Raw genomic sequence first — 226911 nt, forward strand, 5'->3', positions numbered from 1 at the left:
GGAGCACAGCGAGCAGGAGCACAGCGAGCAGGAGCACAGCGAGCAGGAGCACAGCGAGCAGGAGAGCCGGGGCCCCTTGGTGGGCCGGCCCCTGATGCTGCTGGAACGGGGGCGCGGGCGGCCGGGTCAAGCGGTCGTCGCCGCGCGAAGCGCCGCATCAGTCCGCTCGAGGCGGCCACCTGCGCCCCCGACTATGGAGAGCAGCAGGGGCAGGCCAACGGCACGAACCCCGTCCCACGAGAGCCCAGCCAACCGAAGACCCGGAAGAACCCGGAAGACCCGGCCCACGCCGCCTCAGGGAGCGAGCCGCTCCACCACCCAGCCTTCGCCGTCGACGAGGCATCGATAGCGCAGCCGGTCGTGCAACCGGCCGACGCCGCCCTGCCAGAACTCGACGGTCTCGGGGACGACCCGGTACCCGCTCCAGAACTCCGGCAGCGGCACCTCGTCCGGGTACCGCTCCGCCATCGCGGCGGCCGCCGCCTCGAGGTCGGCTCGGTCGCCGATGACCGCCGACTGGTGGCTGGCCCAGGCGCCGATCTGCGACTCCCGGGGCCGGGTCAGCCAGTACGCGAGTGTCGCCTCGCGCGACGCCGCCGACGCGGAGCCGCAGACGAGGACCTGGCGTTCCATGGCGATCCACGGGAAGCACAGCGACACCCGCGGGTTGGCCGCGATCTCCGTCGCCTTGCGAGAGCCGGTGTTGGTGAAGAAGACGAAGGCACCGCCGTCGACCCCTTTGAGCAGCACGGATCGGCTGCTGGGCTGGCCGTCGGGTCCGACGGTGCCGAGGACCATGGCGTTGGGCTCGGCCAGGCCCATGGTGACGGCGTCGTGCATCCAGGCGCGGAACTCGTCGAACGGATCGGGTGCGAGGTCGCGCTCGAGCAACCGCCCGGCGGTGTAGCGACGGCGCATGCGCGGCAGTCCTTCCTCCACGTGCTCCACTCTGTCACCACCTCCTGACAGAACGCCCGCCCCGCGGCGCGCACCACAGGGACGTGGCGGAGGCCACTGTGGGAAACCGCACATTCACATTGTCGCAACTTGTGGAGAGCCACCAGTCGCGGGGCATGATGGACGTGGGGGCCCGCGAGCGCACCACGAATGGAGATGTCAATGACCGAGGTCAAGCATGGCCTTGAGGGTGTCGTAGCGTTCGAGACCCAGATCGCCGAGCCAGACAAGGAAGGCGGTGCGCTCCGCTACCGCGGTGTCGACATCGACGACCTCGTCGGCCGGGTGCCCTTCGGCAACGTGTGGGGACTCCTGGTCGACGGCGCGTTCGATCCCGGCCTGCCGGCGGCCGAGCCCCTCGAGCTGCCGGTCCGCACCGGCGACATCCGGGTCGACGTGCAGAGCTCGGTCGCCACGTTGGCGCCGCTCTGGGGCTTCCAGCCGTTGCTCGACACCAGCGACGACGACGCCCGCGACCAGCTGGCCCGCAGCGCGTCCGCCATGCTCTCGTTCGTCGCCCAGTCGGCACGAGTCGGCGCCGGCCAGACCCCCGTCCCCGACGACGTCGTGGCGCAGGCGGGCAGCATCGTCGAGCAGTTCATGGTCCGCTGGCGCGCCGAGCCCGACCCTCGGCACACCGCCGCCGTCGACGCCTACCTGACGTCCGCCGCCGAGCACGGCATGAACGCGTCGACGTTCACCGGACGGGTGGTCGCCTCCACCGGCGCCGACGTCGCCGCGTCGCTGTCGGCCGCCGTCGGAGCGATGAGCGGCCCGCTGCACGGCGGTGCGCCGTCGCGTGTGCTCGCCATGATCGAGGAGATCGAGCGCACCGGCGACCCCGTCGGCTACGTCAAGGGCATCCTCGACCGCGGCGAGCGGCTCATGGGCTTCGGCCACCGCGTCTACCGCGCCGAGGACCCGCGCGCCCGCACGCTGCGCCGCGTCGCCCGCGAGCTGGGCGCGCCGCGCTACGAGGTCGCCGAGGCGTTCGAGAAGGCCGCGCTCTCCGAGCTGCACGAGCGCAAGCCCGACCGCGTCCTCGCCACCAACGTCGAGTTCTGGGCCGCCATCGTGCTCGACTTCGCCGAGGTGCCGGCGAACATGTTCACCTCGATGTTCACCAGCGCCCGCACCGCCGGCTGGTGCGCGCACATCCTCGAGCAGAAGAAGACCGGCCGGCTGGTCCGTCCGTCGGCCAAGTACACCGGCCCGGGCGCCCGCACCCCTGACACCGTTGCCGGCTGGAACCCCACCTGGGCCGCCTGACCAGCATCGACGTACGACGCCACGCGCCGGTCCGTGTCACGTGACGGACCGGCGCTCGCATGCCCCCATTCATGCGGCACAATGGCCTACCTGACAGTGTCGTCACACTTCCGTAACCCACCGGACACCCGACACGGAGCGCAGCCATGACCGACACTGTTCAGATCCCCGACGATCTCAAGCCCGCCGACGGCCGGTTCGGCTCGGGCCCGAGCAAGGTCCGTCCCGAGGCGCTCGCCGCCCTCGCCGCACAGGGCGGCGCCGTCCTCGGCACCTCGCACCGGCAGGCGCCGGTGAAGAACCTGGTCCGCCGCGTCCGCGAGGGCGTCGCCGCGCTGCTGGGGCTGCCCGAGGGCTACCAGGTCGTCCTCGGCAACGGCGGCACCACGGCGTTCTGGGACGCCGCCGCGTTCGGCCTGGTGCGGCAGAAGGCGCAGCACCTGTCGTTCGGCGAGTTCTCGTCGAAGTTCGGCACCGTCACCAAGACCGCGCCGTGGCTCGACGAGCCGACCATCGTCAAGGCCGAGCCGGGCTCGCTGCCGTCGCCGGTCGCCGAGGACGGCGTCGACGTCTACGCGTGGCCGCACAACGAGACCTCGACGGGCGTCATGGCGCCCATCCGCCGGGTCGACGGCGCCGCCGACGACGCGCTGGTGCTGATCGACGCCACCAGCGGCGCGGGCGGCCTGCCGGTCGACCCCACGCAGGCCGACGTCTACTACTTCGCGCCGCAGAAGAACTTCGGCTCGGACGGCGGGCTGTGGATCGCCGCGTTCTCGCCGGCCGCGCTGGCCCGGGTCGAGGAGATCGCCGCCACCGACCGGTACGTGCCGGCCTTCCTCGACCTCCCGACCGCCGTCGACAACTCGGCCAAGGACCAGACGTACAACACCCCGGCCGTCGCGACACTGTTCCTGCTGGCCGACCAGCTCGACTGGCTCAACGGCAACGGCGGCCTCGAGTTCGCCGTCGGCCGCACCACGGCGTCGTCGAGCCACCTGTACAGCTGGGCCGACAAGACCCCCTACACCACGCCGTACGTCACCGACCCCAACGCCCGCTCGCTGGTGGTCGGCACCATCGACTTCGACGACAGCGTCGACGCCGCCGCGGTGGCCAAGGTGCTGCGTGCCAACGGCATCGTCGACGTCGAGCCGTACCGCAAGCTGGGCCGCAACCAGCTGCGCGTGGCGATGTTCCCGGCGGTCGACCCCGCCGACGTCGAGGCCCTGACGGCGTGCATCGACTTCGTCGTCGAGAAGCTCGGCGCGTAGGTCACCGAAGCTGTCAATAACAACGCCCGGCCGCGATTCGTGTCAGCGGCCGGGCGCGTTGTTGGTTCCACTTACTTGCAGGAACCCCATTCCCCCGTCGTGTTCCTGGCTCAACCATAGAGGTCAGCGAAGTCCGTGGGGATCATCCGTTCGGTCCTCTGACGGTCGGCCACGCGGTCAGCAATTTACTGCGGTAGTCGACCGGTTCGCGCTGGCAGGAGGCCTGATCGCAACCTTGTTGCAACGGTCGATCAACTAGTCACATGATTGGTCACGGATCGGTGAATTCACCGCACCGACCAGCGCATCGGCGGGCGCCGCGCGGCGCGTAGGCTGAGTCAGTCCAGCAGCGAAGGAGGCGACCACGGTGCGGCCGAAGACCACCCGGCAACTGGTGACCGCCACCCTGGTCGTCATGGTCCTCATCGTCGCGGTGGCGGCGCTGCTCTGACGGCGTCAGCGGCGGCCGGTCAGCGCGAAGCGGGCCAGTGCCTCGTACCGCGGCCCGTGCCCGGGTCCGCCGGGCCGCGACCGGAACAGCGTCACGCCGTCGGCCGGCCACTCCGGGCCCGAGTACGCCGCGAGCCGCTCGACGTACGGCCGCAGGTCGGCGGCGCCGCGGGCCCGGGCCAGCGTGACGTGCGGCCGGAACCGCTGCCGGTCCTCGGATCCGACGCCGATCCGCCGGCCGGCGGCACGGGCCGACCCGGCCAGGGCGCGCAGCGCGACGTCGTCACCGTCGATGCCGGCCCAGAGCACCGCCCGGCCGAACCTCCCGGCGCCCGCGATGCGCGCCCGTGTCGCCGGGTGTCGCCGGGCAGCGCGCGCCAGCCGCTCGGTCAGCTCGCCCAGCCGGTCCTCGCCGACCTCGCCGTAGAACGCCAGCGTCAGGTGCCAGCCGGCCGGGTCGGACCAGCGCAGCACGCCGTCGCGGACCTCGTCGACGACGGCGGCGAGGTGCGCCGCCGCGGCGGGCGGCGGATCGACGGCGGCGAAGAGCCTCACTGCGTCGCGGCGCGCAGCCGGTCGCGCAGCAGCGCGACGATCGCCGGGTCGCCCTCGACGGTGAGCGCGTCGTCGGGGCCACGGCCCCACAGCCAGCGGTAGAGCGGCTCGGCCGGCCCCGCCAGCACGGCGTCGACCGGGACGTCGGGCCACTTGTCGACCTGCGCGACGACGGCGGCCGGCTCCATGACGACCCGCCAGCCGCGCTCGCCGGTGCGGACCCGGACGGTGGCGCCGGCCGGTCCGGCGACCGGCTCGTCGCTCCAGTCGCCGGCGAGGAACAGCCGCAACACCTCGTCGACGCCGTCGACGGCCAGCGCCGGGTCGATCGCCGAGACGTCGCCGTGCGCCAGCTCGACGTCGACCAGGTGGATCGCCGTCTCGTGGGCCATGCGGCGGCCCCAGAAGCCGACGGTGCGCTCGTCCCACCACCACGTCTCGGCGAACTCGAGCGGGTCGCGGGCGGTCAGCTCGGCGAGCAGCACGTCGTGGGCGGCGCGGAAGTACTGCAGCGACGGGGTGTCGTCCCGCTCCGGCGGCCACGGGCCGGGCGCCCGCTTCTCCCGGATACAGGCGACCTTGTGCAGGTAGACCGTGGCCGTGTGCTCGACGACGTCGCGCACCGTCCAGCCCGGGCAGGCCGGCGCGGGTGCGTCGAGACCGCGCCCCGCGACGGCCTCCAGGCGCTCTCCGCCGGCTCGGACGCTGGCGACGTACTGTCCGTGGGTCAGCCGCATCCGTCAACAATTGCATGGCGCCGCGCCGGCGAGCGCTGCCACCATGGCGCAGCATGACGAGCTCGCTGCTGATCGAGGTCTCCGCGGCGGTGGCCGACGGCATCGCCGCCGCCGATCCCGCGCTGACCGGTGCCGACCCCCTGGTCCGGCCGAGCGAGCGGGCGGACTTCCAGTCCGGCGCAGCGCTCGCGCTGGCACGGCGAGCCGGCCGGCCGCCGGGCGAGTTGGCGGCGCGGGTGGCGGCGCAGGTGCGCCCGGGGGTGCTGGCGGACGTCCGGGTGTCCGGGCCGGGGTTCCTCGAGCTCACCGTCGCGGCCGACGCGGTGTGGCGGCGGGTCGCCGGACGGGTGGCACGGCCCGATCTCGGGCTTCCGCGGGGCGAGGCCGGCCGGCGCGTCGTCATCGACTACTCGGCGCCCAACATCGCGAAGGAGATGCACGTCGGGCACCTGCGCTCGACCATCATCGGCGACTGCCTCGCCCGGGTGCTCGCCCGGCTCGGCGCCGACGTCGTCCGCCAGAACCACCTGGGCGACTGGGGCACGCAGTTCGGCATGCTCATCCAGTACCTCGACGAGCAGCCCGGCGCGGCGTGGCGGCACGACGAGCTGGCCGGCGAGTCGTCGGTGTCGGCGCTGGACCGCCTCTACCGGGCCGCGCGGGCACGGTTCGACGCCGACCCCGGGTTCGCCGGCCGGTCCCGCGCCCGGGTGGTCGCGCTGCAGTCCGGCGACCCCGCGACGATCGCCGTCTGGCGCGAGATCGTGGCGGAGTCCGAGGCGGCGTTCCGGCAGCTCTACGACCGGCTCGACGTGCTGCTGACACCGGCCGACTCCGCCGGCGAGTCGTTCTACAACGAGCGGCTGGCGGCCGTGGTCGACGAGCTGACGCGCGCCGGAGTCGCCGTGGTCAGCGACGGCGCGGTGGTGGTGTTCTCGGCGCACGAGGTGGGGCCCGACGGCGCGCCGGTACCGCTGATCCTGCGCAAGGGCGACGGCGGCTACGGCTACGACACCACCGACCTCGCGACACTGCGGTACCGCGTCCGCGAACTGCACGCCGACCGCATCCTCTACGTCGTCGACGCACGGCAGGCTCTGCACTTCCGGCTGGTCGCCGAGGCCGCGCGGCGGGCCGGTTGGCTGCCCAGCGGCGTCGAGGTCGTGCACGTCTCGTTCGGTACGGTGCTCGGCCCCGACGGGCGGCCGTTCCGGACCCGCGCCGGCGACACCGTCACGCTCGGCAGCCTCCTGGACGCCGCCGTCGACCGCGCCCGGGCCGTCGTCGCCGAGAAGAACCCGTCGCTCGACCCTGCCGCGGCCGACAGCATCGCCGAGCTGACCGGCGTCGGCGCGGTCAAGTATGCCGAGCTGTCGACGTCGCGGACCAAGGACTACAGCTTCGACGTCGACCGCATGGTGTCGTTCACGGGCAACACCGGCGGCTACCTCCAGTACGCGTACGCCCGCATCGCAGCGATCCTGCGTCGCGCCGAGGGCGAGCCGGCCCCCGTCGTCGACCCCGCGGCCGACCTGCACCCGGCCGAGCGGGCGCTCGGGCTGGCGCTCGACGCGTTCGGCGACACGCTGGCCGACGTGGCCGCCACGCTGGAGCCGCACCGGCTGTGCACGTACCTCTACGACACCGCGCGGGCGTTCACCGACTTCTACGAGGCGTGCCCGGTGCTGACGGCGCCGGAGCCGCGGCGCGGCAATCGGCTGGCGCTGTGCCGGCTGACGGCGGCGACGCTGCGCGAGGGCCTGGCGCTGCTGGGCATGGCGGCGCCGGAGCGGATGTGACCGTCAGGCCACCCGGACCGGCGTCTGCTCGTCGGCGGGCGACGGCGCCGGTGCGGTGGTGACGACGACGAGTCCGGGCCGCGGCCGCAGCCGCGTCCGCACCACGACGCCGCTCCTCGGAGCCAGGACGACCAACGCGGCGATGGTGAACACCGCTGTCAGGATGCCGCCGCCGAGCAACGACCAGCGGGCGCCGAACGCGTCGGCGACGAAGCCGATGACCGGCGCGCCGAACGGGGTGCCGCCCATGAAGATCATCATGTAGAGCGACATGACCCGGCCGCGGACGTACTGCGGCACCGTCGTCTGCACGTAGGCGTTGGCCGCCGTCATCACCGTCATCGCGATGATGCCGAGCGGCACCAGCGAGATGGCGAACAGGACGTACGACGGCATCAACCCGGCCGCCACCTCGAACACGCCGAACACCACCGCGCCGCCGACGATCAGCCGCCGCCGCGGCACCCGCCGCCGGGCCGCGATCAACGCGCCGGACAGCGTGCCGATGGCCATGATCGAGCCGAGCAGGCCGTACTCGCTGGGCCCCTTGCCGTAGACGTCGGTGGCCATCAGCGCCATGGTCATCTGGAAGTTCATGCCGAACGTGCCGAGCCCGAACATGATCGTGACGACCATCAGCAGGTCAGGCCGCGACCACAGGTACGACACACCCTCACGTAGCTGCGAGACCGTGCCCGCCCGCTCCGGGTCGTGCTTCGGCCGCCCGCCGACGCCGCGCAGGAGCAGCAGCGCGAGGATCGGCGACACGAACGACGCGCCGTTGAGGATGAACACCCAGCCGGTGCCGATCAGCCCGATGAGGATGCCGGCGACGCCCGGCCCGATCAGCCGCGCCGCGTTGAACGACGCGCTGTTGAGTGCGACCGCGTTGGTGAGGTCGTCCTTGCCGACCAGCTCCGAGACGAACGCCTGGCGGGCCGGGTTGTCCAGCGCGGTGCCGACGCCGAGCAGGAAGGCGAGCACGTAGACGTGCCAGATCTGCGCCACCCCGGTGAGCGTCAGGATGCCGAGCGTGAGACCGACCAGGCCCAGGAACGCGTTGGTGAACATGAGCAGCCGGCGCTTGTCGAACCGGTCGGCGAGCAGCCCGCCGAACGGGGCGACCAGCAGGAACGGCAGGAACTGCAGGCCCGTCGTGATGCCGACCGCCTGCGCGCCGCCGCCGAGCACGACCAGCACCAGCCAGTCCTGCGCGATGCGCTGCATCCAGGTGCCGACGTTGGACAGGAACATGCCCGACCAATAGAGCCGGTAGTTGCGGTGCCGGAGGGAATGGAAAGTAGGACTCACAGGCCGGCCAGCTTCTCGAGCACGGGTAGCGCCGCCCGCAGCCGCTCGCGCTCGTCCGGCGAGAGGTCGCGCAGCTTGTGGGTCAGCCACGCGTTGCGGCGCTTGCGGTCGGCGGCGGTGCGCGCCTTGCCGGCCTCGGTGATGCGGACGTTGATGACGCGGCGGTCGTCGAGGTCGGGCTCGCGGACGGCGAGGCCGAGCTCCTCGAGGCCGGACACGATGCGCGTCATGGACGGCGGGCGGATGCGCTCGCACGCGGCCAGCTCGCCCACCGGCAGCGGCCCCTTGCGCTCCAGGATGCCCAGCGCGGACAGCTGGTTCAACGTCAGGGCGTCGTCCTCGCGCTGGTTGCGGATGCGGCGGTTCAGCCGTCCGACGGCGATGCGGAGGGAGCTGGCCAGCCCGGCCTGGGTACGCGGCTGCGCCGGGCCCGAGCGCGCCGGCTGGCTCTGGGGCGCGGTGTTCTGGGAGATCTTCGCGGCTGGCACTTTCGTTAGTCTAACTCATTACCTTTGCTAAAGGCCAGCGGCGTCTCACCGGTTTGCTGCTGGCACGGTTGGTGCCGGTTCGGCCGGCGGCTGAACGCCCGGTGAGCGGCACCCGACGCCTGAACGTCGATTCGCGACGTCCGTTGACCGGCTCGGCGGCGGCTGCAGAGACTGGCCGCGCCGCCGCTCTCCGCCAACCGAAGGATGTGCCGCCATGTCCGGCCTCAGCCGCCGCTCCGTCCTGCGGACCGGAGCCCTCGCCGCCGCCGGCGCCGCGGGCTCGCTCGGCACCGGGTCCGCCGATGCGGCCGGAGTGCCGCCTCGACCGGGACCGGGGACGATCCGGGTGCTGACCTGGAACATCTACCGCGGTGGGACCGGCGTCGGCGCCGGCAACCTGCCGTTCCTGCTCGACCAGCTGGTTGCACTGCGGCCGGACGTCTACCTCGCCGTCGAGACCTACGGCGCCGGTGACCGGATCGCCCGCGAGCTGACCCGGCGGGCCGGCCGGGGGCGGTTCACCGGGATCAAGATCACCGACGCGGCGGCCGGCGGCGACAACCTGTGGATCTTCACGCATCTGCCGGTGGTCCGGGTGCACGCGAAGCCGGCCGGTGGGACGCACATCAGCGACTTCAACCTCGGCGGGGTGCGGCTCCGGCTGCCGGGACGGCGGGAGCTGGACGCGTTCGTGCTCTGGTGCAACTACACGGATCCGTGGGACGGCTACCTGATCGACGAGAACGCGGCGGCGATCCGGGCAGGGCTGACGCCGCGGCACTCCCCGGCCGACGTCGTCGCCGCCGGGCGACGCCAGACCGCCCACGTCGACGAGATCGTGCGTCGGCACCTGCCGGCGATGACCGGAGGAGGCGACGTGCCGATCGTCATCGGCGGTGACGTCAACACACTGCCGGCCGCGGACTGGTCGGCGGCGCACGCGGGCGCGCCGAACCACTTCGGCATGGCCTACGACCTCACCGCGACCAAGGTCCTCACCGACGCCGGGTTCGTCGACACGTTCCGAGCGGCCGAGCCCGACGTCGCCGTCGAGGGACGAACGTGGAGCCCGCTGCCGACGGAGCGGCTGATCACGCCGCAGCGCATCGACATGATCTTCGCCAAGGGCGCCGTGCGGGTCCACGACGCCGCGACGGTGGACACCCGGCTGCCGCAGCACGATCCCGGCACGTTCTACTCCGACCACGCCGCCGTCTGGACCGACGTCAGCGTCGGCTGACCGCCACGGGGGACGTTCAGACCGGTGGCGCGCGGCTGCGGACCCGCCGGTGTCAAGGCGGGTCAGGCGCCAGGCGGGTCGGGCCTACCGACTGATGCCGCCATGCGGACGAGGCGCCCGGCGCACGACCGACGCGGCCGGCGTCCGGGAGACGGCGGCGACAGCGACCCGGCGAGGACCGACCGGCGCCGGCGCCAGAGCGGGTCAGGCGTCGGACCGATGCGGCCGCGCGGACGAGGGGGTAGTCCGCGTCAGGCGGTGTCGGAACGGCGGGCGCGGCGGCCGCGGTAGCGACTGCCGCCCTCGGTGTCGTCGTCCTCGGCGGCGGGCGTGTCGGGCGCGTCGTCGACCCCGCGGCGGCCGCCGAAGGTGGTGTCGAGCAGCGGCTCGTCGTCGTCCGGAGGAGAGGAAGCGGGGCGGGCCGGCTCGTCGCCGAACAGCTCGGACGCCGACGGCGTGCGCCGGGTCGGACGTTCGGGCGGCGGCGGGGCCGCACGGCGATCGGCAGCGGGACGCGGCGCGGCTGGGCTGTCGCCCGAGCCGGTTCGGGGCGCCGGCGCCGGACGCTCGGACGCGGCCGGACGCGAGGGCATCGTGGGTCGTTGCGGCGCGGCCGGGCTCTCCGCCGGACGCGTCACCGGACGCTCCCCGGTCGTGGGCCGCGACGGGGCCGCCTGACGCTCGCCAGGCGCGGGACGCGGCGACGCGGCGGGACGCTGTGGCCCGACCGGGTTCTCACCCGTGACCGGTCCCGGCCGCGCGGCCGGAGCGGACCGCTGCCCGGGCGCCGGACGCTCGCCGGTCCGCGGACGTTCGCCGGTCGGCGGGCCCTGACGCGACGGCGGCACGGGCTGCTCCCCGGTCGGCGGGCCCTGACGCGACGGCGGCACGGGCTGCTCCCCGGTCGGCGGGCCCTGACGCGACGGCGGCACGGGCTGCTCCCCGGTCCAGCTGGGCCGGCCGTGGGTCGTGGTGTCGGGACGGCCGCCGCGCGTCTCGGGGCGCACGCCGGGCCGGGTGGGCGGCAGGTCGACGCGGGTGGCGTCGGTGCGCGTGGTCTCGGGGCGTACCGGCGGGAGGTTGCCGCCGGTGTCGATCGGCCGCGTGACGGAGTCGGGCGCGCTCTGCGGCCCACCGGCCCCAGATCCACCGGCCGCCGCCCCGCCGGCGAAGGGCGAACCGCCGGCCGGCCGCTGCCCGTCGCCCCGGACCGGCTCGCCCCGGACCGGCTCGCCCCGGGCCGGCGCGCCCCGTCGCGGCGCCTCGCCCGGCCGCAGCCCGGCGGACGGCGGGACGTCGGCGTCGCGCGCCATGACCTCGCCGCGCGTCATCACCTCGCCACCGGCCGCCTCGGCCTCGGCGCGTTCCGCCTCGGCATCCTCGCGCTCGAACTCGATGGCGTCGCGCCGCTTGCGGGTGTACTCCAGCCCCAGCAGCCCGAGGCCGACGCCGGCGAGGCAGGTCCAGACCCACCAGCCGCGGCCTTCGTCCTGCAGGGTGTCCATGCGCAGGGCGAGCAGAACGAACGCGACCGCCCAGAGAACGGTGACGACGGCGACCGTGCGAACGCCGTCGATGTCGAGCGGCTGAACCTGATCGGGCTCGACCGCCTCGACCTCGGGTTCCCCTGGGGACCGCCGTCGACGCTTCGCCATATAGCCCAGGCTAGCCCGGCCGCATCTGTCGCGGCGAGCCGATCCACGGCCCGCCGTATTCGTCCGGTAACGATCTTCTGGCATCCTCACGCCCGAAACCGGCTGCGTCCGTCCCCCCGCCGAGCCGCCCGGAGGCCCTCATGACCGACACCGGCACCACGACCGAACCCACCGCGCTGCACCGCTATTTCAAGATCACCGAGCGCGGCTCGACCATCGGCCGCGAGGTGCGCGGCGGCCTGGTCACCTTCTTCACGATGGCCTACATCATCGTGCTGAACCCGCTGATCATCGGCACCGTCGCCGACGTCGACGGCAACTTCCTCGGCGGCGGCGCCGCACCCGACCTCGCCGCCGTGGCCGCGACGACGGCCCTGGTGGCCGGCGCCCTGACGATCGCCATGGGCGTGGTCGCGAACTTCCCGCTGGCGCTGGCGGCGGGCCTCGGCCTCAACGCGTTCGTCGCCTTCGGGCTGGCGTCGCAGATGACGTGGGCCGACGCGATGAGCCTGGTGGTGATGGAGGGCCTGGTGATCCTGGTCCTCGTCCTGACGGGGTTCCGGCAGGCCGTGTTCGGCGCGGTCCCGCGTCAGCTGAAGACGGCCATCAGCGTCGGCATCGGACTGTTCATCGCGCTGGTCGGCCTCGTCAACGCCGGGTTCGTGCGCTCGACGGGGATGCCGTCGCCGCCGATCGGGATGGGCGAGGGCGGTTCGCTGACCACCTGGCCGGTCGCGGTGTTCTGCGCCGGGCTGATCGCCGTCATCGTGCTGTTCGCGCTGAAGATCCGCGGCGCGATCCTGTGGACGATCATCGGCACCACCGTGCTCGCCGTCGTCGTCGAGACGATCGCCGACCTCGGCACGTCCGCGGAGAACCCGGGCGGCTGGAACCTCAACGCGCCGCAGGTGCCCGACCAGATCGTCGACCTGCCGGACTTCTCGCTGCTCGGGAACTTCAGCCTGCTCGGCTCGTGGGAGTCCGTCGGCGTCGTGAGCGTGCTGCTGTTCGTGTTCACGCTGATGCTGGCCGACTTCTTCGACACGATGGGCACGATGGTCGCCGTCGGCGCCGAGGGCGAGCTGCTCGACGAGAACGGCAACCCGCCGAAGACCACGCAGATCCTGCTGGTCGACTCCGTCGCCGCGGCCGCCGGCGGTGCCGCGTCGGTGTCGAGCAACACGTCCTACATCGAGTCCGCCTCGGGCGTCGGTGAGGGCGCGCGCACCGGCCTCGCGAGCGTCGTGACGGGCATCTGCTTCCTGCTCGCGACGTTCCTGGCGCCGGTCGTCGCGATGGTGCCGAACGAGGCCGCCGCGCCCGCGCTGGTGCTGGTCGGGTTCCTGATGATGGGCCAGGTCCGCGAGATCGACTGGGACGACGTCGAGATCGCCATCCCGGCGTTCCTGACGCTGGCGCTGATGCCGTTCACGTACTCGATCAGCACCGGCATCGGCGCGGGGTTCCTGTCGTTCGTGATCATCAAGCTGGCCCGCGGCAAGATCCGCGAGCTGCACCCGCTGCTGTGGATCATCGCCGCGCTGTTCGTGGTCTACTTCGCGATCACCCCGATCGAGGACCTGCTCGGCGTGCGCTGACCCGACACCGGGCCGACATTGTCGGTGCCGTCCGGTAGAACCGCAGACATGACCGAGATCGTGCTGTTCCACTCCGTCCTCGGGCTGCGCCCCGGGGTGCTGCACACCGCCGAGCAGTGGCGCGCGGCCGGTCACGTCGTGCACGTGCCCGACCTCTACGGCGGCGCGGTGTTCGACGACTACGACGAGGCGTTCGAGTTCCTGGAGAAGTACGGCGGCCGGGCCGAGCTGCTGCGCCGTAGCGACACAGCGGTCGACGGCGTCCGGCCCGACGTCGTCTACGCGGGCTACTCCAACGGCGTCATCTCGGTGGTGCACCTGGTCACGTCACGGCCGGGCGCCCGTGGCGCGCTGGCGTTCCACGGTTCGGTGCCGGTCCGCGCGGTCGGCGCCGAGCTGTGGCCGTCCGCCGTCCCGGTCCAGGTGCACGAGGCCGAGCTCGACCCGTTCCGCGAAGACGACGCCAATCGCGAGTTCGCCGAGACCGCCGCCGCGTCCGGAGCCGAGTACCACTACTTCTCCTATCCGGGCGTCGCGGCGCACCTGTTCGGCGATCCCTCGCTGACCGGCGAATACGACGCCGAGGCGGCCGGCCTGATGCACGGCCGTGCGCTGGAGTTCGTCGCGGCATGTGAGGATCGGGGGCGCTGACCCACCCCACCGGCGAGGAGCACCCATGCGGCTGACACTCCCGGCGGCCGCACTGCTCGTGGCTGCCGCGACGGCGCTCGGCCCGGCGACGGCGTCCGCGGCCACGCTGAGCCCGACGGCTCCCGTGACAACGGTCGATGCGGCGTCCCGGGCGACCACGCTCGTCGCCGGGGAAGAGCCGGCGCCCAGCGACTACCCGGGCGAGGTCGCCCTGGCCTGGGCGTCCGCGCCGGTGTACGTCGACGAGACCCAGTCGGGCATCGTGCCGCCCGCCGACGCCGAGCGGCTGGCCGACCGCGTCGACGGTCGCTCGCCGGCCACCCACATCGCCGTCGTCCCGGCCACGGCGCTGTCAGATATGCCCGGCGACGACAACGACGCCCGCGCCGCGGCGTTCCTCGACGCCGTCGACGCCGCCGGTGGACCCGACGGCGTCTACCTCGTCGTTTTCGGCGGCGCGGCCACGTACGGCGCCGCCTTCGGGGTCGACGCCCCTGTACGCGACGCGGTCGAGACGGCGGTCGAGCGGCACACCCGCTCGCAGCAGGTCGCGATCCTCGACGACGCGCTGACCGAGCTCGGCCTGCCCGGCGCACCCGACGACTCCGGCGGCGCCGGCTGGGTGCTGCCGCTGGTCATCGCGCTGGTGGTGCTGGCCGTGGCAGCCGGCGGGCTGTTCTGGTGGCACCGCCGGCGGGCGAACGACGGCAAGGAGGGACCGGCGCTCTACCGGCCGTCCTTCGACGTGCTCGACGACGAGGCCGACTCCCTCGAGGACCGGCAGGAGCTGGCCCGCGAGGACGTCACCCGCTTCGGCGAGGAGCTCGACGCCGCCGACACCAGCGTCACCGATCCCGCGGTCGCCGCCGACGTCCAGGCCGCCATGGACGCCTACGCCGAAGTCGGCGCGGCCGTCGACGGCACGCCCGACGACCACGTGCTGCGCGCGGTCCGGTCCACGGTCGAGTACGGTCGGTGGCGCCTTGCGTGTGCGCAGGCGCGGCTGGCCGGCCGTCCGCTGCCCGCGCGACGCGACGACTGCTTCTTCGACCAGCGCCATGGAGTGTCCGTGACCGACTGGATGTACACCCCGACCGGCGGTCGCGCCCGCGAGATCCCGGTCTGCGCCCCCTGCCGCGACCGGCTGGCCGGAGCCGTCCGATGAGGCCCGCCGCGCGCACCGCGGCCGCGCTCGCCCTGACCACCGCCGCCGGCCTCTGGGTCGCGACGAGCCCGGCAGCCGCGGACGAAGCCGACGTCGACCGCTACCTCGACGAGGTCGCCGTCGAACTGGCCGAGCCCGGCGTGTGGGTCGACCCCGACGCCGCCGACGCCATCGGCTCGACGGAGGCGGCGGACCTCGACGAGGCGGCCGCCACGGCCCCCGCCGACATGCGCATCGCCGTCGTCCCGGCGTGGAAGCTCGACCCCGAGGGCCAGGACCGCCTGGTCGGCCGGGAACTGCTCTACGAGGGCGAGGAGCTCGCGTCGCAGCTGTACGACCGCGTCGGCGTCGACGGCATCTATCTCGTCATGTCGGTCGCCGACTCGTCCTACGACGGCCGCGGCATCTGGGGCGTCCAGCACAGCGAGGACGGCCCCACCTACTACGTCGGCGACGCCATCGACCAGGCCGTCGACTGCTGCGCGCCCGAGTACGGCCCGATGATCGACCGCTTCATCGACCGCGCCTCCGACGTCGACCACCCGCTCTACCGCGACGTCGCGCCGTGGGCCGGCGGCGCCGCCGGGATCGCCGGTCTCTGGTGGGGCGGGACGACGCTCAGCGCCCGGCGCCGCCGCCGCGCCGACGAGCAGCGTCACCTCGACGTCGTCAAGCCGATGCTGACCGAAGAGGTCATCGAGCTGTCCGACCGCGTCACCACCCTGCCGACGACGTCCGACATCGCGCAGGCGGGGCTGACGAAGGAGATCCTCGACACCGTCGAGAAGGCCCGGCACCGGCTCGACCAGGCCGCCGCCGACGACGACGTCCAGTCGGTCACGTCGCTGCTCGGCACCGCGCGCTACAAGATCGCCTGTCTCGAGGCGCTGCAGCAGGGCCGGCCGGTCCCGGAGCAGACGGCGCCGTGCTTCTTCGACCCGCGGCACGGTCCGAGCACACAGGCCCGGCAGTGGACTCCACCCGAGGGGGCGCAGCGCGAGGTGCCGGTCTGCGACCAGTGCGCCGCCCGGGTCGACGCCGGCGAGGCGCCGCAGGCCCGCCAGGCCGGTCGCGGCAGCTACTGGGAGGGCGGCGAGGACCTCGTCGCCTACATCGAGGGCTACTGGAACGGCACCGCCGGCAGCTGGCGCTTCCCGCACGACGGCCATTCGCGCGCCCGCGGCTCGCTGTGGAGCCGCTGGGACTCCCACCGCCCACGGGCCCGGCTGTCGCGTATGAGCAGGTCGGTGAGCCGCGCCGCCGGCGAGGCCATGGCGTCCTCCGGCGACGGCTCGTCGGGCTCCGGCCGCTCCGGCGGCTGGGGTAGCGGGTCCAGCAGCGGCCGCAGTCGGCGGCGCAGCTTCGGCGGCGGCTCCAGCCGCCGCTCGTCCCGACGCTCGGGCGGCGGCCGGCGGTTCTGACCGCCGGCGGCGGCGTTCGGGGGTGGATGCCGTCAGGGGTGGCTTCGGCGTCCGGGCGGGCGTCCCCCGCGCCCGATGGGCACTCGCGCCCCCGGCGTCATCACGACGGGTCGCTCATGCTCGATCGCGGTTGCGCCCTGGGGAAGCGCGGGATCGGGTGGTGAACGTGATCACGTCCGGCTCTTCTGCTCGATCCGTAGGTCGGGCGTCGGGCGCCGGGTCGTGGATCGGGTCCGCTCGATCCGCCCGGTTCACATCCGCCCGGCTCGTTCCGTCCGCCGGCTCGTTCCGTCCGCCGGCTCGTCCCGTCCGCCGGCTCGGTCCACCGTGGCTGGCTGGTCAGCTCGCTCGGTTCGGGTCTGCTGGTCGGCCGGGCCTGCTGGTCAGTTCGGCCTACTGGTGGGCCGAGCTACTGGTGGTCGGGCCGTCCGTTGGCCGGTGCGCTCGTTCACCGGGTCTGTGCCGTTCGCCGTCCCCCTGCTGCCCCATTCTCCTGCCGCGAACGCGCGCCTCAAGCGGACTGACGGGCGCTCCGCGCCGACGACGACCGCTTGAACCGCACGCCCGCGGCCAAGAACGGGCAGCTATCAGGGGGACGGGGCGAGTCTGGGCACACCTCAAGGTCCACTCGCGTGGTCCAGGGATCCAGCGGTCCAGTGTCCAGGGTGCAGTGGTTGCAGGGTCGGCCGTCGATCTGGCGGCTGCTGGGTGTTGGCCGTTGGCTCGGCCGTCCCACCGTCGACACGACTGTGCCCGCCGTCGATCCTGCCGCCGCCCGCCATTCACCCGACCGCGCCCACCGACCGTCCGGCCACTGCTGCGTTGGCCTGGCTGCGCCCGCTGTCGGAGTGGCCGCTACGCGCTGTTGACCCGGCCCCGTCGACGTCGGCGTGCGCCATGGTGAGAACGGTGATCAGGAGGCGGTTCACTGCCGCCCCAGCGACACCAAATCGCCCGTGAACACCGGTTCACACACCACTCCACCAGGCGTTCTCCCACTCCACCAGGCATGCACGCCTCGCAGAGCAGGAGAACGCCTGGTGATGTAGGCGATCGTTGATGATCAACGATGTCCACGGGCCACACGTCACGCCAAGCCACGGCGGCAGAGCCCGAGGTGCGCCCGCACGGCCGGCCACGCCGCGAACCAGGAACGAACCGGACAGTGTGGCGACGTCGAGGCGTGCTCAGGCCGATGGCCGGCAGAGCCACCAAGGCGGCGCGGGAACGATCGGCGCGCTGCGTGGACGCCGCCACTATGATCATGTGCCCTGGCGGCCACTGGGACGCCGCTAGGGAACATGATCATGGTGGAGCCGGGCGACGCGGTGACCGGTCAGTCGAAGGCGTCGTCGGCCAGGAGGCCGGGCAGCGCATCCGGATCGGCCAGTGCCTCGGCGAGCAGCCAGCGCTTCGCCCACTGACCGGTCGTCCAGGCCAGCCCGCGTGCCAGGCCGTCAGTGGTCGCGGCGTGGACGTCGTCGCCGGAGGGCCACCAGTCGACGGACACGCCGCCGACGATCAGGTCGTCGTGCTCCAGGTACGTCGGCGGCGTGACGCCGAGCACCGCCGCGGCCACGCCCGGCACCGGCTGCCGACGCCCGGCGTCGCGGAGCGCGGCGTCGTGCACCTCCGACGCGAGGTCGACGTCGAGCAGATCGGCCAGGGCGGCCGGGCCGGGAATCAGCTCGGGCAGGCCGAGCTGCAGCCAGTGCGGGCCGTCGCAGACCATGACCGATGCGGCGGGCACGACGCGACTGCCGACGCCGTCCGGGACTCGGATCCGCTCCGGCGCCCGCACGCCGGCCGGGTCGTGCGCGGCCAGCGCCGCGTACACGCGGGCCAGCGTCGCGGCCGGCAGCTCCAGGTCGTCCTCGGCCAGCCGGGCGAGGACGGCGTCCGGGTCGAGCTCACCGGTCGTTCGCGCCAGCCCGACGGCCGCCGCGAACGCGTCGTCGACCGGGACGTCGGCGACCGGCAGCAACGCCGCCACCACCGGGTCGGCGCCGGGCAGCGCGAGCCCGGTCAGCGGACGGCCGCCGATCCGGGCGTGCCGCCGCAACCACCACGCGGTGTACGACGGCACGTCGCGCTGGGCGCCGTCGGCCAGCGTCAGCCGCACCGGCGAGACCACGGCGGCCCGGGCCTCGGCGTCGGCGGCCAGCCACTCCAGCACCCGCGGCCAGGCGTCCTCGCGGACCAGGTCGAGCTCGGCGACGGCGGCGAACTCACCGGTGAGGGCGACACCCGCGGGCGTCGCCGAGGAGACGAATCGATGTGACAGCACCGGCGGGACCGGCAGTCCGGCGAGCACGTCGTCGACCCAACGGTCCTCGTCGTCGAGGTCGTGCCAGGTGTCCGGCTCCAGCGTCACGTCGGTGTCGCGGACGACGGCGAACCCGTCGCGTACCCCGGCGGCCCGGAGCACGGCCGGGCCGAACCGGCCCACCAGCTCCGGCGAGACGGTGAACTCGGCCGGGTCGGCGTCGAGCGCGGTCAGCAGCGGCGAGCCGGGCAGCAGCAGCTCGCGCGCCGGAACCGCGGCACCGGTCGCGTCGGCCAACGGCAGGCCGGCCAGCCACGGCTCGTCGGCGGCGTCGAGACCGGATTCCGCGAGCAGCCCGAGCACGGCGTCGGCGATCGGCGTGGGGTCGTCGTCGCTCTCGGCGAGGTCGGCGACGGCGCCCTGAACCAGTGGATCACGCAGCACCGAGGCTGCGGTCGCGTCGACGGCGCCGAGTCGGTAGAGCAGCGGGTGAACGGCGTCCGGCGCCACGACCCGCAGGTCGAACGGCGCCAGCAGCTCCGGGCGCACCTCGCCGGGCACCAGCAGCCCACGCGGCCCGCGGACCAACCGGCCGTCGACCAGCGGCACCGGCAGCGCGCCGAGCGACTCCCGATCCGACCCGTCCAGCGCGTCGTACACCGAGCGCCACGCGGGCGCCGCCAGCCGTTCCCCGGCCAGCTCGTCGACGACGTCGGCCAGCGGCGTCACCGTGGCGCCCAGCCCGGCCAGCACCTCCGGTCGCCACCAGTCGCGCGCGGGCAGCCCCCGGACCACGCCGCCCAGCGCCGCCGGGTCGCCGGTCCGGCTCAGGCCGTCGACCAGCGTCACCTCCGCCGGACGCAGCAGCTCGCCCCCGGCGCCGGGCACGAACGGCGTCGCCGTCAGCGCCGCCCGGATCGCACGGTGCAGCACGGCGTCGACCGCCTCCAGCCCGAGCGGCCCCGGCACCAGGGCCAGCACCGCCGGACCCGGCGCCGCGGGGACGAACGACGCGACCAGCCCCGCGTACACCTCGGCGACCTGCACCGCCAGGTGGTCCAGCAGCGCGCCGGTCACCACCCGGCGGCGCGACGAGTCCAGCGGCAGTCCGGCGATCACCAACGCCGGCAGGTCGGTGCGGTCGTCGGTGGGGGTCGGCGCGTGGACGACGGCCGGCAGCGACGGCGGCAGCGCGACCGGCGCGCGCACCCCGTCGTCGTCGCCGACCGGCACCGCGATCGTCACCGACCACCCCGGCCGGGTCCGCTCCTCGAACGGCCGGTCCGCCACCAGCTGGTCCGGCGCGGCGCCGGTGCGGGTCGCCAGCCGCCAGGTCCGCTCACCGATCCGCCGCTCCACCAGCCCGTCGGCCAGCGTCGTCGCTCCGCCCGCGGACAGCCGGCGCATCTCGCCGTCGACGTCGACGACCAGTTCGCCCAGCCACGGCAGCGCCAGCAGCAGCGCGTCGTCGATCTCGGTGAGCAGCCGGCGAACCAGCCGGACCGCGTCGACGTCGCGCAAAGGCAGCTCGACGGCGGTGTCGTACCCCTCCGGCGCCACACCGGACGCCGGGAACGGCAGCCGCAGCACCGGCACCGCCTCACCGCGCCGGGCCAGCTCGGCGGCCAGCTCCGGCACCGACTCCGCCGCGCGCAGCGCGTCGGACCGCGACCACCGCACGCCGCCCGACGCCGTCAGCACCCGCGGCTCGTCGGTCACCGCCAGCACGGCGGCGAAACCGACCCCGAACCGGCCGACGGTGTCGCCGTCGCGCTTGGTGGACGCGCGCAGAGTCGACAGGCCCTCGACCCCGGCCGCGTCGAGCGGCGCGCCGGTGTTGGCCACGACCAGCGTCGACCCGCTCAGGCGCAGCAGCAGCCGCACCGGACGACCGGCCCGGGCGCCCGCGTCGGCGGCGTTCTGCGCCAGCTCGACGACCACACGGTCGCGGTAGGACCCACGGGCCAGCTCGTCCTCGGCGTTGGCGTCCTCGCGGAACCGGGCAGGCGACGCGGACCAGGCCGCCAGGACGCGCTCGCGCAGCGCCGCGGTGTCGAAGACGTCCACGGGGCCCGATGCTACGGCGCGTCGAGCTCCAGCGGGACCAGCTCGTAGCTGAGGGTGTCGACGACCGGCTCGGCGGCGTCCTCGGACGGCGCGGGCAGCCGCACGTCGGAGTGCCCGCCGCAGCCGTGGGCGTGTGAGACGACCTTGCCGTCGAACGGCGTGCGCTCGTTGGTGCACACCCCGTAGGCGTGGCCGAGCGTGCCGGCCAGCAGCACCGAGAAGCCGCAGCTGCCGCAGCGTCCGGGCGCCGCCTTCGCGATGTCGGTGTGCGGGCCGGTGTCGCCCTCGAACCAGCGCAGGGCGGAGTCGTCGCGGCCCTCGCGCGACAGCACCCACTCGCGGCCGAGGCCCAGCTCCTGCACCACCTCGAGAGCGTCCTGCTCCTCGGCCGTCGCGTAGCCGGGCTCGAGGCGGTAGTCGTCCTCGGCGACCGGCAGGAGGTCGCCGGGCCCGAGGTCCTCGGGCTTGACCCGCTCGTCCCACGGCACCCAGGCCGGGGCGAGGACGGCGTCGGCGCCGGGCAGCAGCACGCACTCGCTGACCGTGATCAGCTTGGACCGCGACGCCCGGGTGACGGTGACCGCCCAACGCCAGCCGACGTACCCGGCCAGCTCGCAGGCGAAGTAATGGGTGACGACGCGTTCGCCCTCGGCGTCGTGGCCGAGATGGTCGCCGACGGCGTCGTCGCTGCCGACGTCGACGGCGGCCGCCCGCGCATCCTCGACGGCCTTGACGAGGACGGAGTCGGCCTTGGCGGGGCGGGTGCGAGACGATGCGGCGGTCACGAGAATCGATTGTCGCAAACTCGCGCCATGATCGACACATCGCGCCCGATCCGGGGACATCCTCCGGTCCCGCCGGCCCGATGCGGTTGGATGGGTGTGTGGCTGAAACCGATCCGCTGGCCGGCCCGCCCGGAGAGGGCGGGGGGCGTGGCGCGCGCGGCGACGGCGGTGCGTACGAGTCGCCGTTCGCCGGTGGCGAGCAGGCGTCCGGCAACGGCCACTCGGGTGACAACGGGCGACCGCCCGGCGGCGGACATCCACCCGGCAACGGCCAGCCTCCGGGCGACGGCCACTCGGGCGGCGACGACCGCACCCGGTCGCTGCCGCCGCCCCCGCCGGGTCCGCCGTCCACCGGCGACCGCGTACGCCGCGCCGCCGGTGCCACCGGCCGGGCGGCCCGATCCGCCGCATCCGGCACGTCGCGCGCGGCCCGGTTCAGCGCCAACCGCCTGCATCGCGCCGCGGAGGCCCAGGGTGCGGGGAAGACGGGCCTGTCCCGGCTGATCGAGCTCAACGCCGCCAGCGCCTTCGCCGACGCACTGGTCACGGTCGCACTGGCCGGCACGTTGTTCTTCTCCGTCTCCACCACGGAGGCTCGCGGCAACGTCGCGTTGTACCTGCTGCTCACCATGGCGCCGTTCGCGGTCGTCGCGCCGGTGCTCGGCCCGTTCCTCGACCGCTTCAGCCACGGCCGCCGGTGGGCCATCGGGTTCACGGCGGCCAGCCGCGGGTTCCTCGCCTGGGTCGCCGCCGACGCCGTCATCGGCGGTGGGGTGTGGCTCTATCCGGCGGCGCTGGGCGTGCTGGTCGGTCAGAAGGCCTACGCCGTCGCGCGGGCGGCCGCGGTGCCCCGGCTGCTGCCGGAGGGCTGGACGCTGGTGGCGGCGAACTCGCGGCTGCAGCTGGCGGCCACGTTCGGCACGCTGTTCGGCGCTCCGGTGGGCATCGGGCTGGCGCAGATCGGCGACGACTGGCCGCTGCGCGCGGCGTTCTTCGCCTACGTCGGCACCACGGTGCTGGCGATCCTGCTGCCGAAGAAGGTCGACCTCTCCATCGGCGAGGAGCCGGCGTCGCTCACCGAGGGCGACGACGACGGGTCGGCCACCGTGCCCGGCAAGCCGCGCAAGTTCCGGGTCGGGCCGGCGGTGGTCCGTGCGCTGCGGGCCAACGCCACCCTGCGCTGGCTGTCCGGCTTCATGACCATGTTCATGGCCTTCGTGCTGCGCGAGGCGCCGGTCGCCGGGCTCGACGACCTCGTTCTGCTGGGCATCGTCGCGGCCGCCGCCTGGCTGGGCAGCACCCTCGGCTCGTCCGTCGGGGCGCTCGTGCAGGCGCGCAGCCCCGACCGCACCGTCATGGCACTGGTCGGGTTCGCCGCGGCGTGCACGCTGGTCACGGCCCTCTTCTGGAACCTGCTGACGGTCATCCTCGTCGGGCTCGCGGCAGGCTTCGCCCAGCAGCTGGGCCGGCTGTCGCTCGACGCCATCGTGCAGCGCGACGTGCCGGAGAAGAACCGCTCCAACGCGTTCGCCCGCTCCGAGACGCTGCTGCAGCTGGGCTGGGTGGTCGGCGGCGGCGTCGGCATCGTGCTGCCGCTGATCCCGTGGCTGGGCATGACGGTGGCGACCATCGTCATGGTCGGCGGGCTGGTGTTCGCGCTGCGGGTCCGCCCGCCTGCGCGCACGCCGTCGCCGTCGACCCCGCCACCGCAGCGCCCCGAGGAGTGAGCCCCGCGGGGCTCACCACGTCAGAGGTCGAGGTCGTCGGCCACCGCGCGCAGCACGGTGGCGACCTGGCGCGCCGTGCGCTGGTCGGGGTGCCGGCCGCGCCGATAGGTGTTGGACAAGCCGTCGAGCAGCTTGATGAGGTCCTCGACGATGGTCACCATGTCGTCGGGCTTCTTGCGGGTCGCCGCCGACACCGACGGCAGGGGGTCGAGGACGCGCACCGAGAGCGCCTGCTCACCCCTGCGGCCCTCCGCCACACCGAACTCCACTCGCTGCCCCGGCTTCAGGGCCGAGACGCCCGCGGGTAGCGCGGACGAGTGGACGAAGACGTCGCCGCCCTCGTCCTTCGAGAGGAAGCCGAAGCCCTTCTCGGTGTCGAAAAACTTGACCTTGCCCGTTGGCACGGCTGACCTCTTCGTGTCGGGGGGACCGGACAATTCTCCCGTTGCTCGGGAGACCTTCTCAAGACTAAGGCCGACGGAGGGCCCTGGGCCTCTCCGGGGGCGATCAATCCGATGACGTACCGTCGTCGGCCATGGTGAGGATTCCACGGTGACGGTGCGAACGGGACTGCCCGTGGTACGCGCGGTCCGCTATGTCGAACCGTTGCGGGAGGGCGGCTCGCTGCCCGGGCTGGTCGAGGGCGACGACCTCGGCACGTACGTCGTGAAGTTCCGCGGCGCCGGGCAGGGCCCGAAGACGCTGGTCGCGGAGATCGTCGTCGGCGAACTGGCCCGGCGGCTGGGCATCCGGGTGCCCGATCTCGCGCTCGTCGAGCTGGACGACGCGATCGCGCGGCGCGAGCCCGACCCGGAGATCCAGGCGCTGCTGCTGGCCAGCGTCGGCGTCAACCTCGGCATGGACTTCCTGCCGCGCTCGCTCGGGTACGACGGCCACGGCCGGCAGGCCGACGCCGGCGACGCGGCGAAGGTGCTGTGGCTCGACGCGCTGACGGTCAACGTGGACCGGAGCTGGCGCAACCCGAACCTGCTGACGTGGCACGGGCAACTGTGGGCGATCGACCACGGCGCCGCGCTGTTGTTCCAGCACACCTGGCCGGGGGTCGAGGCGTTCGCCGCACGGCCGTACCCGATCGACGACCACGTGCTGGCGTTCGCCGCCGACGGCCTGCCGGCCGCCGCGGCCGAGCTGGCGCCGCAGGTGACGCCATCGGCGCTGGCGGAGATCCTGACGCTGGTCCCGGACGACTGGCTGCCGGAGGTGCCGGGACTGGACGGCGCCGGGCCGGACGCCGTCCGCGCCGTCTACGCCGACCACCTCGCCGCGCGTGCCGCGGCGTCGTCGACGTGGCTGCCGGCGGGTGGCGCATGATCCCGTTCGAGTACGCCGTCCTGCGGGTGGTCCCGCGCATCGAGCGCGCGGAGTTCGTCAACGCGGGCGTCCTCGTCTACAGCCAGAAGGCGGACTACCTCGCCGCCGCGACCCACGTCGACGCCGACCGGCTGCGCGCGCTGGACCCGGAGGCCGACGTCGACGCGGTCACGGCGGCAGTCGAGGCGTATGCGGCGGCCTGCACCGACCCTGCGGCGGCCGGGCCGGTCGGCGCGACGGCGATCGGCGAGCGATTCCGCTGGCTGACGGCGCCCCGCAGCACGATCGTGCAGACGGGGCCGGTGCACGCCGGGCTCACCGACGACCCCGCGGAGGAGCTGGACCGGCTGCTGCGTCGGCTGGTGCTCTGAGGGGTCAGCCGGTCGGCTCGGGCTGCAGCTGGGAGCGGAGCGCGGCGACATCCTCCTGGTCGGCGCCGAACCCGATTCTCGCGATCTTCTTACCGCTCGGCACGTGCTGCAGCACCTTGCCGTCCATCGTCAGATCGGCCGGCGAGGATACGTCGAAGCGCTTGATCGTCATGCCGAGCGGGTTGCACACCCGCACCTCGCCGGCGTCGACCCTGAGCATCGGGTTGGCCAGCTGGAGGATGCCGAGCAGGGCCAGGACGGAGCCGGCGAACATGCCGGTCGGCTGCGGGCTGAGGAGTGAGACGGCCAGCAGCAGGACGCCCACGACGAGCGCTGTGATGGCCAACGGTCGGGCGTGGCGGACATTCATCGGCCTCATGCGCCCGCAGTGTACGTGCCTCCCGTTGCGGAGCTCACCTCACGCTCGGCCGGCGGGTTGACTGTCGTAGTCGTCGAGCCAGAACGGGAAGTCGAGCAGGTCGGAGAAGACGACGTCGGCGCCTGCCTCGCGCAGCGCGACCGCGTCGTGCCCGCCCGTCGTAACGCCGATGGCGTAGGCCCCGCCCGTCCGGGCGCCGACCATGTCGCCGGGGTGGTCGCCCACGTACACGTCGGCGCCGCGTTCCTTCAGCGCGGCACCCTTGGACTCCGCGTACCGCTCGCCGACGACGTCGTCGACCGGCAGGCCGACGTGCGTGAGCACCGCGCGGACCGCGGACTCGATCTTGGCGCTGACCACGAGCACCACACCGCGGTGCGCATGGATGGCGTCGACGGCCTCGTGGGCGCCCGGCAGCGGCTTGGTGCCCGGGATGCCCATGACCGGGTAGAGCTCGCGGTAGATGTCGCGGGCCTCGTCGACGCGCTCCTCGGGGACGAACGCGCGCAGCGTGGTGTCGAGCGGCAGGCCGATCATCGGGAGCAGCTGCCGCGCTTCGATGACGACGCCGACGCGCCGGAACGCCTCGGTCATGGAGACGGTGATGCCCTCCGCGGAATCGACGAGAGTGAGATCGAGGTCGAATCCAATGGTGAGGGGCACGGTGATCACCATACGCGGCATTCGACCGTTACCGTGTGACGCGACTCACGCAGCTTCACGCCCCGCCGAGCGCCAGGAACGACCACGCCGTCGCCCGGTCCCGCGCACCGGCCGCGGCCCGGCGGGCCGCCAGCAGCGCCGCGCCCAGATCGTCGCCGGTGCGCAGCCGTTCGTGCACGACGAGGCTGAGATCGACACTCGCGGCGTCGCTCACCGGGACGACGGTGGCCAGCAGCCCGGCGGTGCCCAGCGCCGAGAGCGACGTCGTCAGGCCGAGCAGCTCGTCGGCGCCGGTGGGCGAGCCGACGCCGGACTCGCACGCCGTCAGCAGCAGGCGGTACGGCGGCGACTGCAGCCGCTCGATGTCGAACACGGTCAGCGGGCCGTCGGCCAGCTCCAGCGACGAGAACATCGGGTTGTCGCCGCGGTACCGGCCGTGCGCGCCGACGTGCGCGAGCCAGGACCCGTCCAACGCGGCCAGCGCGGCGTCGGCGGTGGCGTCGTCGCCGGTCAGCACGGTCGCGTCGGGGTATACACCGGCCAGCACGCCGACCTCCGCACCCGACGACGCGAGGTCGGCGCCGGCGATCAGGGCGACCCCGCGGTCGGCCGGCGGCGTGCTCGTGCGGGCGCGCAGCCAGGCGGTCGCCGACGGCGCCACCGTCACGTCGCTGTCGCGCAGCGCGGGCAGCGCGCCCCACGGCACCGCCTGCATCGTCGACGGCGGGACCAGCACGACCGGCCCGTCGCCCAGCTCGCGGACCGCCGGACCGAGCATCGTCTCCTGCAGCCGCGCCAGGCCGGGCTCGGCGGCGGCGAGCAGCACCCCCGCCACGGCGTCGGCCGCCACCGCGGCGCCGCGCAGCGCGAACTTGGCGTACTCGACCTCGTCCAGCGCGGCGCCGGAGTCACCGGCGACCACGTGCTTCAGCCGCCCCTCGCGCGCGACGACCGCGTGGAACCGGCCGCCACGCAGCCCGATGATGCTCACCAGCGTCCGGTCGCCGAGGGTGTCGAGCAGCTCACCGACGTCCAGGCGACGGCGGCCCGTGGTCTGGGTGCGCTGGTGGGCGGCGGCCGCGTCGCGGCCGTGGACGTGGCGGCGGATGCGCTCCTCGATGCGCCGCCGCTCGGCCTCGTCGGCGTGGCTGCCGATGAGGCTGCCGACGGCGCGCAGCCGGCCGAGCTCGGCGGCGAGCTCCGCGTCGTGGTGGGCCGCCGGCCAGGGCAGGGAGTGCAGGGTGCCGCGCCAGCGCTCCGTCCAGCGCAGCAACTCCCGCGCCGACCCGTCGACGGCGACCCGTCGCGTGGCGAGCGCCGCGAGGTCGCCGCCGTGCACGGTCGCGCGCGCCCGCAGCTCCGTCGCGCCGAGCGACAGCGCGTGGGTGTCGAGGACGTCGAGTCCGCGGCCACAGGCGCGCAGCATCGCCCGGCGGTCGCCGGCGGACTCGGCCAGCAGCGCCTGCGCGTACCAGCCGGTGGACCGGCGCAGCGCCGACCCTCGCCCCCGGCGACCGGCCGCCGCCGTCCGCAGCGCCTCCCCGGCCAGCTCCGGCAGTCCCGTGGCCAGCGCCAGCCGGCCCGCCAGCACCAACGCGTCGAGACGCTCGGACGCGAAGCGGTCGGTCAGCTCCGCCGCCAGCTCGGCGGCCGCCCGGGCGTGCCGCTTCGTGACGGCGCCCGCCTCGGCCTGCGCCCGCAACAGCACCACCCGCGCATGCCGCTCCGCGTCGTCGTGCCCCTGCCGGCGACTCGACCTCGCCGCCCGTCGCGCCAGATCGGCGGCCCTGCCGGCGTTGCCCGCGGCCAGGTGCACGATGGCGGCCGCGATGAACCCGTCGGACCGTCGCAGCGCCGAGTCCCGCGCCCCGTCCAGCACCGCCACCAACTCGTCCGCCGTCGTGGCGGCGTCCTCGGTGAGCCCGGCCGCCAACTGGACGAGTGCGAGGTCGCGGACCACCTCGGGCGGGAAGACACCCAACTCGTCGTAACGGCCGCGGGCGTCGTAGAGCAGGCGCAGTGCCTGTGGCAGGTCCCCCATCCGATGGGCCAGATCTCCCCGGTTCTGCACGATGATCGCGGCCAGGTAGTCCTGCCGATCGGCGACCGCGAGTTCCTGCGCAGCCAAGAGCTGACCTTCTGCCTCGGCGAAGCGTCCCGCGCCGATCAGCGCCCAGGCGACATTGGTCCTCGCCCGGGATTCCCAGGTCGGGTCACCGACGCGAGCCAGAATCTCGGCGGCCGCCGATCCGTCGGCATAGGCCGCGGGGAATTCCTGGAAATGCAGATAGGCCGCACTTCGCCGGACGAACACGCGCGCCCGGTCCGAACCGTCGCTGAGCTCGAGGGCGCGCTCGAACGCGCCCAATGCACGTGCACGACGCCCAGTGAAGCTCAAGGCGGTGCCGAGGCTCGCCTGCAAGTCGGCTTCCCGCGCCGGAAGATCGTTGCGCCGGCTGAGCGTGATGCCTTTGCGCAGCGCGGCGATGGCCCGGGCCAGATTGCCTTGCTCACGCTCGACGATCCCGATCGCTTGGAACGCGTACGTGCGATCCAGCGGCGGCGCGTTGCGCTTCAGTACCGCTTCGGACAGCACACGTGCCTCTTCGGGCCGCGACATGGCCAGCGCCGGCAGATGCATCGTGGCAAGTGTCGCCGACGTACTTCCCGAGGTCACCCTCTGATGCTAGACATGTAGGCGTTTGTCCGGATCATGCTTGGGGGAATGCCATGCAACAAGACCGCGAACGGCTCCATCAGGAGTTCGAAAGGCTGCGCGACAACAGCGCGCGACGCACGAAAGATCGGGGGTTCGAGCTCGCCGCTCGCTGGAACCGGGACGAGACGGCGATCGAGTATCTGTACCGCCAGGGCCAGCTGATCTGCGACGAGCGCGACCTCGACACCGTCCTCGAGGCGTTCGACCGGCTGCGGCTGGGCCGGCCGGAGATCACCGAAGGGCCGGTCGGGTTGGCGGTCCTGCACGTTCCGGATGCCGACGCCGCGGACATCGTCGCGAAGCTGGCGGAGGTGCTCGGCGATGAGCGCATCGTCGCGCCCAATCACGTCCTGGACGCCCAGGTCCACTCGGCCATGTGCCCAGCGACCGAGCCGGTGCCGTTCCACGCGCCCATCCCCGTCATCGGGGAGCCTGTCGGCCCGGGTCGCCCGAAGGTCGCCGTCGTCGACACCGGGTACTTCCCGGAGGCTGGGATCGACTCCGGCTTCAGCCGGTTCTCGGCGGTGAAGAAGTACGAGATCGATGACGACGTCTACGTGCAGGGCACCGATGAGATCCGGCCGTACGGCGGGCACGGCACGGCGACGACCGCACGGCTCCTCGCGGTGTCGGGCGCCGATTCCGTCGAGGTCGAGGTGAGGGACTGTCTGCTCGGCGGCGCCGTCGACGAGCTGGCGATCGTGGAGGATCTGGAGAAGGTCGTCAAGGCCGGGGTGGACGTCGTGAGCGTGCAGGCCGGCCTCTACGCTCGGCCGGGCAACACGCCCAAGGCCTTCGACATGTTCTACCGCCGGGTCCTGAGCAAACACCCGGACACGGTGGTCGTGGCGTCGGCCGGCAACCACGGCACCGACATGCCGTTCTGGCCGGCGGCCTACAGCTGGGTGACGGCGGTCGGCGCACTGACCCGTGGCGGCGACTACCGGGCGCCGTGGAGCAACTTCGGCTACTGGGTCGACGCCTACACACCTGGCGAGAGCACCGTCATCCCCTACCCGAACGGCCGCTACGACTACGTCGACCAGACCTCGGCCCGGTTCAGCAACGGACACGCCCTGTGGTCCGGCACGTCGTTCGCGGCTCCGGTGGTGGCCGGCCTGATCGCCCGCCGCATGATCGAGCGAGAGGTGTCCGCGCCCGTCGCACGGCACATCGTGCTGCAGGAGGCGGCGATCGGGGCGCTGCCGCACACCGGACCGCGACTCATCGTCTGAGTCCGACATAAGGCGTCATGAGGTCTTGAACGGTCATGGTGGCGGGGGTACCTTGCCAGAATCTATCTCCGCCACCTGACGCTCAGGAGTCACCATGGCGCATCGTCCCTCTCCGACCACGATCTCGGCCGACGCCGCGTCGGCCGATGCGATGTTCGACCAGAACCACCGGCTGATGGAAGAGATCCAGCGGCTGCACCGCAACATCGCCCGGCGGCCGGACGGCTTCGAGATGGGCGTGCGCTGGCATCGGACGGGTGTCGGGGTCGAATACCTGTACCGACAGGGCCAGCTCGTCTGCCGCGCCGGGGACCTCGCCACGGCCCTGGCCGCGTTCGATGCGATCGGCCAGCCGGGTCCGGAGGTCGCCCACGGCCCGGCGGACCTCCGCGTCCTCGACGTCGGCGACCGCGACGCCGCGGATCTTGCCGACGCCTTGGCGAGCACGCTCGGCCGCGACGACCTTGTCACCCCGAACCACGTGCTCGACTCCCAGGTGCACATGGCAATGTGCCCTGCCACTGAGCCGGTGCCGTCCGACGGGCCGGTGCGGGACCTGCCCGAGCCCTTCGGCACCCGGCGATCGAGCGTCGCCGTCGTCGACACCGGTTTCGTCCACGCCCTCGCCGACGAGGCGGGATACCAGCGGTTCAGCGCCGTCACCGGCGACTCACGGGCCGACGCGCAGGTGTACGCCGACGGCAGCGACCGCATCGAGCCGTACGGCGGGCACGGCACCGCGGCGGCGGCCTGCCTGCTCGCCGTCTCCGGCGCCGAGTCGACGTCGGTCCACGTGGACAGCTGTCTGGTCGGAGGCGCCGTCGACGAGGTGACGGTGGTCGACGCGCTCACCGCGGCGGTCGAGTCCGGCGCCGACGTCGTCAGCCTGCAGGCCGGCATGTACACGCGTGAGCACGTCGCGTCGGTGGCGTTCGCGGCGTTCCGCGACGAGGTACTGGCGGCGCACCCGGACACCGTCGTCGTGGCGGCGGCCGGCAACAACGGCTCGGACGAGAAGTTCTGGCCGGCGGCCTTCGACTGGGTGACCAGCGTCGGTGGCCTGACCGAGGACGGCTCGGCCCGGGCCGGCTGGTCCAACCACGGCGAGTGGGTCGACGTCTACGCGCCGGGCGACAACGTCACCGTTCCGTTCCCCAACGGCACCTACGAGTACCACGGCGGTGTGACGGCAGAGTTCAGCGGCGGGCACGCCGTCTGGTCCGGCACGTCGTTCGCCACGCCGGCGGTCGCGGGCCTGATCGCGCGTCGAATGATCGAGGACGGCGTCGACGCGCCGACGGCGCGCGACCGCGTCCTGGCCGACGCGGCTGACGCCGAACTGGCCGGGGTCGGGCCGCGGCTGCTGAGCGACTGAGGCGACTACGCGACCGAGCCGGCCGGCGGCCCTTCCACATCGCCGGCCGGCTCGGCCCGCCGCTCCGCCCGGTACGCGGGCAGGTACAGCGGCACCGCCAGCGCCACGACGACCGCGCCCACCACCATCGCGGTCGCCACCGACGCCGACTCCGCGACGTTCGTCAGCAGGAGCATGCCGATCGCCGAGGCCGGCTGGAACACCATCGAGCTCAGCGACACGATCGTGGTCCGATGGGCGCCGGTCACCTCCTTGTGCAGCAGCGTCATGTGCATGGGGCTCGACGCGCCGTCAGCCAGGTAGCAGGCCAGGAAGGCCACGATCAGCCCGGCCGGACCAGCGAACAGTGTCATGGTCGCGATGAAGACGGCTTGCGCCAGCCGGGTCGTGGCCGCCGTCGCCGCCACGCCGATCCACCGCGAGATGATCGGCGCGAGGGCCGCGCCACCCGCTGACGCCAACCAGGCCGCGGCAGCAACCGGGCCCATGATCGCGCCGGCGCGGTCGGCGTCGTCGAGCACCTCGGCCATCCGGATCGGCGTCAGCGACTCGTAGGCGATGGCGCCGAGGCCCCAGCACAGCTCGATACACACCAGCGCCTGGAGGATCCGCGACCCCCGCAGCAGCCGCAGGCTCCCGGTGATGACGCCCGGCACCTCGCGGGCGGCGGTGAGCGACGCCCGCCAGCTCGTCGAGCGGCCGGGCTCGACCAGCAGCCGCATCGTCGCGAGCACGGACACGAGCCGGAACACCGCGGCGACGAGGACGGGCAACGCCAGCGACTCGACGGAGCCGATCGGCCCGATCGCGACCAGGCCGCCGGCGAGCAGCGCGCCGCCGCCGATCGCGATCCCGGCGACGGTGCCGCCCCGCGAGAGCCCTTCGGAGAGGTTCGCGTCAGGCTCGGTCGCCTGGACGGTGTCGACGTACCAGGCCTCGAGCGGCCCGCTGTCCAGCGCTCGGTAGACGCCCTGCACGGCGAAGGCCAGCGCGAACACGACGAAGGAGTCGGCGGTGTAGATGAGGGCCAGCCCGCCGAGGCTGATCAGGCCGGCGGCGACCATCACCGGCCGGCGCCCGAGGGCGTCCGAGATGCCGCCGGTGGGCAGCTCGAGCAGGAACACCACCAGACCCTGCGCGGCGGCGGCGAGCCCGAGCTCGGAGAGCGTGAGCCCGCGCTCCAGCGGCAGCAGCGTCAGAACCGGCAGCAGCATGCCGGACGGCAGCCACCGCAGGGCGAGCAGGATGAGGTACCGCGTCCGTGCCTGCCGGGGGTCGAGCTGAGTCATGGCAATGCATCTTGGCCGACCCGAAGATCGGACACAACGCATCGCACCGCATCGTTCCGGACGTCACGCGCGCAGCCGGCGCAGCGCGGCCGCGCCGATGAGCGGCAGCACCACGCGCGGCGTGAAGTAGCGGTCCGCGGGGACGATCCCGGCCAGGGCGCCGAGGAACCGGCCGACCTCCGCGGGCTGCTGGGCGAGGGCCGCGAAGAGCGCGTGGTCGATGCGGCGCTGGCGCAGCTCGGCGAGGCGCAGGGTGAGATCGAACATCGGGCGGAGCCGGTGATCGCGCTGCCGCTCCCACGCGGCCAGCGCCGGGTCCAGCGGCCGCGCGCCACCGAGCCCGGCCACGACGGCGGCGGCCAGCGACTCGGCGTCGGCGAGGGCGTGCGCGATGCCCTGAGCGGTCACCGGGTCCATGACGGCGCCCGCGTCGCCGGCCAGCGCCCAGCCCGGCCCCCAGCCCGCCCGCACGACGTTGGGCAGGTCCGGCGTCGTGCGCAGCCGCTCGGCCAGCACGCCGGCGCGGACCCGGGCACCGAGGTCGCCGCAGTGGTCCAGCCCGGCCAGATGGTGGGCCAGGAGATCGTGACGTGCCGCACCGAGCTCCGCCAGTGGGGACGCCAGGTACACCACCGTCAGTCCGTCGCCGGTCGGGAACGCCGCCGCCACCCGCCCGGCGCGGTGGTACAGCTCCCCCGTCGCGAGCGGCACGCCGGACCAGTACCCGTAGCCGGCGAAGGTCCGGACGGGCGCGCTCCGCCGCACTCGCGCGCCGACCGCGGCGGCGACGAACGAGTGCTTGCCGTCCGCGCCGATCACCAGCCGCGCCGACTCGGCCACGACACCGGCACCGCGGCCACACCGTCCACGCACCCCGGCGACCACGCCGTCCCGCCAGACCAGTTCTTCGACCCGGAACCGCTCCCGGACCTCGGCCCCGGCCGATCGGGCCGCGTCGAGCAGCGCCGCGTCGAGCAGAGTGCGCCGAGGGCTGTACAGCGCGTCGGCGCCGCCGACCGGCGGATAGCGGCCGGCCAGCACCACCCGCCCGGAGTCGAACCGGACGTCGCGGGCCGGCGGCGTGCCCGCGGCGATCAACCGGTCCAGCACGCCCCAGCGCGCCAGCCGGGCGACGGCCGGGACCTGCACCTGGTGTGACGACACCGTGTCGCGGGGGAACGCCACCCGGTCGACGGCGAGCACACGGAGCCCGGCGCGGGCCAGCAGCATCGCCGTCGCCGCGCCGGCCACACGTGCCCCGACCACGATCACGTCGTACGCCATCGTCGCCTCCCCAGCCGCGACCATACGCCACCGTATGGTGGTTCCGTACGGTACCGTATGGAGGTGCCCGACCAGAAGGCCCGCCGCCGGCTGACCCCTGACGACTGGGCCGACGCCGCCCTGACGGCCATCGCCGCGGGCGGGCTGGCCGCCGTCGCCGTCGAACCGCTGGCGACGCGGCTGCACACCACGAAGGGCAGCTTCTACTGGCACTTCGCGAACCGCGACGCGCTGCTGGACGCCGCGCTGGCCCGCTGGGAGGAGCGCACGACCACCGACGTCGTCGGCGAGATCACCGCCATGGACGAGCGCGGCCCGGCGGACCGCCTGCGCCGGCTGATCACCCGCGTCGTCGGCATCGCCGAGCGCGATCCCGTCGGACCGGCGCTGCTGGCGTCGGCCGGGCACCCGCAGGTCGCCGCCGCGCTCGACCGAGTCACCCGCACGCGGATCGACCTCATCGTCGCGCTCTTCGAGGGCCTGGGCTTCACGGCCGACGACGCCCGCCGCCGCGCCCTGCTCGCCTACAGCGCCTACCTCGGTCACGCCGAGCTCGCGCACTCCACGCCGGACGTCCTGCCGGCGGCGGCGGACGAGCGGCGGGCCTATCTGGACGACGTGCTCCGGGCGCTGACGGCGCGCTGACCCGAACCGTGGGATGGGGGTTGGGGCCGCCACCGCGCGGCCGGTAATGTCACGCATGTGACTGTCGAACGACGCAAGCCCCTCGAGGTTCCCGTAGATCCCGACATCACCGCGGAGCTGAAGGCGGCCGACATCGAAGCCCGGGTCGAAGCCGCCGAGCGGAGTGCGGAGCTCCTGGAGCGCCTGCGCAGGCTCTGATTCGCAGCTGGCCAGATGCACGCCGTACCGTAGAGCGGATGACCGGGAACGACTCGGCTCCGCGCAGTCTTGCCGACGACCTGCGCGCCCGCGCCGACGATGAGCTGGCGGCGCTGTTGCGCGCCCGGCCCGACCTGCTGGTCCCGGTTCCGGCCGACGTCTCGCAGCTGGCCTCGCGGGCGACGACCCGTGCGTCGGCCGTGCGCGCGCTGGACCGGGTCGACCGGTTCACGCTCCAGATCGTCGACGCGCTGATGATCTTACCGGCACCCGTGAGCCGAGCCGATCTGCGGGGTGCCCTCGGCGCCAAGGCCGCCGTCGTCGACGGGGCGCTGGCGACGCTGCGGACGCAGGCGCTGATCTGGGGGCCCGACGACGACCTGCGGCTGCCGCGCATCGTGCACGAGATCATCGGGCCGCATCCGGCCGGTCTCGGGCCGCCCGCTCGCCAGGCGCTGCTCGCACAGTCCCCGTCGCGGCTGGTGCCGATCCTGGAGGGCCTCGGGCTCACCCCGGCCGGCGACCACGCCGGCAACGTCGACGCCGTCGCGGGAGTGCTCACCGACCCGGCCGCGCTGACGGCGCTGCTGGGCGAGCTCACCGACGACGCCCGCTCGGCGCTGGCGGCACTGACTCCGGGCCCGCCGACCGGCCGCATCGACGACGCGCTGCGCGAGGTGCATCGTGAGTCCGCACGGACACCGATCGACCTGCTGCTGGCGGTCGGGCTGCTGGTGCCGGTCGACTCCACGACGGTGGTGCTGCCGCGCGAGGTCGCGCTGCACCTGCGCGGCGGCCGCGTGCACACCGACCTCCAGTTGGCGCCGCCGACCCCGTCGGTCACCGAGCGCACGCCCGACACCGTCGACCGCACCGCCGGCGCCGGAGCGTTCGACCTCACCCGCAAGGTCGAGTTGCTGCTCGACACATGGGCGGCCGAGCCGCCGCCGGTCCTGCGCACCGGCGGGCTCGGGGTCCGCGACCTGCGCCGGCTGCCGGAGCTGCTCGACACCGACGAGGCCGGCGCGGCGCTGATCGCCGAGGTCGCCTACGCCGCCGGACTGGTGGCCGTGGGCGACGAACTCGACGAGGTGTGGTTGCCGACACCGGAGTTCGACGCCTGGCGGCGCGAGGAGCCGTCCCGCCGCTGGGCCGTCCTCGTGCAGGCGTGGCTCACCACCAGCCGGGTCGCCGGGCTGGCTGGGACACGCGACGAGAAGGACCGCCCGATCCCGCCGCTCGGCCGCGACCTCGAACGCCCGGCGGCGCCGGAGGTCCGCCGCCTCGCCCTCGAGGAGCTGGCCAGGCTGCCGGCCGGTTGGGCGCCCGACCTCGTCGGCGTGCTGGCGGCGCTGCAGTGGCGGCGTCCGCGCCGGGCCGGCCGGTTCCGCGACGACCTCGTCCGCTGGACGCTGCGCGAGGCCGAGCAGCTCGGGCTCACCGGCATGGGCGCACTCGCGTCGTTCACCCGGCCGTTCCTCGAGGGCCGCAGCGCCGACCGGGTCGTGACGGCGGCGGCCGACGCCGTGCGGGCCAGCCTGCCGCAACCGCTGGACCACGTGCTCCTGCAGGCCGACCTGACCGCCATCGCGCCGGGTCCGCTGCGCGCCGACCTCGAGCGCGAGCTGAGCCTGCTGTCCGACGTCGAGAGCCGCGGCGGGGCGTCGGTGCACCGGTTCGCCGCCGGTTCGCTGCGCCGGGCGCTCGACGCCGGCCGCACCGCCGCCGACGTGCACGCGTTCCTGGCGACCATCTCGCGCACCCCGGTGCCGCAGCCGCTGACGTACCTGGTCGACGACGTCGCCCGGACGCACGGACAGCTGCGGGTCGGCGCCGCGTCGGCGTTCGTGCGCTGCGACGACGAGGCCGTGCTGGCCGCCATCGTGGCCGACCCGCGCTCGTCCAGCCTGGGGCTGCGCCGGCTCGCACCCACCGTCCTCGCGTCGTCGATCCCGGCGAACACGCTGGTCGAGCGGTTGCGGCAGCTCGGCTTCAACCCAGTGCCGGAGGCCGCCGACGGCTCCATCGTCATCGGGCGTACGGAGCCGCGCCGGGCCTCGACCCGGTTCGCGTCGCGGCCCGGACTGGCCGATATCAGCGCGCCCGAGGAGACGCTGCTGGGCGCCGCCGTCCGGGCGCTGCGGGCCGGCGACCGGTCCCGGGCCGAACGGCCGGCCGACGGCATGCGCGGGCGGCTCGGCCGCACGACCGCCGCCACCACGCTGGCCGACCTGCGCGAGGCGCTCGAGACCGGCACGACGGTCTGGATCGGTTATGTCGACCAGCACGGCGCCACCACCGAGCGCCTGATCGACCCCGCCCGCATCGAGGGCGGCTGGCTGTCGGCGTTCGACCACCGCAGCGGCGAGGTCCGCTCGTTCGCGGTCCACCGCATCAGCGGCGTCGCTCCCGTCGACGCCGCCTGACGCGGCCGGCGCCGGCCGTCACGTCGATAGCGGCGGGGTGGGCGGGACCGGCATCCCGCTCACCCCGCCGCCGGCCGAGGGACGGCGTCAGCCGTCCAGCCAGGGGTCCTCGGGCCGCTCGCGGTCGAACGTGGGCCGTGGGTCCTCCCAGTAGCCGCGGGTGAAGTCGGGGACCTTGACCGACTTGATGCGCCCGCCCTTCATCGACTCGTGGCTGAGCGGGATGACCGAACACCAGGCGGCCGAGTCGTAGACGTCGATGTCGGGGGTCATGCCGAGGCGCATCAGCTGCACCAGACGGAAGATCGCGATGAAGTCGCCGCCGCCGTGGCCGCCGTACTGGCCGGCGAGGTCCTCCAGGGCCGGCCAGAGCCAGTGGTCGTGCTCCGCCATGATCGAGGTGAAGGCGCCGCCGGTGCGCCAGGCGTGGTTGTTGTGCCCGAGCGACTCCAGGTAGATGCGGGAGTTGTCCAGCTCGACGACGCCGCCGCTGCCGGTGAGAGTGGTCTCGCGGCTGTACGGGTGCGGCGAGTTGACGTCGTGCTCGACGCGGATCATCAGGCCGTTCGCGGTCTTGATGAGCGCCGTGTGACGGTCACCGGAGACGTACTCGTCGTCCTCCCACGAGGAGTGGTCGGGACCGACCCTCGGGTCGTTCTCGCGGAACAGGGCGAGGTTCATCGGTGGCGACGAGACGGCGACCAGCTCGGCGAAGCGGTCGCCGCGGTTGATGCCCATGGCGGCGGAGACCGGGCCGAGGCCGTGCATGGGGTAGTGCAGCGCGTTCATCCGGGTCTGCCAGCGCCGCCGCCAGTACTCCGGGTGGTAGGCGCCGCCGAAGAAGTACGGCCAGCGCAGGTCGTGCACGTACCCGCCGGACGCGTGCTGCAGCTCGCCGAACAGGCCGGCCTTGGCCATGTTGAACATCCGCAGCTCGGGCCGGAAGTAGTTGACGTTCTCGAGCAGCATGCAGTGCTTGCCGGTGCGTTCCGACGTGCGCACGAGGTCCCAGATCTCGTCCAGGTGCGGCGAGATCGGCAGCTCGACGGCGACGTGCTTGCCGTGCTCCATGGCGGCCTTGGCCTGCGGGTAGTGCCACTCCCACGGCGTCGCGATGTAGACGAGGTCGATGTCGTCGCGACGGACGAGGTTGAGGAAGTCCTCCTCGCCGTTGGAGTAGCCGACCGGCTCGACGTCCTGGAAGCCCTGGGCCATGATGCGCCCGATGGTGCGGCTGACCCGCTCGGGCCGGATGTCGCAGACGGCGGTGATGGTCGAGACGGCGCCCCAGCGGACGTCCTGGCCGCCGCCCCGCTCGCCGACCCCGATGAGGCCCACACGGACCTGCTCGAAGCCCTCGAACGGCACCTCGGCCATGGACCGCTCGCGTCCCTTGACGCGCGGCGGTTCACGGCGGGTGTCGTCGGCCTCGCTGGTGGCCGCGGCCGTCCCGGCGGCGGCACCGCCGATCCCGGCCGCCGCGCCCAGAGCGGCACCGGTCCTGATGATGTCGCGACGAGAGGGTCGATACCTGTGCGGAAGGACCACGCGAATCACTCCTCTGATCGAACCTGCACTTTTCAATCGAGTAACGAGCATTATTGAGCAGTGCACATCACCCCGCAAGGGGCTGAACCACCTCGATTCGGAACCCGTCGAGCCGCGCCGGCTCAGGCGGACGCGCGCTGTCACGGCCGTTGCCGGCCGTGACGGCGAGGTCGCCGCGGGCGATCAGGCCGGTCCGCTCCCGGGACCCGGCCCGGCCGTGGCATTCAGCACCGTCAGCAGCCGGGCCGCTTCGGCGGCCAGCGCGTCGCGTCCGGCGGCGACGTAGCGGCGCGGATCGACCAGCTCGGGATCGTCGGCCAGCCGGTCGCGCACGGCGCCCGTGAACACCGCGTTGAGGTGCGTCGCGATGTTCACCTTCGTCATCCCCGCCTCGACCGCGGTGGTCAGCTCGTCGTCCGGCACCCCGGACGACCCGTGCAGCACCAGCGGGACCGGGACCGCGGCGCGCAGCTCGGCGATGAGCTCGTGGTCGACGACGGCGTCGCGGGTGCGCATGGCGTGCGACGTGCCGACGGCGACGGCGAGCGCGTCGACGCCGGTCGCGGCGGCGAAGGCGGCCGCCTCCGCGGGGTCGGTGCGGACGCCGGGCGCGTGCACACCGTCCTTGCCGCCCACCTCCCCCAGCTCGGCCTCGACGGCGACGCCGCGGGCGTGGCAGTGCTGGACGACGGCGCGCGTGGCGGCGACGTTCTCGTCGTACGGCAGCTTCGACGCGTCGAACATGACGCTGCCGAGGCCCAGCCGCACCGCCTCGTACACGAGCACGGGGTCCTCGGCGTGGTCCAGGTGCACGACGACGGGGACGGTCGCGGCGCGGGCGACCGCCAGCGCCGCGGTGGCGATCGGGGCCAGGGCGCCGTGGTAGCGCACGCAGTTCTGGCTGAGCTGCAGGACGACGGGGGCACCGGCCTTCTCCGCGCCGGCGACCAGCCCTTCGGCGTGCTCGAGCAGGATGACGTTGAAGGCGCCGACACCGCCCGACCGGGCCGCGGCGTCGGCGAGCAGGGTGGTCATCGAGGTCAGCGTCATTCGACTCGCTCCGCATGCAGGGTGGGCAGGAACCGTGCGTAGGCGGCGAGGTCGACCTCGCCGGCGGCCGCGCTGAGGACGGCGGCCGCGCCGAGCGCGGCGGCGTCGGCGAGGACGTCCGGCCAGGGCGCGCCGGTGATCAGGCCCCGGACCAGGCCGGCGACGCTGGCGTCGCCGGCGCCGGTCGGGTTGCCGCCGACGCCGGGGACGGCGGCGACCCGCCAGAGCTCGCCGTCGCGGGTCAGGCCGAGCAGTCCGTCGGCGCCCTGGGAGACGACCACGCGCCCGGCGCCGAGGCCGAGCAGCCGCCGGGCGGCGTCGCTCGGCGTGCCGGGGACGGCGTCGGCGAGTTCCTCGGCGTTCGGTTTGAGCAGTGCCGGGCCGGCCCCGGCGGCGGACAGCAGAGCCGGCCCGGAGGTGTCGGCGACCGCGGGGACACCGGCGGCGTGGGCCGCCGCGATCAGCCGCGGCAGCAGGTCGTCCGGCGCTCCCGGGGGCAGGCTGCCGGAGACCACCAGCGCGCCGGCACCGGCCAGCTCCTCGGCGACGGCCGCCACGACGGCGGACCACTCGGCGTCCGCGAGCGGGCGGCCGGGCTCGTTGAACGCGGTGGCCGCACCGGAGTCGTCGACGACGGTGACGGTGCGGCGGGTCGCGGGGGCGACCGGGACCGGACGCACCGCGAGGCCGCCGTCGGTCAGCGCGTCCGCCAGCCAGCGGCCCCCCGGCCCGCCCAGCGGAGCGACGACCACCGCCGGGACACCGAGCGCCTGCAGCACCCGGGCCACGTTGACGCCCTTGCCGCCGGGTCGTTCCAGCACGTCGGCCACCCGGTGGCCGGCGCCGGCCGCGACGACCGGCACGCGGTAGGTGATGTCGACGGCCGGATTGGGCGTGACGCAGACGACCCTGGTCACGTGATCAGCTCCCGGGCCAGCAGGCCGGCGCCGACACAGCCGGCGCGGTCGCCCAGCTCGGCGGCGACGAGGCGCGGCGGCCGCTGGAACGTCAGGCGTGCGGCCAGCCGTCCGGCCAGCGGGCGCAGCACGAGATCGGCCGACTCGCCCAGCCCGCCGCCGATGGCCACGACCGTCGGCGCCACCACGCCCGTGAGCAACGACAACCCGTAGGCGAGCGCGTCGAGCGCGTCGTCCCAGACGGCGACGGCGGCGGGGTCGCCGCGGCGGACCAGCTCGGCGACGTCGCGACTGCCCGCGACCGCGGTGCCGGTCACCAGGGCATACCGGCGAGCGACGGACGCGGCCGAGGCGATCGCCTCGAGACAGCCGCGGCCGCCGCACGCGCACGGCAGGTCGTGCCCGACGTCGACGTGGCCGATCTCGCCCGCGTAGCCCTCGGCGGCGAACACCCGGCCGTCGAGGATCAGCGCCGCGGCGATGCCCGTCCCCACCGGCAGGAACGCCGCGTTGCGCGCACCCCGGCAGGCGCCGGCCCGGTGCTCGGCCAGCCCGCCTGCCCGCACGTCGTGCCCCACCGCGACGGGACAGCCCAGCCGCTTCATCAGCAGATCGCGCAGCGGGACGTCGCTCCAGCCGAGGTTCTCGGCGTGCACCGCGACCCCGGCGGCGTCGTCGACGATGCCCGGCACCACGACGCCGACGGCGGCCGGCCGCGCTCCCTGGCTCAGCCGCCGGACGATCGCCTCGACGGCGTCCAGTACTGGCGCGCCGTCGGACCCGGCCGGCGGTGTGGCCGTGCGATCGACCGGTCCCAGCCGGCCGTCGGCGCCGAGCAGGCCCGCCTTGATCGACGTGCCGCCCACATCGACGGCCACCACCTGCCCACCGGCGGTCACGTCAGGCACCCGGGAGGACGACCGAGCGGGTGAGGTGCCGCGGCCGGTCGGCGTCCAGACCGCGCGCCTCGGCCAGCGCGACCGCCAGCCGCTGCGCCATCACGAGCTGGGCCATCGGGTCCAGCTCGCTGGCCACGAACCTGGCACCGGTCGCCTCGACCTCGCCGGCGAGCCCGGCCGGCGCGGGCCCGAACGACCACACCAGCCGCCCCGGTTGGGCGATGGAGATGGGGCCGTGCCGGTAGTCCATGGCGGGGTAGGCCTCGGCCCAGAACTGCGCCGACTCGCGCAGCTTCAACGCCGCCTCGTGGGCGAGCCCGATCGTCCAGCCACGTCCGACGAACGTCGCCTGGTCGGCGCCGGTGAGCTCGTCGAGCGGTTCCGCCAGCGCCTTCTCGGCGTCGGCGACCACTGGGCCGAGGTCGTGCCCGACGTGCGCGCGCAGCAGCGCCAGCACGCTGGTGGCCGACCGCGTCTGCACGACGGCCTGCTCGTCGGCGAAGCCGAGGACGACGGCGTCGTCCGCGGTGTCGGCGGCCGGGGAGCCGGCGGCGGCGGTGAGCACGACGGTGCGCGGCGCGCCGGCACCGGCGGCCGCGACCGCCCCCAGCAGATCGAGCACCTCGGTGGTGGTGCCCGACCGGCTGATGGCGACGACGGTGTCGTAGCCGCGGCCGACGGGCGCCTCGGACGCGGCGAACGCGTCGGTCTCGCCGAGGCCGGCCCGCTCGCGCAGCGCCGCGTAGGCCATGGCCACGAACCACGACGTGCCGCAGCCCACGACGGCGACCCGCTCACCCGGCGCCGGGAGCACCCGGCGCGCGTCGTCGAGCAGGCCGGCGGCGCGGACCCAGCAGGCCGGCTGACTGGCGATCTCCGCCCTGACGTGTTCGGTCATCGATGTGTCCCCTCTATACGGCCGACCCGGACCGCATGCATCATATCGATCGAATCGCGCGGTAATCGCTCAGACTCAATCGCTATCGGTCACATCCGGTCAAGGTCGCGTTCGCGTCACGGCCTGTTGACACGGTGTGATGTGGCCGCCACGATGGGTACCCGCATCGACAGATTCTGCGCGAAACGTGCATGAAACGCATACAAACAATCATCGCGGTGAGCGACCTGGAGGGCGGACATGAGACGACTGGTGTCCTTGACGGCAGCGACGATGGCGGCGGGACTCGCGCTCACGGCGTGCGGCTTCGGCGGCGACGACGGCGGCAGCGGTGACGGCGGCTCGGACGGGGGCGGCTCGACCTCCCTCGATCTCTTGGTGCCGCAGTACAGCGACGGCACGACGGCGCTGTGGGACGAGATCATCGCCTCGTTCGAGGAGGCGAACCCCGACATCACCGTGAACCTGGAGGTGCAGTCGTGGGACAACATCAACGACGTCATCCGCACCAAGGTGCAGGCCGGTGAGGCGCCGGACATCCTGAACATCGACGCGTTCAGCGGGTTCGCCAAGGACGACCTGCTCTACCCGGCCGACGAGGTCGTCTCCGAGGACACCTTCGGCGACTTCCAGGAGTCGTTCGTCGACAACGCCTCGCTCGACGGCACCGTCTACGGCCTGCCGATGATCGCGTCGGCGCGGGCCCTGTTCTACAACGAGGACGTGCTCGCCCAGGCCGGCATCACCGAACCGCCGGCCACCTGGGAGGACCTGCTGGCCGCGGGGTCCGCCATCTCCGCGCTGGGCACCGGCGTCTACGGCTACGGCATGCCGCTGGGCAGCGAGGAGGCGCAGGCCGAGACGTCGATCTGGACGTTCGGCGGCGGCGGGTCGTGGACCGACGGCGACGCCATCACCGTCGAGACCCCGGAGAACCTCGCCGCGGTCGAGTTCATGAAGCGGATGATCGACGAGGGCGCCACCCAGCCCGACCCGGGCGCGACCGACCGCACCCCGATGCTCGACGTGTTCATCCAGGGCAGCATCGCGATGGCCGTCGGCCTGCCGCCGACCATCGGGCAGATCGAGGAGCGCAACCCGGCGCTCAACTACGGCATCGCGCCCGTGCCGACGCAGGACGGCTCGCCGGTGACGCTGGGCGTCGCCGACCACCTGATGGCGTTCCGCAACGACGACGACAAGCAGGACGCGATCCGGGCCTTCCTCGACCACTTCTTCAGCACCGAGGTGTACCTGAGCTTCGTCGACACCGAGGGCTTCCTGCCCACCACGAAGTCCGGCGCCGAGGGCACGGCCAACGCGGAGCGGTTCGCCGACTTCCTCGCGCTGCTGCCCGACGCGCAGTTCTACCCGAGCACCAACGAGGCGTGGGCGGCCACACAGGGCGCGCTGCAGAACCTGCTCGGCCAGATCCAGACGCAGGACGCCGTGTCCGTGCTGCAGCAGATCCAGGCCAGCGCCGACAACGCATGACGACCACGGCGACACGCCCCGCGGCCCGGTCGACCGACCGGCCGCGGGGCGGCCGCTCCCGCTGGGCGGCGACCGTCCGGGCCCTGCCGTGGCTCGGACCGACGCTGCTCCTCATGGCCGGCGTGGTGTTCTTCCCGGCCGGCTACATGGCGTGGACGTCGTTCCGCGACCTGAGCCAGTTCGGCGTCGACAACGGCCCGGCCGGCCTGGACAACTACGCCCGGCTGCTGGAGTTCACCGCGCTGCCGCGGGTGCTGCTGAACACCGTCGTGTGGGTGGTCGGCGTGGTGGTGGTGACGGTGCTGCTCTCGCTGGGGCTGGCGCAGTTCCTGGACAAGGCGTTCCCCGGCCGCCGGTTCGTCCGGCTCACCATCATCGTGCCGTGGGCGGCCAGCGTCGTCATGACCACGACCGTCGTCTACTACGGGCTGGACCCGTTCTACGGCATCATCAACGCGTTCCTCGTCGACGTCGGGCTGCTGGACCAGCCGTACGGGTTCACCCGCAACGCGGTGCCGGCGTTCTTCACCGCCATGGGCATCGCAGTGTTCGTGTCGCTGCCGTTCACCACGTACACGCTGCTGGCCGGGCTGCAGACGATCCCCGACGACGTCCGCGAAGCGGCGCAGATGGACGGCGCCGGGCCGTGGGCGACGTACCGGCGGATCATCCTGCCGCTGCTGCGCCCGGCGCTCGCCGTCGCCACGATCATCAACATCATCAACGTGTTCAACTCGCTGCCGATCCTGCAGGTCATCACCGGCTCGATCCCCGGCTACAACGCCGACACCACCACCACGCTGATCTTCAAGTTCATCCGGGCGGACCGGCAGATCGACACCGCCAGCGCGCTGAGCATCGTCAACTTCCTCATCGTGCTCGCCGTGATCCTCGTGTACCTGAAGGTCGTCAAGCCGATGAGGGAGGACTAGCCGTGGCCGCCGCCGTCCGCACCCGAGGCGCCAGGGGCTCCCGTGGCGCCCGCCGGCCGCTGATGGCCGTCGCCGGCGCCCTCATCGCGCTGGTCTTCGTCCTGCCGTACCTGATCATGCTGATCGGGTCGTTCAAGTCGCGCTCGGGGATCCTGCGGGTCCCGCCGACGTACCTCCCCGACGAGTGGCTGCCGTCGAACTACGTCGACATGTGGTCCACGCCCGAGACGCCGCTGCCGTACAACCTGGTGTCGACGATCGTGATCTCGGTCTGCGCGACGCTGCTCGTGCTGGTCGTCGCCGCACCGGCCGCGTACTACACCGCGCGGCACCGGTTCCCCGGGCGGCTGGTGTTCCTGCTGCTCGTGCTGGTCACCCAGATGCTGCAGCCGACGGTGCTGGCCACCGGCCTGTTCCGGCAGTTCGTCACGCTCGGCATCAACGACACCTGGCTGGCGATGATCCTCGTCAACAGCGCGTTCAACCTGTCGTTCGCGGTGTGGATCATGCACAGCTTCTTCGCCGCGATCCCCCGCGAGCTGGACGAGGCCGCCGCTCTCGACGGCGCGTCCAGGCTGCAGATCCTGCGCCGGGTGACACTGCCGCTGGTCTGGCCCGGCGTCGTCACCGCGATCATCTTCACGTTCGTCGCCTGCTGGAACGAGTTCGCCGCCAGCCTGGTCATCCTGACGACGGCCGAGAACCAGCCGCTGTCGGTGGCGTTGACCAAGTTCGTCGGCCAGTACGAGTCGGCCTGGCAGTATGTGTTCGGGGTGTCGATCGTCGGTATCGTGCCGGTGGTCGTGCTCTTCGCGCTGATCGAGAAGAGACTGGTGGCGGGGCTGACCGCCGGGGCGGTCAAGTGAGGGGGACGCCGTCGTGACCGACCAGCCGGCCGGCGAGGCCGGCGCCGACCTGGACGCGCAGGCGCCCGACCGTGCGCGGCGCTGGCGGCAGATGCTCGACCTGCTCGCCGAGCGCGGCCGGCTCAGCGTCACCGAGACCGCGTCGGCGCTGTCCGTGTCGGAGGCGACCGTCCGCCGCGACTTCACCGAGCTGGCCCGGCAGCAGCTGGTCACCCGCACCCACGGCGGCGTCCTCGCCACGGCGGTCGCCTACGACCTGCCGGCCCGCTACCGCGCCTCGTCGGGCAGCGACCCCAAGGAGCGCATCGCCGCGCTCGCCGCCGACCTCGTCGAGCCCGGCATGGTGGTCGGGTTCAACGGCGGCACGACGACGTCAGCGACGGCGCGCCGGCTCGCCGCCCGCATCGAGCACGGCCCGCACTCGGGCGAGCACGCGCTGACCGTCGTCACCAACGCCCTGAACATCGCGACCGAGATGGTGCTGCGCCCGCACGTCCGCACCGTCTCGCTCGGCGGCGTGGCCCGGCCGCAGTCCTACGAGATGACCGGCCCACTGGCCACCCTGGTGCTCAACGAGCTCTGGCTGGACGTCCTCATCCTCGGCATCGACGGGTTGACGGCGTCAGGCGGCGCCTCCTGCCGCCACGTCGGCGAGGCCGGCATCAACGCGCTCATGGTGCAGCGGGCCAGCCGCGTGGTCGTCGCCGGCACCGGCGAGAAGATCGGCCACCGCGCGTTCGCCCGCATCTGCGACGTCGACCAGGTCGACGTGCTGGTCACCGACCCGAGCGCGCCCGAGGACGAGCTGGCCGCGCTGCGCACCGCGGGCGTCGAGGTGCACGTCGTCTGACGCCGCGGCGTGTCTCCCGGGTCAGCAGACGTCGTCGACGTTGACGGCGCCGTCGGCGTCGCTGGGCGTCTCGGTGGCGCCCGGCGTCTCGCCGTCGCCGGTCGGCTCGTCCGTGGGCGCGTCGTCGGCCGGCGGCTCCTCCGTCGGGTCCGTTGCCGGCGGCTCCTCCGTCGGGTCGGCCGCCGGAGGTTCGGTCGCGTCGCCGGTGGGCCCGTCCGAGGTGTCGGGGCTGGGCGGCGGCGTCTCGGCCGGCGGGTCCAGCGACTTCTGGACGAACTCGCGGATGACGTCGTAGTCGGGGTCGTGGTACGTGATGATGTCGTCGGTGAACGGCAGGCTGCGCAGGCCACCGGCGTCCTGGACCTTCAGCGCCAGCTCGGCGAAGTCGGACAGCCGGGACTGGGTGATGTCGGTGGACATGGTGTTCTCGGCCGCCTGCGCGAGTTGCTGGTAGCGGCGCAGCAGCGTCGTCGGGTTGGCCTGCTCGGCGATGGCGCCGATGACGCAGCGCTGACGGCGCATGCGCTCGTAGTCGTCGGAGACCGGGCCGGGACCGCAGCGTGCGCGGGCGAACCAGAGCGCGCGGTAGCCGTCGAGGTGCTGGTTCTCACCCGGCTCGATCCAGCCGGACGGCTCGGTGCAGCGGCCGTACTGCTCCTTGGTCCCGATCGGGATGCGGTACGGCACGTCGATGTCGATGCCGCCGAACGCGTCGACCAGGTACTGGAAGCCGCGCAGGTTGACCAGGACGTAGTAGTGGATGTCGAGCCCGAGCACCTCGCCGACCACCAGCTTCATGGCCTCGGCGCCGGGGTCGGGGATGTCCTTGAAGAAGTCCGGGAACTCGTACGGCACGAACCGGTACATCGAGGAGAGCCAGTAGTAGGCGTCCTCCTCGGAGCCGCGGAAGCCGTCGGGGTAGGCCTCGGCCAGTGGGGTGTCCGGCGGCATCGGCACGTTGAGCAGGTTGCGCGGCAGCGAGAACAGCGCGGTGTCGCCGGTCTCGGTGTTGATGCTGGCGACCATGATCGTGTCGGTGCGGGTCTCCTCGCGGCCCGGGCCGGCGTCGGAACCCAGGATCAGCACGTTGACGCGCTGCTGACCGGCCCACGGGTCGTCGTCGGAGGACTCCGGGACGGTGAGGCTGGGCTGGTCGTCGTCGGCGAAGACGTTGCCGATGAAGTCGCGCTGCGTGTAGGCGTACCGGCTGCCGATGCTGAGCGGGCTGACGACCAGCGAGGCGACCACCACGACGATGAGCGCCGAGAGCAGCCGCTGCGGCCCGCGCAGACCCCGCGGCTGCAGCAGGTAGAGGCTGACCAGCGCGGTGAGCAGCCACACCGCGGCGATGGCGGCGAGGCCCGCGGTGACGAGGTTCAGCGTGTCGATGTCGGTGCCGGCGTCGACCAGGCCGGACAGCCCACTACGCACGACGTAGACGGCGGCGCCCGCGGCAAGCAGGACGAACAGCGCGACGATGGTCCAGCCCAGCTTCTTCCGGCCGGCCGCGATGAGCCCGGCACCGGGAATCAACGCGCCGACGCCGACCTGGCGCAGGAATCGGCGGTACTCGGCCGGGCTGACGCCGTTGCGTCGCCCCCGAGCTCGCCGGCCGACCGTCTCGTCGCTGCTCATCGATGCCGCCCCCGCGCGCGTGCCCCTACGCGGGCTGCCTCCTTACCGGATCGGGACGTGCTGCCGATGGGTCGCGGACATTGTGCCTCACGTGACGAACTCCTACGGAGCCCCCTGCGTTCCCGGCGTGCCCGTCCTGTCCCGGTTCACAGCTTCCGGTTCATGAGTACGGAGTCGCGGTCGTCGCCCGGCGTCACCCGGATCGCGCCGGGAATGCGGCCCACCTCGGCGAAGCCGCACGACTCGTAGAACCGCCCCAGTCCCATGCCGTCGCGGTAGGTGAGGTGCAGGAACTCCAGGCCGTCGGCGCGGGCGAGGCCGGCCAGACCGTCCAGCAGGGCCCGTCCGGCGCCGCGGCCCTGGAACCGCGGGTGCACCTGCAGCCGCAGCACCGTCGCCCAGTGCCGGAACAGCGGCTGGGTGGAGCCGATGACGAAACCGAAGCCGGCCCGCTCGCCGTCGACGCGCAGCACGCCGACGAACCCGGCCCCGGCCGCCACGGCCGCCAGGTGGTCGTCGAGCGCCGGTCGCACGTCGGCGGCGGCGACCGGTGGCAGGAAGCCCACCGCACCGCCCGCGTTCGTCACGTCGACCCAGCAGCTCAGCAGCCACGACCCCAGCTCGTCGCCGATCTCGGCGACCCGCTCGACCGTTTCGCTCACAGGCCGACGGTACGGGACAATGGGGTGGTGAACGACGGACCCCTCATCGTCCAGAGTGACAAGACCCTGCTCCTCGAGGTCGACCACGACCAGGCCGACGACTGCCGCCGCGCCATCGCGCCGTTCGCCGAGCTGGAGCGGGCTCCCGAACACGTGCACACCTATCGTCTGACCCCCCTCGGCCTGTGGAACGCCCGGGCCGCGGGTCACGACGCCGAGCAGGTCGTCGACACCCTGCTCAGCTACTCCCGTTACCCCGTCCCGCACGCCCTGCTGGTCGACGTCGCCGAGACGATGGCCCGGTACGGCCGGCTGCGGCTGGAGAGCCACCCGGTACACGGACTGGTGCTCGTCACCACCGACCGCGCGGTGCTCGAGGAGGTGCTGCGGTCCAAGCGGGTCAGCCCGCTGATGGGCGCACGGCTCGACCCCGACACCGTCGTCGTCCACCCGTCCGAACGAGGCAACCTCAAGCAGGCGCTGGTCAAGCTGGGCTGGCCGGCCGAGGACAGCGCCGGCTACGTCGACGGAGAGGCGCACCCCATCGCGCTGGCCGAGGACGGCTGGACGCTGCGGCCGTACCAGCGCGAGGCCGCCGACGGCTTCTGGCACGGCGGCTCCGGCGTCGTGGTGCTGCCCTGTGGCGCCGGCAAGACGCTGGTCGGCGCGGCCGCCATGGCCAGGGCCGGCGCCACCACGCTGATCCTCGTGACGAACACCGTCGCGGCCCGGCAGTGGCGCGACGAGCTGGTCAAGCGGACCAGCCTCACCGAGGACGAGATCGGCGAGTACTCCGGCGCGAAGAAGGAGATCCGCCCGGTCACCATCGCCACCTACCAGGTGCTCACCACCCGGCGGAAGGGCGTCTACCCGCACCTCGAGCTGCTCGACGCCCGCGACTGGGGCCTCATCGTCTACGACGAGGTGCACCTGCTGCCCGCGCCGATCTTCCGCATGACGGCCAACCTGCAGGCGCGGCGGCGGCTCGGGCTGACGGCCACGCTGGTGCGCGAGGACGGCCGCGAGGACGACGTGTTCACGCTGATCGGCCCGAAGCGCTACGACGCGCCCTGGAAGGAGATCGAGAACCAGGGCTGGATCGCCCCCGCCGACTGCGTCGAGGTCCGCGTCACGCTGTCCGACGGCGAGCGGCTGGCCTACGCGACCGCCGAGCCCGACGAGCGCTACCGGCTGGCGTCGTGCACCGACGCCAAGACCCGCGTCGTCGAGGGCCTGGTGAAGCGGCACGCCGGCGAGCCGACGCTGGTCATCGGCCAGTACATCGAGCAGCTCGACGAGATCGGCGAACGCCTCGGCGCCCCGGTCGTCAAGGGCGAGACGACGGTGCGCGAGCGGCAGCGGCTGTTCGACGCCTTCCGCACCGGCGAGATCCGCACGCTCGTGGTCAGCAAGGTGGCGAACTTCTCCATCGACCTGCCCGAAGCCAGCGTCGCCATCCAGGTCTCCGGCACGTTCGGCTCGCGGCAGGAGGAGGCGCAGCGGCTCGGCCGTATCCTGCGTCCCAAGTCCGACGGCCGCACGGCCCGCTTCTACTCCGTCATCGTCCGCGACACCGTCGACCAGGACTTCGCCCAGCACCGGCAGCGCTTCCTCGCCGAGCAGGGCTACGCCTACCAGATCGCCGACGCCGAGGACGTCCTGCGCGACAGCTGACGCGACCGAGGATTCGGGTGCGAGTTCGCCGTGGGTCGTGGCCGTTGAGGCTGGTGGTGCCGTTGGGGCCCTGGGCAGCGTTGATCATCAACGATCGCGTACCTCACCAGGCGTTCTCCCGCTCTGCGAGGCGTGCATGCCTGGCGGAGTGGGAGAACGCCTGGTGGAGTGGTGTGTGAACCGATGTTCACGGGCGGTGTGGTGCTGCCAGGGCGGCTGAGTGCTGTCTCCTGATCGCCGTTCTCATCACGGCGCACACCGACATCAACGGGGGCCGGGTCAACTGACGGCTCGTGGCGAGGACGACGGCGGCGCGGCCGGGCCAACGGCCGACAGCGGCCACACCGACGGCAGCCACGGCCCCGGGCCACCGCCGCCAGCAGTCGGACCGACGGCCGACCCCGCACCCCCTGCGCCTTTGGAACCTGACGACAGGACCGCTGGAATCCGGGACCACGCCTGCGGAGCCCGAGGCGTGTCCAGACTCGCCCCGTCCCCCTGGTAGCCGCCCGTTCTGAGACCGCGCGGCCGCGGGTCAAGCGGTCCTCGTCGGCGCGAAGCGCCCAAGCAGGTCCGCTTGAGGCGCGGCCTCGCGGCTGAGAAAATGGGCAGCAGGGGGACGGCCAACGGCACGACCCGACGCACGTACGCCCAGCACACGGAACCCGGGCACACGGAACGCCGGCCCACCAGCAGACCAAGCCGACCGGCCGAACCGAGCTGGCCAGGCCACCGACGGAACCGATCGGGCCGACGTCCACCCGCAGCCCGTCACCCCCACCCCACCCACCACCCAGCACCCGTCCCACCCACGGACCGAGCGGACAAGCCTCATGTCGCCCCAGAGGTCTTCCTGGAGTCGCTCACCAGGGGTCGCTGAGAAATTCGGTGGACACCCCAGCGGGCGTTGGCTACGCTCTGATGCCCTTCGCGACCGGACCGGGCCACCGGGCCGTCGGAAACGCCTCATCTTCCGCCGAGCCCGAGGAGGCCGTCCGTGTCCGCCGACCCCGTCCTGCAGTCCGAGCGCGAACATCTGCGCCGCTCCCGCGCCGACCTCGAGGCGATGCGCGAGCACACCCTGTCGCTGACGGCGCAGGGCGGCGACCGCGTCTCCACCGAGTACCTGAAGGCCGCCCTGTACCGGCGGGCGAAGGCGCTGGAGGACGATCCGTCGCTGCCGCTGTTCTTCGGCCGCATCAACCGCGTCGACCCCGGCGATGAGCACGACGGCACGTCCGAGACCTTTCACATCGGCCGGCGGCACGTCATGGACGGCCATGGCGACCCGATGGTGGTCGACTGGCGGGCGGACGTGTCGCGGGCGTTCTATCGGGCCACCCGCGACGACCCGCACGGCGTCACGCTGCGCCGCCGCTACGGGTTCGCCGGCGGCGAGTTGACGTCGTACGAGGACGAGCACCTGCTCGACCCGGGCGAGGCCGACGTCACCAGCCGCATCCTCACCGAGGAGATCGAGCGTCCGCGCGTCGGGCCCATGCGCGACATCGTCGCCACCATCCAGCCGGAACAGGACGAGGTGGTCCGGGCGAGCCTGGACCGGACGGTGTGCGTGCAGGGCGCGCCGGGCACCGGGAAGACCGCCGTCGGGCTGCACCGGGCCGCGTTCCTGCTGCACACCTACCGCGACCGGCTCGCCCGCACCGGCGTGCTGGTCATCGGCCCGAACCAGGCGTTCCTGCACTACATCGCCCAGGTGCTGCCGACGCTCGGCGAGGTCGACGTCCGCCAGGTCACCGTCGCCGAACTGGTCGAGAGCGTCGCCATCAGGAGCACCGACGACCCCGCGACGGCCGGCCTGAAGGGCGACGAGCGCCTGGCGACGGTCCTGCGCAACGCCATCTGGTCACACGTCGCCGAACCCACCGAGACGCTCTACGTCGCCCGCGGCACCCGGCGCTGGCGGGTCCCGGTGCACGAGGTCGCCGACGCCGTCCGGACGCTGCGCGAGCGCGGCGACGGCTACACGACGGCCCGCTCGCTCCTCGGCCAGCGGCTGGCGCACCGGATCCTGCTGCGCATGGAGGCGGCCGGCGAGATCACCGACGACCGCGTCCAGAACGCCGTCGCCCGGTCCCGTCCGGTGAAGGCGTACGTCGACGAGTTGTGGCCCGCGCTGGACCCCGTGAAGCTGGTCATGCGACTGCTCAGTGAGCCCGGTCTGCTCGCGACCGCCGCCGACGGGGTCCTGGACGCCGACGAGCAGCAGCGGCTGCTGTGGCGCAAGCCGGCCCGCGGCCCGAAGACCGCGCCGTGGTCGCACGCCGACGCCGTCCTGGTCGACGAGGCCGCCGCGGCGCTCGCGCGGGCCGCCGGCGTCGGGCACGTCGTGCTGGACGAGGCGCAGGACCTCTCCCCCATGGAGCTGCGCGCCGTCGGCCGGCGCGCCGCCACCGGCTCGCTCACCGTCCTCGGCGACATCGCCCAGGGCACCACGCCGTGGGCGACGCCGTCCTGGCCGGAGGCGCTGCGCCACCTCGCGCAGGACGACGCCCACCTCGAGGTGCTGCGCAAGGGCTACCGCGTCCCCGCGTCCGTCGTCGAGTTCGCCGGGCGGCTGCTGCCGGTCATCGCACCGGGCGTCGCGCCGCCGGAACCGGTCCGGTCCAATCCGGGTCGCCTCGACGTCACGCACGCCGCCGGCGACCTCACCGCGGCCGTCTCCGACGCAGCGCGCGACGTCGCGGCCCGCGAGGGCTCGGTCGGCGTCATCGTCGCCGACGACGCGGTCGCCGGCACCACCGCCGCCCTCGACGCCGCCGGGGTGGCGCACGGAGCCCTCGCCGACGACCAGCGCGTCACCGTCGTCCCGGCCACGCTGGCGAAGGGTCTGGAGTACGACCACGTGATCGTCGTCGAGCCGGCCGCCATCGTCGCCGCCGAGCCGGCCGGGCTGCGCCGCCTCTACGTCGTACTCACCCGCGCGGTGTCGTCGCTCACCGTCGTGCACCGCGACCCGCTTCCCGAAGTACTGACTCACCAGTAGCGTTACGATGCCGATGCCCGCCAAGGGCTACATTCTGTGTATTGTCTGCACGGCGTATGGGGTCATCGGCACCCCCCGAAACATCGCTCGAGCGAGCGACGGCACCTGCCTGGGGAGGGCGCATGGCATCTGACTTCGACCTGGCACAGGCCGGACGCGGTGCCTTGGGAACCCACCGGTGAGCGCCACTCAGGCCAGCGGAGGAACCTCGATCTTGCACGGCGCACACGTTCTGCTCACCGGCGCGACCGGGTTCGTCGGACAGGCACTGCTCGAGAAGCTGCTGTCGAGCTACCCGGACACCAGGGTGAGCCTGATCGTCCGGCCGCGAGGCGCGCTCAGCGCGCAGGATCGCATCGACCGGCTGTTCCGCAAGCCCGTCTTCGGCACCTGGCGCAAGGCCGTCGGTGAGGACGAGGCCGAGCGGCAGTACCGCGAGCGGGTCACGGTCCTCGAGGGCGACCTCGGCGAGCTGCCGCCGCTGCCGACGGACGTCGACGTCGTCATCCACTCCGCGTCCACGGTCTCCTTCGACCTGCCGATCGACGAGGCGTTCGCCTCCAACGTGTCCGGGCCGGAGTCGCTGTACCGCGCGCTGCTCGCCGGCGGCGCCGACCCGCACGTCGTGCACGTCTCCACCGGCTACGTCGCCGGGCTGCGCAAGGGCATCGCCGAGGAGCGCAGCCTCGAGCACGAGGTCGACCGCGTCGCCGAGCTCACCTCCGCCCGGGCCGCCCGGCCGGAGATCGAGCAGCTGTCCCGCAATCCGCGGCTGCTGCGCCGGCTGCTCACGCAGGCTCAGGCCGAGCACGGCCGGGCCGGCGCCCGCGTCGTCACCGACACCGCCGAGCAGGCCCGCCAGGACTGGGTCCGCACCGAGCTGGTCGAGGCCGGCCGCACCCGGGCGCAGAGCCTCGGCTGGCCCGACGTCTACACGTTCACCAAGGCGCTGGGCGAGCGGGTCGCCGAGGACCTCTGGGCCGGTGCCGGCCACCGGCTCACCGTCGTCCGGCCGACCATCATCGAGTCGTCGCTCAAGCACCCGTTCCCGGGCTGGATCGACGGCTTCAAGGTCGCCGACCCGCTGATCGCGGCGTACGGCCGCGGCCTGCTGCCGGAGTTCCCCGCGCTGGCCGACACCGTGCTCGACGTCATCCCGGTCGACTTCGTCGTCAACGCGGCGCTGGCCGCGGCCGCCGCGCCGCCCCCGCCCGGCGAGGCGCAGTACTTCCAGGTCAGCTCCGGCATCACCAACCCGCTGCCGTTCGGCCGGCTGCTCCGGCTGGTCCGCGAGTACTTCGAGACCAACCCGCTCACGGACGCCAAGGGCGGCCATCTCGCCGTCCCGTCGTGGTCGTTCCCGCACCGCGGCGTGGTCGAGCGGGCGCTGCACCGTCGCGAGCGGGTCGTCGACCTCGCCGACAAGGCGGTCGACCGGCTGCCGCCCGGCGAGCGGTCGCGCAAGTGGATCTCCACCATCTACCGGGCCCGGCGCGATCTCGACACCCTGCGCAAGTTCACCTCGCTGTACCAGCCGTACACCGAGACCGAGGTCATCTTCGACGACGCCCGGCTGCGGACGTTGCACGCGTCGCTGCCCGACGACCGCAAGGCCGAGCACGGCTTCGACGTCACCGAGATCGACTGGGCACACTACCTGCAGAAGATCCACATCCCGAGCGTGCCCGGCCTGACGCGCGGCAGCGGCGGCGACGGCGGCAGCGGCGGCTCCGCGCCCCTCGAGCTGCCGCGGCGCACCGACGTCGTCGCCGTCTTCGACCTGCAGAAGACCGTCGCCGCGGCGACACTGGTCGAGCACTACGTGTGGATCGAGCTGGCCGCCAAGCCGCTGTCGCGCTGGCCGGTCGTGCTGAGCAACCTGGTCGCGCTGGGCCCGCGTTACCTGCAGGCCGAGCGGCGCGACCGCGGCGACTTCATCCGCACGTTCATGCGCCGCTACGAGGGCGTCAACGAGAACGAGCTGCGCAAGATCATCGCCGACGAGGTGACGGTCTCGCTGCACCGCGGCCTGTTCGAGGACGCGCTCGAACGCATCAAGGCACACCGCGCGGCCGGGCACCGCACCGTCCTGCTGACGGGCGAGATCGACGTGTTCGTCGAGCCGCTGGCGCCGCTGTTCGACGTCATGGTGGCCGGCAAGATGGAGTCCGACGAGTCCGGCCGCTGGACGGGGCACCTGGCCACGCCGCCGCTGGTCGGCGAGGCACGGGCCGCCTGGCTGCGCCGCTACGCGCGGGCCGAGGGCCTCGACCTCACCGGCTCGTACGCCTACGGCGACAGCTACGCCGACCGGTCCTGGCTCGAGGTCGTCGGCCACCCGAACGCCGTCAACCCCGACGCCAGCCTGTACCGGTACGCCAAGTCCAAGCGCTGGCCGGTGCACAGCTGGACCACCACCGCCGAGGGCCGGTTGTCGCCGGTCCTGCGTAGCGTCCGCGGAGCGCGACGGGCATGACCGGGGCGCTGCTCACCGGCCGGGCCTTGGTCACCGGCGGGACGTCCGGCATCGGTCTCGCGTTCGCCACGGCGCTCGCCGCGCGCGGCTGCGATCTCGTGCTGGTGGCCCGCGACGAGGACCGGCTCAAGCGCACGGCCGACGAGTTGCGCCAGCGCTACGGCGTCGACGTCGAGGTGCTGGCGGCAGACCTCGCCGACCGCGCCCAGGTCGACACCGTCGCCGCCCGGCTGACCGACGCGGACTCCCCCGTCGAGGTGTTCGTCAACAACGCCGGCAAGGGCGTCCACTCACGCCTGGTGACCGACGACACCAGTGAGCACGAGCAGGCCATCGATCTGATGATCACCGCGGTCGTCGTGCTCGGCGCGGCCGCCGCCCGCACCATGCGCGATCGCGGGCACGGCGTCATCGTCAACGTGTCGTCGGTCGCCGGCCTCATCACGATGGGCGGCTACTCGGCGGTGAAGTCGTTCGTCCGCACCTACTCCGAGAGCCTGTCGCTGGAGCTGGCCGGCACAGGCGTGCAGGTCACGGCGCTGCTGCCGGGCTGGGTGCGCACCGAGTTCCACGAACGCGCCGGCATCCGCACCAGCTCGATCCCGTCGTCGCTGTGGCTCGACGCCGACCGCGTGGTGGCCGATTGCCTGGCCGATGTCGAGAAGCGGCGGGTCCGTTCGATACCGTCAGCACGGTTCAAGGTCCTGGCCTGGCTGGCCCAGCACGCCCCACGGGCGGCGGTGCGCAAGGTCACGGCGCGACTGGTGAGCGGACGACGATGAGCGAACTGCCGAGTACGAAGAGGTACCACGCGGCCTGGCACCGCTGGGCCCGGTTCGTGGCGCAGCGCCTGCTCCTGCGGCCGGTGGTGCACCTGACGACGAAGGTGTCGGTGCGCGGCGCCCAGAACCTCGACGGCCTGGACGCCCCGTTCATCGTCGTGGCCAACCACAGCAGCCACCTCGACGCGCCGCTGCTGGTCACCGAACTGCCGCGGCGTTACACCCGCACCATGGCCGTCAACGCCGCCGCCGACTACTTCTACCGCTGGTGGTGGATGAAGGCGACCACGTCGGTGTTCTTCAACACCTACCCGGTCAGCCGCACCAACGCCGACATGGGCAAGGGCCGCGGTCTGGCCAACCGGCTGCTGAGCGAGGACGTCCCCGTCGTCGTGTTCCCGGAGGGCACCCGGCGCAACACCGAGGGCGGCGTCAAGCGGTTCAAGCCGGGCGCGGCCGCGCTGAGCATCGCGCAGGGCGTGCCGTGCGTGCCGGTGGCGATCATCGGCACCCACGACGCCATGCCGGTCGGGCACTTCTGGCCGAAGCCGGGCCGGCCGCCGGTCGCGGTGGTCATCGGCGCGCCGATCCACCCGCTGGCCGGCGAACGGACCCGCGAACTGACCGAACGGCTCGAGGCGAAGGTGGCCGCCATGGCGGCTACCGGCGACCCCGACGCCGAGGGGAAACCGCTGCGCGACGCCGCCTCGCCGGAGCACCCGGCGGAGCAGGCGAGCGACCACGCTCAGAAGGAGGAGGCGTCGTGACCGGTGTCAAGCACCAGAAGTGGTGGGGCTGGGGCGTCGAAGGCATCAGCTTCACCCACGAGGACAAGCCGAAGATGGCTCCGTTCGTCATGGAGAAGGTCGGCATCGACCTCAACGCGCCCGGCACGCCGCCGCCCGCGTTCGACGACCTCAAGGTGCCGGCCTCCCAGCTGGGCGACGATCTCGATGCGAAGCTGCGCGACGCCGTGGGCGAGCAGTACGTCGACACCGACGACCTCAACCGCGTGGTGCACACCTACGGCAAGGGGCTGGTCGACCTCGTCCGGGTGCGCGCCGGCGATCTCCCGCGCGTCCCCGATGTCGTCGTCTACCCGGGCGACGAGGACCAGGTGCGGCAGGTGGTCGACGCCGTGGTCGCGGCCGACGGCGTCCTCATCCCGTTCGGCGGCGGCTCGAACATCTCCGGCTCGCTCACGCCGCAGCCGGCCGAGCAGCGCGTCGTCGTCTCGCTCGACCTCGGCCGGCTGAGCCGGGTGCTCGAGGTCGACGAGGCCGCCGGACTGGCCCGCATCCAGGCCGGAGCGCTCGGCCCGGACCTCGAGGACCAGCTCAACGCCCGCGGCTGGACCATGGGCCACCAGCCCGACAGCTTCAAGCACTCGACGCTGGGCGGCTGGGTGGCGACGCGCAGCTCGGGCATGCAGTCCGACAAGTACGGAGATATCGCCGACATCACCCGCGGCCTGCGGGTCGTGCTGCCGGGCAAGGTCATCGTGCTGCGGCCGCTGCCGAGCACGTCGTCGGGCCCGAGCGTGCGCGAGATGATCCTCGGCTCCGAGGGCCGGCTGGGCGTCATCACCGAGGCCTGGGTCAACGTGCACCGGCTGCCGGAGAACCGCGAGATCATCGCGTACCTGTTCCCGACGTGGGCGGCGGGCATCGCGGCGATGCACGAGATCTCCGAGTCAGACGCGGCGCCGACGGTCACGCGCGTCTCCGACGCCAACGAGACCGCGTTCTCGCTGGCCATGCAGAAGCCGTCGAAGGGGCTGGCCGCGAAGGCCGGGCCGATCCTGTTCAACGTGCTGGAGCGGCGCGGCTGGGACCTCTCCGCGGCCTGCCTGTCCTACATCGGCTACGAGGGCACGGAGTCGCACCTCAAGTACGAGAAGGGCCTCGTCGGCAAGATCGTGAAGAAGCACGGCGGGATCAAGCTGGGCAAGGGCCCGGGCTCGCTGTACGACCAGAAGAAGTTCGACACCCCGTACATCCGCGACTTCCTGCTCGACATCGGCGCGCTCGGCGACGTGTCCGAGACCGCGGCGCCGTGGTCGAAGCTGATGAACCTGTACGCCAACACCATCCGGGCGGCCAACGAGGCCTACGCCGAACTGGGCGTCAAGGGCTTCGTGATGTGCCACCTGTCGCACAGCTACCACTCCGGTGCGTGCCTGTACTTCACCTTCGCGTTCCCGCCCGGCACCGACGTGCCCGCGGAGCAGATCGAGCAGTACTGGGTGGTGAAGAAGGCCATCCAGCAGTCGTTCATCGACAACGAGGCCACCATCTCGCACCACCACGGCGTCGGCACCGACCACGCGCACTGGCTCGAGGACGACATCTCCCCCGCCGGCACCGACGTCATGGCCGGGCTGCTGAAGTCGGTCGACCCCGGCCGCAACCTCAACCCTGGGACGCTGCTGCCAGCTCACCGGGAGTGGTGACGGCGGCCGCCGGCCGCGGCCGCTGGGTGCGCAGCCGGACGACGGCCAGCACCACGGCGAGTGCCGCGGCGGTCACCGTCACGGCGAACGCGGGACGGTGCCCGCCGAGGTCGGCCAGCCGCCCCGCGACGCCGGATCCGACGGCGTAACCGATGCCGGTGGCGCCGGCCAGCAGCGTCATCGCCGCGCCGACGCGCGTGGCCGGCACCTGCCGCTCCGCGGCGGCGAAGACGCTGATCATGTACGGGGCGACGGCCAGGCCGAGCACCAGCACGACGGGCACCAGCGAGGCCAGCGAGCCGGTCAGCAGCAGCGGCGACGACAGCACGACCAGGCCGACGGCGAACACCAGGATCCGCCGGTCGTAGCCGAACCGGGCCGGCAGCGCCGCCGTCGCCAGCCCGGCCAGCACGCTGCCCGCGCCGAGCAGCGCGTGCACCAGACCGGCCAGCCCGGGCGTGCCCGCGGCCGTGGCCAGCGCCGTCGTGCCGGTCTGGGTGGCGCCGAAGATGACGCCGATGAGCAGCTGGGCCAGGCAGAGGGTCAGGAACGCGGCGGTGACGAACGCCTCGCCGTGCGCGGCCGCGGACGCCCGCAGCGCGTGGGTCAGCCGGGCGGTCGGGTGCAGCGCGAACCACGAGCCGAACACCATCAGCAGTGCGGCGGCGGCGAGCAGCGCACCGCTCGGGCTCAGCGCGACCGCACCGAGGCCGACCAGAGCCGGGCCGAGCACGAACGACGCCTCGTCGGCGGCGCCCTCGTAGGAGAACGCGGCGTCGACCAGCCGCGGCTGTGCGTTGCCGGTGCGGTGGGTGATGGGCCGCCAGCGCACCCGGGCCAGCGGGCCGACCTGCGGCATGGTGAACCCGGCGACGGCGGCCGCGCCGACCAGTGCCGGGATGCTCGCGTCGGCGTGCACGGCCGCGACCAGCGCGGCGAGCGCGACACCCGCCGTCAGCGACTGCGCCAGCACGACCGGCCGCTGCCCGACGCGGTCGGCGACTCCGCCGGCCAGCGGGGCGCCGACGGCGTTGGCGACGGCCAGCGCGCCGGCGGCCAGGCCACCGGCGGCGTACCGGCCGGTGGCGTCGGAGACCAGCAGCAGCGTGCCGAGCTGGCTCATGGCAAGGGGCAGCCGCCCGAGGAAGGCGACGACGACGTAACCGAGGCCGGCCAGCGAGAGCAGCCGGCGGTACGAGGCAAGTGGGGACACGACAGGACTCCGGAGGGACGCTTCAGCTGCGCGCCTCCCCACCACCAGGTCGCGCACAAGCCCTGTGCTGCTCGAAGTCTAGCAAATCCACCCCCGCCCCCGTGATCATCAATGATCCAACCACCCAGGAGGGGTTGGATCATTGATGATCATGGGCGCGGGGAGAATGGGCGCATGGAGGAACTCGAGCAGCGCTGGGCCACGCTGGCCGGTGACTCGCCGGCGGCGACGCGGGCCGGTGCCGACCTGCTGGCCCGTTGGAGCGAGGAACACCGTCACTACCACGGCACCGGCCACCTGGCCGCGGTCCTGGACGCCGTCGACGAACTGGCCGGCGCCGCAAGCGACCCCGACGCCGTCCGGTTCGCCGCCTGGTTCCACGACTCCGTCTACGACGGGCGGCCGGGCGACGACGAGGCCGCCAGCGCCCGGCTGGCCCACGACGTGCTGACGGCGCTCGACCGGCCGGCGAGGCAGGTCGACGAGGTCGAGCGGCTGGTGCTGCTGACGGCCGGCCACGACCCGGAGCCGGGCGACGGCAACGGTGCCGTGCTCTGCGACGCCGACCTCGCCGTGCTGGCCGGCACGCCGTCGGAGTACGCGGCGTACGCCTCGGCCGTCCGCGAGGACTACGCGCACGTGTCCGACGCCGACTTCACCGCGGGCCGGTACGCCGTGATCGCCGGACTGCTCGACCGGCCGGCGCTGTACCGCACCGAGGCCGGCCATCGCCGCTGGGAGCTCCCGGCCCGGCACAACCTCGAGACCGAGCTCGTCCTCCTCCGCGCCTCGGCCCCGTGACGTCCTCACGATCACTCGTGACGATCTGACACCACGGCGGACACGGGCACCCGCACCGGAAGGGCAGGTATGGGCAAGGCCGAACAGCAGGAGCAGCTCGACCGCATCGTGCGCCGGTTCGCCGACGTCGCGCCGGCCCGGTGGGCGCGACTGGTCGGCAACTGGGAGGCCTACCCCGGCCCCACCGGCGAGGTCACGCTCAACTACCTCACCCTGGCCGTCGTCGACGGCGGCGCTCGGGGGTCAGTGACGCTTGCGCCGGCGCAGCCCGGCCGCGAGCAGCCGGGCGACGAGGTCGCGGCTGCGCACCGGCACGGCGCCGGCGTCGACGGCGCGCTGGTAGTCCGCGGCCGGCAGGTCGTAGTGGTCACCGTCGAAGCCGCGTGACGGGAGACCGAGCCTCGCCGCGAAGGCGTGCAACTCGTCGAACGACTCGTCCGACGCGAGGTGCGACCAGAGCCGGCCGTGCCCGGCCCAGGCCGGCGGGTCGACCAGGATCGTCATGACGACCCGCCCGCCGCCAGGGGTGACCGGAGTCGCCCCTGCCCGAGCCGGGCCGGCGAGTCCACCAGCGCTGTCACAGGGCCGCCGCCACGGCGTCGTCGATGAGGATGCGCCACGACCGCACCAGCGCTGCGTCGATGTAGGCCTTCCACGAGCCGCCCGGACGGACCCGGCTGCCGACGTGGAACTGGCGGACGCCGGCGCGGGCCAGCCACGGCACGTGGTCGGGCTCGAGGCCGCCGCCGGCCATGATGACGTCGGCCGCCGTCGCCGAGCCGGCCGCTCGGGAGCACAGCTCGTCCAGACCCGAGCCGACGCCGCGGGCGGAGCCGGCGCTGAGCACCGCGTCGAGGCCGGGCAGCCCGGGCACGACCGCCCACGCGTCGTCGAGGTCGAGGCAGTGGTCGATGGCGCGGTGGAACGTCCACGCCCGGCCGTCCAGTTCGTCGGCCAGTGCCAGCGTCGCCTCGACGTCGATCTCGGCGTTGAGGCCGAGGAAGCCGAGCACGAAGCCGTCGGCACCGGCGTTCGCGAGCTGGTGGGCGGCGATGCGCAGCCGGGCCAGCTCCGAGCCGCTGGTCGAGAACCCGTCGTTGGCTCGCAGCATGACGCGCAGCGGCAGGTCGCAGTCGCGTTTGAGGTCGCGGACGGTGTCGAGGGACGGGGTCAGCCCGTCGGCGTCCATATCGGCGACGACCTCGAGGCGGTCGGCGCCGCCCTCGACCGCGCCGGGCACGTCGCCCGGCCCCAGGGCGATGACCTCCAGCAGCGGACGCACGTGGATAGTGTGCCAGCTACGGGCGTCCGGCACCCTTCATGGCACGATCGACATCGTGGTCGACGACGTGATGCTCGTGGCGCGGGCGATGGTCCTGCGCGACCTCGGCGCGCGCCGGCTCGACGTCGCCGCCGCGGTCGACGTTCTGGAGGCCGCACTGACCGAACGCCGTTGGTGGGTGGAGCAGTGGCCCGACGGCGCGGCGTTCGTGGCCGGCCAGCTGGCCCAGGACGTCCAGGATCGTCTGCTCGACGCCGGGGTGGGCCGGTGGCCGATGTGCGAGTCGTGCACCGACGAGGAGCCGCACGAACTGCGGATCGAGCCCGAACTCGGGCCCGATCCGCAGTGGGTGTGTGAGAAGTCCGGCCGGCTGGCCGCGCCGCTCGGGGCGCTCTAGCCTCAGGCCGCCCGGACGTGTCCGGGTCGTGCGTCGTCGGCGGGGACCCAACGCTGCTCCGTCCGCGCGCGGCCGGAGATGTCGGTCACCGTCACCCAGCGGGCCACGAGCGTGGGGCGCTGGACCTGCGTCATCGTCACCATGTCCGCTCCTCCGGCCACTTGTGAGTCAGGTGTTGTTCACCTTCTGTTCACCTAGAGTACCAGGCACGTTCGCCGGAATTCTTCCCGCTTCATTTTGGCCCTCAGTGCCATTATTCTGGAGGGAACGGCACGCAGACGTGCCGACCCGCGAGGTCAGAGGTGACGATGTTCGGCAGGAACAAGTGGTTCGAGACCGTGGCCGAAGCCGAGCGGCGAGCCCGTCGGCAGCTGCCGACGTCGGTGTACGGAGCGCTGGTGGCCGGCTCCGAGAAAGGGCTGACGCTGCGCGACAACCTCGCCGCGTTCACCGAACTCGGGTTCGCGCCGCACGTCGCCGCCACGTCGGACAAGCGCGACCTGTCCACGCAGGTCATGGGGCAGCCCATCGCGCTGCCGGTGATCCTGTCGCCGACCGGCGTGCAGGCCGTGCACCCCGACGGCGAGGTCGCCGTCGCCCGCGCCGGCGCCAACCGCGGCACCGCCATGGGGCTGAGCTCGTTCGCGAGCCGCTCCATCGAGGACGTCGTCGCGGCCAACCCCAAGGCGTTCTTCCAGATCTACTGGCTGGGCAGCCGCGACGAGATCCTGCGCGTCATCGACCGCGCCCGCCGCGCCGGCGCCGCCGGCCTGATCCTCACCCTCGACTGGTCGTTCAGCAACGGCCGCGACTGGGGCAGCCCGTCCATCCCGGAGCGCCTCGACCTCAAGACCATGGCGCGGTTCGCGCCGCAGGTGCTGCCGCACCCGAGTTGGCTGCTGCGCTACCTGCGCGCCGGGAAGCTGCCCGACCTCACGACGCCCAACCTCGAGGACACCGACGGCGTCGCGCCCACCTTCTTCGGCGCCTACGGCCAGTGGATCCAGACGCCGCCGGCCACCTGGGATGACGTCGCCTGGCTGCGCTCGCAGTGGGACGGGCCGTTCATGCTCAAGGGCGTCATGCGGGTCGACGACGCCAAGCGCGCGGTCGACGCCGGGGTCAGCGCCATCTCAGTGTCCAACCACGGCGGCAACAACCTCGACGGCACGCCGGCCGCGGTCCGCTCGCTGCGCTCCGTCGTCGAGGCCGTCGGCTCTCAGATCGACGTCGTCCAGGACGGCGGCATCCGGCGCGGCAGTGACGTCGTGAAGTCGCTGGCACTGGGCGCGAAGGCCGTCATGATCGGCCGGGCGTACCTCTGGGGCCTGGCGGCGAACGGGCAGGCCGGCGTCGAGAACGTCCTCGACATCCTCCACGGCGGCATCGACTCCGCACTGCGCGGGCTCGGCAGGTCCTCCGTCCGCGACCTCACCCCCGAGGACCTCGTCATCCCGCCCGGCTTCCACCGCACGTTCGGCGCCTGACGCCACGCGCCGCGCGTGGCCCGACGTTGATCTTGGAGTTCTTCGGCAATCGCAGGTGATTTGTCCGGTAGATGCCCGAAGAACTCCAAGATCAACTTTGAGAGGTGGGCCGGCGCGGGAGGAGCGGCTGGGCCGTGCGGGCGCGGATCGCGCCGCGCCACACGCCGGTGCCGTAGGCGAGGTCGTCGGCGGTGCTGGCGAGCGTCCAGCGGACCGGATCCAACGACGGGCGCAGCCGCAGCCAGTCGTGGACGGCCGGGGCGGCCAGCAGCGCCGCCAGCGTGACCAGCCGGCGGCGACGGCGCCCGGACATGGCTGCGGCAGCGACCGCGGCCGGCAGCGCCAGCTGGGTGACGGCGCGGCCGGTGCTGGTGAGAGTCGCGACGGTCGCCTCGGCGATCATCGGGGCGGCCGCCGACGACGGGATCGCGTCCCGGCGCAGCCGGACGGCCAGCCGGGCCGTCGCGAGCGCGCCCGCCGCCGTCGCCAGCACCGGCCGGCGGGCGAGGAGCAGGGCCATCACCGCCGCAGGCCAGGGCGCCAGCACCAGCGGGGCCAGGCGGCCGGGGTGGCGGCGGGCCAGCGGGCCGGCCGAGGTGCCGTAGTGGTGGCGGCGCCGCAGCCAGGCCGGCCAGCTCGCCGGCTCGGCATGTGCGACGGTGACCGAGGGGTCGTAGCGGACCCGCCCACCCCCGCCGATCAGCCGCCACACCGCGTCGACGTCCTCGCCGTAGCGCAACGCCTCGTCGAACCCGTCCAGAGCCGAGCGCCGGACCAGCAGTGCCGCCGTCGGCACGTAGGAGATCCGTCCGCCGGGCCGGACCAGCGCCTCGTCCGGGCCCAGGTCCAGCGGCGACCGCGCGGCCGCGAACGCGCCGAGCACCCGCCCGGCGTCAGGTGCGACGACCGGCACGATCCGCGGCGCGACGGCGACGACGGCGGGGTCGGCGAAGTGTCCGGCCAGCCGCCGCAGCCACCCCGGCGACGGGACGCAGTCGCTGTCGACGAACGCCACCACCTCGCCGGACAGAAGTTGATCATGGAGAAATGCTGGTTCCGCGGCCGCTGGATCCTGCGTTTCTCCGTGATCGACTCGGGGAGGGGCGGCAGGCCTGGGGGCGAGGGCGGCGAGGCCGGTGTTGCGGGCGGCGGCGGGCCCGCCGGACTCCGGCCGCCGCAGCAGCCGTGCACCGTGGCGGGCCGCGACCGAGGCCACCGCCGCGGGGTCGGCGGAGCCGTCGTCGACCACCAGGACGTCGGCGCCGGCCAGCGCGCCGAGGCAGCGGTCCAGCGCGGCCGCCCGGTCGCGGACCGGCACGATCACCGTCGCCCCCGCGGCCCGCACGGTGGCCGGCCGCGGATGCGCCACACCGGCGTCGACCAGCCGACGGGCCAGCCGGCCGGTGCGCTCGTCGGTCACGGAGCCGTCCGCACGCAGCCGCGCGAACGCCGCCACCCCGGCCGGCGACAGTCGCAGCGCTCGCCGGGGCGAGCCGCCGAGCAGCACCCGTCCGCCGTCGAGAACGCGGGCGTCGCGGTCCAGCACCACCCCGAACCCGGCGGGCAAGGCAGGAGTCACGGGCGGCTCACCCAGGCGGCCACCGCGGTGACGAGGTCGGCGACCAGGCCCTCGAAGATCGTCCGGCCGGCCTCCGCCGAGGCGCCGGCCGGGTCGCCCAGCACGCCGTTGGGGCTGACCGCCCGGACCCCGCCGGAGCGCAGCGCCGGCAACAGCTCCGCCAGCGGCGCCACCGCGCCGGCCTCGGCCGCGGCCAGCGACACCCGCGACGCGTCGAGGTGCAGCTGCAGCGACGTCTCGACGTAGCCGGCGTGCGCGTCGCCGTCCCAGCGCGGGAACCAGGCCAGGACGTCACGCGACTCAGCCGTCAGCGTGGCCAGTGCCGCCCGGACGGCCGCCAGGTTGCCGCCGTGGCCGGACACCACCAGCAGCCGCGGGAACGTCACCGACGCCGAGCGGCCCAGCTCGACCAGCACGTGGGTCAACGCCTCGGTCCCGATGGACACCGTGCCGGGGAAGTCCTGGTGCTCGCCGCTGGCGCCGTACGGCAGCGGCGGCGCCACCACGACGTCGTCGCGCACCGAGGCCAGCGCGGCGCAGAGCGCGGCCGCGACGTCGGCGTCCGTCGACAGGGGCAGGTGCGGCCCGTGCTGCTCGGTGGACCCGAGCGGCAGTGCGAGGATCGCCTCGCCAGGAACCGACGGCCACCGCAACTCCCCCAACGGCCTCACTGAGCGAACACCTCCCCGAGCGCCGGCGCCACCTCACGATAGCCGCCGATCCGGAACAGCCGCCCGCGGCCGAGCCGGGCGAGGTCACGGCCGAGGTCGGTGTCGTGCTCGCCGGACGTGTCCAGCAGGACGTCCAGGCGGGGCAACCGGGCGGCGAACGGCCGTGGGTCCGGGCCGGCGTTGTGCACACAGTCCGACAGCAGCAGCACCCGGGCGTCGCGGGCCGGTGCGCGGGCCAGCTCGCGCGCGGCCACCTGCAAAGGGAACGCGACGTTGGTGAGGCCCTTGGCGGGGATCCGCACCAACGTGTCGAGCAGCCGCTGCGGCGACACCCGCTCGCCCAGGTGGGCCAGGACGGCGGCGTCGGACCAGAAGGCGATGGCCGCGACGTCGTCCGACGACAGCTCCGCGGCCAACGCGCCCAGCGTCGCGGCCGCCGTCCGCACCCGCTCGCCGCGCATCGACCCGGACACGTCCACCAGCAACGCGACCGAACGCCGCGCCCGCACCCGCTCGCGCACGATGATGTCGTCGTCCTCGGGGACCGGGTGCTCGACCAGGTGCTCCAGGGTCCGGTCCAGGTCGATGTCGTCGGAGCCGCCGCGGTAGCGGACGCTGGCCAGCTCGCCGACGCCGCGCCGGGCGGTCACGTCGCGCCGCGGCCGCGGCACCGCCAGCCGGGCGGCGATCTGCCGGGCCCGGCGCACCACCTCGGGGTCCGGCTCGGCGTCGGCCGGGGCGGCCGCGTGCAGCGTCGCCGCCTCGTCCGTCGTCCCCGGGGCAGCCGAGCCCGGTGGGACCCGGCGCGATCCCGGCGGCCGGAGCCCGCCCGGCGCCACCAGGCTCCCCCCGCCGCCGGACGACGACACGTCGTGCAGCTGCGGGTCGGCGTCGAGCTGTTTCGGCTTCCGGCGCAGCGGCTTCAGCCCGTTCGGCGACGGCGACGAGGCCCGCCGCCGCACCGGCGACGACGCCTCGACCGTCCTTCAACCCGGCGCGGCGGCGGCCGGCTGCAGGATGAAGTGGTCCTCCCAGATCGTCCGCAGCACCCGCTCCGGCGTGGTCTCGACGGTCTCGTCGAGGAAGATCCGCCCGGACAGCGCCACGACCATCGCGTCGAACACGACGTCCGGGTAGCGCGGGTCCGACGTGGACGCGACGCCGGTCAGCCCCAGCAGTGAACCCGCCACCAGCGTGAGGTCGATCGCGCCGCGGACGCTGCTGCCCTGCCGGATGTCCTCGTGCTCGCGGGTCACCCGGGTGACGGCGACGGCGTCGGCGACCAGCCGCTCGTACAGCAGCGGGTCGGCCTCGGGCAGCGGTGCCCGTAACGCGACGATGCCTCGCTCGGCCTCGGCGTCCTGGTAGCCGATCGCCAGCCGGCACAGCCGGTCGTGCACGCTGGTCGACAGCCGGGTCGTGCCGACGTTGTCGAACGGGTTCATCGACGCGATCACCCGGAACGTCGGCTGCGCCGCCACGCGGCCCACCCGGGGCACCGCGATCTCGCGCTCCGCCATCGCCGTGAGCAGCGTGTTGAGCGTGTCCTCCGGCGCCCGGTTGAACTCCTCGACGTAGAGGAAGCCGCCGGCCCGCATGGCCGCCAGCAGCGGGCCGTCGACGAAGTTCTCCGGGCTGTAGTCCTCGCGCAGGACCCGGGCCGGGTTGTGGTGGCCGACCAGCTTCGCCGGGGTGAGGTCGGCGTTGCCCTCGACGAACACCAGCGGGATGCCCCACTCGGCCGTGATCGCGCGCAGCAGCGTGCTCTTGCTGGTGCCGGGCGGGCCTTCCAGGATGATGTCCCGCCCGGCGGCGACGGCGGCCAGGACGAGGTCCAGCTCGCGGTCGCGGCCCACCAGGTGCGTGCGGACCCGGTCGCGGACCTGCGCCAGCACCGTCATGTGACCTCCTACTTGATGGTGTAGCCGGCGTCGACCTTCAGCTCGAGCCCGGTGACGTACCGGGACTCGTCCGAGGCGAGGAACAGCACGGCGTTGCTGATGTCGACCGGGTCCACCCACGGCACCGGTAGCGCGTTGGTCGTGGCGAAGATCGGCGCGGCGTCGTCGCGCGACGGGTGGTCCGCGTCGGGCAGGAACAGCCGGTAGGTGGCCTCGTTCTGGATCATCCCGGTGTCGACGCCGGTCGGGTGGACGGTGTTGACGCGGATCGAGTGCGGCGCCAGCTCCAGCGCCAGCGTCCGCATCAGCCCGACGACCGCATGCTTCGACGCCGTGTACGGCGCGACGTTCGGCGTGCCCTTCAGCCCGGCGGTCGAGCTGGTGATGATGATCGAGCCGCCGGTGCGCTGCTCGATCAGGTGCGGGATCGCCGCCTTGCAGGTGTGCCAGACGCCGGTCTGGTTGATGTCGGTGACGTCCTTCCAGTCCTCCTCGGACACCAGGTGCGACTGGTCGCCGAAGATGAAGATGCCGGCGTTGGCGCTGACGATGTCGACGTGCCCGAGCTGGGCCACGCCGTCGTCCAGCGCCGCCTTCAACGCGTCGTGGTCGCGCACGTCGGCCTTCGTCGCGACGATGCGCCGGTCCAACGCCTCCACCTGCTCGACCGTCTCGGCGAGGTCGGCCTCGGTGGCGCCCTTGTAGAACCGCGTGACGCTGGGGATGTCCTCGCAGATGTCGACCGCGATGATGTCGGCGCCCTCCTGCGCCAGCCTGATCGCGTGGCTGCGGCCCTGGCCACGCGCGGCCCCGGTGATGAACGCGACCTTGCCCTCGACCCGTCCCGCCATCGATTCGGCTCCTCTCACTTCACGACGGCGCCGGCGTCGACCGGGAGCGCCACTCCGGTGATGTAACGAGCCTCGTCCGACGCCAGGAACAGCAGCGCGTTGCTGATGTCCACCGGCTCGACCCACGGAATGGGCAGCGCGTTCATCGCCTGCGAGGCCGGCACGAAGTCGTCGCGGGTCGGGTTCTCCAGGTCCGGCCGGAACAGCCGGTAGGTGCCCTCGTTCTGGATCATCGGCGTGTCGACCTGCGTCGGGTGGATGCTGTTGACGCGGATCGAGTGCGGCGCCAGCTCCAGCGCCAGCGTCCGCATCAGCCCGACCACGCCGTGCTTGGCCGACACGTAGTGCGCGATGTTCTCGTACGCCTGCAGCCCGGCCGCCGAGCTGGTGATGACGATCGACCCGCCCTCGCCCTGCTCGACCAGCCGCGGGATGGCCACCTTGGTGGTGTGCCACACCCCGGTGAGGTTGATGTCGATCATGTCGCGCCACAGCTCTTCGGTCAGCTCGTGCGTCGGATGCGGCTGGGTGCCGATGCCGGCGTTCGCGCTGACGATGTCGAGCCGGCCCAGCTGGGCGACGCCGTCGTCGACGGCCGCCTGCAGCGCGGCGAGGTCGCGCACGTCCGTCCTCGACGCGACGATGCGCCGGTCCAGCGCCTCGACCTCCTTGACCGTCTCGGCGAGATCCTCCTCCGTGGCCGGCGGGTAGGGCAGGCCGGGCACCTCGTCGCAGATGTCGACCGCGATGATGTCGGCGCCCTCCTGCGCCAGCCTGATCGCGTGGCTGCGGCCCTGGCCACGCGCGGCCCCGGTGATGAACGCGACCTTGCCCTCGACCCGTCCGGCCATGGTCATCGCCTCACTTCTTGTTCGTGAAGCCGGCGTCGACGGGCAACGTCACGCCGGTGACGTAGCGCGCGTCGTCGGAGACCAGCCAGAGGATCGCGTTCGAGATGTCGACCGCCTCGACCATCGGCACCGGCAGCGCGTTCGCCATCGCGTTGGACAGGCTCGGGTCGTTCTGCAGGAACTCCTGCATGACGTCGTTGACGACCATCGGGGTGTTGACACCGGTCGGGTGGACGGTGTTGACCCGGATCGAGTGCTCCGCCAGCGAGTTCGCGTACGAGCGCATCAACCCGACGACGCCGTGCTTCGACGCGGTGTAGCCGAGCCCGCCGGGCTGGCTGCCGCCGATGCCGTTGATGCCGGCCGTCGAGCTGGTGAGGACGATGGCCCCGCCACCACGCTCGATCAGCGCCTGCTTGGCCACCTCCACGGTGTTGTAGACGCCGGTCAGGTTGACCGCGACGACGTCGTCCCACTCGTTCGGCAGGACGTTGACGCCCATCGGCGCGATGCCGGCGTTGCCCAGCACGATGTCGACACCGCCGAGCTGCGCGACCCCGGCGTCGAACGCCGCCTGTAGCCCGTCGCGGTCGCGGACGTCGGCCTCGGCGGCGACGATGCGCCGGTCGAGCGCCTCGACCTCGCTGACCGTCTCGGCCAGGTCCTCCGGTGTGGACATCGGGTACGCGACCGAGTCGATCTGCTTGCAGATGTCGACGGCGATGATGTCGGCGCCCTCCTGCGCCAGCCTGATCGCGTGGCTGCGGCCCTGACCGCGCGCCGCGCCCGTGATGAAGGCGACCTTGCCCTCGAGCTTGCCCATGACCTCGTCCTCTCGTCAGTTCGCCTGCGGTTGCCTCAGTACTGGGTGTTGCCGGCGTCGACCGTCATGGTGAGCGCCGTGACGTAGCGGGCCTCGTCGGAGGCGAGGAACAGCACGGCGTTGCTGATGTCGACCGGCTGGGTGATCTCGATCGGCAGGCTGTTGGTGAACATGCCGGCCAGGCGCGGGTGCTGTTCCAGCCACGCGCCGATCTGGGCCATCCCGTCGCCCGCGCCCATCGGTGTGTCGACGCCGGTGGGGTGGACGCTGTTGACCCGGATGTGGTGTTCGGCCAGCTCGTGCGCGAACGCGCGCATCAGCCCGACGACGCCGTGCTTGGCGGCGACGTACGGGGTGAGGAACGGCAGCCCTTTGAGGCCGGCCGCGGAGCTGGTGAGGACGATCGACCCGCCGCCGGCGGTGACCAGGTGCGGCGCGGCCAGCTGGACGGTGTTCCAGACACCCGTGAGGTTGATGTCGAGGGTGTCGCGGAAGACCTCCGGCGTCACCTCGTCCCAGGGCGCCAGGATGCAGATGCCCGCGTTGGCCACGACGACGTCCAGCCGGCCCAGCTCGGCGACGCCCTCGTCGATGGCCGCCTTCAACGCGTCGCGGTCGCGGACGTCGGCCTGCCGCGCGACGATGCGGCGGTCCAGCGCCTCGACGTCCTTGACCGTCTGCTCGAGGTCCTCCGGCGTGGCCGGTGGGTACCCGATGCCGGGCACCGGGCCGCAGAGATCGATCGCGATGACGTCGGCGCCCTCCTGCGCCAGCCGTACCGCGTGGCTGCGACCCTGACCGCGCGCCGCACCGGTGATGAACGCGACCTTGCCATCGACACGCCCCATTGCGCGCCTCCTTCGGATGTCAGGTGCTGCTACGCACCCCACTGAGATCCAGGCCCGCGAGCGGGCTCTCCTCGCACGCGCTGACCGGCGGCCGCTCGGGACGCCGGAGCGCGATGGTGACGGGGATCGGACCGTGCCCGCGGCGGGGGATGCTCGCGGGCGCGGTCCGATGCGAGTGGTCGCCGACCGGCTTGGGCGGCCGGGCGTCGCCTCGGGCCAGCAGCGCGTCGGCGCCGTAGCCCTGCACACACTCCGGGTCCGGACCGTCCAGTGGCAGGCCGGTGAAGAACTTCGCCGCCATGCAGCCGCCGCGGCAGGAGTCGAAGTGCTGGCACTTCGTGCACGCGCCGCCGGTCTGCGGGCTGCGCAGGTCGGCGAACAGGTCCGACTCGCGCCAGACCCGGGTGAAGCCGCCCTCGGCGCGGACATTGCCGGCGAGGAACGAGTCGTGGATGGCGAACGGGCACGCGTAGACGTCGCCGACCGGGTCGATCAGGCAGACGACACGGCCGGCGCCGCACAGGTTCAGCCCCGGCAGCGACTTCCCGTACGCGGAGAGGTGGAAGAAGGAGTCACCGGTGAGCACGTTCTCGCCGTGGTCGAGCAGCCAGTCGTACAGCTCGCGCTGCTGCTCGGCCGTCGGGTGCAGCTCGTCCCAGACGTCGGCGCCGCGGCCGGACGGGCGCAGCCGGGTGAGCCGCAACTGGGCGCCGTAGCGGTCGGCGATGGCCTTGAAGTCGTCCAGCTGGCCGGCGTTCTGCCGGGTCACGACCACGGAGATCTTGAAGCCGGCGAAACCGGCGGCGGCCAGGTTGTCCATGGCCCGGATCGCGGTGGCGTACGAGCCCGGCCCGCGGACGAGGTCGTTGACGTCGGCGGTCGCACCGTCGAGCGAGATCTGCACGTCGACGTAGTCGCTGGCGGCCAGCCGGGTCGCGACCTCAGGACTGATCTTGACGCCGTTGGTGGAGAACTTCACGCCGACGCGGTGCTCGGTCGCGTAGTCGACCAGCTCCCAGAAGTCCGGCCGCACGGTCGGCTCGCCGCCGCCGATGTTCACGTAGAACACCTGCATCCGCTCGAGCTCGTCGATGACCGCCTTGCACTCCTCGGTGCTCAGCTCGCGCGGGTCGCGCCGGCCCGAGCTGGACAGGCAGTGCACGCAGGACAGGTTGCAGGCGTAGGTGAGCTCCCAGGTGAGGCAGATAGGGGCGTCGAGTCCGTACTCGAACAGCTCGACCAGCTTCGGCTGCGTGGTCATGGGGTCCTCTCGACGACCATCTGGGACTGCACCAGGACGCCGAGCGCCTTCTCGTACCGGGGCAGCTCGGTACCGCCGACGCCGGCGGCGGTGCAGGCCGCCCGGGCCGTCGGCTCGGCCGCGAGCGACTGCACGACGGCCAACAACGTGCGGTCCTTGAGGAACGAGAGCCGGCGGGTGCCGAAGTGGTACAGCAGCGCCCCGAACGGCTCCGGCCGCACCGCGACCTGCGGGTGCAGGTCGAAGGCCCGGTCCAGGTCGATGGCGGGCACGGCGGCGCTCAGTACACGCCGCACATGCCGTCGATGGAGACCTCTTCCACCAGAGAGTCGTCTTCGACGAGGTCGTCCGGCTCGGTCACCGCTGCCTGATCCGTCTGGCTCATGACATGCTCCTTCAGGTCGGTTTGGCGGTATGGTTCGGATACTAATGGCACCCAGTGCCGAATGGAAGGGGGTGACCCGACTTTGCCCACCGACGACGGCTCCCCTGCAGGTGAGAGCGGCGCACCCCGGCTCGGACGGCGCCCGTCCACCACCCAGGCAGAGCTCAGCCACGTCGCATTGACACTGTTCGCCGAGCGTGGCTTCGACGACACCACGGTCGAGGACATCGCGGCCGCGGCCGGCATCGGGCGACGCACGTTCTTCCGCTACTTCGCCTCGAAGAACGACCTGCCGTGGGGCGACTTCGAGGCCCAGCTGGACGGCATGCGCCACCACCTGGACGGCCTGCCCGACGACCTCCCGCTGATGGACGCGGTCTGCGCCGCGGTCATCGAGTTCAACCGCATCCCGCCCGAGGAGGTGCCGTGGCACCGGCAGCGGATGCGGCTGCTGCTGGGCGTCCCGGCACTGCTGGCGCACTCGACGCTGAAGTTCCAGGCCTGGCGCGACGTCGTGGCCGAGTACGCGGGACGCCGGCTCGGGGTGCCGGCCGGCAGCCTGGAACCGCAGGCGCTGGCGTGGACGATGCTCGGCATCGCGCTGTCGGCGTACGAGCAGTGGCTGGTGCACGAGGACGCCGACCTCACCGAGCTGCTCGAGTCCGCGCTGCGGATGCTGGGCGAGCGGTTCGCGTCGTGACCCTGCCCGGCGGGTTCGGGGTCGCGCTGGACCCAGGAGCCTGGCTCGACGACGGCGTGCTGTTCGGCGGCACGCCGTTCCGGGTGGTGAGGTTGTCGTCGCCGCAGCGGGCGGCCATCGACGGCTGGCTGGCCGGCGAGCGGGTCGGCGACGACGGCATGCTGGCGCGGGCGCTGGTCGCGGCCGGGCTCGCGCTGCCGGTGCCGCCGTCCGTCGAGGCGGCCGCGTGGCCGCGGGTGAGCGTCGTGATCCCGGTGCGCGACCGGCCGCGGGCGCTGGCCCGGCTCCTGGCGGCGCTGCGCTCGCTCGGCACGCGCGAGCGGGTGCACGAGGTGATCGTGGTCGACGACGCGTCCGCCGACGCCGCCGGCCATGCCGCCGTGGCCGCCGCGAGCAGGGCGCGGCTGATCCGCCTGGACGAGCGGCACCGGGCACCGGGCGCGCGGAACGCCGGCGCCGCCGTGGCGACCGGCGACGTGCTGGCGTTCGTCGACTCCGACTGCGTCCCGGCGGCGGGTTGGTTGTCGACGCTGCTGCCGCACTTCGCCGATCCGGAGGTGGCCGCCGTCGCGCCCCGGGTCGTGGCCCTGGAGACCGGCCGCCGCGGCTGGCTGGACCGCTACGAGGAGCACCGGGCGCCATACGACCGCGGCCCACTGCCCGGCCTGGTCACGCCCGGCGGGCGCATCCCGTTCGTCCCGACGGCGACGGTGCTGGTGCGGGCCGCGCACTTCCCCGGCTTCGACACCACCCTGCGCGGCGGCGAGGACGTCGACCTCGCCTGGCGGCTGACGTCGGCCGGGCGGCAGGTGCGCTACGAGCCGGCGGCACGCGTCGCGCACGAGCACCTGACCGCGCCGCGGGCGTTCCTCGGCCGCCGCGCCTACTACGGGCGGACCGCCGCCCCGCTGGCCCGCCGGCATCCCGGCGCCGCCCGCCCGCTGGCGATGTCGCCGTGGACGGCCGCGGCGTGGGCCGCGGTGGCGCTGCGGCGGCCGGTCGCGGCGGGCGCGATCACCGCGGCGGCCTGCGCGCTGCTGGCCGCCGAGCTGCGCGGCGTGGTGGCCGACCCGGTGCGGACGGCGGTCCGGCTGGCCGGCGGCGGGACGCTGCGGGCCGGCGAGGCGGTCGCCGACGCCGTCGTGCGGACGTGGTGGCCGGCGTCGCTCGCCGCAGGTGCGCTGGTGCCCCGGCTGCGCCCCGCGCTGGCCGCGGCCGCCGTCGTGCCGGCCGTCCTGGAGTGGCGGCGGCAGCGCCCGGACCTCGACCCCGTCCGCTGGCTGCTCACCCGGCGCCTCGACGACGCCGCGTACGGCTGGGGCGTGTGGTCCGGCGCGCTGGCCACCGGCGAGCTCGACCCGTTACGCCCCGGCCTCGGCTGGCGGCTGCGGGTCGAGTCCGCCGACGACCTGGTGGCCGAGCTGCGGCGGGGCGGGACTGGGCGGGGCGGAGGGGGCGGAGGATGTTCCGCCGGCTCCGCTACGCGGCGGTGAAGCATGCCGCGGGCGCTCTTGACGCCGGCTCCACATCCCCCGCCCCCTCCTCGTCCATCCCGCGGGCGCTCTTGACGCCGGCTCCACATCCCCGCCCCCTCCTCAGGGTCCGCTTGACGCCGGCTCCGCAGCGTCGGCCCTCCGCTGCCGTCAGCGGAGGGTGGCGAAGAAGGCCTTGACGTCGGCGGCCAGCAGGTCCGGCGCCTCCAGCGCGGCGAAGTGCCCGCCGCGGTCGAACTCCGTCCAGCGCACTACCGCGCCCATCGGGTCGACGAGGTGGCGGATGGAGTTGTCGGCGGCGAAGACGGCGACCGCGCCCGGCGGCGGCGCCGGCGCCTCGGCCGGCGGCGCGGAGTGGGACGCGCTCTGCATGAACTGCCGGAACGCCTGCATCCCCTCGTAGACGACGTGCGCCGCGGTCGCGCCGGTGCCGGTGAACCAGTACAGGCTGACGTTGGTGAGCAGCCGGTCGCGGCCGACGGCGTCCTCGGGCAGCTCGGCGGCCGGGTCGGTCCACTCGCGGAACTTCTCCGCGATCCACGCCAGCTGCTCGACCGGCGAGTCGGCCAGCGCGTAGGCCAGCGTCTGCGGCCGGGTGGCCTGCAGGGCGAGATAGCCGATGCCGTCCTCGCGGAACGTGTTGAACCGCTGCGCACGCACCTGCTCCGCGTCGGACAGCCCGTCGAGCTCGACCGGCGGCCCGAACGGGTACGGCGCCGGCCCGTTGACGTGCGTGCCGACGACGCGGTCCGGGTGCAGCATCGCCAGCATGCCGACCACGCCCGCGCCGACGTCGCCGCCCTGCGCCGCGAACCGGTCGTAGCCGAGCCGGGTCATCAACTCGGCGATCGCGCCGGCCACCCGGAACAGGTTGCCCCAGCCCGGCCCGGACAGCGGCGAGAACCCGAACCCCGGCAGCGACGGGATGACCAGGTGGAACTCGTCGGTGAGCAGCGGGATCAGGTCGAGGAACTCCACGACTGAGCTGGGCCAGCCGTGCACCAGCAGCAGCGGCGTCGCGTCGGCGTTGGCCGACCGGACGTGCAGGAAGTGCAGGTCCTGCCCGTCGACGGTCGTGACGAACTGCGCGTGCGCGTTGAGCTCGGCCTCGCGGGCCCGCCAGGCGAACTCGTCGCGCCAGTAGGCGGCCAGCTCCTTCAGATAGCCGGACGGGACGCCGCGCTCCCAGCCGGTGCCGTCGACCTCGACCGGCCAGCGGGTGCGGGCCAGCCGATCGCGCAGGCCAGCCAGGTCGGCGTCGCTGATCTCGATGCGGAACGGTCGGATGTCGGTCATGGCTGGTCTCCTTCAGCGGGTGAGGTCGGCGAAGAACGCGCGGACGTCGTCGGCCAGCAGGTCCGGCGCCTCGAGCGCGGCGAAGTGCCCGCCGCGGTCGAACTCGGTCCAGCGCACGATCGTGTGGGCGGGCTCGGCGAACCGGCGGATCGCGATGTCGGTGGTGAAGTTCGCGACGGCGGTCGGCACGGCGGACCGCTCCCGCGGCGCCCACCCGGCGGCGTCGTGGAACCGCTCGTAGTAGGTGTGCGCCGTGGAGCTCGCGGTGTTCGTGAACCAGTAGATGCTGACGTTGGTGAGCAGTCGATCCCGGTCGACGGCGTCCTCGGGCAGCTCGTGGGCGGGGTCGGTCCAGTCCTTGAACTTCTCGACGATCCAGGCCAGCTGGGCGACCGGCGAGTCGGTCAGCCCGTACGACACCGTCTGCGGCCGGGTGCCCTGCAGCTGCAGGTAGCCGCCGAGCTCCTGCTGGAAGTTCTCGAACACCGCCATCCGCCGCCGCTCGGGCTCGGTCAGCCCGTCGAGGTCGCCGGACGGGAACGTCACGAACGCGTTGACGTGCACGCCGACGACGCGGCCGGGCGCGACCCGGCCGACCTCGGGCCCGATGAACCCGCTGACGTCGCCGCCCTGAACGCCGTAGCGGTCGTAGCCGAGCCGATCCATCAGCGCGGCCAGCACGGCGGCGGACCGGCCGTCGGTCCAGCCGGCCCCCGTGACCGGGCCCGAGAAGCCGTAGCCGGGCAACGACGGGATGACCAGGTGGAACTCGTCGGTGAGCAGCGGGATCACGTCGAGGAACTCGAGGTAGGAGCCCGGCCAGCCGTGCAGGAGCAGCAGCGGCAGCGCGTCCTCGTTCGCCGATCGGAGGTGCAGGAAGTGCACGTTCGCGCCGTCGATCGCGGTGGTGAACTGCGGGTACGCGTTGAGCGCCTGCTCCTGCCCGCGCCAGTCGAACCCGTCGCGCCAGTAGGCGGCCAGCTCCTTCAGGTAGCCGGACGGGACGCCTCGCTCCCAGCCCGTGCCGTCGACCTCGACCGGCCAGCGGGTCGCGGCCAGCCGGTCGCGCAGGTCGGCCAGGTCGGCGTCGCTGATCTCGATGCGGAAGGGGCGGATCTCGGTGGAGTTCGTCATGCCCCTACCGTCTCGGCAATCGCGGCCAGTTACGGGCCGCGATTGCTGCCAGAATCGACAGCATGGTGGAAACGTCGGCCCGGCTGCTGAAACTGCTGTCCTTGCTGCAACTGCGCCGCGAGTGGGCCAGCGCCGACCTCGCCGATCGCCTCGGCGTCGCGGTCCGCACCGTCCGCCGCGACGTCGACCGGCTGCGCACGCTCGGGTACCCGGTCGACTCGACGCCCGGCGTGTCCGGCGGCTACCGGCTGGGCTCCGGCGCCGACATGCCGCCGCTGCTGCTCGACGACGAGGAGGCGGTGGCCGTCGCGGTCGGGCTGCGGACGGCGGCCGGCGGCTCGGTCGCGGGCATCGAGGAGACGTCGGTGCGGGCGCTGGCCAAGCTGGAGCAGGTGTTACCGACCCGGCTGCGGCACCGCGTGACGGCGCTCTCGTCGGCGACGGTGCCGCTGCCGGTCAGCGGGCCGACGGTGAGCTCGGACGTGCTGACGGCGATCGCGGCCACCGTCCGCGACCACGAACGGCTCCGCTTCGACTACGTCGGCCACGACGGCGGCTCGTCACGCCGCGAGGTCGAGCCGCACCGGCTGGTCAACCGCGGCCGCCGCTGGTACCTCGTCGCCTGGGACGTCGGCCGCTCGGACTGGCGTACGTTCCGCGTCGACCGCATGACGCCGAAGATCCCGACCGGGCCGCGGTTCGCCCCACGCCCCGACCCCGGCGGCGACGTCGCCGACTTCGTCAACCGCGGGCTGGACCTCGCGCTGTGGCGCTACCGAGCCACGCTGCGGCTGCACGCCCCGGCCGACGCGGTCGCCGGCAGGCTGCCGGTGACGATCGGCGTCGAACCGGAGACCGACCACACTTGCGTCATCCGCACCGGCGCCGACACCTACGAGATGCTCGCCGTCTACACCGCCATGCTCGACGTCGACTTCGACGTGCTCGACCCGCCCGAGTTCGCCGTCCACCTGCGCCGGCTGGCCGCTCGCTACGTCCGCGCCGCCGGCAGCGCGCCGGAGGTCAGTACCGGTAGCGCCTGACGGTGTCCGGGTGGATGACCAGTCGCACCTGGTCGTCGGCCAGGATGGCGGCGAGGTCGGCGGCGCGGGCCGGGTCGTCGAGATCCCAGTAGCGTGCCGCCAGACGGGCGGACAGCTCGTGTGCTCCGTCGGGTTCCACCGTGGCGCGCCCGGCGATCGACACCCAGCGCTCGCGCTCACCCACCGGCGAGGCGACGACGATCGAGGCGCGGGGGTCGCGGCGCAGCTGCCGTACCTTCAGCGTGTCCGGCCCGGTGAACAGGTGGATGGTGCCCTCGGCGGTGGCCTCGAACCACACCGGCCGTGGCTGCGGAGGCAGCGGCCCGCCGGCCATGGACAGGAACCCGTGCAGCGGGCGGCGGAGGAACTCGAGGTCGTCGGTGGTCAGCGAACTGGCGTCGGTGCTCATCAGGGCCCTTCCGATGGATGGCAGACGCGGACGAGGGCGGCACCCCTGGCTGGGGTACCGCCCTCGTACGTGTGGTGCTGGTGGAGCGGCCGGACTCAGAAGTCCATGCCGCCCATGCCACCGCTGGGGTCGGCGGGAGCGGCCGGGGTCTTCTCCGGCTTGTCCGCGACGACGGCCTCGGTGGTGAGGAACAGCCCCGCGATGGAGGCCGCGTTCTGCAGCGCCGACCGGGTCACCTTGACCGGGTCGTTGATGCCCTCGGCCAGCATGTCGACGTAGTCACCGGTCGCGGCGTTCAGGCCCTGACCAGCCGGCAGGCTGCGCACCTTCTCCGCGACGACGCCACCCTCGAGACCGGCGTTGACCGCGATCTGCTTCAGCGGCGCCTCGACGGCGACCTTGACGATGTTGGCACCAGTGGCCTCGTCGCCCTCGAGCTCCAGCTTCTCGAACGCCGCCGCACCGGCCTGGATCAGAGCCACGCCACCACCGGCGACGATGCCCTCCTCGACCGCTGCCTTGGCGTTGCGCACCGCGTCCTCGATGCGGTGCTTGCGCTCCTTCAGCTCGACCTCGGTCGCCGCACCGGCCTTGATGACCGCCACGCCGCCGGCCAGCTTGGCCAGCCGCTCCTGCAGCTTCTCGCGGTCGTAGTCGGAGTCGGAGTTCTCGATCTCGGCACGGATCTGCGAGACCCGCCCGGCGATCTGCTCCGCGTCGCCCGCACCCTCGACGATCGTGGTCTCGTCCTTGGTCACGACGACCTTGCGGGCCTGCCCGAGCAGGTCCAGGGTCGCGTTCTCCAGCTTGAGGCCGACGGTCTCGCTGATGACCTGGCCACCGGTGAGGATGGCGATGTCCTGCAGCATGGCCTTGCGGCGGTCGCCGAAGCCCGGCGCCTTGACGGCGGTGGACTTGAAGGTGCCACGGATCTTGTTGACCACCAGGGTCGCGAGCGCCTCGCCCTCGAGGTCCTCGGCGATGATCAGCAGCGGCTTGCTGGCCTGCATGACCTTCTCGAGGAGCGGCAGGAGGTCCTTGACGTTCGCGATCTTCGACTCGACCAGCAGCACGTAGGCGTCCTCGAGGACGGCCTCCTGGCGCTCCGGGTCGGTGACGAAGTAGCCCGAGATGTAGCCCTTGTCGAAGCGCATGCCCTCGGTGAGCTCGAGCTCGAGCCCGAAGGTGTTGCTCTCCTCGACGGTGATGACACCTTCCTTGCCGACCTTGTCCATCGCCTCGGCGATCAGCTCGCCGATCTGCGAGTCGCCGGCCGAGATCGACGCGGTAGCAGCGATCTGCTCCTTCGTCTCGACCTCACGCGCGGTCGACAGCAGCTGCTCCGAGATGGCCTCGACAGCCCGCTCGATGCCCCGCTTCAGCGCGATCGGGTTCGCACCCGCGGCCACGTTGCGCAGGCCCTCACGGACCATCGCCTGGGCCAGCACGGTCGCCGTCGTCGTGCCGTCACCGGCCACGTCGTCGGTCTTCTTCGCGACCTCCTTGACGAGCTCGGCCCCGATCTTCTCCCACGGGTCCTCAAGCTCGATCTCCTTGGCGATCGAGACACCGTCGTTGGTGATCGTGGGAGCGCCCCACTTCTTCTCCAGAACGACGTTACGGCCCTTCGGGCCAAGCGTGACCCTGACGGCGTCGGCAAGAGAGTTCATGCCACGCTCGAGGCCACGCCGCGCCTCTTCGTCAAAGGCAATGATCTTTGGCATGGGTTCCTGGTCCTCCCATAGCGGGTGGAAGTTCCGGCTCGACGCCCGCGACGGACGGCCACCGGCCCCCGGCTCCTGTCACCGGACTCCCGCGGCCTCGCCGACCCGAAGTACTGTCACTCTCACCTCGAGAGTGCTAACAACGTGTTTAGCACTCTGCCCAGGAGAGTGCAAGCGTTGCCCTATACCCCGTATACTCGCGGGCTGTGAGTTCCGAACCGGCCGTCCGGCGAATTTCCCGGCGGGGCCTGGTCTGGCGGCTCGGCGTCACCGGCGTGGCTCTGGTGATCCTGACCATGGGCCAGCTCCAGGACACCAACGACTACTTCCCGCTCGGTTCGCTGTCGCAGTACGCGACGCCACGCGACATGGACGGCACCGTCCGCTCCGTCTACATGATGGCCGACACCGAGAGCGGCGAGCGGGTCCGGGTGCCGCTCAACCCGCAGGGCGTGGGCGTCGGACGGGCCGACATCGAATCGCAGCTGGGCCGCATCGTCGACGACCCGTCGCTGCTGCAGGCGATCGCCAACGCCTGGTCGGAACTGCACCCCGACGCCGACCCGTACGTCGCGCTCTACGTCATGCGCAGCACCTACCAGCTGAAGGACGGCATCCAGCAGGGCGAGCCGGAGATCGAGCAGCTGACGTCGTGGGAGGTGCGGCGATGAACCGCGCGCTGAGCGCCGGACGCGCCGTCGTCGGCTGGTGGACCCGGCCCGTCCCGCTGGCCCGGGTGGCCGTGCTGCGAGTCGCGATCTACCTGTTCGTGCTCTACGACATCTTCCGGCTCACCAACGACGTCATCCCGATGGCGCACGCGCCGGAGCTGTACTACCCGACCTGGGTGGGCCGGATACTGCCGCTGCCGGAGCCGTCGCTGCCGCTGGCGCACGCCCTGCAGATCGTCATCGTCGTCGGCTGCCTGGTGGCCGCGACGGGGTTCCTGCCGCGGCTGGCCGGCTGGATCGTGGCCGTCGCGTACTTCCAGTGGATGGTGTTCAGCCAGGGCTACGGGTACGTGTCGCACGACCACCTGGCGTTGATGGTGGCGGTCGTCGTGCTGCCGACGATCGGCCGGGCCCGGTTCACCGACGCCGACTCCAGCGAGGCCGCCGGCTGGGCGTTCCGCTGCATCCAGGTGTCGGTCATCGCGACGTACTTCGCGTCGGCCGTCGTCAAGTGGGTGCGCAGCGGCTCCCCGGCCGCGTGGGCCAACGGGGCGGTGTTCATCTGGGCGATCATCCGGCGCGGTTCCGACCTCGTCCGGTGGACCACCGACTACCCGTGGCTGCTGATCATCGCCCAGTGGGGCCTGATCATCATCGAGTTCCTGTCGCCCGTGGTGCTGTGGCTCAAGGGCAAGGCGCTCTACCTGGCGGTCGTCACGTTCGCCGGCTTCCACCTGATGACCTACCTGGCGCTGGGCATCCACTTCCTGCCGACGGTCATCTGCTGGCTGGCGTTCCTGCCGCTGGAGCGGCTGGTGCCGGTGGCGCAGCGGCTGCGCGACCGCGTCCGCCAGCGCCCCCCGACGCCGGCGGGCACCGCCTGAGGGCATCGGTCGTTCGCCGGGGCTCGCCGAGTTGGCTTGGGGGTCCACAGCCGTTGGCCGTCCCCTTGGGGCCCGTTCGCGGTGTCGTCGACGCCGCTCGTGTGGCGAGCAGGCCACTCGCTCTGGGACCGCTCAAGGGTCGTCGGCGGCTGCCATGCGGCAGTATCGCGAGCGAGGCGCCCCCTGCCGAACGCCACGCCGACCCGGGCGGCTCAGGGCGCGAGTGACGGCACCCGGCGGATCCCGAACCGCTTCCTGAGTGCCCGCTTGGCGGCGAACAGGCCGCTCATGCCGTGCACCGCGGGGCCGGGCGGCGTCGACCCGGAGCACAGGTAGACGCCCGGCACGGGGGTGGCGTACGGGTTCCAGGCCAGCGTGGGCCGGGCGAAGATCTGCCACATGGTCATGGCGCCCGCGGCGATGTCGCCGTCGCGGTAGTTGGCGTTGTGGTCGGCCATCTTCGCGGCCGGGATGGTGTGCCGTTCGACGACGAGGTCGCCGAAGCCGGGAGCGAACCGTTCGATCTGCGCCTGCACCGCCGCACCGACGTCGACGGTGGAGCCGGCGGGCACGTGGGCGTACGTCCAGAACGGCCGCAGCCCGCCCACCTCGCGGCCGGCGTCGAAGAGCGCGGGGTCGGAGGCCAGGATCATCGGGTGCTCGGCGTGCCGGCCGGCCGCCACCTCGGCCTCGGCGTGCGACATCTCGGCCAGCGTGCCGCCGACGTGGATGGTGCCGGCCCGGCGGACCTCCGGGTGCTCCCACGGCACCGGGCCGGAGAGCACGAAGTCGACCTTGGCGGCCGCGTTGCCCGCCTTGAACCGCTCGACGGCCCGGCGGTAGCCCGGCGGCAGCTGCTCGCCCAGGATGCTGGCGAGGATCCACGGGCTGGTGTCGAACAGGTAGGCGCGCGCCTTCGGCAGCTGCGCCATCGAGGTGATCTCGGCGCCACGGTGGATGCTGCCGCCGTGCGCCTCGAGGTCGGCGACCATGGCGTCGACGATGGCCTGGCTGCCGCCGACCGGCAGTGGCCAGCCCGGCGAGTGCGCCAGCGCGCCCAGGGACAGCGCGGTGCCGGCGGCAGTGAGCGTGGGGATGGGCGTGATGGCGTGTGCCGCGACGCCCATCAGCAGCGCGGGCGCGACCTCGTCCTTCCAGCGGAGCTTCCCCAGGCCGGTGCCCTGCTCGAGCATCGACAGCGCGAACTGCGCCGCTGTGAGCAGGTCGGGCGGCAGGCTGCGGCGGTCGGAGAGGGCCAGGTCGACGACGGCCGGCGAGTGCCGGACGAGGGGCCGCATGAGCCGCCGCCAGGCCGCGCCGTCGGGCCCGAGGCCCTCGACGGTGCGGTCGAGGTCGCGGTAGGCGATGCCGGCCCGTCCGGCGTCGAGCGGCTGGGCGTAGGAGACCTCGGGATAGGTCAGCCGGACGCCGCGCGCGGGGAGATCGAAGGCGCGGAAGAAGGGCGATGCGGCCGCCATGGGGTGCACCGCGGAGCAGATGTCGTGGACGATGCCGGGCGCCAGGCCGAGGTCGAGGGTGCGGGCACCGCCACCGACGGTGCGCTGGGCCTCGTAGACCCGGACCTCGAGACCGGCCCGGGCGAGCACCACCGCGGCCGCCAGCCCATTCGGGCCGGACCCGACGACGACGGCGTCACACTGCTCCGACGCCTGCACATCGTCATCCTACGTCGGCGATCATTCCGACGTGGGCGGTGGTGTCATCTGGTCGTCGTACAGCAGCCGGCCGCTCGGCGTGACCACGACGCTGGAGTCGCGCAGCAGCAGGTCACGCAACTCGTCGGCGCTCATGCCGTTGAGTTCCGCGACGTCGCCGAGGCGATCGCCCAGCGCGTCGACGGCGTCCTGGCCGCTCATGGCGCGCGTGAGAACGTCTTCCTGGCCCGGGATGAAGGTGCCCTCGGCCGACGGGGTCGAGGAGGCGGCAGCGTCGGACGGAACGGCGACCGAGCCATCGCCGGGGTCGTCATCGGAGTCGCTGGTCAGCCAGACCGCGACCACCACGGCGAGCGCCACCACCACGACGGCGGCGGCGACGGCGATGACGTTCCGGCGCCGTTGCTGCGGGGCGGTGTCAGACATGTCCGTTCCTCCTTCCTGAGTCTGACGCACGAGAAGCCGCCGTGGTTTCGCGCGGACCGGTCCGGAAACGCGGACGGGGCCCGGGACACGTGGTCCCGGGCCCCGTCGCAGGGGTCGAACGTCAGCCGGTCACGCTGCGCCGGGTGCGCGCGTACAGCGCGCCGCCCAGGCCGAGCAGCAGCAGGCCGGCGGTCAGGACGAACAGGTTCGTCGACGTACCGGTGTCCGGCAGGTCGTCGCCGTCCTCGGTGCCGCCTTCGCCACCGTCGTCGGTGCCACCCTCGCCGCCGTCGTCGGTGCCGCCCTCGTCGCCGCCGGCGACGTCGACGGTGAACGACACCGGGTCGGTCTGCGCCGAGGTGACGCCGTTGATCGACTGGACCGCGGTGACCGTGCACTCACCGTTGGGGAGGTTCTGCTCGGGCGTGAACGACCAGGCGCCCTCGCCGTCGACCTCGGCCGTGCCGGACCAGGTCTCCTCACCACAGGTGATGCTCAGCTCCACGGCGGCGCCGGGCAGGCCGTCGCCGGTGAAGGTCGGCGTCGCCGTGGTGGCGGTGTCGCCGTCGACCGGCCGCACGATGGTCGGCGGGTCGACCGGGACCACGAGCGTGACCGACACGGTCTCCGGCACCTCGATGGTGCCGACCGTCTGCTGCGCGGTGATCGTCGACTCGCCGTACGGCAGGTCGGCGGTGAGCACGATGCTCCAGGTGCCCTCGTCGTCGGTGGTGCCCTCGCCGACGACCTCGTCGCCGAGCGTGAGCGTGACCGTCGAGCCGGGCTCGGCCGAGCCGGTGATCTCCACCGGCGACGGCTGCACCTCGTCGCCGTCCTCCGGCGAGATGATCGTGATCGGCGCGGCCTCGAACGCGGCGGCCGTACCGGTCACGGTGTAGTTGCCCAGGCTGCCGTACTCGGTGTAGCCGGAGCCGTTGCTCGGCGTGTTCGCCGCCGGGTCGCCCTGGCCGACGCCGCTGACCCGCACGTAGTAGAGACCGGTCTCCAGCTCGGCCTCGATCTGCGCGTTCAGGCCGGTGGCCGTGCGGTCGGTGGGCGAGCTGGCGATGTCGGTGGCCGTCTCGGGGTTGGCCTCGGCGACCAGCTCGCCGGCGGCGTCGATCAGCTCCAGCCGCAGGTCGAGATTGCTGCCGACCGTGGCGCCCTCGGCGGACACGGTGACCGGGCCGCCGCCGGTGACGATCGAGAACACGTCGCGCTCGCCGGACTGCCCGATGACGCCCGCGGCGGTGAACTCGCCGGACGAGTTGTCCAGCGCGGTGCCCTCGTCGAGGACGTCGCCGTGGTCGTCGGCCGCGTAGGCCGTGCGGCCCGCGTAGTAGAACTCCAGCGTCAGCTGGTCACCGACCTCGGAGCACGGAGTGGCGTCGGGGCCGGCCGGCTTGTACGCGGAGTCGCCGGGCTGCGGGTTGTTCGGGTCCGCGGCGTCGGTGCAGTAGACGTCGTTCCACAGCGTGTCGCCGTCGAACACCGCGACCGTCTGCAGCGTGGTGTCGGCGGTGATCTCGGCGAGGTCGTCCTGGCCGGAGTTGGTGGCGCCGGCGTAGTCGCCGGGCGACCACTGCGACAGCGGCGTGGACCACGGCGCGCCCATGATCGGGCCCCACAGCGAGGTGGGCTCGGCCAGGGTGTCGCCGTAGTACTCGTCGTCGCCGATGCCGTCGTGCGCCAGGTTCAGCGTGTGACCGACCTCGTGCGAGACGATGTTGCCGACGTCGGGGGCGTTGCTGTCGCGCGCGATGGGCGCGAAGATCATGGCCGGCGACAGGAACTCGTTGCCGAACCCGCCCACCCAGGCCCGCCCGCTGGCGTCCTCGGCCGGCGCGATGTCGGTGGTGTCGGTGACGACCGCCGTCATGCCGTACTCGCCGTCGTCCTCGGACGTCTTGTACAGCGCGTCGGCACCCGGGTCCGTGGTGGTGACGTTGACGTCGAAGGGCGCATAGTCCTCCGCCACTCGCGCCCACACCTGGTACACGTAGTCCGGGTCCGAAGCGGCCGCGTTGGCGGCCAGCTCGAACACGTCCACCTCATAGGACCGGTTCCACTCGGTGTTCTCGACGGTCGCGCCGTCGAAGTCGAGGTAGACGGTGAACGGTGCGCCCGGCTTCGAGCCGCCCGCGGGGTCACCCGGGACGTCGGCGGCCGGAGCCAGCTCGTCCGAGTGGCCGTGGTCGTCGGGTGCGCCGAACCGGTCGGTGTACGAGAGGTTGCCGCCGTTGCCGACGATGGCCTGGCCGGACTCGACCAGATCGCGGACGGCGTCGACGGCAAGGTCGGCGCGGTCGGCGGCGAGCTCCAGAGAACGGGCCACCACCTCGTCCGACTTGAGGTCTACGAGGTCAGTCAGATCATCAGTGGCGTTCGCCGGCACAGCGCCGGCGAACGCGAGTGCGCCCGTCCCGGTCACCGCCACCGCGGCCAGCAGCCGCCGCTTCAATGTGCGATTCATGAATTCATATCTCCTGAAGATTCAACGATTCTCAGGGCACATGCTCGCGGTACGGTAGCAGACCCGATTTCCGATTCGACCCCTCTCGCCGAGATCAGCTCACGGGCACCGGGGGTCGGCGGTTAGGCTCTTGGACATGCATCGCCAGGCGGCCCGGGGGCGCCGTAGAGCCTCCCAGCGGCAGACCCCCCAGAAGACCTCCCAGCCGGCTCCCCGGCGCAACGTCGCCGCGCTCGTCGCGGGTGGCATCGGCGAGTTCATGCTCACCGCGGGGGCCGTCGTGCTGCTGTTCGTGGTCTACACGCTGTGGGGCACCGGCATCCAGACCGCCAACGCGCAGGACGATCTGCGCAACCAGCTCGGCCTCGATGCCGGCCAGATCGAGAAGGACCCGATCCCGCTGGACCAGCTCGAGGTCGGCGACGCTTACGGCATCATCCGCATCCCCCGCTTCGGCGACGACTGGGAGTGGATCATCGTCCAGGGCACCGAGGACCCCGACCTCAAGAACGGCCCCGGTCACTACCTCGACACCGTCGACCCCGGGCAGATGGGGAACTTCTCCATCGCCGCGCACCGTTCCGGTCACGGCGAGCCGTTCGCCCAGTTCCCCGAGTTGCGGGTCGGCGACATCATCGAGATCGAGACCGCCACCGGCACGTACCTCTACGAACTGGACAACGCACCGAACGGCGACCCGGACGGCAACAAGATCGGCATCAGGGACAGCTGGGTGGTCGACCCTGTGCCGGGCGAGGGCGACGAGGTCGAGCCGGTCGAGCGACGCATCACGCTCACCACCTGCTGGCCGCGCTGGGGCTCGTCACACCGTATGTACGCGACCGGGATCCTGATCGGCGGAGAGGAAATCTAGACAGATGTACGCCTGGATTTGGCGGCACCTGCCGGGACCGTGGCCCCTTCGGCTGCTGATCTACCTGATCCTCATCGCCGCGATCGTCTACGCGTTGTTCATCTGGATCTTCCCCTGGGCGGAGGACGTCTTCAACATCAGCGAAGTGACCGTCGGCTGATCCGCCTCTTCCGCACAGGCCGACGGAGACCTTCAACCACAGCGAGGTCACCGTCGGCTGACGGTGACCTCGCTGAGCAGTTCTCCGGTGGGGCGGCGGTCAGCCGCCGGCCACCGCCGGGATGACCGACACCTTCGCACCCGCGGGCGTGGGCGTCCGCAGGCCGTCGGAGAAGCGCACGTCGTCCTCGTTCACGTAGACGTTGACGAAGCGGCGGATCTGGCCGGTGTCGTCGAGCACGCGCGCGCCGATGCCCGGGTAGGCGGCGTCGAGCGCGCCGAGCACGTCGGCCAGCGTCGCACCCTCGGGCACGTCGACGCTGACGTCGGACTCGCCCTTGGTGTAGGTGCGCAGGATGGTCGGGACACGTACGGCGACGCTCATGTTCAGCCTCCGTTGACGAGGCTGTGGAACGCCTCGGTAGTGGGTGCGATGGTGCCGGCGGGGCCGACCACGGACGAGACGGCGTCGAGCGTCTTGAGCCCGTCGCCGGTGTTGAAGATGACGGTCTCGGCGTCGGGGTCGAGCTTCCCCTCGCGCAGCAGCTTGGCCAGCACGGCGACGGTGACGCCACCGGCGGTCTCGGCGAAGATGCCCTCGGTGCGGGCCAGCAGCCGGATGCCCTCGACCACTTCCTCGTCGGTGACGTCCTCGACCGCGCCACCCGTGCGCCGCGCGACGTCGAGCACGTACGGACCGTCGGCGGGATTGCCGATGGCCAGTGACTTCGCGATGGTGTCCGGCCGCACCGGGCGGACGACGTCCTGGCCGGCCTTGAACGCCGCCGAGACCGGCGAGCAGCCCGTGGCCTGCGCACCGAAGATGGCCGGCGCGTCGCCCTCGACCAGGCCGAGCTCGACCAGCTCGCGGAACGCCTTGTCGACCTTCGTCAGCTGGGAGCCGCTGGCCACCGGGATGACGACCTGCTTCGGCAGCCGCCAGCCCAGCTGCTCGGTGGTCTCGTAGCCGAGCGTCTTGGAGCCCTCGGCGTAGTACGGCCGCACGTTGACGTTGACGAACGCCCAGTCGTCGTGCTCGCCGGCCAGCTCCGAGGCCAGCCGGTTGACGTCGTCGTAGTTCCCCTCGACGGCGACCAGCGTGGTGCCGTAGACGGCGCTCGTCACGATCTTCGCCTGCTCGAGGTTGCTCGGGATGAACACGTAGCTGCGGATGCCGGCCCGGGCCGCCGCGGCGGCGACCGCGTTGGCGAGGTTGCCGGTGGACGGACACGCCAGCACCTTGAAACCCAGCTCGCGCGCCGCCGCCAGCGCGACGGCCACCACGCGGTCCTTGAAGGAGTGTGTGGGGTTGGCGGCGTCGTTCTTGATCCACAGGCTCTTCAGGCCGAGTTCACGGGCCAGGTTGCCGGCACGGACCAGCGGGGTGAAGCCCGGGTCGGTGTTCGGGATCTCGGCGACGGCCTCGGGGACCGGCAGCAGGTCGCGGTAGCGCCAGATGGACCGCGGGCCGCTCTCGATGCGCTCTCGTGTGATGGAGCCGAAATCGTAGGCCACCTCAAGCGGCCCGAAGCATTCCAGGCACGCGTAGTAAGGGCCCAACTCGACGGTGGTGCCGCACTCACGACATGAAAGATGCGTGGCGCGCCCCAAGGAGGTGGTGCTGGTGACGGTCATGCTGCTGCGGACCCCTTCTCATCTCTCCCGCCTGGTCGGGCGGGCCGGAATTGGCACCGTCACCGCGTTGAACGACGCGGACGGTTGCCGGAGCTTCGACGGGCCGGTCCCTCGGCTCCTCTGGATGAGGACAACTGGTTGTCACCTTACGTGCCAGTTTTGGATCCAGGCAGCACTAATCCACGATGCGAGACAGTTTTGTATCGCATCGTGGATGATCGTCAAGTGAGCGGCGCGGCGTTGTCAGCGAGCCAGGCCGCCATGGCCGCCAACTCGGGCTTCCCCTCGGCCACGGCGATCACGAAGTCGTAGGCATCGTCCTCGGTGGGCGCGAGCAAATGGCCGTTCAGGGCGTAGAAGTCGTAGCAGAGCATCCAGCCCAAGCGCTTGTTGCCGTCGATCAGGGCGTGATTGCGCACCGCCGACTCGAGCAGCGCCGCCGCCTTGGTGTGCAGGTCGGGATAGGCATCGGCCCCGAACAGCGAGGTCCGGGGCCGGTGCACCGCCGCGTCGAGCAGGCCGAGGTCGCGCACCTCGGGCGCGCGACCGAGCGTCAGCTCCGCGATCCTGAGCGCGTCCTCGAGGGTGAGGTACTCGGTCATTCCGCGAGACGCGCCAGGAGACCGGCGTGCCGCTCGATGCCCTCGCGGGTGATCTCCTCGATGCGGCGGGCGCGCTGGGTGCGCTCGAAGCGCTCGCTGATCGCCAGCCGAGCCACTTCCTGCATCGATCGGTGTTCGAGTTCCGCCAGGCTCCGCAGGGCCTCGGTCTCTTCCTCGGTGAGCCGGAGAGTCATCGCCATGCAGCAATGATACCGCGGTGATACCGGGTCAGTCGAGGGCGGCGAGCTCGCGGAGCAGGGCCTGCACCCCGGGCGGCCCGGGGACGACGACGTCGGCGGCGGCGCGCAGCTCGGCCGAGGCCTCCTCGGCGTCGGAGCAGACGACCACGCCCTCGAGGTCCGTCGACGCGGACAGCTCGCGCACCGCGGCGACCGCGGGCAGGTCACCGAGGTCGTCGCCGGCGTAGAGGACGGCGGTGGCGCCGGTCTCGGCGACCAACGACCGGATCGCCATGCCCTTGTCGACGCCCGCCGGGCGCAGCTCGAGCACGAACCGCCCGGGCGTGACCTGCAGCCCGGCCTCGGCCGCGACGGCGTCGGCGTGCGGACGCAGCTCGGCGAGCGCGGCCGCGGGGTCGGGCGCGGAGCGGGTGTGCAGCGCGACCGAGTGGTGCTTGTCCTCGATCGTGACGCCGGGCCGGACGGAGGCCAGCTCGGCCACCCGCCGCCGGGCGAGGTCGACGCCGTCGTCGCTGGCAGGGGTGTCCAGAGCGCCGGCGGACCAGCGCTGCAGGCCGTAGTGCCCGAGCACCACGAGACCCGGCACGTCGGCCAGGCCGCCCAGGCGGACGGCGTCGGCCGCGGGCCGGCCGGTCACGACGGCGACCCGGGCGACCCGCGCGGCGACCGCCGTCAGCACGTCGGCGGTGCCGGGCAGCGCGACGGCGTTCGCGGGGTCCGCCACGATGGGCGACAGGACGCCGTCGAAGTCCAACGCTACGAGGGTGCGGTCCAGCCGCGCGGACAGCCGGTGCAACTGCGGCGTCACTGCGACTCGACCTCGTCGAGGTAGTCGTCGACGAGCACGATGACCAGGCGGGTGTCGTTGAACGGCTCGACGTTCGGCATGACGCGCCCGATCTCGGGGAACTGCGCCACCAGCGCGTCGGCCGCCTCTTCCATGCCCTCGGGCACGTAGACCGTGGTCTCCGGGACGTTGCCGGTGAACTCGCTCATCGCGGCGACCTCCCAGCCGCCCTCCTGGAACCGCTCGCTGGCGGTCTCCTCGAGCCCGGCCTCGCCGGTCTGGTTGAGCACACCGAGCGGCTCGCGGATGTCCGGGTCGGCCGTCACCGGCGCGGTCGGCTCGTCCGTCGGCGCCTCGGTGGGCGGCGCCTCGGTCTCGGGCGGCGTGTCGGTGGCCGGCGGCTCGGTGGCCGGCGGTTCGTCCTCGGTCACGTCCCCCGCCGCGACGTCGTCGGGGGAGCTGTCCTCGGTGTCGTCACCGAAATACCAGAGCAGTGCGAGGACGACCGCTACCGTGCCGACGAGCGCGACGAGCGACGGCCAGAGCCGCTGGAGTCGGTCACTCATCGTCACAGGGTCAGGAGCGTACGGCACGCGACGTGCCCGAAGCGAGGCACTCGGGTGTGTCTCCCAGACACATGCCATACGGCGCAGCGCCCAGGCGGCGCCCAGCTACGGCCGAGACCCGGGTGACATCCAGCTCTGGCGTCCTTGATCAAGATCAGCGACACTGTCGTATGGACTGGCGCGGCCGCTCATGCCTCCGCAGCGAGCGGGCGTCCCGATCGGGTGCGCAGCCGCCGCGACCGCTGCCGGCGCAGCCGCCGTACGAGCAGAGGGTCGTGGGCCAGCGCTTCGGGCTGGTCGATCAGCGCGTTCAGCACCTGGTAGTAGCGCGTCGCGGAGATTCCCAACTCGCTACGCACGGCTTGTTCCTTGGCGCCTGGGTACTTCCACCAGCGGTGCTCGAAGTCGAGGATCTCGCGCTCGTGGTCGTCCATGACAGCCATCGTAGGCAAGGGCTGTGACAACCATGCAACACAACTCGGTTACCGTTGTCGGCACGAGGAGGCCCCATTTGTCCACGACTGGAACGAGTAGTTTCGTCGTAGTCGCCAATCGGCTGCCGGTCGATCGGGTGTCGACTGCCGATGGCACGACCACCTGGCGCAGGAGCCCCGGAGGACTGGTCACCGCATTGGCACCGGTGATGCGTGCCTACGACGGTGCGTGGGTGGGCTGGACCGGCTCGCCAGACGACGCACCCGAACCGTTCTCCACCGACGACATGGACCTCGTGCCCGTGCCGTTGTCGGCCGAGGAGATCGCGCTCTACTACGAGGGCTTCTCCAACGCCACGCTATGGCCGCTCTACCACGACGTCATCGTCCAGCCGGAGTACCACCGCGAGTGGTGGGACGCCTACCGCCTCGTCAACCAGCGCTTCGCCCGGGCCGCGGCCGAGGTGGCGGCCGAGAACGCCGTCGTGTTCATCCAGGACTACCAGCTGCAGCTGGTCCCGCGGCTGCTGCGCGAGCTGCGACCCGACCTCAAGATCGGGTTCTTCCTGCACATCCCGTTCCCGCCGACCGAGTTGTTCGCGCAGCTGCCGTGGCGGCGGCAGATCCTCGAAGGGCTGCTCGGCGCCGACCTCGTCGGATTCCAGCGGGGCGGCGCGGCCAGCAACTTCGAGGCGCTGGCCGAGACCTTCACGACGGCGGCACTGCAGGGTGGTTCGCTGGTGCTCGAGGACGGCCGTGAGGTGTTCTCCCGCGCGTTCCCCATCTCGATCGAGGTCGAGGAGGTCGCGAGACTGGCCGCCGATCCCGAGGTGCGGCAGCGGGCCGCGACCATCCGCGAGGAGGTCGGGTCGCCGCAGTACATCCTGCTCGGCGTCGATCGGCTCGACTACACCAAGGGCATCGCGCACCGGCTCAAGGCGTTCGGCGAGCTGCTCGCCCAGGGCGCCATCACTCCCGAGGAAGCAGTGCTGGTCCAGGTGGCCACGCCCAGCCGCGAGCGGGTCGAGGCCTACCAGACCCTGCGCGACGACGTCGAACTGGCGGTCGGCCGCATCAACGGCGACTACGGCCGTATCGGGCACCCCGCGGTGCACTACCTGCACTCGTCGTACAACCGCGCCGAGTTGGTCGCGCTGCTGCTGGCCGCCGACGTCATGGTGGTGACACCGCTCCGCGACGGCATGAACCTGGTCGCCAAGGAGTACGTGAGCGCCCGCTCCGACCTGCGCGGCGCGCTCGTCCTGTCCGAGTTCGCCGGCGCCGCCGACGAACTCGGCGACGGCGCGTTCCTCGTCAACCCGCACGACATCGACGGACTCAAGCGCACCATGCTGACCGCCATGCGGCTCGACCCCGCCGAGGCCGAGCAGCGGATGAAGCTGCTGCGCGACCGTGTGACCAGTCACGACATCGCCCGCTGGGCCACCGAGATCCTGACCGCGCTACGGGCGATCTGACTCCGAGGTCAGCGGCGGTCGTCGCTCCCCTCCGGATCGACCTCGGTGTAGGCCAGCCAGGCCTGCGTGTCCGCGGCGTCGACCGGCTCGGGAGCGGCCGCGGGCTCGGACAGCGCGGCCAGCCGCCGCTCCGCCGCCTCGACGTTGCGCAGCTCCATCTGAGCGAGGGCCATAAGGTCGCGCAGGCCCTCGGCGCCGAAACGATCGCGCACGTTCATCACCGCGGTGGTCACCATGGGATCGACTTCGGGAGTCTGGGGCTGCAGTCGAGGGTCCATCGAGATCACTCCTGAGAAGGTTGACCGAGAGTCGGGACGTACCGTAACCCGACCGGCCCCGGAGCCGCGTGGCACCCCTGCGACGGAGTGTCACCGGCGGGCCGCCGTGACAGGATCGCGCGCCATCGACGATGATGAGGGCTGCACAGGCCAGAGTGACACGGGGGTGACGTCCGGCCTGCCCGGAGTTCACAACGTTACGGTGGTCGATTGCTCCCACGACGGTTCGCCCTCGTCCGCCACGTCGACTACACCGGTGTCTCCGGGGTCGGGGTGGTGGCCTACGGCGTCGTGTTCGCCGACGGCCACGTGGCGCTGCGGTGGGCGTCCGCCAATCCGGCCACCAGCCTGTGGAGCTCGCTCGACGACCTCGTCGCCGTGCACGGTCACGGCGACGCCACCAGCATCGAGTGGCTCGATCCCGTCTCCGACCCGTTCGCCCAGCCCATAGCGTCCCGCGGGGCCGGACGGCGAGCGCGGCGGGTCCAGCCCAGCGCCGTCGTCCCGGAGCCCGTGGTCGAGCCCGACGGCACCCGTGAGACGCGGCCGATCGAGTACGACCCGGAGCCCGACCCCGAGCCCGCCGCACCGCAGGCCGAGCCGGACCCCGAACCAGAGCCGAGTCCGCAGGCCGAGCCGGACCCCGAGCCGGAGCCCGTCGATCCCGAACCGGCGGCCGTTCATCCCGAGCCGACCGTAGTCCGGCCTGAACCAGCGGTGGTCCGGCCCGAACCGGCCGTGGTCCGGCCCGAGCCCGCGGTCCGCCCGGAGCCGGGCCGGCCCGACGGCGTGCGGCCGGAGCTGCTCGGACCCGGCCTCCCCCATCCCGAGCCGCTCCAGCCGCGGTCGCCGGCCGAGCCCGCCAGCCCGGCGGAACCGCCCCCCCAGCCGCAGCCGGCCCTGCCGTCCGCTCCGGCCACGCCCACGGACGCCGTCCCGCCGCCACCGCCGCCCGCCGACCCCGCCAGCACCAACGGCGGCCGGCCCGGACACATCCGGCTGCCGTCCCAGCGGGGGGCCGGTCGCCACCGCCGCAGCACGCCTCCGACACAATCGAGAGCGACCCTCCACATCGAGAGCGACGGATCATGACCGACGGCGCGGACCGCGACGACACCTCCCGCCGCTGGCCGCGCAGCGTTTACGAGGCCGGCAGCGAGCCCGACCCCCGGTTCACGTTCGCCAACGAGCGGACCTTCCTGGCGTGGATCCGCACGGCACTCGCGCTGCTGGCGGCCGGCATCGCGCTCGAGGCGCTGGAGATTCCCGACCACACGGCGCTGCGGCTGGTGCTCGTCGTGGCGCTGTCGGTGCTGGGCGCCTCGTGCAGCATCCTGGCGTTCTTCCGCTGGGCCCGGGCCGAGCGGGCCCTGCGCGAGTCGCGGCCGCTGCCGTCGCCCGCCCTGGCGCCGGTGCTGGCGTTCGGACTGGCCGTCGCGGCCATCGTCATCGTCGTCGTCCTGGTCGCCCCCTGACGATGGCCGAGCGGACGTACGACCACGGCGCGCAGAACGAGCGGACCGCGCTGGCATGGACCCGCACGGCGCTCGCGCTCCTGGTCGGCGTGGTCCTGGCCACCCGGCTGGCAGCCGAGCCGCTCGGGCCGGCCGCGGTGGTCTTCGGCCTGCTGGTGGCACCGGTCGCGGTGGCGATCCTGCTGCTGGCCAGGCGGCGCTACCAGCGCTCGAACGAGGCGCTGCACGCCGACCGCGCGCTGCCCGACGGCAAGCTCCCGGGGATGGTCGCAATGGTCACGCTGCTGCTCGCGGTCCTGGAGATCGCCTACGCGCTGGCCTGACCGTCCGGACGGCTGGCTACGGCGCGACGGCGGCCCGGACGTAGCCGCCGGCGGCCGCGAGCCGGCGGCGCGCCTCGTCGGCGTCGACGCCGGTCAGCAGCATGACCGTCGCCGTCTTGGTCTCGTCTCCGGCGGAGCGCAGCGCCGCGGCGACGGCCGCCGCGGACTCGCCGGTGGCCTCCTGGACGATCCGCTGGGCCCGGCGGCGCAGCTTGTCGTTGCTGGCCCGCACGTCGATCATCAGGTCGCCGTGGGTGTGCCCGAGCTGCACCATGACCAGCGTCGAGATGGTGTTGAGCACCAGCTTGGCCGCGGTACCGGCCTTGAGCCGGGTGGAGCCGGACACGACCTCCGGCCCGGTGAGCGCCTCGACGGCGATGTCGGACGCGGCCGCGATCGGCGAACCGGCATTGTTGACGACGGCGACGGTGAACGCGCCGGCCTCGCGAGCGGCGGCCAGCGCGCCCAGCACGTACGGCGTCCGCCCGGACGCACTCGCCGCGACGACGACGTCGTCCGGCGCCGGCTTCAGCGCCGACAGGTCGGATCGGCCGCCGTCGAGGTCGTCCTCGTCGTGCTCGGCCGCCGAGCGCACCGCGCCGAAACCACCCGCCATGACGGCGACCACCTGGCGCTCGTCGACGCCGAACGTGGGGCCGCACTCGGCGACGTCGAGGACGGCCAGCCGGCCGGGCGTGCCGGCGCCCACCTCGATCAGCCGGCCGCCGCGGCGCAGCCGGGCCACCGTCGCGTCGATGGCCGCGACGAGCTGGTCGCGGGTCGCGGCGACGGCGTCGACGGCCACCCGGTCCTGCTCGGCCATGAGGTCGACCTGCTCGCGGGTGCTGCGCAGATCGAGGCCGGCAGCGGCCGGCAGCCGGCCCTCGGTGGCCAACTGGTCCAGTTCGGAGTTCGTCACTCGGCCGTCCTCGCCGGCCTGCGGGCCGGCTGCAACTCGACACGGAACTGATAGCGGTCGCCACGGTAGACGGACCGGACGAACTCGACGACACGGCCCCCGGTGTCGCGGGAGATGCGCTCGAAGAGGAACGCCGGCGAGTGCAGCGGGACGCCGAGCAACTCCGACTCGGTCTCGTCGGTGACGGTCGCCTCGATGGTCTGCACGCCGCCGGACAGCTCCAGCCCGTACACGTCGTGCAGCAGCTCGTAGAACGACCCGTCGGCGAGCATCATGCCGTCGAGCCCGGGCGCGATGCTGCGCGGGACGTGCAGCGTCTCGACCGCCATCGGCGCGTCGTCGGCCAGCCGCAGCCGGGTCACCCGGACGACGCTCTCGCCCGGCGAGATCTCCAGCCGGCGGCCCAGCGGGGCGCCGGCCAGCACGTCGTCGACGGCGAGCGTGCGGCTGGACGGGACGGAGCCGCGCTGGCGCATGTCCTCGGAGAACGACGTGACCGCGAGGCCCTGGGCGATCTTCGGACCGGCGACGAACGTGCCGGCGCCCTGGCGGCGGACCAGGCGGCCCTCGCGAACCAGTTCCTCGACGGCCCTGCGCAACGTCATGCGCGAGACGCCGAACCGCGGCGCCAGCGCCCGCTCCGCCGGTAGCGCGTCGCCGACGTTCAGCTCGGCGACCAGGTCGAGGATCTCGTCCCGGATCGAATGGTATTTCGCCACGCCCGCACCCCCTGTAGACGTATCGGGCAAAGTCTTCCAGACTTGGGGCCCATATTGGTCTAGTCCAACGAGGAGGACCAGCGTGAGCCGACGTCGTCGCAGGCTTACCGTCATCGTGGCACTCGTCCTGGCCATCGCCGCGGCGCCGTCCGCCGCGGCCGATCCGGCCCCCGAGCAGGAGCAGTGGCGCGGCTACTGGGTCGACGCCTTCAACGAGGGCATCTACACCCCCGCGCAGGTCGAGGAGCTGGTCGGCGACGCCTTGGAGGTCAACGCGAACGCGCTGATCGTCCAGGTGGCCCGCCGCTACGACTGCTTCTGCAACCGGGCCGACTACCCGCGCACCGACGCCGCCATCGCGCCGGCGCCGTACGACCCGCTGGACGAGGTCATCGAGCAGGCGCACGCCGCCGGGCTCGAGGTGCACGCGTGGGTCAACTTCGGCACGCTGTGGAACTCCGCGACGCCGCCGCGCTCGCCCGAGCACGTCTTCAACACGCACGGCCCGAGCGCCACCGGGGCCGAACGCTGGCTCAACCGGCGCGTCGACGGCACCGAGCTGGTCGGCGCCAACAGCTTCCTCGACCCCGCGAACCCCGCGGCGCGCGACTACGTGGTCGGCGCGATCCAGAGCATCGTCCGCGAGTACGACGTCGACGGCATCAACCTCGACTACATCCGCTACCCCGACCACAACTCGACCACCACGCACAGCGACTGGGGTTACAGCGAGACGTCGATCGCCCGGTTCCAGGCCGCCACCGGCCGCACCGACGTGCCTGTGCCGTCGGACGCGGAATTCACCGAGTGGCGGCGCGAGCAGATCACCAGCATCGTGCGCCGCATCTACCTCGGCATCTTCGAGATCGACCCGACCGTCCGGCTGAGCAACGACGGCATCACCTACGGCTTCGGCCCGCAGAGCGTCGGCGGCTGGGAGCAGACCCGCACGTACGCCGAGGTGCTGCAGGACTGGAAGGGCTGGCTGGACGAGGGGATCATCGACACCGTCGTCGCGATGAACTACAAGCGCGAGTGGATGCCCGACCAAGCGCAGATGTTCGCCGAGTGGAACGAGGTGCTGGCCGACTGGCAGGGCGACCGGCAGACGGTCTCCGGCCCGGCGCTCTACCTCAACGAGGTCGACGACAGCGTCCAGCAGGTGCGCGACCTGCTCACGCCGACAGCGGCCGGCAACACGGTCGCCGGCTGGAGCGGCTACTCCTACGCCAACGCGTCGCTCACCGCGGCCAGCGGGTCGGCGCAGGTGAAGGACGCCGAGCGGGCCGCGCTGGCCGCCGCGCTCACCACCGGACCGGACGCCCCGTTCGCCGGCGATGCCGCCGTCCCGTCGATGCCGTGGAAGGACGACCCGGCGACGGGGAACGTGGCCGGCACGCTGCGGCTGCGCACCGGCGCCGCGCTCGACGGCGTCACCGTCACGCTGGAGCCGGTGGCCGGCAGCGGCGAGACGCGAACGCAGGTCAGCGACGGCTCCGGCTGGTTCGGCTTCGTCGACGTGCCGCCCGGCGTCTATCTCGCCCGCTACGACCTGCCCGATCGTGTCGTGGGGGCGCCGCTCAGCGTGGTCCGCGTCCGAGCCGGCGAGCTGACCGGCACGCGCACGCCGCCGTTCATCCCGCTGCCGTAACCCGGTGGTGGGGCGTCCGCGTGCGGTTCACCGCTTGGCCGCCGTTGGCCGTCGTGCGGCCGTTGGCCGTCGTGCGGCGGTTCGCCGTCGTGCGGCGGTTCGCCGTCGTGCGGCGGTTCGCCGTCGTGCGGCGGTTCGCCGTCGTGCGGCGGTTCGCCGTCGTGCGGCGGTTCGCCGTCGTGCGGCGGTTCGCCGGTGTGGCCACGTTGGCCGTCCCCCTGCTGCCCATTTTCTTAGCCGCGGCACCGCGCCTCAAGCGGACCCAGTGGCGCTTCGCGCGATGGGTGACCGCTTGACCCGCGGCATGGCGGTCTAAGAACGGGCAGCTATCAGGGGGACGGGGGAAGTGCGGGCAGAGCCCGCCCGGTGCACCGTTCGCCGGTGCACTGTTCGTGTCGGCGGCGTGGTCGCGGCTGCCCGTTGCCCGTTGGCTGGTCTTCGATAGCCGGAGTGCCGTTTTGTGTGCCGGTGGTGGGCTGATCGCGTGGTTCTGGCTATCGAGGTCGGCCCGGGTCGGCGGCGTCACTCGCGTGGCGGGCACCTCACCCGCCGTAGCGCCGCATGGCGGCCGTCGGCGGCGGCTATGCGGTCCTGGCGCGGGTGAGGTGCACCCGGCCCGCGTGAAGACCGTCCCGCCAGCTGTTGATCATGGAGAAATCGGGGTTCCGGCGCACTGGGAACCCCGATTTCTCCATGATCAACTCGGTGGTGGGGTGCCACAACGGGCCGAGGCGACAGCAGCGAACCCCGAGGCGTGCCCAGACTCCCCCGTCCCCCTGATAGGTGCCCGTTCTTGGCCGGGAGTGCGCGGGTCAAGCGGACCATTCGCCCGCGCGAAGCGCCAATGGGTCCGCTTGAGGCGCGTGCTTCCGGCTAAGAGAATGGGCGCCAGGGGGACGGCGAACGCGGCATACCCGGCCAACGGTCGGCCAGTCAACGAGAAGCCAAGCCGACCAGTGCGCAGACCAGGCCGGCCGACACGTGGGCCAGGCCGGCCGGCGCGTGCACCGGTCCGACGGGCCGGCTGCCAGGCGCTGCGACCCGGGGTGACGCCCTATCCTCGGGACCATGAGCAGCTTCGGCGCCGTCGGCGCGCGACTCTACGCCTGGCTCAACCGCCACCCGGAGACGAACCGGACGGTGGTCGACCTCGCCGACCCGCGCGCCGGCGAGCCGGTCCTGGAGGTCGGCTGCGGGCCGGGGGTCGCGCTCGAACTGGCCGCCCGGCGCGCCGGCGCCGAGCACGTCGCCGCGGTCGACCCGTCCGAGACGTTCGTCGCGATGGCCCGCAAGCGGGTGCCCGGCGCCGACGTCCGGGTGGCCGGCGCCGAGGACGTCCCGTTCGCCGACGGCTCGTTCGCGGTCATCTACACACTCGCCTCGATGCACCACTGGGACGACCGCGACGCCGGGCTGGCCACGCTCACCGCGAAGCTGGCGCCGGGCGGCCGGTTGCTGCTCGCCGAGCGGCTGCTCGACCGCCCCGGGCACGGCATCACGCCGGCGCAGATCGGCGACGTGGCGGACCGGCTGGCGGCCGTCGGGCAGACCGGCGTCGAGACGGTCGAGCGACGGGTCGGCCGCAAGACGGTCGCCGTCATCGTGTCGGAGCGACCGCTCGCGGCTTGACATGGAATGCGGTTGCACGTTGTCGTCGAACCATGACGACGGAATGGCCGGTCCTGCGCCGGTACGACGCCGACCACTCGCTGCGCATCGCGCTGCCGCTCGGCGGCATCGGCACGGGGACGGTCTCGCTCGGCGGCCGCGGCGACCTGCGCGACTGGGAACTGCGCAACCAGCCGGCGAAGGGCTTCGCGCCGCGTGACAGCTTCTTCGCCATCCGCGCGGGCGACGCCGTCCGGGCGCTGGAGGGGCCGATCGACCCGGTCCTGTACGAGGGCTGGGAGGGCGCCGCGGTGCCCAACCACAGCCTGCCGCGGTTCGCTCGGTCGGAGTTCCTGGCCGCCTACCCGCTCGGCCAGGTCCTGCTGACCGATCCGGCCGTGCCGGTGACGGTGCGGCTGCAGGCGTTCAACCCGCTGGTCCCGGCCGACGTCGAGGCCAGCTCACTGCCGGTCGCGGTGCTGCGGTACGCCGTCACGAACACCGGCGCCGAGCCGTTGGACGTCACCGTCGCCGGCAGCGTCCGCAACCCCGGTGAGCAGCCGAGCAACGAGGGCCGCGGCCAGGGCGTCCTGCTCCGGTCCGGCGGTGACGAGGACGCCGAGCGCTGGGGCTCGCTGGCGCTGGCCGTCCTCGACGAGGACGACGTCACGGTCCGCACGACGTGGGCCGGATCCAGCTGGGGCGGCCCGCTGCTGGACTTCTGGGACGACCTCGCCGCCGACGGCCGGCTGGACGAGCGGCCCGCGGACGGCGAGCCGGTGGCCTCCGTCGCCGCGCTGCGCACGCTCCGGCCGGGCGAGACACACGCGTTCACGTACCTGCTGACCTGGCACTTCCCGAACCGCCGCGACTGGCGCGGCGAGACGATCATCGGCAACCACTACACGTCGCTGTACGAGGACGCCTGGGACGTCGTCACGGCGACGGCGCCGAAACTGGCCGACCTCGAGGACCGTACCGTCGCCTTCGTCGAAGCACTGACCGGCAGCGACCTGCCCGCCGTCGTGGTCGAGGCGGCCCTGGCCAACGTCAGCACGCTGCGCTCGCCGACCTGCTTCCGCACCCCGGACGGCCGGTTCTACGGCTGGGAGGGCTGCCACGACGACAGCGGAAGCTGCTACGGCAACTGCACGCACGTGTGGAACTACGAACACACGACGCCCTACCTGTTCGGCGAGCTGGCCCGGTCGATGCGCGAGCTGGAGTTCGGGTACGCCACCGGCGCCGACGGTCACATGAGCTTCCGGCTGGAGCTGCCGCTGGACCGGTCCCGCGAGCACGGCGTGGCCGCTGCCGACGGTCAGATGGGCTGCCTGGTGAAGCTGCACCGCGAGTGGCTGCTCAGCGGCGACGACGAGCTGCTGCGCTCGCTGTGGCCGGCCGCCCGGCGAGCGCTGGAGTTCGCCTGGATCCCCGGCGGCTGGGACGCCGACCGCGACGGCGTCATGGAGGGCTCCCAGCACAACACCATGGACGTCGAGTACTTCGGGCCGAATCCGCAGGTCGGGACGTGGTATCTGGCCGCGCTGCGGGCCGGCGAGGAGATGGCCCGGCACCTCGGCGACGACGCGTTCGCCGCCGACTGCGCGGACCTGTTCGCTCGCGGCAGCGACTGGATCGACGCCCACCTGTTCAACGGCGAGTACTACCGGCACGAGATCCGCCCACCGGGCAGCGAGGACGCCATCGCGCCGGGGCTGCGGCTGCCCGGCATCGGTGCCCGCGACCTGACCGAGCCGGAGCTGCAGATCGGCGACGGCTGCCTCACCGACCAGCTGGTCGGCCAGCACGTCGCCCGGCTCACCGGGCTCGGCGACCTGCTCGACACCGGCCACGTGCGCACGACGCTGCGCAGCATCCTGCGGCACAACGACCGCACCGCGCCCGGCGCCCCGTTCAACCCCAAGCGCAGCTACGCGCTGGCCGGCGAGCCGGGCCTGCTGGTCGCGTCGTACCCGCACGGCAACCGTCCGGCCCGGCCGTTCCCGTACTTCGCCGAGGTGTGGACCGGCCTGGAGTACACCGCGGCGATCGGCCTGTTCCAGGCCGGGCTGACCGACGAGGCGGTCCGGGTCGTCGAGGCGGTGCGCAGCCGGTTCGACGGCCGCCGACGCAACCCGTTCGACGAGGCCGAATGCGGGCACCACTACGTGCGTGCGATGGCCGCCTGGGGCACCGTCACCGCGCTGACCGGCTTCGGGTACGACGGCGCCCGCGGCACGCTCCGCTTCGCGGCCGCGGACCTGACGGACGGCCCCGTCACGTGGTTCTGGGCGAGCGGCGACGCCTGGGGCACGGCGACCCAGGCGCCGTCTGACGACGGCGTGCGAGTGAGCGTGGCGGTGCGCGGCGGCCGGTTGCGGGCGGACACGCTGACGATCGACGGGATCGGCACCGCGCCGCTGCCCGGCCGCGTACTCTCAACCGGTGAGACCGCCGATGCAACCGTAGGCGGTCATCGGATGTCATAGCCATAGTGAGCACCCGTGTCGAGATCGATCTGCTCGGCCCGATGCGCCTGCGGGCGGACGGGCGGCTGGTCGACGTCACCACCGGCCGGCTGCGAGCCCTGATCGCCGTCCTGGCACTGTCGGCCGGGCGCACCGTCACCGTCGCGCAGCTGATCGAGACACTGTGGGCCGAGAACCTGCCGGCCAGCCCGCGGCGCAGCGTCCAGACCTACGTCACCCGGCTGCGCACGCTGCTCGGCCCGGACCTCATCGCGACCAGCGCCACCGGGTACCTGCTGCACGCCGAGCCCGACGCCGTCGACGTGCTCCGGTTCCAGCGGCTGCTCGAACGGGCCGACGGCAGCGCCGACCCGCTGCGGCAGCGGGCGCACCTCACCGAGGCACTCGCGCTGTGGCGGGGCCGGCCGTTCGACGACGTCGAGTCGGCCTGGCTGGCCGGCACCGAGGCGCCGCGGCTGGCCGAGCGGTACCTCGCCGCGCAGGAGCGGCGCATCGCCCTCGACCTCGAGCTGGGCCGCCCGGCCGACCTCGTCCCGGAGCTGCGCGAGCTGACCACCGCGCACCCCCTGCGCGAGCCGGCGTGGGCGTTGCTGCTGGAAACGCTGGAGCGGTCCGGCCGCCGGGCCGAAGCCCTGGCACAGTACGAGCGGGTACGCGCCCGGCTCTCCACCGAGCTGGGCGTCGAGCCCGGCCCGCGGCTGCAGACGGTGTACGCGCGGCTGCTGGCGCAGACGCCGGCCCGGCGCATGCCGCCCTCGGTGCGCCGCACGCCCCGCCAGCTCCCCGCCGACGTGCCCGACTTCGTCGGCCGCGCCGACGCGCTGGCACTCCTGGACCACGCGGCCGCCACGTCCCCCGTCGCCACGGTGTCCGGCACGGCGGGCGTCGGCAAGACGACGCTGGCCGTGCACTGGGCACACAGCATCTCCGACCGGTTCCCCGACGGCCAGCTCTACGTCAACCTACGCGGCTTCGATCCCGACCGGCCACCGGTCGACCCCACCGACGCCATTCGCGGCTTCCTCGACGCGCTGCGGGTGCCGCACGAGCTGATCCCCGCCGACACCGACGGCCAGGCCGCTCTCTACCGCAGCGTGCTGACCGGCCGGCGGATGCTGGTGCTGCTCGACAACGCCCGAGACGCGCGGCAGGCGCGCCCGCTGTTGCCCGGCTCGGCCGACTGCCTGACCGTCGTGACCAGCCGCGACCAGTTGCTCGGGCTGGCCGCGACGACCGGCGCCCGGTCGGTCACGCTGGACCTCCCGCCGGTCGCCGACGCGCGCGAGTTGCTGGTCCGGCGCATCGGCGACCGCGCCGCGACCCAGCCCACGATCGTCGACGAGCTGGTCACGCTGTGCGCACGGCTGCCACTGGCGCTCGCCGTCGCCGCGGCCCGGGTGGCCGAGCAACCGGAGTCGCTGGAGTACCGGGTGGCGGAACTGCGGGCGGCCGGCGGCGGTCTGGAGGCGTTCGCCGCCGACGACGCCACCATCGACCTGCGCTCGGTGTTCTCGTGGTCCTACGACGGCCTGAGCGGACCGGCGGCGCAGCTGTTCCGGCTGGTCGGCTCGGCCCCTGGACCCGACATCGGCACCGCCGCGGCGGCCGCGCTCGCCGGCCTCGACACCGACGCCGTCCGCCCGCTGCTGAACGAGCTGACCCGCGCCCACCTGCTCGCCGAGGCACTCCCGGGCCGATACGGCGCACACGATCTGCTGCGCGCGTACGCCGCCGAGCTGGCCGGCGCCGGGCCCGGGGAGCCGACGCCGGCGCTGCGCCGGCTGCTCGACCACTACCTCGCCACCGCGCTGGCGGCCAGCCGGCCGCTGCGCTCGGACCGTGAGACGTTCGAGCCGGTGCCGCCGCCGACGGCCGGCCCCGAGGTCGCCGAACGGATCGCCGGTCCCGAGGCCGCACGGGCCTGGTTCGCCGCCGAGCGGCGCACGCTGGTGGCGGCAGTCGACACCGCGGCCGACCGCGGGTACGCGGAGCATGCGTGGCAGCTGGCCTGGGCCCTCACCATCGACCTCGACTGGCGCGGGCGCTGGCGCGACATCGCCCAGGTGAACAGCTCCGCGCTGCTGGCCGTCCGGGTCCTGGACGACACCGAGCCGGTGGCGCACCTGCACCGGCTGCTCGGCCGCGCCTACGGCTACCTCGACCGCAACGACGACGCCGACGCGCACCTGCAGCGCGCGCTGGCGCTCTACGCCGCCCGCGGCGACCTGATCGGGCAGGCCCGGACCCTGCGGTCGCTGGGCGTGGTGAAGGAGCGCACCGGACGGCACGAGGAGTCGCTGGACCACGACCTCGCCGCGCTCGAGTTGTTCCGGCGCATCGGCCAGCCGGCCGGGCTGGCGGGGGCGCTGAACGCCGTCGGCTGGGGACACGCGATGCTCGGGCGCTGCCAGCGGACCCTGGAGTTCGCCGGACAGGCACTGGAGATCCTGCGCGGGCTGGACGACCGGCTCGCCGAGGCGGCCACCTTCGACACCCTCGGCTTCGCCCACCACCAGCTCGGCGCCTACGACCGCGCCGTCGACTGCTTCGAGCGCGCGCTGGACCTGCTGCGCGAACTGGACGGGCCGTACTACGAAGTGGTCACGCTACGGAAGCTCGCCGACAGCCACGAGGCGGCCGGCGACACCGCGGCGGCCGCGCAGGTGCGTCAGCAGGCCGTGGCCGCCCTGGACGAACTCGGCGAGCGTGGCACCGAACGGCTGCGGGCTGAACTGACCGCGCAGGTCACTGAGCCGGACGGGTCTCCGGGTCGGCCGGGGCGGCAGCCGGCGTCTCGGTAGCGGGCTGGGCCGGGGCCGGCTGCGCGGCGCTGGCCTGCGCGTTCGGCGTCTGCGGCTGCTGGGCCGGCGGCGGGTTCACGATGACGGCGTTGGACGCGTCGCTGTCGGCCGGCTTCGACATCTCGGTCTTGAAGATCTTCAGCGACTGCCCGATGCCGCGAGCCATCTCCGGCATCCGCTTCGCGCCGAAAAGCAGGAAGATGACGATGAGGCCGATGATCAGCTCAGGTGTACCGATGTTAGGCATTGAGTCACTTCTTCCCTGACAGGTACCGGTCCTCACCATCGTACGCCTCCGGCCCAGCGGGTATGGTTGGCGCCGTTCGCGAGATGCCGGATCAGGAGGTCACAGCCATGTCGGGTCGCCGCTCCGGGGGCCGCGCGGGCAACCGCGCGCTCCGGAAGATGTGGGCGCTCCCCGCCATCCTGCTCTCCGGCGCCCTGATGCTCATCTCGTCCGGGCCGCCGGCCGCCGCCACACCACCCGGCCAGCAGCGCGGCTCGTCCATCGCGACCACCCAGAACGACCACGGTTCCTCGACGCCCTCGGCCGTCGGCGCCGACGACGTGCGCGACCTCTCCGTCGCCGTCGCCCCGGCGACCGGCAAGCTCGGCTACGCGCCGCCCACGTCCGCGGGCACCGTCATCGGGCCGCTCGATCTCTCTCTGCTCGAGGCCGCACTCGCACCGGCCGACCGCGTCCCGGCCGACGCCGCCTGGACGCCCACCGACCCGCAGCGCGGCCCGCCCGTTTCCCGGTAGTAGACGTCCCCTCAGAACCTCGTCCGACGGCGGGCCCACGCCCTCGCCGGGCACGTCCCTTGGAGACCTGACCGTGGAACGCACGTCCGCGCTCTACCTTGCGATCGCCGTCATCGCGATCATCCTGCCCAGCTACGCGCTGATCCGCCGACGCGCCCAGAAGCGCGGCGTCGCCAGCGACGGCGGGCGGTTCTTCCGTGCTGTGACGGCCGTGCTGGTCCTCGTCGGCTCCGGCTTCGTCACGCTCACCGCCAGCCCGCACCTCGGCCTCGACCTCGAAGGCGGCGCGCAGATCGTCCTGGAGACACAGGACACCGACACCGTCGAGGCCAACGCCGAGTCCACCGACCGCGCCCTCGAGGTGCTCCGCCGCCGCGTCGACGCGCTCGGTGTCTCGGAGCCGTCGCTGAGCCGCTCCGGCGACCGGCGCATCATCGTCGAGCTGCCCGGGGTCTCCGACCCGCGTGAGGCCGCCGAGGCGCTCGGCCAGACCGCCCAGCTGACGGTGCACCCCGTCCTCGGCTACGACACCTCCGGCCTGACGCCCGAGACCCCCGCCGAGACACCGCCGGCCACGCCGCCGGCGGAGACGCCGGCCGCCACCCCGCCGGCCACCGAGGGCTCGGTCGGCGGCGCCATCGAGCCCGAGGCCCAGACCGGCGACACCGGCACCGACGTCGTGGCCGGCTCGACGCCCGCCCCGTCGCAGACCCCGGCGCCGGGCGAGACCCCGGCACCGGACGCCGGCGACCAGCTGGTGCTGCCGGACGAGTCCGGCCAGCCGCTCATCCTCGCGCCCACCGCGATGACCGGCGAGGAGATCAACGGCGCCGACGCCATCTACGACGTGCAGCGCGGCGGCTGGCTCGTCACACTCGACTTCACCGGCAGCGGCGGCGACACGTGGGCGCAGCTCACCAGCGACGCCGCCTGCCAGCCCGACGGCGACCCGACCCGCCGCATCGCGATCGTCCTCGACGAGACCGTCATCTCCTCGCCGAACGTCACCACCAGCGTCCAGTGCGGCGTCGGCATCCGCGGCGGCCAGACGGAGATCACCGGCGACTTCGACGAGGACGAGGCCAAGGACCTCGCCGCGCTGGTCGAGGGCGGCGCGCTCCCCGTCGACGTCACCACCGTCGAGCAGCGGGTCGTCGGACCGACGCTGGGTGAGGCCGCCATCGAGGCCAGCGCCTGGGCCGCGATCATCGGTATGGCCGCCACCGCGATCTTCATCGGCGTCGCGTACCGCCTGGTCGGCCTCATGGCCATCCTCGCGCTGGTCGGCTACGCCGGCCTCTCCTACGCGGCGCTGACCGCGCTGGGCGCCACGCTGACGTTGCCCGGCCTGGCCGGCTTCGTGCTGGCCATCGGCATGGCGGTCGACGCGAACGTGCTGATCTTCGAGAGAGCCCGCGAGGAGTACGTCGACGGAAAGACGAAGAGTCTGCGCGGCGCCATCCAGAGCGGCTTCAAGAACGCGCTCTCGGCCATCGCCGACTCCAACGTCACCACGCTGCTGGCCGCCGCGCTGTTGTTCTTCCTCGCGTCCGGCCCGGTCCGCGGCTTCGGCGTCACGCTGACCATCGGTGTGCTCGCGTCGCTGCTGTCGGCGCTGGTGCTCAGCCGGGTGCTGTGCGAGTGGCTGGTCGACCGCCGCTGGCTGAACCGTCACCCCGACGCCAGCGGCCTGGCCCACCACGGCCGGGTCCGGCTGTGGCTGCGCCGGCGCAACCCGCAGCTCATGGCCCGGCCGGCGCGCTGGCTGCTGATCTCGGCCGTCGCGGTCGCGCTGGCCTTCAGCGGCATCCTCGTGCGCGGCCTCGAGTACGGCATCGAGTTCACCGGCGGGCGCCTCATCGAGGTGTCACCCACCGAGACCGTCGACGTCGACGACGCCCGAACCGCGGTCGCGGACGCCGGCTTCCCGACGGCCGTCGTCCAGGAGTCCGGCGACGACGACATCACCGTCCGCGCCAGCGACATGTCCGACGACGACGCGGCCGCCGTCATCGCCGCGCTCGACGAAGCCGGCGGTGGCGCCGAACTCGTCCGCGACGAGCTGATCGGCCCCAGCCTCGGCGACGAACTGCAGCGCAACGCGCTCATCGCACTGGGGGTGGCGCTGGCGGCGCAGCTGGCGTACCTCGCTATCCGGTTCCGCTGGACGTTCGGCACCGGCGCCGTCGTGGCCCTGTTCCAGAACGTCGTGATCACCGTCGGCATCTTCGCCTGGATCGGCAAACCGCTGGACGGCATGTTCCTCGCCGCCCTGCTGACGATCATCGGCTACAGCGTCAACGACACCGTCGTCGTGTTCGACCGCGTCCGCGAGACCTGGACCCGCAAGGACGGCGAGCGCTTCCGCGAGGTGGCCAACACGGCCATCCTCAACACCCTGCCGAGGTCGGTGAACACCGGTGCCAGCACCCTGTTCATCCTCATCGCGCTGCTCATCCTCGGCGGCGACTCACTGTCCGACTTCGCACTCGCGCTGGTCCTGGGCATCATCGTCGGCACGTACTCGTCGAACTTCACGGCAGTGCCACTGACGATCCTGCTCGAGGACAAGAAGCCGGCCCCGCCGCCGGCGCCGAAGAAGGCCGACAAACGCAGCCGCGAAGACCCCAACTACGGCGCCGTCGTCTGACGGACCGCGTCACCTGACGCAGTGGAGGCGACGGTACCCGCTCGGGTACCGTTTCCTCCTCCGCCCGAATAGCTCAGCTGGCCAGAGCAACCGCCTTGTAAGCGGTAGGTCGTCGGTTCGAATCCGACTTCGGGCTCCAGATCGACGCCTGTCCTGCGGCACCAGCGGATCTTCTGCTGCGTCCGCGGTCCGCCACGGTGCGAGGCGACCAGAACGGGTGAGTGTCTGGTGTCGCTCTGGCACCACCAAACGCTCCCCCATCGAGGCGCGCTGCTCGGCAGGTCATGAGCTGCTCGCGGGGGTCGCGGAGGACTGTGTCGTTCGGGCCCGGCTGTCGTCTGCGCGACGGTTGTCAGCGCCCGCCCGTAGGGTGGGAAGCCCTCCCAGCCGGGCGGGGACCACACCCTGGCAAGCGAGCATCCCGGTTCGGCGGCGTCCCGGTAGCGTTCGTCGACGTCGGCTTCGCCGCGCCCGGCCACCCGCAGGAGACGTCGGCTCCCTGGCGTTGACGTGGTGCGTGTCGTCGGTGCCGGAGCGGGCGTTGCCGGAGCCCGCGTTCATCCGCACCCACCGCGACCGCTTCACCGCCGCTCTCCACGACGGTGGCGGCGACGGGCCGCCAGGACGTCGCGGAGGGGCGGGACGACGACGCCGGTCTCGGCCATGCGACGGCGGGCCTGCCGCCGCGAGCGCAGGATGCCGACCAGCCCGATCGTCCACATCAGGTACTGCACGCACATCGCCACGCGGAAGTCGCCCAGTTCGTATTGCGACGAGGCTCCGCCGCTGCGGGCGTCCAGCACCAGGCCGACGGCCAGGATGGTCAGCAGCGAGGCCACGAACCCGCCCACGTTGACGATGCCGGTCGCGGTGCCCAGGCGGTTCGGTGGGTTGAACGTGCGGGCGAAGTCGAAGCCGATCATCGAGCCGGGTCCGCTCAGCGCCATCGACAGTACCAGCAGCACCAGGAGCCAACCGGGCGCCCGCCCTGGCAGCAGCAGGACGGCGGTCCAGGCGGCCGCGTTCGCGAACACGATCCCCAGCACCAGCCACGACCGCCGCAGCGGGTGCCGCTGCACCATGACGCCGATGACCGGGCCCGCCACCACGCCCGCGATGACGGTGAGGGTCAGCAGCGCGCCGGCCGCCGCCTCCGAGAGGCCCTCGCCGGAGACGAGGAACGGGAACCCCCACATCAGCGCGAACACGGTGCCGGAGAACTGCGTCGTGAAGTGCGTCCACAGCCCCAGCCGGGTGCCGGGATGCCGCCAGGCCGTGACGAGGTCCGCGCCGAGGTGGCGCATGGAGCCGTCGGCCACCGGCTGCGCCCGCGCCGACGGAGTGTCGCGCAGCGCCGCGGCAGCCAGCACGCACACGAGCACGCCGGTGGCGGCCGCCGAACCGAACGCCGCGCTCCAGCCGTAGGAATGCAGGACCATGACGAACGGCACCGCCGACAACACCTGGCCCGCCTGCCCCACCAGGCCGGTGAGCTGCGTCATCACCGGCACCCGGCCGGGCGGGAACCAGGCGGAGACGATGCGCAGCACGCTCACGAACGTCAGCGCGTCGCCCATGCCGACGAGCACCCGGCCGGTCGCCGCCAGCGGCACCGACCCGGCGGCCGCGAGCACGGCCTGACCGGCGGCCATGAGCAGCGCCCCGGCGATGACCAGCCGTCGCCCGCCGACGCGGTCGAGCAGCATGCCGATGGGGATCTGCAGCCCGGCGTAGACCACCAGCTGGAGCACGACGAACGAGGCGAGCACGCTGGCCGACACGTCGAACCGGTCGGCGGCGTCGAGGCCGGCCACGCCGAACGTGGTGCGGTGCATGACCGCGACGATGTACGCGGAAACGCCGACGGCCCAGATGGTCCAGGCGCGGCGCGGAGTCGACATCAGGGTTCCATTGTCCACTGCCGCTCGCCGGGGCGATCGCGAAGGACCCGGCACCCCAGGAGGGAGCACCGGGCCCTCCGTCCATCGGTCACGAGGGCATGTGACCATTCCGACTGCGGGTTTGATTTCAGGCGGTCCCCACAATCGGAAGTGGCGGCTCGAAAACCACCACATCCGAGAATGCGCGGCTGTTCACAACGCATGACAATCTCGCGCACAAGTTCCTGGGCAAAGGCTTCTAGACGGGCAAAAGACTTTCAGAAATCGACTAGTCGTGCATGTCGACGCGCCCGGACCTGGGAACACGCTGACCGATTTGCCGGTAAACGTCAGGAAAGATCGGCCGATCGGTGGAGGGCCTCATGGGTCCAACGACGACTCGGGGGTCGATTCGCCGGAATTGGCCGTCAGGTGGCGGCGGTGCGAATGTAGGACGAGAGGGAGTCGCGCTCGACTTCGAGTTCGGTGATGCGGATCTTCACGACGTCACCGATGCTCACGATGCCGTCGAGCCCGCCCTCGTCGCCGACCACCGGCATGTGCCGGAACCGGCCGACCGTCATGGCGGCGGCCAGTTCGTCGATGTGCTGGTGCGGCACGCACGTCTGCACGTCGGCGGTCATGATCGCGGAGACCGGCTCGGAGAGCACGGCGGCACCGCGGGCGGCCAGCGCCCGGACGACGTCGCGCTCGGAGACGATGCCGCTGATCGTGCCGCCGTCGGGCGAGACCACGACGGCGCCGATGCGGTTCTCGGCCAGGACGGTCAGCAGAGATCGGACGTCGGTGTCTGGGGGCACCGTCACGACGGCCCTGCCCTTGGTCCGGATGATGTCGGAGATGCGCATCGGGGGCCTCCTACCCGGCTCGGAGTACTCCTGGTGCCTTTGAACCGTACGGCGTTCGCGACGATCAGGAAAGGCCTCTGGTCAGTCAGGGGTGCTTTTACCCCGGATTGTCCGGGGCAAGCGCGGCGGTGGGCGCCGGTCCGGTCGACCCGCGCACCACCAACTCGGGCGTGAACAGCAGTTCCGAACGGTCCGCGGGCGCGCCGGCGATCTGTTCCAGCAGTGCCTGGACGGCGGCCGCCGCCATCGCCGGGACCGCCTGCCGAACGGTCGTCAGCGGCGGGTCGGTGAACGGGATGAGCGGCGAGTCGTCGTACCCGATGACCGACACGTCGCCGGGCACCGCCCGCCCCCGCTGCCGGACCGCCCGGACGGCGCCCAGCGCCATCAGGTCCGAGCCGCAGACGATCGCCGTGCAGCCGGCGTCGAGCAGTTGCTCCGCACACGCCCGGCCGCCTTCGACGGTGAAGAACGACGTCGCCACCAGGCCGTCCGGGTCAGGCGCGCCCGGGACCGCGCGCAGCCCGCGCGTGAATCCCTCGATCTTCCTGGCGGCCGGGACGAACCGGCGCGGCCCGATCGCCAGGCCGATGCGGCGATGCCCGAGCGACGCCAGGTGCTGCACCGCCAGCTCGGCCGCGGCGACGTCGTCGGTGGACACGAACGGCACGTCCAGCCCGGGCACGAACCCGTTGACCAGGACAATCGGCAGCCCGAGGTCGCGCAGCCGGTGGTAGCGGGCGGGACCTGCCGTGCTGTCGGCGTGCAGCCCGGAGACGAACAGGATGCCTGCGACGCCGCGGTCGACCAGCATCTCGACGTACTCGTCCTCCGTGACGCCGCCGGGCGTCTGGGTGCACAGCAGCGGCGTGTACTCGCGCTGCGCCAGAATCGTCTCGATGACCTGCACGAACGCCGGGAAGACGGGATTCTCCAGCTCGGGCACGATCAGCCCGATGAGCCCGGCGCTGGTCGAGCGCAACCGGCTCGGCCGCTCGTAGCCGAGGACGTCGAGCGCCGCCAGCACGGCCTGCCTGGTCTGCGCGGCCACGCCCGGCTTCGCGTTGAGCACCCGGCTGACCGTCGCCTCGCTGACCCCGGCATGCTGGGCGACGTCGCTGAGCCGCACCGTCATGGACGGACGGTACCGCGCGGAGGGCACCGACCAGCGGCCACAGACACCCCCGCGTGACCTACGTCACGCCCGGGTGACGTATCGAGTGTCGCCATATAGTGTCTCGTAACACCCGCAACCTGCCAGTAACCAGCGGGACAACTTCATACCCCGTCCACTTCACAACGGATCGTCCGGCACGTACCTGCCGGTGAAGGGAATCAACGATGGCTACGGTCACGTTCGACAAGGCCTCCCGGATCTACCCGGGGACCGACAAGCCGGCGGTCGACGCGCTCGATCTCGCCATCGAGGACGGGGAGTTCCTCGTTCTCGTCGGCCCCTCCGGTTGCGGTAAGTCCACCAGCCTCCGCATGCTGGCCGGCCTCGAAGAGGTCGACGGCGGCGCCATTCGCATCGGCGACCGCGACGTCACCCACATGCCGCCCAAGGACCGCGACATCGCGATGGTGTTCCAGAACTACGCGCTGTACCCGCACATGACGGTGGCCGACAACATGGGCTTCGCCCTGAAGATCGCCGGCACCCCCAAGGACGAGATCCGCCGCCGTGTCGGCGACGCCGCCAAGCTGCTCGACCTCTCCGAGTACCTCGACCGCAAGCCGAAGGCGCTCTCCGGTGGTCAGCGTCAGCGTGTCGCCATGGGCCGGGCCATCGTCCGCGAGCCGCAGGTGTTCCTCATGGACGAGCCGCTGTCGAACCTCGACGCCAAGCTGCGCGTCTCCACCCGCACCCAGATCGCCTCCCTGCAGCGCCGGCTGGGCATCACCACCGTCTACGTCACGCACGACCAGGTCGAGGCCATGACCATGGGCGACCGCGTCGCGGTGCTCAACGCCGGCCTGCTGCAGCAGGTCGACAGCCCGCTGGGCCTGTACGACAAGCCGTCCAACGTGTTCGTCGCCGGCTTCATCGGCTCGCCGGCCATGAACATCGCGACGTTCGACGTCAAGGACGGCCGCGCCACCCTGGGCGCCGCCGACATCGCCATCCCGGCGTCCATCTCCTCGAAGGTGGCCGAAGAAGGCTCCGACACCGTCACGCTGGGCTTCCGTCCCGAGGCGCTCATCCCGGCGTCGGCCGAGGAGCCGGGCGGCATCCCGGTGCTCGTCGACGTCGTCGAGGAGCTCGGCTCCGACGCGTACGTGTACGGCCGCCCGGCCGGCCCGGCCGCCGACGAGCAGGCCGACCGCCTGCGCAGCGACCAGATCATCGCGCGGGTCGAGCCGCGCAACGCGCCGCAGAAGGGCGAGAAGATCAACTTCACCGTCCGCCCGGGCAGCGAGCACTTCTTCTCGGTCAAGACGGGCGAGCGGCTGGAGCCCTGATCCACGGCTGATCACCAGCTGAACGCCGCGGCGAGGATCCGGCGCTCCGTACGGGACAATGGTGTCCATGGAGCTTCGGATCCTCGCCGCACCACGCGAGCAGCAGGCGCTCCTCGACCTGCCCTGGGACATGCCCCTGGAGCAGTGGCCGGAGTGGTATCTGGTCGCGCTCCCCCGTGGCATCTCGCGCCACGTCGTCCGCTTCACGCGGCTGGGCCGCAACGTCTACGCGCTCAAAGAGATCGTCAAGCCGTTCGCCGACCGCGAGTACCAGATGCTGCGCGATCTCGCCCGGCTCGACGTCCCGGCCGTCCAGGCCGTCGGCGTCGTCAGCGGCCGCGAGGCTCCCGACGGCGAGCCGCTCGACTCCGTCCTCGTCACCCGGCACCTGCAGTTCTCGCTGCCGTACCGCGCGCTGTTCGCCCGCATGATGCGCCGCGACACCGTCGACCGCCTCATCGACGCGCTGGTCGTGCTGATCGCGCGGCTGCACCTCACCGGCTTCTACTGGGGCGACTGCTCGCTGTCCAACACACTGTTCCGCCGCGACGCCGGCGCGTTCGCCGCGTACCTCGTCGACGCCGAGACCGGCGAGCTGCACAACGGGCTCAGCGACGGCCAGCGCGCGCACGACCTCGACACCGCCCGCACGAACATCGCCGGCGAGATGATGGACCTGCTCGCCGCCGGCCAGCTCGACGAGAGCGTCGACCCCATCGCCGTCAGCGATCAGGTGGTCGAGCGGTACGAGGCGCTGTGGACCGAGCTGACCGAATGGGAGGCGTTCGACGTCAACGAGCGCTGGCGCATCGCCCGCCGGGTCGACCGCCTCAACGAGCTGGGCTTCGACGTCGACGAGCTCGACATCGTCACCGACATCGGCGGGCGCACCATCCGGGTGCAGCCGAAGGTCGTCGACCCCGGGCACCACTCGCGCCGGCTGCTGCGCCTCACCGGCATCGACGCACAGGAGAACCAGGCCCGCCGGTTGCTCAACGACCTCGACACCTATGCCGCCGTCACCGAGCAGCAGGGCGAGGACGAGGAGATCGTCGCCAACGCCTGGGTCCTGGACAGCTACGAGCCGGTCCTGCGCGCCATCCCGCGCGAGCTGCGCGGGAAGTTGGAGGGGCCCGAGATCTTCCACGAGGTGCTCGAGCACCGCTGGTACCTCTCCGAGAACCTGGGCCGCGACGTCGGGCTCGAGGAGGCCGCGCGCGACTACGTCGACACCGTGCTGCCGCACAAGCCCGACGAGCTGGCCATCCTGGGCGGAACCAGCGCCGAGCCCGACACCACGCAGCCGTTCCGCATCACGTGGAACGACCTTCAGTAACCCCACCTGTTATGGTGCTCGGCGCGGGCACATGACCCTTGGGAACTGAATGAGGCGCCACTCCATACGCACGCGCAGTGTTCTCGCACTCGCGGCCGCGGCCTCCGGCGCTGCCCTCGTGCTCACGGCGGCAGGCCCGGCGATCGCCCAGGACGTACCGCTCACCACCGAGAACCCCCGACCCAATTCCGGGCCGCTGACCGGCGGCGACGCGGCCTACGAGTACGCGCCCACGATCATCGCCGAGAACGGCGTCTACCGCATGTGGTACTGCGCGCAGGATCCGCAGGGCGCCGTGCCGGGCGACGACATCCTGTACGCGGAGTCGCCGAACCTCGACGGCCCGTTCACCGCGCCGGGCGGCGGCGACCCGCTGATCGTCTTCGAGGGCCGCGGCGACGCCAGCTTCGACGGGCAGCACGCCTGCGACCCGTCGGTCGTCAAGGTCGACGGCACCTACTACCTGTATTACGGCGCCGCCGTGAACGACGGCGTCACCACCATCGGGGTGGCCCGCAGCGCCGACGGCCTCAGCTGGGAGCGCATGGTCGACCAGCCGATCATCACGCCGGCGAACCAGCAGGACACCGGCAACGGCTACGGCGCCGGCCAGCCCAGCGCCGTCTACCTCGACGGGCAGTTCTACCTGATCTTCACCGACACCACCGGCGCCGGCGCGTTGCCCAGCAACGGTGCGGGCCAGTTCGCGTGGCGCTCGTCCGACCCGACGTTCGCCACCGGCACCGAGGTCGTCACCGCCGACGGCTGGCAGCCGTTCACGCCGGAGAACTCGCGCGGTTTCTCGGTGGCCAACGCGTTCTCGGCGGACTGGCAGTACTCCGACGAGCTCGAGTCGTTCGTCATCGCCCACAACAACGACGCCGGCAGCACCACCCTGACGTTCCTCGGCACCGAGAACCTCGCCGAGCACCCGTGGGCGCCGGCGACCATCGAGGGGCCGTGGGTCGAGGGCCCGGGCATCGTGTCGACGCCCGACAAGCATGCCGTCGACGACGACGGCGGCGAATGCGGCCGGGTGCCGGTCGACATCATGCACGCCAGCCGGGCCGACGGCGTGCCGCCGCAGGACCTCGTGCACAAGGGCATCGACGTCGTGGCGCCGATCGAGTGCGAGACGCCCACACCGACGCCGACCCCGACCGAGGACCCGACCGACGAGCCCACCGACGAGCCCACCGAGGACCCGACGGACGAGCCCACGGACGAGCCGACCGACGAGCCCAGCGAGTCGCCGACGCAGGAGCCGACGGACGAGCCGTCCGAGAGCTCGACGCCATCGCAGGAGCCGACCGAGGACCCGACGCCGTCGCCGTCGCCCACCTCGGACGACGACCTGCCTGACACCGGCGCCGGCAGCACCGGCGTGCTGGTGACGCTGGGTGCGGCCCTGGTGGCCGGCGCGGCGCTGCTGTACCGGTTCCGCCGCGGCACGGTCGCGTAACCCACGACGCACGACGAGGGGCGGGTCACCGGCTGGTGACCCGCCCCTCGTGTTCGGTCAGACGCGGTACGGCGCACCGCCGCGGACGGCGTCGGTGACCTCCTCGTTCACCGGGCGGATCTCGACCGCGCCGCCGGCGCCGCACGGGATGCGCGCCGCGATGGCCGCCGCCTCCTCCGGCGTCTCGCAGTCGACCAGGTAGTAGCCGGCCAGCAGCTCCTTGGCCTCCAGGAACGGGCCGTCGGTGACGGCGGGCGCGCCGCCGTGGGCGCCCGCGCGCACCGTTCGTACGCCGGAGCCGTCGCCGAGCGCGGCCGAGCTGAGCACCGTCCTGGACGCGTTGAGCTCCTTGAACAGGGTGACGTGTCCCTGCAGCCGGGCCTCCGCGTCAGGGTCGGGGCCGGCGCCCTGGTTGTTGTAGATGAGCATCAGGTACTTCACGGCGTCCACCCTCTCACGATTTCGGTGTGACTCAGGTCACATAAGCCGGTGTCGAAATCCGTTCCGCGACCGCGACGTACCGAGTGACAGCGCGATCGAAGAACCTGAGAGAGGGACCACCGTGACGACCATCGACACCTCGGCTCCTGTGGAGCGAGCCGGCAAGCGCCAGTGGATCGGCCTGGCTGTACTGGCCCTGCCCACGCTGCTGCTCGCGCTCGACATGAGCGTGCTCTACCTGGCGCTGCCGCACCTGGCGGCGGACCTGCAGCCGAGCAGCACCCAGCTGCTGTGGATCACCGACATCTACGGCTTCATGGTGGCCGGCTTCCTCATCACCATGGGCACGCTGGGCGACCGGATCGGCCGGCGGAAGCTGCTGATGATCGGTGCGGTCTGCTTCGCCGCCGCGTCGGTGCTGGCGGCGTGGTCCACCAGCGCGGAGATGCTGATCGCGACCCGGACGGTGCTGGGCATCGCCGGCGCGACGCTGATGCCGTCGACGCTCGGCCTGATCACCAACATGTTCAAGGACCCGAAGCAGCGCGGCGTCGCGATCGCGGTCTGGATGAGCTGCTTCATGGGCGGGACGGCACTCGGCCCGGCCGTCGGCGGTGTGCTGCTGGAGGCGTTCTGGTGGGGCTCGGTGTTCCTGCTCGGCGTCCCGGTGATGGTGCTGCTCCTGACGACCGGCCCCGTGCTGCTGCCCGAGCACCGCAACCCCGACGCCGGCCGCCTCGACCTCGTCAGCGTGGGACTGTCGCTGGGCACCATCCTGCCGATCATCTACGGCTTGAAGGAGCTGGCGAAGGACGGCGTGAGCACCGTGGCGCTGGGCGCCGTCGTCGCCGGCGCGGTCGTGGGCGTCACGTTCATCCGCCGGCAGCTGCGCCTGGACGACCCGCTGCTGGACCTGCGGCTGTTCCGTAACAAGCGGTTCAGCTCGGCACTGGGCATCTTCTCCGTCGGCGGCTTCGCGATGGGCGGCATGTTCCTCTTCGTCAGCCAGTACCTGCAGCTGGTCCAGGGCCTGTCGCCGCTGGAGGCCGGGCTTTGGCTGGTCCCGCCGGCCGTCGCGATGATCGGTGGCACCATGTTCGGCCCGGTCCTGAACCAGAAGGTCGGCGCCGGCTGGGTGATCGGCGGCGGGATGGCCGTGGCGGCGGCCGGGCTGTTCCTGATGACGCTGGCCGGCGCGACCGGCGGCCTCGGATTGATCGTCGGCGGCATGATCGTCGCCACCGTGGGCCTGGGCCCGGGCGCCGCTCTGACGGCCGACATCGTCGTCAGCTCCGCCCCGCCCGAGAAGGCCGGCTCCGCGGCGTCCGTCTCCGAGACCAGCGGCGAGTTCGGCATCGCCCTCGGCATCGCGATGCTCGGCAGCCTCGGCACCGCGGTCTACCGCTCCGAGCTGACCATCCCCGCCGGCACCCCGGCGGAGCTGGCCACCGCCGCCCAGGACTCCCTGGCCGGTGCGGCCGTCGCCGCCGCCCAGCTGCCCGGCGACGTGGCCGCCCCGCTGCTGGATGCCGCTCGCGAGGCGTTCATGACCGGCCTCAACACCGTCGCCGGCATCGGCGCCACCGCGATGTTCCTCTTCGCGATCGTCGGGGTCAGCCTGTTCCGCCGGTTCCAGCCGGCCGCTCCCGCCCCCGAGGCGGCGACGGCGGAGGCGTCCGAGGCCGAGGAGCCCGTGGCGGCCTGATCCTCGAGCGCTGTCCCGGGAGCCGGGGCCGGTCCTCCGACCGGCCCCGGCTCTCGCGCGTTCAGGCGCCGGGGATGGCGGGGACGGGACGTACCGGAGCCGCCGCCCTGGTGTCGAACTTCGTACTCGCCAGTGCCCGCTCCGCCGGCGTGACGAGGTCGAGCACTTCGCCGGCGACATTGGCTGTCGCGCCGCGCTCGATCGCCTTGGTGCGCAGGATGCCGGCCTGACGTAGTTCCTCCAGTGCCGCCGTCGCGGCCGGGAACGAGACGTCGAGAATCCTCGTCAGCTTGACGGCCGCACTGGCCGCCGCGCTGCCCGCGACCGCCTCGTGCCTATAGGCCCCGGGTCCGGCGATGTACCGATCGCGCAGCGTGGCGAGCACCAGGCTGATCGGCAGCACTGCCTGCTGGGTCGCGCCACGGCGGGCGAGGACGGTGTGGATGAGCACCCGGCCGACTCGCCCGTTGCCATCGGTGAAGGGGTGGATCGTCTCGAACTGCGCGTGTACCACGGCCGCCTGGATCAACGGGGCGTGAGCGGCACCGTTGAGATAGTCGAGGAGGTCGGCCATCAACTCCGGCACCCGCTCCGCCGCAGGCGGCACGAAGTCGGTGCCGATCGGGTTCCGGTCCGACCGCCGATCCGGTTCTGCACCGTGCGCAGGCCGTGGTGCTGCGGCTGATCGGGCAGCAACGAGGCGTGGAGGTCGACGATGCCTTCGACGGTCAGTTGGTCGGCTTCGACCAGCTCGGTCGTCGACCGGCGGACGACGGTCACGTTGTTGGCGACCAGGCGAGCCTGCTCGCTCACGCCCCGCACCGACTCCGACCGTCCCCGTTCGGCCAGCGCCACCGCCTGTGGCGACCTGACGGGAGAGGTCGCCGCGCACCGCGAGGGCGAGACCGTCGACTGCGTCGGGAACGTCACGTCAGTACGAGCCCGCACGCTGCGCTCTTCCAGGAATGCCGGACTGCCGCTGCGACTCCCAGTACGCAGCCCCCCAAGAGGCCATCGCATTTATCTTTTCACCCGCCACCACTCCACTGAAGTTTGAGGCCACGTACTTAAATGGACGCGGTGGTGATGAAAGGATCACCGCGAGCGCTGACGCAGGGCCTCGTAGAGCACGACGGCGCCGGCGGCGGCCGCGTTGAGGGAGCTGGCGCCGCCGGTCATGGGGATGCGGGCGACCACGTCGCAGCCGTCGCGCCAGGCCCGGCTCATGCCGGTCGTCTCGTTGCCGATCACGACGACGGCGCCACCGGCCAGCGGCGCCTCGGCGAGGTCGACCGTGCCGGTCTCGTCCGTCCCCACCACCGTCGCACGTCCCGCGGCCCAGTCCACGAGCGGTGCCGGCCCGGGCAGCCGCAGCACCGGGATCGTGAACATCGAGCCGGTGCTGGCGCGGACCGCCTGCGGATCCCACGGGTCCGCCGCATGCCCCGTCACGACCACCGCGTGCGCACCCAGCGCGTCCGCCGACCGCACCAGCGACCCGACGTTGCCCGGGCTGACCGGCCGGTCGAACACCACGACCAGCGGATCGGCCACCGCCGGCAGCCGGTCCAGTGAGGTGTCGTCGGGGCGGCGAACGACGGCGAGCAGCTCGGGCGCGCCGTCGGACCGTTCGCCGAGCTCGGCCAGCAGCGACGGCGCCACCCGCACGACCGGCGCCACGCCCGATGCCATGAGGTCGGCCGCCCACGCAGACGGCCGGGGCCGGCCGTCGAACAGCAGGGAGACGAACGGCACGCCCGCCGCGGCGGCCAGCGAGATCGGCCGCACGCCCTGCACGAGCAGCTGACCGCTGGACTGCCGCTTCGACCGGTTGGTCAGCAACGCCTGCCACTGCTGGAACGTGGCGTTGCGCCGTTCGACCGCCCTCACTCGGGCGACCGGAGCCCGCGCGAGATGACCAGCCGCTGGATCTGGTTGGTGCCCTCGAAGATCTGCATGACCTTGGCCTCGCGGAAGTACCGCTCGACCGGGTGGTCGCGGGTGTAACCGGCGCCGCCGAGCACCTGGATGGCGTCCGTCGTCACCCGCATCGCGTTGTCGGTGGCCACCAGCTTCGCCACGCTGGCCTGGTGCCGGAACGGCAGCGACGCGTCGCGGCGGCGGGCCGCGACGACGTAGAGGGCGCGGGCGCTCTCGACCGCCGCCGCCATGTCGGCCAGCAGGAACCCGAGGCCCTGGTGGTCGATGATCGGCCGGCCGAACTGCTCCCGCTCCTGCGCGTACTCGGCCGCCGCCCGCAACGCGGCCTCCGCGAGCCCGGTCGCGATGGCGGCGACGCCGAGCCGGCCGGAGTTCAGCGCCTCGAGCGCGATGCCGAAGCCGTCGCCCTCGCGGCCGATGCGCCGCTCGACCGGCACCCTGACGCCGTCGAGGTTGACGATGGTCGTCGGTGAGGCCGTCAGGCCCATCTTCTTCTCCGGCGCGCCGAAGGAGAGCCCCGGGAGGTCGGCCGGCAGCAGGAAGCACGAGATGCCCTGCGAGGCGTCGTCGGAGGTGCGGGCGAAGACGGTGTAGAAGTCGGCGATGCCGCCGTGGGTGATCCACGCCTTGGTGCCGGTCAGTACGTACGCGTCGCCGTCGCGCACCGCTCGCGTGGTCAACGCGGCCGCGTCGGAGCCGGCGTGCGGCTCGGACAGGCAGTAGGCGCCCAGCAGGTCGCCGCCGATGAGATCGGGCAGCCAGCGTTTGCGCTGTTCGATCGTGCCGTGCGTGGCGAGCGGCCAGCAGGACAGCGAGTGGACGCTGACGGTCAGCGCGACGGTGGCCCAGCGCTCGGCCAGCTCCTCCAGGCTCTGGAGGTAGACCTCGTACGGCTGGGCGCCGCCACCGTAGGTCTCCTCGTACGGCAGGCCGAGCAGGCCGATGCGGCCCAGCGTGCGGACGAGGTCGCGCGGGTACTCACCCGCCTCCTCCGCTGCCGCTGCTCGCGGGCGCAGTTCGCGCTCGGCGATGTCGCGAATCAGGCCGATCAGGTCGACGGCCTCGGGCGTGGGCAGCATGCGCTCCACGGACACGTCCGGTTACCTCCGCGGTTCGGCGCCGTGACCGGGGATCGCCCGGGCGACGGCGTCAGTGATCGGCCGTAGCCTACCGCGACTCCGTGCCGTTCCTGGCCCGGGTGACCTCGTAGAGCGCGACCCCGGCCGCGACGCCCGCGTTGAGCGACTCGACGCTGCTCACGATGGGGATGCGCACGACCAGATCGCAGGTCTCGGTGACGATGCGGGACATGCCGGCGCCCTCGGACCCGACCACCAGGCACAGCGGCTGGTCCAGCGCACGGGCGGCCGCGATGTCGGTGTCGCCGGCGCCGTCGAGCCCGACGACGAACAGCCCGGCATCCTGGTACGCGCGCAGCGCCCGGGCCATGTTGGTCGCCTTCGCGACGGGCAGCCGGGCGGCCGCGCCGGCGGAGGTCTTCCAGGCGCCGGCCGTCATGCCGGCGCTGCGCCGCTCGGGGACGACGACCCCGTGGGCCCCGAACGCGGCGGCGGAGCGGACGACGGCGCCCAGGTTGCGCGGGTCGGTGATGCCGTCGAGCGCGACGACGAGCGGCACCTCACCGGCGTCGAAGGCCGCTTTGACGAGGTCGGCGGGGTCGGCGTACTCGTACGGCGGCAGCGTCAGCGCCAGCCCCTGGTGCACGGCGCCGCTGGTGAGGCGGTCCAGCTCCGACCGCGGCGCCTCCAGCAGCGGCAGGCTCCGCTCGGCGGCGATCTTCAGCACCTCGCGGACGCGGTCGTCGCTGTCGATGCGCTCGGCCACGTAGAGCGCCTTGACCGGCACCTCGGCCCGTAGCGCCTCGACGACCGCGTTGCGCCCGGCGACGATCTCGGCGGCGCCCGGCTTCCCCGAGGCTCCGCCGCGGCGAGGCGCGCCGGTCCGATCGGCGGCCTTGCGGGCCGCGGCCGCCTTGCGCGCGGCCGGGTGCGCGGTGCGCTCCTCGGCCTTGGGCGTGGGGCCCTTGCCCTTGAGCGCCTTGCGCCGCTGACCGCCGGACCCGACGACCATGCCCTTCTTCGTGCCCGTCTTGCGCATGGCGCCGCGGCGCTGAGAGTTGCCGGCCATCAGTGATTTCCTCCGAGGTCGCCCGGTTCATCGGACAGTTGCCAGCGGGTGCCGTCGGGGTTGTCCTCGACGACGATGCCGGCCGCCTTGAGCCGGTCGCGCAGGGCGTCGGCCGTGGCGAAGTCGCGGTTCTCGCGCGCCCGCTGGCGCTGCTCGAGGACCGTCTGGACGAGGACGTCGACGGCGCCACGCAAGCGATCGCCGCCACTGCCGACCGTCGCCAGGCCCAGCCACGGCTCGGCGAGCGGGTCGAGGCCCAGGACGCCGAGCATGGCCCGCACCGACGCGAGATTGGCCCGCAGCTCGACCCGCTCGCCCGACGTGAGCAGCGTGTTGCCCTCGCGGACGGTGTCGAACAGCACGGCCAGCGCCTGCGGCACGGAGAGGTCGTCGTCCATGGCCTCCCGGAACGCCGCGGGGACGTCCGCCGCCGGCCTGACGTCGGTGGTCACCTCGGTCGCGCGGACGACGTAGCCCTCGATGCGCCGGAACGCGGCGGCCGCCTCGGCCAGCGCCTCCTCGGAGAACTCGACGTGGCTGCGGTAGTGCGGCGCGGCGAGGTAGTAGCGCAGCTCGATCGGCCGGATGCGCTGCACGACGTCGGCGACCAGCAGCGAGTTGCCCAGCGACTTGCTCATCTTCTCGCCGGCGGTGGTGACCCAGCCGTTGTGCATCCACGTGCGGGCGAACGCGTGTCCGGCCGCGCGGGACTGGGCCAGCTCGTTCTCGTGGTGCGGGAAGCGCAGGTCGATGCCGCCGCCGTGGATGTCGAACTCGGCGCCGAGGTACTTACCAGCCATCGCCGAGCACTCCAGGTGCCAGCCGGGCCGGCCGCGGCCGAACGGCGTGGCCCAGGAGGCGGTCTCCGGCTCGCCGGGCTTGTGCCCCTTCCACAGCGCGAAGTCGCGGGGGTCGCGCTTGCCGCGGGGGTCGGCGTCGGCGGCCGCCTCCATCTCGTCGATCTTCTGGCCGGACAGCTCGCCGTACGACGGCCACGAGCGCACGTCGAAGTAGACGTCGCCGGAGCCGTCCTCGGCCGCGTAGGCGTGCCCGCGCTCGATCAGCTCGTCCATCAGCTCGATCATCTCGGGGATGTGCCCGGTGGCCCGCGGCTGATACGTGGCCGGAAGGCATCCGAGCACCTCGTAGGCGGCGTCGAGCGCGCGCTCGTTCTCGTACGCCCACGCCCACCATGGGCGGTCCGCCTCGGCCGACTTGGTGAGGATCTTGTCGTCGATGTCGGTGACATTGGCCACGATGGTGACCTCGTAGCCGTTGTGCTCGAACCAGCGCCGCAACACGTCGAAGACGACTTCCTTGCGGATGTGGCCGATGTGCGGCGGTCCCTGCACGGTCAGCCCACAGTGGTAGATCCCGACCTGGCCCGGGACCACCGGGACGAAGTCGTGGAACTCACTGCTGGCCGTGTCGTACAGGCGAAGACTCACCGGACAAGGGTAGCCACTCCGGAGCCTCTGTACGGCCCCGCGGGCGACCTCGCCGTTCCCACATCACCGGTCCGATGGGGAACAATGAACGGTGACCATGGTGACCGACGACGCACAGACCCGAGTGTCCACCCGGCGTGAGTGGCCGTGGTGGGCTCCGTCGGTGTCGGCCGGTCTGATCAGCGCCGCCGTGCTGGGCCTCATGACCTGGCTGGTCCTCGAGCGCGGCTGGTTCATCGCCTGGGACTGGGACTTTCACGTCTACGTCGACGCCCGTCAGCCCGACGGCACCACGAAGGCCCTGCTCGACGCCCTGGCCAGCCTCGGCGGGCAGCGACTTTACACGCTGCCGATCATCGCCGCGGTGGGTCTGTTCGTCGCCTACAAGCAGCGCAGCGTCCGGGTGCCCATCGCCATCGCGTCGGGGCTGGCCACGGTCCTGTTCATCGGGTACTGGATCAAGTTCGGGCTGGGCCGCACCCCGCCGGCCAGCGGGCAGGACGTCCTGCACAGCGTCGGCCAGGCGTTCCCGTCCGGGCACACCGCCAACGCCACGCTCACCTGGTTCCTGCTGGTCGTGGTGCTGTTCGGCGCGAACGGACTGAAACCCGACCCGGTCCGGTTCCGCCGCTACCTCTGGGTGGCCGCGGCCGGCGTGCTGGTCACCGGGTTCCTCATGACGGCCCTCGACTACCACTGGGTCAGCGACATCCCGGGCGGCATGGCGCTGGGCCTGCTGGCGCTGATGATCTCGGTGACGGTGCTCAGGGTGCCGCCGTTGCGGTGGCGGCGCCCGCGGCGATGAGCCCGCGGTCCTCCAGGGCTGCCCAGAGCTCGTCCGCGACGGGGGCGTCCAGCCAGGCGGCATTCTGCCGGACCTCGGCCGGACTGCGCATGCCGACGACGACCGACCGGACCAGCGGGTGGCGCAGCGGGAACCGCAGCGCGGCGTGCGGCAGCACGGCGCCGTGCTCGGCGCAGACGGCGGCGAGGTCGCGGGCGCGGGCCAGCACGGGCGGCGGCACGGCGTCGTACTCGTAGGTGCCGGCCGGGTCCGGGTCCGGCGCGGCGAGCAGCCCCGAGTTGTACACTCCGGCGGCGACGACGTCGGTGCCGGCGGCGGCGCAGGCGGGGAACAGGTCGGTGAGCGCGGGCTGTTCGAGCAGCGTGTAGCGGCCGGCCACCATGACGACGTCCAGGCCACCGGCACGGACCAGCCGCGTCAGCGCCGCGGCGTCCTTCGAGCCGGCGCCGACGGCGGTGACGGCGCCCTCGTCGCGCAGCTCGGCCAGCGCCGGGATCGCGGTGGCCAGCGCCTCGTCCAGCCGGTCCTCCGGATCGTGCAGGTAGAGGACGTCGACCCGGTCCAGGCCGAGCCGGGTCAGGCTGCCGTCGAGGCTGCGGCGGATGCCGTCACGGCTGAGGTCCCAGACCCGGCGGTGGGTGGCGGCGACGGCGAAGCCGGCCTCGTCGTCGCTGCCGCCACGGTCGTCGGGCACCAGCAGCCGCCCCGCCTTGGTCGACACCACGAACTCGTCCCGCGGCCGAGCGGCCAGTGCCGCGCCCAGCCGCTGCTCGGACACGCCGAGCCCATAATGCGGCGCGGTGTCGAAGTAGCGGACCCCGGCCGCCCAGGCGGCGTCGACGGTGGCGGCTGCGGTGTCCTCGTCGACGGCGGTGTAGAGCCCGGCGATCGGGGCCGCGCCGAACCCGAGCCGGGTGAGCCTGTGCTGCCGCGCCAGGACCGGCGCGCCGCGGTCAGCGGAGGGTGTCAGCGCCATACGTCGCCGTCCGGGTACCGGTGCGCGCGGATCGACGGGACCAGGATCTCCGTTCCCGCGCCCGGTCGCTCGGGAGCGCGGTAGCGGCCGCTCTCGATGCGGACCGGGTCGGCGAAGTGCTCGTGCAGGTGGTCGACGTACTCGATGACCCGGTCCTGCATCGTGCCGGAGATGGCGACGTAGTCGGCCATGGCCAGGTGCTGGACGGCCTCGCACAGCCCGACGCCGCCCGCGTGCGGGCAGACCGGGACGCCGAACTTGGCCGCGAGCAGCAGGATCGCCAGGTTCTCGTTGACCCCGGCGACCCGGGTCGCGTCGATCTGCACGATCTGGGTCCCGCCGGCCTGGAGCAGCTGCTTGAACACGACCCGGTTGGCGACGTGCTCGCCGGTGGCGACCCGGATCGGGGCGATGCGTTGTGCGATGGCGGCGTGGCCGAGAACGTCGTCGGGGCTGGTCGGCTCCTCCACCCACCACGGGTCGAACGGGGCCAGCTCCTTCACCCAGCGCACCGCCTCGTCGACGTCCCAGCGCTGGTTGGCGTCGACGGCGATGCGGATGTCGGGGCCGCAGATCTCCCGGGCGATGCCCAGGCGGCGGACGTCGTCGTCGAGGTCGCCGCCGACCTTCAGCTTGATCTGCGTGAACCCGGCGTCGATGGCCTCGCGGGTGAGCCGGGCCAGTTTGGCGTCGTCGTAGCCGAGCCAGCCGGGCGTGGTCGTGTAGGCCGGGTAGCCCTCGGCCAGCAGCCGCGCCGCCCGCTCCTCGCGACCCGGCTCAGCGGCCTGCAGCAGGTGCAGCGCCTCGGACGGGTCGAGCGCGTCGGTGAGGTAGCGGAAGTCGACGAGGTCGACGAGGCGCTCCGGCGAGAGGTCGGACAGCAGCCGCCACAGCGGGACGCCGGCGCGCTTGGCGGCGAGGTCCCACAGCGCGTTCACCACGGCGCCGATCGCCATGTGCATGACGCCCTTCTCCGGGCCCAGCCAGCGCAGCTGCGAATCGTGCACCAGCCGCCGCCACGCACCGCCGAGGTCCGCCAGCAGCGCCTCGACGTCCGCGCCGACCAGCAGCGGCCGGAGCGCGTCGATGGCCGCGACCTGCACGTCGTTGCCACGGCCGATCGTGAACACGAACCCGTGACCGTCGGGACCGTCGTCGTCGACCCGCAGGATCACGTAGGCGGCGGAGTAGTCCGGGTCCGGGTTCATCGCGTCCGAACCGTCCAACATCCGCGACGTCGGAAAACGCAGGTCGAATGTGTCGAGAGCGGTGATCTGGCTCATGGCGACCCTTCTCGTTCGGTGGCTCGGCAACGCAGAACATCGGATGTCTGTCCGCACAGTGTGCCACGGTCGCGGCCGCATGGTGTGGTCTGACCAGGGTGACATAGGATGTCTCGCGCGATCGAGCCTCGACGAAACGGGAGCGGACGATGGGTGAACTGGACGGCCTGACAGCGGTGGTCACCGGCGGTGCGTCGGGCATCGGACTGGCCACGGCACGACTGCTGGCCTCGTCCGGCGCGTCGGTCGGGGTGCTGGACCGTGCCGTCGACGACGCACCCGCCGACCTCTACGCCGTCCAGTGCGACGTCACCGACCCCGACGCCGTCGCCACCGCCGTCACCGCCGTCGCCGACCACTTCGGCGGCCTCGACATCGTCGTCAACAACGCCGGCATCGGCGCCGCCGGCACGGTCGAGGACAACCCCGACGACGAATGGCACCGCGTCTTCGACGTCAACGTCGTCGGCATGGTCCGCGTCACCCGCGCCGCCCTGCCGTTCCTGCGGCGCTCGCAGCACGCCGCCATCGTCAACGTCTGCTCCATCGCCGCCACCGCCGGGCTGCCCCAGCGCGCGCTGTACTCCGCCACCAAGGGCGCCGTCCTCTCTCTCACCCAGGCCATGGCGGCCGACCACCTCCCCGACGGCATCCGCGTCAACGCCGTCAACCCCGGCACCGCCGACACCCCCTGGGTCACCCGCCTCCTCGACGCCGCCCCCGACCCCGCCGCCGAACGCGCCGCGCTCGAGGCCCGCCAGCCCACCGGCCGCCTCGTCCCGCCCGACGACATCGCGGCCGCCATCGCCTACCTCGCCGGCCCGACGGCCGGCTCCGTCACCGGCACGACCATCGCCGTCGACGGAGGCATGCAAGCCCTGCGCCTGCGCAAGTGACCGCGCCGCGCGGTTGCGCGGCCGTAGACTGTCGGGCTGGTGTGCCGGGGTGATGGTCGACGTGGGGGACGACGAGTGGAGTTCGGGGTGCTGGGGCCGGTGCGGGTCCTGGACGATTCCGGCGTCGAGGTCACGCCCGTGGCGGCGAAGCAGGTGTTGTTGCTGACGGTGTTGTTGTGCCATCGCGACGAGGCGGTGCCGGCCGATCGGCTGGCCGATCTGTTGTGGGACGACGCGCCGGTGTCGGCGCGGGCGAACCTGCAGGTGTACGTGCATCGGCTGCGGCACCGGCTGGGGCCGGACCGGATCGTTCTCGGCCCGGCCGGGTACCGGCTGCGGGTCGCCGCGGCCGAGGCCGACGACACCCGGTTCGCACACGCGATCGTGGCCGGGCACCGCCAGCTCGGCGCCGGTGACGCGCGGGCCGCGCACGACACGCTGAGCGCCGCGCTCGACCTGTGGCGTGGCGTCCCCTACGCCGGGCACGAGGACGTCGAACCGGTGCGGGTGCAGGTGGCGCGGCTGAGCGAGCTGCGGCTGGTCGCGCTGGCCGACCGGTTGCGCGCCGACCTCGCCCTGGGCCGGCACGGCGCCGCGGTGGGCGAGCTGGCGGCGCTGGTCGCCGAGCACCCGCTGCGTGAGGAACTGCGCGGGCTGCTGATGCTCGCCCTACACCGCTCCGGACGCTCCGCCGAAGCGCTGCAGACCTACCGCGACGCCCGCCGCACCGCCGTCGACGAACTCGGCCTCGAACCCGGCGCGGACCTACGCGACCTGCACCAGACGATCCTCGCCGACACCGACGCCCCAGCCACCCCCGCCGCCGCCTCGGGCACCTCGGGCGCCCCCTCGGGCGTCGCCTCGGCATCCTCGTCGCCGGGGGTGGTGGCGCCGTCGCAGCTGCCGGCCGCGGAGAGCTCGTTCGTCGGCCGCGACACCCAGCTGCACGAACTGGTCGACCGGCTGCGCGACCGGCCCGGCCCGGACACCCCGGCGGTGGTCGCGATCAGCGGCCTGGGCGGGGTCGGCAAGTCCGCGCTGGCCCGGCAGGCCGCCAACATGGTGGCCGACACGTTCCCCGACGGCCAGCTGTATCTGAATCTGCAGGGGTCGACGCCGGGCGCGGAACCGCTGCCGCCGCGCGACGCGCTGAGCCGGCTGCTGCGCTCGCTGCGTGTCCCCGACCTCGACATCCCCGCCACCACCGACGAAGCCGCCGCCCTGTTCCGCTCCGTCACCGCCGACCGCCACCTGCTGATCGTGCTGGACAACGCCGCCGACACCGCACAGGTCCGGCCACTGCTGCCCGGCCGGTCATCCGGATCGGCCGTCCTCATCACCAGCCGCGCCGTGCTCGGCACCCTCGACGTCGCCTCCCACCTACGGCTCGACGCACTCACCGACACCGACGCCGTCGCGCTCCTGGGCCGGTTGGCCGGCGCCGGCCGCGTCCACGCCGAACCCGACGCCGCCACCGAGATCGCCCACATGTGCGACCGGCTGCCCCTGGCACTGCGCATCGCCGGCGCCCGCCTGCTCGCCCGCCCGGACTGGGCCCTCACCACCCTGCGCGACCGGCTGCACCACAGCACCGCCCGCCTCGACGAACTCGAACACGGCGACCTCGCCGTCCGCGCCAGCTGCGCGGTCGGCTACCTCGCCCTGCCCAAAGACACCGCCCACACCTTCACCACCCTCGGCGCGCTGCACCTGCCCGACGCCACCGCCCCCGTCATCGCCGCCCTCACCGCCCAACCCGTCACCACCACCACCACCCAACTCGACCGCCTCGTCGAGGCCCGCCTCCTCGACACCACCGCACCCGACCGCTACGTCCTGCACGACCTACTGCGCCTCTACGCCCAAGAACGCGCCACCGAGACCCTCACCCCCGCCGAACGCCGCACCGCCCGCCTGCGCGTCGTCCACCACCAACTCGCCACCGCCCGCGCGGCCATGCTGGTACTGGCACCCGGACGGCCGTGGCGACTGGAGACCGGCACCCCCGCCGACGAGGTCACCGAGGCCCCCCTCGATCTCGCCGACAGCGGGGCCGCCGGAGCCTGGGTGCGGGCCGAAGCGACCGCCCTGGTCACCTCCGTCCGCTACGCCGCGACCCTGCCCGACCACGGCCCCGCCCTGGTCACCGGCCTCTCCGCGGTACTCGTCCAGCTCTTCCACACCCAGACCCTCTGGGCCGAGCTCGACACCGTCACCACCATCGCCCTCGACGCCGCCGCACGAGCCGGCCACCCCGCCTGGACCGCCACCGCCCACCACGACGTCGGCATCGCCGCGGCCATCCACGGCCGGCTCGACGACGCCGAGACCCACCTCCAAACCGCACTGCACATCTACGAAGACCTCGCCGACCCCCGCGGCCAGGCACTGGTCGCGGACTCCTTCGGCAACATGTGCTGTCTGGCCGGGCGGTACGCCGACGGCGTCAGGTATCACCGCCGAGCGCTCGCGAACTACCTGGACGCGGGCGACGACCCCCTGGCGGCCCGCACTCGCGGGAACCTCGCCTGGTCGCTGTACCTCCAGGGCGACCACGCCGCCGCCGTCGACGCCTACCAGGACGCTTTGCGAGCCTTCCAGGCGAATGGCGACGAGATCGGCAGGGCCGGGGTCCTGCTCAACCTCAGCCAGCTCCACCTCGACCAGGAACGCCCCGCCGACGCACTCACGACGGCAGGGCAGGCCGCCGAGATCTACGTGCGGTCCGGACACATGCGCCGGCACGTCATGGCCCTCTGGCGACTCGCCACCGCACAACACCGACTCGGCGACGTCGACGCCGCCCGCGCCGGCTGGCGACACGCCCTCGAACTCCTCCGCGAAAGCGGCGCACTCACCGACGACACGATCGACGAGATCATGGCCGCACCCGTCCCCGAACCACCTTCGGTCCTGCGCGAGACCTGACCATCGCCCCCGGCGGCCCTAGATTGGGGCATACGGAGCACAGGGGGGTGGGCCGTGACCAGCGAGTCGTCGGTGATGCTGACCGTGGTGCTCGCGGCCGCCGTGCTGGCCCCGATCATCGCCGACCGGCTCGCGCGCGTCGTCCTGGTGCCGTCGGTCGTCCTGCAGATCGGGCTCGGCATCCTCATCGGGCCGGCCGTCCTGAACTGGGTGCGCGCAACCGGCGTGGTCGACGCGCTGTCCGATCTCGGGCTGGCGTTCCTCATGCTGCTCGCCGGCTACGAACTGGAGTACGCGCGCATCCGCGGCGCACCGCTGCGCGCTGCCGTGTCGGCCTGGTTCGCCTCGCTGGTGCTCGGCATCGGGGTGGGCCTGCTGATCGCCGGCGCCGATGCCGGTCTGGTGATCGCGCTGGCCCTGACCACGACGACGCTCGGTGCGATCCTGCCGGTCATCCGCGACCGCGGACTGCTGCGCACCGAGTTCGGGACCCGTTTCCTCGCCGTCGGCGCGACCGGCGAGTTCCTGCCGATCGTCGCGGTCGCCTTCGCCCTGAGCGGTGAGCGCCCGGCGCACACGACCGCGGTGCTGGTGGTGTTCGCGCTGGTCGCGGCTGGAGCGGCGGCATTGGCCAGGCGCCCGCGGCACCCTGCCGTGGCCCGGCTGGTAACCGTGACGCTCGGGACCAGCGCACAGGTGGCGGTCCGCTTCTGCGTGCTGGTCTCCGTCGCGATGGTGGCGCTGGCCGAGACCCTCGACCTCGATCCCGTGATGGGCGCCTTCGCCTCCGGCGTCGTGATCCATCTGTTCCTGGACACCGGCGTCCCGAGCGAGTCCGACGAGGTGCTGTCGCGACTCGAGGGCATCGGGTTCGGCTTCCTCATCCCGATCTTCTTCATCGTCAGCGGCGTGCGCTTCGACGTCGACGCACTGGCCGACCCGTCGACCCTGGCGCTGGTCCCGGTGTTCCTGGTGCTCTTCCTGGTCGTGCGCGGCGGCCCGACGGCGCTGCTGCAGGCCCGCACCCTCGGCGTACGTCACGCCGCGGCGATGGGCCTGCTGGCGGCGACGGCGCTGCCACTGCTCGTCGTCATCACCCGAATCGCACAGGACGAGGGCGTCCTGTCGTCGGGCATGGCGAGTGCGCTGGTCGGCGCCGGGATGCTGTCGGTCCTGGTCTTCCCCGCGGTCGCCCTGCGACTGCTCGACGGCCGCGCCGCCCGGGACTCACTGGGTCGGTCAGACCCTCACCCGGGCCCCTGAGCGCCGGGCTACATCCTGTGCCTCTCACCTGAGCATCTCGCTCACGCTGCTGCCCTCCGAGCGAGCTCTTGCTCGATCTCGACCACGGCCGCATGCCACGGAACCGGCAGCGGTGTCATCGTCGTCCAGTAGCGGTGTGCGGACCGGACCGCGGAGCTGATGCCCAAAGGCGCCGAGCCAGGCGCCAGGGTCCCCAGAACGCGTCGGATCGCCGCGCCCGCTCCGCGTCCTGAAGGACGGATGCCACTGCCTACCAACAGCGTGGCGGTCCGAAGCGCATCGAGGACGGTGGCCGGCGCCGCGCCGGACAGCTCGCCGAACACGAGCCCAGTCCAATCCTGCGGGTTCCTCGCCCAGGCAAGGCGCTCAAGCCCCGTGCCCAGATCCACTGCGATGGCGTCCGGGTTGTCGACGTTCCAGAGCAGGACGATGTCACCGAGCTCAACGCCTCCATGCCCGAACATGAGGGTGATCCCTGCAACCTCGCGTCGGCGCCATACGTCAAGGCGGCCGGCGAAGCTCAGGTGACGTGCATGGAATCCGAGCCGGGACAGCACGAAGAGCCAGTCGTCGAGGATCGCGCCGTACTCCTCGATCCCCCTGATCGGCTCGATTCGCGACACGTTGACGAACGAGGTGAGATAGCCGTCGACGAGGGCTCCACGGCAGTCTCGCTCGCCTGTGAAGCGCACCACAGGCTGGGTGAGGAAACCCTCGCGATGCGTCACCGGACGTCCGTCCTTGAGCAGCGGATCGAGCGATTGCACAGCCGAGACCATGAGGTCGGTGTCCCGTCCCCAGCGGAGCGGGGCGCAATGGTCGCGCCGCACCCCACGCATCGCGAAAGCGGACTCCAACGTGGCGATGAGTTCCGGCCACGCCAGACGTCGCCGAGGCGGGCAGTAGGTCGTGCCCAGAGCGCGATAGCGGATCTCGAGCCGACCCTCGGCGACGGCGAAGTCCCATCGCGAACCGAGCGAGCGGCGGATCCCCGATAGCAGCCGCTGGGCGATGGCCGCGTCGGGCGTCATCGGAGCATGGACTCGAAGTGACGCCGAGAGTCGAACCGCTTCTGCCCGAGGTCTTGGACCACGACCGGCTCGAGCCCGGCCGCCTCCTCGATGGCCTCCGCCAGAACCCTCGCCGCCGTCTCGTCGTCAACCTCAGGCGCGCAGACCCGCGTGACACCGGTGCGCTCGCAGAGAGCGGCCTGGGCACAAGTTCCGTCCCGCCAGGTCAATGCGGCCACAGGCGTTCCCGCCCGTACTGACTCGCCGAAGACCGCGGCGCCGGCCTCCACGTAGTCACGTGCCTGGGTATAGACGAATACGGATGTCTGGTGGAGTGCGGCCGCCTTCCGGCGGCCCCCTAGCTCACCGGCCCATTCCACATGGTCCGCGGCAAAGAGGCTTCCGTGCGCACGCACGTAGTCGTCGTCGAAGACCGGGCCCACGATGCGTATTCGCCGTCCGAGCAGTTGTGCCGCCCGTACAGCGAGATGCGGAGCCTTCTGCTCGTCCACGCGGCCGAGCCACACGAGGTCGTCGCCCGCGACCGCAGGTGGCTCATGCTCGTCGAGACCGAGGTGCACGGCCAACTCGGCTATCGGCCGGTGGTCCGCATAGCGCTCCATCATCTCCGGCGAGTAGCAGTACAGCCGTGACCTCGCGCCGTCGAAGGTACCCGGCTCGTGCTTGAAGTCCGGCGAGTGCTGGAAGGTGACGACATCGCAGTCGAGCTCCTGCCACGTTCGCATCCATGCCGGGTGGGACGGATATTCGTGACCGACGATCAGGAGGTCGTAGCCAGCCGATCGCAGTGTCCGCAGTTCGGGCCCGTTCGGCGCGAGGGCCTCCAGCCGGATCGGCTGCCGTGTCCAACCCGGCAGGTCCGAACGCCAGCCGGGTCCGATGAGATGGACGTCGGCACCTGCCGCTCGGGCGCCGATGGCCACGGCCCACAGCCAGCGTTCGATACCGCCGTAGGCGACCGGCGGGAAACCGTAGTCGCCAGGAAAGTCGCAGATGCCGACACGCACGATTACTCCAGTTCTCCGCTGGGTGAGATCCGGCGGGCGCCGAGGTACGGAACGAGGGCTTCGGGCAGCAGGATCGATCCGTCGGCTTGTTGCCCCTGCTCCATCAGCGCGGCCATCGTCCTGCCGATCGGCAGACCGGAGCCGTTGAGCGTGGCCGCCAACGTGACCTTCTTGTCAGTGCCACGTGTGCGGATGTTGGCGCGACGGGATTGGAAGGTGCCGAAGTCCGACACCGAGGAGATCTCCCGGTACGTGTTCTGGCTGGGGAACCACACCTCAAGGTCGTACGTGAGCTGGGCGGCGAAACCGAGGTCGCCTGCGGCGAGAACGACGACGCGATAGGCCAGGCCGAGCTCCTGGAGGCACGTCTCGGCGTGACCGACCAGCGCGTCGAGCTCCGCCTGCGCATTGTTCGCCTCGCAGATCCGGACCATCTCGACCTTGTCGAACTGATGCTGCCGGATGAGCCCCCGGGTGTCGCGGCCGTAGGACCCCGCCTCGGACCGGAAGCACGGTGTGTGGGCGGTCACGGCGATGGGGAGATCTCGCGCCGGAATCATCTCATCGGCGTAGAGGTTGGTCAGCGGAACCTCGGCTGTGGGGATCAGGAACAGATCACGATCGGCGACGCCGGTCCTGAACAGATCCTGCTCGAACTTCGGCAGCTGTCCTGTGCCGGTCATCGTCTTGGGAGTGACCAGGTACGGCACCGAGTGCTCGACGTAGCCGTGCCGACGGGTGTGCAGATCCAGGAGAAAGGCCGAGATCGCGCGTTCCATGGCGGCCCCAGCACCTCGTGCGACACGGAACCGCGGGCCGGACAGCTTCGTCGCTCGCGCGAAGTCGAGTATGCCCATGGTCTCCCCCAGTTCGACGTGGTCCCTCGCCTCGAAGGCGAATACCGGAGGGGTCCCGACCTTGCGGATCTCGACGGCGAAGTCGCCGGAATCGCCGTCGGGCGCCCGGTCGTCAGGAATGTTGGGAATGCTCAGCAACAGCTCACGCAGCTGCGCCTGGACGTCGTCGCGTTCCGTCTCGAACTGCCGGATCTGGTCCTTCACCTCACGTGCCCGCTCCTTGAGCTTGGAGATCTCCTCGCCGGCCCGTGCAGCGCTCTGGACCTCGCTCGCCAGCCGCTTGCTCTCCGCCCGCAGATCGTCGACGGAGTGAATGGACCTGTTCCGGCGGCTGTGGAGGGACTCGAGAGCTCGAAGGTCGAGGTCGAATCCGCGACGTGCCAAGCGTCGAACGGCGTCGTCACCCATGTCGATCAGAGTGCGGGCGTCATGCATGAGAGGTGTCCTTCGTCTCCGTCGGCTGGATTGCTCGGTCGACGCTAGCAAGCTGAGGGGCCCCGTCAGGGCCGGAGACGACCAAGGTTGCTGATCTTGACCGGGCGCCGGCGGGATCGTCATTCAGCCGCTGCCGCAGTTGCCCGAGCAACACCTTCATGACGTTGTCCGGCACGGCGAGCGCCTCGACGTATGGCGCCTCGGCGTAGAAGAGTGGCAGGGACTCAGCCGCCGGGCGCGGCCGCATCGTCCAACCGATCAACGAGAACAACAGCCCGTGGCAGACAACGACCCGCGGCGCGGGCCTGAGGAGCGCCGCGGCGGCGCCGCCGACCATTCGCCGCATGGCTTCCCTCTGGGACTCCGACGATCCAGGCGGACGACGATCGCAGCCGTGTTCGCGCAGCCAATGAGCGTACTCCGTGAACGGGTGTCCTTCGAAGTCGCCGTAGTCGAGCTCGTTCAGCCGCCAGTCGATGGCCACGTCCGCCAGCGCATCGGCGAGCAGGGACGCCGTCTGACGAGCTCTGGGGAACTCGCTCGACAGCCATGTCCTCACCAAGCCCGGCGGGAACTGCAGTGCCGCCTGCCTGCACGCTTCGACCCCGTGTTCGTCGAGCGGAAGGGATACCGCCGGGTCACCATTGACGAGGTAGCGGCGGCTGGTGGCCGTCGGCCCGTGGCGCAATACATAAGTGGTCATCGGTGCACCTCCTCGGGTCATCCGGTCAGCTGAGGTGCATACCCTGGGAAACGAGTTCGTCTGTGAGCGACGGGAACTCGGCCAGGGTCTCGGCAACCACCGATTCGACCTTGCCTGGATCGGGCTCGGCGGACGACAGCCGGACCAGGATGCGCCAGGGGCGATCGAGCCGCTTTCCCGTTCGGCTCACGAGGTGCACCTCGGCGTGGCCGCCGGTGAGGTCAAAGAGTCGCGCAGCCAGGCGCCGGGCGGCGATGTTGTACAGCTTGCCCACGTGGTAGACGGGGTTCTTGCCGCTGGCACCCTCAAGATTCATCGGTCGCAGCGGCGTGATGAGGCCGTTGACGCGGTTGCCACGGCCGACCACCCCTTCGTCGCCCGACTCGATGGAGCTCCCGGTGAACGTCAAATAGAGCTCGTCCTTCTGGGGTACGTCTCGAGCGTTGAGGGTGAATCCGACCCGCGTGCCGGGAAGGTCCCTGGCCGCGAGACGGTGACATTCGGCCAGTACGTGGTCGAGGTTCTCCACGTACGCGCGCCGGCCACCGACATGGCTGGACTTCTGCGGGACGCAAAGCACGACATCCGCGGCTTCGCCATCCCAGTAGCCCATGAGTTTGACGTCCGATCCGCACCACGCGTGTGCTCGGGTGAACTCGCTGGGCGCGGAGAAGTGGTCGACGAGTTGGCGCACGAACGACTCGAACTGGTTCTCCGGTGCCCAGCCGGTCCCGAGAGACGTGTCGTTCGCCAGCTTCACGCGACGCTCACGCAGATCGTCGACCGACCGAGGGTTGAACCAGCGCTGACGGTCGGGAACGTCACTGCCCGTGAGGACGGCCCCAGGGCTCGAATTGGTGGTGACGTTGAAGGAGATGTCCAGGTGATCCGAGACCTCCGGGAGCCGTTCGGCGAAGAACGCACGGACCTCCGCCTCGACGATGTCGCGCACCGGTATCAGCTGTTCCCCGCAGGCTGTCGCGGCACGACCGTTGACGAGCACCCGCACGGGTGCCGTCATCCGTCCGCCTCCGTAGCGGACCTCGGAGGACCCGCCGAGCAGGGCTAGCTTGTCGAAGTTGTGGTGCAGGACGGCGCCGAACTCGCGCAGGGTGTAGGCGCTGTACACGCGCGAGAGACGCTCGGCCAGGTGATCGGCCAGGGTGTCCGGATGCCCGAAACCCTTGCGTTCCACGATCGTGGTCGCGTCCGGCCGAGGTACGCCGGTGACGATGACGAGGTGGCTGTCGTCGACTACGGTCGTCGTCCTGGTCATGGCAAGCTCCGTCCGATTGTCGGGCACGAGATTCGAGACCGCCGGCCGGCTGAGAACGCCGCTCGGCGAGGCGGTGACATCCCGTCGATGCGTCGAGTGTGTCCTCGGCCCCGCTTGGTCCGGAACGCACTTCCCCGGCACTAGTACCGAACTTCCACCGAACCGCGGTCGCGTCCGAGGCGCGATGACGCCGAGCTCGCACGCCGGTGCGATGCTTGCGGCATGGCCCAGTTGAACGGGAAACCGATCGGAGTCGATCAGCTCGCGACGCTGGCTCTGGTCCCGTACGGACACTTCACGTCGATGCTGGTCGATCACGGTCGGGTCCGCGGACTCTCCCTGCATCTCCAGCGACTGATCAAGGACTGCCGCGCACTCTTCGGCACCGACCTGGATCCTCAGAATGTGCGCGAGTTCGTCCGGCGGGTCGCGCCGCCCGATCGCGCCTGCGTGGTGCGGGTGACCATCTTCGATCCGGACCTGGAGCTCGGGCATCCGGCGGCAGCATCGGACCCTCAGGTCCTGGTGACCACGCGGCCGGCGAGCGTCGGCAGGTTGCCCGGCCTACGGGTCCGGTCCAGGGTCTACGTCAGAGACCTGCCCCAGGTGAAGAGCGTCGGCTTGTTCGCGACGTTGGTCCACCGCCGCGAAGCGCAACGGTCGGGGTTCGATGACGCGCTGTTCGTCGACTCTCACGGCGTCGTGCTCGAAGGCGGCACTTGGAACCTCGGCTTCGTCGGTGCCGACGACCGGCTGATCTGGCCGGATGGCCCATCACTGACGGGTGTGACGATGCAGTTGCTCAAGGAGGCGGCTGACCACGAAGAACGCGCGGTACGACTTGCCGACGTCCCGTCGATGCGGGCTGCCTTCGCCACCAACGCTGCCATCGGAGTTCGGCCGATTACGGCCATCGACGGTATGGAACTCGCGACCTCTCACCCGGCGATGACGAAGCTCCAGGATACGTATGCCGCCCTGGGCGAAGAACCGTTGTAGTGGACACCTCAACTCAGCCATGAGATTCTTTTGGGTTACCCTCATCCACCCCTGGGGAGTCATCCCATGGCGACAGTCGAACGATGGACGGGACTCGAGACGCGCGCTCTACGTGAAGCGCAGCGAATGAGCATCGAGGCGTTCGCGGCGCATCTGGGCGTCAGCGACCGAATGGTTTCGAAATGGGAGGCGCGGGGCGGCACGATCAACCTCAGACCGGTCAATCAAGCCGCATTGGACACCGCCCTCGCGAGTTCCCCTCCAGACGCCCGTGCCCGATTTCTCAGACTGACGGACTCGCTCGGCTCGGTGTTCCAGCCCGGTCGCACGCCACATCTGACCGCCCCGAACCGTCCCCGCTGGCGCCACCCCACCGACGCCAAGCAGATGACCCTCGTCGGCGACGGTTACTACCTCTCCGGAACCGGCGACGTCCCGACGCACCTCATTGCCTTCTACATCGATGTTCATCCGGTCACCAACGCCGAGTACGAGCGGTTCGTGCGCGCGACTGGGCACCGAGCGCCCGATCACTGGCGCCTGAGCCAGCCACCCGCCGACCATCCCGTCGTCTACGTGTCCTGGCGGGATGCGGCGGCCTACGCAGCCTGGGCAGGCAAGTCGCTGCCGACGGGACGACAGTGGGAGAAGGCCGCCAGAGGACCGAACGGCCAGGCGTATCCGTGGGGTGAGCAGCCGACGCCGGCGAAATGCAATACGCGTGAGACCCGCATCGGCACGACGACGCCCGTCGACCGGTTCCACAGCGGCGTGAGCCCGTACGACGTCTACGACCTGTGCGGCAATGCATGGGAGTGGACCTCGACGGAGTCCGAGCCGGCCAGGTACGAGTTGAAGGGCGGAGCGTGGACGAGTCCCTTCGCCCGGGCACTCCCCTCAGCGTTCAATGACGCGTCGGCCGACATGCGCGACGACGACACCGGCTTTCGATGTGTGGCCCCAGCGGCGGGCGACGCGTGGGTGTCAGCCGACGAGCAGGGCGGTGGCGACGGCGGCCAGGCCCTCGCCGCGGCCGGTGAGGCCGAGGCCGTCGGTGGTGGTGCCGCTGACACTGACCGGTGCGCCGATCGCCGCGGAGAGCGCCGCCTGCGCTTCGTCGCGACGGGTGCCGATGCGCGGGCGGATGCCGATGACCTGAACTGACGCGTTGCCGATCGTGAACGACGCGGCGCGGACGAGCCGTGCGGTCTCGCCGAGCAGCGCGACGCCGGAGGCGCCGGCCCATTCCGGGCGGTCGGTGCCGAAGACGGCGCCGAGGTCGCCCAGGCCCGCGGCGGACAACAGCGCGTCGCAGACGGCGTGAGCGGCGACGTCGCCGTCGGAGTGGCCGACCGGGCCGGCCGGCTCGTCCGGCCAGTGCAGCCCGGCCACCCAGCAGGGGCGCCCGGGCTCGATGCGGTGGACGTCGACGCCCAGCCCGACCCGCGGAGTCATACCGCGGCCTCCCGCCGGGCCAGCACGGTCTCAGCCAGCAGCAGGTCCTGCGGGCGGGTGACCTTGAACGCGTCGGTGTGACCGGCGACGACGAAGACGGGCAGGCCGATGCGCTCGACCAGCGCGCCGTCGTCGGGAGCGTCGGTGTCGCCGCGTTCGACGGCGGCGGCGTGCGCGCGCTCGAGCACGGCGCGGCGGAAGCCCTGCGGGGTCTGGACGGCCCGCAGCGCGGCGCGGTCCGGCGTGGCCGTGACCCGGCCGGCGTGGTCGACCACCTTGAGGGTGTCGACCACCGGCAGGCCCGGGATGACGGCGTCGTGCCCGGCCAGGACGTCGGCCGCGACGGCGTCGAACAGTTCGGACGGAGCCAGGCAGCGGGCGGCGTCGTGCACCAGCACGACCTCGGTGTCGTCGGGCAGCGCGGCCAGCCCGTTCGCGACCGAGTGCTGCCGCGTCGCACCACCGGGGACGACCGCGACCGCGCCGGCCAGGGCGGGATCGTCGTCCATGCCGTCCGGCGCCACGACGACGACGTGCGCCACCCGGGCGGCGCCGGAGGCGGCCCGCAACGCATGCCAGATCAGGGGACGTCCGCCGACCTCGACGAACGCCTTCGGGCGACCTTCGCCCAGCCGCTCACCACGACCGGCGGCGACCACGATGCACGCAACGCTCACGACGGGATCATGCCCCGTTCGATGCGCGCGTGTCAGCCCGCGAGGACCTCGTCGAGCAGGGTCTCGGCCTTGTCCTCGTTCGTGTTCTCGGCCAGAGCCAGCTCGGAGACGAGCACCTGACGGGCCTTGGCCAGCATGCGCTTCTCGCCCGCGGACAGCCCGCGGTCGCGCTCGCGCCGCCAGAGATCGCGGACGACCTCGGCGACCTTGATGACATCACCGGATGCCAGCTTCTCGAGGTTCGCCTTGTACCGGCGCGACCAGTTGGTGGGCTCTTCGGTGTGCGGCATGCGCAGCACCTCGAAGACTCGATCGAGCCCTTCCTGGTTCACGACATCGCGTACGCCGACGAGGTCGACGTTGTCAGCCGGGACGCGAACGGTCAGGTCACCTTGCGTGACCTTCAGGACGAGGTACTGGCGTTCCTCTCCTTTGATGACCCGGGACTCGATCGCCTCGATGAGCGCGGCCCCGTGATGGGGGTAGACAACCGTTTCGCCGACCTTGAAAGTCATGTGTTCCTGTCCCCTTTCCCCCACCGATGATAGCACGATTTTCACGACTCGGATAAGCATTTGCGCTGGTCAGCGCCAGTGGTAGGGGTTGACAAATCGCCATTCGGCGTGCTGCGGTCACTCGTCATACACCTTCGGCACTCGTTCCGGAGTGTCCGCTTCACCCTTTTCCAAGGTCGTCGATCTTGTCGTCCCACCAGGTAGGAGCGGGTGCCGGTGACCAGGCGCCGAGACGCCGCCGGTACGCTGGTCCGCGGTCTGTCCACTGTGAGCGCGCTTTTCGAGGAGCACGTGGTGAAGGTTGCTGTCCGGCGTCTGGTTCTCGCCGCCACCCCCGTCCTGGTGCTGGGCGCGGCCGGCTGCAGCATCCACGAGCAGACCCAGCGGTGGTACCCGGCCGACAACGGCGCCAACGCCGAGGCAGGCGACATCGGCCTGCGCAACGTCCAGGTGGTGTCCGACGGCGAGGGCACGGCCACCGTCATCGCCACGCTGACCAACCGCGGCGCCAGCGACGACGAACTGGTCGAGGTGGTCATCGGCGAGGTGAACGCCGAGCTCGCCGACGGCCCGGTCGACGTCCCGGTCCGCGGCGTCGCCGACCTCGGGCCCGACGCCGACCGTGTCGACGGCTTCGATGTCGAGGCCGACCCCGGCCACACCATCACCGTCGAGTTCCGCTTCGGCAACGCGCCCCGCACCACCGTCGAGGCGCTCGTGCGGCCGGCCGAGGGCGCCTACGCCGAGGCGCTGCCGGACGCTCCGGCCGAGGAGCCCACGAACGAGCCCACCGGCGAGGTCACGGCGACGCCCGCCGGCGAGCCGACCGACCAGCCGACCGAGGAGCCGACGGGCACCGAGACGCCGTCGGAGTGACCGGCCTCAGCCGAACCTGAGGCCCAGCCCCGGCGCCGTCGCCGCGGTCAGCCGGGCGTTCTCGATGACGACGCCGCTCGGCTCGGCGAGGCAGCCCAGCGCGGCGAACGAGGCGTCCTCGACGTCCTCGACCAGTGTGGCCTCGGGCAGCGTCAGCGCCAGCTGACCGGACAGCTCCGGCAGCAGGTGCGGCGCGACGCTCACTCCGTACGTCCGGGCCAGCGCGACGATGCGCAGGAACGGCGTGATGCCGCCGACCCGCACGACGTTGGGCTGCACGACGTCGCAGGCGCCGGCGTCGAGCAGGTCCCGGAAGCGGTGGACGGTGTGCGCGTTCTCGCCGAGCGCGATCGGCACGTCCACCGCACGACGCAGTTGCGCGTAGGCCCAGGTCGCGTCCGCCAGCAGCGGCTCCTCGACCCAGAACAGGTCGTACGGCGCCAGGGCCGCGATCGCCCGCCGGGCCGTGGGCAGGTCCCAGCGCTGGTTCGCATCGACCATGAGCCGCCGCCGCGGCCCGATGACCTCGCGGACCGCCGCCACCCGCTCGACGTCCTCGTCCAGGTCCGGGCGGCCGACCTTCATCTTGACCGCGTCGTGTCCGGCCGCCACCCACCGCTCGGCCTGAGCGACCAGCTCGTCCAGCGGGTAGTGCCGGTTGACGCCGCTGCCGTACACCTCGACCGACTCGTGGCGTCGGCCGAGCAGGTCGGCCAGACCGAGTCCGGCCCTGCGGCCGCGCAGGTCCCAGAGCGCGAGGTCGACGCCCGCCATGGCGATGGTCGTGACGCCACCGCTGCCGGCCTCGTGCAGGTGCCGCCACAGCCCGTCCCAGACGACCTCCGGCTCGGCCGGCCGCCCCACCAGCCATGCCGCGATGTCCTGCGTGAGCAGTGCGTGCACGGCACCGGCGCCGATGGTGGGCGTCCAGCCGAACCCGCGTCCCTCCACGCCGTCGGACGTCGTCAGCACGACCTCGACGACGTGCAGGCACGGCACGTCGGGGCCCCACGGCCGGCGCAGCGGCAGCCGGATCACCCGCGCGGTGAGTGCGGCGATCGCGCTCATCGCAGCTCCGTGCGCCAGCTGCGCTCCGGTTTCCAGCCGAGCAGGCGTTCGGCGGCGGCGTTGCGGAACGCCGACTCCGTGCCGGCCAGGACGTCCGCGCCGCCGGCGGTGCCGGGGTGGAAGCGCGGCAGCAGCTCGGCCAGCGGCTCACGGGCCAGCGCGTCGGCGGCTCCGACGAAGAACGTCTCGCCGTTCGGCACGTCCTCGGCGCGGCGCAGCAGCACCTCGACGAACTCGGCGGCGTCGCGGGCGTCGACGTAGTTGAACAGCGACCCCGCCGCCAGAGCCGGGTCGTCCAGCCGCTCGCGGACGGTGTGCCCCTGCTGCGTCGGTGCGCCGGCCCACTCGTCCTCGGCGATCACGTAGCAGGGCCGGATCGCGCTGAGCCGCATGCGGTCGCCGGCCTGGGCGGTGAACATCCGCATCACGTGCTCGGCCATCAGCTTGGACAGCCCGTAGGCGTTCCATGGCCGCACCGGGTGCGCCTCGTCGATCGGCAGGTACGCCGGCGCCCAGCCGGTCGGCGCGCCGTACCCGACCACCGTCGGGCTGCTGGCGACGACGACGTTCCGGGCACCGGCGTCGAGCGCGGACCGGCAGACGTTGTAGGCCAGCGCGGTGTTGGTGCGAAGGATCTCCCGCTCGGGCCGGCTGAACGGGACGGCGATCGCGGCCAGGTGGACGACCGCCTCCGGCCGCACCCGCGCGAGCGCCCAGCTGGCCTCGTCGACCACGGTGAGGTCGGCGGCGAACCAGTGCTCGCGATGCTGGCTCGGCGCGCGCAGGTCGACGCTGACGACGTCGTGCCCAGCCTCCAGCAGTCCCTGGACGACGCTCTCGCCGAGTCGCCCGGAACCGCCCGTGACCAGGACCCTCATGGCGTGCTCGCAGGACGCGGCCGCAGCTCGTCGGTGCGCAGCGGCAGGCCGAGGCTCGCCACGGCCACCGGTCCCCCGGTGGCCAGCGACTCGTTGCCGGCCAGCCCGACGGCGACACTGCGGAAGCCGTCGACGGTGCCCGCGGGCCGGCCGAGCGGATCGTCGCCGGGACCGCGGAACACGTCGTCCAGCAGCAGCCGGTCACCGCCGCCATGTCCATGAGCACCGTGCGGGCTGTCCGGCACCGGCACCTCGACGGCCGGCTCCCAGTGCCGCTGCAGCACGATCCGGGTGCCCTTGCGACGGACCCGCTCGGCGTCGTCACCCGCGTCGCGCGCCTTGTGCGCCGACTCGACCACCTCGATCTCGAGCCGCCCGGCGGTGCCGTTGAAGGCGACCCGATACCCCTCCCACGGCGAGTGCGCGTTCAGCGTGTAGCTCAGGCTGGCACCGCGCTCGTACCCGACGAGGACGTTGAGGTTGTCCTCGATGGTGATGCCCTCGCCGAACACGTCCTGGTCGCGGACGTAGCCGTCGTCGGCCTCGGCCTCCAGGTACAGCCGCCGCAGGGTGTCGTCGGCGGCGAGGTCGAGAGCGAACGGGTCGGCGGCCCGGCCGGCGTCGTCGCGGCTGCGCACCGGCCGGTCGCCGAGACCGCGTGCCTTCGCGTTCTCGGCCCCGTAGAACCGCAGCCCGCCGAGCGCGAACACCGTGGCGGGCACGTCGTCGAGCCACCAGTTCACCAGGTCGAAGTGGTGCGTCGCCTTGTGCACCAGCAGTCCGCCGGAGCGGTCCTTCTCGCGGTGCCACCGGCGGAAGTAGTCGGCGCCGTGCGAGGTGTCGAGCACCCATTCGAAGTGCACCGACGTGACGTCGCCGATCGCGCCGTCGAGGATCAGCTGCTTCACCGTCGAGTTGCGCGGGGAGTAGCGGTAGTTGAACGTCATGACGAGTCCGGCCGGCGACTCGCGGGCGGCGTCGGCGATGGCTCGTGCCTTGTCGACGTCGACGGTCAGCGGCTTCTCGACCACGACGTCGCTGCCGTGCTCGAGCGCCGCGACCACGTAGCGGTCGTGGGTCCAGTCCGGCGATGTGACGATGACGCCGTCGGGCCGCACCTCCTCGAGCAGCGCGCCGAAGTCGTCGGGACCGTAGCGCCTCGGAAGCGGCGCGTCGGGACCGTTCGCGGCGCGCACCCGCTCGTCGTAGTACGACATCCGGGTCGCGTTGACGTCGCACCAGGCGACCGGAGCTCCGACGTCGGCATGGGTGGTGAGCAGGGCGTCGACGTACATCTGCGCCCTGCTGCCGGTGCCGACGACGGCGTAGCGCCGCGGGCCGCCGCCGGGGATCGTTGCGTTCACTGCCACTCCATCTGCTGGTGGGTACGAACGACGAGGACGGGGCACCGTCAGCCGGTGGCCGCCTCGACCTCGCTGATGAACTGCTCGGCCGCCTCGTCGGGGCTGAGCCGGTCGAAGAGGACCTCGATGTTGAGGCGCTTGATGATGTCGACGACCTGGCCGGCGCCGATCGGCGGAGCGGGCGGTGCGTCGACGACGTCCTCCTGGATCTCGTCCAGGTACTCGGCCTCGGCCACCTGGTGCTCGTCCAGGTCGGCGAGGATCCGCTCGCGCTGCTCGAGGTTGGCCGGCAGACCCCGGTCGGAGCGGATGGCATCGATCGCCGCGGGGTCGTTGAGCAGGAAGTCGACCAGCATGGCGGCCTCCTCCGGGTGCGCGGTGCGGGCGGACACGGAGTAGTGCATGGCGGGCTTGTAGTAGTTGCCGGTGCGCTCGCGCTCGTGCTCACCGGGCGGCCGCAGCAGTTGCAGCTCGGTGCCGGACGCGCCGGACAGCGCCGCCAGCGTGTTGCTCCAGTACCAGGCCATGGCGGCCCGGTTGGTGCCCAGCAGCGTCTGCTCCGGAGAACCGGTGTCCTGTTGCTCGGCCGACATCGTGGCCTGCGGCGCGCCGCCGCCGTCGCGCAACTGCAGGGAGTACTCCCACCACTGCGCCAGCGTCGCGGGGTCGAAGGCCAGCTCGCCGTTCGCGTCGTACATCTCCTGGCCGTGCTGCCGGGCCAGGATCTTCAGGCCGGCCTCGTTGCCGCCGTAGTCCATGGCGCCGAAGACCTCACCGGCGGTCGCCGCGGTGATCTCGTTCGCGATGCGGATGTAGTCGTCCCAGGTCCAGGTGGTGTCGTCGGGCAGGTCGACGCCGGCCTGCGCGAACAGCTCCGGGTTGGCGTACACGACGTAGGCGTTGACGCCGCTCGGCACGCCGAACAGCCCGCCGTCGACCTCGCCGCTACCGGTGACCAGCGGATCCAGCTGCGAGAGATCGATGGTGTCCTCGTACTCGGAGAGGTCCAGCAGCGCGCCGCGTCCGGCGTACTCGCGCAGGAACCGTTCCTCCTGGGTGATGACGTCCGGCGCGTCGCCCGCCGCGACCTGCGTCGCCAGCCGGTCCCAGTAGCCGCTCCACTCGATGTACTCGCCCTGCACGTCGATGTCGGGGTGCTGCTCCTCGAACGCCGCGATCGCGGCCTCGGTCAGCTCGCGCCGCTCGTCGCTGCCCCACCACGCGAACCGCAGGGTCACCTGCTCGTCCGAGCCGGCCGCGTCGCCGTCGCCACCGCCGTCGCCGCCGCCACCGCAGCTGGCAGCCAGCAACGCCACGGCGAGCACGCCGGCCAGGGAGGTCCTTCTCGGTCTGCCGCTCATCTCCATCCCACTCCTTCGGGGTCTGGTCGGTCCTGGTCCTTCGGTCAGGGAGCGGGGACGAGGCCCTCGGCCTCGACCGTCCACCGCCCGTCGTCCGGGAATCCCGGCGCCGGCCCACCGGCCGCGCCGTCCCAGCCCGCGGCCATCAGCGCGACGGCCGCCAGCACTCCCCCGTTGCCCGGCAGGTACAGCGGCAGCGACGACGTCTGCCGGTTGTGCCCGTTCGGGAGGAACTCGTTCTTCGTCGCCGGCATGGTCAGCGCCGCCACCGCCAGCTCCGGCTCGCCGACTCGCGCGGCCGTCATCGCGATGACCGGGTAGTCCCATCCCCACGTGCTGTCCCAGTGCCAGTCGTCGAGCACGTCGTGCAGCGTGGCCCGCATGATCCGCGGGTCGATCAGCGGCGTCTCGGGCAGGACGCCCAACGCGCAGAGCATCGACGGGTGGTCGGTGCGAATGGTGTACGGCTCGACGTCGATGGCCGTGTAGACGCCGTCCCGCACGTGCGGACGGACCAGTCCGCGGGCCACCGCGCCCCACCGCTCGTCCCGGGGCAGCCCGGCCCGCTCGCGCCAGCGCTGCGCCGTCTCCAGCGCCCAGTGCCAGTACGCCAGCTCGAACGTCGGGTTGGTCGCGCGGGCCCGGATCGATCCGTACGACTCCTGCGCCGGCACCAGCGGCGGGCCGAGCTGGAACCCGCGCTCGGTCCGCACCGCGTAGGACGCCATGAACTCCGCCGTCTCGAACACGATGCCGGCGAACTCGTCGATCACCTCGCGGCTCGGAGCGGCCCGGTAGAACAGCTCGGCCAGGTGGATCGGGTGCGGCTGCTGCCAGATGAGGAACGCGCCGATGGGGCTCGGGCTCTCCCTCGCGTCGGGTCCGACCTGCTTCGGCCAGCGAGCCCCGGAGTGGCCCTGTGCCTTGGCCGTCGCCCGGGCCGCGTCCAGCGCCGTGTGGTACCAGCGCAGGCTTCGCCCCAGCAGCTCCGGCCGGCCCCAGAGGGGGAAGTGCGCCGCGTGCCACCAGTGCATCTCCAGGTGGAACCGGCCCCGCCAGGAGTTGCAGACCAGGCCGGTCTCCTGCGGTGGCAGCGACCCCGCGCAGTTGATCGCCGTGAGGTATTGGGACAGGACGGTGCGCCGCTCGATCTCGGCGGCCCGCGGGTCGGCGCTGCCGGCCAGGTCGACGGCGCCGCCGCTGGACCAGAACGCCGGCCAGTGCGCCTCGGCCGCGGCCCGCACCGCGTCGAAGCTCGACACCGCCGGCAGCCGGTCGGCCGAGGGCGCGAAGCCGGCCACGAGGTCGAGCGTCCCGGTGCCGGCGGTGGCCCGGAGCACATGCGCACCGGTCCGGGTCACCGCCAGGCCGGCGGTGGCGGCGATGGCGACGGCGTAGCCGTCGGCGTCCAGTTCGCGGTCCACCCGCCAGCCGTCGCCGGTGCGCTCCAGCGCCGTGCGGTGCGCCTCCGGACGGCTCCAGTCCGCGGCGTCGTGCCAGCTCTGCGAGCCGTACGGGAACGCCAGCCGGACCGCGAGCCGGCCGGACCGGACCGCGTCGGAGACGATCCGGACCGCGAGGACGTCGGCGTCCGGATGGCACGCCGTCACGACCCGGACGGGCTCGCCGCGCAGCTCGAACGTGGTGTCGACGACGCCGCGCCAGAGGTCGAGCACCTGGCGCACTCCGGCGACGTCGTCCGGCGCGACCGGCCGGGCCCCGCCGTCGTCGTCGACCAGCTCCAGCCCGATGCGGCCGAGGTCGAGGCGGTGCGGGTTGGCCCGCAGCCACAGCTCGGCCGCGGAGTCGGTGCGGTCGCCGCCGGCGCCGATGCTGCCGGTCATGTCGGCGTACGGCGCCGGACCGTGCGGAGTGTCGTACGTGATCAACGTGTCCTCGAGCCGGTACCCGGCGCCGTCGTCGCCGGCCGGCTCCGTGTGCCAGCCCCACTGCGCCTGGGTGCCCAGCAGGGTCGCGTCGGCCGTGCCGTCACGCGACGCCACCGGATAGCGGTCCGGGAACGTCTGCAGACCGGTGACGTCGACGGTGAAGCAGAACTCACCGTTGCCGACCGACAGCGGCGACCGCCCGTCGATCTCCGTCACGACGACGGAGTGCCGGGACACCAACGCGCGACGGTCGATGCTCATGGCCGCAGCGCCGCCTCGACCTCGGAGACGAACCGCCCGGCGGCGTCCTGCGGCGTCGTGCGGTCGAACAGCACCTCGCTGTTCAGCCGGGTGACGATGCCGGCCGTCTCGGTGGAGCCCACCGGCGCCGGAGGCACGGGCGCGCCCGCGGCCTCCTCCAGCCGGTTGAGGTACTCGGCCTCGGCCTGCTGCACCGGGGTCAGCTGGTCCATGATCGCTTCACGGACGTCGGTGTTGACGGGCAGGCCGCGATCGGTGAGGAACGACTCCGCGGCCGCGGGCTCGTTGAGCATGAAGTCGACCAGCCGGGCCGCCTCCTCGGTGTGCTCCGAGCGGGCCGAGATCGTGTAGTACATCGACGGCCCCAGCCACGAGCCCGGGTCGCCGCCCTCCACGCCCGGCGGGATGAGCAGCCGCAACTGCTCACCCGACGCGGTGCTGAGCGCCTCGAGGACGTTCGACCAGATCAGTGACATGCCGCCGGCGTTGGTGCCGATCAGGGTCTGCTCCGGCGCACTCTGGCTGGCCAGTTCCTCGCTCAGGGTGGCAGGCGGGGTGCAGCCGGAGTCGCGCAGCTCGAGCGCGAACTGCCACCACTCGGCGAGGGTCTCGGCCGAGAGGTCCAGCTCGCCGTCCTCGCCGTAGAGCTGCTCGCCGTGCTGACGGGCCCACAGCGACAGCGTGTTGTGGTTGGTGAGGTCCTGAGCGCCGTAACCGTCGTCGCCCAGCGCGGTGCCGATCTGGGTGCACAGCTGGGCGAAATCGTCCCACGTCCAGGTGGTGTCGTCGGGGATCTCCAGACCGGCCTGGGCGAACACCGCCGGGTTGGCCACCATGGCGTAGCCGTTGACGCCGGTCGGGATGGCGTAGAGCGAGCCGTCGATGGTGCCGTGGGCGAGGACGTCCTCGGAGATCTCGTCGGTGCGGATGATGTCGCCGACCTCGGCCAGGTCGAGCAGCGCACCCCGTCCGGCGTACTCGCTGTGGTAGGCGCCGCCCATGGTCATGATGTCCGGCGCGTCGCCTGCGGCCACGCTCGTGGCCAGCTTGTCGAAGTAGGCGCCGAAGTCGGCGTAGTCGACCTCGACCCGGATGTCGGGGTTCTCGGCCTCGAACGCGTCGATCATCTCCTGCGTCGTCTGCGCGCGGTCGTCGCTGCCCCAGAACGCGTAGCGCAGCTCGACCACACCGCCGTCGCCGGTGGTGTCGTCACCACCGCAGGCCGCGAGCAGCATCGCGGCGGGCACGACGAGGGCGAGGGAACGGAGGGGTCGCATCGATGGGGGTCCTCTCGGGGTTACTTGATGCCGGTCGTGGCGATGCCGCGCATGAGATAGCGCTGCCCGGCCAGGAAGAAGCCGAAGATCGGTCCCAGAGCCACCAGGGACATGGCGAACAGCGGGCCCCAGGCGGACTCGCCCTGCGAGTCGACGAAGGTGCGCAGCGCCACCGGCACCGTGTACAGATCGGGGTCGGTCACGAAGATCAGCTGGCTGTAGAAGTCGTTCCACACCGAGATGAAGGTGAAGATGGCCGTCGTCGCGAGGGCCGGCAGGCACAGCGGCATGATGATGCGCCAGAAGATCCGGAAGTGGCCGCAGCCGTCGATGCGCGCCGCGTCGTCCAGCTCGCGTGGCAGTCCGCGGATGAACTGCACCATGAGGAAGATGAAGAAGGCGTCGGTGGCCAGGAACTTCGGAACGATCAGCGGGTAGTAGGTGTTGATCCAGTCCAGCTCGGAGAACAGGATGTACTGCGGGACGATCACCACGTGGATCGGCAGCATGATGGTGCCGAGCATGGCGGCGAAGAACAGCCGCCGGCCGCGGAACTGCAGCCGGGCGAAGGCGTAGGCCGCGAGCGCGCAGCTGAGCAGGTTCCCCACCACGGAGAAGAAGACGATGATCGCCGAGTTGAACAGGTAGTGGTGGAACGGGCGCGCCAGGGCGGTCCAGCCCTCGGTGTAGTTGCTGAAGTCGAACTGGCTCGGGATGAGCGACGCGTCGCGGAAGATCAGATCCGACGGCTTGAACGAGCTCGACACCATCCACAGCAGCGGATAGAGCATCGCGAAGCCGAACACGATGAGAACGACGTGCTTGAGCAGCCGCCGCTTCCGGCCGTCGCGCCGGCGCCGCGCGGCCAGTGCCGCGGGATCGGGCGCGGCGATCGATTCGAGGTCAGTCGCCATAGTGCACCCACCGCTTCGCCGCGAGGAAGTTGACCGCCGTGAACCCGGCGATGATGATCAGCAGGACCCAGGCCAGCGCCGACGCGTAGCCCATCTCGAACGAGCCGAAGCCGCGCTGGTAGGTGTAGAGCGTGTAGAAGAGCGTGGAGTCGGCCGGGCCGCCGGTGCCGCCGCTGACGATGAACGCCTGCGTGAACGTCTGGAACGACCCGATGATCTGCAGCACGAGGTTGAAGAAGATGATCGGCGTGAGCAGCGGCACGGTGATGCGCCAGAACTTGGTGAACCCGCCGGCGCCGTCGACCTCGGCCGCCTCGTAGTACATGGCCGGGATCTGCCGCAGGCCGGCCAGGAAGATCACCATCGGCGCGCCGAAGGTCCACACGTTGAGCACGATCAGGGTGGACAACGCGTGGTCGGGGTGCGACACCCACCCCTGGCCCTCGATGCCGACCAGGCCGAGCAACTGGTTGATGAGCCCTTCGGTCCCGAAGATCTGCCGCCAGAGGATGGCGATCGCCACGCTGCCACCGAGCAGGGAGGGCAGGTAGTAGACCGACCGGTACACGGAGAGCCCGCGCACCCCGCGGTCGAGGAAGAACGCCAGGGCGAGGGCCAGCGCCAGCTGCAGGGGCACCGACACGAGCACGTAGGTGAACGTCACCCGCAGCGCCGTGTGCAGCCGTTCGTCCTCGAGCATGCGGCGGTAGTTCTCGAGCCCGAGCCACTCGGGTGGCTGGAGCAGGCTGTACTCGGTGAACGACAGGTACAGCGACGCCAGGATCGGGCCGATGGTGACCACCACCATGCCGATGAACCAGGGCGCGAGGAACAGATAGGCCACCCGGCCCTCGCGTTTGGCGAGCGGGCTGCGCCGGCCGCGGCCCGGTTCGGGCGGCTGCTCCGGCGCCTCGGGCGGTGGTTCACCCGGTGCCTGGTCGCGCGAGGACGTCGGAACGGTGGTCATCGGTGACCTCCTCCTGATCTCTCGTCGACGGCCACCTGACTGGCGGGGGAAAGCGTTGTCCGTCGAGATACCGATTTCTAGCAAGCGTAGGGTAGCTGTCAATCGGCGGCAAGAGCCGGAGCCAAGTGCCAGCAGAAGCGCAGGTAGAGACGGTACGCTAGCCTGAGATACCGGTTACTCGCTTTTGCCCGCTGAGAGGGAGAGCTCGACGATGCGTCGTTCGATGCCCGCACGTGTGGTGCTCGCCGGCGCCCACGGCTACGGAGCCACCTACCTGCGTCGCCTGGTCCAGTTGAAGGCCGACGGCGTGGCGCGGCTGGCCGGCGTCTGCGACCCGCGACCTCCGTCACCGGACCACGACGGCCTCCCGCCCGGCACCCCCTGGACGGACGATCTGGCCGACCTGCTCGGCCGTGTCGACGCCGACGTCGTCGTGGTGGCCGCGCCGATCCACCGGCACCACGACCTCGCCGAGACGGCGCTGCGGGCCGGCGCCGACGTCATGCTCGAGAAGCCGCCCACCCCGACACTCGCCGGCTTCGACGCGCTGAGCGACCTCAGCGCCCGGCTGGGCCGGGTCTGCCAGGTCGGTTTCCAGAGCTTCGGCACCGACGCCGTCGAGCATGTCCGGAGCCTGGTCGCCGACGGCGCCATCGGCGACGTCCGCGGGGTGGGCGCCGCCGGGGCCTGGGTACGCACCAGGGCTTACTGGAGCCGGTCCGCGTGGGCCGGGCGCCGCGAGCTCGACGGCCGGCCCGTGGTCGACGGCGTGGTCACCAACCCGCTGGCACACGCCCTGGCCACCGCGCTGCGCATCGAGGGCAGTGACCGGCGCGGCGAGCTGACCTCCGTGCACACCGAGCTGTTCCGGGCGAACGACATCGAGGCCGACGACACCTCGTGCATCCGCGTCACCACCGCCGGCGGCGGCACCGTCGTCGCCGCGCTCACGCTCTGCGCCCAGGAACAGCGCGAGCCCTACGTCGTCGTCACGGGCAGCCGCGGCCGCGTCGTCCTCTGGTACAAGACCGGACGGGTCGACGTCACCGGGCCGGCCGGCACCGACACCCGGACGTTCCCGTTCACGGACCTCCTCGAGAACCTGCTGCGGCACCGCGCCGACCCGGCCGTGCGGCTGATCTCGCCGCTGGCCCGGTCCGGGGCGTTCACCGAGGTGCTCGAGGCGGTGCGCACCGCGCCGCCGCCGACGCGCATCACCGCACCGCACCGCGTCGTGCTCGGCGCCGGGCTCGACGAGCGGCCGGTGGTGGCCGGTGTCGACGACGCCGTCGACGACGCCGCCACCACCCTGAGGACGTTCCGCGAGCTGGACCTCCCGTGGGCCGGGACGGTGGCGGCGTGAGCGATACGATCAGTGCCTCGTCCCGCTCGGCGGGGGACGACGGGGAGGGGAACATGACGGCCGAGACCCACGACGAGACCCGACCGGCCACCATCAGCCGGGTGGCCGAGCTGGCCGGGGTCTCCAGGGCCACGGTGTCACGCGTCATGAACGGCAGCTCGACCGTCGCCCCGCAGCTGGCCGAACGAGTCCGGGCGGCGGCGGCCACGCTCAACTACCAGCCCAGCGTCCTGGCCCGCAGCCTGGCGGTGGGCCGGACGTCCACCATCGCGCTGGTGGTGCCCGATCTCGGCAACCCGATGTTCCAGGACGTCCTGCGCAGCCTCAGTCACGCCGCCGCCACCCGCGGGCACCGGCTGCTGGTCGCCGACTCCGAGGAGAACGTCGCCGAGGAAGGCCTGATCGCGCTCGAGGCACGCCGGCGCTGCGACGGCCTGGTGCTCTGCGCCCCGCGCATGCCCGACGACGAGCTGGCCGCCCTCGCACCGCAACTGGCACCGTTCGTGCTGGTCAACCGCGACTCCTCCGGCCTCTCGGTGCCGTCGGTCAACGTCGACTACGCCGCCGGCATGCGCGACCTCGTGTCGCACCTCATGGGGCTCGGCCACCGCCGGTTCGCCTACCTCGCCGGTCCGCCCACCAGTTCGTCCAACCGGCTCCGCCTGAGCACGCTGCGCGGGTTCGCCGCGGCCGGCCGGCTCGAGCTGGCCGAGCTCGAGTGCGGCGCCACGTTCAGCGACGGACACGCCGTCGCGGGGCGGCTCATCGACGGCCTCTGCACGGCGGTCATCGCCTACAACGACCTCGTCGCCTTCGGCGCCCTGTCCGGACTGCACGAGCTCGGCGTCTCGGTGCCGCAGCAGATCTCCATCGCCGGCTTCGACGACATCCCGTTCGCCCGCTACACCACGCCGCCGCTGACCACGGCGTCGGTGCCACCGAGCGAGATCGGGCAGGAGGCCTGGCAGCGCCTGTGGGCGCTGCTCGGCGGCCAGCCGCCTGAGGCGGACATCCAGTTCCGGCCGCGCCTGGTGGTCCGCGGCAGCACGGGTGCCGCCGCATGAGGCGCCCCGGCGCCGCCGACACGATCACCCAGACGCTCGAGGTCGGCGGCATCGCGGTGGCCGAGTACGTCATCGACCCGTCGATCGAGCGCACGCTGTCGCCGCGGCCCTACCTGCATCCGGTGCGCACCCTCGGCGGTGTCGTCGTCACCGACCTGGTGCCCGACGACCACCGCCATCATCTGGGGCTCTCGCTGGCCGTCGCCGACCTCGACGGCACCACGTTCTGGGGCGGGCGGACGTTCGTCGCCGGCCGAGGACCGACGCCGCTGGACAATCACGGCACCCAGCGCCACGACGGCTTCTCGTCAGAGTCCCCGTCGGGCATCACCGACGACCTGACGTGGCTCACGCGCGCGGGCGAGCCGCTGGTCCGGGAGACCCGGAGCGTGCGGGCCACGGACGGCGCACGGCCCGGCGCGTGGTCGCTCACGTGGACCAGCGCCCTGACCAACGTCGCGGGCCGCGACCTCCGCGTCGCCAGCCCGGCGGTGAACGGCCGGCCCGGCGCCGGGTACGGCGGCATCTTCTGGCGGGTGGCCACCGAAGCGGGCACCCACACCGTCAAGGTCGCCGAGGGCAGTGGTGAGCAGGTCGCCCACGGATCGACGTCGCCGTGGCTGCTCCTCAGCGGCCGCTCCGCCGCGGACCGGCCCTGGTCGCTGTGGTTCAGCCAGGAGGGAACCCCCGAACCGTGGTTCGTCCGGATGTCCGGCTACGTCGGCGCAGGACCGGCGCTGGCCTGGTCGCAGCCGCTCGTGCTGGCCGCGGGGGCGGTGCTGGAGCGTCAGCTCACCGTCGTGGTCGCCGACGGTGAGCTGACGCCCTGACGTCCTCACTGGATGGCGGTCGTCACCTGGTCGACGGCCGACGCGGCGGCGTCCGCGATGGACATCCGGTCGAACAGCACCTCGTCGTTGATCCGCTGGACGATCGAGCGCGTCTCCGTCGACCCGGTCGGGCCGATGATCAGCTCCTCGCTCACGTGGTCGCGGATCGCGGCGATGAACGCCGCCTGCGCCGCCGTGTTCTCGTCCAGCTGCGGGGTGATCGCCTCCAGCACCTCGGCGTTCGCCGGCAGCCCGCGGTCGGCCAGGATGAACGACGCGGCCTCCTCGCTGTTGACCAGGAAGTCGATCAGCAGGGCCGCCTCCTCCGGGTGCTCGCTGCCGGAGTAGATCGCGTACGACTGCGACGCCTGCAGCCACATGCCCGGCTCGGACCCGCTGGTCTCGCCGGGCGCCCGCAGCAGCTCCAGCGGCGCGCCCGACGCCGTGCGCAGGGCGGTCAGCTGGTTGCTCCACTCGAACTGCATGCCGGCGAGGCCCCGGCCCATCAGGGTCTGCTCGGGCGACGGCTGGCCGCCGACCTCGGCGGTGACGGTGGCCGGCGGCGTCGCGCCGGACTCACTCATCGCCTTGGTCATGGTCCACCAGTCCTCCAGCGTTCCGGCCTCGACGGCCAGGCCGCCGTCCTCGGAGTAGAGGCCGTCGCCGGTGTGCTGGCGGGCATAGAGGTCGAGGGTGTCGGCGCTGGTCGGGTCCGCGGCGCCGTAGGTGCCCTCCGGCGAGGCGTCCGAGATCTGCTGCGCGATGGCGACGAAGTCGTCCCACGTCCAGGCCGAGTCGTCGGGCAGCGGCACGCCGGCGGCCTCGAACACGGCCGGGTTCACGATGACGGCGTAGGTGTTGACGCCGGTCGGGACGCTGTACTGGACGCCACTGAAGAAGCCGTTGCTCAACGCGGCCGCGTCGATGCCGTCGGTGGGCAGCTGCTCGGCGACGGTGGACAGGTCGAGCAGCGCGCCGCGGTCGCCGTACTCGCGCGGGTAGGCGCCGCCCAGGGTGATGACGTCGGGCGCGTCGCGGGCCGCGACGCTGGTCGCCAGCCGGTCGAAGTAGCCCTCGAAGTCCAGCGGCTCGCCCTCGACGGTGATGTTCGGGTGCTCCGCCTCGAACGCGTCGATCGCCTGCTGGGTGATCCGGGCGCGGTCGTCGTTGCCCCACCACGAGAAGCGCAGGGCGACGTCGCCGCCGCCGTCGTCCGTGCCGGTGCTGTCGTCGCCGCCACCGCACGCCGCCAGCGTCAGCAGGGCCGCGGCCGACGCGGCGATCGCGGCGCGGCGCCGGGCCGGGCCACGTCCTGTTGGGTGCCTCATGGTCGTCCTCTCTCCCGGACACACGGCTGTGAGTGCCCGGTTTCCCGGCCTGGAACCAGGGCCTTGAAACGGTTTACAAGGGCTGGTGCGTCATAGTTGCACGCGTTCGAGGCTCTTGGCTAGCCTGCTCGGGAACCGGTTTCTAACCCGTGACCCGCCCGCTCGGGCGCTGGAGGACGCATGACGACGCTGCCGTGGCTCCGGGTCGACGGCTCCCGGCTCAGCGACGACGAGGGCCGGCCGGTCCGGCTGCGCGGTGTCGGCCTGGGCGGCTGGATGAACATGGAGAACTTCATCACCGGCTACGCGGGGACGGAGTCACAGCACCGCGCCGCGCTGCGGTCGGCGCTCGGTCCGGACGGCTACCGGCGGTTCTTCGACCGGTTCCTCGACGACTTCTTCGCCGACGCCGACGCCGCGTTCCTCGCCGGGCTGGGTGTCAACGCCGTCCGCATCCCGTTCGGCTACCGGCACTTCGAGGACGACGACCGGCCGTTCGAGCTGAAGGAGTCCGGCTTCCGCCGACTCGACCAGGCAGTGCGGGCGTGTGCGCGGCACGGTCTGTACGCGATCCTCGACCTGCACGCCGCACCCGGCTACCAGAACCAGAACTGGCACAGCGACAACCCCACCCACCAGGCGTTCTTCTGGCAGCACCGGCATTTTCAGGACCGCGTGGTGCACCTGTGGGAGGCTCTGGCCGACCGCTACCGCGACGAGCCCGCCGTCGCCGGCTACAACCCGCTCAACGAGCCGGCCGACCCCAGCGGCGCGGCCATCGGCCCGTTCTACGCACGCCTCGAGGCGGCCATCCGCGCGGTCGACCCCCGGCACGTGCTGTTCCTCGACGGCAACCGCTACTCCACCGACTTCTCGATGTTCACCGAGCCGTCCCCCGGCACCGTCTACACCGCGCACGACTACGCGCTGCCCGGCATCGCCCGCGACGGCTCCTACCCGGGCGTGACCCGCGGCGAGTGGTTCGACCGCGACGTACTGGAGCAGACGTTCCTGCGCCGCACCGAGTTCATGCGGCGCACCGGCACCCCCATCTGGATCGGCGAGTTCGGCCCCGTCTACACCGGCGACCGCGAGCGCGACGCCGCCTGCCTGCGCATGCTCGCCGACCAGCTGGCGATCTACGACGAGCACGAGGCCAGCTGGTCGCTGTGGACGTACAAGGACGTCGGGTTGCAGGGGCTGGTGCACGCCCGCGCCGACTCGCCGTACCTGCGCCGCATCGCGCCGGAGCTGGAGCGCAAGGACCGCCTGGGCACCGACTCGTGGGGTGGCACCGACCGTCACATCCGGGCCGTCACCCAGCCGATCGAGGAGTTGTTCGAGCTCGAGTTCCCCGATTTCGCGCCGTACCCCTGGGGCCGGCGCGCCTGGCTCGGGCTGCTGGTCCGCAACATCATGCTGGCCGAGCCCCTGGCCGAGCGGTTCGGTGGCTGCTTCGACGGCGTCACGCCGGACGAGGCCGCCGAGCTGGCCGCGTCGTTCGCGTTCGACGCCTGCGCCGTGCGGGACGAGCTGGCCGACGTCCTGCGCACGAGCCTCGCCCCGGAGTGACGCCGGTCCAGTCCGATCACGAGGCGTTCTCCCGGCTCACCAGGCATGCGGGCCTGGTGTAGCGGGAGGACGCCTGGTGCCGTCCGGCACCCGGCAGCGTGATCGTTCAGGGGTCAGGCCTCGAGCTTGTAGCCCAGGCCGCGCACCGTCAGCAGGTAGCTCGGCGCCGCCGGGTCCGGCTCGATCTTCGCCCGCAGCCGCTTGACGTGCACGTCCAGCGTCTTGGTGTCGCCCACGTAGTCGGCGCCCCAGATGCGGTCGATCAGCTGGGCGCGGGTCAGCACCCGGCCGGCGTTGCGCAGCAGCAGCTCGAGCAGCTCGAACTCCTTCAACGGCAGCCGGACGGTGTCGCCGTTGACGGTGACCACATGGCGGTCGACGTCCATGCGGACCGGGCCCGCCCCCAGGACCGCCTGGCTGGCCTCGGTGGGCTCGGTGCCGCGGCGCAGCACCGCCCGGATGCGCGCGACCAGCTCGCGCGAGGAGAACGGCTTGGTGACGTAGTCGTCCGCACCCAGCTCGAGGCCGACGACCTTGTCGACCTCGGAGTCCTTGGCGGTCAGCATGATGACCGGGACGTTGGAGCGCTGCCGCAGCTGGCGGCACACCTCGGTCCCGGACAGGCCCGGCAGCATGAGGTCGAGCAGTACGAGGTCCGCTCCGCCCCGGTCGAACTCGTCGAGGGCGTCGTCGCCGGTCACGGAGACCGCCACCTCGAAGCCCTCCTTCCGGAGCATGTACGACAGGGCGTCGCTGAACGAATCCTCATCCTCGACGACGAGCACGCGGGTCACGGCGTCTCCTTACCAACTGGCGTCTCGAACGCGGACGGTTGCCCGGTTCGGTGCGGGTGCAGCGGCAGTCGCAGGGTGAAGGTGGACCCTGCTCCCTGCACGCTCCACACGCCTACCTCGCCGCCGTGGCTGGCGGCGATGTGCTTGACGATGGACAGTCCCAGGCCGGTGCCTCCGGTGGCCCTGGAACGGGCCGGGTCGACGCGGTAGAACCGCTCGAAGATGCGGTCCAGCTCGCTCTCGGCGATGCCGAACCCCTGGTCGGTGACACTGATCTCGACCAGGTCGTCGCGGCGGCGGACGCCGATCGCGACACGGGTGTTGGGCGGGCTGTAGTTCACCGCGTTCTCGACGAGGTTGCCCAGCGCGATGACCAGCTGCTCGACGTTGCCCAGGACCTGCAGCCCCGGTGTGCCGCCGGCGGTGAGCCGGATCTTGTGCTTCTCCGCGTCGACGCGGCTGCGGTCGAGCGCCGCCTCGACGACGCTGTCGACGTCGACCGACATCGGCGACGCGACCGGGTCGTCGTACTGCAGCCGGGACAGGTCGATGATCTCCTGCACCAGCCGGGTGAGCCGGGCGCCCTCACGCTGCATGCGCTCGGCGAACCGCTGCACCGCCTCGGGGTCGTCCTTGGCGTCCTCGACCGCCTCGGCGAGCAGCAACAGCGCGCCCACCGGCGTCTTCAGCTCGTGCGACACGTTGGCGACGAAGTCGCGGCGGACCTCGTCGACGCGGATCTCGTGGGTACGGTCCTCGACGAGCGCCAGCAGCAGCTTGCTGTTGAGCGGCGCGACGCGGGCCGAGACGTAGAGCGTCTGCGTGGTGTCGCGCGACCGCGGGATCTCCAGCTGGACCTCGCGGATCTGACCGTCGCGGCGGACCCGCTCGGTCAGTTCGACCAGCTCGGGCACGGCCACGCGGTCGTGCCGGACCAGGCCGAACGCATAGGCGGACGGGCTGGCCTTCACGACGTCGAGGGCGCTGTCGAGGACGATGGCGCTGGACCGCAGCACCGACAGCACCTCGTCGACGCCTTCGGGCACGCGTGACGTCCGTGGCGGCTCCGGCGGGTGCTGTGCGCGTTCACTGGCCTTGAACGCCAGACCCGCCGCAAGGCCGACCGCTGCGCCGACACACGCGGCCAGCGCTCCGGCTGTCACGGCATCCACATCCACCGATGGTATGTGCCACGGCGGAGTTCATCTCCACTTCAAGACACTTCACGGCGCGATTTCGGGCGCATGTTCACCGAGACTTCGCGGGCCATTCACCTAGCCGCTCTGACCGTCCACCAATTGCACCTACGCTGATCAGACAGGAGCAACCTGCCTACCCACAGGATGACAGGGATGACGAAGCCAATGCGCGAGGCGTACCACGAGCAGCTCGACGAGGTCAACGGCCGGCTGATCGGGATGATCCGCAAGACCGGTGAGCTGATGGGGCTGGCCACCAAGGCCCTGCTCGAGGCCGACCTCGACGCCGCCGAGCAGGCCATGGCGTCGGACTCCAGCATCAACCGCGACCAGCTCGAGATCGACGAGCAGGTCCTCGAGCTGATGGCCACCCAGGGTCCGGTCGCCTCCGAGCTGCGCATCGTCACCTCCGCCCTGCGCAGCACCTCCGACGCCGAGCGCATGGGCGACCTCGCCGTCCACGTCGCCAAGGTCGCGCGCATGCGCTACCCCGACCACGCCGTGCCCGACGAGCTGCGCGACACGTTCGCCGCCATGGGCAAGGCCGCCTGCGAGATGTCCAACAAGGCCGTCGAGGTGCTGCGCACCCGCGACCTCGACGCCGCCGCGGAACTCGCCCACGACGACAACGAGATGGACCACCTGCACCGGTCCCTCTTCCACGTCCTCCTCGACGACGACGAGTGGGACCGCGGCGTCGAGGCGGCCATCGACATCGCCCTGCTGGGCCGCTACTACGAGCGCTTCGCCGACCACGCCGTCCACATCGCCACCAACGTGCGCTATCTGGTGACCGGCGAGATCGAGTGGGCCGACAGCGCCGCCGGCCACTGATCTACGGAGTGTCGCCCCCGGCGTTCGCCGGGGTCAGCGCGTCGCGCAGCCACTGCTCGACGCCGGCGACGTGGACCGTGGCCCAGGAGCGGGCGACGTCGGGCTGGCGGGCCTTGATCGCCGCGACGATGGCATGGTGCTCGGCGAGCGTCCGGGCCACCGCCGCCTCCTGGGTCAGCCCCCGCCAGACCCGGGCCCGATGCGTGGGCCCGGACAGGCTCTCGACCAGCGAGCAGAGCACCGGGTTGCCGGAGCCCTCGGCGATCAGCCGGTGGAACTCCAGGTCGCTGCTGACCAGCTCCTCGACGCCGGTGTCCGCGCCCAGCGGCGCCATGATCTCCTCGAGCTTCGCGATGGCGTCGTCGGTCATCCGCACGGCCGCCATGGCCGCGGCGGCCGGCTCGATGATGCGGCGCACCTCGAGGAAGTGCAGGACGGTGTCGTCGCGGTGGAAGTCGACGACGAAGGCCATCGCGTCGAGCAGCAGGTGGGGCGACAGGCTGGTCACGTAGGTCCCGTCGCCCTGCCGGACGTCGAGTACGTGGATCAGCGACAGCGCGCGCACCGCCTCGCGCAGGGAGCTGCGCGACAGCCCCAGCCGCTCGGCGAGGTCGGCCTCGCGCGGCAGGCGGTCGCCGGGGCTCAGCTCCCCGCTGACGATCATCTGCTTGATCTTCTCGATGGCGACGTCGGTCACTGCCATGCGGACGTTCCCCCTTGCGACCCTTGCGTGTGACAATACGCGGCTCGACCCGGCGGACGGCCGAACACCTGCGCCTCTGCCAGCGACGACGGAAGGCCCCCGGAGGAGTGCTGGACCCGGACGCGACGGCCGGTCACGTCGACCGGGAGACGGGTGGTCCGGCCCGGTCCCACAGCGCGATCTCGCCGAGCGGACGGCTCTCGCACGGGCCATCACGACGTTTCTCCCGCCTCGCCAGGCATGCGGTCCTGGTGAAGCGGGAGAACGCCTCGTGACGTACGCCTACGACCTGCGATTCGGGCAGGGAGCGGACCCTAGCGGCCCTGGTTCTTGACCGCCTCGATGGCCGCCGCGGCGGCGTCCGGGTCGAGGTACTCGCCGCCCGCGGTGACCGGGCGCAGCGACTCGTCGAGCTCGTAGAGCAGCGGCACGCCGGTGGGGATGTTCAGCCCGGCGATGGCGTCGTCGGAGACACCGTCGAGGTGCTTCACCAGCGCCCGCAGCGAGTTGCCGTGCGCGACGACGGCGACCGTCCGGCCGAGGCGGAGGTCGGGCACGATGGCGTCGTACCAGTACGGCAGGAACCGCTCGAGCACGTCCTTCAGGCACTCGGTGGCCGGCAGCAGCTCGGGCGGCAGGTCGGCGTAGCGCGGGTCGCCGGTCTGCGCGAACTCGTCGCCCGGATCGATGGGCGGCGGCGGGGTGTCGTAGGAGCGGCGCCAGAGCATGAACTGCTCTTCACCGAACTCGGCCAGCGTCTGCTTCTTGTCCTTGCCCTGCAGCGCGCCGTAGTGGCGCTCGTTGAGCCGCCAGTGCCGGCGCACCGGGATCCAGTGCCGGTCGGCGACGTCGAGGGTGATGTTGGCGGTGCGGATGGCCCTGCGCAACACGCTGGTGTGCAGGACGTCGGGCAGCACGCCGCGTGCCTTCAGCAGCTCGCCGCCACGCCGGGCCTCGGACTCGCCTTTCGCGGTGAGGTCGACGTCGACCCACCCGGTGAACAGGTTCTTCGCGTTCCACTCGCTCTCGCCGTGACGGAGCAGCACCAGGCGATACGTCATGGGCCGAAGCTTACGGGGCGGGCCTCAGGTGCTCGAAGGCGGCCAGGTTGCGGGTGGACTCGCCGCGGGCCAGCCGCCACTCCCACTCGCGCCGGATCGACGTGGCGAACCCCAGCTCCAGGATGGTGTTGAAGGAGGAGTCGGCGGTGTCGAGCACGATGCCGAGCAGGCGGTCGATCTCGGCGGCGGTGACGGCGTGCAGCGGCAGCCGGCCGACCAGGTAGACGTCGCCCGCGTGGTCGACGGCGAACGCGATGCCGGACAGCCGGGCGTTGCGCTCGAGCAGCCAGCGGTAGACCGCCTCGTGGTTCTCGTCCGGCCTGCGGGCGACGAACGCGTTGACGACCAGGCTGTGGTCGCGGACGGCGAGACTGCAGGACGTCTTCAGCTTGCGCTCGCCGGGCAGCTCGACGGCGAACTCGCCGGTCGCGGGCTCGTCCCACGGCTGCCCGGAGTCGGCCAGGTAGGCGCGGACGACCGCGGCGGGACCGTCGTCGGTGGTCATGCCGTCATCACCTGCCGGTGCTGCATCGCTCGCGTATAGACGTCGAGCATACGGGCCGCGGTGGCGTCCCAGCCGAACTCCGCCGCGTGTGCCACGGCACCTGCGCCGAGCCTGCGCAGCCGGTCCGGGTCGCCGATCAGCCCGGCGACGGCGTCGGCCCAGTCAGCCGGGTCGTGGCCGTCGACCAGCAGGCCGGAGTAGCCGTGGGCGACGGCGGTGCGCAGCCCGCCCACCGCGGCCGCGACGACCGGTGTGCCACAGGCCTGCGACTCCAGTGCCACCAGTCCGAACGACTCGCTGTAGGACGGGACGGCGGTGACGTCGGCCGCGCGGTACCAGTCGGCCAGCGCCCGCTGACCGACCGGCGGCTCGAACCGGACCACGTCGGCGACGTCGAGACAGTCCGCCAGCCGGGTCAGCGCATGAGGCTCGGCCAGCCCGGATCCCGACGGCCCGCCCACGACCGCGACGACCAGCCGCTCGCGCAGCGCCGGGTCGCGGGCCAGCAGCGACGCCGCCCGCACCAGCACGTCCGGCGCCTTGAGCGGCTGGATGCGCCCGGCGAACAGCAGCACGACGGCGTCGGCGGGCAGCCCCAGCCGGGCGCGCGCCGCGGCCATCGGGCCGGGGGCGAACACGTCGAGGTCGACGCCCGGCGGGACCGTCGCGACCCGGGCGGGGTCGGCGCCGTACAGCCCGACCAGCTGCGCGGCCTCGTCGTCGGTGCTGGCCACCAGCAGGTCGGCGGCCGCGACGACCTGCTCCTCACCGAGCTCCCGCTCGTGCGGCTCCGGCCGCTCACCCTCGGCCAGCGACAGGTTCTTCACCTTGGACATGGTGTGCATCGAGTGCACCAGCGGCACACCCCAGCGGCTGGTCGCCAGCCAGCCGACGTGGCCCGAGAGCCAGTAGTGCGAGTGGACGAGGTCGTACCAGCCGGGTGGGTGCCGCGCCTCGGCGCGCAGCACGCCGGACGTGAACGCGCACAGCTGGGCCGGCACCTCGGCGACCGGCAGCAGCTCGTAGGGCCCTGCGGCGACGTGCCGGACGAGCACGCCCGGCGCGGTCTCGACGACCGGCGGCTGGTCGGACGACGTGGCGCGGGTGAACACCTCCACCTCGACGCCGAGCCCGGCCAGCCGGCGGGCCAGCTCGACGACGTACACGTTCATGCCGCCGGCGTTGCCGCCACCGGGCTGGTCGAGCGGTGAGGTGTGGACGCTCAGCATCATCACCCTGCGCGGTCCGCGCGTGCCCGACATCACAGTTCGCACAACCGGCTGCGGACCCGGCGGATTCCCTGGCACAGTGAACGCCCTCGTTCGATTACCACCGATTCAGCTGGATAAATGCGAAAGACCCGAGACATCCCTGTCCTCGATACCGAGTCGTAATGGAGATTGCCGCGTCGATACGGCAACCTGGACCCGGTTTCGTGAGTCTTTGAGGGTGGGAGCGGCGTCGAGGGGACGCCGTCACAAGGGGGAGGAACGATCGTGACGCGTGGCAGGAAGGCCGGCATGGGTGCGCTCATCGCCGTGCTCGCCGTCGCCGTGGTGTCGGCCGTGCTCATCGGCCTGAACCAGTTCGGCCGCGATGAGCCGGCGTCGGCCAGCCCACAACGGTCCGGCCAGACCGCGACGCAGCCGGCCGAGGAGACGCCTTCGGACACCCCGACCCCGACGGCGACGCCCACACCGACTCCGACGGCCACCCCGACGCCGACTCCCACCACGACGCCCACGCCGGAGGCCCTGATGGCCGCCGGCACCAGCGGCGACCAGGTGCGCGAGCTGCAGGCGCGGCTCAAGCAGCTGCAGTGGTACGCGAACGACGTCACCGGCGAGTTCGACGACGTCACCGCCGCCGCGGTCTCCGGCTTCCAGGGCAAGCGCGAGCTCCCGGCCACCGGCTCCGTCGACCAGGCCACCTGGGACTCCCTCGTCGACATGACCCGCACGCCCACCGACGACGAGCTGCACAACCGACTCACGCCCGGCCCGACGATCCTCGGCCCCGGCGACACCGGCGACCAGGTCCGCGAGCTGCAGGCCCGGCTCAAGCAGATCGACTGGTTCAGCGGCGAGGTCACCGACACCTACGGCGACACCACCACGGCGTCGGTCAAGGGCTTCCAGGACAAGCGCGGCTTCCCCGCCACCGGCGAGGTCGACCAGCGCACCTGGGACAAGGTGGTCGAGATGACCCGCACCCCCACCGACGACGAGCTGCACAACCGCGAGCCCGAGAACAACGGCGGCAACGCCGACGGCCTCGACCCGCGCTGCCTCACCGGCCGGGTGCTGTGCATCGACAAGTCGACCAACACGCTGCGCTGGGTCGTCGACGGCGAGGTCCACATGACGCTCGACGTCCGGTTCGGCACCGACGAGATGCCCACCCGCGAGGGCGCGTTCCAGGTGAACTCCAAGTCGCGCGAGCACGTGTCGTCGATCTACGACACCCCGATGCCGTTCGCGATGTTCTTCAGCGGTGGCCAGGCGGTGCACTACTCGCCCGACTTCGCGGCCAACGGCTACAACGGCGGCTCGCACGGCTGCGTGAACGTCCGCGACCGCGACGCCATCAAGTCGCTGTTCGACCAGGTGAACATCGGCGACAAGGTCATCGTCTACTGGTCCTGACGGGCTGTCGTCCCACGGCGGCCGGGTGATCCCGGCCGCCGTCGGCATGTCCGGGGTCGGAGCCCGCTCAGGTTCCGCTCGTCGCCGGATCGCCGGGACCGCACCGGGTCAGGCGGTCGCGGTCGCGAAGACGACGAGGTTGTCGACGTAGTGGCCGGCGGCCTCGTCGAACGTGTGGCAGGTGATCAGCCGGAGCTGGCGGTCCGGCACCGGGCCGTAGACCTCGTCGGTCGGGAAGTCCGCCTGTGGCACCGTCCGGCTGCCGTCGACCTCGAACACGGCGACCTCGCCGTCGCTGAGCTCGACCTCCACCCGGTCTCCGGTGCGGAGCCGGGCCAGGTCCGCGAAGACCGCGGGGCCGTCCGGCGAGTCCACGTGACCGGCGATCACCGCCGGGCCGGGCGCGCCGGGCACCGGACCGTCGGCGAACCAGCCGGCCGCCTGCCAGTCGTCCGGTGCGGCCAGCCGGCCGTCGTCCGCACGGTGCAGGGTCTCGAGCGCGCTGTCGACCCCGATCGCCGGGATCCGCACCCGCACGGGCACGGTGTCGTCGACGGGGATCGGCCGCGGCCCGGTGGTCGAGGCCGGGGCCGACGCCGATGCGGCGGCCGGAACCGACGCCCGGACGCCGGCCCCGCCTGCCGCGGACACCGTCCCGTCGCCGCCCGCACACCCGCCGGCGGCCGCGGTCAGGACGGCCGCGACCAGCAGCGCCGCCGTCCGCCTCATGCCACCCGTCGGCGGCGGGCCAGCGCCCCGGTGACGACGGCGAGCCCGCACACCAGCGCCACGGCCCCGAGCGGCGCCGTCCAGTCCGGCGACGACGGCGGCGACGCGAGCCCGCGGCCGCCCGTCCGCACGCCCCCGGCCGGGGCCTGCGAGGTGCCGGTGCTGTCGACGACCCCGACGACGTTCAGCTCGCCGTCGACGTCGAGGACGAAGAGCGTGTTGACGCTGCCCGCGGCGAGGTCGACGTCGGTGCTGCCGGTGCCGGCGTCGCTGCTGATGGCCAGCGTCCAGCGGCCGCCGGGCACCTCGCTGTAGTCCGTCGCCGTCCCGAACGCGGCGTCGTCGGCCAGCACCGTGCCGGTGTCGGTCGTGACGGTCACCGCCGGCGACGAGACGGCGGCCGAGACGAGCCGGACCCGCGCCTGACCGGCGGCCGGCGCCGTCAGGTCGTCGACGAGGATGCGGCCGGACAGCTCGGCGTTCATGCCGACGGCGGCGACCGTGATCGCGACGCCGTCCTGGATCTCCACCGCCGCGGTGATCACCGGCTCGGAGCCGGCCGGCGCGCCGGCCGGGCGCATCGCCGCGGTGTACGTCCCCGCGGGCAGCCGGGCGTAGCCGGACACGTCGCCGTAGCCGACGTCCTGCAGCTCCAGCACGGACCGGCCGTCGAGGCCGGTCAGGCTGACGTCGACCTCGGGGGTGTCCGGCGACAGGTGCGCCAGCCGGGCCCAGCCCGCGGCCGCCGGCTCCTCGGTCCCCTGGGCGCCGGTGGCGGTCGCGGCGGCCAGGGCGACGACTCCCACGGCCATGGCCAGGGACATGACGATGCGTTTCATCGGGGACTCCTAGGGACGGTCGTGCCGCGGCGGATCGGGAAGCAGACCGCGCGGAGCGGTCAGCGAGTAGGTGGCGATGACGGTGGTCCCGTCGGCGTCGACCTGCGAGGGCGTGAACGGCGGCGGCTGCCCGAGCAGCCAGAGCGCCAGCCGGGCCGCCTCGTCCCGCGTCGGCAGGGCGCTGAGGACGAGTTGCCGGCGCACGCCGTCGTCCTCGCCGGGCAGCGCCGGCAGCGACACGTCCAGGTCCTGCGTGGCGGACAGCTTGCCGAGGACGATCACCAGCCGCGGGTCGACGAGCCCGGCGGCAGCGACGGAGCGTGCGGCCGGGTCGAACGTCAGGGACTCGTTGCGCAGCAACTGGCCGGTCGCATGGCGCACGGTGCGCCGGTCCCCGGCGGCGACGGCCTCGGTGACGGCCCGGCCGAGCGGGTGGATCGCCCGGACCTCGACCCGGTCCTCACCGCCGCCGAACGCCGCGACGACGGTCGACTCGGCCAGTGCGGTCCGGACGTCGGGCCGGTCGGTGTCGTCGGAGCGCAGCGCCGCGGTCGACACGATGTAGTCGTAGTGGATCCAGCCCGGCGGGTGCGGCTCGAACGGCTCGTCCACCGAGACGGCGACGTCCAGCGGCAGCAGCGGCTCCGGCGACGCCGCGGCCGGGAAGCTGGTGAACGGGAGCAGCCCGCCGCCGGCGAAGCCGGAGCGCAGCAGGTCCGCCCGCAGGGTGTGGTCGACCATCAGCCGGGCGTCGCGCGGCACGTTGGCCTCGAGCCAGCGCTCAGCCTGCTCGACCGGCGCGACCGGGTCGCCGCGCAGCAGCGGGCGCAGCTCGCCGGGCCACGTCGCCGTCACCGCGACGACCAGGGCCGCGGCCGCGGTGGTCGTCATGATGGTCAGCGGCAGGGCTTCCGGCCGGCCGCGCACCGAGAGCAGCCGCACGATCAGCCGGTGCGCGGTCGCGGGCACCAGCAACGCCGCGATCGGCAGCGCCGCGATCGGCAGCGCGACCGGCGGCGTACCCCCGGGCACGACGATCAGCAGCACCAGTGTGAGCAGCGCGGCGGCCGCCGGACGCAGCGGCCGGAACACCAGCGCCGCGCCCGCCGCGACCGGCCCGACGACCATCAGCACCGGGTCCAGCGCCCACCACCGCTCCGGCGCCACGACCTCCGGGCCGCCCAGCGAGAGCAGCACGTACACGTACGCGCCGGCCGCCGTCGCGGCGGACACCCCGGCCAGCGCGAGCCGCCACGCCCGCGCCGTCACCTGCTGCCACATCGTCCAGGCGACGAACGGCGCGACCACGAGGAACGTGGTCTGTGTCAGGACGGCCAGCAGCACCGCGACCCCGGCGGCCGGGAACGCGACCGACTGCCGGCGACGCGCCGTCGCCAGCACCAACGCGAGCAGCATCCACAGCACGGCGAGGTTCTCGACCAGCACCATCCGGTGCAGGTGCAGGGCCGGCGGAGAGACGGCGAACACGACGACGGCGACCGCGGCGGCCGGACGGGCCACGCCCAGGCGACGCGCCAGCACCCACAGCAGGACCACGCCCAGCAGCAGGACGACCAGCAGCGCCTCGCGCCCGCCCGCCACGGCGTGCGTCGCGCGGTCCAGCGCGCCCGACGGCCCGGTCCACGCAGCCAGCTGGGCCAGGCCGAGGTCACCGGGGAGCGACCATGCGCCGTCGGCGATCCGGGCCACGGCCCGGCCCTCGGCCTCGGTGAACGCGGGCGCGCGGGCCATCCCGGCGGCGTGCACGAAGCCGGTCAGCGTCAGCAACGGAGTGAGCCAGGCGAGGTCCGGGCCGTGACGCCGGAACCAGGTGCGCACCGGGCGGGGCCGCGGCGGCCGCGGCTGCACCGGGATCGGCAGGTGCAGCTCGTCGAGATCCTGCGGCAACGCAGGCAGGGCCGACATGGTGTCGCGCAACGCCGACGCCTCCCCCCGAGGTGTCGCACAGACCTGCGCGCCGGCTCGTGGCCGGCCGGTGCCGAGCCACGATCGCCTGGCAGGTCAGGCTCGCGGTTCCTGACCAGAAGTCTTCGGCCGGAGTGTATACCTGAAACCGACTATATGGACCGAATTGTCATGATCTATCTGACGAACTCACGCCGGCAGGTCGATCAGCATGACGGGGTCCGTGGTCGGCTGCGGCGACCCGCCGTCCGGCTCGACGGTGACGCCGAGCCGATCGACGCCCGTGAGCCCGCGGGCGGTCACCGGTCCGACATGGCCGTCCGGCGGACTGCCCAGCACCCCGGCCGACACCATGCCGCCGTCGTCGTGCATGAGCCACAGCTGGTACGTGTGCCCGTCCGGCGCCGGCGGCATGCCGTCGCCGATGAACACCGCGACGTCCAGCGACCGCGCCACCAGCACGGTCCCCTGGCTGTCGCCCTCGCCCACCCGCACCATGCGCATGTCGTCGGCCTCCACCAGCTGGCGCATCTGCGCGCCGATCTGCTGCGACCGGTCCAGCTCGTCCTGCACGTCGTTCAGGCGGATGCCCAGCACGACGATGCCGGCCAGCGACGCCGCGACCAGGCCGGTCGCGACCCGCGGCCACCAGCGGCGCAGCACCGGCGCGCGGCCGGCGGCCACCCGCGGGGGCAGCGGCCGCACCTCGGCGACCCGGGCCAGCACCTGCTCGCGCATGCGCGGCGGCGGCGTGACGGCGGTCGCCGCGCCCAACCGAGCCGCGGTCTCGCGCAGCTCGTCGACCTCGACGCGGCAGTCCGCACACCGCTCCAGGTGCTGCTCGAACCGTCGCGCCTCCTCGGGCGGCAGGGCGTGCAGCGCGTACGGCGCGGCCAGCGTGTGGATGCCGGCGTCCACGGGCTTGCTCATCGCCCCACCCCCATGCAGTCGCGCAGCCGCACCAGGCCGTCGCGCAGCCGCGTCTTGACCGTACCGAGAGGAGCATGCAACAACTGCGCGACCTCGCGGTACGTGTAGCCGTCGTAGTAGGCCAGGGCGACCGACTCGCGCTGCAGGTCGGTGAGCGAGTCGAGACAGCGCCGCACCTGCTCGCGCTCCAGGGTCGTCTCCACCTCGTCGGCGACATGGTCGTACGGCCGCTCGTCGTCACGCCGCGCCACGCGGTCCTCGCGGTCGCTGTCGGCCTGTTCACGGCGGACGCGGTCGACGGCGCGACGGTGCGCGATCGTCATGATCCAGCCGCGCGCGCTGCCCCGCTCGGGCTGGTAGCGCGACGCTGTCCGCCAGACCTCGACGAGCACCTCTTGCGCGACCTCCTCGGCCAGCGCGCGGTTGCGGACCACCGTCGTGGCGATGCCCAGCACCGGCCCGGCCATGGCGTCGTAGACCTGCTCGAACGCGGCGTTGTCGCCCCGGGCGCAATGGTCGAGCAGCCGCCCGAGCCGGTCCGCCGGCTCGGGCTCCGGCTCGCCGGCCGGCACCGATCGCAACGTCACCATCAAGCGTCCTCCACCGTCATCGTCCACCCGACTGCCCGGTGTTCGTCACCGGACGGCCGCCGGATTGGTCGCCGTCCGGACCAATCCGGACGCCCGGCGGCCGCGAACCCGGGCCATGGAGTCCAGTCGATCCTCCGTGGCGGTCATCGGATCCGGCGTCGCCGGCCTCACCGCCGCGTACCTGCTGCAGCGCCGCTATGACGTGCATCTGTTCGAGGCGGACGACCGGCTCGGCGGGCACGCGCACACGCACGACGTACCCGGCGCGGGCCCGCCGATCGCGGTGGACAGCGGGTTCCTGGTGCACAACGAGCGAACCTATCCGCGGCTGACCCGGCTGTTCGGCGAACTGGGAATCAGGACCACCGAGACCGACATGTCGATGAGCGTGAGCTGCTCGTCGTGCGGGCTGGAGTACGCCGGCGCGCTCGGGCCGAACGGCGTGTTCGCGCAGCGCCGGTCCGTGGCCCGGCCGCGGTTCCTGCGGATGCTCGGCGAGATCGCGGCGTTCCACCGGCGGGCGCGGGCGCTGCTCGCGGCGCCGGCCGGGGCCGAGGAGCCGCTCGGCGCCTTCCTCGTCCGGCACCGGCACACCGCCTACTTCACCGACCACTTCATGGTGCCGCTGGTGTCGGCGGTCTGGTCGGCCGGGCGCGCCGACGTGCTGCGGTACCCGGCCCGGTTCCTGTTCCGGTTCCTCGACAACCACGGCATGCTCGCCGTCGGCGGGTCGCCGCGCTGGCGGACGGTCACCGGCGGATCGCGGACGTACGTCGAACGGGCCGCGAAGGACCTCTCGTCGGTGCGCACGGCCACCCCCGTGCGCGGGCTGCGGCGCACCGGCGACGGCGTGCTGGTCCGCGAGGCGACGGACACGGTGCACCGGTTCGACCACGTCGTCGTGGCGACGCATGCCGACCAGGCCCTGCGGCTGCTCGAGGACCCGACGCCGGCCGAGCGGGACGTGCTGGGGACGTTCGGGTTCTCGAGCAACGCGGCGGTCCTGCACACCGACGCGACCCTGCTGCCCCGTCAGCGGCGGGCGTGGGCGTCCTGGAACCACGTGGTGCCGGCGTGCGGTGCGGGCGCCGGGTCCGGGCCCGTGGCCATCTCGTATCACCTGAACCGGTTGCATCGGCTGGACGGTGCGGCGGGTGGGCGGGAGTACGTCGTGACGCTGGGGGCGACCGGCCGGATCGACCCGGACACCGTCGTCGCGCGGATGCACTACGAGCACCCCATCCACACCGTCGAGACGGTCGCCGCCCAGCGGCGGCTGCCCGACCTCGCCACCGCGCGGACGGTGTACGCGGGCGCCTGGCAGGGCTGGGGCTTCCACGAGGACGGCTGCGCGTCCGGCGTCCGGGCTGCCGAGCACCTGGGGGTCCGCTGGTGACGGCGCCGGTCCTGTACGCGGCGACCGTGACGCACACACGGTACGAACGGGCGCGCCGGACGTTCCGCTACGGCACGTTCCTGTGGCTGGTCGACCTCGACGATCTCCCCCGGCTGCCGCGTCCGTTGCGGGCACTGGCCGCGTTCCGGGCCCGCGACCACTTCGCCGGCGACGGGCCGACGATCCGGGCGGGGCTGGCATCCTGGCTGGCCGAGAGGGGTATGTCTCTGGACGGCGGCCGCGTGCTCATGCTCACCAACGCGGCCGTGCTCGGATACGTGTTCAACCCGATCACGGTGTTCTGGTGCCACGACGAGGACGGCGCGCCGCGCTGGGTCGTCGCCGAGGTGCACAACACCTACGGAGGCCGGCACGCCTATGTCCTGCGACCCGATGAGCAGGACCGGGCGACGACCGCGAAGGAGCTCTACGTGTCGCCGTTCTTCCCCGTCGACGGCAGGTACGCCATGTCCGTCCCCCGTCCGGACCGCCGGCTGCGGCTGTCGGTCACACTGTTCCGTCCTGGACCCGGCGGCGCGGACGTCCCGGCCTTCGCCGCGGGGCTCACCGGCTACCGCCGTCCGGCCACCGCCGGGCAACTGGTCCGGCTGCTGCTGCGTTATCCGTGGCCGCCGCTGCGGGTCAGTACATTGATCCGCTGGCAGGGCATCCGGCTCTGGCTGCGCGGGCTGCCGGTCGTGCCTCGTCGACGAGGCGGCGCGGCATGAGTGCCGTCACCAGCATCGACGCCGGGCTCTGGCCGGACGTCGCCACCTCACCCGCGGCCGGACCAGCACGGCTACGGGCCGCCCGGACGGCCGTCGCGTACGCCGCGCGGGTGGCCGGGGTCCGGGTCGTGACGGCGGACGGCCCGCTCGGCGCGGCTCCCGGTGCCCCGGTGCTCGAGGTGCGCCGGGCGCGCGAATTCTTCGCCCGCATCGGCCGCGACGGGCTGATCGGGTTCGGCGAGGGGTTCATGAGCGGCGCGTGGACGGCACCGGACCTCGCCGGTGTGCTGACGGCGTTCGCCGACCGGCTGACCACCCTGGTGCCGCCGCCGCTGCAGAAGCTGCGCCGGCTGATGCAGCCGTCGTCGCCGGCGACCGAGTTCGCCGACCGTGCCGGTGCCCGGCGCAACGTCAGCCGCCACTACGACCTCTCCAACGAGCTGTTCGGGCTGTTCCTGGACCCGACGATGACCTACTCGTCGGCGCTGTTCGCGCCGGGCGACGACCTCGAACGGGCCCAGCTGCGCAAGATCGACGCCATGCTGGACGCGGCCGCCGTCCGGCCCGGTTCGCGGGTGCTCGAGATCGGCACCGGCTGGGGCGCGCTGGCGGTCCACGCGGCGACCGCGCGCGGCGCCCACGTCACCACCGTCACGCTGTCCGAGGAGCAGGCCCGCGCGGCCCGCGAGCGCGTGCGGGCGGCCGGCGTCGCGGACCTGGTCGACGTGCAGGTGCGCGACTACCGCGACGTCCAGGGCCGGTACGACGCCGTGGTCAGCGTCGAGATGATCGAGGCGGTCGGTGAGCGGCACTGGCCGGACTATTTCGCGACGCTGGGCCGGTCGCTGGCGACCGGCGGCCGGATCGGACTGCAGTCGATCACGATGCCGCACGAGCACCTGCTAGCGACCCGGCACTCGTGGACCTGGATCCACAAGTACGTCTTCCCCGGCGGCCTGATCCCGTCGGAGGTGGCGATCCGGGCGCACGCGCGACGCGACGGCGGGCTGACGGTGCTGCAGCGGCGGTCGTTCGGCGCGCACTACGCCGAGACGTTGCGGCAGTGGCGCGAGCGGTTCCTGGCCGCCGCGGACGCCGTCGGCGCCCTCGGTTTCGACCCGGTGTTCCGGCGGATGTGGGAGTTCTACCTGGCCTACTGCGAGGCCGGGTTCCGCACCGGCCGGCTGGACGTCGAGCAGTACACGCTCGGAGCGGGAGGGGTTCGATGACGACGACGGTTCAGCCCACGACGACCGCGGCCCGGTTGCACGGGTTGCTCGGTGGCGTGCTGGGCGCCGAGCCGCCGGTGCGGATCCGCGCCTGGGACGGCAGCCTGGCCGGCCCGGCGGACGCGCCGGTCGTGGTGCTCCGGTCGCCGATGGCGCTGCGCCGGATGCTGTGGCGGCCCGGTGAGCTGGGGCTGGCCCGGGCCTATGTCGCCGGCGAGCTGGACGTCGAGGGCGACCTCGGCGCGGCGTTCTCGCACGCCCGCCGCTCGTTCGCGTCGCAGCGCGCGCGGCCGCGCCCGAGCGCCGTCCGCGCGGCGTGGCGGGCGGCCCGCGACTGGCGGCTGCTCGGCGCACCGCCGCCGGCGCCGCCGGAGGAGGCCCGGCTGCGCGGCCGCCGGCACACGCACCAGCGCGACCGCGCGGCGATCAGCCACCACTACGACCTCGGCAACGACTTCTACGAACTGCTGCTGGACGAGACCATGGCGTACTCGTGCGGCTACTGGTCGCCGGAGGTGTCCGACGGCGACGGCACGGCGGCGTCGCGGGCCAAGCTGGACCTCGTCTGCCGCAAGCTGCGGCTGGGCCCCGGCGACCGGCTGGTCGACGTCGGCTGCGGCTGGGGCTCGCTGGTGGTGCACGCGGCCCGCGAGTACGGCGTCCACGTCACCGGCTACACCATCTCGCGGGCGCAGGCGGAGTTCGTCGGCGACCGCATCGCGCGGGCCGGCCTGGCCGGCCGCGCCGCGGTCGAGCTGCGCGACTACCGCGACATCGACGTGACCGGGGCCGACGCCGTGGCCTCGATCGAGATGGGCGAGCACGTCGGCGCGGAACGCTACCCGGAGTACGCGGCCGTGCTGCACCGCGCCGTCCGGCCCGGCGGCCGGCTGCTGCTGCAGCAGATGTCGCGGGGACGACGCGCGGCCGGCGGCGGCGCGTTCATCGAGTCCTACATCGCGCCGGACATGCACATGCGGCCGCTGCCGGAGACGCTGCGGATGGTCGCGGCGGCCGGCTTCGAACTACGGCACGTCGAGGCTCTGCGCGAGCACTACGTGCGCACGATCCGGTTCTGGGCCGACCGTCTGGAGGAGCACTGGGCCGACGTCGTCGCGCTGGCCGGCGAACGGACCGCCCGGGTCTGGCGGCTCTACCTCGCCGGCGGCGCGGCCGCGTTCGACGAGGGCCGCATGGGCGTCGACCAGGTGCTGGCGGTGCGTCGCTGATGGGCGGCGTCGCGTGGGCCGGGCTCGGCGCGAACCTCGGGCTGACGGCGGCGGCGGTCGCCGTGCTGATGGCCGGCGTCGTGCTGTGGGTGGCCCGCGGCGGCCCCGCCGTCGTCATCGACACCGTCTGGGGCGCCGGGTTCGCACTGGTCGCCGTCGTCGGGTGGGTCGCCTCGGCCGGCGACGGCGACGGCGCGCTGCGTGCGGTGGTCACCGTCCTCACCGTCGTGTGGGGCCTGCGGCTCGCCGTCCACCTGCACCGGCGCAACCACGGCAAGGGCGAGGACCCGCGGTACGAGGACCTGTTCGCCCGGCACGACGGCGGCCGGGTACGGGTTACGGCGCTCTGGGTCTGCCTGCCGCAGGCGGTCATCCTCTGGTTCGTCTCGCTGCCGGTACAGGTGGCGCAGTACGTGACGATCGAGCCGGCGTGGTGGCTGGTCGGGCTGGGCGTGGCGGTGTGGGCGGTCGGGCTGGTCTTCGAGGCCGTCGGCGACTGGCAGCTGGCCCGGTTCAAGGCCGACCCCGGCAACCGCGGCCGGATCATGGACCGCGGGCTGTGGCGCTACACCCGCCACCCCAACTACTTCGGCGACGCGTGCGTCTGGTGGGGGCTGTGGCTGTGCGCGTGCGTCACCTGGCCGGGCGCGGCCACCGTGCTGTCGCCGCTGCTCATGACGTTCTTCCTGGCCCGCGGGACGGGGAAGCCGCTGACCGAGAAGCGCATGGCGGACCGGCCCGGCTACGCCGAGTACGTCGAGCGGACCAGCGGCTTCGTCCCCTTGCCGCCGCGTCAGAGGTCGATCAGCGGGTCCGGGTAGTCCAGCTCCTTGCGTTGGTCGTCCGGCAGCGTCCACGGCGTATGCACGGCCGCGCCGTCGACGCCGGCCAGCTCGGGGACGTAGCGGCGCACGTACACGCCGTCGGCGTCGAACCGCTTGGCCTGCCGCAGCGGGTTGAGCACCCGGTTGGGACGGGTGTCGTTGCCGGTGCCGGCCACCCACTGCCAGTTGCCGGCGTTGTTCGCGACATCGCCGTCGACCAGCCAGCGGAAGAAGTGCGCGGCGCCGTCGCGCCAGTCGATGCGCAGCGTCTTCGTCAGGAACGACGCCGTGACCAGGCGGGCCCGGTTGTGCATCCAGCCCTCGCGCAGCAACTGGCGCATGCCGGCGTCGACGATCGGCACACCGGTCTCGCCGTCGCGCCAGGCCCGCAGCGCGTCGGCGTCGTCGCGCCATTCGACGTCACGGCGCCGGTAGTCCTTCCTCGCGATGCCCGGGACCGCCGCCGTCACCTGATGGTGGAAGTCGCGCCAGGCCAGCTGACGGACCTGCCCCGGCGCCCGGTCGGCCAGCCGGTTCGCGACCTCCAGCGGCGAGACACAGCCGAAGTGCAGGTACGGGCTGAGCCGCGACGTGTGGTCCCCGGCGAGGTCGTTGTGGTCCGGCTCGCCGTCGGCGGCCCGGCGCACGGCCGCATCGAGGACGGTCCGCCCGGCCGTCTCGCCGCCGTCCGGGAGGTCGGGCGAGGTCGCGCCGTCGGCGAGATCGGCTGCGGACGGCAGCCGGCCGACCCGGTCGAGATCACCACTCGGCACGGCCGCCGGGGCCGGCAGCTGGTCCCGCCAAGGCGACGCGTCCCAGGCCCGCCAGTACGGCGTGAAGACCCGGTAGTGGTCGCCGCCGGCCGGGAGCAGCGCGCCGGGCGGGACCACCGTCACGCCGGGGTAGGTCCGGAACCGCACGCCCTGCTGCGCGCACGCCTCGGCCAGCCGGTGCTCCCGGCGCTGCGCATAGCCACTGACGTCGGCACTGCACACGACCGCCGTCGCGCCGGTCTCCGTCACCACCGCCATGGTCTCCTCGACCACGTCGCCGCGGCGCAGCACCAGGTCGCCGCCCCGCTCGCGCAACCGCCCGCGCAGGTCGTCCAACGCCTGGACGAGGAACGCGGCCCGGTTGGGCGCGGCGTTCCGGCCGGTCAGGATCGCGTCATCGAGCACGAACAGCGGTACCACCCGCTCGGCGTGCTCGACCGCGGCGGCCAGCGCCGGGTGGTCGTGCACGCGCAGGTCGCGGGTGAACAGCACCACAGCCGTCCGGCGGTCGTCGGTCACGTCGGTCCTCCTCGTTCGCTCTCTGAATCCCGTACCCGTGATTCGAGGCCAATCCGCGCGCGGATGGGGTACGAATCCCGACCATGAGGGTTCTCGTCGCCGGCGCCACCGGCTACGTCGGCAGCCGGCTGGTCCCCCGGCTGCTCGCCGCCGGGCACACCGTCCGCTGCCTGGCCCGCGACCCGGGCAAGCTGCGCGACCAACCCTGGGCCGGCGACGTCGAGGTGGTACGCGGCGACGTGCTCGACCGGGCGAGCCTCGACCCTGCCATGGCCGGTGCCGGCGTCGTGCACTATCTGGTGCATTCGCTGGCGTCGCGCGGGTTCGCGGTGACGGACCGGCGCGCCGCGAGCCAGGTGGCGGCGGCCGCCGCGGACGCCGGTGTGGGCCGCATCGTCTACCTGGGCGGGCTGCACCCGCCGGACACCGCCGGGCTGTCGGACCACCTGGCGTCGCGGACCGAGGTGGGCCGGGTCTTCCTCGACGCGCCGGTGCCGGCGGTCGTGCTGCAGGCCGGGGTCATCATCGGGTCCGGCTCGGCCAGCTTCGAGATGCTGCGCTACCTCACCGAGCGGCTCCCGGTCAGCGTCACGCCGCGCTGGGTGCACACACGGACGCAGCCGATCGCGATCCGCGACGTGCTGACGTATCTGGTCGCGGCCACGAGCCTGCCTGGCGAGCCGAACCGGACGTTCGACGTCGGCGGGCCGGACGTGCTGACGTACGGGGACATGATGCGCGGCTACGCCCGGGTCGCCGGGCTGCCGCGGCGGCTGATCGTGCCGGTGCCGCTGCTGACGCCTCGGCTGTCCGGGCAGTGGGTCAACCTCGTCACGCCGGTGCCGCGGTCGATCGCGATGCCGCTGATCGAGTCGCTGGAGCACGAGGCGATCTGCACCGAGGACGACCTGCGCACGCTGCTGCCGGGACCGGTCGACCCCACGCCGTACGAGCGGGCCGTGGAACTGGCGCTGGCGCGCATCCGCGACGCCGAGGTCGAGAGCCACTGGTCCGCGGCGACGCCGGCCGGCGCCCCGTCGGACCCACTGCCCAGCGACCCGTCGTGGTCCGGCGGTTCGGTGCGGACGGACGAGCGGTCGGCGTGGTGCGCCGTCCCGCCGGAGCGGCTCTGGCGCGTGGTCGAGGGCATCGGCGGCCGGAACGGCTGGTACTCGTTCCCGCTGGCCTGGGCGGTCCGCGGCTGGGCCGACCGCCTCGCCGGCGGCGTCGGCCTGCGCCGGGGCCGCCGCGACCCGGCCCGGCTGCACCTCGGCGAGGCGCTGGACTGGTGGCGGGTCGAGGCGATCGAGCGCGGCCGGCTGCTGCGGCTGCGCGCGGAGATGCAAGTGCCCGGCAGCGCCTGGCTGGAACTGTCCGTCGAACCCGACGGCGACGGCGCCGTCTACCGGCAGCGGGCCGTGTTCGTCCCCCGAGGGCTGGCCGGCCAGCTCTACTGGTGGGCGCTCTGGCCGTTCCACGGCGTGATCTTCGGCGGCATGGCCCGCAACATCATCCGCACCGCCTCGCGCTGAGAGCGGCGGAGCTGACGGAGGCCCGAGGGGCCGGAGGATGCGGAGCCGGCGTCAAGAGCGCCCGCGGCATGCTTCACCGCCGCGTAGCGGAGCCGGCGGAGTATCCTCCGCCCGCCCGCCCCGTGATCACCGACCCGCTAGCGATCCGCCCGGCCGAGGCGGCGATTCGGCCACCACACACGCGGCCCGATGTCGTAGGCCAGCGCCGGCACCAGCAGCGACCGCACGACGAAGGTGTCGAGCAGCACGCCGAACGCCACCAGGAAGGCGATCTGCGCGAGGAACAGGATCGGGATCACCGCCAGCGCCGAGAACGTCGCCGCGAGCACCAGTCCTGCCGACGTGATGACGCCGCCGGTCACCGCGAGTCCGCGCAGCACGCCGGGGCGGGTGCCGATGCGGCCGGACTCCTCGCGCACGCGGCTCATCAGGAAGATGTTGTAGTCGATGCCGAGTGCCACGAGGAACACGAACGCGAACAGCGGCACGCCGGGATCGGCGCCGGGCCAGCCGAGGACGTGGTCGAAGATCAGCCCGGCCACGCCGAGCGTCGCCGCGAAGCTCAGCACGACGGTGAGCACCAGCAGCACCGGCGCCAGCACGGAACGCAACAGGCCGATCAGCACCAGCAGGATCACCACCAGCACGACCGGGATGATCAGCGTCCGGTCGCGGGCGGAGATGTCGTTGGTGTCGAGCAGCTCCGCCGTGCGGCCGCCCACCAGCACGTCCTCGCCGACGTCGTCGAGGGCGGTGCGCAGCTCCCGGACGGTGCCGACGGCGGCGTCGCTGTCGGCGGAGTCGGCGAGGGTCAGCTCGAGCAGCGCGCGGTCGCCGGCCAGCTGCGGCTCGGGGGCGTTCGCCGCCGGGCTGACACCGTCGACACTCGCGGCCACCTCGGCGACGCGGTCAGCGTCAGCCGCGGGAGCGAGCACCAGCACCGGTGAGCCGGACCCGCCCGGGAAGTGCCGGCTCAGCGCCTCCTGCCCCTCGACGGCCTCGACGCGGTCGAGGAACAACTCGCTCTCGCTGACGCCGTCGGCGCGGAACATCGGCACGAACGCCGCCAGGGCCAGCAGCACGACGCCGGTCCCGGCCCACAGCGCCCGCGGACGCCGTCCGACCAGTCGCGCGACGCGGTCCCACACGCCGGCGTGCTCCGGCGCCGCGGACCCGAATCGCGGCCGGAACGGCCAGAACGCCGCGCGGCCGAGCAGCACCAGCACCGCGGGCAGGAACGTCAGCGCCACCAGCAAGGACGCGCCGATGCCGATGGCGGCAACCGGCCCGAGGCTGCGGTTGGAGTTGAGGTTCGACAGCAGCAGGCACAGCACACCGGCGATGACGGTGCCGCCGGACGCCACGATCGGGCCGGCCGCCCGGCGCAGCGCCGTCGCCATGGCCTCGAACCGGCCGCGGTGTTCGCGCAGCTCCTCGCGATAGCGGGCGACCAGCAGCAGCGCGTAGTCGGTCGCGGCGCCGACGACGAGGATCGACATGATCCCCTGGCTCTGCCCGTTCAACGTCAGCGTGCCTGCGTCGGCCAGCAGGTACACCACCCATGACGCCAGCCCGAGCCCGAACACCGACGACACCAGCACGGCGACCGGCAGGATCGGGCTGCGGTAGACGACCAGCAGGATCACCAGGACCACCGCCAGCGCGACGACGAGCAGCACGCCGTCGATGCCGGCGAACGCCGACCCGAGGTCGGCGGCGAACCCGGCCGGGCCTGTCACGTGGACGGCGGCACCGGCCGCGTCGCCCAGTGTGGCGCGGATCTCCTCGACGACGGCGTCGATCTCGGCCTCGCCGGACGTGTCGAGCTGGACGACGGCGGTGAGCGCCCGACCGTCCTCCGACGGGATCGGCGGGCTCACCGGCGGTGTGACGCCGTCGAGGGCGGCCACCCGCTCGAGCTGCGCCGCGGCCTCGCCGGCGGCGTCCGGCGCCAGCCCGTCGGAGTCCTCCCAGACGACGACGGCGGGCAGCACGTCGGCGTCCTGGAAGTCCGCCCGGGCGTCGGCGACCTCGGTCGACTCGGCGTCGGACGGCAGGAACGCGGCGTTGTCGTTCTCGGCGACCTCGCCGAGCCGGCCCGCGAAGGGTCCGCCGACGGCGCCGACCGCCAGCCAGCCGAGCAGCAGGAGGACGGGGACGATCCAGCGCAGCCGGGTGGCCATGGGCCGCCTTTCTCTCGATGGTCGAAATTCTCGATCGTCGAGATATTACCCGCGAGCGGCCTCGTCGCGCTCCCGGTGTGCGATGACCGCCTCGAGCGCCGTCGACAGGAACCGTCCGACCGCGTCCAGCTCGCGCTCGTCGAAGCCCTCCAGCCGGGTCGCCATGTCCGTGGCGAGCGGCCCGAAGTAGGCCGGCCCCAACGCGACGGCCGACGGTTCGAGGCGCACGAGCACACGGCGGCGATCGTGCGGGTCGGGCTCGCGGCGCAGGTGACCGGACGCGACCAGCCGGTCCACCAGCGCCGTCACCGACGCCGACGAGAGCCCCAGCTCGCGCCCGATGGTCCCCGCCGTGACATCGCGCCCCTCGCGCGCAGCCGCGACCAGCACCAGCAGCGCCCGGGCGGCGGAGTGGTCGAGGTCGTGGGCGGCGCCGAACCGGCGGGCGAGATCGGCCATCTCCGCGCCCAGCGCCTGGAGCTGCCGGACGACGGCGTCAGTGCGCGCGTCCCTCGGTCCTGCCTCGCCGGGTGTCTGCGTCGCCATGCGGTCATGGTCGCAGACATCGCCGAGCGCACTCGGACCCATCCGCCGGCCGCGCCGCCTCGAACACTCCGAGACTCGGATCCGTTCTGGAGGGACGTTCTCATGATCTGGCCCGCTCGCGTGATGGGGGGACTGACCGCCGCCTACGGTGTCGCGGTCGCCGTGTCTCCCGCCGTGCTCGCCAAGCCCTGCGAGCTGGTGGAGCCGGACGGCTCGCTGGCGCCGTCGACGCGGATCCTGTGCCGCGCCATCGGCCTGCGCGACGCCGCCTCCGGTGCCGCCATGCTGACCGCCCCGGCCGGCCCGGCGCTGACCTGGGCGACCGCCGTCCGCGTGGCTGCCGACGCCGCCGATGCCGCCGGACTGGGTGTCACCCTGCCGTCGGCGCGGGCGCGACGCAATGCCGCGCTGGTCGCCGGCGGCTGGAGACTGCTCACCGCCGCGGCCGGGCTGCTGGCCGCACGGTCGTCGCCCCACTGACCACTGCAGCCGCGACCCGGCGCCATGCCGCACCGGTCGGCTGTCCGTCCGACCATCGATCACCGCGACCGGGTCGACCAGCCATCGCAGCCGGAGCGTCGCCGTCACGCCGTGCTCCGGCCCACCGCGGCCGGCGCGCACCGGTCGCGCCGCGAGCCCGTCCCCCCACACGACCGCCGGCCTCCGCATGTGCGGAGGCCGGCGGTCCGTCCCGTCCCCGGTGCGGGTCACATCGGCGGCATCAGCACGCCGTCGATCAGGTAGACGGTGGCGTTGGCCGTCGTCACGCCACCACAGATGACGTTCGCGTCGTTGACCGTCATCGCATCCGGCGTGCCGGCCACGGTCACCGGAGCGCCCTGGACCGTGGTCTGCTCACCGATCACCTGGTCGGGCGAGAGCTGGCCCGGCACCACGTGATACGTCAGCACCGTCGTCAACAGGTCCGCGTCCGTGCCCAGCGTCTGCAGCGTCGCCGGGTCCACCGCGGCGAACGCGTCGTCCACCGGCGCGAACACGGTGAACTCGCCACCGTTGAGCGTGTCGACCAGGTTCACCTGCGGGTTCAGCTCGCCGGACACCGCCGCGACCAGCGTCGTCAGGATCGGGTTGTTCGACGCCGCCACCGCGACCGGATCGTCGGACATCCCCTCGACCGATCCCTCGCCGTCGGGCACCTGCGACGCGTAGTCCGCACAGCCCGGACCCACAGGCCCGGCCATCGGCTCCTCCGTCATCTCATCGGCCGGGGTGCTCTCCTCGTCCTCGGGCGTCTCCATCGAGGAGTCGTCCTCGGGCGCGGCCGTGCTGTCGCCGTTGCCGCCGGCCGTCGAGTCGTCGCCGTCGTCACCACAGGCGGACAACGTCAGGGTCAGAGCGGCGGCCGTCGCCAGCAGGACGGGGACTCGTCTGGTCAGAAGCTTCATGATCGGGTTCCTCTCGGGTCGTCGATGGGTGTGCTGGTGATGCCGGGACTCAGACCACGCGCACCACCACCGAATGCCAGCCGCTGGACCCGTCTGGGAACGGCGGCGCCTGCTCGTCGGTCTGCCGGTCGCCGGCTCCGTCGGTGGCCCGGACGCGCAGCGTGTGGTTGCCCGGCTCGGCATCCCACTCCCAGAGCCACTGGCGCCAGATGTCGGCGGACGCCTCGTCGGCCAGCCGCGTGGGCCGCCAGTCGCCGTCGCCCACCTGCACCTCGACGGCGGAGATACCGCGGTGCTGCGCCCACGCCACCCCGGCGACGATGTTCCGGCCCGCGGGAAGTTCGGCGAACGATCCCGGGACGTCGATGCGCGAGGCGGTCTTGATCGGGGCCTTCGCCGCCCAGCCACGGTCGGTCCAGTAGGCGGTGGCGCGGTCGAAGCGGGTCAGCTCCAGTTCCGTCACCCACTTCGTGGCCGAGACGTAGCCGTACAAGCCGGGCACGACCAGCCGGGCCGGGAAGCCGTGCTCCACCGGCAGCGGTTCGCCGTTCATGCCGATCGCCAGCAACGCGTCCCGCCCGTCCCTCACGACGTCCAGCGGCGTGCCGGCCGTGAATCCGTCGACGCTGGTGGACAGCACCATGTCCGCGTCGGGGCTGGGGTCGGCGCGGTCCAGCAGGTCGGCCAGCGGGTAGCCGAGCCAGACGGCGTTGCCGGCCAGTTCGCCGCCGACCTCGTTGGAGACGCAGGTGAGCGTGATCATCCGCTCCACCAGGTCCAGCTCGAGGACGTCGGCGAAGTCGAGCTCCACCTCCTGTCCGACCATCCCGTGGATGCGCAGCCGCCAGTCGGCCGGCACCACTCGCGGTAGATCGAGCGCGGTGTCGACGCGATAGAAGTCGCGGTTCGACGTGGTGAACGGCGTCATCCCGTCGACATCGAGCGCGGTGCCGGCGGAGACCGCGGGCGCCGCGTCGCTCGGCGCCGGCAGCCGCAGCGCGTCCCGTGCCTCGCGGACGTCGGCCAGGGTCCGCCCGAACCGCCGGCCGCCGACCGCCGTGAGGACGGCCAACCCGGCCACGGCAGCGGTCAGCAGCAGCACCTGCCGCCGTGACGGCCGCCCGGCGTCGGGGGTGGCGTCAGGACCGGCCTCCGCGCCACGTCCATCGCTGCCGGGTCCGGCCGGGCCCGCATCGCTCGTCGATAGGTCTGTTCCCGCACCGGCCGCCGCGGCCCGGAGCCGCGCCACCAGCAGAGTGAGCCCGGCAGCCCCCACGGCGACGCCGGCGAGCGTCGGCACCACCCACCCCGCCGTCGCCGTCGGCCGTCCCACCGCGGCGACGACCGCCACCGCCCCCAGCGCCAGGAGCACTGCCACACCGGCCCGGCGCCGCCACAGCTCCAGCAGCCCGCCCGCCGCCGAGAGCACCAGCAGCACCCCGGCCATCCCGGCCAGCAGCACCTGCTTGTCGTTCTCGCCGAACGTGCGGATGGCGAAGCTCTTCAACCACTCCGGCGTCAGGTCGACGAAGGTGTTGCCGACGGCCAGGAACGGTGCCGCGGCCGGCTCCACCACCAGCGCCGCGACCAGCTCGCCGACGCCCAGAGTGAGACCGCCGGCCGCGATCCCGGCCAGTACGGCCAGGCCTCGGGTCCCCCACCGGTGCGTCGTCGCGCTCATGCCCGGTGTTCGGCACGGTCCCGGGCACGGATTGGTCGCGGTTCGGGAATCAGCCGTTCGGCCCGTCGTCCACAGGGCCATCGGGATCCGCCGGTTGTCCACATTTCCCGATCTCCCGATGGCGCTCGGCGACGCCGTCAGCAAGAGTGGACGCATGCCGAACAACTGTGCGAAACTGAGTTACCAGAAGGACACTTATAGCGACGGTCGAGATGCTGTCGCCGGGCTCGATGCTCGCCGACCGCACCCTCCAGCCGGTCGAGTACGGCGCGGCGGCCATCCCGCACTTCTGGCTGGTCGAGTTGTGCCCAGAGCTCAGTCCGGCGGCGCACGCCCCGCCCGGCGGGACCCGACGGCGACGGCGCATCGGAAGCCGGAGACCCATCAGAAGCGGCCGGCCGGGCAAGCCGTGGCACGGGCGGCGCGACCGACGGCACCCGCCGCGCCACGGCGACGCGGCCGCCGCTGCGAGCCCGGCGGCACCGGCAGCGCGGGCCATCCCAGCCACACGAGCCACCCCCAGCGACACGGGCCGCGGCAACGCACCCCCGGGCGCCCGCAACGCGCTGAACAGCTCCGATACCCGGGAACGCGACCACAGCAGGGCGTTCGCCGACACCGAGGTCGGCACATGAACGGCCGGCCAAACGGCCGCGATCAAGGGCGCGGTTCCGGGCCGACATCGAGGTCGCGGAGCTGGCTCCGAACCGTTGATCCCGCCGACCGGGCGGGCGTAGGCTTTTCCGCGACCCCCAGTCGGGGTGATCACAATCCAACCGCTGCTACGGGAGCTCCCTGTGCCCAGCCGCACCGCGTCCGCGCGTCCCTCAGCCCAGACCTCCAAGCCGTCAACGCCGTCGCTGGCCGCCGCGTCAGCCGAACCCTCACAGCCGCCCGGCACCTTCCGCCGGCTCGCTCCCTATCTCCTCCGCCATCGCGGCACCTTGATCGTCTCTGTCGTCGTGGCCTTGGCCTGGGCGGTCGCCGTCGCCGCCGTCCCGGTGACCCAGGGCCGGGTGGTCGACGACGCCATCGACACCCGGTCCGCGCCGCTGATGCCGTTGATCCTGCTGCTCATCGGCCTGGCGGTGGCCCGTTTCATCCTGTCCAGCTGGTGGCGCTACGTCGGTGGCGTGACCGCCTTCCGCATCCAGGACGACCTGCGCCACGACGTGTACGACACGTTGCAGCGCCTCGACTTCACCGGCCACGCACAGTTGCAAAGCGGCCAGCTGGTGTCGCGCATCAGCGGCGACCTGCGCTATGTCCACATGCTGCTCAGCTGGATCCCGCAGGTGGCGGCGACACTGCTGTCGTCGCTGCTCGCGGTGATCGTCATGTTCACGCTGTCCCCGCTGATCGCCGCGCTGGTGGTCGCGGTCATCGTGGTGGTGTTCGCGGTCACCAACCGGCAGCGCCGCCAGGTGTACGCGGCCGGCTGGGACGCCCAGGACCGCGAGGCGGAGATGACCTCCCGCGTCGAGGAGGCCGTCACCGGTGTCCGCGTGGTCCGCGCGTTCGGCCAGCAGCCGGCCGAGACCGCGCGGCTGCACGGCGCGCTGCTCGACATGTTCCAGGCCCGGGTCCGGGCGGTCCGGCTGCGGGCGCCGTTCATCGCGTCGCTGCAGGGCGCGCCGCTGTTCGGCCAGGTGCTGGTGCTGCTGGCCGGCGGCCTGCTGGTCATCGAGGGCCAGCTCACCATCGGCGTGTTCCTCGCCTGCACCGGCTACCTCGCGGAGCTGATCGGCGCCGCTCGCGTCGCCGGCATGGTGCTGACCAACGCGCCGCTGTGCAAGGCGGCCACCGAGCGGGTCGGTGAGCTGCTCGACCTGCAGGCCGAGATCACCGAGCCGCTGCGCCCGGTCCCGGCCGACGAGCGGGGCGGCGCGGTCTCGTTCCACCAGCTCCGGTTCGCCTACGCCGACGGCGACGGTCACCAGGTGCTGCGCCGCTTCAGCCTCGAGGTCAAACCGGGCGAGACGGTCGCGCTGGTCGGGCCGTCCGGCTGCGGCAAGTCGACGGCGCTGTCGATGCTGCCGCGGTTCTTCGACGCCGACGCCGGCACGGTCACCGTCGACGGCATCGACGTGCGCCGGTGGTCGCTGCCGGAGCTGCGCCGCCGCATCGGGGTGGTGTTCGAGAACAGCTTCCTGTTCTCCGACAGCATCGCCGCGAACATCGCCTACGGCCGCCCCGACGCCGGCATCGACGAGATCCGCGCGGCCGCCCGCGCGGCGCTGGCCGACGAGTTCATCGACGCGCTGCCCGACGGCTACGACACCGTGGTCGGCGAGCAGGGCATCACGTTGTCCGGCGGGCAGCGGCAGCGGGTCGCGCTGGCCCGGGCGCTGCTGGCCGAGCCGGACATCCTGCTGCTCGACGACGCCACCTCGTCGGTCGACGTCAAGGTCGAGGAGCTCATCCACGCCAACCTCGAGCCGTTCCTCGCCAGCCGCACCGTCCTGCTGGTCGCCTACCGCGAGTCCACGCTCCGGCTGGCCGACCGCGTCGTGCTGGTCGACGACGGCCGGGTCGTCGACGAGGGTGGGCACGCCGAGCTGCTGGAACGCAACGCGCTGTACCGCGATCTGTTCGGCGACGGTCCCGGCACCGAGGTCGCCGACCGGACGACGGACCTGATGTCGCACGCCCGCGCCGGACGGTTCGAGGCCACGGCGTCGGCATGGGAGTCGCGGCAGGACGCCACCGGCTCGCTGCCCAGCCTGCAGCTCGCGGTGCCGCCCGCGGTCGCCGAACGCATCGCCGCGCTGCCGCCGCCGCAGGACCCGCCGAACGTCGACCTCGAACGCGAAGGCGGCACCCGCGGCCCGCTGCGGCTGCCGTCATTCCTGCGCCCGTACGTCGGCGGCCTGCTGGTCGGCCTCGCGCTGGTCATCCTGGAGGCGGCGATCACGCTGGCCAACCCGATGCTCGTGCAGGAGGCGGTCGACGACGGCATGCGCGCGGGCTCGGCCAGCGTGCTGCTGTGGGTGTGCCTCGCGGCGGCGGTGCTGGTCGGGCTGCTCTGGGTGGACCAGCGCACGGGCTACCTGTGGACGACGCGCAGTACCGAGCGGCTGCTGCTGGCGATGCGGGTCCGCATCTTCGGCCAGCTGCAACGTCTGGGCATCGACTTCTACGACCGCACGCAGGCCGGCCGGGTCATGACCCGCATCACCTCCGACGTCGACGCGATCGCGCAGCTGTTCCAGGTCGGGCTGATCAACGCCGTCGTCAGCGTCGCCACGTTCGCCGGCATGACGGTGGTCGTCGTCGCGCTGGACCCGATGCTGGCTCTGGTCGTGCTGGGGGTCGTGCCGTTCGCCGGCGCCGTCACCTGGTGGTACCGGCGGCGCGCCTCGGTCGCCTACGACGACGCCCGCGAGCTGCTGTCGACGATCAACGCCGACGTGCAGGAGAGCATGGCCGGCATCCGGGTGACGCACGCGTTCCGGCGCGAGGCGGTCAACCTCGGGCGGTTCGCCGGACTCGGCCGCCAGTACGTCACGGCCAGCCTGCGCGGGCTGTACGCGACATCGGTGTACGTGGCCGCGATCGAGCTGCTCTCGGTGCTGGCCATCGCGGCCGTGCTCTGGGTGGGAGCGCAGCGCATCGAGGCAGGCACGCTGGCGCTCGGCACGCTGATCGCGTTCCTGCTGTATCTCGCCCAGGTGTTCGCGCCGGTGCAGCAGCTGTCGTCGGTGTTCGACGTCTACCAGCGGGCGCGCACGGGGCTCGTCCGGGTCCGCGCGCTGCTGGCGTTGGAGACGTCCACGCCGGTGCGGCCCGACGCGATGCCCGTCGACGCGATCGCGGGCGACCTCCGGTTCGAGCAGGTCCGGCTGCGCTACGCCAGCGCCGCCACCGACGCCGTCCGCGACGTCGACCTGCACGTGCCGGCCGGTCAGCGGGTCGCGTTCGTCGGGCGAACCGGCGCCGGGAAGTCGACGCTGTCGAAGCTGGTCGCGCGGTTCTACGACCCCACCGACGGTCGCGTGCTGGTCGACGGCCGGCCGCTCGACGACCTGGACGTCACCAGCTATCGGCAGCACCTGGGGTACGTGCCGCAGGAGCCGTTCCTGTTCTCACGCACCATCCGCGACAACATCGCCTACGCGCGGCCCGACGCCAGCGACGCCGAGGTCGAGGCGGCCGCCCGCGCCGTCGGGGCGCACGAGTTCGTCACCCGGCTCCCGGGCGGCTATCACCACGTGGTGGCCGAACGGGGCCGCTCGCTGTCGGCCGGCCAACGGCAGCTGGTGTGCCTGGCCCGGGCACTGCTCGGCGACCCGTCGATCCTCATCCTCGACGAGGCGACGTCCAACCTGGACCTCGCCAGCGAGCGGAAGGTCAACCAGGCCATGCGGGTGGCGTCGGCCGGCCGCACCACGATCGTCGTCACGCACCGTCCGCAGTCGCTGCACTGGGTCGACCGTGTCGTCGAGGTGGCCGACGGCCGCATCACCACCGACGAGCCGGCCCCGCGCTACGTCGAGCGAGTGCTGAGCCGGGCGAGCTGAATCACCCGGCCGGCCGGGGGTCACCCGGCCGGCCGGGGAGCTTCAGCGAGCCATGTTCGCCATGTTGGTGCCACTGATGACGGCGTGCCGCAGGGAACGGCCCGGGTCACCGGCGCCACCGGGCGCGCTGTCGTCCTCGTAGTTGGGGTTGTGGTAGCCGCGCGGACGGTGCCGCCGGAAGATCGCGTCGTAGTCGATGTCGCTGCGCGGGTCGCCGAACGGGATCATCCGGTAGCCCTCGCCGACGCCGACCGGCTGGTCATCGCGCCGCTCGCCGTCCTTGGCGTGGTAGAGCGGGTAGCGCAGCGGCTGGGCCGCGATCTGGTCGATCGGGCTGAAGATGCTTTCGCGGCGCTGGCCGTCCCAGTCGTAATACCAGCGGAATCGGTGCTGGGCCGAGTGCGCCCAGTAGATGTCGATCTCGCAGAGGCACTTCGTGCTGGGCGTGATGTCCAGGTAGTACTGCATCCGGCGGATGCCGGACTCGCCGCGCACCATCTGCGGCTGCGGCAGTGGCGCACCGGTGACACGGTCGACCGTCACCTGGACCATGGGGCCGTCCTGCAGGAAGCCGTACGCGTCGGCGTGATTGTGCGGGTACATGCGGATGCGGTGGGCGTTCCAGGACAGGTCGTTGATCGCCTCCCACTTCTGGGCGGCGAGGTCCCAGGCCTCCTTGGTGCCACTGCCGGTCGGGTCACCGCCGGTGCCCATGTAGGGCATGCCGAGGATCGAGGCGAACTCGAGCTCGACCTGGAAGCGGTCGTAGTCGTCGGCCGTCATGCCGCCGTTCGGGCCGCCCGGCCAGCTGTTCGGGATGAAGCCGTGGTTGCCGATCGCCTCCAGCCCGGCCTCGTCGAGGAAGCCTCGCAGCGTCCGTGCGTAGTTCAGATAGGCCGGGAAGTTCTGCCGGAGCAAGGTGCTGCCCTGGGTGAGCGGGGGAACGTTGCCGCCCTGGTTCTCGGCGTTCTGGCTGTAGCCGGCGAACTCCACCTGCTTGAAGCCGGCGTTCGCCAGGAACAGGAACACCTCACGGAAGCCGCCGGGCAGCGGCACGAGCGGGCCGAGGTCGTCCGGGTCGACCGGGAAGTTCGGGCCGCCGAGATACCCCGTGGTCGGTGCCGGGTTGTTCCAGATGCCGCGCCGCGCGGTCGCGTCGCGCTGGGTGTACAGGATGGTGCCGCGTTTGCCAGGGGGCAGCAGCGGGTTGGGCACGTTGCTCACCAGCGGACCGGCCAGCGCCGGCGCGGCCGGTGCGATGGCGGCTGCCGCGAGCGTGCCGGCGCTGATCGTCAGCAGCCGGCGCCGGCTCAACCTGTGTTCCTGAGCCATGGTCGTCTCCTCGCTCCGTCGAAAGTGCGGGACCGTTGCTCGAGATGCTCACTGCACCGGAGCCGGCTGCGGCCAAGGACTTTCTACGAGAGCTGTGGAAAGCCGCCCCGATGTTGGGGAAACACTAGCGGCATCTTGCCGTAACTTCGACCCACCTAGATCGAGATTGTCCGGTTTGTGCCATGGCAGCGCCGTGACCGCGGTCCGCCGTGCCACAGTGGGGCATGCCGGTGCCCGCGCACGTCCGCCGCCGCTGCCAGGACCTCCTCGAGGACGGCGAGCAGATCGGCTACCTCATCCCCATCACGGCCGTCTGGTTCGGCAGCGTGATGTCCGGCGTCGACTGCTACGTCGCGGTCACCGATCGGCGCATCGCCGTGCTCACCGGCGGCCTGCTGCGTCGCGACCGGCCGATGGAGGTCAACCTGCGCTACCCGCGCACGACCCGGCTCGGCCCGGTCGAGTACGGCCCGGCACCGACGTTCCGGCTCGGGGAACGGCTCTACGAGATCGAGAACGAGTACGTGCCGGCGGTGCATGCGGCCGACGCGGAGTTGGACGGCCTGCTGCCCGAGGACCCGTTCCCGGACGGGTGACCGCCCAGCCGACAGCCTCATGGGCAACCCGGCGACAGGCCCGGCCGGCCGCGGCCCCCGCCGGCGCAGGCGTCGAGAGTTCCATGACGACTGGCGAGAACACCGCGAGGCGCCGCCTGGACGGCGCACAGTAGGCCACGGACCCGGGAGACGCGCCCGGACGAGGGAGCGTCCGATGGAGGTGGGGCGGCAGTGAGTTCGGCTTCCGCGCGAACCCCTGACCAGAGGTTGGTGCCCGGCAACGACGACCCACCCGTCATCACGATGCCGACCGCCGGTGCATCGACGCGAACCGGGGCGGCAGTCAGCGCTGATGAACGACGGTGATCATCAACGATCGCGTACGAGACCAGGCGTCGTCCCGCTCCACCAGGCGCGCACGCCTCGCGGTGCACCTGAACGCCTCATGACGGCCCGCCGCCCGCTCCCGAGAACCCGGGGCGCAACCGACCGGCCGGGACGCCGAGGGCCGGTGCCACCGGTCCGCATCCCGTCGAGGCGGCGGAGCGAGGCCGCGATCAGCCCAGCCGGGAGGCCTTGTAGAAGCCCTCGATGTGCTCGGCGACGAGCTTGGCCGCGCTGTCGCCGTCGCCGTCGGCGATAGCGGCGAGGACGGCGCGGTGCTGGGCGCGCAGGAGGGCCGCGACCGGCGTCCAGTCGGGCACGTGGGGCGCGGCGGCGATGACGTAGCCGTGAATCGCCTCGCGCAGCGACGCCATGATGGTCGAGACCAGCACGTTGCCGGCCAGCGTGGCCAGCGCGACGTGGAATTCGGCGTCGAGGAGGTGGAAACGCTCCCGCGGCAGGTCGGGTTCGTCCATGGCGTCGAGCAGCTGCTGCGCCGCCGCGACCTGCGACGGAGTGGCACGGCCGGACGCCTCGCGCACGGCCCACGACTCCAGCAGCACCCGGGTCTGGACGATGTCGCCCATCGGCAGGTGGCTGGTCGCGAGATGCAGCCGCAGGGCGGCGGTCAGCGGCGAGCCCGGGTCGGCGACGATGACGGCGCCGGCGTCGGGGCCGGAGCCGACCGAGGTGCGGACGACGCCCATGGCCTCGAGGACGCGGATCGCCTCGCGCACCGACGGCCGGCTGACGCCGAGCTGGCCGGCGAGGGCGCGCTCGCCGGGCAGGCGGTCGCCCAGCCTCAGCTTCCCGGCCGCCAGGTCGGCCTCCACCTGGTGGAGCACCAGCTCGTGGGTCCTCACGCAAGAACCCTACTGATACCTTGTGGTCTGACCACATGGCTGACGTCCACGGAGCCGCTCCATGACCGACCGACAACTCCCCCGCTGGTCCGAGCTCAGGCCGTTGCTTCGCACCAAACGGCCCACGCTGAACCCGACCGACCGCCGGCTGGCGAATGCCCTGACCATCGCCGACCTGCGGCGCATCGCGCGGCTGCGCACGCCGCGGTCGGTGTTCGACTACACCGACGGCGCGGCCGAGGCCGAGATCAGCCTGCGCCGGGCCCGGTCGCTGTTCGCGAACCTGGAGTTCCGGCCGTCGGTGCTGCACGACGTGTCCGAGGTCGACACCACGACGACGATGCTGGGCCAGCCCGCCGCCCAGCCGTTCGCGTTCGCGCCCACCGGCTTCACCCGGATGATGAACCACGAGGGCGAGAGCGCGGTCGCCCGGGTCGCCGAGCGCGCGGGCATCCCGTATGCGCTGTCGACGATGGGCACGACGTCCATCGAGGACGTCGCCGCCGCGGCGCCGCGGGCGCGCAAGTGGTTCCAGCTGTACGTGTGGAAGGACCGCTCGGCCGGCGAGGACCTGGTGAAACGGGCCGCGAACGCCGGGTTCGAGGCGCTGGTGCTCACCGTCGACGTGCCGGTGGCGGGCGCCCGGCTGCGCGACGTCCGCAATGGCTTCACCATCCCGCCGACGCTGACGGCGAAGACGGTGCTCGACGCCGCCGCCCACCCGGCGTGGTGGATGAACATGCTGACCACGAAGCCGCTGCAGTTCGCCTCGCTGACGTCGTGGAAGGGCACCATCGCCGAGCTGCTGGACATGCTCTTCGACCCGACGATGACCATCGACGACCTCGCGTGGCTGCGGTCGATCTGGTCCGGGCCGCTCATCGTGAAGGGCGTCCAGACCGTGGACGACGCCCGGCGGGTGGTCGACGCGGGGGCTGACGCGATCGTGCTGTCCAACCACGGCGGCCGCCAGCTCGACCGCGCGCCGGTGCCGCTGCGCATCCTGCCCGAGGTCGCCGCTGCCGTCGGCGACCGCACCGAGATCTACCTCGACACGGGCATCACCAGCGGCGCGGACATCGTCGCGGCGAAGGCTCTGGGCGCCGACGCCTGCATGGTCGGCCGTGCCTACCTGTACGGGCTGATGGCCGGTGGCGAGCGCGGCGTGGCCCGGGCCGCGGAGATCCTGACCACCGAGGTCCGGCGCACCATGCAGCTGCTCGGTGCTCGTACGGTGGACGAGCTGAACCCCAGCCACGTCCGGCTGCCCTGACTCGCACACCCGCACCAGACCACCCGACACGAGGAGACGACATGCAACTGCTGCGCATCGGCGACCGGGGCGCGGAACGTCCCGCCGTCCGCGCCGACGACGGCACGGTCTACGACCTGAGCTCGGTCACCGGCGACATCGACGGCGCGTTCCTGGCCGGCGACGGCGTCGCGCGGGTCCGTGCCGCGCTGGCCGAGGGCGCGCTGCCGCAGCTGCCGGGCGACGACGCGCGCATCGGCGCCCCGATCGCCCGGCCCGGCAAGGTGGTGTGCATCGGGCTGAACTACCGCGACCACGCAGCCGAGACCGGCGCCGCGCTGCCGGAAGAGCCGATCATCTTCATGAAGGCGCCGAACACGGTCGTCGGGCCGAACGACACGGTGCTGGTGCCGCGCGGCAGCGTCAAGACCGACTGGGAGGTCGAGCTGGGCGTCGTCATCGGCCAGGAGGCCCGTTATCTGGACGCCCCCGAGGACGCCTCGGGCGTCATCGCCGGCTACGTCATCTCCAACGACGTCTCCGAGCGGGCGTTCCAGCTCGAGCGCGGCGGCCAGTGGGACAAGGGCAAGTCGTGCGAGACGTTCAACCCGCTCGGCCCGTGGCTGGTGCCGGCCGACGAGGTCGACGACCCCGGCAAGCTGGGGCTGCGGCTGTGGGTGAACGGCGAGAAGCGGCAGGACGGCACCACGGCCGACCTGATCTTCGGCATCGAGCACGTCATCTGGTACCTGAGCCAGTTCATGGTGCTCGAGCCGGGCGATCTGGTGAACACCGGCACGCCGGCCGGCGTCGCGATGGGGATGCCCGGCCAGCCCTACCTGCGAGCCGGCGACGTCGTGGAGCTGGAGATCGACGGCCTCGGCCGGCAGCGCCAGGTCTTCACCGACGCCTGAGCCACACCCGTTCCCCGAACACGCGAGGGGCCGGCCGCCTGAATCAGGCGCCGGCCCCTTCCCGCGTCAAATCCCCCGTGCATCTCCGCGGTGATGCGTTGACGACTCCGTCATCACCCGTGAGCGGACTCGTACTTCGCCAGGATGTCGGACGGGATGCGACCCCGGTCGGACACCTTTAGGCCCTGGTCGCGAGCCCATTCCCGAATGGCCGTCGTGTCGGTGCGGTTGGCCCGGCCACCGGTGGCAGCGGCTCGGCCACGCCCCCGCCTGGCCGACGCCCGGCGCGCCGAGGCGACGTAAGGTGCCAGCGCGTCGCGCAGTTTGCCGGCGTTCTTGGACGACAGATCGATCTCGTACGTGGCTCCGTCCAAGGCGAAGCTCACGGTCTCGGTGGCTTCACCGCCATCGAGATCGTCGAGCAGAATCACCTGAACCTTTTGCGCCATCGTTGATCCTTCCTGCGGGGGTGCACTCGAAGATTAGGTGTGACAACACTATTGTTACGCCTTGGAACACTGATTTTCAATTCGTCTGCCGCGAGTCGGCCCGCCCGTTTTGTGTTGCGGTACCCATTCGACGTAGCATCCGCACGTTACCCAGAGTATTCGGCTTCACCCGGTCGAGGTCGAGGAACTCGGCAACGCCTTCGTCAGCCGACCGCAACAACTGTGCGTAGACGTCCGTGTCTACCGGCGTACCTTGCACGCGTTCGAATCCGTGTCGGGCGAAGAAGTCGACCTCGAACGTGAGACAGAACACCCGTACGACACCGAGTTCTTCGGCCACCCGCAGCAAACGGGACAGCAGCACGTGGCCGACACCATGCCGCCGCCATTCCGCCGCGACGGCGAGGGTGCGGACCTCCGCGAGATCCTCCCACATGACGTGCAACGCACCACACCCGATGACGGTGCCTGGCACGTCGTCCGAAACCGTTTCGGCCACCCAGAACTCCTGGATGTCCTCATATAGGGTGACCGTCTCTTTGGATAGCAGGATCCGCTGTGCCGCGTATCCGTCCAGCAAGGCACGGATGTGCCGTACATCGGCGGTACGGGCCCGCCGCACCCGAAAGCGCTGATCCGGCTCGATATCAGCCGGCGGCGTCATTCCGGCTTCACCAGCGGGAACAAGATCGTCTCGCGAATGCCCGAGTCGGTGAGCAGGATCATCAGCCGGTCGATTCCCAGCCCCATGCCGCCGGTGGGTGGCATGCCGTATTCGAGGGCGCGCAGGAAGTCCTCGTCGAGCTGCATGGCCTCGGGGTCGCCGGCGGCCGCCTTGAGCGACTGCGCCGTCAGCCGCTCCCGCTGCACCACGGGGTCGACGAGTTCCGAGTACGCGACGCCCATCTCGACGCCGCGGATGATGAGGTCCCACGCCTCCGTGAGCCGCGGGTCGTCGCGATGCGGCCGGGCCAGCGGCCGCACCTCTTCCGGATAGTCGCGGATGAACGTGGGTGCCAGGAACGTGTGCTCGGCCAGCTTCTCGAACAGCTCGAGGACGACCTCGCCGTGCCCCCAGGACGGGTCCAGCCCGACCTCGTACTTCTCGGCCAGCTCGCGCAGCCGCTCGACCGGGGTGTCGATGCTGATCTGCTCGCCGACGGCCTGCGAGACGGCCTCGTGCAGGGTGACGTGCTGCCACGGCGCTTCGAGGTCGATCTCGCCGCCCCGGCCGTCGGGCACGACGGTGGCGCCAACGGCCCGCGCGGCGTCGACCACCAGATCGCGGGTGAGCTCGGCCATCGTGTCGTAGTCGCCGTACGCCGCATAGGCCTCGAGCATCGTGAACTCGGGGCTGTGCGTGGAATCGATACCCTCGTTCCGAAAGATTCGGCCGATCTCGTAGACCTTGTCGACGCCGCCGACGATGGCCCGCTTGAGGTACAGCTCCAGGGCGATACGCAACGTCATCGGAATGTCGAACGCATTCAGGTGCGTCTGGAATGGACGCGCCGACGCGCCGCCGTGGATGAGCTGCAGAACCGGCGTCTCGACCTCGAGGTAGCCGTGCCGATGCAACGTTTCTCGCACCGCCCGGGTGACGGCGGCGCGAGTTCGCACCATGGTCCGGGCGTCTGGATTGACGATGAGGTCGACGTAACGCTGCCGGACCCGGGTTTCCTCATTCAAATCCTTGTGCGCCACCGGCAGCGGCCGCAGCGCCTTGGAAAGCATGGTCCAGCGGTCGGCCGACACCGACAGCTCGCCGCGCTTACTGACGATGACCTCACCCTCGACGCCGACGTGATCGCCGATGTCGACCAGATGCTTCCACGACGCCAGGCTCTCCTCGCCGACCCGGTCGAGGGAGAGCATGACCTGGAGTTCGGCGCCATCGCCTTCGCGCAGCCGGGCAAAACAGAGTTTGCCGGTGTTGCGCAGGAAGATCACCCGGCCGGCGACGGACGCGCGGTCGCCGGTTTCCTCGCCAGGGGGCAAGTCGGGATAAGCCGCCCGCAGCGCGCCGAAGGTGTGGCTGCGCGGGAATCCGAGACGATAGGGCGGCTGCCCCGAGGCCAGCAGCTCCGCGCGCTTCTCGCGCCGGATACGCATCTGCTCGGGCAAATCCTGTTCGTCGCTCGGCGGCAGTCCACTCATGAGGGACAAGCCTAGGCCTTATGCGCACCTCCTCGTTCACGGGCAGCCGCGCACCGGTTGCCGCCGATGCGACGGAACTGTCACGCTGGAGGGTGGAGGTGAGGTCGATGAGCACTGTGGAAGTCGTCGACCGTGGCGCCCGCGAGATCGTCGTGTTCCTCTCCGGCGTGGTCGGCACCGACCCCGACGACGCGTTCGGCCCGGCCATCGACCGGGTCGACCGCCTGGAGCAGCTGAACGCGCTCAACCACGTGGTCGTCAACATGCACCAGGTCACCGGCATGAGCGACGCCGCCTTCGAGTTCCTGCGCGAGCTGTCCTCGCGCGGCCGGTCGAAGGGATTCGAGGTGTCATTCGCCGCCGTGAGCGGGCCGGCGCACCGGGCCATCGAAGCGCACGGCTGGTCGTTCGTCGAGCACAGCCCCGATGTGCCGGCCGGGCGGCGCGACTACCGCTCGTAGAACCCCTGCCGCCAGCTCGCGTGCTCCGGCTTCCAGCCGAGCTCGCGCCGCGCCTTGGCGTTCGACGAGCCGCGCAGTGCGGTCATGAACGTCACGCCGAACTCGCCGATCAGCGGCCGGGCCAGCCGGGCCGGCAGCCTGAGCGGCTTCTTCGCGCCGATCGCGGCGGCCAGCGTGGTCAGGACGTCCGCGGCCGGCGCGGGATCGTCGTCGACGATGTTGTAGACGCCCGGCGCGCCGCCCTCGATCGCGGCCAGCGTGGCGCGAGCGGCGTCGTCGATGTGGAGGATCGACCACACCGCGGTGCCGCCGCCCACGATCGGCAGCCGGCGCTTGCGCAGCAGGTCCGCGACATCGCCGGTCAAGCCGGTTCCGTGGCCGTAGAAGCTGCCGTAGCGCAGCGCCAGCCCGTCGATGCCCGAGGTGCCGGTGGTGGCCTGCTCGACGTACTGGATCGCGCGCAACGCCTCGACGGCGCCGGTCGGCGGAGGCGAGGCCAGCGGTTCGTCCTCGGTCTTCACCGGGCCGCCGATGCGCGCGTTGGGCCAGCCGGTGTAGCTCTGCGCGACGAAGCGGGTGGCGCCGGCCTCCAGCGCCGCGGCGAGCAGGTGATCGGTGCCCTCGGTCCGCAGCAGGTTGGTGGCGTGGAAGCCCTTGTCGATGCGCTTCAGGTCGCCCATCCCGTCGCCCAGCGCGGTCTGCTGGTGGACGACGACGTCCGGCCTCGCGGCGCGAACCGCGGCCTGGACACTGGCGGCGTCCAGCCCGTCCATCACCGCACCCTCGGCGCCGGCGGCGCGCAGCTCGGCGATCTTGGACTCCGACCGGGTGGTGCCGGTCACCTCGTGTCCAGCCTGCACCAGCAGCGGGACGAGGGAGCGTCCCAAGGCGCCGGTGGCGCCGGCCAGGAAGACTCGCATGTCGTTCTCCTCTTCTCGTGTCCTGCCCCCTCCGACGAGGGCACCCGCCGTCCTGTGACAGGATCGGCGGCGTGACCGATCTCGCGGTCGCCCACGACGACCTGCGGCCGCTGATGTTCTCGGTGGCCTACCGCATGCTGGGCAGCGTCAGTGAGGCCGAGGACGTCGTGCAGGAGGCGTTCCTGCGCATGTACCGCGCCGGCGAGTCCGGCACCCGGGCCGACAACCCCGAGGCGTACGCCACCACCGTCACCACCCGGCTGGCCATCGACGCACTGCGCTCGGCCCGGCACCGGCGCGAGCAGTACGTCGGGTCGTGGCTGCCGGAGCCGCTGCTGGCCGGCGACGACGACCCCGCCCGGCGGGTCGAGCAGACCGAGTCGCTGTCGACGGCGTTCCTCGTGGTGCTCGAGACGCTCTCGCCGGTCGAGCGGGCGGTGTTCCTGCTGCGCGAGGTGTTCGGCTACGCCTACGACGAGATCGCCGCGATCGTGGAGCGCAGCGAGGCCAACTGCCGGCAACTGATGACCCGCGCCCGCAAGCACATCGAGGCGCGGCGCCCGCGGTTCGAGCCGTCGCCCGATCGCCGGGACGAGCTGGCCCGCACCTTCCTCGCCGCCATGAACGACGGCGACGTCGGCGCGCTGGAACGGCTGCTCGCCGAGGACGTCGTGTTCGAGGGCGACGGCGGCGGCAAGACCGCGGCGGTGCGCAAGCCCCTGGTCGGCGCGCTGCAGGTGGCGCGGTTCCTGGCCAACCTCGGCCGCACGGGCGCGCAGATCGGGGCGACGGTGGCGCCGGTGACGGTGAACGGCCAGCCCGGCGCCCGGGTGTCCGGGCCCGACGGCGCCGTGGTCGGCGTGCTGTCGCTGACCATCGTCGACGGCCGCATCACCGGCGTGCACAACCAGATCAACCCCGACAAGCTGCAGCACCTGGGGCCGGTCGGCGACCTCAACGCCCTGCTCCGCGCCCCGAAATGATCACGTTGAGTGGGGGTGTTCCCGCTCTACCACCCATGCATGCCTAGTGGGACGTGAACTCGCCTGGGCCGGGCTCGGAAAGCGCTTGCCGCACACACCACCAGGCGTTCTCACGCTTCACCAGGCATGCATGGGTGGTAGAGCGAACACACCCCACTGAACGTGATCATTTCAGGCGGGGTGGTTGCGGTCGAAGACCAGCCGCAGGCCCATCAGCGTCAGCCACGGCTCGTGGAACTCGATCGTCGCCGCCTCGTCCAGCACCAACGGCGCCAGCCCACCCGTCCCGATCACCGTGACACCGTCGATTCCCACCCCCAGCTCCGCCGCCATGCGGGTGACGATGCCGTCGACCTGGGCGCTGAAGCCGTACAGTGCGCCGGACTGCAGCGCCTCGACCGTGTTCTTGGCGATGACCGACCGGGGCCGGACCAGTTCGACCCGGCGCAGCTGGGCCGCGGCGTTGCGCAGTGCCTCCAGCGACACGTCGATGCCGGGAGCGATCGCGCCGCCGATGTACTCACCGCGCGCCGAGACGACGTCGAACGTGGTGGCGGTGCCGAAGTCGACGATGATGCACGGCCGCCCCGTGCCGTACTTGTGCATGGCGGCGAGCGCGTTGACGATGCGGTCGGTGCCGACCTCGCGCGGGTTGTCCATGAGGATCGGCACGCCGGTCTTGACCCCCGGCTCGACCAGCAGCGCCGGCACGTCGGCGAAGTAGCGCTCCGTCAGCCACCGCACCTGGCGCTGCACCACGGGGACCGTCGAGCAGATGGCGACGCCGTCGATCGGCTCGTCGGTCCCCGCGAACAGCCCGCGCAGCAGCGCCATGAACTCGTCGGTGGTGCGCGACGGCACGGTCGCCACGCGCCAGTGGTGCCGCACCTCGAGGCCGTCGAGCAGCCCGATGACGGTCTCGGTGTTACCGACGTCGATCGCCAGCAGCATGCGCTCAGTGTGCCTCGACGGCGACCACGTCGAGGCCGAGGTCCAGGGCCTGGACCGAGTGCGTCAGCGCCCCGGTGGACAGGTAGTCGACGCCGGTGGCGGCGTAGGCACCGGCCTGCACCAGCGTCAGCCCGCCACTGACCTCGAGCCGGGCCCGTCCGTCGACGACCTTCACGGCCTCGAGCACGTCGTCGACGCTGAAGTTGTCCAGCAGGACGAGGTCGGCGCCGGCCTCGACCGCCTCGCGGGCGCCGTCGACGTCGTCGACCTCGACCTCGACGGCGATGCCCGGGTAGGCCCGCCGGACCGCCTGGAAGGCCGCCGTGATGCCGCCGGCCGCGGCGATGTGGTTGTCCTTGATCAGCGCCGACTCGGACAGCGTCGACCGGTGGTTGACCCCGCCGCCCACCCGCACCGCGTACTTCTCCAGCGGGCGCAGCAGCGGCGTGGTCTTGCGGGTGTCGCGGACGGCGGCCGGGGTGCCGGCCAGTGCGTCGACCCACGCTCGGGTGGCGGTGGCGATGCCGGACAGCCGGCTGGCGAGGTTCAGTGCGGTCCGCTCGGCCAGCAGCAGCTGGCGGGTGCGGCCGTGCACGGTCAGGACCTTCGACCCGGCCTGGATCTCCGCGCCGTCGGCGGCGTGCCGCTCGATCTCGACGCCGGCGTCGGTGGCCGCGAAGACCGCCTGGGCCACCGGCAGCCCGGCGAGCACGCCGGCCTCACGCGCGCCGAGGACGGCGACCGCCAGCTGGCCGGCGGGCACCGTGGCGGCGGTGGTGACGTCCTCGCCGCCGCCGAGGTCCTCTTCCAGGGTGGCCCGGACGAGGTCGTCGACGTATCGGGGATCGAGACCCGCCTCGCTCAGCGCGAGTGCCACGGGCTCGGGCAAACTCATCGTTACTCCTTCATGGGCTCATATGTCGTCGTGAGCACGCCGTCCGGGTCCACGACGCTGACCAGGTGGCCGCGCCAGCGGGGGTCGTCCCGGTCCGGGAAGTCCTCACGCCAATGGCCACCACGCGTCTCCTCGCGCATGGCGGCATGCCGACCGAGCGTAACGGCCACAGTGTGGAGATTTGTCGTCTCCCAGGAATCCGGGGTCATTCGCTCACTCATGGGATCGGCGGCGAGGCTCGCCAGCCGGGCGGCGAGCGTCGTCAGCGACGATTCCGAGCGGAGCACACCGGCGCCGGCGGTCATGGCCGACTGCACGAACGGCCGGGCGTCGGCCGGGAGCAGACCGACCGGGCCGCTGCGCTCGACCGGGTCGCCGGGGTGGGCGTCGCCCAGCGACGACGCGAGGTCCTCGGCGATGCGGTGGCCCCAGACCAGCCCTTCGAGCAGTGAGTTCGACGCGAGCCGGTTGGCGCCGTGCACCCCGGTGCAGGACACCTCGCCGCACGCGTACAGGCCGGGCACGCTGGTGCGGCCGCGGCGGTCGGTGCGCACGCCGCCGCTGGCGTAGTGCTGGGCCGGCGCGACGGGCACGAGATCGGTGGCCGGGTCGATGCCGTAGGAGCGGCAGCGGGCGACGATCGTCGGGAACCGCTCCTCGAGGAACGCCGCGCCGAGGTGCCGTGCGTCGAGCCAGACGTGCTCCGCGCCGGTCTCGGCCATGGCCGTCATGACGCCCTTGGCGACGACGTCGCGCGGGGCCAGCTCGGCCAGCTCGTGCCGGCCCTTCATGAACCGGCGGCCTTCGACGTCGCGCAGGACGGCGCCCTCGCCGCGGACCGCCTCGGAGATCAGCGGCTGCTGGCCCTTCGCGGAGCGGCCGAGCCAGAGCACCGTCGGGTGGAACTGGACGAACTCGAGGTCGGCCACCTGCGCACCGGCCCGCAGCGCGGCCGCGACGCCGTCGCCGGTGGCGACCGGCGGGTTGGTCGTCGACGCGTAGACCTGGCCGAGCCCGCCGGTGGCCAGCACGACCGCCCGGCCGAGTGCGGCGCCGACGCCGCTCTGGCGCCCGGCGCCGATGACGTGCAGGACAACGCCGCAGGCCCGGCCGGCGGCGTCGGTGAGGACGTCGGTGACCAGCGCGTGCTCGACGACCTCGATCTGCGGGTCCTCGCGGACCGCGGCCAGTGCCTCCAGCAGCGCCCGCGAGATCTCCTTGCCGGTCTGGTCGCCGCCGGAGTGCGCGATGCGGTCGCGGTGGTGGCCGCCCTCGCGGGTCAGCGCGATGGAGCCGTCGGCGGCCAGCTCGAACTCCGCGCCCAGCTCGACGAGCTCGCGGACCCGCCGCGGGCCCTCGGTCACCAGCGTGCGGACGGCGGCCTCGTCGCACAGCCCGACGCCGGCGACGAGGGTGTCACGCAGGTGCTGCTCGGGACTGTCCTCCGGGCCGAGCGCCGCGGCGATGCCGCCCTGTGCCCACGCCGTCGCGCTGTCGGACAGCAAGGTCTTCGTCACGAGGAGGACCCGGCCGGCCTTGCGGGCCTCCAGCGCCGTGGTCAGTCCGGCGATGCCGCTGCCGACCACGACGACGTCGGCGGACACCGTCCAGCCTGGGTCTTCTGTGCGCATGCGGCGGGGTATGCGTACTCCGGTCACGCGCCAAGAGCCTACGCCCCGGGGTGTCAGGGCAGGTCGACGTCGATGTTGTCGATGAGTCGCGTGGTGCCGGCGCGGGCGGCGACGAGCAGCCGGGCCGGCCCGCTGACGGGGTCGGGTGCGAGGTCGGCGGAGCGCAGCTCCAGGTAGTCGAGGTCGACGCCCGACAGCTCGGAACGTGCGGCGGCGAGGACGGCCCCGGGCCCGCCGGCCGCCGCGGCCGCGCCCGCCTCCAGCGCCCGGGCCAGCACGGGCGCGGCGGCCCGCTCGTCCGCCGAGAGGTACCGGTTGCGGCTGGACAGCGCCAGCCCGTCGGCCTCGCGGACCGTGGGCACGCCGACGATCTCGTACGGCAGCTCGAGGTCGGCCACCATGCGGCCGACCAGGACCAGCTGCTGGTAGTCCTTCTCGCCGAACAGCGCGTAGCTGGGCACGGTGAGGTTGAGCAGCTTCGCGACGACCGTCAGCACGCCGGCGAAGTGGCCGGGCCGCACCGCGCCCTCCAGCTGCCCGCCCAACGGTCCGGGCGCGACGGTGACCTGCGGCTCGCCGTACGGGTACAGCTCCTCCGTCGCCGGTGCGAAGACGACGTCGACGCCCTCCTCGGCGCAGGCGGCGAGGTCGGCGCCGAACGGGCGCGGGTAGCGGTCGAAGTCCTCGCCCGGGCCGAACTGCAGCGGGTTCACGAAGATCGTCACCAGCACGACACCGCCGGTGCCGACAAGGTCGCGGGCGGCGCGGATGAGGGCACGGTGGCCCGCATGCAGCGCGCCCATCGTCATGACGACGGCGCTCTCGTTCTCGCCGCGCGACAACGCCTCGGCGAGCTCATCGCGGGTACGGGCGACGATGGGGTCGGTCACGCCGCCACGGTACCGGGCGTCACTGGACGACGATCGCCTGAACCTCCGCGACCGGCAGCTCGAACGTCGCCGAGGTGGTCTGCGGGTCGAGCGGACCGCGCGGCTCGCCGTTGGCGAACCACTCGATGGTCCACTCGCTCTCCGCCAGCACACTCGCGACCCCGCCCGGCAGACGCGCGCTGGACCGGGTGAACGTCAGCGAGCAGTCGGACGTGGCGCCCGATATCCAGGCGACGCCGTGGCCGTCGCAGGAGACCGGCGCCGCGTTGCTGGCGGAGAAGTTCATCGAGCTCAGGACCGCGTCGACCCGGGCCTCGTTGTCGCCGGCCTCGGCGTGCACCTCGAGCTCGACCGGACCGTCGTCGAGCCACATCCAGGTGGGCACGTTGACGACGGTGGCGCCGTCGCCGCCGCGCCGCGGGTTCCAGCCGATCTGCGGGTCGGGCAGCGTCATCTCGTCGTAGGCGACCTGGACCAGGATCTCCGGCGGGATCGGCGGGACGGGCACCGGCTCGCCCGGCATCACGTAGACGCCGGGGTTCTCGTCGAACCACTCGTCGGCGTACTCGGCGAACCCCTCGATGTCGCCGTCGTAGTCGGCGCTGGAGCACATGCCGCCCCACCAGTGGCCCTCGGTGTCGTCCTTGTACTTCTCGTAGCCGGAGTACGGCGGGAGCGGGTTGCCGTCGGGGTCGCGCCCGTTGCCGTACCGCTGGACGTAGTCGTAGTAATCCTTGCCGGTCATGCTCTGGATGTAACGGCACGGCGGCATGACGGTGACGTTCTCGGCCGGGATCTCGTAGCCGTCGCCGCCGCCGGTCGTGCCCGATCCCCAGACGGTGATGGTGATGGCGCCGTCGCCGCCACCGGGCGTCGATCCGCCGTCCTCGTCGTCGCAGCTGCCGATGCTGCACCGCGGTCCCGCCGGCGCCGGGTCCGCCGCCGCCGGCGGGACCGCGGCCGCCGTCAGGCCGGTGGCGACGAGCAGGGCGGGCGCGGCGCCCATGACGACGCGCCGGAGGGTCGGGTGTCGGTTCAGCATGATGCGTCCTCGTCGAGTGTGTTCTCGTTGACCCGCCAGCCGTTGCCGTCGTTGGCCAGCACGGCGCGCAGGGGGATGACCGGGTGTTGATCGACGCCTTCGGGGACCCGCTCCTCGCCGTCGTCGATCAGCACGACGTCGGAGCCGTCGACGCAGCCGCCGAGCACGACCAGGGTGTCGCTGCTCTCCTCGACGACCGGGGTGATGACCATCTGACCGCCGTAGCGGATGCCGTTGTCGACCTGGTAGTCCAGCGAGCGCTCGACACCGTCGACGACCGTCGCGACGGCCAGCCCCACGAGCTGCTCGCTGAGCCGCACCTCGGCCAGCGACCAGCGCCACTCCCGGGCGAACTCGACGTACGTGGCCAGCGCGGCCTCCTCGGCCGGGCCGGACGGCGGTGGAGTGACGATGGTGACGCCGGCCTCGGGGAAGGCGTGCTCGGTCGGGCCGGCCGGTTCGTCCGTCGGTTCGTCCGTCGGCGTGGCCGTCGGGTCGGCCGACGGCTCGGTACCGGGCGTCGACGCGGTCGCCTCGTCGAGGCCGGTGGGTTCCTCGCCGCCGCTCTCGCCGCAGCCGGCCAGCGTCAGGACACCGGCGCAGAAGGTGAGCATGGTCGCACGCAGTCGGCGCTGCGAACGGGCAGACACGCGCTGTCGCTCCTCGCGAACCGGACGGCCTTACGTGTGCCCGGTGGCAACGTAACACAAAACCCTGTGACAGCAGTCAGCGGGCTGAGTAACGTACGGCGACTGTGCGCCTGTTCGCCACTCTCGTCATCCTCGGCTTCCGCCGGTGGTCGACGTATCGCCTGGCGACCGCGGCCGGTGCGTTCACGAACACCGTCTTCGGCCTGATCAAGGCGTCCATCACCGTCGGCGCCATCGGGGCGGCCGGCGGCACGCTGGCCGGCTACGACGCGCTCACCGGCGCCACCTACGCGTGGATCGTGCAGGCCCTCATCGCGCCGGTCAACGTGTTCAACTGGAACGAGCTGGCGCTGCGCATCCGCGACGGCGACATCGCCATCGACCTCGCCCGGCCGCTCGACCCGCAGTTCGCCTACCTCGCCGGGTTCCTCGGCCGCGCCGCACACCAGTTCATCCCGCGCGGCGCGCCACCGCTGCTGGCCGGCGCGCTGATCACCGGGCTGGCGCTGCCGTCGACGCCACTGCCGTACCTGCTCGGGCTGGTGAGCATCACGTTGGGCATCTCGGTGTCGTTCGCGACCTGGTGGCTGGTGAACCTGGCGGCGTTCTGGCTGATCGAACTGCGCGGCGTGCTCACCCTGAATGTCGTGGCCATGGGCATCCTCTCCGGCCTGGTGATCCCGGTGCACTGGTTCCCGGACTGGCTGGCCACGATCGCCGGGCTGACGCCGTACCCGTCGATGCTGCAGGCGCCCGCCGACGTCGTCATGGCGCGCGCCGAGGGGACGGCGGCGCTCGGCATCCTGGCCGTCCAGGCGGCCTGGCTGACCGGCGTCCTGCTGCTGGGCCGGCTGGTGTTCGCGCGCGGCGCCCGGAAGCTGGTGGTGCAGGGTGGGTGAGCGGCTTCGCCCGTACCAGGTGCTGGTCGGGTCGCGGATGCGGTCGCAGACGGCGTACCGGCGCTCGTTCGTGTCCGACCTACTGGGCAGCGTCAGCATCGGGCTGATGGAGTTCGCCGAGGTCTACGTCGTCTTCTCCAACGTCGACGTTCTCGGCGAGCTGGACTTCGCCGCCGCGGTGCTGCTGTTCGCACTGGCCAACGTGGGCTTCAGCGTGGCCGACCTGCTGGTCGGGCACGTCGACAACCTGCCGGTCTACCTGCGTGCGGGGACGCTGGACGCGTACCTGCTCCGCCCGCTGCCGGTGCTGGCCCAGCTGATCACCAGCGACGTGTCGCTGCGCCGGCTCGGCCGGGTGGTCGTGTCGGTCGTCCTGCTCGTCGTGGCGCTGCCGCTCAACGACATCGACTGGACGGCGGCCAAGGTCGCGCTGCTCGTGCTGACGCCGCTGACCGCCGCAGCGGTCTTCGCCGGGCTGTTCGTCTGCGCGTCGGCCGTGCAGTTCTGGCTGGTCGAGGGGTCGGAGTTCGCCAACGCCTTCACCTACGGCGGTGCCTACGCGTCCGGCTACCCGGCCAGCATCTTCAGCCTGCCGATGCGGCTGCTGTTCACGTTCGTCGTGCCGGCCACGTTCACCGCCTACCTGCCGGTGCTGGTGCTGCTGGATCTGCCCGGCCCGGCGGGCACGCCGCAGTGGCTGGGCTGGTGCGCGCCGCTGGCCGCCCTCGCCGTCTGGACCGTCGCCCTGCTGGGCTGGCGGGCCGGCCTCCGCCACTACACCGGGACGGGATCATGACCGAGCCGATCATCCAGGTGCGCGACCTGCGCCGCGAGTTCGTCATTCGCAGCCCGGCCGGCCGCCTGCGCCGTGCGCGCACCGTCGTCGCCGCCGTCGACGGCCTGACCTTCGACCTCGCCGACGGCGCCGCCGTCGGGTACATCGGCGCGAACGGCGCCGGGAAGTCCACCACCATCAAGATGCTCACCGGGATCCTGGTGCCGACGGCGGGGACGGTGCGCACCTGCGGGCTGGACCCGGTGCGCCGGCGCCGCGAGCTGGCCCGGCAGATCGGCGTCGTCTTCGGCCAGCGCAGCCAGCTCTGGTGGGACCTGCCGCTGGCGGAGTCGTTCCGCGCGCTCGCGGCCATCCACCGGCTGCCGGACGCGACCTGGCCGAACCGCCGCGACGAGCTGGTCGACCGGCTGGACCTCGGCACGTTCCTGGCGTCGCCGGTGCGGCAGCTCTCGCTCGGCCAGCGGATCCGCGGGGAGATCGCGGCCGCGCTGCTGCACTCGCCGCGGCTGCTCATCCTCGATGAGCCGACCATCGGCCTGGACGTGCTGAGCAAGGAGCGGCTGCGGGTGTTCCTCTCCGAACAGCGCGCCCTGCACGGCACGACGCTACTGCTCACCACCCACGACATGGACGACGTGCAACGGCTCACCGACCGCATCCTGGTGGTCGACCACGGCCGGCTCGTGTACGACGGGACGCTGCCCGGCCTGACCGCGCGGGTCGGCGCCGAGCGTGTCATGGTGGTCGACCTGGTCGAGCCGGTGCCGGACCTCGGCGCGGTCGACGGCACCCGCTGCGTCGCCGTCGAGTCCGACGGCCTGCGGCACCGGCTGGCGTTCACCCCGGAGCGGACCACGGCCGGCGCGGTTCTGGAGGCGGTCGGGCGCCGAGGCCAGGTGCGTGACCTCGCCATCGAGGAACCCGACATCGAGGACGTCGTGCGCCGCCTCTACCTCGCCCAGGTCGCCGCCGACGGCGGCAGCGGATCCCGGCACAGGTCCTGACACACCCGGAAATGATCACGTTGAGTTGGGGTGTCCCCGCTCCACCAGGCAGGCATGCCTATGGAAGCGAACGGACGCCTGGTGGGAGGGGGCCCCACGGCCACCACAGACGCCTCAGCGACGACGGTCCCTCAGCAGCACCATGAGCAGGGCGCCGGCCGCGGCCAGGCCGGCACCGACGCCGAGCATGACGTCGGTGGCCCGGGCGAGGTCCGGTCCCGCCGCGCCCACCACCGCCACCGCCACCGCGACACCGACCGCCGCGCCGATGTAGCGCGCCGCGCTGTTGGCGCCGGAACCCATCGCCGCGCTGCGCGCCGGAACACCGTCGACCGCGAGCTTCGGCAGGATGCCGTTGACCAGTCCGCTGCCGACCCCCGCGACGACGAGCCCGGGCAGCAGCCGCTGCCACGAACCGGCCTCGAGGAACCCGAGCAGTGCCGCGGTGCCGACGGCGGACAGTCCGAGCCCGGTGGCGACGATCGCCCAGCCGGGCCAGTGCCGGGCCAGCCGGCGCACCTCGAGCGCCACGACGAACGCGATGCCCGCCCACAGCGACGAGAGCAGCGCCGTCGACAGCGCCGACAGGCCGAGGCCCTGCTGGATCAGCGTCGGCAGATAGCTGAAGAACCCGATGACGGCGATGCCGGTGAGCAGCGCGCCGACGGTCGCCGCCACGAAGTCGCGCCGGGCGAACAGGCGTAGGTCCAGCATCGGCTCCCGGCCTCGTCGCTCCACGGCGACGAACGCGCCGAGCAGCACGACGGCGGCCACCGCGAATCCCACGGCCGGCGCCGACACCCCGTCGCGGACCTGGATCAACGCCGTGAACAGTGCCGCCAGTCCGAGCCCCAGCGTGGCCACACCGAGCCCGTCGAACCGCCGCCGCACCGCAGCGCGCGACTCGTCCAGCACGACCGCGCCGATGCCCGCGATGACGAGCGCGAGCAGCGCGAACACCCCGTACGCCGTGCGCCAGCCGCCGGGCGCGGGGGTCGCGGCGACGATCGGCCCGACGGCGATGCCGGCGCTGACCATCGCGCCCCAGACGGTGGTGGCGCGCAGCCGCGCGTGGCCGTCCGGGTGGGCGTGCGCGATCAGGCCGAGGCTGCTGGCCAGCAGCGCCGCGCTGGCCGCGCCCTGGACCACGCGGGCGACGACGAACACCGTCGCCGTCGGGGCGAGCGCACCGGCGACCATCGCGGCGGCCAGCACGCCCAGACCGGTGACGAACACCCGCTTGCGGCCGACGTCGTCGGCGACGCTCCCGGCCGCCAGGCTCAGCGCGGCCAGACCCAGCGGCACGCCGTTGAGCGTCCACGTCTGCGCCGCGTGACCGAGGTCCAGGCTCGCGCTGATGTCGCGGAGCGTCGCGAGCGGTGCGGTGTAGTTCATCAGCACCAGCAGCGTCGCCGCGCTGGCCACGAGCAGTGTCGCCCGGGGCGGACGGCTGGTGGCGGCCGGCGCGGCGGTCTGGAGGGTGGCGGGCGGCAGGGACATGGCGGGACGGCTCCTGAGTTCGTTGACTGAACCTTTGGGCAGCATACGCCTGTAGGTTCGATGAATGAACCCTGGAGTCGTAGACTGGGCGCATGGCGCTCGGAACCGACTACAGCGGTCAGGACTGCTCGCTGGCCAGGGCGCTGGAACTGGTCGGCGAGCGGTGGACCCCGCTCATCCTGCGCGACGCCTTCGTCGGCGTCCGCCGCTACCGCGACTTCCTCGCCCACCTCGACATCCCGCGCGCCGTCCTGGCCGCCCGGCTGCAGGCGCTGGTCGACGCCGGCGTCATGACCAAGGTGCGCTACCAGGACGCCCCGCCCCGCGACGAGTACGTGCTCACCGCCAAGGGCCGTGAGCTGTGGCCGGCCCTGCACCTGCTCAGCCAGTGGGGCGAGCGCCATCTGAGCGAACTGGGGCCGAGGCGGGTCTATACCCACCTGCCCTGCGGCTCCCGGCTCGAGGCGGGAAGATGCCCCTCGTGCGGCACCGTGCGGCCCGAGGACGTCGAGGTCCGACTCGGTCCCGGCGCCGTCACCTCGCGGACCGACGCGGTCAGCGTCGCGCTGCGCGAGCCGCGCCGGCTGCTGGAGCCGTTGCGCACCTCCTGATCAGGGCACGGACGGTGGCTCCGCGAGCACGTCGAGCAGCGCCTCGGCGTCGCTCGCCTTGAGCCGCCCGGCGGCCAGCGCCCGGCCGGCCGTGCGCCGGGCCAGCGCGAGGTAGGTGCTCACCGACTCGGGCCTGAACTCGGCGATCTCGGCGAGGTGGCTGGCGACGGTGCCGGCGTCGCCGCGCGAGACCGGCCCGGTGAGCGCGTCGTCGCCCTGGCGCAGGCTGTTGTCCAAGGCCGCGGAGAGCAGCGGTGCCAGCACCTTGTCGGGCTCGGCGACGCCGGTCGAGCGCAGCAGGTCCATGGCCTCGTTGACCAGCGTGACCAGGTGGTTCGCCCCGTGCGTGAGCGCCGCGTGGTACAGCGCGCGGCGCTCTTCGGCGACGCGGATCGGTTCGGCGCCCATCTCGACGACGAGCGCCTCGGCGACCGGCCAGAGCGGCTCCGGCGCCGTGACGCCGAACGTCGCGCCGGACAGCCGCTGCAGGTCGACCGACGTGCCGGTGAACGTCATGGCCGGGTGCAGCGCCAGCGGCAGGGCGCCCGCCTTCGTCGCGGGATCGAGGACGCCCACGCCGTAGCGACCGCAGGTGTGCGCGACCAACTGCCCGGGCCGGATGGTGTTGGTGCTGGCCAGCCCTTCGACCAGCGCCGGCAGCGCGTCGTCGGGGACGGCGAGCAGCACCAGCCCGGCGCGGGCGAACACCTGCGGCACGTCGACCAACGGCACGTCCGGCAACAGCGCGCCGGCCCGGGTGCGGCTGGTGAGCGAGACGCCGTAGCCGGCGACCACGTGGTGGCCGGCCCTGGCCAGCGCAGCGCCCAGCACGGCGCCCACCCGCCCAGTGCCGACGACGCCGACGTCGAGTCGCGCCGGCCGTTCCTCCGTCACCCGACCAAGGCTAGATCACCCCCGCCCGCGACCCGAGTTGATCTTGGAGAAGTTCGTCCATCTAACGGACATTTCACCCCACGAATGCCGAACTTCTCCAAGATCAACCTCGGGTGAGGGCGGGGTCACTCGGAGGCGAGCGCCATCACCGGAGACGTCCGGGCGGCGCGCTGGCCCGGCGCGATCGACGCCAGCACGCCGAGTGCCGTCGCGACGGCGGCGCTGATCGCCAGCTGCCCCCATGGCACGACGAACTCCAGCTCCTCGACGCTGGCCACGGCGGCCCAGGCGAACAGCGCGCCGGCCGCCGACCCGACGACGGCCGCCACCGCGCCCATGAGCGCCGCCTCGACGCCGAGCATCACCCGGGTCTGCCTGCGGGTCAGGCCGAGCGCTCGCAGCAGCCCGATCTCCCGGGTCCGTTCGTGCACCGACAGCGACAACGTGTTGGCGATCCCGATGAACGCGATCACCAGGGCCAGGGCCAGGATCGCCAACACCACGTTCACGGCCTCGTTCAGGTCCTGCTCGAAGTCGGCCCGGCGCTGGGCGAAGCTCTGCACGGACAGCTCGGGGTGGTCCGCGGTCGCCGCGACGATGGCCGCCCGCGCGTCCTCCCCGTCGACGCCGCCGGCCGCGTTCACCGCCAACAGGCCGTTCCCGTCCTGGACGACGGAGCCGATCTCCGGCAGCTCCTCGATGGCCCGGGTCACGTCACCCGGGATCGGTTCGGCCGCGGCGGTCCGGACGGCGAAGTCGGCCGGCACCCGCCCGTCGACGACGACCCGCACGCTCTGCCGGGAGGACTCCACGACGGTGAGAAAGCCGGCCACCGTCGTGACGCCGATCAGCAACGCCGCCGTCGTGGCCGCCACCCGGCGCGGATTGCGCACCGCGTTCGCCGTGGCCAGCTCGGCCGTCGACCGTGACCCGCCGGCCAGCCGGGCGGCCACCGCGCCGATCGCCCGGACCAGCGGCGGCACCACCTTCGGGCCGAGGATCAGCAGGCCGAGGAAGCAGACCGCCGCGCCGAACACGACGAGGACCAGCCCGGCCCCGCCGCCGGACGTCCCCGCCGCCGCGCCCGCGACCAGCACCAGCCCGCCGGCCGCCAGCCCCAGCACACCGAGGACGATCCGCGCCCGCCCGGCGGTCCGGCTGTCCGCGCCGTCCGGCACGGCCTGCAGCGCGGCCAGCGGCGCCACCCGGGTCGCCGCGCGGGCCGGCAGCAGCGCCGACCCAACGGTCATCAGCACGCCGATCACGACCGACCACGCCACCGTCGTCGCCGTCACCGTCAGCACCAGCGCCGCGCCCAGGAACGACCCGGCGACCAGCGCCGTCAGCGCGCCGACAGCGACACCGGCGAGGCTGCCGGCCAGTCCGACCGCGACCGACTCGGCGAGTACACCGCGCAGCACCTGCCGTCGCGTCGCGCCGACGGTGCGCAGCAGCGCCAGCTCGCGGGTGCGCTGGGCGACCAGGATCCGGAACGTGTTGGCGATGACGAACGCGGCCACGATCAGCGACACCGCGCCCAGCATCAGCAGCGGTATCCGCAGCGCCTCCTGCCGCGACGACTGGTCGATCAGCCACTGCCCCAGCTGTGCGCCGGTCAGCACCTCGGCGCCGGCGGGGAGCGCGGCCCGGACGGCATCCGCGTCGGCGCCGTCGTCCAGCCGCAGGTCCACCCGGGTGGCGCCGGCCGGGTCGGCGAACTCGCGGACGACGGCCCAGCCGGCGGTCAGCTCCGGGTCGTCGCCGGCGTCGGACGACGGCTCGGCCAGCCCGGCGATCGGCAGCGCGACCACCTCGTCCGCGTCCGCCGTCGCCACCGCGATCTCGTCACCGGCCGCGAGCCCGAGCCGATCGGCCGACCGCCGGTCCAGCAGCACGCCGTCGTCCGGCACATCGGCGCCCAGTGGCGCCGCGACCAGCCGGGCGTAGCCGAACGGATCGATCCGGCCGTCGTCGTCGACGGTGTACAGCTCCACCTCGCGCCGTGGCGCGGCCGCGGCGACCCCGTCGACGTCGGCGATGGCCGCGACCTCGGCCTGAGGCAGCGGACCGTCCTCCGGCGCCAGCACCGCGAGGTCGACGCCGTCGGCGTCGGCGGCCAGCTCGCGGCGGCTGCCCTCGTCGAGTGAGTCGGTGAGGATCAGCGTCGCCGCGGTGAACCCCACCGACAGCACGACGACCAGGCCGGTCAGCACCAGCCGCAACAGGTGGGCACGCAGCCCCGCCAGCACGATCGACCGCATCCTCAGCCACCCAGCCGGCGCAGGCCGTCGATGACGGCGTCGGGCGTGGGGTCGGCGATCTCGCCGGCGACGTGCCCGTCGGCCAGCATGACGACGCGGTCCGCCGACGACGCCGCGACCGGGTCGTGCGTCACCATGACGACGGTCCCGCCCAGCTCGCGCACGCTGGTGCGCAGGATCGCCAGCACCTCGCCGCCGGAGCGCGAGTCCAGGTTGCCGGTCGGCTCGTCGGCGAAGATCACCTCGGGCCGGTTGATCAGCGCACGGGCGACGGCGACGCGCTGCTGCTGGCCGCCGGAGAGCTCGCTCGGCCGGTGCCGCAGCCGGTCGCCGATGCCCAGTACGTCGACGACCTCCGCGAACCAGTCCCGGTCCACCCGGCGCCCGGCCAGCTTCAGCGGCAGCAGCACGTTGGCCTCCGCGTCCAGCGTCGGCAGCAGGTTGAACGCCTGGAAGACGAAGCCCAGCCGCTCGCGCCGCAGCAGCGTCAGCTCGGTGTCGTTCAGCGCGGTGAGGTCGGTGTCGCCGAGCAGCGCCCGGCCCGACGTCGCGGTGTCGAGCCCGGCCAGGCAGTGCACGAGCGTCGACTTGCCGGAACCGGACGGGCCCATGATCGCGGTGAACCGGCCGGCCGCGAACGCGACGTCCACGGCGTCGAGCGCCCGGACGGCGGTGTCGCCGCTGCCGTGCAGTTTCGTCAGGCCGACGGCGCGGACCGCCGGCGCGAGGACGGCGCTCGGGGCGCCGGGGAAGTCAGAGGTCTGAAGGCTCACGGTCCCAGCCTCGCGAGAACGGCGCCGCGAATCGTCGGACCTGCGGGTGGACCCGGCCTACGACGAAGGTCGCACGCCGCACGCTCGGTAGGGTCGTGCGCGTGCCGATCCGCGCCGTCGAGACGCTGCCGAAGGTCCAGTCGCACCTGCACCTCACCGGCGCCATGCGCCCGGCCACGCTGGTCGAACTGGCGCGCCGGCACGGCAGCGAGGTGCCGCCGCCGGCCCCGCTGACCGGCGGCCCGCACGAGTGGGCGGTCTTCCAGGGCCGCTACGACGCCGCCCGCGCGGCGATCCGCACGCCGGATGACGTCGAGCGGGTGGTCCGCGAGGCGGCCGAGGACGACGCCGCCGGTGGCTGCGGCTGGTCCGAGCTGCAGGTCGACCCGACCTCGTACGCGCCGGCACTGGGCGGGCTGGAGGCCGCGGTCGAGGCGGTCCTGGCTGCGGCCGCCGCGGCGCCGCTGCCGATGGGCGTCGTCGTCGCATCCAGCTGGGCCCGGTCCGGCGAGCACGCGACGACGCTGGCCCGGCTGGCCGCCCGGTACGCCGGCGACGGCGTGGTCGGGTTCGGGCTCTCCAACGACGAGCGGCTGGGCCGGGTCGAGGACTTCGCACCGGCGTTCCGTGCCGCGGCCGACGCCGGCCTGCTGCGCACCCCGCACGGCGGGTTCTTCACCGGGCCGGCACACGTGCGGGCCTGCGTCGAGCTGCTGGGCGCGACCCGCGTCGGGCACGGCACGGCGGCCGTGGCGTCGCCGGCCGTCCTGGAGCTGCTGGCCGAGCGCGGGGTGGCGCTGGAGCTGTGCCCGACGTCGTACCCGCCGTTCGGCGTGCACGCCTTGGACGAGCTGCCGGTGCGGACGCTGCTCGCGGCCGGCGTGCCCGTGGCGATCGGCAGCGACGACCCGCTGCTGTTCGCGGTCGGCCTGGCCGGGCAGTACGCGCTGTGCCGCGACGTGCTCGGGCTGAGCGACGCGGAACTGGCGGCGCTCGCCCGCGGCTCGATCACGTCGTCGGCGGCGCCGGAGCCGCTGCGGCGCGGCATGCTGGCCGGCGTCGACACCTGGCTCGCGGCCTGACCGTCGGCCGCCGGGCGCTCACGGCTACGCCTCCGGCCGGAACTCCTCGAAGTGGTGCTTCCTGGCCCCCTCGACCACGGCGCGGCTGGCGCGCGAGGTGACGACGGCCCAGTTGGTGGCGCCGAACAGCAGCTGCGCCCGGTGCCAGTCGCAGCCGACCCGCTCGTTGTTCTCGCGACCGGCGTCCTCGATCGAGTGGTCGCGTGCCCGGGCGATCGCGCCGGACTCGGCCTCGACCTGGTACTGATGACGCACCACCGTGCCCGTCCACGGACCGAAGCGCAGCTCCGTCATCCGCGGCGACGCCAGCGGAACTCCGTCCACGCACCAGTCGGCCCGCCGCTCGTCGGGGCGCAGCGTCGGCACCAACCGCAGCTCGCCCCACGGTGTGGGGCCGTCGGCGAGCAGGGTCGGCGAGTACTCGTCGTGGAACACCGCCAGCTCGCCGGCCGGCAGCGGGTGCCAGGGATCGGGGCTCAGGGGGTAGCCGGCCGCGCCGACGTCGTACCCACCCGCAGCTGGACCGGCAGGTGCACGTTCGGCGGCTGCCGCCCGGCGAGGAGGTCGGTGACCATGCGCCCGCTCAGCCGGCCCTTCTCCGCGATCGGCTGCACGACCGTGGTCAGCACCCGCTCGCCCAGCCACGGGGTGTCGATGCCGTCGTAGCCGACGACGGTGAGGTCGTCCGGGACGCGCAGCCCGAGCGCCTCGGCCGCCCTGATGACGCCGACGGCGAGCAGGTCGCTCTGCGCGATGATCGCGGTCGGCCGCTCCGGCGCGGCGAGCAGCAGCCGACCGGCCCGCTCTCCCTCCTCGACGACGTTGCTCGGCGCCTCGGCGACCGGCACCGGCCCGAACACGTCCTCGGTGGCGGCCAGCCGGGCCCGGCAGTCGGCGAATCCGACGAGGGCCCGGCGGGCGTCGTCGACCAGGCCGCTGCGGCCGTCGAGGCGCAGCGGCAGCGCGGCGACGGCGACCCGGTGGTGGCCCAGCGCCGCGACGTGGCGGGCCAGCTCGGCCGCGCCCCCGTAGTCGTCGATGTCGAGCACGGTGATACCGGGGAGGTCTGGCCCGTCGACCGCGACCACCGGCACGCCGCGGCGCAGGAACAGGTCCAGCAGTGGGTCGTCGTCGCGGCCGCAGGTGGCGAAGACGACGGCGTCGACCGGCATCCGCGACACCTGTTCCGGTGTCGGGCTGCCGTGCTGGGCGTCGCCGGAGAGCAGCAGCAGGCCGGTGCCGGACGGGCTGAGCGCCTCGGCGATGCCGTCGAGCAGCGCGACCGCGACCGGGTCGCGGAACGCGTAGAGCAGCCGCTCGCCGACGACGGCGCCGACGATGCCGGACCGGCCGCGGCGCAGCGACCGGGCCAACGGGTCGGGCCCGGCGTAGCCCAGCTCGCGCGCCGCGGCCAGCACCCGTTCGCGGGTCGACTCGGCCACCGGCCCGGAGCCGCTGTACGCCAGCGACGCGGTGGACGGCGACACTCCGGCCCGCGCGGCCACCGCCGCCAGCGTCGCCCGGTGCTCACCCACGTCGGCTCCCCTCGGAAATATCGTGCTTGCATCCGATCCTTGGCCATAGCAGAATATCGAATCGATTCGATCGAATCGATTCGACCACGCGAATCCCGACGCCAGACTCGTGACGAACTGCCTGACACCCGAGGATCCCTCCGTGAACCACTCCGCTCCGGCGCAGTCGCCCGACCTCGCCCGTGTCGTCCGCGCCCGCAACGCCGTCGCCACGGTGTTCGCCCTCAACGGGCTGGCCATCGCGAGCTGGATGGCGCGCATCCCCGAGGTGCGCGACCTGCTCGGCCTGACGCCCGGCGAGATCGGCCGCGTGCTGCTGGCGCTGGCCGCGGGGTCGCTCGTCGCGCTGCCCACGTCGGGGTTCGTCGTCAGCAAGATCGGCGCGGCCCGGACGGTGGCCGGCGGCTCCGTGCTGGTCGCCCTCGGCCTGTCGCTGGCCGGGCTGGGCGCCGACACACTCGGCACGGTCCCCGTGGTCGCCGCCGGGCTGGCGCTCATCGGCTACGGCTCGGGCTCCTGGGACGTCGCGATGAACGTCGAGGGCGCGGCGGTCGAGCGGCTGCTCGGCCGGACGATCATGCCGCGGTTCCACGCGGCGTTCAGCCTCGGCACGGTGGCCGGGGCCGGCCTCGGTGCGGGCGCGGCGGCCGTCGGCGTGCCCGTCGTGGCCCATCTGGCCACCGTCAGCGTGCTCGCGATGGTCGTCGCCATCGCGGCCACCCGCAGTTTCCTGCCGCACGCCGCCGAAGTCGACTCCGACGACGGCGCGACGGCCGAGCAGATCTCCGTCTGGACCGCCTGGCGCGAGCCGCGCACGCTCGTCATCGGCCTCATGGTCATGTGCGCCGCGCTGATCGAGGGCATCGCCAACGACTGGCTGGCGCTCGGCCTGGTCGACGGCTACGAGGTCAGCAACGCCGTCGGCGCGGTCGGCTTCGCGGTCTTCCTCGCCGCCATGACCGCGGGGAGGACGGCCGGCACGCAACTGGTCGACCGCTTCGGCCGGCTGCCGGTGCTGCGCACCAGCGCCGTGCTGGCCACCGCCGGCGTGCTGCTGGTGGTGTACGGCGGGTCGCTCACCGTCGCCCTGATCGGCACGGTCGTCTGGGGCTTCGGCGCCGCGCTGGGCTTCCCGCTCGGCATGAGCGCCGCCTCCGACGACCCACGCCGGGCCGCCGCCCGCGTCAGCGTGGTCGCGTCGGTCGGCTACACGGCGTTCCTCGCCGGCCCGCCCATCCTCGGCTGGCTGGGCGACCACGAGGGCGTGCTGAACGCGCTGCTCGTCGTCGCCATCGCCGCGGTCGTGGCCGGACTGGTCTCCCCGGCGGCTCGCGAGCAGCGACCCGCCCGGGTCGACGTCGGCGACTAGTCGCCTGGTCCCGAAGTCCGACACCCGAGCCGGCTGGCGTTCGCCCGCCCAGCGCCACGATGGTGACGACTGTGCTCCCGCCCCGGTGCGCCACCGGGTGAGCTCAGTGGGTGAGATCGCTGTTCTTGCTGAGCGGCCTCGCTGTCGCCAGGTCCGCTGCTCGCCGGTCGCTGGTCGGTTGGCGCGCGGTGCTCGGCGGGTGAGGCCGCTCCAAGGCTTCCTGACCCGGCGTGAGCGCACCTGACCCGGCACGGGACCACATCGGGGCGCCGGTCCGGCCCCGATCCTGTCCTGACACGGGTGAGGAGCACGCCCGCTGTCGTACCAGTCTCGGAGCTTCGGGGATCCAGCTTCGCTACGGCCCGACGAAGTCGGCGGCGGTCATGCCCGCGGGATGGCCGGGCGGCCACTGGACGAGCTCGATGCGGTAGCCGTCGGGGTCGGTCACCCACGACGTGAACATGCCCTCGCCCATGTCGACCGGCGGCTCGGCCGTGACGCCCTTCGCCGCGAGGTCAGCGACCGTCGCCGTCAGGTCGTCGGTCTGGACGACGAGGTGGTTGACGGCGCCGGTGTCGGTGACCGGCCGGGCCGGGTCGTGCACCAGCTCGAGGCTGATGAACGGGTCGCCGGGCAGTTGGAGCATGGTCAGGCTGCCGAACGGCGTCTCGGGGACGCGGCCCGCCTCCGCGTATCCGAGCGCGGCGTAGAAGGCGAGCGAGCGGTCGAGATCGGTGACCCGGAGGCCGAGGTGCAGCATGCGCATGGCCGGCACGCTAGTCCATCGCTACGACGCTCCCGGCCGCACCAGCCCGGTCTCGTAGGCCAGCACCACCAGCTGGACGCGGTCGCGCAGACCGACCTTGGCCAGTACCCGGCCGATGTGCGTCTTCACCGTCGCCTCGGTGACGAACAGGGTCGCCGCGATCTCGGCGTTGGACCGGCCGCGCACCACCTCGCGGACGATCTCGTGCTCGCGCTGGGTCAGCCCGGCCCAGACGGCGTCCGGCGGCGTCGCGTCCTCCGGCAGGTGGCCGGCGAAGCGTTCGAGCAGCCGCCGGGTGGTGCTCGGCGCCACCACGGCGTCGCCCGAGTGCACCGTGCGGACGGCGTCGAGCAGCGTCGGCGGCGGGGCGTCCTTGAGCAGGAACCCGCTGGCCCCGGCCTTGATCGCGGCGAACGCATACTCGTCGAGGTCGAACGTGGTCAGCACGATCACCTTCGGCGCGTCGTCGCGCGAACGCAGCCGTCGGGTGGCCTCGACGCCGTCGAGGACGGGCATCCGCACGTCCATGAGCACGACGTCGGCCGCCGTGACGGCGAGTGCGTGCAGCGCGGCGTCGCCGTCGCCTGCCTCGCCGACCACCTCGAGGTCCGGCTGCGAGTCGATGACCATCCGGAATCCCGCCCGGACCAGCTGCTGGTCGTCCACCAGGAAGACCTTGACCGGTTGCACGCTCATTTCCCCTCGCCATAGGGCAGGTCGAGGTCGACCCGCCAGCCTCCGCCGGTCGCCGGTCCCGCCGTCACCGTGCCGCCGTACATCGTCATCCGCTCCCGCATGCCCGCCAGTCCCTGGCCGAGCCCGTCGCTCGGCGCCGCCGCGCCCCGGCCGTCGTCGCTGACCCGCGCGGTCAGTCGCTCCGCGTCGAACACCAGCGCCACCGACGCCCGCGCCGCCGGTCCGGCGTGCTTGAGCGCGTTGGTGAGCGCCTCCTGGATCACCCGGTACACCGCCAGCGACGGCCCCGCCGGCAGCGGCCGCGGCGACCCCGTGACGTCGAGGTACACCGGCAGCCCGGCCTGCCGCACCGACGTGACCAGCTCCGGCAGGGTGCCGAGCCCCGGCTGCGGGCGGATGGACCCGCCGTCACCGTCGTCATCCGCCGTGCGGAGCACCCCGAGCAACCGGCGCATCTCGGCGAGCGCTCCGCGGCCGGTGTCGCCGATGGTCTTCAGCGCGTCGAGCGCCGCCCGCGGATCGTGGTCGCCGGCGTACCGGCCGCCGTCGGCCTGCACGACGATGACGGACAGGTTGTGCGCCACGACGTCGTGCATCTCGCGGGCGATGCGGGACCGCTCCTCCGCGGCCGCGAGCTGGGCCCGCTGGTCGCGTTCGCGCTCGGCCTGGTGCGCCCGCTCGACCAGTTCGGCGACGTAGGCCTGCCGCACCCGCCGCACATCGCCCATGGCCCAGGCGCCGACCACCACGGCCGACAGCGACAGCAGGCTGGCGACGAACGCCTGGGTTCCGTCGGTGGCGGGCGAGAACTCGCGGGTGATGGCCAGGACGACGCCCAGCAGCCCGGCCGCGAGCCCGGCCCGGCTCGCCCAGCGCGAGCCGTAGGCGCTGATGGAGTACAACCCGATCAGCAGGATGACGTCCACCGGGGTCAGCGACAGGCCGGTCGCCCACTGCACCAGCCCGCAGAGCACCAGCACCCCGAACGACTCGACCGGCCGCTTGCGCCGGAAGACCAGTGCCAGGCACATGACGACGCCCAGGCTGAGGTGCGCCCACGTGGGGTCGTAGGCCGCCGCGCTGAACACCACGACCGTGAGCAGCAGCCCGAGCGCGATGACGGCGTCCGGCACCACGGGGCGCCGGCGCACCCACGCGTAGAACCGGTCCCTTCGCCTCACGGGAAGCAGGCTAGCCCGGAACCCGCGCGCGAGCCGCGTCGTCGCGCGTCGACGCCGGCCTCATGGCCGCGGCCGCGGTTGCGGTTCGCCGCCGGTGGCGGCCCGGGCCAGACGGTCGCCGTCGGCCGTGCGGTAGTAGAGGACGGAGCGTCCGGCGCGGCGGCGACGCACCAGCTGGGCGTCCAGCAGCACCTTGAGGTGGTCGCCGACCGACCCCAGCGCGAACCCGGTCACCGCGACCAGCTGGGTCGTGCTCATCGGGTCGTCGAGCAGGCTCAGCAGTGTCGCGCGGGCCGGCCCGATCAACCGGCCGAGCGCCCCCGGCGCGGTGCGGCGGCCCTCCGCCAGCGCCCCGGCGCACGGGTAGACGATCGAGTAGCGGTTCGGCCGGCGCCAGCCGACCCAGCCGCGGGCACCGGTGACGGGGATGAACAACAGCTCCCCCTGCGTCAGGTCGCGTGGCGGATAGTCGTAGGCATTGATCCGCAGCCGTCCCTCGCCGAGCCAGCGCATCCCCGGCCGCAGGTCGTCCAGCGCCGACGCCCACCCGCTGCCGCTCAGCCGGCGGGTCCGGGCGATGACGTCGGCCTCGAACGCCCGGACCCGGCGTGGCCAGTCCGGTTCGATCGCCTCGGTCCACACCCAGTCGAGCAGGTCGGCGATCCGGTCGGGCAGGTCGGGCACGTCGAGCACCGGGTCGTCGTCGGCGAGGTCGGCACGCAGCGCGGCCGCCGGTGTTGTGCGGATACGGCGCAGTTCGTCGTCGAAAGCCGGTTCGTCGTCGAGCGGCGGCGCGCACAGGAAGTCGGCCAGCCAGGTGGGCAGCAGCGCGGCCCGCACGAACGCCCGGCCCGCGGGATCGGCGGCCAACCGGTTCTGGAACGCCGCCCGCGACTGCGCGGGGCGGACCAGCTGGCCGGGGCGGTTGGGCCGCTCCCCGGTGAGGACCCTGATGGCCGCGATGGTCTCGGCCAGCGCCGACACCCGGAACCGGCCGCCGGCGAGGACGTCGGCGTCGATCAGCCAGATGCCCATGTTTCGCCTCCACCCGAAACTCTACCGGGCTCGGAACGACGCTGCCCAGACTGCCGGCCATGCGCACCTACCGCGAGCTGTTCCGCACCCCGGAGTTCACCGCGCTGTTCGCCGCGTCGTGCGCGCAGGTCGTCGCCCCGGACGACGCTGGTGGCCGGTACGGCGCTGGCGCTCGGATCGCTCCTGGTCGTCCGGCTGGGCCTGAGCTCCCGGCCGCCGCGCAGCTCGGGTCGTCCGTCGCCGGCGATCACCTGGCGGATCAACCGCGAGCTGCTCTCCTCCCGGGCCAGGCGCGCCGTCTACCTCGCGATGTGGGTGCCCAACGGCCTGGTGGTGGGCTGCGAGGCGCTGTTCGTCCCGTACGCGCCGCACGCCGCCGCCGTCCTGTTCGTCGCGACCGCCCTGGGCATGCTGGCCGGCGACCTGGCCGCCGGACGGTTCCTGTCACCGGCGACCCGGCAGCGCTACGTCACGCCGCTGCGGTTCGCCCTCGCCGTGCCGTACCTGCTGTTCGTGCTCCCCCTGAGTCTGCCGGTCGCCGCCGTCGCGGCCGCAGTCGCGTCCGTCGGCTTCATGTCGACGCTGCTGCTGCAGGAACGACTGATCGCACTGACCGGCGAGGAGGTGCGCGGTCAGGCCCTGGGGCTGCACGCCTCGGGCATGAAGGCGATGCAGGCGGCGGGTGCGACGCTGGCCGGCCTGGTCGCCGTGGTCGTTCCGGCCGGGCCGGCGATGGCCACGATGGCGGCGCTCTCGATCGCCGTCACGGTCGCGCTCACCCCGGGCCTGCGGCTGTCCGATCCCACCCCGAGACCTCGACCGTCAGGAGCCGACCCATGCACGTTCCCCCACCGCGGACCGCGGCCGGCGAGGTCCACCTCGCCTTCATGATGTCCCTCGACGGCTACGTCGCCGGCCCCGGCCACAGCATGGACTTCATGGACGGCACGACGGTCCGTGACGGCGTGCACCAGGAGTACATCGAGAGCACCGGCGCGATCCTGGCCGGACGCGATGCCTACGACGCCATGGACGGTGACCTGCGGCCCTACGGCGGCGCGTGGATCGGGCCGATCTTCGTCCTCACCCACCACCCCGACGACGCTCGCGCCGCCGAGGACGTCACGATCCTCGACTGCCCCGTGGAGGAAGCGGTGCGCATCGGCCTCGACGCGGCGGGCGGCAGGAACCTGCAGGTGTTCTCCCCGACCATCGGCCGGCAGTTGCTCCGGCTGGGACTGGTCGACGAGATCGACGTCCACGTGGCGCCGGTCCTGCTCGGCGACGGCATCAGGCTCTACGACGCGCCCGGCGGCGAGCTCGTCCAGCTGGCCCGCGACGGCGACGACCCCAGGTGCGCGGTGCGCCTTCGCTACCGGCCGGCGTCCTCGGAGTCGCGGGTGCGGCGCAGCCAGAGCAGCCCGAGTATCGGCAGCACCAGCGGCACGAACCCGTAGCCGCGCCCGTACAGCGACCAGACCGTGTCGTCCGGGAAGTCGCCCGGGTCGAACGCCGTGACCGTCCCGACCGTCAGCACGCCGACCAGCTCCACCGTGACGGCGGTCAGGGCCACCCGGCGGGCCGCCACGCCGGGACGGGCCAGCGCCACCGTCGCGACGATGTACACCACGGCGGCGAACGCCGACAGGAGGTACGCCACCGGCGCCTCGTCGAACTTCGTCGCGATCTGCACGGCGGCCCGGGCCGACGCCGCCAGCGCGAACACCGCGTAGACGGCGATGAGCAGCCGGCCCGGCCCGCTGGACCGCCTGGTCGCCGCACTCACGTGGCGCCCGCGTCCCAGATCTGCTGCATGCGCACCACCAGGACCGGCACCACCAGCGCGGCCACGACCAGCACCGACGTGCCCCACCGGGACTTCTCGGCGAGCGCCCAGAACAGCCCCAGCGGCACGATGATCAGGTTCATCAGCAGGTAGCCGATGAACGTCGCGGTCTCGTCCGGCGTGCCGTCCGCGATCATCAGGACGACCGCCACCACGACCTGGATCAGGATCAGCAGCTCGACCACCCCGGCGCCGATGACGTACGGCTCGCGCGGGGGCCGGTTGCGCACCACGGCCACCAGCGCCCACGCGGCGTAGGCGAGCGAGGCGACGATGACGGCCCAGTCGACGACGGCAACCATGGCTCAGTCCGTCACGGGAGCCGGGCCAGCTCGTCGGCGAGGTCGTCGAGACCCAGCGAGCCCATCGAGAGCGCGGCCATGTGCCACGCTTTGAGATCGAAGTCCGCGCCCTGGGACGCCCGTGCGGCGTCGCGGCCGGAGAGCCACGCCCGCTCACCCAGCTTGTAGCTGATGGCCTGGCCCGGCACGCCCAGGTACCGGATGATCTCGGAGTCGAGGAAGGCGGCGTCGCGGCCGTTGAAGGCGCCGAAGAACTCGCGCGCCAGCTCCGGCGTCCACACCTCGCCGGGATGGAACGTCTCGCCGTTCGGGATGCGCAGCCGCAGGTGCATGCCGATGTCGACGATCACCCGGATGGCCCGCATGATCTGCGCGTCCAAGTAGCCCAGCCGCCGGGCCGGGTCGGTGAGGTAGCCCAGCTCGTCCATGAGTCGCTCGGCGTAGAGCGCCCAGCCCTCGGTCGTCGCGCTCACCGAGCCGAGGCTGACCTGGTAGCGCGAGAGCTGGTCGGCCACGTGCACCCACTGGGCGAGCTGCAGGTGGTGTCCGGGGACACCCTCGTGGTACCAGGTGCTGACCAGGCCCCAGACCGGGAACCGGGTCTCGCCCAGCGTGGGCAGCCAGGTGCGGCCCGGCCGACTGAAGTCCAGCGACGGGCGGGTGTAGTACGGCGCCGCGGCGCTGCCCGGCGGGGCGATCATCGCCTCGACGTGCTTGATCGGCTCGGCGAGGT

Annotated in this window: 208 protein-coding genes, 1 tRNA gene, 1 pseudogene and 1 riboswitch (1 of these 211 only partly in view); of the genes and pseudogenes, 86 read left to right on the forward strand and 124 right to left on the reverse strand. The window is 72.7% G+C overall.

The genetic code is table 11. The annotated features are described in order from the left end of the window. Positions 1–294: 294 nt before the first annotated feature. The gene (gene pdxH, locus DZA62_RS13940) at positions 295–939 is read right to left on the reverse strand and encodes a pyridoxamine 5'-phosphate oxidase (RefSeq protein WP_232827435.1); all 645 of its coding nucleotides are present in this window, start codon (positions 937–939) and stop codon (positions 295–297) included. Positions 940–1119: 180 nt separating this feature from the next. On the opposite strand from pdxH, the gene DZA62_RS13945 reads away from it, so the two are divergent. Both DZA62_RS13945 and serC read left to right on the forward strand, forming a co-directional pair. Continuing rightward, positions 1120–2226: a citrate synthase 2 gene (locus DZA62_RS13945; protein ID WP_116949526.1), complete on the forward strand. Its 1107-nt coding sequence runs from the start codon at positions 1120–1122 to the stop codon at positions 2224–2226. A gap of 146 nt (positions 2227–2372) precedes the next feature. Beyond that, positions 2373–3500: a phosphoserine transaminase gene (serC, locus tag DZA62_RS13950; RefSeq protein WP_116949527.1), complete on the forward strand. Its 1128-nt coding sequence runs from the start codon at positions 2373–2375 to the stop codon at positions 3498–3500. Positions 3501–3956: 456 nt separating this feature from the next. Here serC and thpR read toward each other — a convergent pair whose 3' ends face one another. Both thpR and DZA62_RS13960 read right to left on the reverse strand, forming a co-directional pair. Beyond that, complete coding sequence (gene thpR, locus DZA62_RS13955; protein ID WP_116949528.1) at positions 3957–4505, reverse strand: RNA 2',3'-cyclic phosphodiesterase; 549 nt, start codon at positions 4503–4505, stop codon at positions 3957–3959. Continuing rightward, positions 4502–5242, reverse strand: a complete 741-nt coding sequence (locus tag DZA62_RS13960) for a maleylpyruvate isomerase family mycothiol-dependent enzyme (protein ID WP_116949529.1) — start codon at positions 5240–5242, stop codon at positions 4502–4504. The genes thpR and DZA62_RS13960 overlap by 4 nt, the downstream gene beginning before the upstream one ends. Positions 5243–5295: 53 nt before the next feature. Between DZA62_RS13960 and argS the strand changes: the two genes are divergently transcribed. Next, complete coding sequence (gene argS, locus DZA62_RS13965) at positions 5296–7041, forward strand: arginine--tRNA ligase (protein ID WP_116949530.1); 1746 nt, start codon at positions 5296–5298, stop codon at positions 7039–7041. A gap of 3 nt (positions 7042–7044) precedes the next feature. Here the strand turns inward: argS and DZA62_RS13970 are convergent, their stop codons facing one another. Both DZA62_RS13970 and DZA62_RS13975 read right to left on the reverse strand, forming a co-directional pair. After that, positions 7045–8352, reverse strand: coding sequence for an MFS transporter (locus DZA62_RS13970; RefSeq protein WP_116949531.1), 1308 nt, complete (start codon positions 8350–8352; stop codon positions 7045–7047). After that, the gene (locus DZA62_RS13975) at positions 8349–8840 is read right to left on the reverse strand and encodes a MarR family winged helix-turn-helix transcriptional regulator (protein WP_232827437.1); all 492 of its coding nucleotides are present in this window, start codon (positions 8838–8840) and stop codon (positions 8349–8351) included. Before DZA62_RS13975 ends, DZA62_RS13970 begins: the two co-directional genes overlap by 4 nt. A 214-nt stretch (positions 8841–9054) precedes the next feature. Here DZA62_RS13975 and DZA62_RS13980 point away from each other — a divergent pair, with 214 nt between their 5' ends. Next, positions 9055–10080, forward strand: coding sequence for an endonuclease/exonuclease/phosphatase family protein (locus tag DZA62_RS13980; RefSeq protein WP_116949532.1), 1026 nt, complete (start codon positions 9055–9057; stop codon positions 10078–10080). Between the two features lie 251 nt (positions 10081–10331). On the opposite strand, the gene DZA62_RS36365 is transcribed toward DZA62_RS13980, so the two are convergent. Further along, positions 10332–11735, reverse strand: a complete 1404-nt coding sequence (locus tag DZA62_RS36365; protein ID WP_198663746.1) for a DUF2530 domain-containing protein — start codon at positions 11733–11735, stop codon at positions 10332–10334. Positions 11736–11875: 140 nt separating this feature from the next. Between DZA62_RS36365 and DZA62_RS13990 the strand changes: the two genes are divergently transcribed. The 4 genes from DZA62_RS13990 to DZA62_RS14005 are packed head-to-tail and all read left to right on the forward strand — an operon-like array spanning position 11876 to position 16570. Next, positions 11876–13333 carry an NCS2 family permease gene (locus DZA62_RS13990; RefSeq protein WP_116949533.1) on the forward strand — a complete coding sequence of 486 codons (1458 nt, stop codon included), beginning with the start codon at positions 11876–11878 and terminating at the stop codon, positions 13331–13333. A 48-nt stretch (positions 13334–13381) separates the two neighbouring features. After that, positions 13382–13984 carry a dienelactone hydrolase family protein gene (locus tag DZA62_RS13995; protein ID WP_116949534.1) on the forward strand — a complete coding sequence of 201 codons (603 nt, stop codon included), beginning with the start codon at positions 13382–13384 and terminating at the stop codon, positions 13982–13984. Positions 13985–14009: 25 nt separating this feature from the next. Next, positions 14010–15149: a hypothetical protein gene (locus DZA62_RS14000; protein ID WP_116949535.1), complete on the forward strand. Its 1140-nt coding sequence runs from the start codon at positions 14010–14012 to the stop codon at positions 15147–15149. Then, on the forward strand, positions 15146–16570 hold the full coding sequence (locus DZA62_RS14005) for a hypothetical protein (protein WP_116949536.1): 1425 nt from the start codon (positions 15146–15148) through the stop codon (positions 16568–16570). The genes DZA62_RS14000 and DZA62_RS14005 overlap by 4 nt, the downstream gene beginning before the upstream one ends. Positions 16571–17906: 1336 nt before the next feature. On the opposite strand, the gene DZA62_RS14010 is transcribed toward DZA62_RS14005, so the two are convergent. Both DZA62_RS14010 and DZA62_RS14015 read right to left on the reverse strand, forming a co-directional pair. Further along, the gene (locus DZA62_RS14010) at positions 17907–20903 is read right to left on the reverse strand and encodes a sacsin N-terminal ATP-binding-like domain-containing protein (RefSeq protein ID WP_116949537.1); all 2997 of its coding nucleotides are present in this window, start codon (positions 20901–20903) and stop codon (positions 17907–17909) included. An 11-nt stretch (positions 20904–20914) separates the two neighbouring features. Further along, complete coding sequence (locus DZA62_RS14015) at positions 20915–21688, reverse strand: DUF3027 domain-containing protein (protein WP_198663747.1); 774 nt, start codon at positions 21686–21688, stop codon at positions 20915–20917. Positions 21689–21786: 98 nt separating this feature from the next. Between DZA62_RS14015 and DZA62_RS14020 the strand changes: the two genes are divergently transcribed. Then, positions 21787–23415, forward strand: a complete 1629-nt coding sequence (locus DZA62_RS14020; RefSeq protein WP_198663748.1) for an MFS transporter — start codon at positions 21787–21789, stop codon at positions 23413–23415. A gap of 20 nt (positions 23416–23435) precedes the next feature. On the opposite strand, the gene DZA62_RS37580 is transcribed toward DZA62_RS14020, so the two are convergent. After that, positions 23436–23819 (reverse strand): cold-shock protein, encoded by a 384-nt coding sequence (locus DZA62_RS37580; RefSeq protein ID WP_116949539.1) that lies wholly within the window; start codon positions 23817–23819, stop codon positions 23436–23438. Between the two features lie 148 nt (positions 23820–23967). Between DZA62_RS37580 and DZA62_RS14030 the strand changes: the two genes are divergently transcribed. Then, positions 23968–24747: a HipA family kinase gene (locus DZA62_RS14030; RefSeq protein ID WP_198663749.1), complete on the forward strand. Its 780-nt coding sequence runs from the start codon at positions 23968–23970 to the stop codon at positions 24745–24747. Beyond that, the gene (locus DZA62_RS14035; RefSeq protein WP_116949819.1) at positions 24744–25118 is read left to right on the forward strand and encodes a DUF3037 domain-containing protein; all 375 of its coding nucleotides are present in this window, start codon (positions 24744–24746) and stop codon (positions 25116–25118) included. The genes DZA62_RS14030 and DZA62_RS14035 overlap by 4 nt, the downstream gene beginning before the upstream one ends. A gap of 4 nt (positions 25119–25122) precedes the next feature. Here DZA62_RS14035 and DZA62_RS14040 read toward each other — a convergent pair whose 3' ends face one another. The 3 genes from DZA62_RS14040 to DZA62_RS14050 form a co-directional block, all read right to left on the reverse strand. Further along, positions 25123–25464, reverse strand: a complete 342-nt coding sequence (locus DZA62_RS14040) for a hypothetical protein (protein WP_198663750.1) — start codon at positions 25462–25464, stop codon at positions 25123–25125. Positions 25465–25536: 72 nt separating this feature from the next. After that, complete coding sequence (locus tag DZA62_RS14045; protein WP_157987675.1) at positions 25537–26160, reverse strand: HAD family hydrolase; 624 nt, start codon at positions 26158–26160, stop codon at positions 25537–25539. 55 nt (positions 26161–26215) lie between these two features. Next, the gene (locus tag DZA62_RS14050; protein ID WP_116949542.1) at positions 26216–28801 is read right to left on the reverse strand and encodes a CHAT domain-containing protein; all 2586 of its coding nucleotides are present in this window, start codon (positions 28799–28801) and stop codon (positions 26216–26218) included. Between the two features lie 89 nt (positions 28802–28890). Here DZA62_RS14050 and DZA62_RS14055 point away from each other — a divergent pair, with 89 nt between their 5' ends. Then, positions 28891–30114 (forward strand): S8/S53 family peptidase, encoded by a 1224-nt coding sequence (locus DZA62_RS14055; RefSeq protein ID WP_116949543.1) that lies wholly within the window; start codon positions 28891–28893, stop codon positions 30112–30114. 94 nt (positions 30115–30208) lie between these two features. Continuing rightward, positions 30209–31489: a S8 family peptidase gene (locus DZA62_RS14060; protein WP_116949544.1), complete on the forward strand. Its 1281-nt coding sequence runs from the start codon at positions 30209–30211 to the stop codon at positions 31487–31489. 5 nt (positions 31490–31494) lie between these two features. On the opposite strand, the gene DZA62_RS14065 is transcribed toward DZA62_RS14060, so the two are convergent. Together DZA62_RS14065 and DZA62_RS14070 are read right to left on the reverse strand one after the other, a co-directional pair. Further along, positions 31495–32778 carry an MFS transporter gene (locus DZA62_RS14065; RefSeq protein WP_116949545.1) on the reverse strand — a complete coding sequence of 428 codons (1284 nt, stop codon included), beginning with the start codon at positions 32776–32778 and terminating at the stop codon, positions 31495–31497. 63 nt (positions 32779–32841) lie between these two features. Next, positions 32842–34062 carry an NAD(P)/FAD-dependent oxidoreductase gene (locus tag DZA62_RS14070; protein WP_198663751.1) on the reverse strand — a complete coding sequence of 407 codons (1221 nt, stop codon included), beginning with the start codon at positions 34060–34062 and terminating at the stop codon, positions 32842–32844. Positions 34063–34119: 57 nt separating this feature from the next. Here DZA62_RS14070 and DZA62_RS14075 point away from each other — a divergent pair, with 57 nt between their 5' ends. Genes DZA62_RS14075 through DZA62_RS14080 form a run of 3 tightly spaced genes read left to right on the forward strand, consistent with a single transcriptional unit; the run spans position 34120 to position 37331 of the window. Then, positions 34120–34707, forward strand: coding sequence for a TetR/AcrR family transcriptional regulator (locus DZA62_RS14075; RefSeq protein ID WP_116949547.1), 588 nt, complete (start codon positions 34120–34122; stop codon positions 34705–34707). 57 nt (positions 34708–34764) lie between these two features. Beyond that, on the forward strand, positions 34765–34905 hold the full coding sequence (locus DZA62_RS35730; RefSeq protein ID WP_157987676.1) for a hypothetical protein: 141 nt from the start codon (positions 34765–34767) through the stop codon (positions 34903–34905). A 38-nt stretch (positions 34906–34943) separates the two neighbouring features. Then, positions 34944–37331 carry a helicase-associated domain-containing protein gene (locus tag DZA62_RS14080; protein ID WP_116949548.1) on the forward strand — a complete coding sequence of 796 codons (2388 nt, stop codon included), beginning with the start codon at positions 34944–34946 and terminating at the stop codon, positions 37329–37331. A gap of 87 nt (positions 37332–37418) precedes the next feature. On the opposite strand, the gene DZA62_RS14085 is transcribed toward DZA62_RS14080, so the two are convergent. The 5 genes from DZA62_RS14085 to DZA62_RS14105 all read right to left on the reverse strand — a co-directional run bounded on the left by DZA62_RS14085 (position 37419) and on the right by DZA62_RS14105 (position 42643). Further along, a complete protein-coding gene (locus tag DZA62_RS14085; protein WP_198663753.1) occupies positions 37419–38879 on the reverse strand; it encodes a Gfo/Idh/MocA family protein in 1461 nt (486 codons plus the stop codon). 183 nt (positions 38880–39062) lie between these two features. Next, entirely contained in the window at positions 39063–39929 is an 867-nt protein-coding gene (locus tag DZA62_RS14090) for a class II fructose-bisphosphate aldolase (protein ID WP_116949550.1), read from the reverse strand. Then, a complete protein-coding gene (locus DZA62_RS14095; protein ID WP_116949551.1) occupies positions 39926–40846 on the reverse strand; it encodes a 1-phosphofructokinase family hexose kinase in 921 nt (306 codons plus the stop codon). Before DZA62_RS14095 ends, DZA62_RS14090 begins: the two co-directional genes overlap by 4 nt. Then, positions 40843–41745 (reverse strand): ROK family protein, encoded by a 903-nt coding sequence (locus tag DZA62_RS14100; RefSeq protein WP_198663754.1) that lies wholly within the window; start codon positions 41743–41745, stop codon positions 40843–40845. The genes DZA62_RS14095 and DZA62_RS14100 overlap by 4 nt, the downstream gene beginning before the upstream one ends. A gap of 1 nt (position 41746) precedes the next feature. After that, positions 41747–42643, reverse strand: a complete 897-nt coding sequence (locus DZA62_RS14105) for an SIS domain-containing protein (RefSeq protein WP_116949552.1) — start codon at positions 42641–42643, stop codon at positions 41747–41749. Positions 42644–42883: 240 nt separating this feature from the next. Between DZA62_RS14105 and DZA62_RS14110 the strand changes: the two genes are divergently transcribed. The 4 genes from DZA62_RS14110 to DZA62_RS14125 all read left to right on the forward strand — a co-directional run bounded on the left by DZA62_RS14110 (position 42884) and on the right by DZA62_RS14125 (position 46785). Beyond that, positions 42884–44137 carry an extracellular solute-binding protein gene (locus tag DZA62_RS14110; protein WP_116949553.1) on the forward strand — a complete coding sequence of 418 codons (1254 nt, stop codon included), beginning with the start codon at positions 42884–42886 and terminating at the stop codon, positions 44135–44137. Then, positions 44134–45069 carry a carbohydrate ABC transporter permease gene (locus DZA62_RS14115; RefSeq protein ID WP_116949554.1) on the forward strand — a complete coding sequence of 312 codons (936 nt, stop codon included), beginning with the start codon at positions 44134–44136 and terminating at the stop codon, positions 45067–45069. The genes DZA62_RS14110 and DZA62_RS14115 overlap by 4 nt, the downstream gene beginning before the upstream one ends. A gap of 62 nt (positions 45070–45131) precedes the next feature. Further along, positions 45132–45935 carry a carbohydrate ABC transporter permease gene (locus DZA62_RS14120; RefSeq protein WP_116949822.1) on the forward strand — a complete coding sequence of 268 codons (804 nt, stop codon included), beginning with the start codon at positions 45132–45134 and terminating at the stop codon, positions 45933–45935. Positions 45936–45948: 13 nt separating this feature from the next. Beyond that, positions 45949–46785, forward strand: a complete 837-nt coding sequence (locus DZA62_RS14125; protein WP_232827439.1) for a DeoR/GlpR family DNA-binding transcription regulator — start codon at positions 45949–45951, stop codon at positions 46783–46785. A 21-nt stretch (positions 46786–46806) separates the two neighbouring features. Here DZA62_RS14125 and DZA62_RS14130 read toward each other — a convergent pair whose 3' ends face one another. Beyond that, positions 46807–48420, reverse strand: coding sequence for an LCP family protein (locus tag DZA62_RS14130; RefSeq protein WP_116949555.1), 1614 nt, complete (start codon positions 48418–48420; stop codon positions 46807–46809). A 146-nt stretch (positions 48421–48566) separates the two neighbouring features. Then, a complete protein-coding gene (locus tag DZA62_RS14135) occupies positions 48567–49082 on the reverse strand; it encodes a GNAT family N-acetyltransferase (protein WP_198663756.1) in 516 nt (171 codons plus the stop codon). Positions 49083–49109: 27 nt separating this feature from the next. On the opposite strand from DZA62_RS14135, the gene DZA62_RS14140 reads away from it, so the two are divergent. The 6 genes from DZA62_RS14140 to DZA62_RS14165 all read left to right on the forward strand — a co-directional run bounded on the left by DZA62_RS14140 (position 49110) and on the right by DZA62_RS14165 (position 59473). Beyond that, positions 49110–50756: a DNA repair helicase XPB gene (locus tag DZA62_RS14140; RefSeq protein WP_116949825.1), complete on the forward strand. Its 1647-nt coding sequence runs from the start codon at positions 49110–49112 to the stop codon at positions 50754–50756. Between the two features lie 997 nt (positions 50757–51753). Then, entirely contained in the window at positions 51754–53763 is a 2010-nt protein-coding gene (locus tag DZA62_RS14145) for a HelD family protein (RefSeq protein WP_232827442.1), read from the forward strand. A 178-nt stretch (positions 53764–53941) separates the two neighbouring features. Next, positions 53942–56239 carry an HAD-IB family hydrolase gene (locus DZA62_RS14150; protein ID WP_198663757.1) on the forward strand — a complete coding sequence of 766 codons (2298 nt, stop codon included), beginning with the start codon at positions 53942–53944 and terminating at the stop codon, positions 56237–56239. After that, a complete protein-coding gene (locus DZA62_RS14155) occupies positions 56236–57021 on the forward strand; it encodes an SDR family NAD(P)-dependent oxidoreductase (RefSeq protein WP_116949556.1) in 786 nt (261 codons plus the stop codon). The genes DZA62_RS14150 and DZA62_RS14155 overlap by 4 nt, the downstream gene beginning before the upstream one ends. After that, positions 57018–57788 (forward strand): lysophospholipid acyltransferase family protein, encoded by a 771-nt coding sequence (locus DZA62_RS14160; protein ID WP_116949557.1) that lies wholly within the window; start codon positions 57018–57020, stop codon positions 57786–57788. Before DZA62_RS14155 ends, DZA62_RS14160 begins: the two co-directional genes overlap by 4 nt. After that, on the forward strand, positions 57785–59473 hold the full coding sequence (locus tag DZA62_RS14165) for an FAD-binding oxidoreductase (protein ID WP_198663758.1): 1689 nt from the start codon (positions 57785–57787) through the stop codon (positions 59471–59473). Before DZA62_RS14160 ends, DZA62_RS14165 begins: the two co-directional genes overlap by 4 nt. Here DZA62_RS14165 and DZA62_RS14170 read toward each other — a convergent pair. Next, complete coding sequence (locus tag DZA62_RS14170) at positions 59433–60686, reverse strand: MFS transporter (protein ID WP_116949558.1); 1254 nt, start codon at positions 60684–60686, stop codon at positions 59433–59435. The two genes, DZA62_RS14165 and DZA62_RS14170, sit on opposite strands and share 41 nt — an antisense overlap. A 174-nt stretch (positions 60687–60860) precedes the next feature. On the opposite strand from DZA62_RS14170, the gene DZA62_RS14175 reads away from it, so the two are divergent. Then, the gene (locus DZA62_RS14175) at positions 60861–61487 is read left to right on the forward strand and encodes an HD domain-containing protein (protein ID WP_116949559.1); all 627 of its coding nucleotides are present in this window, start codon (positions 60861–60863) and stop codon (positions 61485–61487) included. A 243-nt stretch (positions 61488–61730) separates the two neighbouring features. On the opposite strand, the gene DZA62_RS14180 is transcribed toward DZA62_RS14175, so the two are convergent. Both DZA62_RS14180 and DZA62_RS14185 read right to left on the reverse strand, forming a co-directional pair. Next, on the reverse strand, positions 61731–61991 hold the full coding sequence (locus DZA62_RS14180; RefSeq protein WP_116949560.1) for a DUF4031 domain-containing protein: 261 nt from the start codon (positions 61989–61991) through the stop codon (positions 61731–61733). 73 nt (positions 61992–62064) lie between these two features. Next, positions 62065–62769 carry a copper homeostasis protein CutC gene (locus DZA62_RS14185; RefSeq protein ID WP_116949829.1) on the reverse strand — a complete coding sequence of 235 codons (705 nt, stop codon included), beginning with the start codon at positions 62767–62769 and terminating at the stop codon, positions 62065–62067. 70 nt (positions 62770–62839) lie between these two features. Here DZA62_RS14185 and DZA62_RS14190 point away from each other — a divergent pair, with 70 nt between their 5' ends. Next, positions 62840–63166, forward strand: coding sequence for a hypothetical protein (locus DZA62_RS14190; RefSeq protein WP_116949830.1), 327 nt, complete (start codon positions 62840–62842; stop codon positions 63164–63166). Between the two features lie 2 nt (positions 63167–63168). Here the strand turns inward: DZA62_RS14190 and DZA62_RS35735 are convergent, their stop codons facing one another. Then, entirely contained in the window at positions 63169–63309 is a 141-nt protein-coding gene (locus DZA62_RS35735; RefSeq protein WP_157987677.1) for a hypothetical protein, read from the reverse strand. 165 nt (positions 63310–63474) lie between these two features. On the opposite strand from DZA62_RS35735, the gene mftD reads away from it, so the two are divergent. Beyond that, positions 63475–64653, forward strand: coding sequence for a pre-mycofactocin synthase MftD (gene mftD / locus DZA62_RS14195; protein ID WP_116949831.1), 1179 nt, complete (start codon positions 63475–63477; stop codon positions 64651–64653). Positions 64654–64744: 91 nt separating this feature from the next. Here the strand turns inward: mftD and mftF (DZA62_RS14200) are convergent, their stop codons facing one another. Genes mftF (DZA62_RS14200) through mftA form a run of 11 tightly spaced genes read right to left on the reverse strand, consistent with a single transcriptional unit; the run spans position 64745 to position 73823 of the window. Further along, entirely contained in the window at positions 64745–66232 is a 1488-nt protein-coding gene (gene mftF / locus DZA62_RS14200; RefSeq protein ID WP_116949561.1) for a mycofactocin biosynthesis glycosyltransferase MftF, read from the reverse strand. Beyond that, a complete protein-coding gene (mftE, locus tag DZA62_RS14205) occupies positions 66229–66903 on the reverse strand; it encodes a mycofactocin biosynthesis peptidyl-dipeptidase MftE (RefSeq protein WP_116949562.1) in 675 nt (224 codons plus the stop codon). Before mftE ends, mftF (DZA62_RS14200) begins: the two co-directional genes overlap by 4 nt. Next, positions 66900–67865, reverse strand: a complete 966-nt coding sequence (locus DZA62_RS14210; protein ID WP_198663759.1) for a vWA domain-containing protein — start codon at positions 67863–67865, stop codon at positions 66900–66902. The genes mftE and DZA62_RS14210 overlap by 4 nt, the downstream gene beginning before the upstream one ends. Before the next feature lie 24 nt (positions 67866–67889). Next, positions 67890–68804, reverse strand: coding sequence for an AAA family ATPase (locus DZA62_RS14215; protein WP_116949563.1), 915 nt, complete (start codon positions 68802–68804; stop codon positions 67890–67892). An 8-nt stretch (positions 68805–68812) separates the two neighbouring features. Then, the gene (locus DZA62_RS14220; RefSeq protein ID WP_116949564.1) at positions 68813–69655 is read right to left on the reverse strand and encodes a mycofactocin-coupled SDR family oxidoreductase; all 843 of its coding nucleotides are present in this window, start codon (positions 69653–69655) and stop codon (positions 68813–68815) included. 14 nt (positions 69656–69669) lie between these two features. Beyond that, on the reverse strand, positions 69670–70506 hold the full coding sequence (locus DZA62_RS14225; protein WP_116949833.1) for a mycofactocin-coupled SDR family oxidoreductase: 837 nt from the start codon (positions 70504–70506) through the stop codon (positions 69670–69672). Between the two features lie 10 nt (positions 70507–70516). Further along, the gene (locus tag DZA62_RS14230; protein WP_116949565.1) at positions 70517–71329 is read right to left on the reverse strand and encodes a mycofactocin-coupled SDR family oxidoreductase; all 813 of its coding nucleotides are present in this window, start codon (positions 71327–71329) and stop codon (positions 70517–70519) included. Between the two features lie 35 nt (positions 71330–71364). Next, positions 71365–72177 carry a mycofactocin-coupled SDR family oxidoreductase gene (locus DZA62_RS14235; RefSeq protein WP_116949566.1) on the reverse strand — a complete coding sequence of 271 codons (813 nt, stop codon included), beginning with the start codon at positions 72175–72177 and terminating at the stop codon, positions 71365–71367. Between the two features lie 19 nt (positions 72178–72196). After that, positions 72197–73438, reverse strand: coding sequence for a mycofactocin radical SAM maturase (mftC, locus tag DZA62_RS14240; RefSeq protein WP_116949567.1), 1242 nt, complete (start codon positions 73436–73438; stop codon positions 72197–72199). Next, a complete protein-coding gene (mftB, locus tag DZA62_RS14245; protein ID WP_232827448.1) occupies positions 73435–73710 on the reverse strand; it encodes a mycofactocin biosynthesis chaperone MftB in 276 nt (91 codons plus the stop codon). Before mftB ends, mftC begins: the two co-directional genes overlap by 4 nt. A gap of 8 nt (positions 73711–73718) precedes the next feature. After that, positions 73719–73823: a mycofactocin precursor MftA gene (gene mftA, locus DZA62_RS14250; protein ID WP_116949568.1), complete on the reverse strand. Its 105-nt coding sequence runs from the start codon at positions 73821–73823 to the stop codon at positions 73719–73721. Positions 73824–73905: 82 nt separating this feature from the next. Here mftA and mftR point away from each other — a divergent pair, with 82 nt between their 5' ends. Together mftR and mftF (DZA62_RS14260) are read left to right on the forward strand one after the other, a co-directional pair. Beyond that, on the forward strand, positions 73906–74523 hold the full coding sequence (gene mftR / locus DZA62_RS14255) for a mycofactocin system transcriptional regulator (RefSeq protein ID WP_232827449.1): 618 nt from the start codon (positions 73906–73908) through the stop codon (positions 74521–74523). Continuing rightward, the gene (gene mftF / locus DZA62_RS14260; RefSeq protein ID WP_269813881.1) at positions 74520–76016 is read left to right on the forward strand and encodes a mycofactocin biosynthesis glycosyltransferase MftF; all 1497 of its coding nucleotides are present in this window, start codon (positions 74520–74522) and stop codon (positions 76014–76016) included. The genes mftR and mftF (DZA62_RS14260) overlap by 4 nt, the downstream gene beginning before the upstream one ends. A gap of 150 nt (positions 76017–76166) precedes the next feature. Here the strand turns inward: mftF (DZA62_RS14260) and DZA62_RS14265 are convergent, their stop codons facing one another. Together DZA62_RS14265 and DZA62_RS14270 are read right to left on the reverse strand one after the other, a co-directional pair. Beyond that, a complete protein-coding gene (locus tag DZA62_RS14265; RefSeq protein WP_116949571.1) occupies positions 76167–77312 on the reverse strand; it encodes an epoxide hydrolase family protein in 1146 nt (381 codons plus the stop codon). A gap of 12 nt (positions 77313–77324) precedes the next feature. Then, positions 77325–78446: an epoxide hydrolase family protein gene (locus tag DZA62_RS14270; RefSeq protein ID WP_116949572.1), complete on the reverse strand. Its 1122-nt coding sequence runs from the start codon at positions 78444–78446 to the stop codon at positions 77325–77327. Positions 78447–78508: 62 nt separating this feature from the next. Between DZA62_RS14270 and DZA62_RS14275 the strand changes: the two genes are divergently transcribed. After that, the gene (locus tag DZA62_RS14275; protein ID WP_116949573.1) at positions 78509–79489 is read left to right on the forward strand and encodes a helix-turn-helix transcriptional regulator; all 981 of its coding nucleotides are present in this window, start codon (positions 78509–78511) and stop codon (positions 79487–79489) included. Here the strand turns inward: DZA62_RS14275 and DZA62_RS14280 are convergent. Both DZA62_RS14280 and groL read right to left on the reverse strand, forming a co-directional pair. Next, positions 79470–79898: a pyridoxamine 5'-phosphate oxidase family protein gene (locus tag DZA62_RS14280; RefSeq protein ID WP_116949574.1), complete on the reverse strand. Its 429-nt coding sequence runs from the start codon at positions 79896–79898 to the stop codon at positions 79470–79472. The two genes, DZA62_RS14275 and DZA62_RS14280, sit on opposite strands and share 20 nt — an antisense overlap. A gap of 95 nt (positions 79899–79993) precedes the next feature. Further along, a complete protein-coding gene (gene groL / locus DZA62_RS14285; protein WP_116949575.1) occupies positions 79994–81622 on the reverse strand; it encodes a chaperonin GroEL in 1629 nt (542 codons plus the stop codon). Positions 81623–81828: 206 nt separating this feature from the next. Between groL and DZA62_RS14290 the strand changes: the two genes are divergently transcribed. After that, positions 81829–82293, forward strand: a complete 465-nt coding sequence (locus DZA62_RS14290) for a hypothetical protein (RefSeq protein ID WP_116949576.1) — start codon at positions 81829–81831, stop codon at positions 82291–82293. Continuing rightward, positions 82290–83177: a hypothetical protein gene (locus DZA62_RS14295; RefSeq protein WP_198663760.1), complete on the forward strand. Its 888-nt coding sequence runs from the start codon at positions 82290–82292 to the stop codon at positions 83175–83177. Before DZA62_RS14290 ends, DZA62_RS14295 begins: the two co-directional genes overlap by 4 nt. Positions 83178–83389: 212 nt before the next feature. Here the strand turns inward: DZA62_RS14295 and DZA62_RS14300 are convergent, their stop codons facing one another. The 3 genes from DZA62_RS14300 to DZA62_RS14310 form a co-directional block, all read right to left on the reverse strand. Continuing rightward, on the reverse strand, positions 83390–84853 hold the full coding sequence (locus DZA62_RS14300) for a phytoene desaturase family protein (protein WP_116949577.1): 1464 nt from the start codon (positions 84851–84853) through the stop codon (positions 83390–83392). A 21-nt stretch (positions 84854–84874) separates the two neighbouring features. Next, positions 84875–85279, reverse strand: coding sequence for a hypothetical protein (locus DZA62_RS14305; protein WP_116949578.1), 405 nt, complete (start codon positions 85277–85279; stop codon positions 84875–84877). Between the two features lie 121 nt (positions 85280–85400). After that, positions 85401–87752, reverse strand: a complete 2352-nt coding sequence (locus tag DZA62_RS14310; RefSeq protein ID WP_157987678.1) for an Ig-like domain-containing protein — start codon at positions 87750–87752, stop codon at positions 85401–85403. A 136-nt stretch (positions 87753–87888) separates the two neighbouring features. On the opposite strand from DZA62_RS14310, the gene DZA62_RS14315 reads away from it, so the two are divergent. Both DZA62_RS14315 and DZA62_RS36370 read left to right on the forward strand, forming a co-directional pair. Continuing rightward, positions 87889–88626 carry a class E sortase gene (locus DZA62_RS14315; RefSeq protein ID WP_116949580.1) on the forward strand — a complete coding sequence of 246 codons (738 nt, stop codon included), beginning with the start codon at positions 87889–87891 and terminating at the stop codon, positions 88624–88626. A gap of 4 nt (positions 88627–88630) precedes the next feature. Beyond that, complete coding sequence (locus DZA62_RS36370; RefSeq protein WP_198663761.1) at positions 88631–88786, forward strand: hypothetical protein; 156 nt, start codon at positions 88631–88633, stop codon at positions 88784–88786. 99 nt (positions 88787–88885) lie between these two features. Here DZA62_RS36370 and DZA62_RS14320 read toward each other — a convergent pair whose 3' ends face one another. The 7 genes from DZA62_RS14320 to DZA62_RS14350 all read right to left on the reverse strand — a co-directional run bounded on the left by DZA62_RS14320 (position 88886) and on the right by DZA62_RS14350 (position 93018). Next, a complete protein-coding gene (locus tag DZA62_RS14320; protein WP_116949581.1) occupies positions 88886–89170 on the reverse strand; it encodes a ubiquitin-like small modifier protein 1 in 285 nt (94 codons plus the stop codon). A gap of 2 nt (positions 89171–89172) precedes the next feature. Next, complete coding sequence (gene thrC / locus DZA62_RS14325) at positions 89173–90420, reverse strand: threonine synthase (RefSeq protein WP_116949582.1); 1248 nt, start codon at positions 90418–90420, stop codon at positions 89173–89175. A gap of 15 nt (positions 90421–90435) precedes the next feature. Next, positions 90436–90551, reverse strand: a riboswitch (SAM riboswitch). A 90-nt stretch (positions 90552–90641) separates the two neighbouring features. Further along, complete coding sequence (locus DZA62_RS14330; RefSeq protein WP_116949583.1) at positions 90642–91022, reverse strand: type II toxin-antitoxin system death-on-curing family toxin; 381 nt, start codon at positions 91020–91022, stop codon at positions 90642–90644. Beyond that, the gene (locus DZA62_RS14335; protein WP_198663762.1) at positions 91019–91222 is read right to left on the reverse strand and encodes a ribbon-helix-helix protein, CopG family; all 204 of its coding nucleotides are present in this window, start codon (positions 91220–91222) and stop codon (positions 91019–91021) included. The genes DZA62_RS14330 and DZA62_RS14335 overlap by 4 nt, the downstream gene beginning before the upstream one ends. A gap of 28 nt (positions 91223–91250) precedes the next feature. Next, positions 91251–92030: a trehalose-phosphatase gene (gene otsB, locus DZA62_RS14340; RefSeq protein WP_198663763.1), complete on the reverse strand. Its 780-nt coding sequence runs from the start codon at positions 92028–92030 to the stop codon at positions 91251–91253. Continuing rightward, on the reverse strand, positions 92027–92575 hold the full coding sequence (locus DZA62_RS14345; RefSeq protein WP_116949584.1) for a LytR C-terminal domain-containing protein: 549 nt from the start codon (positions 92573–92575) through the stop codon (positions 92027–92029). Before DZA62_RS14345 ends, otsB begins: the two co-directional genes overlap by 4 nt. A gap of 188 nt (positions 92576–92763) precedes the next feature. Then, a complete protein-coding gene (locus DZA62_RS14350; protein WP_116949585.1) occupies positions 92764–93018 on the reverse strand; it encodes a DUF3263 domain-containing protein in 255 nt (84 codons plus the stop codon). A 23-nt stretch (positions 93019–93041) separates the two neighbouring features. Between DZA62_RS14350 and DZA62_RS14355 the strand changes: the two genes are divergently transcribed. Further along, complete coding sequence (locus DZA62_RS14355; protein ID WP_116949586.1) at positions 93042–94487, forward strand: alpha,alpha-trehalose-phosphate synthase (UDP-forming); 1446 nt, start codon at positions 93042–93044, stop codon at positions 94485–94487. Positions 94488–94495: 8 nt separating this feature from the next. Here the strand turns inward: DZA62_RS14355 and DZA62_RS14360 are convergent, their stop codons facing one another. Then, positions 94496–94699 carry a hypothetical protein gene (locus DZA62_RS14360; protein WP_157987679.1) on the reverse strand — a complete coding sequence of 68 codons (204 nt, stop codon included), beginning with the start codon at positions 94697–94699 and terminating at the stop codon, positions 94496–94498. A 276-nt stretch (positions 94700–94975) separates the two neighbouring features. Between DZA62_RS14360 and DZA62_RS36375 the strand changes: the two genes are divergently transcribed. The 3 genes from DZA62_RS36375 to DZA62_RS14375 are packed head-to-tail and all read left to right on the forward strand — an operon-like array spanning position 94976 to position 96563. Further along, positions 94976–95857 (forward strand): hypothetical protein, encoded by an 882-nt coding sequence (locus tag DZA62_RS36375; RefSeq protein WP_198663764.1) that lies wholly within the window; start codon positions 94976–94978, stop codon positions 95855–95857. Next, positions 95854–96240, forward strand: a complete 387-nt coding sequence (locus DZA62_RS14370; protein ID WP_116949588.1) for a YidH family protein — start codon at positions 95854–95856, stop codon at positions 96238–96240. The genes DZA62_RS36375 and DZA62_RS14370 overlap by 4 nt, the downstream gene beginning before the upstream one ends. Before the next feature lie 2 nt (positions 96241–96242). Beyond that, a complete protein-coding gene (locus DZA62_RS14375) occupies positions 96243–96563 on the forward strand; it encodes a DUF202 domain-containing protein (protein ID WP_116949589.1) in 321 nt (106 codons plus the stop codon). 16 nt (positions 96564–96579) lie between these two features. Here DZA62_RS14375 and DZA62_RS14380 read toward each other — a convergent pair whose 3' ends face one another. Beyond that, entirely contained in the window at positions 96580–97482 is a 903-nt protein-coding gene (locus DZA62_RS14380; RefSeq protein WP_116949590.1) for an N-acetylmuramic acid 6-phosphate etherase, read from the reverse strand. Next, positions 97479–98201 carry a GntR family transcriptional regulator gene (locus DZA62_RS14385; protein WP_198663765.1) on the reverse strand — a complete coding sequence of 241 codons (723 nt, stop codon included), beginning with the start codon at positions 98199–98201 and terminating at the stop codon, positions 97479–97481. Before DZA62_RS14385 ends, DZA62_RS14380 begins: the two co-directional genes overlap by 4 nt. Positions 98202–98283: 82 nt before the next feature. Here DZA62_RS14385 and DZA62_RS14390 point away from each other — a divergent pair, with 82 nt between their 5' ends. From DZA62_RS14390 to DZA62_RS14410, 5 genes are all read left to right on the forward strand, one after another. Further along, on the forward strand, positions 98284–99852 hold the full coding sequence (locus DZA62_RS14390) for a family 10 glycosylhydrolase (RefSeq protein WP_116949592.1): 1569 nt from the start codon (positions 98284–98286) through the stop codon (positions 99850–99852). A 20-nt stretch (positions 99853–99872) separates the two neighbouring features. After that, complete coding sequence (locus DZA62_RS14395; RefSeq protein ID WP_116949593.1) at positions 99873–100148, forward strand: hypothetical protein; 276 nt, start codon at positions 99873–99875, stop codon at positions 100146–100148. A gap of 772 nt (positions 100149–100920) precedes the next feature. Beyond that, entirely contained in the window at positions 100921–101481 is a 561-nt protein-coding gene (locus DZA62_RS14400) for a class I SAM-dependent methyltransferase (protein ID WP_116949594.1), read from the forward strand. 32 nt (positions 101482–101513) lie between these two features. Then, entirely contained in the window at positions 101514–103952 is a 2439-nt protein-coding gene (locus DZA62_RS14405) for a GH116 family glycosyl-hydrolase (RefSeq protein WP_116949595.1), read from the forward strand. A 5-nt stretch (positions 103953–103957) separates the two neighbouring features. Beyond that, positions 103958–106753, forward strand: coding sequence for an AfsR/SARP family transcriptional regulator (locus tag DZA62_RS14410; RefSeq protein WP_116949596.1), 2796 nt, complete (start codon positions 103958–103960; stop codon positions 106751–106753). Here DZA62_RS14410 and DZA62_RS14415 read toward each other — a convergent pair. Further along, positions 106698–107000: a twin-arginine translocase TatA/TatE family subunit gene (locus DZA62_RS14415; RefSeq protein ID WP_198663766.1), complete on the reverse strand. Its 303-nt coding sequence runs from the start codon at positions 106998–107000 to the stop codon at positions 106698–106700. The two genes, DZA62_RS14410 and DZA62_RS14415, sit on opposite strands and share 56 nt — an antisense overlap. 107 nt (positions 107001–107107) lie before the next feature. Here DZA62_RS14415 and DZA62_RS14420 point away from each other — a divergent pair, with 107 nt between their 5' ends. The 3 genes from DZA62_RS14420 (at position 107108) to DZA62_RS14430 (ending at position 110304) form a co-directional block, all read left to right on the forward strand. Further along, positions 107108–107515 (forward strand): hypothetical protein, encoded by a 408-nt coding sequence (locus tag DZA62_RS14420; RefSeq protein ID WP_157987680.1) that lies wholly within the window; start codon positions 107108–107110, stop codon positions 107513–107515. Positions 107516–107717: 202 nt separating this feature from the next. Continuing rightward, a complete protein-coding gene (gene secD, locus DZA62_RS14425) occupies positions 107718–110165 on the forward strand; it encodes a protein translocase subunit SecD (protein ID WP_116949837.1) in 2448 nt (815 codons plus the stop codon). A 62-nt stretch (positions 110166–110227) separates the two neighbouring features. Further along, positions 110228–110304, forward strand: a tRNA-Thr gene (locus DZA62_RS14430). 442 nt (positions 110305–110746) lie between these two features. Here the strand turns inward: DZA62_RS14430 and DZA62_RS14435 are convergent. The 3 genes from DZA62_RS14435 to DZA62_RS14445 all read right to left on the reverse strand — a co-directional run bounded on the left by DZA62_RS14435 (position 110747) and on the right by DZA62_RS14445 (position 114049). Continuing rightward, positions 110747–112066, reverse strand: a complete 1320-nt coding sequence (locus DZA62_RS14435) for an MFS transporter (RefSeq protein ID WP_116949599.1) — start codon at positions 112064–112066, stop codon at positions 110747–110749. A gap of 407 nt (positions 112067–112473) precedes the next feature. After that, positions 112474–112914, reverse strand: a complete 441-nt coding sequence (locus DZA62_RS14440; protein ID WP_116949600.1) for a CBS domain-containing protein — start codon at positions 112912–112914, stop codon at positions 112474–112476. A 97-nt stretch (positions 112915–113011) separates the two neighbouring features. Then, positions 113012–114049: a LacI family DNA-binding transcriptional regulator gene (locus tag DZA62_RS14445; RefSeq protein ID WP_198663768.1), complete on the reverse strand. Its 1038-nt coding sequence runs from the start codon at positions 114047–114049 to the stop codon at positions 113012–113014. Between the two features lie 206 nt (positions 114050–114255). On the opposite strand from DZA62_RS14445, the gene DZA62_RS14450 reads away from it, so the two are divergent. The 3 genes from DZA62_RS14450 to DZA62_RS14460 all read left to right on the forward strand — a co-directional run bounded on the left by DZA62_RS14450 (position 114256) and on the right by DZA62_RS14460 (position 118175). Further along, a complete protein-coding gene (locus DZA62_RS14450) occupies positions 114256–115377 on the forward strand; it encodes an ABC transporter ATP-binding protein (RefSeq protein WP_116949602.1) in 1122 nt (373 codons plus the stop codon). Between the two features lie 67 nt (positions 115378–115444). Further along, entirely contained in the window at positions 115445–116713 is a 1269-nt protein-coding gene (locus DZA62_RS14455; protein WP_116949838.1) for a DUF4032 domain-containing protein, read from the forward strand. 118 nt (positions 116714–116831) lie between these two features. Continuing rightward, positions 116832–118175 carry an LPXTG cell wall anchor domain-containing protein gene (locus tag DZA62_RS14460; protein ID WP_157987681.1) on the forward strand — a complete coding sequence of 448 codons (1344 nt, stop codon included), beginning with the start codon at positions 116832–116834 and terminating at the stop codon, positions 118173–118175. A gap of 57 nt (positions 118176–118232) precedes the next feature. Here DZA62_RS14460 and DZA62_RS14465 read toward each other — a convergent pair whose 3' ends face one another. Further along, positions 118233–118616, reverse strand: coding sequence for a YciI family protein (locus DZA62_RS14465; protein ID WP_232827453.1), 384 nt, complete (start codon positions 118614–118616; stop codon positions 118233–118235). Positions 118617–118710: 94 nt separating this feature from the next. Between DZA62_RS14465 and DZA62_RS14470 the strand changes: the two genes are divergently transcribed. Beyond that, positions 118711–120321: an MFS transporter gene (locus DZA62_RS14470; RefSeq protein ID WP_408618889.1), complete on the forward strand. Its 1611-nt coding sequence runs from the start codon at positions 118711–118713 to the stop codon at positions 120319–120321. 61 nt (positions 120322–120382) lie between these two features. Here DZA62_RS14470 and DZA62_RS14475 read toward each other — a convergent pair whose 3' ends face one another. The 6 genes from DZA62_RS14475 to cysS form a co-directional block, all read right to left on the reverse strand. After that, positions 120383–120928: a Fic family protein gene (locus tag DZA62_RS14475; RefSeq protein ID WP_232827463.1), complete on the reverse strand. Its 546-nt coding sequence runs from the start codon at positions 120926–120928 to the stop codon at positions 120383–120385. Continuing rightward, complete coding sequence (locus DZA62_RS36855) at positions 120895–121176, reverse strand: hypothetical protein (protein WP_232827465.1); 282 nt, start codon at positions 121174–121176, stop codon at positions 120895–120897. The genes DZA62_RS14475 and DZA62_RS36855 overlap by 34 nt, the downstream gene beginning before the upstream one ends. Positions 121177–121416: 240 nt before the next feature. After that, positions 121417–122211: a TrmH family RNA methyltransferase gene (locus DZA62_RS14480; RefSeq protein ID WP_116949605.1), complete on the reverse strand. Its 795-nt coding sequence runs from the start codon at positions 122209–122211 to the stop codon at positions 121417–121419. Continuing rightward, the gene (locus DZA62_RS14485; RefSeq protein ID WP_116949606.1) at positions 122208–123356 is read right to left on the reverse strand and encodes an acyl-CoA dehydrogenase family protein; all 1149 of its coding nucleotides are present in this window, start codon (positions 123354–123356) and stop codon (positions 122208–122210) included. The genes DZA62_RS14480 and DZA62_RS14485 overlap by 4 nt, the downstream gene beginning before the upstream one ends. A gap of 73 nt (positions 123357–123429) precedes the next feature. Then, positions 123430–124410, reverse strand: coding sequence for a 23S rRNA (guanosine(2251)-2'-O)-methyltransferase RlmB (rlmB, locus tag DZA62_RS14490; protein ID WP_116949607.1), 981 nt, complete (start codon positions 124408–124410; stop codon positions 123430–123432). Continuing rightward, entirely contained in the window at positions 124410–125858 is a 1449-nt protein-coding gene (cysS, locus tag DZA62_RS14495; RefSeq protein WP_116949608.1) for a cysteine--tRNA ligase, read from the reverse strand. The genes rlmB and cysS overlap by 1 nt, the downstream gene beginning before the upstream one ends. Positions 125859–125955: 97 nt before the next feature. On the opposite strand from cysS, the gene DZA62_RS14500 reads away from it, so the two are divergent. Next, on the forward strand, positions 125956–126663 hold the full coding sequence (locus DZA62_RS14500) for a phosphatase PAP2 family protein (protein WP_116949609.1): 708 nt from the start codon (positions 125956–125958) through the stop codon (positions 126661–126663). Here the strand turns inward: DZA62_RS14500 and DZA62_RS14505 are convergent. Continuing rightward, positions 126623–127639 (reverse strand): aldo/keto reductase, encoded by a 1017-nt coding sequence (locus DZA62_RS14505; RefSeq protein WP_116949610.1) that lies wholly within the window; start codon positions 127637–127639, stop codon positions 126623–126625. The two genes, DZA62_RS14500 and DZA62_RS14505, sit on opposite strands and share 41 nt — an antisense overlap. Beyond that, positions 127630–128922, reverse strand: coding sequence for an L-fuconate dehydratase (locus DZA62_RS14510; RefSeq protein ID WP_116949611.1), 1293 nt, complete (start codon positions 128920–128922; stop codon positions 127630–127632). Before DZA62_RS14510 ends, DZA62_RS14505 begins: the two co-directional genes overlap by 10 nt. 149 nt (positions 128923–129071) lie before the next feature. On the opposite strand from DZA62_RS14510, the gene DZA62_RS14515 reads away from it, so the two are divergent. From DZA62_RS14515 to DZA62_RS14525, 3 genes are all read left to right on the forward strand, one after another. Continuing rightward, entirely contained in the window at positions 129072–129818 is a 747-nt protein-coding gene (locus DZA62_RS14515; RefSeq protein ID WP_116949612.1) for an SDR family NAD(P)-dependent oxidoreductase, read from the forward strand. Positions 129819–129893: 75 nt separating this feature from the next. After that, positions 129894–132746: an AfsR/SARP family transcriptional regulator gene (locus tag DZA62_RS37220; protein ID WP_157987683.1), complete on the forward strand. Its 2853-nt coding sequence runs from the start codon at positions 129894–129896 to the stop codon at positions 132744–132746. 54 nt (positions 132747–132800) lie between these two features. Further along, positions 132801–134009: a cation:proton antiporter gene (locus DZA62_RS14525; RefSeq protein WP_198663770.1), complete on the forward strand. Its 1209-nt coding sequence runs from the start codon at positions 132801–132803 to the stop codon at positions 134007–134009. A gap of 41 nt (positions 134010–134050) precedes the next feature. On the opposite strand, the gene DZA62_RS14530 is transcribed toward DZA62_RS14525, so the two are convergent. From DZA62_RS14530 to DZA62_RS14550, 5 genes are read right to left on the reverse strand one after another with little or no spacing between them, the layout of a single operon-like run. Further along, on the reverse strand, positions 134051–135040 hold the full coding sequence (locus tag DZA62_RS14530; protein ID WP_116949614.1) for a hypothetical protein: 990 nt from the start codon (positions 135038–135040) through the stop codon (positions 134051–134053). Continuing rightward, positions 135037–136047, reverse strand: a complete 1011-nt coding sequence (locus tag DZA62_RS14535; RefSeq protein WP_116949615.1) for a glycosyltransferase — start codon at positions 136045–136047, stop codon at positions 135037–135039. The genes DZA62_RS14530 and DZA62_RS14535 overlap by 4 nt, the downstream gene beginning before the upstream one ends. A gap of 2 nt (positions 136048–136049) precedes the next feature. Beyond that, positions 136050–137339, reverse strand: coding sequence for a serine--tRNA ligase (gene serS, locus DZA62_RS14540; protein WP_116949616.1), 1290 nt, complete (start codon positions 137337–137339; stop codon positions 136050–136052). Further along, a complete protein-coding gene (locus DZA62_RS14545; protein WP_116949617.1) occupies positions 137332–138042 on the reverse strand; it encodes a histidine phosphatase family protein in 711 nt (236 codons plus the stop codon). The genes serS and DZA62_RS14545 overlap by 8 nt, the downstream gene beginning before the upstream one ends. 25 nt (positions 138043–138067) lie before the next feature. Next, positions 138068–139318, reverse strand: coding sequence for a methionine adenosyltransferase (locus tag DZA62_RS14550; protein WP_116949618.1), 1251 nt, complete (start codon positions 139316–139318; stop codon positions 138068–138070). A gap of 222 nt (positions 139319–139540) precedes the next feature. Between DZA62_RS14550 and DZA62_RS14555 the strand changes: the two genes are divergently transcribed. Both DZA62_RS14555 and DZA62_RS37225 read left to right on the forward strand, forming a co-directional pair. Continuing rightward, positions 139541–140317: an aminotransferase class IV family protein gene (locus DZA62_RS14555; RefSeq protein ID WP_116949619.1), complete on the forward strand. Its 777-nt coding sequence runs from the start codon at positions 139541–139543 to the stop codon at positions 140315–140317. Between the two features lie 66 nt (positions 140318–140383). Further along, positions 140384–141214 (forward strand): annotated as a pseudogene (locus tag DZA62_RS37225) (SUMF1/EgtB/PvdO family nonheme iron enzyme); the annotation flags it as partial. Positions 141215–141301: 87 nt separating this feature from the next. Here the strand turns inward: DZA62_RS37225 and ispF are convergent. The 3 genes from ispF to DZA62_RS14575 are packed head-to-tail and all read right to left on the reverse strand — an operon-like array spanning position 141302 to position 142964. After that, entirely contained in the window at positions 141302–141772 is a 471-nt protein-coding gene (gene ispF, locus DZA62_RS14565) for a 2-C-methyl-D-erythritol 2,4-cyclodiphosphate synthase (RefSeq protein WP_116949620.1), read from the reverse strand. Then, on the reverse strand, positions 141769–142449 hold the full coding sequence (gene ispD, locus DZA62_RS14570; protein WP_198663771.1) for a 2-C-methyl-D-erythritol 4-phosphate cytidylyltransferase: 681 nt from the start codon (positions 142447–142449) through the stop codon (positions 141769–141771). The genes ispF and ispD overlap by 4 nt, the downstream gene beginning before the upstream one ends. A 32-nt stretch (positions 142450–142481) precedes the next feature. Further along, positions 142482–142964: a CarD family transcriptional regulator gene (locus tag DZA62_RS14575; RefSeq protein ID WP_026877634.1), complete on the reverse strand. Its 483-nt coding sequence runs from the start codon at positions 142962–142964 to the stop codon at positions 142482–142484. Between the two features lie 294 nt (positions 142965–143258). Here DZA62_RS14575 and DZA62_RS14580 point away from each other — a divergent pair, with 294 nt between their 5' ends. Further along, the gene (locus tag DZA62_RS14580) at positions 143259–143840 is read left to right on the forward strand and encodes a PT domain-containing protein (RefSeq protein ID WP_157987684.1); all 582 of its coding nucleotides are present in this window, start codon (positions 143259–143261) and stop codon (positions 143838–143840) included. A gap of 6 nt (positions 143841–143846) precedes the next feature. Here the strand turns inward: DZA62_RS14580 and DZA62_RS14585 are convergent, their stop codons facing one another. The 8 genes from DZA62_RS14585 to DZA62_RS14620 form a co-directional block, all read right to left on the reverse strand. Continuing rightward, on the reverse strand, positions 143847–144908 hold the full coding sequence (locus tag DZA62_RS14585) for a mandelate racemase/muconate lactonizing enzyme family protein (RefSeq protein ID WP_116949623.1): 1062 nt from the start codon (positions 144906–144908) through the stop codon (positions 143847–143849). Next, a complete protein-coding gene (locus tag DZA62_RS14590; RefSeq protein WP_116949624.1) occupies positions 144905–145786 on the reverse strand; it encodes an NAD-dependent epimerase/dehydratase family protein in 882 nt (293 codons plus the stop codon). Before DZA62_RS14590 ends, DZA62_RS14585 begins: the two co-directional genes overlap by 4 nt. Further along, a complete protein-coding gene (locus tag DZA62_RS14595) occupies positions 145783–147156 on the reverse strand; it encodes a Gfo/Idh/MocA family protein (protein ID WP_408618814.1) in 1374 nt (457 codons plus the stop codon). Before DZA62_RS14595 ends, DZA62_RS14590 begins: the two co-directional genes overlap by 4 nt. Before the next feature lie 41 nt (positions 147157–147197). Beyond that, the gene (locus DZA62_RS14600; RefSeq protein ID WP_198663773.1) at positions 147198–148511 is read right to left on the reverse strand and encodes an ABC transporter substrate-binding protein; all 1314 of its coding nucleotides are present in this window, start codon (positions 148509–148511) and stop codon (positions 147198–147200) included. Between the two features lie 44 nt (positions 148512–148555). Next, positions 148556–150661: a hypothetical protein gene (locus DZA62_RS14605; RefSeq protein ID WP_116949626.1), complete on the reverse strand. Its 2106-nt coding sequence runs from the start codon at positions 150659–150661 to the stop codon at positions 148556–148558. Then, complete coding sequence (locus DZA62_RS14610; RefSeq protein ID WP_116949627.1) at positions 150658–151938, reverse strand: ABC transporter substrate-binding protein; 1281 nt, start codon at positions 151936–151938, stop codon at positions 150658–150660. Before DZA62_RS14610 ends, DZA62_RS14605 begins: the two co-directional genes overlap by 4 nt. A 20-nt stretch (positions 151939–151958) precedes the next feature. Further along, a complete protein-coding gene (locus DZA62_RS14615; protein ID WP_408618892.1) occupies positions 151959–152729 on the reverse strand; it encodes a carbohydrate ABC transporter permease in 771 nt (256 codons plus the stop codon). A 112-nt stretch (positions 152730–152841) separates the two neighbouring features. Next, positions 152842–153819, reverse strand: a complete 978-nt coding sequence (locus tag DZA62_RS14620) for a carbohydrate ABC transporter permease (RefSeq protein ID WP_116949629.1) — start codon at positions 153817–153819, stop codon at positions 152842–152844. Between the two features lie 223 nt (positions 153820–154042). Between DZA62_RS14620 and DZA62_RS14625 the strand changes: the two genes are divergently transcribed. From DZA62_RS14625 to DZA62_RS14635, 3 genes are read left to right on the forward strand one after another with little or no spacing between them, the layout of a single operon-like run. Next, complete coding sequence (locus DZA62_RS14625; RefSeq protein ID WP_198663774.1) at positions 154043–155182, forward strand: Gfo/Idh/MocA family protein; 1140 nt, start codon at positions 154043–154045, stop codon at positions 155180–155182. Between the two features lie 53 nt (positions 155183–155235). Then, the gene (locus DZA62_RS14630; protein WP_116949842.1) at positions 155236–156246 is read left to right on the forward strand and encodes a LacI family DNA-binding transcriptional regulator; all 1011 of its coding nucleotides are present in this window, start codon (positions 155236–155238) and stop codon (positions 156244–156246) included. Continuing rightward, entirely contained in the window at positions 156243–157076 is an 834-nt protein-coding gene (locus DZA62_RS14635; protein ID WP_116949631.1) for a DUF6807 domain-containing protein, read from the forward strand. Before DZA62_RS14630 ends, DZA62_RS14635 begins: the two co-directional genes overlap by 4 nt. 5 nt (positions 157077–157081) lie before the next feature. On the opposite strand, the gene DZA62_RS14640 is transcribed toward DZA62_RS14635, so the two are convergent. Then, on the reverse strand, positions 157082–158404 hold the full coding sequence (locus DZA62_RS14640) for an ABC transporter substrate-binding protein (protein ID WP_116949632.1): 1323 nt from the start codon (positions 158402–158404) through the stop codon (positions 157082–157084). 180 nt (positions 158405–158584) lie between these two features. Here DZA62_RS14640 and DZA62_RS14645 point away from each other — a divergent pair, with 180 nt between their 5' ends. After that, entirely contained in the window at positions 158585–159976 is a 1392-nt protein-coding gene (locus DZA62_RS14645) for a glycoside hydrolase family 5 protein (protein ID WP_116949633.1), read from the forward strand. 113 nt (positions 159977–160089) lie between these two features. Here DZA62_RS14645 and DZA62_RS14650 read toward each other — a convergent pair whose 3' ends face one another. Next, the gene (locus DZA62_RS14650) at positions 160090–160770 is read right to left on the reverse strand and encodes a response regulator transcription factor (RefSeq protein WP_116949634.1); all 681 of its coding nucleotides are present in this window, start codon (positions 160768–160770) and stop codon (positions 160090–160092) included. Continuing rightward, on the reverse strand, positions 160767–161948 hold the full coding sequence (locus DZA62_RS14655; RefSeq protein ID WP_116949635.1) for a sensor histidine kinase: 1182 nt from the start codon (positions 161946–161948) through the stop codon (positions 160767–160769). Before DZA62_RS14655 ends, DZA62_RS14650 begins: the two co-directional genes overlap by 4 nt. Positions 161949–162122: 174 nt before the next feature. Here DZA62_RS14655 and phoU point away from each other — a divergent pair, with 174 nt between their 5' ends. After that, complete coding sequence (gene phoU, locus DZA62_RS14660) at positions 162123–162803, forward strand: phosphate signaling complex protein PhoU (RefSeq protein WP_232827481.1); 681 nt, start codon at positions 162123–162125, stop codon at positions 162801–162803. A gap of 1 nt (position 162804) precedes the next feature. Here phoU and DZA62_RS14665 read toward each other — a convergent pair whose 3' ends face one another. The 4 genes from DZA62_RS14665 to mshA all read right to left on the reverse strand — a co-directional run bounded on the left by DZA62_RS14665 (position 162805) and on the right by mshA (position 166334). Next, on the reverse strand, positions 162805–163506 hold the full coding sequence (locus tag DZA62_RS14665; RefSeq protein WP_116949637.1) for a FadR/GntR family transcriptional regulator: 702 nt from the start codon (positions 163504–163506) through the stop codon (positions 162805–162807). A gap of 314 nt (positions 163507–163820) precedes the next feature. Next, on the reverse strand, positions 163821–164567 hold the full coding sequence (locus DZA62_RS14670; protein WP_116949638.1) for a phosphoglyceromutase: 747 nt from the start codon (positions 164565–164567) through the stop codon (positions 163821–163823). A gap of 10 nt (positions 164568–164577) precedes the next feature. Next, on the reverse strand, positions 164578–165072 hold the full coding sequence (locus tag DZA62_RS14675; protein WP_116949639.1) for a type III secretion system chaperone family protein: 495 nt from the start codon (positions 165070–165072) through the stop codon (positions 164578–164580). Next, positions 165069–166334: a D-inositol-3-phosphate glycosyltransferase gene (gene mshA, locus DZA62_RS14680; RefSeq protein ID WP_116949640.1), complete on the reverse strand. Its 1266-nt coding sequence runs from the start codon at positions 166332–166334 to the stop codon at positions 165069–165071. The genes DZA62_RS14675 and mshA overlap by 4 nt, the downstream gene beginning before the upstream one ends. Before the next feature lie 234 nt (positions 166335–166568). On the opposite strand from mshA, the gene DZA62_RS14685 reads away from it, so the two are divergent. Next, positions 166569–167717 (forward strand): L,D-transpeptidase family protein, encoded by a 1149-nt coding sequence (locus DZA62_RS14685; RefSeq protein ID WP_198663775.1) that lies wholly within the window; start codon positions 166569–166571, stop codon positions 167715–167717. A gap of 108 nt (positions 167718–167825) precedes the next feature. Here DZA62_RS14685 and DZA62_RS14690 read toward each other — a convergent pair whose 3' ends face one another. The 5 genes from DZA62_RS14690 to sigK form a co-directional block, all read right to left on the reverse strand. Beyond that, the gene (locus tag DZA62_RS14690) at positions 167826–168446 is read right to left on the reverse strand and encodes a class F sortase (RefSeq protein ID WP_116949642.1); all 621 of its coding nucleotides are present in this window, start codon (positions 168444–168446) and stop codon (positions 167826–167828) included. Further along, positions 168443–169285, reverse strand: coding sequence for a DUF4397 domain-containing protein (locus tag DZA62_RS14695; RefSeq protein ID WP_116949643.1), 843 nt, complete (start codon positions 169283–169285; stop codon positions 168443–168445). Before DZA62_RS14695 ends, DZA62_RS14690 begins: the two co-directional genes overlap by 4 nt. 9 nt (positions 169286–169294) lie before the next feature. Beyond that, the gene (locus DZA62_RS14700) at positions 169295–171211 is read right to left on the reverse strand and encodes a hypothetical protein (protein WP_157987685.1); all 1917 of its coding nucleotides are present in this window, start codon (positions 171209–171211) and stop codon (positions 169295–169297) included. Positions 171212–171400: 189 nt separating this feature from the next. Continuing rightward, entirely contained in the window at positions 171401–172141 is a 741-nt protein-coding gene (locus DZA62_RS14705) for an anti-sigma factor (RefSeq protein WP_116949645.1), read from the reverse strand. After that, positions 172138–172731, reverse strand: a complete 594-nt coding sequence (gene sigK, locus DZA62_RS14710; RefSeq protein ID WP_116949646.1) for an ECF RNA polymerase sigma factor SigK — start codon at positions 172729–172731, stop codon at positions 172138–172140. The genes DZA62_RS14705 and sigK overlap by 4 nt, the downstream gene beginning before the upstream one ends. Positions 172732–172846: 115 nt before the next feature. Here sigK and DZA62_RS14715 point away from each other — a divergent pair, with 115 nt between their 5' ends. Genes DZA62_RS14715 through DZA62_RS14735 form a run of 5 tightly spaced genes read left to right on the forward strand, consistent with a single transcriptional unit; the run spans position 172847 to position 178134 of the window. Continuing rightward, entirely contained in the window at positions 172847–174127 is a 1281-nt protein-coding gene (locus tag DZA62_RS14715; RefSeq protein WP_116949647.1) for an NAD(P)/FAD-dependent oxidoreductase, read from the forward strand. A gap of 26 nt (positions 174128–174153) precedes the next feature. Then, positions 174154–174855 carry a DUF1365 domain-containing protein gene (locus DZA62_RS14720; RefSeq protein ID WP_198663776.1) on the forward strand — a complete coding sequence of 234 codons (702 nt, stop codon included), beginning with the start codon at positions 174154–174156 and terminating at the stop codon, positions 174853–174855. Continuing rightward, on the forward strand, positions 174852–176084 hold the full coding sequence (locus DZA62_RS14725) for an SAM-dependent methyltransferase (protein WP_116949648.1): 1233 nt from the start codon (positions 174852–174854) through the stop codon (positions 176082–176084). Before DZA62_RS14720 ends, DZA62_RS14725 begins: the two co-directional genes overlap by 4 nt. Next, the gene (locus DZA62_RS14730; RefSeq protein ID WP_116949649.1) at positions 176081–177313 is read left to right on the forward strand and encodes an SAM-dependent methyltransferase; all 1233 of its coding nucleotides are present in this window, start codon (positions 176081–176083) and stop codon (positions 177311–177313) included. The genes DZA62_RS14725 and DZA62_RS14730 overlap by 4 nt, the downstream gene beginning before the upstream one ends. Beyond that, positions 177313–178134: a DUF1295 domain-containing protein gene (locus DZA62_RS14735; RefSeq protein ID WP_116949650.1), complete on the forward strand. Its 822-nt coding sequence runs from the start codon at positions 177313–177315 to the stop codon at positions 178132–178134. Before DZA62_RS14730 ends, DZA62_RS14735 begins: the two co-directional genes overlap by 1 nt. On the opposite strand, the gene DZA62_RS14740 is transcribed toward DZA62_RS14735, so the two are convergent. Then, a complete protein-coding gene (locus DZA62_RS14740; RefSeq protein WP_116949651.1) occupies positions 178107–179429 on the reverse strand; it encodes a cryptochrome/photolyase family protein in 1323 nt (440 codons plus the stop codon). The two genes, DZA62_RS14735 and DZA62_RS14740, sit on opposite strands and share 28 nt — an antisense overlap. An 83-nt stretch (positions 179430–179512) precedes the next feature. Here DZA62_RS14740 and DZA62_RS14745 point away from each other — a divergent pair, with 83 nt between their 5' ends. Then, the gene (locus DZA62_RS14745; protein WP_116949652.1) at positions 179513–180961 is read left to right on the forward strand and encodes an SDR family oxidoreductase; all 1449 of its coding nucleotides are present in this window, start codon (positions 179513–179515) and stop codon (positions 180959–180961) included. A gap of 137 nt (positions 180962–181098) precedes the next feature. On the opposite strand, the gene DZA62_RS14750 is transcribed toward DZA62_RS14745, so the two are convergent. Together DZA62_RS14750 and DZA62_RS14755 are read right to left on the reverse strand one after the other, a co-directional pair. Further along, on the reverse strand, positions 181099–183144 hold the full coding sequence (locus DZA62_RS14750) for an MMPL family transporter (RefSeq protein WP_116949653.1): 2046 nt from the start codon (positions 183142–183144) through the stop codon (positions 181099–181101). Between the two features lie 45 nt (positions 183145–183189). Beyond that, positions 183190–183690 (reverse strand): MarR family winged helix-turn-helix transcriptional regulator, encoded by a 501-nt coding sequence (locus DZA62_RS14755; protein WP_157987686.1) that lies wholly within the window; start codon positions 183688–183690, stop codon positions 183190–183192. A gap of 102 nt (positions 183691–183792) precedes the next feature. Between DZA62_RS14755 and DZA62_RS14760 the strand changes: the two genes are divergently transcribed. Beyond that, a complete protein-coding gene (locus DZA62_RS14760) occupies positions 183793–184170 on the forward strand; it encodes a hypothetical protein (RefSeq protein WP_116949655.1) in 378 nt (125 codons plus the stop codon). 227 nt (positions 184171–184397) lie between these two features. Here DZA62_RS14760 and DZA62_RS14765 read toward each other — a convergent pair whose 3' ends face one another. Continuing rightward, positions 184398–185096 (reverse strand): fasciclin domain-containing protein, encoded by a 699-nt coding sequence (locus tag DZA62_RS14765; protein WP_116949656.1) that lies wholly within the window; start codon positions 185094–185096, stop codon positions 184398–184400. Positions 185097–185145: 49 nt separating this feature from the next. Then, positions 185146–186777, reverse strand: a complete 1632-nt coding sequence (locus DZA62_RS14770; protein ID WP_116949657.1) for a molybdopterin-dependent oxidoreductase — start codon at positions 186775–186777, stop codon at positions 185146–185148. Positions 186778–187721: 944 nt separating this feature from the next. Here DZA62_RS14770 and DZA62_RS14780 point away from each other — a divergent pair. Beyond that, on the forward strand, positions 187722–191297 hold the full coding sequence (locus tag DZA62_RS14780; RefSeq protein ID WP_198663777.1) for an ABC transporter ATP-binding protein: 3576 nt from the start codon (positions 187722–187724) through the stop codon (positions 191295–191297). Between the two features lie 42 nt (positions 191298–191339). Here the strand turns inward: DZA62_RS14780 and DZA62_RS14785 are convergent, their stop codons facing one another. Then, positions 191340–192629 carry a TIM barrel protein gene (locus DZA62_RS14785; RefSeq protein WP_116949660.1) on the reverse strand — a complete coding sequence of 430 codons (1290 nt, stop codon included), beginning with the start codon at positions 192627–192629 and terminating at the stop codon, positions 191340–191342. Positions 192630–192853: 224 nt separating this feature from the next. Here DZA62_RS14785 and DZA62_RS14790 point away from each other — a divergent pair, with 224 nt between their 5' ends. Then, positions 192854–193225, forward strand: a complete 372-nt coding sequence (locus DZA62_RS14790) for a hypothetical protein (protein WP_116949661.1) — start codon at positions 192854–192856, stop codon at positions 193223–193225. A 518-nt stretch (positions 193226–193743) separates the two neighbouring features. Here the strand turns inward: DZA62_RS14790 and DZA62_RS14795 are convergent. Beyond that, a complete protein-coding gene (locus tag DZA62_RS14795; RefSeq protein WP_116949662.1) occupies positions 193744–194433 on the reverse strand; it encodes a FadR/GntR family transcriptional regulator in 690 nt (229 codons plus the stop codon). A 61-nt stretch (positions 194434–194494) separates the two neighbouring features. Between DZA62_RS14795 and DZA62_RS14800 the strand changes: the two genes are divergently transcribed. Then, positions 194495–195706 (forward strand): alpha-hydroxy acid oxidase, encoded by a 1212-nt coding sequence (locus tag DZA62_RS14800; protein WP_116949663.1) that lies wholly within the window; start codon positions 194495–194497, stop codon positions 195704–195706. Between the two features lie 41 nt (positions 195707–195747). Further along, entirely contained in the window at positions 195748–196599 is an 852-nt protein-coding gene (locus DZA62_RS14805; RefSeq protein ID WP_116949664.1) for a fumarylacetoacetate hydrolase family protein, read from the forward strand. A gap of 113 nt (positions 196600–196712) precedes the next feature. On the opposite strand, the gene DZA62_RS14810 is transcribed toward DZA62_RS14805, so the two are convergent. From DZA62_RS14810 to lysS, 3 genes are all read right to left on the reverse strand, one after another. Next, the gene (locus DZA62_RS14810) at positions 196713–197048 is read right to left on the reverse strand and encodes a histone-like nucleoid-structuring protein Lsr2 (protein WP_116949665.1); all 336 of its coding nucleotides are present in this window, start codon (positions 197046–197048) and stop codon (positions 196713–196715) included. 76 nt (positions 197049–197124) lie between these two features. Continuing rightward, positions 197125–197712, reverse strand: a complete 588-nt coding sequence (locus DZA62_RS14815) for an amino-acid N-acetyltransferase (protein ID WP_116949666.1) — start codon at positions 197710–197712, stop codon at positions 197125–197127. Further along, positions 197709–199205 carry a lysine--tRNA ligase gene (gene lysS, locus DZA62_RS14820; protein ID WP_198663778.1) on the reverse strand — a complete coding sequence of 499 codons (1497 nt, stop codon included), beginning with the start codon at positions 199203–199205 and terminating at the stop codon, positions 197709–197711. The genes DZA62_RS14815 and lysS overlap by 4 nt, the downstream gene beginning before the upstream one ends. A gap of 107 nt (positions 199206–199312) precedes the next feature. Between lysS and DZA62_RS14825 the strand changes: the two genes are divergently transcribed. Next, entirely contained in the window at positions 199313–199666 is a 354-nt protein-coding gene (locus tag DZA62_RS14825; RefSeq protein WP_157987688.1) for an STAS domain-containing protein, read from the forward strand. Here the strand turns inward: DZA62_RS14825 and DZA62_RS14830 are convergent. Beyond that, complete coding sequence (locus DZA62_RS14830; protein ID WP_116949668.1) at positions 199654–200586, reverse strand: NAD-dependent epimerase/dehydratase family protein; 933 nt, start codon at positions 200584–200586, stop codon at positions 199654–199656. The genes DZA62_RS14825 and DZA62_RS14830 overlap by 13 nt on opposite strands. A gap of 71 nt (positions 200587–200657) precedes the next feature. Between DZA62_RS14830 and DZA62_RS14835 the strand changes: the two genes are divergently transcribed. Beyond that, a complete protein-coding gene (locus DZA62_RS14835; RefSeq protein WP_198663779.1) occupies positions 200658–201569 on the forward strand; it encodes an RNA polymerase sigma-70 factor in 912 nt (303 codons plus the stop codon). Positions 201570–201740: 171 nt separating this feature from the next. Here the strand turns inward: DZA62_RS14835 and DZA62_RS14840 are convergent, their stop codons facing one another. From DZA62_RS14840 to DZA62_RS14865, 6 genes are read right to left on the reverse strand one after another with little or no spacing between them, the layout of a single operon-like run. Continuing rightward, positions 201741–202520 (reverse strand): type III pantothenate kinase, encoded by a 780-nt coding sequence (locus DZA62_RS14840; protein WP_116949669.1) that lies wholly within the window; start codon positions 202518–202520, stop codon positions 201741–201743. 4 nt (positions 202521–202524) lie between these two features. Next, on the reverse strand, positions 202525–203415 hold the full coding sequence (gene nadC / locus DZA62_RS14845; protein ID WP_116949670.1) for a carboxylating nicotinate-nucleotide diphosphorylase: 891 nt from the start codon (positions 203413–203415) through the stop codon (positions 202525–202527). A gap of 2 nt (positions 203416–203417) precedes the next feature. Next, positions 203418–205046 carry an L-aspartate oxidase gene (locus DZA62_RS14850; RefSeq protein WP_116949671.1) on the reverse strand — a complete coding sequence of 543 codons (1629 nt, stop codon included), beginning with the start codon at positions 205044–205046 and terminating at the stop codon, positions 203418–203420. 53 nt (positions 205047–205099) lie between these two features. Beyond that, positions 205100–205936 (reverse strand): pantoate--beta-alanine ligase, encoded by an 837-nt coding sequence (gene panC, locus DZA62_RS14855; protein ID WP_116949672.1) that lies wholly within the window; start codon positions 205934–205936, stop codon positions 205100–205102. A gap of 19 nt (positions 205937–205955) precedes the next feature. After that, the gene (locus DZA62_RS14860) at positions 205956–206978 is read right to left on the reverse strand and encodes a hypothetical protein (protein WP_116949673.1); all 1023 of its coding nucleotides are present in this window, start codon (positions 206976–206978) and stop codon (positions 205956–205958) included. Next, positions 206972–207628, reverse strand: coding sequence for a hypothetical protein (locus DZA62_RS14865; protein ID WP_157987689.1), 657 nt, complete (start codon positions 207626–207628; stop codon positions 206972–206974). Before DZA62_RS14865 ends, DZA62_RS14860 begins: the two co-directional genes overlap by 7 nt. A 104-nt stretch (positions 207629–207732) precedes the next feature. On the opposite strand from DZA62_RS14865, the gene DZA62_RS14870 reads away from it, so the two are divergent. From DZA62_RS14870 to DZA62_RS14880, 3 genes are read left to right on the forward strand one after another with little or no spacing between them, the layout of a single operon-like run. Next, on the forward strand, positions 207733–208527 hold the full coding sequence (locus DZA62_RS14870; RefSeq protein ID WP_116949675.1) for an ABC transporter permease: 795 nt from the start codon (positions 207733–207735) through the stop codon (positions 208525–208527). Further along, a complete protein-coding gene (locus DZA62_RS14875; RefSeq protein ID WP_232827503.1) occupies positions 208520–209323 on the forward strand; it encodes an ABC transporter permease in 804 nt (267 codons plus the stop codon). The genes DZA62_RS14870 and DZA62_RS14875 overlap by 8 nt, the downstream gene beginning before the upstream one ends. Beyond that, positions 209320–210327 (forward strand): ABC transporter ATP-binding protein, encoded by a 1008-nt coding sequence (locus DZA62_RS14880; RefSeq protein ID WP_116949676.1) that lies wholly within the window; start codon positions 209320–209322, stop codon positions 210325–210327. The genes DZA62_RS14875 and DZA62_RS14880 overlap by 4 nt, the downstream gene beginning before the upstream one ends. 114 nt (positions 210328–210441) lie before the next feature. Here the strand turns inward: DZA62_RS14880 and DZA62_RS14885 are convergent, their stop codons facing one another. Beyond that, the gene (locus tag DZA62_RS14885) at positions 210442–211827 is read right to left on the reverse strand and encodes an MFS transporter (protein WP_116949677.1); all 1386 of its coding nucleotides are present in this window, start codon (positions 211825–211827) and stop codon (positions 210442–210444) included. 92 nt (positions 211828–211919) lie between these two features. On the opposite strand from DZA62_RS14885, the gene DZA62_RS14890 reads away from it, so the two are divergent. Next, positions 211920–212438 (forward strand): winged helix-turn-helix transcriptional regulator, encoded by a 519-nt coding sequence (locus DZA62_RS14890; RefSeq protein WP_116949678.1) that lies wholly within the window; start codon positions 211920–211922, stop codon positions 212436–212438. Here the strand turns inward: DZA62_RS14890 and DZA62_RS14895 are convergent, their stop codons facing one another. The 3 genes from DZA62_RS14895 to DZA62_RS14905 all read right to left on the reverse strand — a co-directional run bounded on the left by DZA62_RS14895 (position 212439) and on the right by DZA62_RS14905 (position 216366). Continuing rightward, positions 212439–213332, reverse strand: coding sequence for a Rossmann-like and DUF2520 domain-containing protein (locus DZA62_RS14895; protein ID WP_116949679.1), 894 nt, complete (start codon positions 213330–213332; stop codon positions 212439–212441). A gap of 125 nt (positions 213333–213457) precedes the next feature. Then, on the reverse strand, positions 213458–215593 hold the full coding sequence (locus DZA62_RS14900) for an ABC transporter permease (protein ID WP_116949680.1): 2136 nt from the start codon (positions 215591–215593) through the stop codon (positions 213458–213460). 2 nt (positions 215594–215595) lie between these two features. Beyond that, a complete protein-coding gene (locus DZA62_RS14905; protein WP_116949681.1) occupies positions 215596–216366 on the reverse strand; it encodes an ABC transporter ATP-binding protein in 771 nt (256 codons plus the stop codon). Positions 216367–216467: 101 nt separating this feature from the next. On the opposite strand from DZA62_RS14905, the gene add reads away from it, so the two are divergent. Beyond that, entirely contained in the window at positions 216468–217448 is a 981-nt protein-coding gene (gene add / locus DZA62_RS14910) for an adenosine deaminase (RefSeq protein ID WP_198663780.1), read from the forward strand. Positions 217449–217472: 24 nt separating this feature from the next. Here add and DZA62_RS14915 read toward each other — a convergent pair whose 3' ends face one another. Beyond that, complete coding sequence (locus DZA62_RS14915) at positions 217473–217883, reverse strand: hypothetical protein (RefSeq protein WP_116949682.1); 411 nt, start codon at positions 217881–217883, stop codon at positions 217473–217475. Between the two features lie 41 nt (positions 217884–217924). Then, positions 217925–218983, reverse strand: a complete 1059-nt coding sequence (locus DZA62_RS14920; RefSeq protein WP_198663781.1) for a LacI family DNA-binding transcriptional regulator — start codon at positions 218981–218983, stop codon at positions 217925–217927. A gap of 142 nt (positions 218984–219125) precedes the next feature. On the opposite strand from DZA62_RS14920, the gene DZA62_RS14925 reads away from it, so the two are divergent. Beyond that, positions 219126–220352, forward strand: coding sequence for an MFS transporter (locus DZA62_RS14925; RefSeq protein WP_198663782.1), 1227 nt, complete (start codon positions 219126–219128; stop codon positions 220350–220352). Between the two features lie 355 nt (positions 220353–220707). Here the strand turns inward: DZA62_RS14925 and DZA62_RS14930 are convergent, their stop codons facing one another. The 4 genes from DZA62_RS14930 to DZA62_RS14945 are packed head-to-tail and all read right to left on the reverse strand — an operon-like array spanning position 220708 to position 224030. Beyond that, complete coding sequence (locus tag DZA62_RS14930) at positions 220708–221118, reverse strand: VOC family protein (protein ID WP_116949848.1); 411 nt, start codon at positions 221116–221118, stop codon at positions 220708–220710. A 21-nt stretch (positions 221119–221139) separates the two neighbouring features. Next, positions 221140–221814, reverse strand: coding sequence for a response regulator transcription factor (locus DZA62_RS14935; protein ID WP_116949685.1), 675 nt, complete (start codon positions 221812–221814; stop codon positions 221140–221142). Continuing rightward, entirely contained in the window at positions 221811–222995 is a 1185-nt protein-coding gene (locus DZA62_RS14940) for a sensor histidine kinase (protein WP_198663783.1), read from the reverse strand. Before DZA62_RS14940 ends, DZA62_RS14935 begins: the two co-directional genes overlap by 4 nt. 60 nt (positions 222996–223055) lie before the next feature. After that, positions 223056–224030, reverse strand: coding sequence for an ArsR/SmtB family transcription factor (locus tag DZA62_RS14945; protein WP_116949687.1), 975 nt, complete (start codon positions 224028–224030; stop codon positions 223056–223058). A 150-nt stretch (positions 224031–224180) separates the two neighbouring features. On the opposite strand from DZA62_RS14945, the gene DZA62_RS14950 reads away from it, so the two are divergent. Together DZA62_RS14950 and DZA62_RS14955 are read left to right on the forward strand one after the other, a co-directional pair. Beyond that, positions 224181–224921: an MFS transporter gene (locus DZA62_RS14950; protein ID WP_116949688.1), complete on the forward strand. Its 741-nt coding sequence runs from the start codon at positions 224181–224183 to the stop codon at positions 224919–224921. Then, positions 224867–225487: a dihydrofolate reductase family protein gene (locus tag DZA62_RS14955; protein ID WP_116949689.1), complete on the forward strand. Its 621-nt coding sequence runs from the start codon at positions 224867–224869 to the stop codon at positions 225485–225487. The genes DZA62_RS14950 and DZA62_RS14955 overlap by 55 nt, the downstream gene beginning before the upstream one ends. Here the strand turns inward: DZA62_RS14955 and DZA62_RS14960 are convergent. The 3 genes in view from DZA62_RS14960 to DZA62_RS14970 are tightly spaced (at most 11 nt apart) and all read right to left on the reverse strand, a layout consistent with a single transcriptional unit that may run on beyond the window. Beyond that, positions 225403–225816 (reverse strand): hypothetical protein, encoded by a 414-nt coding sequence (locus DZA62_RS14960; protein ID WP_116949690.1) that lies wholly within the window; start codon positions 225814–225816, stop codon positions 225403–225405. The genes DZA62_RS14955 and DZA62_RS14960 overlap by 85 nt on opposite strands. Then, complete coding sequence (locus DZA62_RS14965; RefSeq protein WP_116949691.1) at positions 225813–226178, reverse strand: hypothetical protein; 366 nt, start codon at positions 226176–226178, stop codon at positions 225813–225815. Before DZA62_RS14965 ends, DZA62_RS14960 begins: the two co-directional genes overlap by 4 nt. 11 nt (positions 226179–226189) lie before the next feature. Continuing rightward, a protein-coding gene (locus DZA62_RS14970) for a DUF885 domain-containing protein (protein WP_116949692.1) crosses the window boundary here: on the reverse strand, positions 226190–226911 show its 3' portion. Its footprint extends 964 nt past the window's final position; 722 of the gene's 1686 nt are visible here — the last part of the coding sequence; its start codon lies off the right edge, out of view; it ends in the stop codon at positions 226190–226192.

Source organism: Jiangella endophytica, from assembly GCF_003427025.1.
In the GTDB taxonomy this organism is placed as follows: Bacteria; Actinomycetota; Actinomycetes; order Jiangellales; family Jiangellaceae; genus Jiangella; species Jiangella endophytica.

Excerpts from the sequence above, each read along its gene's own strand:
- DZA62_RS14055 (WP_116949543.1), top strand. The coding sequence starts at position 28,891 with ATGCAACAAGACCGCGAACGGCTCCATCAGGAGTTCGAAAGGCTGCGC.
- DZA62_RS14670 (WP_116949638.1), bottom strand. The coding sequence starts at position 164,567 with ATGACGTATCGCCTGGTGCTGCTCCGTCACGGCGAGAGCGAGTGGAAC.
- DZA62_RS14635 (WP_116949631.1), top strand. The coding sequence starts at position 156,243 with ATGAGGCGCCCCGGCGCCGCCGACACGATCACCCAGACGCTCGAGGTC.
- DZA62_RS14070 (WP_198663751.1), bottom strand. The coding sequence starts at position 34,062 with ATGGCGTACGACGTGATCGTGGTCGGGGCACGTGTGGCCGGCGCGGCG.
- DZA62_RS14750 (WP_116949653.1), bottom strand. The coding sequence starts at position 183,144 with ATGGCCACCCGGCTGCGCTGGATCGTCCCCGTCCTCCTGCTGCTCGGC.
- DZA62_RS14370 (WP_116949588.1), top strand. The coding sequence starts at position 95,854 with ATGACCGACGGCGCGGACCGCGACGACACCTCCCGCCGCTGGCCGCGC.
- DZA62_RS14810 (WP_116949665.1), bottom strand. The coding sequence starts at position 197,048 with ATGGCGCAAAAGGTTCAGGTGATTCTGCTCGACGATCTCGATGGCGGT.
- DZA62_RS14050 (WP_116949542.1), bottom strand. The coding sequence starts at position 28,801 with ATGCATCTGCCGGCGCTGGCCATGTCGCGGCCCGAAGAGGCACGTGTG.
- DZA62_RS14295 (WP_198663760.1), top strand. The coding sequence starts at position 82,290 with ATGAACCGCGCGCTGAGCGCCGGACGCGCCGTCGTCGGCTGGTGGACC.
- DZA62_RS14850 (WP_116949671.1), bottom strand. The coding sequence starts at position 205,046 with ATGCGCACAGAAGACCCAGGCTGGACGGTGTCCGCCGACGTCGTCGTG.
- DZA62_RS14880 (WP_116949676.1), top strand. The coding sequence starts at position 209,320 with ATGACCGAGCCGATCATCCAGGTGCGCGACCTGCGCCGCGAGTTCGTC.
- DZA62_RS14800 (WP_116949663.1), top strand. The coding sequence starts at position 194,495 with ATGACCGACCGACAACTCCCCCGCTGGTCCGAGCTCAGGCCGTTGCTT.
- nadC (WP_116949670.1), bottom strand. The coding sequence starts at position 203,415 with ATGAGTTTGCCCGAGCCCGTGGCACTCGCGCTGAGCGAGGCGGGTCTC.
- DZA62_RS14115 (WP_116949554.1), top strand. The coding sequence starts at position 44,134 with ATGACGACCACGGCGACACGCCCCGCGGCCCGGTCGACCGACCGGCCG.
- DZA62_RS14065 (WP_116949545.1), bottom strand. The coding sequence starts at position 32,778 with ATGACTCAGCTCGACCCCCGGCAGGCACGGACGCGGTACCTCATCCTG.
- DZA62_RS14505 (WP_116949610.1), bottom strand. The coding sequence starts at position 127,639 with ATGGCGCTGACACCCTCCGCTGACCGCGGCGCGCCGGTCCTGGCGCGG.
- DZA62_RS14090 (WP_116949550.1), bottom strand. The coding sequence starts at position 39,929 with ATGACGCTGACCTCGATGACCACCCTGCTCGCCGACGCCGCGGCCCGG.
- DZA62_RS14350 (WP_116949585.1), bottom strand. The coding sequence starts at position 93,018 with ATGGCTGTCATGGACGACCACGAGCGCGAGATCCTCGACTTCGAGCAC.
- mshA (WP_116949640.1), bottom strand. The coding sequence starts at position 166,334 with ATGTCGGGCACGCGCGGACCGCGCAGGGTGATGATGCTGAGCGTCCAC.
- thrC (WP_116949582.1), bottom strand. The coding sequence starts at position 90,420 with ATGACCGTCACCAGCACCACCTCCTTGGGGCGCGCCACGCATCTTTCA.
- DZA62_RS14575 (WP_026877634.1), bottom strand. The coding sequence starts at position 142,964 with ATGACTTTCAAGGTCGGCGAAACGGTTGTCTACCCCCATCACGGGGCC.
- DZA62_RS14550 (WP_116949618.1), bottom strand. The coding sequence starts at position 139,318 with ATGACCAGGACGACGACCGTAGTCGACGACAGCCACCTCGTCATCGTC.
- DZA62_RS14545 (WP_116949617.1), bottom strand. The coding sequence starts at position 138,042 with ATGACCACTTATGTATTGCGCCACGGGCCGACGGCCACCAGCCGCCGC.
- DZA62_RS14080 (WP_116949548.1), top strand. The coding sequence starts at position 34,944 with ATGACCGGGAACGACTCGGCTCCGCGCAGTCTTGCCGACGACCTGCGC.
- DZA62_RS14765 (WP_116949656.1), bottom strand. The coding sequence starts at position 185,096 with ATGAAGCTTCTGACCAGACGAGTCCCCGTCCTGCTGGCGACGGCCGCC.
- DZA62_RS14035 (WP_116949819.1), top strand. The coding sequence starts at position 24,744 with ATGATCCCGTTCGAGTACGCCGTCCTGCGGGTGGTCCCGCGCATCGAG.
- DZA62_RS14690 (WP_116949642.1), bottom strand. The coding sequence starts at position 168,446 with ATGAGGCGGACGGCGGCGCTGCTGGTCGCGGCCGTCCTGACCGCGGCC.
- DZA62_RS14330 (WP_116949583.1), bottom strand. The coding sequence starts at position 91,022 with ATGACCGAGTACCTCACCCTCGAGGACGCGCTCAGGATCGCGGAGCTG.
- DZA62_RS14785 (WP_116949660.1), bottom strand. The coding sequence starts at position 192,629 with ATGGCTCAGGAACACAGGTTGAGCCGGCGCCGGCTGCTGACGATCAGC.
- DZA62_RS14075 (WP_116949547.1), top strand. The coding sequence starts at position 34,120 with ATGGAGGTGCCCGACCAGAAGGCCCGCCGCCGGCTGACCCCTGACGAC.
- DZA62_RS14230 (WP_116949565.1), bottom strand. The coding sequence starts at position 71,329 with ATGGGCAAGCTCGAGGGCAAGGTCGCCTTCATCACGGGCGCGGCGCGC.
- DZA62_RS14005 (WP_116949536.1), top strand. The coding sequence starts at position 15,146 with ATGAGGCCCGCCGCGCGCACCGCGGCCGCGCTCGCCCTGACCACCGCC.
- DZA62_RS14215 (WP_116949563.1), bottom strand. The coding sequence starts at position 68,804 with ATGACGGTGCTGGCGCAGGTCCGCGACCGGGTCCGCACGCACCTGGTG.
- DZA62_RS14585 (WP_116949623.1), bottom strand. The coding sequence starts at position 144,908 with ATGAGCGCGATCGCCGCACTCACCGCGCGGGTGATCCGGCTGCCGCTG.
- DZA62_RS13990 (WP_116949533.1), top strand. The coding sequence starts at position 11,876 with ATGACCGACACCGGCACCACGACCGAACCCACCGCGCTGCACCGCTAT.
- DZA62_RS14510 (WP_116949611.1), bottom strand. The coding sequence starts at position 128,922 with ATGAGCCAGATCACCGCTCTCGACACATTCGACCTGCGTTTTCCGACG.
- DZA62_RS14355 (WP_116949586.1), top strand. The coding sequence starts at position 93,042 with ATGCAACACAACTCGGTTACCGTTGTCGGCACGAGGAGGCCCCATTTG.
- DZA62_RS14190 (WP_116949830.1), top strand. The coding sequence starts at position 62,840 with ATGCTCGTGGCGCGGGCGATGGTCCTGCGCGACCTCGGCGCGCGCCGG.
- DZA62_RS14725 (WP_116949648.1), top strand. The coding sequence starts at position 174,852 with ATGAGTGCCGTCACCAGCATCGACGCCGGGCTCTGGCCGGACGTCGCC.
- DZA62_RS13980 (WP_116949532.1), top strand. The coding sequence starts at position 9,055 with ATGTCCGGCCTCAGCCGCCGCTCCGTCCTGCGGACCGGAGCCCTCGCC.
- DZA62_RS14375 (WP_116949589.1), top strand. The coding sequence starts at position 96,243 with ATGGCCGAGCGGACGTACGACCACGGCGCGCAGAACGAGCGGACCGCG.
- DZA62_RS14840 (WP_116949669.1), bottom strand. The coding sequence starts at position 202,520 with ATGCTGCTGGCGATCGACGTCGGTAACACCGAGACCGTCATCGGGCTG.
- DZA62_RS14620 (WP_116949629.1), bottom strand. The coding sequence starts at position 153,819 with ATGACCACCGTTCCGACGTCCTCGCGCGACCAGGCACCGGGTGAACCA.
- DZA62_RS14945 (WP_116949687.1), bottom strand. The coding sequence starts at position 224,030 with ATGGGCATCTGGCTGATCGACGCCGACGTCCTCGCCGGCGGCCGGTTC.
- DZA62_RS14175 (WP_116949559.1), top strand. The coding sequence starts at position 60,861 with ATGGAGGAACTCGAGCAGCGCTGGGCCACGCTGGCCGGTGACTCGCCG.
- DZA62_RS14400 (WP_116949594.1), top strand. The coding sequence starts at position 100,921 with ATGAGCAGCTTCGGCGCCGTCGGCGCGCGACTCTACGCCTGGCTCAAC.
- DZA62_RS14130 (WP_116949555.1), bottom strand. The coding sequence starts at position 48,420 with ATGAGCAGCGACGAGACGGTCGGCCGGCGAGCTCGGGGGCGACGCAAC.
- DZA62_RS14060 (WP_116949544.1), top strand. The coding sequence starts at position 30,209 with ATGGCGCATCGTCCCTCTCCGACCACGATCTCGGCCGACGCCGCGTCG.
- DZA62_RS14405 (WP_116949595.1), top strand. The coding sequence starts at position 101,514 with ATGACGACGGAATGGCCGGTCCTGCGCCGGTACGACGCCGACCACTCG.
- DZA62_RS14555 (WP_116949619.1), top strand. The coding sequence starts at position 139,541 with ATGGCCCAGTTGAACGGGAAACCGATCGGAGTCGATCAGCTCGCGACG.
- DZA62_RS14665 (WP_116949637.1), bottom strand. The coding sequence starts at position 163,506 with ATGGCAGTGACCGACGTCGCCATCGAGAAGATCAAGCAGATGATCGTC.
- DZA62_RS14600 (WP_198663773.1), bottom strand. The coding sequence starts at position 148,511 with ATGAGCGGCAGACCGAGAAGGACCTCCCTGGCCGGCGTGCTCGCCGTG.
- DZA62_RS14310 (WP_157987678.1), bottom strand. The coding sequence starts at position 87,752 with ATGAATCGCACATTGAAGCGGCGGCTGCTGGCCGCGGTGGCGGTGACC.
- ispF (WP_116949620.1), bottom strand. The coding sequence starts at position 141,772 with ATGACTCCGCGGGTCGGGCTGGGCGTCGACGTCCACCGCATCGAGCCC.
- DZA62_RS14900 (WP_116949680.1), bottom strand. The coding sequence starts at position 215,593 with ATGCGGTCGATCGTGCTGGCGGGGCTGCGTGCCCACCTGTTGCGGCTG.
- DZA62_RS14530 (WP_116949614.1), bottom strand. The coding sequence starts at position 135,040 with ATGACGCCCGACGCGGCCATCGCCCAGCGGCTGCTATCGGGGATCCGC.
- DZA62_RS14675 (WP_116949639.1), bottom strand. The coding sequence starts at position 165,072 with ATGACCACCGACGACGGTCCCGCCGCGGTCGTCCGCGCCTACCTGGCC.
- rlmB (WP_116949607.1), bottom strand. The coding sequence starts at position 124,410 with ATGGCCGGCAACTCTCAGCGCCGCGGCGCCATGCGCAAGACGGGCACG.
- DZA62_RS14695 (WP_116949643.1), bottom strand. The coding sequence starts at position 169,285 with ATGAAACGCATCGTCATGTCCCTGGCCATGGCCGTGGGAGTCGTCGCC.
- DZA62_RS14515 (WP_116949612.1), top strand. The coding sequence starts at position 129,072 with ATGGGTGAACTGGACGGCCTGACAGCGGTGGTCACCGGCGGTGCGTCG.
- DZA62_RS13945 (WP_116949526.1), top strand. The coding sequence starts at position 1,120 with ATGACCGAGGTCAAGCATGGCCTTGAGGGTGTCGTAGCGTTCGAGACC.
- DZA62_RS14605 (WP_116949626.1), bottom strand. The coding sequence starts at position 150,661 with ATGAGCATCGACCGTCGCGCGTTGGTGTCCCGGCACTCCGTCGTCGTG.
- DZA62_RS14610 (WP_116949627.1), bottom strand. The coding sequence starts at position 151,938 with ATGCGACCCCTCCGTTCCCTCGCCCTCGTCGTGCCCGCCGCGATGCTG.
- DZA62_RS14625 (WP_198663774.1), top strand. The coding sequence starts at position 154,043 with ATGCCCGCACGTGTGGTGCTCGCCGGCGCCCACGGCTACGGAGCCACC.
- DZA62_RS14420 (WP_157987680.1), top strand. The coding sequence starts at position 107,108 with ATGTCGGGTCGCCGCTCCGGGGGCCGCGCGGGCAACCGCGCGCTCCGG.
- serS (WP_116949616.1), bottom strand. The coding sequence starts at position 137,339 with ATGCATGACGCCCGCACTCTGATCGACATGGGTGACGACGCCGTTCGA.
- DZA62_RS14830 (WP_116949668.1), bottom strand. The coding sequence starts at position 200,586 with ATGCGAGTCTTCCTGGCCGGCGCCACCGGCGCCTTGGGACGCTCCCTC.
- DZA62_RS14700 (WP_157987685.1), bottom strand. The coding sequence starts at position 171,211 with ATGTCGGCCCTGCCTGCGTTGCCGCAGGATCTCGACGAGCTGCACCTG.
- DZA62_RS14160 (WP_116949557.1), top strand. The coding sequence starts at position 57,018 with ATGAGCGAACTGCCGAGTACGAAGAGGTACCACGCGGCCTGGCACCGC.
- DZA62_RS14270 (WP_116949572.1), bottom strand. The coding sequence starts at position 78,446 with ATGACGAACTCCACCGAGATCCGCCCCTTCCGCATCGAGATCAGCGAC.
- mftA (WP_116949568.1), bottom strand. The coding sequence starts at position 73,823 with ATGAGCCAGACGGATCAGGCAGCGGTGACCGAGCCGGACGACCTCGTC.
- DZA62_RS14440 (WP_116949600.1), bottom strand. The coding sequence starts at position 112,914 with ATGCGCATCTCCGACATCATCCGGACCAAGGGCAGGGCCGTCGTGACG.
- DZA62_RS14220 (WP_116949564.1), bottom strand. The coding sequence starts at position 69,655 with ATGGCGGGACGGGTCGAGGGCAAGGTCGCGTTCATCACCGGGGCCGCG.
- phoU (WP_232827481.1), top strand. The coding sequence starts at position 162,123 with ATGACGAAGCCAATGCGCGAGGCGTACCACGAGCAGCTCGACGAGGTC.
- DZA62_RS14155 (WP_116949556.1), top strand. The coding sequence starts at position 56,236 with ATGACCGGGGCGCTGCTCACCGGCCGGGCCTTGGTCACCGGCGGGACG.
- DZA62_RS14805 (WP_116949664.1), top strand. The coding sequence starts at position 195,748 with ATGCAACTGCTGCGCATCGGCGACCGGGGCGCGGAACGTCCCGCCGTC.
- DZA62_RS36370 (WP_198663761.1), top strand. The coding sequence starts at position 88,631 with ATGTACGCCTGGATTTGGCGGCACCTGCCGGGACCGTGGCCCCTTCGG.
- DZA62_RS14265 (WP_116949571.1), bottom strand. The coding sequence starts at position 77,312 with ATGACCGACATCCGACCGTTCCGCATCGAGATCAGCGACGCCGACCTG.
- DZA62_RS14730 (WP_116949649.1), top strand. The coding sequence starts at position 176,081 with ATGACGACGACGGTTCAGCCCACGACGACCGCGGCCCGGTTGCACGGG.
- DZA62_RS14930 (WP_116949848.1), bottom strand. The coding sequence starts at position 221,118 with ATGCGCATGCTGCACCTCGGCCTCCGGGTCACCGATCTCGACCGCTCG.
- DZA62_RS14415 (WP_198663766.1), bottom strand. The coding sequence starts at position 107,000 with ATGCCTAACATCGGTACACCTGAGCTGATCATCGGCCTCATCGTCATC.
- DZA62_RS14815 (WP_116949666.1), bottom strand. The coding sequence starts at position 197,712 with ATGACGCCGCCGGCTGATATCGAGCCGGATCAGCGCTTTCGGGTGCGG.
- DZA62_RS14305 (WP_116949578.1), bottom strand. The coding sequence starts at position 85,279 with ATGTCTGACACCGCCCCGCAGCAACGGCGCCGGAACGTCATCGCCGTC.
- DZA62_RS14180 (WP_116949560.1), bottom strand. The coding sequence starts at position 61,991 with ATGACGATCCTGGTCGACCCGCCGGCCTGGGCCGGGCACGGCCGGCTC.
- DZA62_RS14590 (WP_116949624.1), bottom strand. The coding sequence starts at position 145,786 with ATGAGGGTCCTGGTCACGGGCGGTTCCGGGCGACTCGGCGAGAGCGTC.
- DZA62_RS14335 (WP_198663762.1), bottom strand. The coding sequence starts at position 91,222 with ATGGCGATGACTCTCCGGCTCACCGAGGAAGAGACCGAGGCCCTGCGG.
- DZA62_RS14235 (WP_116949566.1), bottom strand. The coding sequence starts at position 72,177 with ATGGGGCGTGTCGATGGCAAGGTCGCGTTCATCACCGGTGCGGCGCGC.
- DZA62_RS14105 (WP_116949552.1), bottom strand. The coding sequence starts at position 42,643 with ATGACCGAACACGTCAGGGCGGAGATCGCCAGTCAGCCGGCCTGCTGG.
- DZA62_RS14455 (WP_116949838.1), top strand. The coding sequence starts at position 115,445 with ATGGAGCTTCGGATCCTCGCCGCACCACGCGAGCAGCAGGCGCTCCTC.
- DZA62_RS14755 (WP_157987686.1), bottom strand. The coding sequence starts at position 183,690 with ATGGCGACGCAGACACCCGGCGAGGCAGGACCGAGGGACGCGCGCACT.
- DZA62_RS14630 (WP_116949842.1), top strand. The coding sequence starts at position 155,236 with ATGACGGCCGAGACCCACGACGAGACCCGACCGGCCACCATCAGCCGG.
- DZA62_RS14640 (WP_116949632.1), bottom strand. The coding sequence starts at position 158,404 with ATGAGGCACCCAACAGGACGTGGCCCGGCCCGGCGCCGCGCCGCGATC.
- DZA62_RS14110 (WP_116949553.1), top strand. The coding sequence starts at position 42,884 with ATGAGACGACTGGTGTCCTTGACGGCAGCGACGATGGCGGCGGGACTC.
- DZA62_RS14435 (WP_116949599.1), bottom strand. The coding sequence starts at position 112,066 with ATGTCGACTCCGCGCCGCGCCTGGACCATCTGGGCCGTCGGCGTTTCC.
- DZA62_RS14225 (WP_116949833.1), bottom strand. The coding sequence starts at position 70,506 with ATGGCCGGACGGGTCGAGGGCAAGGTCGCGTTCATCACCGGGGCCGCG.
- groL (WP_116949575.1), bottom strand. The coding sequence starts at position 81,622 with ATGCCAAAGATCATTGCCTTTGACGAAGAGGCGCGGCGTGGCCTCGAG.
- DZA62_RS14885 (WP_116949677.1), bottom strand. The coding sequence starts at position 211,827 with ATGTCCCTGCCGCCCGCCACCCTCCAGACCGCCGCGCCGGCCGCCACC.
- sigK (WP_116949646.1), bottom strand. The coding sequence starts at position 172,731 with ATGGTGACGTTGCGATCGGTGCCGGCCGGCGAGCCGGAGCCCGAGCCG.
- DZA62_RS14735 (WP_116949650.1), top strand. The coding sequence starts at position 177,313 with ATGGGCGGCGTCGCGTGGGCCGGGCTCGGCGCGAACCTCGGGCTGACG.
- DZA62_RS14770 (WP_116949657.1), bottom strand. The coding sequence starts at position 186,777 with ATGAGCGCGACGACGCACCGGTGGGGGACCCGAGGCCTGGCCGTACTG.
- DZA62_RS14825 (WP_157987688.1), top strand. The coding sequence starts at position 199,313 with ATGAGCACTGTGGAAGTCGTCGACCGTGGCGCCCGCGAGATCGTCGTG.
- DZA62_RS14450 (WP_116949602.1), top strand. The coding sequence starts at position 114,256 with ATGGCTACGGTCACGTTCGACAAGGCCTCCCGGATCTACCCGGGGACC.
- DZA62_RS14275 (WP_116949573.1), top strand. The coding sequence starts at position 78,509 with ATGGTGGAAACGTCGGCCCGGCTGCTGAAACTGCTGTCCTTGCTGCAA.
- mftC (WP_116949567.1), bottom strand. The coding sequence starts at position 73,438 with ATGACCACGCAGCCGAAGCTGGTCGAGCTGTTCGAGTACGGACTCGAC.
- DZA62_RS14120 (WP_116949822.1), top strand. The coding sequence starts at position 45,132 with ATGGCCGTCGCCGGCGCCCTCATCGCGCTGGTCTTCGTCCTGCCGTAC.
- DZA62_RS14500 (WP_116949609.1), top strand. The coding sequence starts at position 125,956 with ATGGTGACCGACGACGCACAGACCCGAGTGTCCACCCGGCGTGAGTGG.
- mftD (WP_116949831.1), top strand. The coding sequence starts at position 63,475 with ATGTTCGGCAGGAACAAGTGGTTCGAGACCGTGGCCGAAGCCGAGCGG.
- DZA62_RS14705 (WP_116949645.1), bottom strand. The coding sequence starts at position 172,141 with ATGAGCAAGCCCGTGGACGCCGGCATCCACACGCTGGCCGCGCCGTAC.
- DZA62_RS14715 (WP_116949647.1), top strand. The coding sequence starts at position 172,847 with ATGGAGTCCAGTCGATCCTCCGTGGCGGTCATCGGATCCGGCGTCGCC.
- DZA62_RS14345 (WP_116949584.1), bottom strand. The coding sequence starts at position 92,575 with ATGAGTGACCGACTCCAGCGGCTCTGGCCGTCGCTCGTCGCGCTCGTC.
- DZA62_RS14760 (WP_116949655.1), top strand. The coding sequence starts at position 183,793 with ATGATCTGGCCCGCTCGCGTGATGGGGGGACTGACCGCCGCCTACGGT.
- DZA62_RS14890 (WP_116949678.1), top strand. The coding sequence starts at position 211,920 with ATGGCGCTCGGAACCGACTACAGCGGTCAGGACTGCTCGCTGGCCAGG.
- DZA62_RS14955 (WP_116949689.1), top strand. The coding sequence starts at position 224,867 with ATGCACGTTCCCCCACCGCGGACCGCGGCCGGCGAGGTCCACCTCGCC.
- serC (WP_116949527.1), top strand. The coding sequence starts at position 2,373 with ATGACCGACACTGTTCAGATCCCCGACGATCTCAAGCCCGCCGACGGC.
- DZA62_RS14000 (WP_116949535.1), top strand. The coding sequence starts at position 14,010 with ATGCGGCTGACACTCCCGGCGGCCGCACTGCTCGTGGCTGCCGCGACG.
- DZA62_RS14280 (WP_116949574.1), bottom strand. The coding sequence starts at position 79,898 with ATGAGCACCGACGCCAGTTCGCTGACCACCGACGACCTCGAGTTCCTC.
- DZA62_RS14445 (WP_198663768.1), bottom strand. The coding sequence starts at position 114,049 with ATGACGGTGCGGCTCAGCGACGTCGCCCAGCATGCCGGGGTCAGCGAG.
- DZA62_RS14315 (WP_116949580.1), top strand. The coding sequence starts at position 87,889 with ATGCATCGCCAGGCGGCCCGGGGGCGCCGTAGAGCCTCCCAGCGGCAG.
- DZA62_RS35735 (WP_157987677.1), bottom strand. The coding sequence starts at position 63,309 with ATGGTGACGATGACGCAGGTCCAGCGCCCCACGCTCGTGGCCCGCTGG.
- argS (WP_116949530.1), top strand. The coding sequence starts at position 5,296 with ATGACGAGCTCGCTGCTGATCGAGGTCTCCGCGGCGGTGGCCGACGGC.
- DZA62_RS13960 (WP_116949529.1), bottom strand. The coding sequence starts at position 5,242 with ATGCGGCTGACCCACGGACAGTACGTCGCCAGCGTCCGAGCCGGCGGA.
- lysS (WP_198663778.1), bottom strand. The coding sequence starts at position 199,205 with ATGAGTGGACTGCCGCCGAGCGACGAACAGGATTTGCCCGAGCAGATG.
- DZA62_RS14965 (WP_116949691.1), bottom strand. The coding sequence starts at position 226,178 with ATGGTTGCCGTCGTCGACTGGGCCGTCATCGTCGCCTCGCTCGCCTAC.
- DZA62_RS14860 (WP_116949673.1), bottom strand. The coding sequence starts at position 206,978 with ATGCTGAACCGACACCCGACCCTCCGGCGCGTCGTCATGGGCGCCGCG.
- DZA62_RS14645 (WP_116949633.1), top strand. The coding sequence starts at position 158,585 with ATGACGACGCTGCCGTGGCTCCGGGTCGACGGCTCCCGGCTCAGCGAC.
- DZA62_RS14745 (WP_116949652.1), top strand. The coding sequence starts at position 179,513 with ATGAGGGTTCTCGTCGCCGGCGCCACCGGCTACGTCGGCAGCCGGCTG.
- DZA62_RS14790 (WP_116949661.1), top strand. The coding sequence starts at position 192,854 with ATGCCGGTGCCCGCGCACGTCCGCCGCCGCTGCCAGGACCTCCTCGAG.
- DZA62_RS14935 (WP_116949685.1), bottom strand. The coding sequence starts at position 221,814 with ATGAGCGTGCAACCGGTCAAGGTCTTCCTGGTGGACGACCAGCAGCTG.
- DZA62_RS14320 (WP_116949581.1), bottom strand. The coding sequence starts at position 89,170 with ATGAGCGTCGCCGTACGTGTCCCGACCATCCTGCGCACCTACACCAAG.
- DZA62_RS36365 (WP_198663746.1), bottom strand. The coding sequence starts at position 11,735 with ATGGCGAAGCGTCGACGGCGGTCCCCAGGGGAACCCGAGGTCGAGGCG.
- DZA62_RS13995 (WP_116949534.1), top strand. The coding sequence starts at position 13,382 with ATGACCGAGATCGTGCTGTTCCACTCCGTCCTCGGGCTGCGCCCCGGG.
- DZA62_RS14615 (WP_408618892.1), bottom strand. The coding sequence starts at position 152,729 with ATGCTCTATCCGCTGCTGTGGATGGTGTCGAGCTCGTTCAAGCCGTCG.